204 protein-coding genes, 7 tRNA genes and 1 other RNA gene (1 of these 212 cut by a window edge) are annotated in these 230,686 nt (G+C 61.5%); 43 read left to right on the top strand and 169 right to left on the bottom strand.

Annotation, left to right across the window (positions count from 1 at the left end; genetic code table 11):
* Window positions 1–336 precede the first annotated feature (336 nt).
* Window positions 337–531, bottom strand: coding sequence for a hypothetical protein (locus EIH26_RS00005; protein WP_124060186.1), 195 nt, complete (start codon window positions 529–531; stop codon window positions 337–339).
* Window positions 532–983: 452 nt separating this feature from the next.
* On the opposite strand from EIH26_RS00005, the gene EIH26_RS00010 reads away from it, so the two are divergent.
* Window positions 984–2,621, top strand: a complete 1,638-nt coding sequence (locus EIH26_RS00010; RefSeq protein WP_124060187.1) for a DEAD/DEAH box helicase — start codon at window positions 984–986, stop codon at window positions 2,619–2,621.
* 49 nt (window positions 2,622–2,670) lie between these two features.
* Here EIH26_RS00010 and EIH26_RS00015 read toward each other — a convergent pair whose 3' ends face one another.
* On the bottom strand, window positions 2,671–3,033 hold the full coding sequence (locus EIH26_RS00015) for a hypothetical protein (protein WP_124060188.1): 363 nt from the start codon (window positions 3,031–3,033) through the stop codon (window positions 2,671–2,673).
* Window positions 3,034–3,356: 323 nt separating this feature from the next.
* On the opposite strand from EIH26_RS00015, the gene EIH26_RS00020 reads away from it, so the two are divergent.
* The 3 genes from EIH26_RS00020 to EIH26_RS00030 all read left to right on the top strand — a co-directional run bounded on the left by EIH26_RS00020 (window position 3,357) and on the right by EIH26_RS00030 (window position 6,656).
* Window positions 3,357–5,024, top strand: coding sequence for a formate--tetrahydrofolate ligase (locus EIH26_RS00020; protein WP_124061721.1), 1,668 nt, complete (start codon window positions 3,357–3,359; stop codon window positions 5,022–5,024).
* Window positions 5,025–5,152: 128 nt separating this feature from the next.
* A complete protein-coding gene (locus EIH26_RS00025) occupies window positions 5,153–5,779 on the top strand; it encodes a cyclodeaminase/cyclohydrolase family protein (RefSeq protein ID WP_124060189.1) in 627 nt (208 codons plus the stop codon).
* 31 nt (window positions 5,780–5,810) lie between these two features.
* Window positions 5,811–6,656 (top strand): bifunctional 5,10-methylenetetrahydrofolate dehydrogenase/5,10-methenyltetrahydrofolate cyclohydrolase, encoded by an 846-nt coding sequence (locus EIH26_RS00030; protein WP_124060190.1) that lies wholly within the window; start codon window positions 5,811–5,813, stop codon window positions 6,654–6,656.
* Window positions 6,657–6,947: 291 nt separating this feature from the next.
* Here EIH26_RS00030 and EIH26_RS00035 read toward each other — a convergent pair whose 3' ends face one another.
* The 14 genes from EIH26_RS00035 to EIH26_RS00100 all read right to left on the bottom strand — a co-directional run bounded on the left by EIH26_RS00035 (window position 6,948) and on the right by EIH26_RS00100 (window position 21,385).
* Complete coding sequence (locus EIH26_RS00035) at window positions 6,948–7,880, bottom strand: sirohydrochlorin cobaltochelatase (protein ID WP_124060191.1); 933 nt, start codon at window positions 7,878–7,880, stop codon at window positions 6,948–6,950.
* Window positions 7,881–7,895: 15 nt separating this feature from the next.
* Window positions 7,896–8,549 (bottom strand): HAD-IA family hydrolase, encoded by a 654-nt coding sequence (locus tag EIH26_RS00040; RefSeq protein ID WP_124060192.1) that lies wholly within the window; start codon window positions 8,547–8,549, stop codon window positions 7,896–7,898.
* A gap of 15 nt (window positions 8,550–8,564) precedes the next feature.
* Window positions 8,565–10,316: a proline--tRNA ligase gene (locus tag EIH26_RS00045; RefSeq protein WP_124060193.1), complete on the bottom strand. Its 1,752-nt coding sequence runs from the start codon at window positions 10,314–10,316 to the stop codon at window positions 8,565–8,567.
* Window positions 10,313–11,398: a flavodoxin-dependent (E)-4-hydroxy-3-methylbut-2-enyl-diphosphate synthase gene (gene ispG / locus EIH26_RS00050; protein ID WP_124060194.1), complete on the bottom strand. Its 1,086-nt coding sequence runs from the start codon at window positions 11,396–11,398 to the stop codon at window positions 10,313–10,315. Before ispG ends, EIH26_RS00045 begins: the two co-directional genes overlap by 4 nt.
* A 167-nt stretch (window positions 11,399–11,565) precedes the next feature.
* On the bottom strand, window positions 11,566–12,669 hold the full coding sequence (locus EIH26_RS00055; protein WP_124060195.1) for a site-2 protease family protein: 1,104 nt from the start codon (window positions 12,667–12,669) through the stop codon (window positions 11,566–11,568).
* Between the two features lie 96 nt (window positions 12,670–12,765).
* The gene (dxr, locus tag EIH26_RS00060; protein WP_124060196.1) at window positions 12,766–13,956 is read right to left on the bottom strand and encodes a 1-deoxy-D-xylulose-5-phosphate reductoisomerase; all 1,191 of its coding nucleotides are present in this window, start codon (window positions 13,954–13,956) and stop codon (window positions 12,766–12,768) included.
* Between the two features lie 30 nt (window positions 13,957–13,986).
* The gene (locus EIH26_RS00065) at window positions 13,987–14,895 is read right to left on the bottom strand and encodes a phosphatidate cytidylyltransferase (protein ID WP_124060197.1); all 909 of its coding nucleotides are present in this window, start codon (window positions 14,893–14,895) and stop codon (window positions 13,987–13,989) included.
* Window positions 14,896–14,899: 4 nt separating this feature from the next.
* Entirely contained in the window at window positions 14,900–15,679 is a 780-nt protein-coding gene (locus EIH26_RS00070; RefSeq protein ID WP_164470925.1) for an isoprenyl transferase, read from the bottom strand.
* Window positions 15,680–15,682: 3 nt separating this feature from the next.
* Window positions 15,683–16,240 (bottom strand): ribosome recycling factor, encoded by a 558-nt coding sequence (frr, locus tag EIH26_RS00075; RefSeq protein WP_124060198.1) that lies wholly within the window; start codon window positions 16,238–16,240, stop codon window positions 15,683–15,685.
* 138 nt (window positions 16,241–16,378) lie between these two features.
* A complete protein-coding gene (gene pyrH, locus EIH26_RS00080; RefSeq protein WP_124060199.1) occupies window positions 16,379–17,101 on the bottom strand; it encodes a UMP kinase in 723 nt (240 codons plus the stop codon).
* Window positions 17,102–17,230: 129 nt separating this feature from the next.
* Entirely contained in the window at window positions 17,231–18,682 is a 1,452-nt protein-coding gene (locus tag EIH26_RS00085) for a S1C family serine protease (RefSeq protein WP_124060200.1), read from the bottom strand.
* 242 nt (window positions 18,683–18,924) lie between these two features.
* On the bottom strand, window positions 18,925–19,698 hold the full coding sequence (locus EIH26_RS00090; protein WP_304999822.1) for an amino acid ABC transporter ATP-binding protein: 774 nt from the start codon (window positions 19,696–19,698) through the stop codon (window positions 18,925–18,927).
* A 29-nt stretch (window positions 19,699–19,727) separates the two neighbouring features.
* Window positions 19,728–20,381 (bottom strand): amino acid ABC transporter permease, encoded by a 654-nt coding sequence (locus tag EIH26_RS00095; RefSeq protein ID WP_124060201.1) that lies wholly within the window; start codon window positions 20,379–20,381, stop codon window positions 19,728–19,730.
* Window positions 20,382–20,542: 161 nt separating this feature from the next.
* Window positions 20,543–21,385 carry a transporter substrate-binding domain-containing protein gene (locus EIH26_RS00100; protein ID WP_124060202.1) on the bottom strand — a complete coding sequence of 281 codons (843 nt, stop codon included), beginning with the start codon at window positions 21,383–21,385 and terminating at the stop codon, window positions 20,543–20,545.
* 227 nt (window positions 21,386–21,612) lie between these two features.
* On the opposite strand from EIH26_RS00100, the gene EIH26_RS00105 reads away from it, so the two are divergent.
* Complete coding sequence (locus EIH26_RS00105) at window positions 21,613–24,591, top strand: insulinase family protein (RefSeq protein ID WP_124060203.1); 2,979 nt, start codon at window positions 21,613–21,615, stop codon at window positions 24,589–24,591.
* Between the two features lie 73 nt (window positions 24,592–24,664).
* On the opposite strand, the gene EIH26_RS00110 is transcribed toward EIH26_RS00105, so the two are convergent.
* On the bottom strand, window positions 24,665–25,672 hold the full coding sequence (locus tag EIH26_RS00110; RefSeq protein WP_164470926.1) for an ABC transporter substrate-binding protein: 1,008 nt from the start codon (window positions 25,670–25,672) through the stop codon (window positions 24,665–24,667).
* 463 nt (window positions 25,673–26,135) lie between these two features.
* On the opposite strand from EIH26_RS00110, the gene EIH26_RS00115 reads away from it, so the two are divergent.
* Window positions 26,136–26,867, top strand: coding sequence for a ComF family protein (locus tag EIH26_RS00115; RefSeq protein WP_124060205.1), 732 nt, complete (start codon window positions 26,136–26,138; stop codon window positions 26,865–26,867).
* 44 nt (window positions 26,868–26,911) lie between these two features.
* Window positions 26,912–28,867 (top strand): hypothetical protein, encoded by a 1,956-nt coding sequence (locus tag EIH26_RS00120; protein ID WP_124060206.1) that lies wholly within the window; start codon window positions 26,912–26,914, stop codon window positions 28,865–28,867.
* Window positions 28,868–28,881: 14 nt separating this feature from the next.
* On the opposite strand, the gene murI is transcribed toward EIH26_RS00120, so the two are convergent.
* A complete protein-coding gene (gene murI, locus EIH26_RS00125) occupies window positions 28,882–29,661 on the bottom strand; it encodes a glutamate racemase (protein ID WP_124060207.1) in 780 nt (259 codons plus the stop codon).
* A gap of 265 nt (window positions 29,662–29,926) precedes the next feature.
* Between murI and pyrE the strand changes: the two genes are divergently transcribed.
* From pyrE to EIH26_RS08330, 3 genes are all read left to right on the top strand, one after another.
* Window positions 29,927–30,613: an orotate phosphoribosyltransferase gene (gene pyrE, locus EIH26_RS00130; protein ID WP_124060208.1), complete on the top strand. Its 687-nt coding sequence runs from the start codon at window positions 29,927–29,929 to the stop codon at window positions 30,611–30,613.
* A 127-nt stretch (window positions 30,614–30,740) separates the two neighbouring features.
* Complete coding sequence (locus tag EIH26_RS08635; RefSeq protein WP_124060209.1) at window positions 30,741–30,932, top strand: Abi family protein; 192 nt, start codon at window positions 30,741–30,743, stop codon at window positions 30,930–30,932.
* A 5-nt stretch (window positions 30,933–30,937) separates the two neighbouring features.
* Window positions 30,938–31,087, top strand: a complete 150-nt coding sequence (locus EIH26_RS08330) for a hypothetical protein (RefSeq protein WP_164470927.1) — start codon at window positions 30,938–30,940, stop codon at window positions 31,085–31,087.
* Between the two features lie 136 nt (window positions 31,088–31,223).
* Here the strand turns inward: EIH26_RS08330 and EIH26_RS00140 are convergent.
* The 15 genes from EIH26_RS00140 to thyX form a co-directional block, all read right to left on the bottom strand.
* A tRNA-Thr gene (locus tag EIH26_RS00140) sits at window positions 31,224–31,298 on the bottom strand.
* Between the two features lie 109 nt (window positions 31,299–31,407).
* Window positions 31,408–32,292, bottom strand: coding sequence for a radical SAM protein (locus EIH26_RS00145; protein WP_370453753.1), 885 nt, complete (start codon window positions 32,290–32,292; stop codon window positions 31,408–31,410).
* Window positions 32,293–32,370: 78 nt separating this feature from the next.
* Window positions 32,371–33,354, bottom strand: a complete 984-nt coding sequence (locus tag EIH26_RS00150) for an NAD(P)-binding domain-containing protein (RefSeq protein ID WP_124060211.1) — start codon at window positions 33,352–33,354, stop codon at window positions 32,371–32,373.
* 47 nt (window positions 33,355–33,401) lie between these two features.
* Window positions 33,402–34,331, bottom strand: a complete 930-nt coding sequence (locus EIH26_RS00155; protein ID WP_124060212.1) for a DegV family protein — start codon at window positions 34,329–34,331, stop codon at window positions 33,402–33,404.
* Between the two features lie 49 nt (window positions 34,332–34,380).
* A complete protein-coding gene (locus tag EIH26_RS00160; protein WP_124060213.1) occupies window positions 34,381–35,283 on the bottom strand; it encodes a DegV family protein in 903 nt (300 codons plus the stop codon).
* Between the two features lie 31 nt (window positions 35,284–35,314).
* Complete coding sequence (locus EIH26_RS00165) at window positions 35,315–36,766, bottom strand: nicotinate phosphoribosyltransferase (protein WP_124060214.1); 1,452 nt, start codon at window positions 36,764–36,766, stop codon at window positions 35,315–35,317.
* Between the two features lie 77 nt (window positions 36,767–36,843).
* Complete coding sequence (gene ricT / locus EIH26_RS00170; RefSeq protein WP_124060215.1) at window positions 36,844–38,358, bottom strand: regulatory iron-sulfur-containing complex subunit RicT; 1,515 nt, start codon at window positions 38,356–38,358, stop codon at window positions 36,844–36,846.
* Window positions 38,324–39,463 carry an AAA family ATPase gene (locus tag EIH26_RS00175; protein ID WP_124060216.1) on the bottom strand — a complete coding sequence of 380 codons (1,140 nt, stop codon included), beginning with the start codon at window positions 39,461–39,463 and terminating at the stop codon, window positions 38,324–38,326. The genes ricT and EIH26_RS00175 overlap by 35 nt, the downstream gene beginning before the upstream one ends.
* Entirely contained in the window at window positions 39,460–40,194 is a 735-nt protein-coding gene (gene tmk, locus EIH26_RS00180; RefSeq protein ID WP_124060217.1) for a dTMP kinase, read from the bottom strand. Before tmk ends, EIH26_RS00175 begins: the two co-directional genes overlap by 4 nt.
* 27 nt (window positions 40,195–40,221) lie before the next feature.
* Window positions 40,222–40,764: a fumarate hydratase C-terminal domain-containing protein gene (locus EIH26_RS00185; RefSeq protein WP_124060218.1), complete on the bottom strand. Its 543-nt coding sequence runs from the start codon at window positions 40,762–40,764 to the stop codon at window positions 40,222–40,224.
* A complete protein-coding gene (locus EIH26_RS00190) occupies window positions 40,754–41,596 on the bottom strand; it encodes a fumarate hydratase (protein ID WP_124060219.1) in 843 nt (280 codons plus the stop codon). Before EIH26_RS00190 ends, EIH26_RS00185 begins: the two co-directional genes overlap by 11 nt.
* Before the next feature lie 38 nt (window positions 41,597–41,634).
* The gene (locus EIH26_RS00195; RefSeq protein WP_124060220.1) at window positions 41,635–42,792 is read right to left on the bottom strand and encodes an NADP-dependent malic enzyme; all 1,158 of its coding nucleotides are present in this window, start codon (window positions 42,790–42,792) and stop codon (window positions 41,635–41,637) included.
* Window positions 42,793–42,816: 24 nt separating this feature from the next.
* Window positions 42,817–45,387: a DNA topoisomerase I gene (locus EIH26_RS00200; RefSeq protein ID WP_124060221.1), complete on the bottom strand. Its 2,571-nt coding sequence runs from the start codon at window positions 45,385–45,387 to the stop codon at window positions 42,817–42,819.
* 210 nt (window positions 45,388–45,597) lie between these two features.
* Complete coding sequence (locus EIH26_RS00205) at window positions 45,598–46,674, bottom strand: DUF1385 domain-containing protein (protein WP_124060222.1); 1,077 nt, start codon at window positions 46,672–46,674, stop codon at window positions 45,598–45,600.
* 72 nt (window positions 46,675–46,746) lie between these two features.
* A complete protein-coding gene (thyX, locus tag EIH26_RS00210) occupies window positions 46,747–47,427 on the bottom strand; it encodes an FAD-dependent thymidylate synthase (protein ID WP_124060223.1) in 681 nt (226 codons plus the stop codon).
* Window positions 47,428–47,646: 219 nt separating this feature from the next.
* On the opposite strand from thyX, the gene EIH26_RS00215 reads away from it, so the two are divergent.
* On the top strand, window positions 47,647–48,564 hold the full coding sequence (locus EIH26_RS00215; RefSeq protein WP_124060224.1) for a class I SAM-dependent methyltransferase: 918 nt from the start codon (window positions 47,647–47,649) through the stop codon (window positions 48,562–48,564).
* Window positions 48,565–48,654: 90 nt separating this feature from the next.
* Here EIH26_RS00215 and rpmE read toward each other — a convergent pair whose 3' ends face one another.
* Entirely contained in the window at window positions 48,655–49,137 is a 483-nt protein-coding gene (gene rpmE, locus EIH26_RS00220; RefSeq protein WP_124060225.1) for a 50S ribosomal protein L31, read from the bottom strand.
* 156 nt (window positions 49,138–49,293) lie between these two features.
* Here rpmE and EIH26_RS00225 point away from each other — a divergent pair, with 156 nt between their 5' ends.
* On the top strand, window positions 49,294–49,797 hold the full coding sequence (locus EIH26_RS00225) for a phosphatase PAP2 family protein (protein WP_124060226.1): 504 nt from the start codon (window positions 49,294–49,296) through the stop codon (window positions 49,795–49,797).
* Between the two features lie 55 nt (window positions 49,798–49,852).
* Here the strand turns inward: EIH26_RS00225 and EIH26_RS00230 are convergent, their stop codons facing one another.
* The 4 genes from EIH26_RS00230 to EIH26_RS00245 form a co-directional block, all read right to left on the bottom strand.
* Window positions 49,853–51,223 carry an N-acetylmuramoyl-L-alanine amidase family protein gene (locus EIH26_RS00230; protein ID WP_164470928.1) on the bottom strand — a complete coding sequence of 457 codons (1,371 nt, stop codon included), beginning with the start codon at window positions 51,221–51,223 and terminating at the stop codon, window positions 49,853–49,855.
* Window positions 51,224–51,373: 150 nt separating this feature from the next.
* The gene (locus EIH26_RS00235; RefSeq protein ID WP_124060228.1) at window positions 51,374–52,468 is read right to left on the bottom strand and encodes a cell wall-binding repeat-containing protein; all 1,095 of its coding nucleotides are present in this window, start codon (window positions 52,466–52,468) and stop codon (window positions 51,374–51,376) included.
* A 33-nt stretch (window positions 52,469–52,501) separates the two neighbouring features.
* Window positions 52,502–54,208 (bottom strand): NlpC/P60 family protein, encoded by a 1,707-nt coding sequence (locus EIH26_RS00240; protein ID WP_124060229.1) that lies wholly within the window; start codon window positions 54,206–54,208, stop codon window positions 52,502–52,504.
* A gap of 121 nt (window positions 54,209–54,329) precedes the next feature.
* On the bottom strand, window positions 54,330–55,358 hold the full coding sequence (locus EIH26_RS00245) for a YeiH family protein (RefSeq protein ID WP_206424643.1): 1,029 nt from the start codon (window positions 55,356–55,358) through the stop codon (window positions 54,330–54,332).
* 96 nt (window positions 55,359–55,454) lie between these two features.
* Here EIH26_RS00245 and EIH26_RS00250 point away from each other — a divergent pair, with 96 nt between their 5' ends.
* Window positions 55,455–56,360 (top strand): LysR family transcriptional regulator, encoded by a 906-nt coding sequence (locus EIH26_RS00250; protein WP_124060230.1) that lies wholly within the window; start codon window positions 55,455–55,457, stop codon window positions 56,358–56,360.
* Window positions 56,361–56,363: 3 nt separating this feature from the next.
* Here the strand turns inward: EIH26_RS00250 and fdhF (EIH26_RS00255) are convergent, their stop codons facing one another.
* The 16 genes from fdhF (EIH26_RS00255) to EIH26_RS00330 all read right to left on the bottom strand — a co-directional run bounded on the left by fdhF (EIH26_RS00255) (window position 56,364) and on the right by EIH26_RS00330 (window position 71,846).
* Window positions 56,364–59,081: a formate dehydrogenase subunit alpha gene (gene fdhF / locus EIH26_RS00255; protein WP_124060231.1), complete on the bottom strand. Its 2,718-nt coding sequence runs from the start codon at window positions 59,079–59,081 to the stop codon at window positions 56,364–56,366.
* Window positions 59,074–60,912 carry an NAD(P)-binding protein gene (locus EIH26_RS00260; RefSeq protein ID WP_124060232.1) on the bottom strand — a complete coding sequence of 613 codons (1,839 nt, stop codon included), beginning with the start codon at window positions 60,910–60,912 and terminating at the stop codon, window positions 59,074–59,076. The genes fdhF (EIH26_RS00255) and EIH26_RS00260 overlap by 8 nt, the downstream gene beginning before the upstream one ends.
* A 333-nt stretch (window positions 60,913–61,245) precedes the next feature.
* On the bottom strand, window positions 61,246–62,100 hold the full coding sequence (gene lgt / locus EIH26_RS00265) for a prolipoprotein diacylglyceryl transferase (RefSeq protein ID WP_124060233.1): 855 nt from the start codon (window positions 62,098–62,100) through the stop codon (window positions 61,246–61,248).
* Window positions 62,101–62,223: 123 nt separating this feature from the next.
* Window positions 62,224–63,063 carry an RNA methyltransferase gene (locus EIH26_RS00270; protein ID WP_124060234.1) on the bottom strand — a complete coding sequence of 280 codons (840 nt, stop codon included), beginning with the start codon at window positions 63,061–63,063 and terminating at the stop codon, window positions 62,224–62,226.
* A 293-nt stretch (window positions 63,064–63,356) separates the two neighbouring features.
* On the bottom strand, window positions 63,357–63,638 hold the full coding sequence (locus EIH26_RS00275; protein WP_124060235.1) for a hypothetical protein: 282 nt from the start codon (window positions 63,636–63,638) through the stop codon (window positions 63,357–63,359).
* A gap of 635 nt (window positions 63,639–64,273) precedes the next feature.
* A tRNA-Gln gene (locus EIH26_RS00280) sits at window positions 64,274–64,347 on the bottom strand.
* A 93-nt stretch (window positions 64,348–64,440) separates the two neighbouring features.
* Window positions 64,441–64,516: transfer RNA gene (locus tag EIH26_RS00285), tRNA-Lys, on the bottom strand.
* Window positions 64,517–64,717: 201 nt separating this feature from the next.
* Window positions 64,718–66,349: a chaperonin GroEL gene (gene groL / locus EIH26_RS00290; RefSeq protein WP_124060236.1), complete on the bottom strand. Its 1,632-nt coding sequence runs from the start codon at window positions 66,347–66,349 to the stop codon at window positions 64,718–64,720.
* A 51-nt stretch (window positions 66,350–66,400) separates the two neighbouring features.
* Window positions 66,401–66,688 (bottom strand): co-chaperone GroES, encoded by a 288-nt coding sequence (groES, locus tag EIH26_RS00295; protein WP_124060237.1) that lies wholly within the window; start codon window positions 66,686–66,688, stop codon window positions 66,401–66,403.
* A gap of 168 nt (window positions 66,689–66,856) precedes the next feature.
* The gene (gene nadE, locus EIH26_RS00300; protein WP_124060238.1) at window positions 66,857–67,678 is read right to left on the bottom strand and encodes an NAD(+) synthase; all 822 of its coding nucleotides are present in this window, start codon (window positions 67,676–67,678) and stop codon (window positions 66,857–66,859) included.
* A gap of 25 nt (window positions 67,679–67,703) precedes the next feature.
* A complete protein-coding gene (hypB, locus tag EIH26_RS00305) occupies window positions 67,704–68,354 on the bottom strand; it encodes a hydrogenase nickel incorporation protein HypB (RefSeq protein WP_124060239.1) in 651 nt (216 codons plus the stop codon).
* Window positions 68,345–68,743 (bottom strand): hydrogenase maturation nickel metallochaperone HypA, encoded by a 399-nt coding sequence (gene hypA, locus EIH26_RS00310; protein WP_124060240.1) that lies wholly within the window; start codon window positions 68,741–68,743, stop codon window positions 68,345–68,347. The genes hypB and hypA overlap by 10 nt, the downstream gene beginning before the upstream one ends.
* Before the next feature lie 66 nt (window positions 68,744–68,809).
* Window positions 68,810–69,643: a twin-arginine translocase subunit TatC gene (tatC, locus tag EIH26_RS00315; protein ID WP_124060241.1), complete on the bottom strand. Its 834-nt coding sequence runs from the start codon at window positions 69,641–69,643 to the stop codon at window positions 68,810–68,812.
* A gap of 2 nt (window positions 69,644–69,645) precedes the next feature.
* Entirely contained in the window at window positions 69,646–70,143 is a 498-nt protein-coding gene (locus EIH26_RS00320) for a twin-arginine translocase TatA/TatE family subunit (protein ID WP_124060242.1), read from the bottom strand.
* Between the two features lie 133 nt (window positions 70,144–70,276).
* Window positions 70,277–70,489, bottom strand: coding sequence for a CASC3 protein CASC3 (locus tag EIH26_RS00325; protein WP_124060243.1), 213 nt, complete (start codon window positions 70,487–70,489; stop codon window positions 70,277–70,279).
* A 1-nt stretch (window position 70,490) separates the two neighbouring features.
* Window positions 70,491–71,846: an amidohydrolase family protein gene (locus EIH26_RS00330; RefSeq protein ID WP_124060244.1), complete on the bottom strand. Its 1,356-nt coding sequence runs from the start codon at window positions 71,844–71,846 to the stop codon at window positions 70,491–70,493.
* 308 nt (window positions 71,847–72,154) lie between these two features.
* Between EIH26_RS00330 and EIH26_RS00335 the strand changes: the two genes are divergently transcribed.
* Window positions 72,155–72,904 (top strand): class I SAM-dependent methyltransferase, encoded by a 750-nt coding sequence (locus EIH26_RS00335; protein WP_124060245.1) that lies wholly within the window; start codon window positions 72,155–72,157, stop codon window positions 72,902–72,904.
* Here EIH26_RS00335 and tsaD read toward each other — a convergent pair.
* Genes tsaD through EIH26_RS00350 form a run of 3 tightly spaced genes read right to left on the bottom strand, consistent with a single transcriptional unit; the run spans window position 72,901 to window position 76,725 of the window.
* Window positions 72,901–75,426, bottom strand: coding sequence for a tRNA (adenosine(37)-N6)-threonylcarbamoyltransferase complex transferase subunit TsaD (gene tsaD, locus EIH26_RS00340; RefSeq protein WP_124060246.1), 2,526 nt, complete (start codon window positions 75,424–75,426; stop codon window positions 72,901–72,903). The two genes, EIH26_RS00335 and tsaD, sit on opposite strands and share 4 nt — an antisense overlap.
* A complete protein-coding gene (gene tsaE / locus EIH26_RS00345; RefSeq protein ID WP_206424644.1) occupies window positions 75,426–75,941 on the bottom strand; it encodes a tRNA (adenosine(37)-N6)-threonylcarbamoyltransferase complex ATPase subunit type 1 TsaE in 516 nt (171 codons plus the stop codon). Before tsaE ends, tsaD begins: the two co-directional genes overlap by 1 nt.
* A 1-nt stretch (window position 75,942) precedes the next feature.
* Window positions 75,943–76,725: a type III pantothenate kinase gene (locus EIH26_RS00350; RefSeq protein WP_124060247.1), complete on the bottom strand. Its 783-nt coding sequence runs from the start codon at window positions 76,723–76,725 to the stop codon at window positions 75,943–75,945.
* A 127-nt stretch (window positions 76,726–76,852) separates the two neighbouring features.
* Between EIH26_RS00350 and EIH26_RS00355 the strand changes: the two genes are divergently transcribed.
* Window positions 76,853–77,548 carry a response regulator transcription factor gene (locus tag EIH26_RS00355; protein WP_124060248.1) on the top strand — a complete coding sequence of 232 codons (696 nt, stop codon included), beginning with the start codon at window positions 76,853–76,855 and terminating at the stop codon, window positions 77,546–77,548.
* Window positions 77,549–77,676: 128 nt separating this feature from the next.
* The gene (locus tag EIH26_RS00360; RefSeq protein WP_241152702.1) at window positions 77,677–78,678 is read left to right on the top strand and encodes a cell wall metabolism sensor histidine kinase WalK; all 1,002 of its coding nucleotides are present in this window, start codon (window positions 77,677–77,679) and stop codon (window positions 78,676–78,678) included.
* A gap of 38 nt (window positions 78,679–78,716) precedes the next feature.
* Here EIH26_RS00360 and EIH26_RS00365 read toward each other — a convergent pair whose 3' ends face one another.
* The 4 genes from EIH26_RS00365 to EIH26_RS08335 form a co-directional block, all read right to left on the bottom strand.
* Window positions 78,717–79,280 carry a biotin transporter BioY gene (locus tag EIH26_RS00365; RefSeq protein ID WP_124060249.1) on the bottom strand — a complete coding sequence of 188 codons (564 nt, stop codon included), beginning with the start codon at window positions 79,278–79,280 and terminating at the stop codon, window positions 78,717–78,719.
* 120 nt (window positions 79,281–79,400) lie between these two features.
* Complete coding sequence (locus EIH26_RS00370) at window positions 79,401–80,930, bottom strand: MATE family efflux transporter (protein WP_241152703.1); 1,530 nt, start codon at window positions 80,928–80,930, stop codon at window positions 79,401–79,403.
* A gap of 150 nt (window positions 80,931–81,080) precedes the next feature.
* Entirely contained in the window at window positions 81,081–84,701 is a 3,621-nt protein-coding gene (gene mfd, locus EIH26_RS00375) for a transcription-repair coupling factor (RefSeq protein ID WP_124060250.1), read from the bottom strand.
* Between the two features lie 61 nt (window positions 84,702–84,762).
* A tRNA-Sec gene (locus tag EIH26_RS08335) sits at window positions 84,763–84,860 on the bottom strand.
* 269 nt (window positions 84,861–85,129) lie between these two features.
* Between EIH26_RS08335 and EIH26_RS00380 the strand changes: the two genes are divergently transcribed.
* Window positions 85,130–85,981, top strand: coding sequence for a hypothetical protein (locus EIH26_RS00380; protein ID WP_124060251.1), 852 nt, complete (start codon window positions 85,130–85,132; stop codon window positions 85,979–85,981).
* Window positions 85,982–86,115: 134 nt separating this feature from the next.
* Here the strand turns inward: EIH26_RS00380 and gdhA are convergent, their stop codons facing one another.
* The 3 genes from gdhA to yedF all read right to left on the bottom strand — a co-directional run bounded on the left by gdhA (window position 86,116) and on the right by yedF (window position 88,195).
* The gene (gene gdhA, locus EIH26_RS00385; protein WP_124060252.1) at window positions 86,116–87,447 is read right to left on the bottom strand and encodes an NADP-specific glutamate dehydrogenase; all 1,332 of its coding nucleotides are present in this window, start codon (window positions 87,445–87,447) and stop codon (window positions 86,116–86,118) included.
* A 98-nt stretch (window positions 87,448–87,545) separates the two neighbouring features.
* Complete coding sequence (locus tag EIH26_RS00390) at window positions 87,546–87,842, bottom strand: DUF3343 domain-containing protein (protein WP_124060253.1); 297 nt, start codon at window positions 87,840–87,842, stop codon at window positions 87,546–87,548.
* Window positions 87,842–88,195, bottom strand: a complete 354-nt coding sequence (gene yedF / locus EIH26_RS00395; protein ID WP_164470929.1) for a sulfurtransferase-like selenium metabolism protein YedF — start codon at window positions 88,193–88,195, stop codon at window positions 87,842–87,844. The genes EIH26_RS00390 and yedF overlap by 1 nt, the downstream gene beginning before the upstream one ends.
* A 177-nt stretch (window positions 88,196–88,372) precedes the next feature.
* On the opposite strand from yedF, the gene selA reads away from it, so the two are divergent.
* The 5 genes from selA (at window position 88,373) to nth (ending at window position 95,569) form a co-directional block, all read left to right on the top strand.
* The gene (selA, locus tag EIH26_RS00400; RefSeq protein ID WP_241152704.1) at window positions 88,373–89,866 is read left to right on the top strand and encodes an L-seryl-tRNA(Sec) selenium transferase; all 1,494 of its coding nucleotides are present in this window, start codon (window positions 88,373–88,375) and stop codon (window positions 89,864–89,866) included.
* Window positions 89,867–89,868: 2 nt separating this feature from the next.
* A complete protein-coding gene (gene selB / locus EIH26_RS00405) occupies window positions 89,869–91,791 on the top strand; it encodes a selenocysteine-specific translation elongation factor (protein ID WP_124060255.1) in 1,923 nt (640 codons plus the stop codon).
* Between the two features lie 241 nt (window positions 91,792–92,032).
* Window positions 92,033–93,505, top strand: coding sequence for a flavocytochrome c (locus EIH26_RS00410; RefSeq protein ID WP_124060256.1), 1,473 nt, complete (start codon window positions 92,033–92,035; stop codon window positions 93,503–93,505).
* A 188-nt stretch (window positions 93,506–93,693) separates the two neighbouring features.
* A complete protein-coding gene (gene selD / locus EIH26_RS00415) occupies window positions 93,694–94,767 on the top strand; it encodes a selenide, water dikinase SelD (protein WP_124060257.1) in 1,074 nt (357 codons plus the stop codon).
* Window positions 94,768–94,852: 85 nt separating this feature from the next.
* A complete protein-coding gene (gene nth, locus EIH26_RS00420) occupies window positions 94,853–95,569 on the top strand; it encodes an endonuclease III (protein ID WP_124060258.1) in 717 nt (238 codons plus the stop codon).
* Window positions 95,570–95,697: 128 nt separating this feature from the next.
* On the opposite strand, the gene ahpC is transcribed toward nth, so the two are convergent.
* The 9 genes from ahpC to EIH26_RS00465 all read right to left on the bottom strand — a co-directional run bounded on the left by ahpC (window position 95,698) and on the right by EIH26_RS00465 (window position 105,111).
* Window positions 95,698–96,261, bottom strand: coding sequence for an alkyl hydroperoxide reductase subunit C (gene ahpC / locus EIH26_RS00425; RefSeq protein WP_124060259.1), 564 nt, complete (start codon window positions 96,259–96,261; stop codon window positions 95,698–95,700).
* A gap of 162 nt (window positions 96,262–96,423) precedes the next feature.
* A complete protein-coding gene (locus EIH26_RS00430; RefSeq protein ID WP_124060260.1) occupies window positions 96,424–97,014 on the bottom strand; it encodes a hydrogenase maturation protease in 591 nt (196 codons plus the stop codon).
* A 143-nt stretch (window positions 97,015–97,157) separates the two neighbouring features.
* Complete coding sequence (locus tag EIH26_RS00435; RefSeq protein WP_124060261.1) at window positions 97,158–97,850, bottom strand: cytochrome b/b6 domain-containing protein; 693 nt, start codon at window positions 97,848–97,850, stop codon at window positions 97,158–97,160.
* Window position 97,851: 1 nt separating this feature from the next.
* Window positions 97,852–99,498: a nickel-dependent hydrogenase large subunit gene (locus EIH26_RS00440; protein ID WP_124060262.1), complete on the bottom strand. Its 1,647-nt coding sequence runs from the start codon at window positions 99,496–99,498 to the stop codon at window positions 97,852–97,854.
* Window positions 99,499–99,504: 6 nt separating this feature from the next.
* Window positions 99,505–100,758, bottom strand: a complete 1,254-nt coding sequence (locus EIH26_RS00445; protein WP_241152705.1) for a hydrogenase small subunit — start codon at window positions 100,756–100,758, stop codon at window positions 99,505–99,507.
* A gap of 138 nt (window positions 100,759–100,896) precedes the next feature.
* Window positions 100,897–101,469 carry a manganese efflux pump MntP family protein gene (locus tag EIH26_RS00450; RefSeq protein WP_124060263.1) on the bottom strand — a complete coding sequence of 191 codons (573 nt, stop codon included), beginning with the start codon at window positions 101,467–101,469 and terminating at the stop codon, window positions 100,897–100,899.
* 34 nt (window positions 101,470–101,503) lie between these two features.
* A complete protein-coding gene (locus EIH26_RS08475; RefSeq protein ID WP_241152706.1) occupies window positions 101,504–102,502 on the bottom strand; it encodes an adenine glycosylase in 999 nt (332 codons plus the stop codon).
* A complete protein-coding gene (locus EIH26_RS00460; protein ID WP_124060264.1) occupies window positions 102,495–104,222 on the bottom strand; it encodes a ribonucleotide reductase subunit alpha in 1,728 nt (575 codons plus the stop codon). Before EIH26_RS00460 ends, EIH26_RS08475 begins: the two co-directional genes overlap by 8 nt.
* A gap of 139 nt (window positions 104,223–104,361) precedes the next feature.
* Window positions 104,362–105,111 carry an HAD family phosphatase gene (locus EIH26_RS00465; protein WP_124060265.1) on the bottom strand — a complete coding sequence of 250 codons (750 nt, stop codon included), beginning with the start codon at window positions 105,109–105,111 and terminating at the stop codon, window positions 104,362–104,364.
* 255 nt (window positions 105,112–105,366) lie between these two features.
* Between EIH26_RS00465 and EIH26_RS00470 the strand changes: the two genes are divergently transcribed.
* A tRNA-Asp gene (locus EIH26_RS00470) sits at window positions 105,367–105,443 on the top strand.
* A 191-nt stretch (window positions 105,444–105,634) separates the two neighbouring features.
* Window positions 105,635–106,462, top strand: coding sequence for an AIM24 family protein (locus tag EIH26_RS00475; protein WP_124060266.1), 828 nt, complete (start codon window positions 105,635–105,637; stop codon window positions 106,460–106,462).
* A gap of 113 nt (window positions 106,463–106,575) precedes the next feature.
* Here the strand turns inward: EIH26_RS00475 and EIH26_RS00480 are convergent, their stop codons facing one another.
* From EIH26_RS00480 to EIH26_RS00540, 13 genes are all read right to left on the bottom strand, one after another.
* On the bottom strand, window positions 106,576–107,007 hold the full coding sequence (locus tag EIH26_RS00480) for a DNA starvation/stationary phase protection protein (protein WP_124060267.1): 432 nt from the start codon (window positions 107,005–107,007) through the stop codon (window positions 106,576–106,578).
* Entirely contained in the window at window positions 107,001–107,423 is a 423-nt protein-coding gene (locus tag EIH26_RS00485) for a transcriptional repressor (protein ID WP_124060268.1), read from the bottom strand. Before EIH26_RS00485 ends, EIH26_RS00480 begins: the two co-directional genes overlap by 7 nt.
* Before the next feature lie 212 nt (window positions 107,424–107,635).
* Entirely contained in the window at window positions 107,636–108,316 is a 681-nt protein-coding gene (locus EIH26_RS00490) for a TIGR03936 family radical SAM-associated protein (protein ID WP_124060269.1), read from the bottom strand.
* A complete protein-coding gene (locus tag EIH26_RS00495) occupies window positions 108,317–110,179 on the bottom strand; it encodes a TIGR03960 family B12-binding radical SAM protein (RefSeq protein ID WP_124061731.1) in 1,863 nt (620 codons plus the stop codon).
* A gap of 18 nt (window positions 110,180–110,197) precedes the next feature.
* Window positions 110,198–111,364: a hypothetical protein gene (locus EIH26_RS00500; RefSeq protein WP_124060270.1), complete on the bottom strand. Its 1,167-nt coding sequence runs from the start codon at window positions 111,362–111,364 to the stop codon at window positions 110,198–110,200.
* Window positions 111,348–112,565 carry an FtsW/RodA/SpoVE family cell cycle protein gene (locus tag EIH26_RS00505; RefSeq protein ID WP_124060271.1) on the bottom strand — a complete coding sequence of 406 codons (1,218 nt, stop codon included), beginning with the start codon at window positions 112,563–112,565 and terminating at the stop codon, window positions 111,348–111,350. The genes EIH26_RS00500 and EIH26_RS00505 overlap by 17 nt, the downstream gene beginning before the upstream one ends.
* Before the next feature lie 8 nt (window positions 112,566–112,573).
* A complete protein-coding gene (gene mrdA, locus EIH26_RS00510) occupies window positions 112,574–114,739 on the bottom strand; it encodes a penicillin-binding protein 2 (protein ID WP_124060272.1) in 2,166 nt (721 codons plus the stop codon).
* A gap of 7 nt (window positions 114,740–114,746) precedes the next feature.
* Window positions 114,747–115,274: a rod shape-determining protein MreD gene (mreD, locus tag EIH26_RS00515; protein ID WP_124060273.1), complete on the bottom strand. Its 528-nt coding sequence runs from the start codon at window positions 115,272–115,274 to the stop codon at window positions 114,747–114,749.
* A gap of 39 nt (window positions 115,275–115,313) precedes the next feature.
* Entirely contained in the window at window positions 115,314–116,225 is a 912-nt protein-coding gene (gene mreC / locus EIH26_RS00520; RefSeq protein ID WP_124060274.1) for a rod shape-determining protein MreC, read from the bottom strand.
* A gap of 19 nt (window positions 116,226–116,244) precedes the next feature.
* Complete coding sequence (locus tag EIH26_RS00525; RefSeq protein WP_124060275.1) at window positions 116,245–117,300, bottom strand: rod shape-determining protein; 1,056 nt, start codon at window positions 117,298–117,300, stop codon at window positions 116,245–116,247.
* Between the two features lie 245 nt (window positions 117,301–117,545).
* Window positions 117,546–117,950, bottom strand: coding sequence for a nucleoside-diphosphate kinase (ndk, locus tag EIH26_RS00530; RefSeq protein WP_124060276.1), 405 nt, complete (start codon window positions 117,948–117,950; stop codon window positions 117,546–117,548).
* A 42-nt stretch (window positions 117,951–117,992) separates the two neighbouring features.
* Entirely contained in the window at window positions 117,993–119,348 is a 1,356-nt protein-coding gene (locus tag EIH26_RS00535) for a tetratricopeptide repeat protein (RefSeq protein WP_124060277.1), read from the bottom strand.
* Between the two features lie 39 nt (window positions 119,349–119,387).
* Window positions 119,388–119,921: a peptidylprolyl isomerase gene (locus tag EIH26_RS00540; RefSeq protein ID WP_124060278.1), complete on the bottom strand. Its 534-nt coding sequence runs from the start codon at window positions 119,919–119,921 to the stop codon at window positions 119,388–119,390.
* A gap of 465 nt (window positions 119,922–120,386) precedes the next feature.
* Here EIH26_RS00540 and EIH26_RS00545 point away from each other — a divergent pair, with 465 nt between their 5' ends.
* Window positions 120,387–120,587 (top strand): CsbD family protein, encoded by a 201-nt coding sequence (locus EIH26_RS00545; RefSeq protein ID WP_124060279.1) that lies wholly within the window; start codon window positions 120,387–120,389, stop codon window positions 120,585–120,587.
* Window positions 120,588–120,850: 263 nt separating this feature from the next.
* Here the strand turns inward: EIH26_RS00545 and EIH26_RS08480 are convergent, their stop codons facing one another.
* On the bottom strand, window positions 120,851–120,994 hold the full coding sequence (locus EIH26_RS08480; protein ID WP_241152707.1) for a hypothetical protein: 144 nt from the start codon (window positions 120,992–120,994) through the stop codon (window positions 120,851–120,853).
* A gap of 62 nt (window positions 120,995–121,056) precedes the next feature.
* Window positions 121,057–122,376 (bottom strand): 23S rRNA (uracil(1939)-C(5))-methyltransferase RlmD, encoded by a 1,320-nt coding sequence (gene rlmD, locus EIH26_RS00555; protein WP_124060280.1) that lies wholly within the window; start codon window positions 122,374–122,376, stop codon window positions 121,057–121,059.
* A gap of 68 nt (window positions 122,377–122,444) precedes the next feature.
* Here rlmD and EIH26_RS00560 point away from each other — a divergent pair.
* Window positions 122,445–122,520: transfer RNA gene (locus EIH26_RS00560), tRNA-Arg, on the top strand.
* Between the two features lie 36 nt (window positions 122,521–122,556).
* On the top strand, window positions 122,557–123,861 hold the full coding sequence (locus EIH26_RS00565) for an MFS transporter (RefSeq protein ID WP_241152708.1): 1,305 nt from the start codon (window positions 122,557–122,559) through the stop codon (window positions 123,859–123,861).
* A gap of 140 nt (window positions 123,862–124,001) precedes the next feature.
* Here the strand turns inward: EIH26_RS00565 and EIH26_RS00570 are convergent.
* Window positions 124,002–124,076: transfer RNA gene (locus EIH26_RS00570), tRNA-Glu, on the bottom strand.
* Between the two features lie 129 nt (window positions 124,077–124,205).
* Here EIH26_RS00570 and EIH26_RS00575 point away from each other — a divergent pair.
* The 4 genes from EIH26_RS00575 (at window position 124,206) to EIH26_RS00590 (ending at window position 128,476) form a co-directional block, all read left to right on the top strand.
* Window positions 124,206–125,534, top strand: coding sequence for a glycosyltransferase (locus EIH26_RS00575; protein ID WP_124060282.1), 1,329 nt, complete (start codon window positions 124,206–124,208; stop codon window positions 125,532–125,534).
* Between the two features lie 18 nt (window positions 125,535–125,552).
* Window positions 125,553–127,025, top strand: a complete 1,473-nt coding sequence (locus EIH26_RS00580) for a DEAD/DEAH box helicase (protein WP_124060283.1) — start codon at window positions 125,553–125,555, stop codon at window positions 127,023–127,025.
* Between the two features lie 76 nt (window positions 127,026–127,101).
* Entirely contained in the window at window positions 127,102–127,971 is an 870-nt protein-coding gene (locus EIH26_RS00585; protein WP_124060284.1) for an EamA family transporter, read from the top strand.
* A gap of 166 nt (window positions 127,972–128,137) precedes the next feature.
* Window positions 128,138–128,476, top strand: a complete 339-nt coding sequence (locus tag EIH26_RS00590) for a NifB/NifX family molybdenum-iron cluster-binding protein (RefSeq protein WP_124060285.1) — start codon at window positions 128,138–128,140, stop codon at window positions 128,474–128,476.
* Here the strand turns inward: EIH26_RS00590 and recR are convergent.
* From recR to glmU, 21 genes are all read right to left on the bottom strand, one after another.
* Window positions 128,473–129,069, bottom strand: a complete 597-nt coding sequence (gene recR / locus EIH26_RS00595) for a recombination mediator RecR (protein WP_124060286.1) — start codon at window positions 129,067–129,069, stop codon at window positions 128,473–128,475. The two genes, EIH26_RS00590 and recR, sit on opposite strands and share 4 nt — an antisense overlap.
* 3 nt (window positions 129,070–129,072) lie before the next feature.
* Window positions 129,073–129,381 carry a YbaB/EbfC family nucleoid-associated protein gene (locus EIH26_RS00600; protein ID WP_124060287.1) on the bottom strand — a complete coding sequence of 103 codons (309 nt, stop codon included), beginning with the start codon at window positions 129,379–129,381 and terminating at the stop codon, window positions 129,073–129,075.
* 90 nt (window positions 129,382–129,471) lie between these two features.
* Window positions 129,472–131,550: a DNA polymerase III subunit gamma/tau gene (gene dnaX, locus EIH26_RS00605; RefSeq protein ID WP_124060288.1), complete on the bottom strand. Its 2,079-nt coding sequence runs from the start codon at window positions 131,548–131,550 to the stop codon at window positions 129,472–129,474.
* 68 nt (window positions 131,551–131,618) lie between these two features.
* Entirely contained in the window at window positions 131,619–132,275 is a 657-nt protein-coding gene (locus EIH26_RS00610; RefSeq protein WP_124060289.1) for a VTT domain-containing protein, read from the bottom strand.
* A gap of 53 nt (window positions 132,276–132,328) precedes the next feature.
* Window positions 132,329–132,424, bottom strand: an RNA gene (gene ffs / locus EIH26_RS00615) — signal recognition particle sRNA small type.
* Between the two features lie 195 nt (window positions 132,425–132,619).
* Window positions 132,620–133,768: an NrfD/PsrC family molybdoenzyme membrane anchor subunit gene (gene nrfD, locus EIH26_RS00620; RefSeq protein ID WP_124060290.1), complete on the bottom strand. Its 1,149-nt coding sequence runs from the start codon at window positions 133,766–133,768 to the stop codon at window positions 132,620–132,622.
* 11 nt (window positions 133,769–133,779) lie between these two features.
* Entirely contained in the window at window positions 133,780–134,397 is a 618-nt protein-coding gene (locus EIH26_RS00625) for a 4Fe-4S dicluster domain-containing protein (RefSeq protein WP_124060291.1), read from the bottom strand.
* Window positions 134,398–134,405: 8 nt separating this feature from the next.
* The gene (locus EIH26_RS00630) at window positions 134,406–136,808 is read right to left on the bottom strand and encodes a molybdopterin-dependent oxidoreductase (RefSeq protein ID WP_124060292.1); all 2,403 of its coding nucleotides are present in this window, start codon (window positions 136,806–136,808) and stop codon (window positions 134,406–134,408) included.
* 229 nt (window positions 136,809–137,037) lie between these two features.
* Window positions 137,038–138,030, bottom strand: a complete 993-nt coding sequence (locus EIH26_RS00635) for a slipin family protein (protein WP_124060293.1) — start codon at window positions 138,028–138,030, stop codon at window positions 137,038–137,040.
* Complete coding sequence (locus EIH26_RS00640) at window positions 138,030–138,437, bottom strand: GntR family transcriptional regulator (RefSeq protein ID WP_241152709.1); 408 nt, start codon at window positions 138,435–138,437, stop codon at window positions 138,030–138,032. The genes EIH26_RS00635 and EIH26_RS00640 overlap by 1 nt, the downstream gene beginning before the upstream one ends.
* Complete coding sequence (nrfD, locus tag EIH26_RS00645; RefSeq protein ID WP_124060294.1) at window positions 138,434–139,381, bottom strand: NrfD/PsrC family molybdoenzyme membrane anchor subunit; 948 nt, start codon at window positions 139,379–139,381, stop codon at window positions 138,434–138,436. The genes EIH26_RS00640 and nrfD (EIH26_RS00645) overlap by 4 nt, the downstream gene beginning before the upstream one ends.
* A 114-nt stretch (window positions 139,382–139,495) precedes the next feature.
* A complete protein-coding gene (locus EIH26_RS00650; RefSeq protein ID WP_124060295.1) occupies window positions 139,496–139,732 on the bottom strand; it encodes a hypothetical protein in 237 nt (78 codons plus the stop codon).
* Between the two features lie 68 nt (window positions 139,733–139,800).
* The gene (locus EIH26_RS00655; protein ID WP_255409490.1) at window positions 139,801–140,007 is read right to left on the bottom strand and encodes an iron chelate uptake ABC transporter family permease subunit; all 207 of its coding nucleotides are present in this window, start codon (window positions 140,005–140,007) and stop codon (window positions 139,801–139,803) included.
* Window positions 140,008–140,038: 31 nt separating this feature from the next.
* The gene (locus EIH26_RS00660) at window positions 140,039–140,647 is read right to left on the bottom strand and encodes a hypothetical protein (RefSeq protein WP_124060296.1); all 609 of its coding nucleotides are present in this window, start codon (window positions 140,645–140,647) and stop codon (window positions 140,039–140,041) included.
* A gap of 14 nt (window positions 140,648–140,661) precedes the next feature.
* A complete protein-coding gene (locus EIH26_RS00665; protein WP_124060297.1) occupies window positions 140,662–141,447 on the bottom strand; it encodes a Rossmann-like domain-containing protein in 786 nt (261 codons plus the stop codon).
* 15 nt (window positions 141,448–141,462) lie between these two features.
* Window positions 141,463–143,241 carry an aspartate--tRNA ligase gene (gene aspS, locus EIH26_RS00670; protein WP_124060298.1) on the bottom strand — a complete coding sequence of 593 codons (1,779 nt, stop codon included), beginning with the start codon at window positions 143,239–143,241 and terminating at the stop codon, window positions 141,463–141,465.
* A gap of 161 nt (window positions 143,242–143,402) precedes the next feature.
* Entirely contained in the window at window positions 143,403–144,704 is a 1,302-nt protein-coding gene (gene hisS / locus EIH26_RS00675) for a histidine--tRNA ligase (protein WP_124060299.1), read from the bottom strand.
* A 116-nt stretch (window positions 144,705–144,820) separates the two neighbouring features.
* Window positions 144,821–147,658: a lipopolysaccharide assembly protein LapB gene (locus tag EIH26_RS00680; RefSeq protein WP_124060300.1), complete on the bottom strand. Its 2,838-nt coding sequence runs from the start codon at window positions 147,656–147,658 to the stop codon at window positions 144,821–144,823.
* Window positions 147,659–147,747: 89 nt separating this feature from the next.
* The gene (pth, locus tag EIH26_RS00685; RefSeq protein ID WP_124060301.1) at window positions 147,748–148,311 is read right to left on the bottom strand and encodes an aminoacyl-tRNA hydrolase; all 564 of its coding nucleotides are present in this window, start codon (window positions 148,309–148,311) and stop codon (window positions 147,748–147,750) included.
* A 71-nt stretch (window positions 148,312–148,382) separates the two neighbouring features.
* Window positions 148,383–149,354, bottom strand: coding sequence for a ribose-phosphate pyrophosphokinase (locus EIH26_RS00690; RefSeq protein ID WP_124060302.1), 972 nt, complete (start codon window positions 149,352–149,354; stop codon window positions 148,383–148,385).
* A 102-nt stretch (window positions 149,355–149,456) separates the two neighbouring features.
* Window positions 149,457–150,836: a bifunctional UDP-N-acetylglucosamine diphosphorylase/glucosamine-1-phosphate N-acetyltransferase GlmU gene (gene glmU, locus EIH26_RS00695; protein ID WP_124060303.1), complete on the bottom strand. Its 1,380-nt coding sequence runs from the start codon at window positions 150,834–150,836 to the stop codon at window positions 149,457–149,459.
* A gap of 268 nt (window positions 150,837–151,104) precedes the next feature.
* On the opposite strand from glmU, the gene hpf reads away from it, so the two are divergent.
* Complete coding sequence (hpf, locus tag EIH26_RS00700; RefSeq protein ID WP_124060304.1) at window positions 151,105–151,683, top strand: ribosome hibernation-promoting factor, HPF/YfiA family; 579 nt, start codon at window positions 151,105–151,107, stop codon at window positions 151,681–151,683.
* A gap of 145 nt (window positions 151,684–151,828) precedes the next feature.
* Here hpf and EIH26_RS00705 read toward each other — a convergent pair whose 3' ends face one another.
* The 11 genes from EIH26_RS00705 to EIH26_RS00755 form a co-directional block, all read right to left on the bottom strand.
* Window positions 151,829–152,362, bottom strand: a complete 534-nt coding sequence (locus tag EIH26_RS00705) for an adenine phosphoribosyltransferase (RefSeq protein ID WP_124060305.1) — start codon at window positions 152,360–152,362, stop codon at window positions 151,829–151,831.
* Window positions 152,363–152,404: 42 nt separating this feature from the next.
* Complete coding sequence (htpG, locus tag EIH26_RS00710; RefSeq protein WP_124060306.1) at window positions 152,405–154,306, bottom strand: molecular chaperone HtpG; 1,902 nt, start codon at window positions 154,304–154,306, stop codon at window positions 152,405–152,407.
* Between the two features lie 170 nt (window positions 154,307–154,476).
* Window positions 154,477–154,779, bottom strand: coding sequence for a hypothetical protein (locus EIH26_RS00715; protein ID WP_124060307.1), 303 nt, complete (start codon window positions 154,777–154,779; stop codon window positions 154,477–154,479).
* Window positions 154,780–154,887: 108 nt separating this feature from the next.
* Window positions 154,888–155,121: a NifU family protein gene (locus tag EIH26_RS00720; RefSeq protein WP_124060308.1), complete on the bottom strand. Its 234-nt coding sequence runs from the start codon at window positions 155,119–155,121 to the stop codon at window positions 154,888–154,890.
* Between the two features lie 103 nt (window positions 155,122–155,224).
* Window positions 155,225–156,730 carry an LCP family protein gene (locus EIH26_RS00725; RefSeq protein WP_164470931.1) on the bottom strand — a complete coding sequence of 502 codons (1,506 nt, stop codon included), beginning with the start codon at window positions 156,728–156,730 and terminating at the stop codon, window positions 155,225–155,227.
* Between the two features lie 7 nt (window positions 156,731–156,737).
* Window positions 156,738–158,030 carry a UDP-N-acetylglucosamine 1-carboxyvinyltransferase gene (gene murA, locus EIH26_RS00730; protein WP_124060310.1) on the bottom strand — a complete coding sequence of 431 codons (1,293 nt, stop codon included), beginning with the start codon at window positions 158,028–158,030 and terminating at the stop codon, window positions 156,738–156,740.
* Between the two features lie 306 nt (window positions 158,031–158,336).
* Window positions 158,337–159,197, bottom strand: coding sequence for a translation elongation factor Ts (gene tsf / locus EIH26_RS00735; protein ID WP_124060311.1), 861 nt, complete (start codon window positions 159,195–159,197; stop codon window positions 158,337–158,339).
* Between the two features lie 135 nt (window positions 159,198–159,332).
* On the bottom strand, window positions 159,333–160,094 hold the full coding sequence (rpsB, locus tag EIH26_RS00740; protein WP_124060312.1) for a 30S ribosomal protein S2: 762 nt from the start codon (window positions 160,092–160,094) through the stop codon (window positions 159,333–159,335).
* 205 nt (window positions 160,095–160,299) lie between these two features.
* On the bottom strand, window positions 160,300–160,608 hold the full coding sequence (locus tag EIH26_RS00745; RefSeq protein ID WP_124060313.1) for a hypothetical protein: 309 nt from the start codon (window positions 160,606–160,608) through the stop codon (window positions 160,300–160,302).
* A 71-nt stretch (window positions 160,609–160,679) separates the two neighbouring features.
* Window positions 160,680–162,761, bottom strand: coding sequence for a heavy metal translocating P-type ATPase (locus EIH26_RS00750; RefSeq protein ID WP_124060314.1), 2,082 nt, complete (start codon window positions 162,759–162,761; stop codon window positions 160,680–160,682).
* 2 nt (window positions 162,762–162,763) lie between these two features.
* Entirely contained in the window at window positions 162,764–163,012 is a 249-nt protein-coding gene (locus EIH26_RS00755) for a DUF6110 family protein (protein ID WP_124060315.1), read from the bottom strand.
* A gap of 295 nt (window positions 163,013–163,307) precedes the next feature.
* Between EIH26_RS00755 and EIH26_RS08485 the strand changes: the two genes are divergently transcribed.
* Genes EIH26_RS08485 through EIH26_RS00765 form a run of 3 tightly spaced genes read left to right on the top strand, consistent with a single transcriptional unit; the run spans window position 163,308 to window position 165,211 of the window.
* Entirely contained in the window at window positions 163,308–163,406 is a 99-nt protein-coding gene (locus EIH26_RS08485) for a DUF6219 family protein (protein WP_241152712.1), read from the top strand.
* 3 nt (window positions 163,407–163,409) lie between these two features.
* Window positions 163,410–164,009 carry a ribosome biogenesis GTP-binding protein YihA/YsxC gene (gene yihA, locus EIH26_RS00760; protein ID WP_124060316.1) on the top strand — a complete coding sequence of 200 codons (600 nt, stop codon included), beginning with the start codon at window positions 163,410–163,412 and terminating at the stop codon, window positions 164,007–164,009.
* A complete protein-coding gene (locus EIH26_RS00765) occupies window positions 164,009–165,211 on the top strand; it encodes a putative ABC transporter permease (protein ID WP_124060317.1) in 1,203 nt (400 codons plus the stop codon). Before yihA ends, EIH26_RS00765 begins: the two co-directional genes overlap by 1 nt.
* Before the next feature lie 18 nt (window positions 165,212–165,229).
* On the opposite strand, the gene rnhA is transcribed toward EIH26_RS00765, so the two are convergent.
* From rnhA to gatC, 17 genes are all read right to left on the bottom strand, one after another.
* Window positions 165,230–165,718, bottom strand: coding sequence for a ribonuclease HI (rnhA, locus tag EIH26_RS00770; protein WP_124060318.1), 489 nt, complete (start codon window positions 165,716–165,718; stop codon window positions 165,230–165,232).
* A 146-nt stretch (window positions 165,719–165,864) separates the two neighbouring features.
* Entirely contained in the window at window positions 165,865–166,968 is a 1,104-nt protein-coding gene (locus EIH26_RS00775; RefSeq protein WP_124060319.1) for an NlpC/P60 family protein, read from the bottom strand.
* A gap of 143 nt (window positions 166,969–167,111) precedes the next feature.
* Entirely contained in the window at window positions 167,112–169,160 is a 2,049-nt protein-coding gene (locus EIH26_RS00780; protein WP_124060320.1) for a class I tRNA ligase family protein, read from the bottom strand.
* Entirely contained in the window at window positions 169,141–170,208 is a 1,068-nt protein-coding gene (locus tag EIH26_RS00785) for a S49 family peptidase (RefSeq protein ID WP_124060321.1), read from the bottom strand. The genes EIH26_RS00780 and EIH26_RS00785 overlap by 20 nt, the downstream gene beginning before the upstream one ends.
* 99 nt (window positions 170,209–170,307) lie before the next feature.
* On the bottom strand, window positions 170,308–172,431 hold the full coding sequence (gene rho / locus EIH26_RS00790; protein ID WP_124060322.1) for a transcription termination factor Rho: 2,124 nt from the start codon (window positions 172,429–172,431) through the stop codon (window positions 170,308–170,310).
* Window positions 172,428–173,108, bottom strand: a complete 681-nt coding sequence (gene fsa, locus EIH26_RS00795; protein ID WP_124060323.1) for a fructose-6-phosphate aldolase — start codon at window positions 173,106–173,108, stop codon at window positions 172,428–172,430. Before fsa ends, rho begins: the two co-directional genes overlap by 4 nt.
* A gap of 506 nt (window positions 173,109–173,614) precedes the next feature.
* Window positions 173,615–173,965: a phosphoribosyl-AMP cyclohydrolase gene (hisI, locus tag EIH26_RS00800; RefSeq protein ID WP_124060324.1), complete on the bottom strand. Its 351-nt coding sequence runs from the start codon at window positions 173,963–173,965 to the stop codon at window positions 173,615–173,617.
* 27 nt (window positions 173,966–173,992) lie between these two features.
* The gene (gene hisF / locus EIH26_RS00805; protein WP_124060325.1) at window positions 173,993–174,751 is read right to left on the bottom strand and encodes an imidazole glycerol phosphate synthase subunit HisF; all 759 of its coding nucleotides are present in this window, start codon (window positions 174,749–174,751) and stop codon (window positions 173,993–173,995) included.
* On the bottom strand, window positions 174,745–175,488 hold the full coding sequence (gene hisA, locus EIH26_RS00810) for a 1-(5-phosphoribosyl)-5-[(5-phosphoribosylamino)methylideneamino]imidazole-4-carboxamide isomerase (protein WP_124060326.1): 744 nt from the start codon (window positions 175,486–175,488) through the stop codon (window positions 174,745–174,747). The genes hisF and hisA overlap by 7 nt, the downstream gene beginning before the upstream one ends.
* A 17-nt stretch (window positions 175,489–175,505) precedes the next feature.
* Window positions 175,506–176,237 carry an imidazole glycerol phosphate synthase subunit HisH gene (locus EIH26_RS00815; RefSeq protein WP_124060327.1) on the bottom strand — a complete coding sequence of 244 codons (732 nt, stop codon included), beginning with the start codon at window positions 176,235–176,237 and terminating at the stop codon, window positions 175,506–175,508.
* Entirely contained in the window at window positions 176,234–176,842 is a 609-nt protein-coding gene (hisB, locus tag EIH26_RS00820; RefSeq protein ID WP_124060328.1) for an imidazoleglycerol-phosphate dehydratase HisB, read from the bottom strand. The genes EIH26_RS00815 and hisB overlap by 4 nt, the downstream gene beginning before the upstream one ends.
* Window positions 176,843–176,894: 52 nt before the next feature.
* Window positions 176,895–178,043: a histidinol-phosphate transaminase gene (gene hisC / locus EIH26_RS00825; RefSeq protein WP_241152713.1), complete on the bottom strand. Its 1,149-nt coding sequence runs from the start codon at window positions 178,041–178,043 to the stop codon at window positions 176,895–176,897.
* Window positions 178,024–179,325, bottom strand: a complete 1,302-nt coding sequence (hisD, locus tag EIH26_RS00830) for a histidinol dehydrogenase (protein WP_124060329.1) — start codon at window positions 179,323–179,325, stop codon at window positions 178,024–178,026. Before hisD ends, hisC begins: the two co-directional genes overlap by 20 nt.
* Before the next feature lies 1 nt (window position 179,326).
* Entirely contained in the window at window positions 179,327–181,000 is a 1,674-nt protein-coding gene (hisG, locus tag EIH26_RS00835; RefSeq protein WP_124060330.1) for an ATP phosphoribosyltransferase, read from the bottom strand.
* A 177-nt stretch (window positions 181,001–181,177) separates the two neighbouring features.
* Complete coding sequence (gatB, locus tag EIH26_RS00840) at window positions 181,178–182,740, bottom strand: Asp-tRNA(Asn)/Glu-tRNA(Gln) amidotransferase subunit GatB (RefSeq protein ID WP_124060331.1); 1,563 nt, start codon at window positions 182,738–182,740, stop codon at window positions 181,178–181,180.
* A 2-nt stretch (window positions 182,741–182,742) separates the two neighbouring features.
* A complete protein-coding gene (gatA, locus tag EIH26_RS00845) occupies window positions 182,743–184,230 on the bottom strand; it encodes an Asp-tRNA(Asn)/Glu-tRNA(Gln) amidotransferase subunit GatA (RefSeq protein WP_124060332.1) in 1,488 nt (495 codons plus the stop codon).
* A complete protein-coding gene (gatC, locus tag EIH26_RS00850; protein ID WP_124060333.1) occupies window positions 184,230–184,541 on the bottom strand; it encodes an Asp-tRNA(Asn)/Glu-tRNA(Gln) amidotransferase subunit GatC in 312 nt (103 codons plus the stop codon). The genes gatA and gatC overlap by 1 nt, the downstream gene beginning before the upstream one ends.
* 221 nt (window positions 184,542–184,762) lie before the next feature.
* On the opposite strand from gatC, the gene EIH26_RS00855 reads away from it, so the two are divergent.
* On the top strand, window positions 184,763–185,683 hold the full coding sequence (locus tag EIH26_RS00855) for an FAD:protein FMN transferase (RefSeq protein ID WP_124060334.1): 921 nt from the start codon (window positions 184,763–184,765) through the stop codon (window positions 185,681–185,683).
* Window positions 185,684–185,731: 48 nt separating this feature from the next.
* On the opposite strand, the gene recQ is transcribed toward EIH26_RS00855, so the two are convergent.
* The 3 genes from recQ to EIH26_RS00870 all read right to left on the bottom strand — a co-directional run bounded on the left by recQ (window position 185,732) and on the right by EIH26_RS00870 (window position 190,150).
* Entirely contained in the window at window positions 185,732–187,582 is a 1,851-nt protein-coding gene (gene recQ / locus EIH26_RS00860; RefSeq protein ID WP_124060335.1) for a DNA helicase RecQ, read from the bottom strand.
* A 6-nt stretch (window positions 187,583–187,588) separates the two neighbouring features.
* On the bottom strand, window positions 187,589–188,653 hold the full coding sequence (gene ychF, locus EIH26_RS00865) for a redox-regulated ATPase YchF (RefSeq protein ID WP_124060336.1): 1,065 nt from the start codon (window positions 188,651–188,653) through the stop codon (window positions 187,589–187,591).
* 117 nt (window positions 188,654–188,770) lie between these two features.
* Entirely contained in the window at window positions 188,771–190,150 is a 1,380-nt protein-coding gene (locus EIH26_RS00870) for a sodium-dependent transporter (protein WP_124060337.1), read from the bottom strand.
* 176 nt (window positions 190,151–190,326) lie between these two features.
* Between EIH26_RS00870 and asnB the strand changes: the two genes are divergently transcribed.
* Window positions 190,327–192,285: an asparagine synthase (glutamine-hydrolyzing) gene (gene asnB, locus EIH26_RS00875; RefSeq protein ID WP_124060338.1), complete on the top strand. Its 1,959-nt coding sequence runs from the start codon at window positions 190,327–190,329 to the stop codon at window positions 192,283–192,285.
* A 1-nt stretch (window position 192,286) separates the two neighbouring features.
* On the opposite strand, the gene EIH26_RS00880 is transcribed toward asnB, so the two are convergent.
* The 5 genes from EIH26_RS00880 to EIH26_RS00900 are packed head-to-tail and all read right to left on the bottom strand — an operon-like array spanning window position 192,287 to window position 197,394.
* Complete coding sequence (locus tag EIH26_RS00880; RefSeq protein ID WP_124060339.1) at window positions 192,287–192,901, bottom strand: ABC transporter ATP-binding protein; 615 nt, start codon at window positions 192,899–192,901, stop codon at window positions 192,287–192,289.
* A gap of 3 nt (window positions 192,902–192,904) precedes the next feature.
* Window positions 192,905–193,876, bottom strand: a complete 972-nt coding sequence (locus EIH26_RS00885) for an ATP-binding cassette domain-containing protein (protein ID WP_124060340.1) — start codon at window positions 193,874–193,876, stop codon at window positions 192,905–192,907.
* Between the two features lie 9 nt (window positions 193,877–193,885).
* The gene (locus EIH26_RS00890) at window positions 193,886–194,767 is read right to left on the bottom strand and encodes an ABC transporter permease (protein WP_124060341.1); all 882 of its coding nucleotides are present in this window, start codon (window positions 194,765–194,767) and stop codon (window positions 193,886–193,888) included.
* Window positions 194,760–195,725 carry an ABC transporter permease subunit gene (locus tag EIH26_RS00895; protein WP_241152714.1) on the bottom strand — a complete coding sequence of 322 codons (966 nt, stop codon included), beginning with the start codon at window positions 195,723–195,725 and terminating at the stop codon, window positions 194,760–194,762. Before EIH26_RS00895 ends, EIH26_RS00890 begins: the two co-directional genes overlap by 8 nt.
* 46 nt (window positions 195,726–195,771) lie before the next feature.
* Entirely contained in the window at window positions 195,772–197,394 is a 1,623-nt protein-coding gene (locus EIH26_RS00900) for an ABC transporter substrate-binding protein (protein ID WP_124060343.1), read from the bottom strand.
* A gap of 335 nt (window positions 197,395–197,729) precedes the next feature.
* Here EIH26_RS00900 and EIH26_RS00905 point away from each other — a divergent pair, with 335 nt between their 5' ends.
* Window positions 197,730–198,947 (top strand): glycosyltransferase family 4 protein, encoded by a 1,218-nt coding sequence (locus EIH26_RS00905; protein ID WP_164470932.1) that lies wholly within the window; start codon window positions 197,730–197,732, stop codon window positions 198,945–198,947.
* Window positions 198,948–199,088: 141 nt separating this feature from the next.
* On the opposite strand, the gene truA is transcribed toward EIH26_RS00905, so the two are convergent.
* Window positions 199,089–199,922, bottom strand: a complete 834-nt coding sequence (gene truA, locus EIH26_RS00910; protein ID WP_124060345.1) for a tRNA pseudouridine(38-40) synthase TruA — start codon at window positions 199,920–199,922, stop codon at window positions 199,089–199,091.
* 9 nt (window positions 199,923–199,931) lie between these two features.
* On the bottom strand, window positions 199,932–203,411 hold the full coding sequence (dnaE, locus tag EIH26_RS00915) for a DNA polymerase III subunit alpha (protein ID WP_124060346.1): 3,480 nt from the start codon (window positions 203,409–203,411) through the stop codon (window positions 199,932–199,934).
* Between the two features lie 294 nt (window positions 203,412–203,705).
* Here dnaE and EIH26_RS00920 point away from each other — a divergent pair, with 294 nt between their 5' ends.
* Window positions 203,706–205,880, top strand: a complete 2,175-nt coding sequence (locus tag EIH26_RS00920) for a KUP/HAK/KT family potassium transporter (RefSeq protein WP_124060347.1) — start codon at window positions 203,706–203,708, stop codon at window positions 205,878–205,880.
* Here EIH26_RS00920 and EIH26_RS00925 read toward each other — a convergent pair.
* From EIH26_RS00925 to EIH26_RS00940, 4 genes are all read right to left on the bottom strand, one after another.
* A complete protein-coding gene (locus EIH26_RS00925; protein WP_241152715.1) occupies window positions 205,831–206,604 on the bottom strand; it encodes an acyl-CoA dehydratase activase in 774 nt (257 codons plus the stop codon). The two genes, EIH26_RS00920 and EIH26_RS00925, sit on opposite strands and share 50 nt — an antisense overlap.
* Window positions 206,597–207,742, bottom strand: a complete 1,146-nt coding sequence (locus EIH26_RS00930) for an aminotransferase class V-fold PLP-dependent enzyme (RefSeq protein ID WP_124060348.1) — start codon at window positions 207,740–207,742, stop codon at window positions 206,597–206,599. The genes EIH26_RS00925 and EIH26_RS00930 overlap by 8 nt, the downstream gene beginning before the upstream one ends.
* Window positions 207,743–207,831: 89 nt before the next feature.
* Window positions 207,832–208,140 carry a DUF3343 domain-containing protein gene (locus tag EIH26_RS00935; RefSeq protein WP_124060349.1) on the bottom strand — a complete coding sequence of 103 codons (309 nt, stop codon included), beginning with the start codon at window positions 208,138–208,140 and terminating at the stop codon, window positions 207,832–207,834.
* 1 nt (window position 208,141) lies between these two features.
* Window positions 208,142–209,416, bottom strand: coding sequence for a double-cubane-cluster-containing anaerobic reductase (locus EIH26_RS00940; protein WP_124060350.1), 1,275 nt, complete (start codon window positions 209,414–209,416; stop codon window positions 208,142–208,144).
* Between the two features lie 329 nt (window positions 209,417–209,745).
* On the opposite strand from EIH26_RS00940, the gene EIH26_RS00945 reads away from it, so the two are divergent.
* Complete coding sequence (locus EIH26_RS00945; RefSeq protein ID WP_164470933.1) at window positions 209,746–210,498, top strand: leucine-rich repeat domain-containing protein; 753 nt, start codon at window positions 209,746–209,748, stop codon at window positions 210,496–210,498.
* Here EIH26_RS00945 and EIH26_RS00950 read toward each other — a convergent pair.
* From EIH26_RS00950 to EIH26_RS01020, 15 genes are all read right to left on the bottom strand, one after another.
* Window positions 210,495–211,745, bottom strand: a complete 1,251-nt coding sequence (locus EIH26_RS00950; protein ID WP_164470934.1) for a chloride channel protein — start codon at window positions 211,743–211,745, stop codon at window positions 210,495–210,497. The two genes, EIH26_RS00945 and EIH26_RS00950, sit on opposite strands and share 4 nt — an antisense overlap.
* A gap of 133 nt (window positions 211,746–211,878) precedes the next feature.
* Window positions 211,879–212,706, bottom strand: a complete 828-nt coding sequence (locus EIH26_RS00955; protein WP_124060353.1) for a formate/nitrite transporter family protein — start codon at window positions 212,704–212,706, stop codon at window positions 211,879–211,881.
* A gap of 51 nt (window positions 212,707–212,757) precedes the next feature.
* Entirely contained in the window at window positions 212,758–213,291 is a 534-nt protein-coding gene (locus tag EIH26_RS00960; protein ID WP_124060354.1) for a hydrogenase 3 maturation endopeptidase HyCI, read from the bottom strand.
* Window positions 213,291–213,785 carry a formate hydrogenlyase maturation HycH family protein gene (locus EIH26_RS00965; protein ID WP_124060355.1) on the bottom strand — a complete coding sequence of 165 codons (495 nt, stop codon included), beginning with the start codon at window positions 213,783–213,785 and terminating at the stop codon, window positions 213,291–213,293. Before EIH26_RS00965 ends, EIH26_RS00960 begins: the two co-directional genes overlap by 1 nt.
* A complete protein-coding gene (locus EIH26_RS00970; RefSeq protein ID WP_124060356.1) occupies window positions 213,785–214,570 on the bottom strand; it encodes an NADH-quinone oxidoreductase subunit B family protein in 786 nt (261 codons plus the stop codon). Before EIH26_RS00970 ends, EIH26_RS00965 begins: the two co-directional genes overlap by 1 nt.
* Window positions 214,570–215,106, bottom strand: a complete 537-nt coding sequence (locus EIH26_RS00975; RefSeq protein ID WP_124060357.1) for a formate hydrogenlyase complex iron-sulfur subunit — start codon at window positions 215,104–215,106, stop codon at window positions 214,570–214,572. The genes EIH26_RS00970 and EIH26_RS00975 overlap by 1 nt, the downstream gene beginning before the upstream one ends.
* Window positions 215,107–215,116: 10 nt before the next feature.
* Window positions 215,117–216,847: an NADH-quinone oxidoreductase subunit C gene (locus EIH26_RS00980; RefSeq protein WP_124060358.1), complete on the bottom strand. Its 1,731-nt coding sequence runs from the start codon at window positions 216,845–216,847 to the stop codon at window positions 215,117–215,119.
* 9 nt (window positions 216,848–216,856) lie between these two features.
* Window positions 216,857–218,446: a hydrogenase 4 subunit F gene (locus tag EIH26_RS00985; protein WP_124060359.1), complete on the bottom strand. Its 1,590-nt coding sequence runs from the start codon at window positions 218,444–218,446 to the stop codon at window positions 216,857–216,859.
* A gap of 10 nt (window positions 218,447–218,456) precedes the next feature.
* Window positions 218,457–219,110, bottom strand: a complete 654-nt coding sequence (gene hyfE / locus EIH26_RS00990; protein WP_124060360.1) for a hydrogenase 4 membrane subunit — start codon at window positions 219,108–219,110, stop codon at window positions 218,457–218,459.
* Between the two features lie 12 nt (window positions 219,111–219,122).
* A complete protein-coding gene (locus tag EIH26_RS00995) occupies window positions 219,123–220,583 on the bottom strand; it encodes a hydrogenase 4 subunit D (RefSeq protein ID WP_124060361.1) in 1,461 nt (486 codons plus the stop codon).
* Between the two features lie 18 nt (window positions 220,584–220,601).
* A complete protein-coding gene (locus EIH26_RS01000; RefSeq protein ID WP_124060362.1) occupies window positions 220,602–221,531 on the bottom strand; it encodes a respiratory chain complex I subunit 1 family protein in 930 nt (309 codons plus the stop codon).
* 11 nt (window positions 221,532–221,542) lie between these two features.
* Window positions 221,543–223,558, bottom strand: a complete 2,016-nt coding sequence (gene hyfB / locus EIH26_RS01005; RefSeq protein ID WP_124060363.1) for a hydrogenase 4 subunit B — start codon at window positions 223,556–223,558, stop codon at window positions 221,543–221,545.
* Window positions 223,555–224,154 carry a 4Fe-4S dicluster domain-containing protein gene (locus tag EIH26_RS01010; protein ID WP_124060364.1) on the bottom strand — a complete coding sequence of 200 codons (600 nt, stop codon included), beginning with the start codon at window positions 224,152–224,154 and terminating at the stop codon, window positions 223,555–223,557. Before EIH26_RS01010 ends, hyfB begins: the two co-directional genes overlap by 4 nt.
* A gap of 60 nt (window positions 224,155–224,214) precedes the next feature.
* Window positions 224,215–226,425 (bottom strand): formate dehydrogenase subunit alpha, encoded by a 2,211-nt coding sequence (gene fdhF / locus EIH26_RS01015; RefSeq protein ID WP_124060365.1) that lies wholly within the window; start codon window positions 226,423–226,425, stop codon window positions 224,215–224,217.
* A 146-nt stretch (window positions 226,426–226,571) separates the two neighbouring features.
* On the bottom strand, window positions 226,572–227,093 hold the full coding sequence (locus tag EIH26_RS01020; protein WP_241152716.1) for a 4Fe-4S dicluster domain-containing protein: 522 nt from the start codon (window positions 227,091–227,093) through the stop codon (window positions 226,572–226,574).
* 380 nt (window positions 227,094–227,473) lie between these two features.
* Between EIH26_RS01020 and EIH26_RS01025 the strand changes: the two genes are divergently transcribed.
* A complete protein-coding gene (locus EIH26_RS01025) occupies window positions 227,474–227,815 on the top strand; it encodes a type II toxin-antitoxin system RelB/DinJ family antitoxin (RefSeq protein ID WP_124060366.1) in 342 nt (113 codons plus the stop codon).
* Window positions 227,816–227,824: 9 nt separating this feature from the next.
* Complete coding sequence (locus EIH26_RS01030; protein ID WP_124060367.1) at window positions 227,825–228,193, top strand: PIN domain-containing protein; 369 nt, start codon at window positions 227,825–227,827, stop codon at window positions 228,191–228,193.
* A gap of 283 nt (window positions 228,194–228,476) precedes the next feature.
* On the opposite strand, the gene EIH26_RS01035 is transcribed toward EIH26_RS01030, so the two are convergent.
* Together EIH26_RS01035 and EIH26_RS01040 are read right to left on the bottom strand one after the other, a co-directional pair.
* Complete coding sequence (locus EIH26_RS01035) at window positions 228,477–229,712, bottom strand: cell wall metabolism sensor histidine kinase WalK (RefSeq protein ID WP_241152717.1); 1,236 nt, start codon at window positions 229,710–229,712, stop codon at window positions 228,477–228,479.
* Between the two features lie 112 nt (window positions 229,713–229,824).
* Complete coding sequence (locus EIH26_RS01040; RefSeq protein WP_124060369.1) at window positions 229,825–230,520, bottom strand: response regulator transcription factor; 696 nt, start codon at window positions 230,518–230,520, stop codon at window positions 229,825–229,827.
* Between the two features lie 161 nt (window positions 230,521–230,681).
* On the opposite strand from EIH26_RS01040, the gene EIH26_RS01045 reads away from it, so the two are divergent.
* A protein-coding gene (locus EIH26_RS01045) for a hypothetical protein (protein ID WP_124060370.1) crosses the window boundary here: on the top strand, window positions 230,682–230,686 show its 5' end (the start). Its footprint extends 226 nt past the window's final position; 5 of the gene's 231 nt are visible here — the first part of the coding sequence; it begins with the start codon at window positions 230,682–230,684; the stop codon falls past the right edge of the window.

Consider the following 230,686-nt stretch of genomic DNA (forward strand, 5'->3'; position numbering starts at 1 on the left):
CTCCACGGCATGGCGGCAGCCGCAGCCTCCGGGGCCTTTGCGGTCGCCCGCGAGGCGGGCCTCGAAGAGGCTCGGCCCCATCTATCAGGGGAACCGAATGCAGAAAGCGATCGGACCGAAAAACCCGCCCGTTTGAAGCCGGATCGCGTTTGAATACGGCCGCCTCGGATCCATCGGCGATAGAGACGGCGCGGCCGGAACCATCGATCGCGGCTTGCGCGGTCCCTCCGCGCTCCCGGTGCGCCTTTCACGCGGCGCGCGGCGTCATGTCCCAATGATGCGACGCGTGTCGCCTGTCGGCGGTGGCACAACGCTCAAGCAGGGTTTCAGCGAATTCTACATGTTCCCCTTGAAACGACGATAGGCGGCGAAAGCAACACCGGCGGCAGCCGCAACCACACCAGCTCCAGCACCGGCGATAGCCACGGAATCCCCCGTAGGGGGCATCGCGGAGGTCGAAGCCTTGGCGGCCGGAGCGGGCGGATCTGCGGGGACGTAAGGAGCGTAGGCATCCCCCCACGGATCTCCCATATCCTCCCCGTTCGCACCAACATATTCCCCGGCAAAAGCCGGGGCGCAAAGCGCGGTCGAAAGCGCAACCGACATAGCTGCCGTGCCAACAATCTTCTTGATCAAATTCCAAAAACTTATGGCGATTCGGAGATTCGGTCGACATCCCGCTTCGAAGACCCCATACTGAAACTCAGCTTTTCACGAAATTCTTTCTTTTCGCATCGGGCGCGCTGAAAGCGCAGAAACCCGTCGCGCGGCGCGAACAAGGCGCCCCTGGTATTCCCAGCACCCACAGAGAAAGCGGCTCGCGTCAAGCGCAAAGCATCCCGCAAGAGGCGGATGCGGCTGCAGAACCTGCAGTTTTCACGTGCATCGCGTTGCCCGCAAACGGCCCTTGGGGCCTTGTTGCCAGGCGGCCTCGACCAAAGGCCGACTGTTTCTGCGCGCTGCGAACGACAAGAAAGAAGAACATGACCAACGGATTCAAAGAACTCGGCCTTTCTGAAGCGGCGCTCAAGGCAATCGACACGCTGAAGTACACCGATCCCACGCCCGTCCAGGAGCAGGCCATTCCCATCATCCTCGAAGGAAAGGACGTCTGCGCCGCCGCTGCCACCGGCACGGGCAAAACCGCCGCCTTCCTGCTGCCCACCATGAGCAAGCTCGCCAAATCGAAGCGCGGCTGCGGCCCGCGCATGCTGGTGGTCACCCCCACGCGCGAGTTGGCCCAGCAGATTGGCGACGTGTGCTTCACCATCAGCCGCCACACCAAGCACTTCCAGTGCACCGTGTACGGAGGAACGAAGTACGGCCCCCAGATCTCCAAGCTCAAGCGCGGCGTCGATATCCTCATCGCCACCCCGGGCCGTCTGAACGACCTGCGCGAACGCGGCGTCGTGAACTTGCGCGACATCGACGTACTGGTCATCGACGAAGCCGACCGCATGCTCGACATGGGATTCTGGCCCTCCATGGAGTCGATCATCGCCGAGACCCCTTCCACACGCCAAACCCTGCTGTTCTCCGCAACCCTCGACAAGAAGGTGCTGCGCAGCGTCGCTCCCATCCTGAACAACCCCATGACGGTGGAAATCGCGCACCACGGAGAAACCGCCCAGTCGGTCGATCAGTACATCATGCCCATCGAGCACCGCAAAAAGCAGGATCTCCTCCAGGCCGTTCTGGACGAAAAGGGCTTCGATCGCGTGATCGTGTTCACGCGCACCAAGAACCGCGCCGAGGAATGCATGGAGCAGCTGCGCGACGCCGACTATGCCGCCGAGTCCATCCACTCCGATAAATCCCAGTTCAAGCGTCGTCGCGCCCTCGAGAACTTCGCCAAAGGCAAAACGAGCATCCTTGTGGCCACCGACGTGCTGGCCCGCGGCATCGACGTTCCCAGCGTCAGCTACGTGGTGAACTACGACCTGCCCGACATGGCCGAAGACTACGTGCACCGCATCGGCCGCACCGGACGGGCGGGTGAAGTGGGCTATGCCATCTCATTCGTCAGCCGCGAGAGCCGCAACGGGCTGAAGGACATCGAGCGCCTGATCGACCGCCAGATTCCCATGATGGATCTCGAAAGCTACGACCTCGACCCCAACCTTCTGTCCGCCAAGAGCAAAAAACCCAAGAAGAAGCCCGCCCGCGCACGCGACATCGAACGTGCACGCAACTTCAAGCAAAACGGTGGGAAAAGCGTTTCTGAGGATCGTCCGTTCAGGGGAATCCCCCGACCTGCCCGCAAAGGGGCCAAGGCCGACGATCAGCGTCGCGAAGGCGCGGGCGGCCACCGCAAGAAGGAAGGATCGCAGCGATTCAACCGCGATTTCGAACCCAAGGACACCCGCCGCGGCTTCCGCTCCGACCGCAACGAGAGCCGTGTGCGCCGCGCGCCCGGCACCGGAGAGGGATGGAAGGGCACGCGCGGCAAAAAGAACGCCTACGGATTCGACGTTGACGATGCGCGCGGCAACCATGGCAACCGCCGCGACAGCCGCAGCTTCGACGGGAGGGGCAAAGCCCCCCGCAAGCGCCCTGAAACCGCAGAGGCATCCGTCGACAGGGGCTTTTACAGCAAAGTTGCCAAAAAGGGCCGCCGCTAAAACACCGGAACCGCTTACCTGGCGCCGACCTTACCGTCGGCGTCAGGCGCTAAACGGCGTCCTCCACCACCTCTTCCACCTCGACCGTAATCTCTTCGGTCTCTGCGTTCTGTCGTTTGGCGAGTTCGGCCACCTTGGCCGCAAAAGCATCGCGCTCGTCGGCAGACATGGCCTTCATGCGCGCCTCAAGCGCGGCGTCGCGAGCGGTTTCAGCGGCGGCCGCCGCCCTGCGCTGTAGCTCGGAGTTGATCTCCTTGCCCTGCTCAAACGAGATCTCGCCCTGCTTCACCAGGACATCGACCAGCTCCTTGCCCTTCTCGGCGCCAAGGGAAAGCGCGCCCAAACCCGCAAGGAATACGTTTTTGAACCCATCGCCTATGACCTCGAAGCCGCCGTTGCGATTATCCGCCATCAGACCCTCCTTCGCTTGTGGTTCCAAGGCCGACCGAGCCACCCCCGCGTCGCCTCGGAATGCCGTCCGGATGATTCGATAATGCACCAAATCCGGGCCGATCTCAATAGGATTCCCCGAATGGAACGGATGCCCGCAGATCGAAGACCCGCCGCGCCGCTCGAACGACCGGGTCTATCGCGCACGGAGGCACCGCTCATCGACAAACCCGACGAAGTTCGAGATTCGACCGTGCCGCAACCTGGGTCAGCACGTACACTGAGACCCTTAGGCTCCGCCGGTTGGGCGGCGATGGAAACAACTCGGGGAAAGAAGGAATCATGATGAAATCCGACATCGAAATCGCCCAAGAGACCGAAACCTCCCCGATCTCAGACATCGCCGAAAATCTGGGCATACCGGAGCGCTACCTTGAAATGTACGGCAGCCGCAAGGCGAAAGTGGACTACAACTACCTGCGCGAGAACCCGAGCGAACCCGGAAAGCTCATCTTGGTGACCGCCATCAACCCCACCGCCGCCGGAGAAGGCAAAACCACCACCACGGTGGGCCTGGGCGACGCGCTGGCCCGCATGGGCAAGAAAACGGTCATCGCGCTGCGCGAGCCGTCCCTCGGACCAGTGTTCGGCATCAAGGGCGGAGCGGCGGGCGGCGGATACGCCCAGGTGGTTCCCATGGAAGATATCAATCTGCACTTCACCGGCGACTTCCATGCCATCGGAGCCGCCAACAATCTGCTGGCGGCCATGATTGACAACCACATCCACCAGGGCAACGCGCTTGGGTTCGATGCACGTAAGATCACTTGGAAGCGCGCCGTGGACATGAACGACCGCGCCCTGCGCGAGATCATCGTGGGCCTCGGCGGCAAAGTGAACGGGTTCCCACGCGAAGACGGCTTCGACATCACCGTTGCAAGCGAGATCATGGCCGTGTTCTGCCTATCCACCAGCATCACCGATCTCAAAGAGCGGCTTGCGCGCATGGTGGTGGGCTATACCTTCGACGATCGGCCCATCACCGCCGGACAGCTGAACGCCCAGGGCGCGATGGCCGCGCTTCTGAAAGACGCCCTGAAACCCAACCTGGTCCAAACCCTCGAAGGCACGCCCGCCTTCGTTCACGGCGGCCCCTTCGCGAACATAGCCCACGGCTGCAATTCAATTATGGCGACCAACATGGCGCTCGCCCTGGGAGACTACGCGGTGACCGAAGCGGGATTCGGAGCCGATCTGGGAGCCGAGAAGTTCCTCGACATCAAGTGTCGCCTCACGGGCACAAGGCCCAGCGCGGTCGTGGTCGTCGCCACGGTACGCGCGCTGAAGATGCACGGAGGAGCCGACAAAAAACAGCTGGCCGACGAGAACCTCGATGCGCTCGAGGCGGGCCTTCCCAATTTGCTGCAGCACGTCGAAAACGTCACCGGCGTGTTCAAGCTGCCCTGCGTCGTAGCCATCAACCGCTTCCCCACCGACACCGACGCCGAAGTGGCCCTCATCGCCGATCGCTGCCGCGATCTGGGCGTGAACGTCGCTTTGTCCGAAGTGTGGGAAAAGGGCGGCCAGGGCGGCATCGCGCTGGCCGAAGAGGTCGTGCGCCTGTGCGAGCTGGAAAGCGAGCTGGAATTCTCCTACGATACCGAAGCGGGCATCGCCCAAAAGATCGAAGCGATCGCCAAGCGCATCTATCGCGCCGATGGCGTGGCGATCGAGCCGAAAGCCCTCAAAGAGATCTCCAAGCTGGAATCCCTCGGATTTGGAAACCTGCCCGTCTGCATGGCGAAAACGCCCGCCAGCTTCACCGACGATGCGGCGCGCATCGGCGCACCGCGCGGCTTCAGCATCTCGGTACGCGACGTCAAAGTGAGCGCCGGAGCCGGATTCGTCGTCGTGCTCACCGGCAGTATCATGACCATGCCGGGTTTGGGCAAATCCCCCGCCGCCGAGCGCATCGATGTCGATGAAACGGGCCGTATCGTCGGGCTTTTCTAAAGGACGCGGGAAACGCTGCGATCCTTCGCTCGCGCGATAACTTCGCCGAAACGAACGGCCGCCCGCGCAAGCGGGAGCCGTTCGTTTCGCTATCATACGCGCAAACCATCGAACCTAAGGAGGTACCCGTGACGTTTCGCAACGACGCGATTGCCGAGTTCTCCCACAAGCTGTCCTCCAAAGACGCCGTCCCCGGAGGGGGCGGAGCCGCCGCGCTGACCGGCTCACTCGGATGCGATCTTGCCGGCATGGTGGGAAACCTGACCGTCGGGAAGAAGAAGTACGCTGATGTCGAAGACGAGGCGGCAGCGCTCGTAGCGGAGGCCGCCGAGCTTTCGACGGCCCTTCTGACTGCCATCGACGACGACGCCGAAGCGTTCACTCCGCTTGCCCAGGCCTACGGAATCGCAAAAGACGATCCCCGTCGGGAGCACGTCATGGAAGCCGCCCTGAAAACAGCCTGCGCCCCGCCGCTCGACATCATGCGCCTCGCGGCTCGCGGAATCGCGGTGCACGCGCGCATGGCTCAGATCGGGTCGAAGCTGGCCCTATCCGACGTCGGGGCGGGGGCTGCTCTGTGCAAGGCGGCCCTTCAAAGCGCAAGTCTGAGCGTGTTCATCAACACCGCATCCATGACGGACCGCTCGCACGCCTTCCGGCTTGAATCGGAGGCAGACGAACTTCTTTCGACCTATGCGCCCCTTGCCGACGAAACGCTCGCTTCCGTCATGGATGCGGTGCGCCGTACCCGCTAACCTCGCCCCCCCCACACGACAAGGATCCCTCATGGCCATGCTTCTATCCGGAAAAGACGTCGCCGCCGCGATGAAGGAACGGCTCGGCGATCAGACCGACCACCTGCGCAGTGCCGGTATCCAGCCCACCCTCGCCGTGCTGCGCGTCGGGGAAAAGGAAGATCAGATCGCCTATGAACGCGGTGCAACGAAACGCTGCGAGGGAATCGGGATCGAGGTGCGCCATGTTCTGTTTCCCGACACCTGCACCCAAGAAGAGCTGCTCGACGCGATCCGAACCTTAAACGGCGACGCGAACGTCCACGGCGTCCTCATGCTGAGCCCCCTGCCCGCTCACCTCGATCTGGAAGAAGCCGCCGCGACGCTGGATGCACGCAAGGATGTCGATGCGGCAACCACCGAGTCGCTTGCGGGGGTGTTCGCCGGATCGGGCGATGGGTTTTCACCCTGCACGGCCCAGGCGTGCCTCGAAATCCTCAGGCACTACGGCATCGATCCGGCCGGCAAGCGCGTTGCCGTTCTGGGGCGCAGCCTGGTTATCGGCCGGCCTGCAGCCATGCTGTTGCTGCATGCGAACGCCACGCCCACCATCTGCCATTCGCGCACAGCCGATGCGCCCTCCCTCACCCGCGCAGCCGACATCGTAATCGTGGCCATCGGACGCGCAGAATCGATCGGAGCGGAATACTTCAGCCCCGGCCAAACCGTTATCGACGTGGGCACGAACTGGAGCGACGAGAAGGGGAAGCTGGTCGGCGATGTGGCATTCGACGACGTCGAACCCCTTGTGGACGCAATCACCCCCGTTCCGGGAGGCGTGGGCGCCGTCACCACCAGCGTTTTGGCAAGCCATGTCATCGAGGCGGCCCGGCGATAGAGCTCCCACGGCCACGGCGCGTATTCGCCGCCGTATCCGTTTCCCCCCAGGAACATGACGCTGTCTCTGCGCTCCTTCGACTTTCAAGACAGGTTTCCTGCACTTGAAAGGAAGCAAGCCTGATAGAGAGAAAAGCGGCAGGGAACGTACCGTGAAGAGCAAGGTGGCCGGATGCCGCACGAAAGACGGCAGGATCGGGCATCCTGCACGAAGAACGGCTTCCTGCGTGCGAGCGCATGCTCGGAGTGCAGCTGCGCATATGCCGGGAAACGCTCGATTGTGGAAGGCGCCTCAGCCCTCCACGATCGAGCGCGCATGCTGGACATACAGCGCGCGAATAGCGGGAAGCTGTCCAAGCCCCTCGATCTGGCACTCCACTTCCACCCCGCGCCGGGAAAGCATGCCCGCAAGGGATTCGGGGTCGTCTGCATCCGCCATGTCGTTGTTCGCGTGGTCTCCCGCTACCACCATAAGCGGGCGCAGTACCGCGCGCCGCACTCCGGCGGCAACCATCTCGTCCACCGCGTCCTCAAGCGTGGGCGTGCCCTCAACCGTGCCGATGAAGTGGCGAAGCGGGCTTTTGAGGGCAAAGGCGTCGCGCACCGTGAAATACACCTGGTTGGCCGCGACGTTGGTTCCATGGCCCATGAGGCACAGCGCCGTTTCCCCTTCGGATCCCGAAGAACTCATAGCTTCGACGCAGGCGCCGATCACGCGGTCGATATCATCGGAGGTATCGAGAAGCGGCCCGGCCATCTTCAACACATCGAACCGTCCCACGAACTTATCGACCGCATGGCGAACATCGGCGTATTCGCGTCCGGGAATAAGATGGGTGGGAAGCACGTACACCTCGCGAACGCCGTCGTTCGCACAGCGGGCAAGCGCCTGTTCCACCGTATCGACCCGATATCCGTCGCGCTGGAAAAGCTTCTCGACGATCTCGCGCGCCGTGAATGCGCGCCTCACCTCGAACTGCGGAAACGCGTTCGCAACGGCGCACTCGATCGCGCCGATGGTGTCTGCACGGTTTTCGTTGTAACTCGTACCGAAACTCGCGACCAGCATAACCGGGCGAAGCTCGCCGCAATCCCGTCCGCTTCGGATGCGGCCGCGCTCCTCCATATCGCGCGCGGCGCGGGCAAAGTCGAGCGCACCGGCATCCTCGATCGCCGCTTCCGAGCAGACGACGGGCGTCGCGCGTTCGTTCGATTCGCAACCCATGGATGAATCCCCTTTCTACGAAACACCCAAGACGCAAGCAGCATCGGCGGCAGTATCAGCCCAAAACGTGGGTTCGGCAGCCTCCGCGATCTGCTGCCGCGAAAAAACTCCCCAGGTCACTCCCAGAGTCTGGGCACCCGCCGACCGGCCTGCAAGGATGTCGTAGGGGCTATCGCCCACATACACCGCCTCGGACGGATCGATTCCCAGCAGCTCGCAGCCGTACAGCACCGGACCGGGCTGCGGCTTATGCTCGCTGCAATCGTCCGATCCGATCACGAACTCGAACCGATCGGCGATTCCGCAGATCTCAAGCCCATGCTGACACACGTCGTGGCGTTTGGACGTAACCACGCCCAAACGCACCCCGGCGCGCCCCAGCGAATCCAGCAGCTCGGGAATCCCCGGAAATACCGAGATCATGTCGTCGTGTATCGTTTTGTTGTACGCACGGTACACCCGCAGCAGCTCTTCGGCTTCGGCCGCATCGTCGGTGAAATCGTACATCTGGCGCGCAAGCGGAATGCCCACGCCGCGCATCAGCTGCTCGTCGGTAAATTCCCTGTTCAAAACGGTTCTCGTCGCGTACCGAAACGTCTTCAGCAGAAGCTCCGCCGTATCGACCAGCGTGCCGTCGTTGTCGAACAGCACCGCCTTCATATTCACCATACCGCCCCTTCGACCCTACTTGAAGATGGAGGCGTAAGCGGTCAGGGGATCGATTCCCTGGCGAACCGCCTTGTGCGCAAACGTGAACAACTCGACGATCGACGAGAGGGAAACGTCTTTCTTCTCGCCCGTGCGACGCCGCTTCACCTCGACGGTTCCCGCTTCGAGACCGCGCTTGCCCACGATGATCTGGACGGGCCACCCGATCAGATCGGCATCGTTGAACTTCACGCCCGCACGGTCCTTGCGATCGTCGATAGCCACCTCGACTCCGAGCTCGGCCAATTCGGACGCCAGCTTCTCGGCTGCCGGACCCACCGTATCATCGTTCACCGTCAGCGGAATCACGCACACATGAGCGGGGGCAACTGACGCAGGCCAGGCGATGCCGTGCTCGTCGTGGCACTGCTCGACCACGGCGGCAAGCGCACGGGACACCCCCACGCCGTAGCAGCCCATAATGAACGGCTTCTCGCTGCCGTCTTCGTCCATGAAGGTGGCACCCATCGCCTCGGAATACTTCGTACCAAGCTGGAACACCTGGCCGACCTCGATGCCGCGCGCCCCCTTCAGGGGCTCGCCGCTCACCGGGCAGCTGTCGCCAGGCTGAACCTCGCACAGGTCGGCCCATCCGTCGATATGGAAATCGACACCCAGCTGCGCGCCCACATAATGGTACCCGTCGTCGTTGGCACCCACCACCCAGCGCGAGATGCCCTGAAGCGAGCGGTCGGCAACCAGGCGGGCGGCCTCGGGCAGGCCGACCGGGCCCATCGATCCCTTCTTCAGACCGAAGCCCTCCATCTCCTCATCGGTGAGCAACGTGAACCCGCCCAGTTCGCGCACGGCCTTCAGCTCGTTCAACTCGTGATCTCCGGGAATGAACAGCACCACCAGACGACCTCCGGCATCTTTGCCCGACAGAGCCTTCACCGTAGAACTGGCGGGAATTCCCAAGAACCGGGCCAGATCGTCGATGGTGTGAACACCCGGGGTGGCCACCTTTTCGATGCGTTCCACCTTATGCTCGGTGGGTCGCGCGATGCACTCGCCCGCTTCGGTATCGGCGGCGTACCCGCTGTCGCTGTACACGATGGCCGCCTCACCCGCATCGGCCAGCGCCATGAACTCGATGGTGACCTTACCGCCGATCTGACCGCCATCGGCCTCGACCGCACGCCACTGCAGACCCAGGCGATCCATGATGCGCCCATAGGCCTCGCTCATATCGTCATAGGTGTTCTGAAGCGATTCCTGGGTGGCGTGGAAGCTGTACGCATCCTTCATGAGAAACTCGCGAGAGCGCATCAGCCCGAAACGCGGGCGGATCTCGTCGCGGTACTTCATCTGGGTTTGGTACAGAGCCAAAGGCAGCTCTTTGTAGGAGCGCAGCTCGTTGCGCACGAGCGCGGTGATGATCTCCTCGTGGGTGGGACCGAGGCAGAAATCGGCGTCGTGGCGATCGGAAATGCGCATCAGCTCGGGGCCGTAGGCCTCCCACCGACCGCTCTCGTGCCACAGGTCGGCCGGCTGCAGGATGGGCATGATGATCTCCTGCGCCCCGATCGCGTCCATTTCTTCGGAGACGATGTCCGAAATCTTGTTGAGAACGCGCATCCCCAAGGGAAGGAAGGTGTACAGACCCGATCCCATCTTGCGAATCATGCCCGCACGCAGCAAAAGCCGATGGCTGGCAAGCTCGGCGTCTGAAGGATCCTCCTTCAGGGTGGGCGCGTACAGACTGCTCATGCGAATGATGTTCGTCATAGCTTTTCGATCTCCTCTATCAATGCGTCCGCAACCTGGTCTTCGGATACTTTGCGGACGACCTCTCCGTTCCTGAACACGACAGCCGATCCCTTGCCGCAGGCCACGCCCACGTCGGCATCTTTGGCCTCGCCGGGTCCGTTCACCACGCAGCCCATCACGGCCACTTTCACCGGATGCCTGACCGTGCGCAAATGCCCCTCCATTCGCTCGGCCAGTCCGATAAGATCGACCTGGCAGCGTCCGCATGTAGGGCAGCTGATGATCTCGGGGCCGCGACGACGCAGATCGAGCGCGGAAAGCAACGTCCAGCACGCCCTCACTTCGTTCACGGGGTCATCGGTAAGCGAGATGCGCATCGTGTCCCCGATACCGTCTTCCAAAAGAATCCCCAAACCGGATGCCGACTTTATGACTCCTTGGAACTGCGTGCCCGCCTCGGTAACGCCGATATGCAAAGGGACGTGCGGAATCTCGGAAGCAAGGAGGCGATACGTGCGCACCGTGGTCATGACGTCGTGCGCTTTGGCGCTTACCACCAGATCGCGAAAGCCGCGCTGTTCGCAATGGCGCACGTACTCGGACGCCGAGAGCGCAAGCTTCTGGGGAAGCGAGAGGTCGTCGCGCCGAGCAACGGCCTCGTCGAGCGAACCCGCGTTCACGCCGATGCGAATGGGGATCCCCGCCTCCTCGGCGGCGTCAAGCACCAGATCGGCCTTTTCCCATCCCCCGATGTTTCCCGGATTGATGCGCAGCTTGGCCGCGCCGCGGTGCGCCGCCTCGATGGCGATCTGTGCGTCGAAGTGAACGTCGGCGACCACGGGAAGCGGCGAGCGGCTGCATACCCGCTCGAACGCATCCAAGCAGGAACGACGCGGAACGGCCATCCGGATGATCTCGCATCCGGCTTCCGCCAGCGCTTCGATCTGAGATACGTTCGCCTCGACGTCAAACGCGTCGGCCGTCAGCATGGACTGAACCGCCACCGGGGCTCCGCCGCCGATGGGAACGGCGCCGACCATGACGCGACGGGTAAGCCGGTTGGGCTTTTCCGGCTGGGCGTCAGGTTCTCTGTAAGCCATGCCTCCCCCGTTTCGTCTCGTGATTGCGCAGTCTTCTCATTCTACCTCGCAGTGCGGGAAAACGGCGGCACAACCGCCTTCACGCCGTAGCGCGAAGGTGCGAGGAAACCGCGCAACGAACGCGTATCCCCAGCGACCACCTAGGCGGCAGCACCGAAAATCCGTGATTATCCCAGCACGAACCGCGAGATGTCCTGACCCATCATGACGACGAACAGAAGCCCGAACAAGGCCAAACCGACGGTTGACAAGCGGGTCATAACCTTCTCGGACACCAACCTGCGCGAGACCTTCTGATACACCTCGACAGCGAACCGCCCCCCGTCAAGAGGCGGGATGGGTATGAGGTTCATGACGCCCAGCGATACCGACAACATGGCCATGAAGGACAAGAAAGACTGAAATCCCTGTTCAGCAGCCGTCTTCGAGATCACGGCGATACCCACGATAGAGCTGGACTGAGACACGGTCTCCGCCGCCGTCTGGGGATTGAACAGCTGGGCAACCGCCTGAAACACCATGCCGATGTAGGCGAAACCGACGGTGATCGAACGCAGCGGATCGATCACGCGGTGGACCACCTCGCCCGTCTGCGTGTTCTGCAAATCGATTCCCAGAACCGAATAGACGAACACGAAGGCCGCCACGGCAAACAACAGGTTCACGAAAATACCGGCAAGCAGGATGACCGCGCGCTTCCAAAACGGCAGGGAGCGGTACTGCTGGCGATACTCGCTCTCGTAGAAGGAGCGCGCGTCCTCAAGCGGACGGGCCGTGCCCATATCGGACTTCTCGGGAACAGGCAGGCCCTTTTCCCGGGCCAGCCTGATCTGGCGCTTGGTCGGGTTCACCGCAGGGGTGCGGTACGTGTTGAAATCGTCGGATCTCAGGGGGCGCTTCGCCGTACCCCACTCGGCCAACTCTTCGAGCGCATCGTAGGCCTCGTCGTGGGTGATACCGCAGTCGGCGGCCACCTCTTCCATCGTCGCCGTTCCGCGACGGTACAGCGATTCCATAGCCTTCTCGAGATGCGGGCTCATCTCTCCCGGCTCCATCCCGCACACGCGGGCATAACCGCCCAGAAGCACCGCCGTCACGCCGAAGCGCGTCTCGCCGTGGGTGAAACCGACGGAGGGGCCGGGCAGGCCCAGCATGAATTCCGACACGCGCACGCCGAACGCCCGCGCGGCCAGGTAATGCCCGCCTTCATGGATGAAGACGAGGAATCCGAGTGCGATCGTGGCATACACGATCATGAGAATGACGTCCACAGAGGGGTCCCTTCGCTCGATGTTTCCCCTCGATTATAGGCGAGCCGCCCGCAGGCGAACGACTGTCGAGAAAATGACTACAAGTCGAAACGTCACCTACCGCACGTTCGCCCGCGCGGTCCTGCGCGCCCAGGCGTCCACGCTCTCAAGCTGCTCGATGCTCTCGACCTCTTCGACGTCGTGGCGCTCCATGACCGCCTCGACGCATGCGGCGATTCCCAGATACGTCCCCTCTCCCGCCAGAAACGCCGCCACCGCCACCTCGTTGGCGGCGTTCATGGCGCACGGCAGCGTGCCGCCCCGCTCGCCAGCCGCACGAGCAAGGGCGAGGCACCTGAACGTATCGGTGTCGGGAGCGCAGAAGTCGAGCGATCCCAGCTTCGTGAAGTCGAGGGGCTCGACCGGCGCGTCCCAGCGGTCGGGATACGACAGCGCGTACTGAATGGGGATGCGCATGTCGGTGGTTCCCAAATGGGCCTTCACGCTGCCGTCGGAGAACTCGACCATGGAGTGGATGGCGCTCTGGGGCTGAACCACCACGCTGATGCCGTCGTAGGGACACCCGAACAGGTGATGCGCCTCGATCACCTCAAGGCCTTTGTTCATGAGCGTAGACGAATCGATGGAGATCTTGGCGCCCATGTTCCAGTTCGGGTGCGCAAGCGCCTCGGCGGGCGTGACGCGGGTCAACTCGGCGTGCGTGCGACCGAGAAACGGTCCGCCCGACGCCGTTACCCACAAGCGCACCGCTTCGGCGGGATCCTCCCCCACCAAGCACTGGTAGATCGCGCCGTGCTCGGAGTCGATGGGCATGAGCAGCCCGGGACGATTCGCCAGCGGCATGATGATATCGCCGCCCACCACAAGCGACTCCTTGTTCGCCAGAGCCAGCACCCGCCCGGCCTTAAGCGTATCGTAGCTTGCCCGCAGGCCGGCCGCGCCCACAAGCGCGTTCACCACCACATCGACCCCGTCGAGATCGACCAGAGCCGCCACGGCGTCCGATCCGAAGCCCAGGGAGCCGTCCTTGCCCGCCTGGTCGCGCAGATCGGCGGCGATGGCACCGCCCGCCTGGGATTCATCCCCCAAAGCCATGTGATGCACACCCAGGTCGCGCGCTTGTTCGAGCAGATCCGACGCGCGCGTTCCCGCAGCAAGCGCCACCACCTCTATCTTGTCGGGATGGCGTCGCGCCACATCGAGTGTCTGCGTCCCGATGGATCCGGTCGAACCCAAAACAACAATGCGGCGGGGACGACGCGCGGCGTCAGATGAAGTCTTACTCATGAGAAAGTGCTCTTTCTTAAGAAACCGAACCTAGATGACCGGCTGGATACAGCCGAACAGAACCAACAGCACGAAAGCCGCCGTAGCCGTGGTCATCAGCGAATCGCAACGATCGAACAGGCCGCCGTGGCCCGGCATCATCGTTCCGGAATCCTTGAAACCAACGCTTCGCTTGATGCGGCTTTCGCACAGATCGCCTAAAACCCCGGCAAGACCGCACGCAACGCCCAAGACGAGCGTCTGCAAAGGATCGATGTGCACGCTGGGAATTTGCCCGACGAAAAACCACACGGCAACGCCGCCGGCAAGCCCACCTAAAAACCCTTCCCAGCTCTTGTTCGGGCTGGTACGCGGAGCGAGCTTGTGCTTGCCGAACTTACGTCCGACCAGATAGGCAAACGCATCGTTGGCCCAGATGCTGACGAACAGCAGCAGCACCAGCAACCCGCCGTCGGCTCCGGGAAGCGCCATGCGCGCCAGCATGATGCACGCCAGCTGCATGCCCGTGTACAACGCCCCGAACAGGCTCACGCCCACATCCTGCATGCGCGCACGATTCCAGAACACGTACCACAGCGTAAGCGCCAGCATAAGCAGAAGGGCTCCGGACACGATACCGCGCAGACCGAAGAAGAAGGCCGCGGCGGGCAGATACGCCGCACCCACCACGCCGATCCATTCGTTGGGCATCTTGGCGTCGGAGCGCAGCATGTAGAAGAACTCGGCAGAGCAGATGCCCGCCGTGGCCGCTAAAAACAGCATGGTGGGAACATCGCCCGCCAAGATGCTGGCGATGCAGATCAGCACGTACACGGTTCCCGTACGGAGCCTGATTTGAAAATCGCTGGCGTTCTTGAACTTCTCGGGGGTTTTCTCGTAGGCGAAATCCTTGACGCGCTGCGCGGCCTTCTTGTCGTTGTCGCCTTTCGAGCCGACCATACGGCTACACCGCCCCGAACCGGCGATCGCGCCGCTGGAACTCCAGCAGGGCTCGCAGAAGTTCGTATCGGTCGAAATCGGGCCACAGGGCATCGACGCCCACGAACTCGGCGTAGGCCCCCTGCCATAGGAGAAAGTTCGACACGCGCATCTCGCCGCTGGTGCGCAGGATAACGTCGGGGTCAGGAATGCGAGCGGTGTACAGAAAGCGCTCGAATTCCGCCTCGGTCACTTCGGGAGGCTCCGCTCCCGAACGAACCGCGGCAACGGAGCGCTCGACCAAGGCGCGCGCCGCATCGACGATCTCGGTGCGACCGCCGTAGTTCACCGCGATGACCAGCGTCATTCCGGTGTTGTCCTTCGTCTTTTCCCACGCTTCCCGAAACGCCGCGCGCGTCTTGTCGGGAAGCCCCTCGACATGCCCGATGGTCGCGACGCGCACACCCTCCTCGTGCAGGCCGTCGACTTCGGCCAGCATGGTGGTGGCGAACAGGTTCATAAGGCCGCTCACCTCTTCGAACGGACGCTTCCAGTTCTCGGACGAAAACGAGTAGATGGTGAGAAAATCGACTCCCACGTCGTTAGCGCAGCGAATGGTCTCGCGCACCGCCTCGATACCGGCCTTATGGCCGTTCAAACGGTTGAGCGCACGCTTTTTCGCCCAGCGTCCGTTGCCATCCATGATGACGGCGACGTGACGCGGCACCGCTTCGACGACAAGCGATTCCGGATTCAGACCCTCGGGAGGGTTCGGAAATATGTAATCGAGCGGTTTACGCAGCATAGATTAGATCTCCATCACTTCCGCTTCCTTCTTTTTGAAGACGGCGTCCACCTCGGCGATGTACTTGTCGGTGAGCTTCTGCACCTCGGCCTCGCCCCGACGCTGGTCATCCTCGGGCAGACCGTCGTTCTTCACGGCCTTCTCGATGGCGGTATTGGCATCGCGGCGGGCATTGCGCACGGACACGCGCGCTTCCTCGGCGTAGGTTTTGCACTGCTTCACCAGATCGCGGCGGCGCTCCTCGGTAAGCGCGGGAAACGGAAGGCGGATGACCGAGCCATCGTTGGACGGCGTCACGCCCAGATCGCTCTCGAGGATGGCGTGCTCGATGGCACGCAGGACCGACTTGTCCCACGGCTCGATGACCAGCATGTGGGCGTCGGGGGACTTCACACCGGCCATCTGGTTGATAGGCGTGGGAACGCCGTAGTAGTCGACGCGGATCTTGTCCAGGACCATCGCGTTGGCGCGCCCCGTGCGCACACCGGAAAACGCGGTGTTCAGCGATTCGAGAGAGCCCATCATGCGCTGCTCTGCCTGTTCGATAACGCCTTCGATCATACCGAAGCTCCTTTGCGGTCGAAATGCCCGAACACCTGCGTTCGAGCCGTTCAGATGCGTCGTTTCGGCGCACCTACGGTTATACCCTACATCGGATCGCTTAGCCATCGCCTCTTCGACGATCGGCAATGCGGACCTTTACGCCGATTCGACGACGGTTCCCACCGGCTCGCCCCTCAGGGCACGCGCGATGTTGCCCTTCTCGGTAAGATCGAACACGATCATGGGCATGTCGTTGTCCATGCACAGCGACGTAGCCGTGGCGTCCATCACATTGAGCCCCTTGGCCAGCACGTCCATATAGGTGATGCGATCGAAGCGCTTCGCATCGGGGTTCTTCACCGGGTCGCTGTCGTACACCCCGTCCACCTTCGTAGCCTTCATCAGGCAATCGACATCAAGCTCGCAAGCGCGCAGGGCTGCGGTGGTGTCGGTGGTGAAGTAGGGGTTGCCGGTTCCGGCCGCCAGAATGACGACGCGGCCTTTTTCGAGGTGGCGCAAGGCGCGGCGTCGGATATAAGGCTCGGAAACCTCCTGCATGTTGATGGCGCTCTGAACGCGGCTGAAGATACCGTGGCGCTCGAAGGCATCCTGAAGCGCAAGGGCGTTCATGACCGTCGCCAGCATGCCGATATAGTCGGCTTGCGAACGGTCCATTCCCTCGGCCGAGCCCGCCATGCCGCGAAAGATGTTTCCACCGCCGATGACCACGGCGAGCTGAACCCCGTCGTTGACGATCTCCCCGATCTGATCGGCCAGATCGTCAACGACCTTCGGATCGATACCGTAGCCGACATCTCCTGCGAGGGCTTCACCGGAAAGCTTCAGCAAAACGCGCTTGTACTTGTAATCTCCAGCCATTCAGATTCCTTCCGACAGGCCTTTCCACATCCCGCCCATATTACCCGATTTGAACATCAGAAGGGGGCCGATCGGTTCGGCCCCCTTGAAAAACCCTCTCCGTTTCGAGATGCGCTCCGATCGGAAAGACTATCGTCGCGACGGCGAGGCAGCGCTCGTTTGGGCGTCGGATCCCAAGGTCACCGTAAGGTCCATGGTCTGACCGTCGCGATCGACCGTGAGCTTGACCGTATCGCCGGGATTGTGGCCGCGCACGCTCAGCATGAGATCGCTCGCATCGTTGATCGACTTGCCGTCGAATTCGACAACGATATCGCCCTCTTTCAAACCGGCGCTATCGGCTCCCGTGCCCGGCGAAACCGACGCGATGTAGGCGCCATGGTTCACCGTAAGGCTGTAGCGCTTCGCGATGCTGGCGTTAACCGTGTTCAGCGTCGCGCCCAGACGGGCATGCGTAGGCGTTTCCCCTGCGATGATCTGCTGGGCTATGTTGACGGCGTAGTTGATGGGAATGGCGAACCCAACGCCCGAGTAGTTGCCCGAATTGGAGGTGATGAGGGTGTTCACGCCGATGACCTTGCCGTTGGCATCGACCAGCGCACCGCCGGAATTACCCGGGTTGATGGCCGCATCGGTCTGGATCATGTTGGGATAGATAGTGCTGCCGGAAGCTTGGCCCCTCCAACTGCCGCCTCCCTCGGATTGGGAGTTATCGATGATCTGCGAACGGCTGGTGGCCGACACCACGCCCGTAGCCACGGACTGCTCGAGACCGAAGGGGCTGCCGATGGTCATAACCCACTGCCCCACCGTAAGCTTCGACGAATCGCCCAGATCAGCAGCTTTCAGACCCGATGCGCCCTGCAGCTTGATAACCGCCAGATCCGAACTCGGATCGGAGCCGACTATATCGGCGCTGTACTCGGTTCCCTCGATGTTCACCTTCAACGCATCGGATCCTTGGATCACGTGGTAGTTCGTAAGGATGTATCCATCCTGGGAAAGGATGATCCCGCTGCCCAGCGACGACTGGGCAAGTTCGGCCGAATCGCCGCTGCTCCCGAAACCGAACAGGCTGCCTCCGTAAGGCGTCTGCTGGCTGTACGCGTAAATGCACACCACCGAAGGGAGCGTCTTTTCGGCGACGGCCTCGGACAGCGTCTGGTCGGGATCGGTCGCCTCGATGGTGCTGGGGTTGGACGAGCCCAGCGTGATGTTCGCTTTCCCCACACCGTAGCCGGTAATGCCCTGAACGGCGGAGAAGCCGCCCAAAACCAGAACCGCGGCCAGGGCGGTTCCACCGAACGCCTTGGCGAAGACGTGATCTTTTTTCGGGGACGAATCGCTCGGCGCGCAACCGCCGGCGTATCCCACGCTCCCGGATGCCGAACCGTGCGCGACAGGAGGAATGGGAGCCTGGTTGACCGGAGCGTAGCCGCCGGTCGCACCCGCTGAACCTTCCGTAAGATCTCGGGGAGGAACGGGTGCGTCACGCCTGATAGGCGCAGCGGATCCATCCACAGGCCGCGAAGGCGTTGGGAACTGTTGGGACTGGTTGGGCAGATGGGATTGATCGCTCATGATCCGCTCCTTTTTCGCATGGAGGCCGAAGCCGCCGCGGCGCCAACCGCCCCGAGCATGCAGACGATCGGCTGGCGGCCGTTGCGACCGCTTGTTCAACAGCCCGAACATACCATGAGAAGCACGGCCGTCCGCCTTGCGCACGCTTTCGCCACGTTTGCGCCATCGAACCTTTGCCGTTTCTGCTCTCAATCGACACGATTCTTAAGCCGACCTTAAAAACCGCCCGCGCAAACGCAGGGCTACTCGCCCATGCCTTGGAGAAAGGCGCGCGTGCGCTCTTCGCGCGGCTCGTCGATGACGCGCTGGGCGGGGCCTTCTTCGACGATCACGCCGCCGTCCATGAACACCACGCGATCGGCCACATCGCGCGCAAACGACATCTCGTGTGTGACGATGACCATCGTCATATGCTCGTCGGCCAGACTGCGAATGACCTTCAGCACCCCCTGGGTGAGTTCGGGGTCGAGTGCGCTGGTGGGCTCATCGAAGAACAGCACGTCGGGATTAAGGCACAGGGCCCGAGCGATGGCGACGCGCTGCTGCTGGCCGCCCGACAGCTCGCTGGGAACCGCGTCTTCCCGATCCTCGAGGCCCATCTTCACCAGCAACTCGCGCGCCTGGGCCATAACCTCGTCTTTGGGGCGCCTCTGCACCGAGATCGGCGCGTCGGTTATATTGCGGATAACCGTGTAATGCGGGAACAGGTTGAAGCTCTGAAACACCAAACCGAAGCGCTGGCGCGCCTTTCCCAGCACATCCTTGCCGCCGTACACCGATCGACCGGCCCCGTTGTCGCGCGCAACCTCGATATCGCCGTACGACAGCGATCCGGCGTCCAGCGTTTCAAGCAGCGTGCAGCAGCGCAGAAGCGTGGACTTGCCGCCGCCCGACGGACCGATGATCGCCAGCACTTCTCCTTGCGCGACCTCAAGCGATATATCTTTGAGCACCGGCGTGTCGCCAAAGCTCTTCTTGGCGTTCTCCAACCGAACCAGCACAGGGAATTCAGCCACGGTACCTCCTCACACCGACGCGCAACGCGCTAGTCCCGGTAATAATCCATTTTCTTTTCCATGCGGTTCAGCACGACCTCGACCAGCAGGCTGAAAAGCCAGTAGATCCCCGCGGCGACCGCATAGGGAACCATGCTGACCTGCGATGCCGCGATCGCCTTCGCCTGGCTGAACATCTCGCCGATGCTCAGCACGAACGCAAGCGACGTGTCTTTCACCAACGTGATGACCTCGTTGCCCATAGCGGGAAGAATGCGTTTGACGACCTGGGGCAAAACGATCTTCATGAAGGTTTGGAACTTGGTGTAGCCCAAAACCTCGGCCGCTTCGTACTGACCGCGCGGGATGGATTGGATGCCCGAACGGTAGATCTCGGCGAAATAGGCGGCGTAGTTCAAGATAAAGCCGATCGCGCACGCGAACATGCGCCACTCGGCCGACAGGGTGAGACCGAAGATGAAATAGGGGCAGAACGTGATGGCCATGAGCTGCAGCATGAGCGGCGTGCCGCGCATGAACGAGATGTAGATCCGAGTGATGAGGGCAAGCGGCTTGAACCGGCTCATACGGCACAGCGCCACCACGACACCGAGGGGAAGCGATCCGACCAGCGTTATCACGAAGATCTGGAGCGTGAGGGCGAAGCCCGCTCCTAACAAGCTCATCATGGTTGGGAAGTCCACAAAAGTCCCCTCTCGAGCATCTTATCGGAAGCACCGCCGCAAGGGGACGATGCACCTCGAACCCTCACAGCGACGCGCACCTTCCGTCGCTGTGACCGGAAGGTGCGCGATTGACGATCCTCTTCAGTATACCGAGGCTTTTTTGCTTTAGGACGCTAAAGTTATTTGAGAAGCCAATTATCGTAGGAAATGCCATAGGTTGCATACTTCTCGCACAGCGCCTTGACGGTTCCGTCGGCCTCCATCTCCTTCAACGTGGCCGAAACGGCCTGGGCGAGCTCGGTGTTGCCCTTGGCGAAGCCCACCGCATAGCGCTCAGAGGACAACGGGGTCTCGATCTGGACGTACTTGCCGGGATTCTTGGACATCTGGTACTGGGCGATAGACAGATCGCAGGCCACCGCATCGACCACGCCGGACTCCAGCTGGAGGAACGCTCCGTTGTAGTCGCCGATGGTGGACAGCGAACCGAAGGTCGCCGCCAGATCGGCCTGACCGCCCTCGGCCGTGGGAGTCTCCAGCACGTCAAGCGCCGCAGAGTCGACCTGGGTCATCACCGATGCGCCGGCAAGCTGCTCGAGCGTGGTCCTGTTCGAAGCGCTCTTCACCACAACAACCTGTTCGTTGAGCATGTAGGGATCGCTGAACGTATAGGACTTCTCGCGACCCTCCATGGTGAACCCGTTCCAGACGCAGTTGATGGAGCCGGACTGCAGCAGGGCGTCTTTCGCATCCCAGTCGATAGCCGACGCCTCGAACTCCCAGCCGTTGCGCTTGGCAACCTCTTTAGCCAGATCGAGATCGAACCCGGTGTAGGATCCGTCATCGCCCACAAACCCGTAGGGCGGATACGACGAGTCGAACCCGACCGTCAGCTTGCTGATGCCGCCCGAGCCCGCCGCCTTGTCCGACGAATTCGTACCCGAACCGGCGCAGCCTGACAAAACCAAAGCGAGCGCCACCGTAGCCGCGGCGACGATGACTGCGAACCTTGCCTTCTTCATTGGATCCTCCCTTTAGGATGCGGGCGCTAGCGCCCTCCGCTTTCTCTGGCGATACTTTATCACAGTAGAGTGTCATAGCAACTGTGAATTCACATTTTCTCGACATATGCTCTCCTCGAATGTCCGCCGCGTAACGCCCGTTTCGTCGGGAAGCACAATCCACCTGGCCGATCGGGCGCTGTGGTACCATTTCCGGCAAGATTTCCCTTGCAAGCGAAAGGTCGCCTATGCTGCTCACCATCGGTTCTCAGATTCACGGATTCACTGTTGAAGACGCGCAAAACCTGGACGAGATAAACGGGGCGGCCTTCGTGATGAGCCACGAAGAATCGGGGGCGCGGCTGCTGTTCCTCCAAAACGAAGACAACAACAAATCGTTCTCCATCGGGTTTCGCACGCCGCCCAAAGACGACACGGGCGTCTTCCACATCCTCGAGCACTCCGTGCTGTGCGGATCGCGCAAGTTTCCGGTGAAAGAGCCGTTCGTCGATCTGCTGAAAACGTCGATGCAGACGTTTTTGAACGCCATGACCTTCCCCGACAAGACCCTCTACCCGGTTGCATCCACCAACGAGCGCGACCTGATGAACCTCATGGACGTCTACCTCGACGCCGTGTTCCATCCCGCCATCTACTCCAACCGGTGCATATTCGAGCAGGAAGGTTGGCACTACGAACTGCGCGGAAACGACAATGCCGCCGAGCAGTCGCCGCTCGATGCCAACAACTCCCAGCTCGTCTACAACGGAGTCGTATTCAACGAGATGAAGGGCGCGCTGTCGAATCCCTCTTCGGTTCTGTTCGACGAACTGCAGCGGACCCTGTTCCCCGACACCGCCTACGCATTCGAGTCGGGGGGAACGCCGCGTGCCATCCCCAAGCTGACCTACGAAGAATACCTCGACGAGCATCGGCGCCACTACCGCCCGGACAACAGCTACACCGTCCTGTACGGAAACCTCGATATCGACCGCGTCCTGGCTTTTCTCGATAACGCGTACTTCTCGCCGGTGAACAGGGAAATCGCCGAAGAAGACCGCCGTCGCGCGCAACAGGGCCACCCCGCGCTGCGCCCCCGCGAGCTGCATAGGCAGACGCCCGTCGCACGCGAGGACGTCGTCTGCACGATGGACACCGCACCCGAAAACGCCTGCGTCGGCGCGGCGTTCGTCATCGGGGACTTCTCCGATCCCGCGCGCATCCTCGCAACGGACATCCTGCTCGATGCCCTGATGGGGTCCAACGAAGCGCCGGTCAAGCGAGCCCTGCTCGATGCGGGCGTCGCCGCCGAGATCGTGGCGTACACTGCCGACTCCCTGCTGCAGCCCTTCGCAGTCGTCGAGGCCCGGGGCATCGACGAGGCAACGTCTGCGCGCCTGCTGCCCGAGCTGAGATCGGCCGTGGAGCGCCTTGTCGAGCAGGGATTCGATCGCGCGATCATCGAAGCGTCGCTCTCCCGTTCGGAGTTCGTCATGCGCGAGCACAACTTCGGCATGGCAGACGGCGTGGCCCATGCCATGACGGCTCTGTGCGGGTGGCTCTACGACGATGCGATGCCGACGTCGTACCTGCGCTACGGGGAGATGTTCTCGCAGCTGAAAAACGATCTGGAATCCGGCTATTTCGAAGATCTGGCGCGCTGCCTGTTTTTGGAAAACGACCACCGCGCCAAAGTCGAGGTAGTTCCCGAGGCTTTGAAAACCGATGCCGAGCAAACAGAGCTCGCCCTCAAAAACTCCCGGATGGAAGCAAACGAGCGCATGCGCATCGTCGAAGGCGAACGGGCTTTGCGCGCCTTCCAAACCAAGGAGGACTCCCCCGAGGCCACAGCGACGCTCCCGCGCCTCACGCTGGACGACATCGGCGGCGCGCCGTCCGAGCCCACCCTCGATCTAGACTGGAAAACGCCGATCACCACGCTGCGTCACCGCATCGAAACCAACCGGATAGCCTATGCCTACCGCTACTTCGATGCGGACGCCCTGTCGTTCGAGGATCTTCCCTACCTCAGCATCCTCGCGATGGTGCTGGGAAAACTCCCCACCGAAAGCCACAGCGCCGCCGAAATAGACACGCTGGTTCAGGGAAAGCTGGGCAACCTGTCGTTCTATCCGCGCGTCATCGAGTCGCCCGCGGCGCAGGGCGAAGCCGACCTGAAGTTAGTTGCAAGCGCAAGCGCCCTGGAAGAGAACGCATGGTGGCTGGCCGATCTGCCGCGCGAGGTGATGCTCGAGACCAATTTCGACGACGTCCCCAAGATCAAAGACATCCTCACGCAGCGCAAGATCGATATGGAGCAGGACTTTGCGAACTCCGGCCACCTCTACGCCAGCGAACGCGTGCGATCGTACTATTCAAGAGCGGGGGTTTTGAGCGAGCAGCTGGGCAACGTCGACTTCTATCTGTTCTTGAAGGATCTGCTGGAGCACTTCGATCGGCGGACGGAAGATCTACCGAAGCGGCTGCGAGACGTGGCTGAAAAGATCCTGAACGACAACCTGTGCACCGTCAGCTTCACCGGCTCCGACGAGGCCTACGATGCCTTCTGGAAAGCGCGACCCGCACTGGGGCGCACTGCCGAGAGAACGACCCGCCTCGACATCCCCGAACCCGTTGTGCGCAACGAGGCCTTCATCGTCGTCTCCGACGTAAGCTACACGGCTCTCGGGTGGGACAACCGCTTGCTGGACGGAGCCTACACCGGCGTATGGAGCGTCGCTTCTCGAGCTTTGACGTTCGATTACCTGTGGAACGAGGTGCGCGTGAAGGGCGGCGCCTACGGCGTTGGCTTCAAAGCCTCCCGCTACGGAAACATGCGCTTTTACTCGTACCGCGACCCGCACCTCGACGAAACCGTCGAGCGATTCCGCGATTCCAGCCGATGGCTGGCCGAATTCGACCCCTCCCCCGAGGCTATGGAGGGATTCAAGGTCAGCACCGTGGCCGAGATGGACGCGCCGATCAAACCGCGCCAGCTTATCTTGCGCCAAGACATCGAGTTTTTCGGCCGCTGCAAACCCGAAGACCGCGCGCGCATCCGCGCCCAGGCCCTCGACGCAGAGCCAAACGACGTGCGCAATCTGGCTCCCTCCATCGAGAAGATGACGCAGCAGCGAGCCATCTGCACGTTCGGAAACCGAGAGATCATCGAGGCTTCAAAGAACGGTCTTGCCGTCATCGACTTGCTTGGTTCTCCCGCTCGATAGAAAGCAAGGCGGGCCGCCTCGAAAGGAGCGGCCCGCCCGCATGCGAATCGCAGCGATCGAGAGGCAGAACGGATCAGCCCGCCTGAACCTGGCCCTGCGCTTGGCTCTGAACGTTTTGATTCGGGGTGGACGCCTGGTTCTGCGTCGTTGCGCTCGGCGAGTCCGAAGCGGCCGAAGGCGTTGCCGCGCCCGAAGACGCTTCGTTCTTCTTGTCGGCCGAAGCGCTTGCCCGATCCGTAACGGACGTGGTGCCCGATCCCGAGATCACGGTCAAAGACGCGATGTCTACCTGCCGACCCAGCCACTTGCGCTCGATCACGTCGATGGCGCCCCCCGACGCCAACTTGCCCAGGGCAGCCGAGACGGCCTTCTGAAGCTCCAGGTTGCTGGTGGATACGCCCGCACAGTAGCCGCCCGGTTGCTGAAGGAGCGCCACCACGTGCGCATCGACGCTCGAGGTCTTGGCGAGGTAGACCCCCGTCAGAGCATCGGACGCAACGTAATCGACCGCACCAGCCTCCAGATCCCTGAACGCCGCCGCCAAGCTCTCTTCGACGGTGATCGCATTGCTTCCGAACAGGTTCTCGACGCTCCAGGCGCTTTTAGACGACACCTGTGCACCGATCTTCGCCGAATCGGTCACGCGGGGAGCAGTCGCCCCCTCCTTGGCCGAGAACAGGGCAACTCCGGTCTGAAGGTACGCGTCAGACCTCCAGTAATCGGTATCGGCAGATGAGAAATCCGCTCCGAGCACCATATCGACGTCCCCCGAGCGAAGGGCACTTGCCGGATCGACTCCCGCATCGACGATCTCGACCTTCACCCCCATCTCGTCGGCGATCGCGGCGGCAACGTCCACATCGAGGCCCACGATCTTCGAGGACGACGACGCCTTGCCCGCCAAAGGTGCAGCCGACGCGTTTACCCCCACGCGCAAAACGCCCGGTTTCTTCAGAGCCGAATCGGCTACCGTCTGGGTCTTTTTGACGGGTTCGTAGTGACTGGAAGCACATCCCGCAAGACAAAACGCCGCACATACGGCCGCCGCGACGGCGATAACCGCGACCTTCGATCGCTTCATATACCAAAACCTCCGTTCGGCTCCGAGGAGCTGAGGATACAACGCGCCTCTTCCAGCTGACCTAGTTTTCGACCCCACACCCGCGCATCGGGGCTGAGCTCTCACCATCACCCTCTCGTCCGCCGCGGCACCATGCTGCGAGAATATGAACGGACGATGCGACTTACCTCTAGAACGCGCCGTGCTCGCGACCCGCCGAAGCGAAGCCGTTTACGTGGATCCTTTCGACCGCGTCTGCCATGGACTTGAAGCGCCGTTCGCGCGCTTCGCAACTACAGACCCGAAAGAAGCCCCCTGATTCTAGCAGAAACTGAAACGAGGCTCGAAGATCGGGCTCCCGGAGAGAAACAATGGGTCGCGGTTCGCATTCGAGCGCGTTCGGGGGCATTACCGTTTGGATGGGGTGAAACTCCGTCGGATATCCGTTGGGTTTTGGTCGGAGCCGCAGCGTACGCTTGCGCACATGAACGATTTTTGGAGCGCGACCCGGAAAACAGCCCGCTTCATAAAGGATGCGGCTCTCGAGACCGTATGGCCCACGCGCTGCTGCCTATGCGATGCGCCCGGATTCACGCTGTGCCCCTCATGCGAACGCGACCTTCCCTATCTCGACCGTTGGACCGCCTGCCCAACCTGCGGCGCCGCCTTCGGTCTCATCCAATGCACCGAATGCTCCCCCGTCCGCCTCGAACGTCTGAACAGGAGCCGCATCCCCTTCGATGAATGCTCAAGCGCGGTTCGGTTCACCGCAGAAACGGGCCGCCTCGTCAGAACATTCAAAGACCAGGGAGAACAGCGCCTCGCACTTGATATGGCGCGGCTCATGCATGCCTGCATCCATCCCGAATGGGATCTGGATGCCGTCGCATTCATCCCCGCCTCGTCGTCGGCTCTGATCAGACGAGGGTTCGATCACGGAGAGCTTCTTGCACGCGCATTCTGCGCGGAAACCGGGCTTGCGCTGGTGCACGCTCTGGACAGGCCCGACTCCAAAGACCAGCGAGCACTCTCGCGCGCGGAGCGTATCCGGAACCTGACAGGACGATTCGACGCGCGGCCCGATGCATGCCGAAGACGAAGCATCCTTTTGATCGACGATGTGCTGACCACCGGATCAACCCTGTTCGACGCAACCGATGCGTTGAGGGAAGCGGGGGCCCGATCCGTGTTCTGCCTGACGTTCGCGCGGGTTTGACAAGTCTTCCACGCGGCGCTCCACCCGTTGGTATAATGGCCGCTATGCTGGATTTTCCTAAAATAGTCACAAGCATTCTGATAGTCTGCGCACTTGCGGCCCCCGCCACCCTGACGGGATGCGCCTCCCGCATATCCCCCGGTGCCGGAGGCGAAAGCGCCATCGCGTCCGAAACCTTCGTCGAAGCTCCGCCCGAGGCTCGGCCTGCAGAATCAACCGAAGCACCGGAGGCGACCGAAAACCCCTATCCGGGAACAGGACAGGTGTATCTGGTGGTTGCGCCCAACCTATCCTGGGAAGACATCAGCAACGAGTCCACGCCCGTTCTCCAACACCTCGTGGGAAACGGAGCGGTCGCCAACGTGATCACCGAGCGCAAGATCGACGTAATCAGACTCGTCGACAACCCTCGCATGCATTACATGCGTCTGAACGACGCCAGCGCGAGCGTTACCGAGAGCTACGTCGCGGGCATTTACGGCAACCTCAAGGAAAACGACTCCCTCATCGTCACGTCGTCGCCGTCGCTGGCCAAAATCGACACCTATCGCCTCGACGGCTACGGGCTGCTCATCATGATGGATGGAAGCGACAACGGCCTGATCAGCTCGCTTACCGTACGTCGAAGCGGGCTGATCACGTCGGGAAACCTGGGAGATGCCATCGACCAGCTGCTGCTGGAAAAGCAGCGCAACCCCGCCAATCTCTCCATAGCGCCGTTCACGAGCAGCTATGGCGCCCTCCAGCGCGCCGACATGCTGTCGCGCAACGACTCCATCGCCGTATCCGTCAAAGAGTCCAAAGACGGGTTCATCTCGATGTTCATTGCGCTTCTGGGGGTCACCCTCGTGCTAAGCATGGGCCTCATCTCGCTCGACATCCACATACGTCCCCGCTTCCTAGCCTACCTGCTGCCGATCACCCGTATCCTGTGGATCGGCATGCTATCCATACCCCTTGCCACTTTCATCATGCACCTGCAGCTCCCCTCGTTCACAACCGCGGAGATCACGTTCGACTTCTTCCTATTCGTAGCCATGGAGATCTCATTTGTCTGCATCATCGTCGCGCTTGTGTTCCGCTGGACGTACTCGCTTCTGCTCATACTGGCGCTCACCACGCTCACGCTTCTCGTCGATCAGCTCCTGGGAGGCCCTATGACGGTGTGCGGCTACCTCAGCTACTCCCCCATCGAAACCACGCGCTATTACGGCATCGGAAACGAAGGGGCATCGCTTGCATTCAGCTCGTGGATCATGTTCTCGGGCCTGGTCCTGAACCGCTTCGCGAACACGGGGGCGGCGCGCCACTTCAGACGCTGGATATTTCCCGTCGGGTGCGCCGCAGTGGTCACTATTCTCGCCGCTCCTTGGTGGGGTTGCAATTTCGGAACGCTGATCTGGGGGACCGTCGGATCCATCGTCGCCTGGTGGCTTTTCAACGGCATGCGCGTCACCTGGAAGCATATGGCGGTCTTCGTGCTCGTCGCCCTCGCGCTCACCATCGGCGTGCTGTTCCTGGACTCCGCCTTCAACGATGAATCCCACCTGGGGGTGACCGCCGACGCGCTCACCGGCGGCTGGCATCTCGTAGCGTTCCGCATCATCGCGGACATGCTGCGGCTTTCTTGGAACACCATCCTGTTCTCGCCCATCCTCGCCGCCATCTTCGTCGCGATCGTCGCCTTCATGATCTACCTCCGCTGGAGAAAGCCGGGGCAGTACCGCACGTTCTGGGATGAGAACTGCCCGTTCACCGCAGCCTATACCGCCTTGGTGGCCACGGCGCTGATCATGCTGCTGATCGAAGATTCGGGAATCCTTATGCCGGCGCTCGTTCTGCTCTACGAAACCGCCGGTCTGCTGTGGCTCGTATGCGACCGCCATAGCTGGCACATCCGCAGCTTCACCCGTCGCAAAATGAACCTCGACTTCGAGCAGATGGACCATCGCGCGCACAGCGCCGATATCGATAAGAACCAGATGAGCCTGGGGTTCTAATTACCGCAGCGCCCTCACGCCCTGAGGCTCCGGTCGAAAAACCACCGGTACAGCTCGATTTCCTCGGAATAGTTCTTGCTGGAGCGGAACTCGACGATCCCCTCGCCCGGATAATCCGACAAAAGGTCCGCCTCTTCCAAAACAAGCGCCAAATGGCGCGCGGTGCCCTCCCCTCCGTCGAACAGCATGACGTCGTCGCCGAGAACCTTTTGGATCTGACGGGCGATGAACGGGTAGTGCGTGCAGCCGAGAACAACGCTGGTAACGCGCCCCCGGTAGGATCCGATGAGCGATTCAAGCAGCTCGGCGAGATCGGAAGCGCCCAGGTTTCCCTGCTCGATGCGGGCAGCCAACCCGTCGCAGGCGACGGTATGAACCTTGTCGCCGCCCCATTCCTCGCTGAGCCTATGAAACTTTTCGAGACCCAGCGTAACCTGCGTGGCCATCACCAGTATCCGATCGCCTTCGGGCGAGATGGCCGCGGGCTTCAGCGCCGGTTCGACGCCGACGATAGGTACGTCCGGATACTTCGCGCGCAGAACCTCCGCCGCGGCCGAGGTTGCCGTGTTGCAGGCGATGACCACGGCCTTCACGCCGCTGGCTATCAGGCGGTCTACGATCTGCTCGCTGCGCTCGCGCACCCATTCGACCGACTTCTCACCGTAAGGAGCATGGGCGGAGTCTCCGAAGAACAAAAAATTCTCGTGCGGAAGCTCGGCTACCGCCTCCTTCAGGACGCTGATGCCGCCCACTCCGGAATCGAACACGCCGATATAACCATCAAACTCGTCCATGCAACCCCTGTAATCGACCGATAACCCGGCAGGGCCGCCCGAGAAACGACGGCGCCAAGCCTAGGCGACATTCTACCATCAGACGATAGAAGCGCCCCGGCCCAGTCGGTTTACCCCACCCGGTTCGCCGACCCTTCGATCCCGAAGTTTGAAGCTCGGGCGGATCTTTCCGGGAAACCGTTGCGCTATGATTGTCCGCAAGCATCCCGATCAGCCTGACGGCAACCCCCAACGCCGCCTGGCAAGCAAAACGAAAGGATCGAACGTGGAATCTTACAAACAGGAATTCATAGAGTTCATGGTCGAAAGCGACGTCTTGAAATTCGGAGACTTCACGTTGAAGAGCGGTCGCAAATCTCCTTTCTTCATGAACGCAGGAGCGTACGTAACGGGGGATCAGCTGCATCGACTGGGTCTGTACTACGCACGCGCCATCCACGATAACTTCGGGCTCGACTTCGATGTGGTGTTCGGACCCGCGTACAAGGGCATCCCCCTTTCCGTGATCACCGCCATGGCCGTATCCGAGCTGTACGGGAAGCAGGTACGCTACTGCTCGAATCGCAAGGAAGCCAAAGACCACGGCGATACAGGCATACTTTTGGGTTCCAAGCTATACGACGGCGACCGCGTAGTGATGGTCGAAGACGTAACCACCTCGGGGAAATCAATCGAAGAGACGTTCCCCCTGCTGAAAGCCCAAGCCGATGTCGAAGTTAAGGGACTTATGGTGTCGCTAAACCGCATGGAGGTAGGCAAGGGCGGATGCAAGTGCGCGCTCGACGAAGTGAGCGATCTGTACGGATTCCCCACCGCGTCCATCGTGAGCATGGCAGACGTAACCGAGCATCTGCATAATCGGGAATGCCAAGGGCGCGTGGTGATCGACGATGACATGAAGGCGAAGATCGACGCCTACTACAAGCAATATGGCGCATCAACGACGGATTAGAGGAACGGGAGAATAATAGGATTCGCCCATTAGCGTCTTTATCGGTGCGAATATTCACTAAATGGAATAGTTTATTGGCAGTGATACGGCCCCGTGGACTCTAAGTGAGGCGGGGACTAGGAAGGTCATGTCTTCAGCAAGCGACGACGTCTTCGTCAAAGCAACCCGATTTTCGAAAATATACTCGATGTTCCTGTTCGACAGGGAAATGCGCTCGATCGTCTTTCGGTACATAACCAAAGCGGGGGTCATCATGAAAACGTCGGCGGTGTACGCATTCACTGTGCGAAAGCGGGGCGATCGCAGGATATCGGAATAAAGGAAATGCTCGATTCGCTCGCCCGCATACTGCCATTTGAGGATCTGGCCGCGTTCGTTTCGGAAATGAACGCAATTCTAGATTCGTATACAAACGAGCTTTCAGGCGGCGAGATGGGAGAAGCCTCGACGATCGAATGGGAGAAAGGGGAATAGCGCCCGATGATCACCCACGTCGGTCCTTCTCGACCTGAGGCATGTCCAAGATCCATGGGTCACATCAGGGTCGCATCACATCAGCAGGTTTTAAAAACAAACCAGGCCAAAACAAATGTTTGGCCTGGTGTGATGTTGGAGCCAGCGACAGGAATCGAACCCGCAACCCACTGATTACAAATCAGTTGCTCTACCGTTGAGCCACGCTGGCATATGAAGCGCACGGCTATTCTACGGTAAGTATCCGGGTTTTCCTGGCAAGATCCCCGTTTTTCCAGAGATCACCCATCTGAAACGCCGAGGCCTTCCGGCGCGAAGCCTCAAAGCTCGTCAGATGGCTTCAGCACACCCGTGTAATCCCACGCGGGAACGAAGCTCTCCTGCGCCGCTTCCCCATCCTGCCAGAAATAACCATCCAGTCCCCGGGCGTCGGCATAATCGAGAAGCTCCTCGTACTCGGCATCCGTCACGCGCCGTGCGAGTTCGGGGCAGTCGCTCAAAACAGCTTGAGCCTGCTTGTCTCCAGATCGAGCCGCCGAAACGAGCACCGGCGTGTACTGGTTCATAAGCGACAGCAAAACACGGTCCCCGTAGCGCTTTGCGACGATATCGACCACGCGTTTGGAATCTTCCAAATTACCCGGTAGAAGCAGGTGACGGATGCACACACCGCGAACCAATCGCGTCTGACCTCTGTATTCGTCGTAGCAGGGCTCCCCCGACAACTCCAGCATGCGATCGATCGCCGCAGCGGCCGCATCCGGATAGTCCGCCGCCCGGGAATAGCGCTGCGCAACATCGCGGTGTGCGTATTTCAGGTCGGCCAACCACACGTCAACCGTGCCATCAAGGCGGGAAACCGATTCGACCGTCTCGTAGCTCGACGTATTCCAGACGATCGGAAGCCTCATACCCGCCGATCGGGCTAAAGAGACCGCACGTTTCACCTGGGGAATGAAAGAGGTCGCCGTCACGCAGTTGATGTTGAGCGCGCCCTGGCCCTCCAGTTCCGACATAATGGCGGCCAGGCGCTCGACGGAAACCTCGAGCCCCGACCGCGCATACGCGATATCGGCGTTCTGACAGTAAACGCACCGAAGAGGGCAGCCCGAGAAGAACACGGTGCCGCTTCCCGACGACCCGGAAATGGGCGGCTCTTCCCAAAAATGAAGAGCCGCCCGCGACACGACGACGCGATCGGTCACTCCGCACGCCCCGACCGAACCGCGTCGATGCGCACCACAATCGCGCGGGCAGAGATGACAGGCGTCAGGCATGGAAACCTAGCGCTTCGCGTGATGTTTGCCGCAGCACTGGTGGTTGGAATCTCGAGAATCGTGACCGCATTCGCACTCGTCGAGGCCATCGTCCTCGAAGTCGCCCTCATCATCCGAGCGATCGACGTCGTAGTATGCGCGGGCGCGCGCCCAGTCGAGACCGACGCGCCTCCCGTCGTCTTCGTCGCGATACAGAAGCGATACGGCAGCGGGGCTTTTATCGGCACCGCCCAGAACGGCCAGCAACTGAACCAGGTTCATCACGGTCTCGGCTTGGGGAACGATAAGATCGACGTCCTCGGCCGCCCTCATGGCCGCCGCGATTTCGGCAAGAAACATCTCGACGGTATAGGTTGCATCGAAGCGATCCTGCGCTATGCGTTCCAGCACGCTGGCCGACTGCGGGCCGACGGCGCCCACCGAACCCTGCAGGTTCTCGATCGCCGAAACCGAACGCTGGGTTGCCGCGTATAGCGCCTCGGCCTCGATGACCGCCACGATCTGAGAAGCGGTTTGCAACGTAAGGGCGCAGCGGGCGAGCTGGGCAGAACCCGCGGCCCCGGTACGGCTTGCCGTCCCCACAACGCACGACATCAAAGAAAGGGCCTCCTCGACATCGGCTTCCTCGCCGCCGACGAAACAGGCCAAGCGCGACATGTCGGAAAACGCATCGGCCGCACCCAAGTCGACCACGGCAAGCGGAGCCTCGATCGGACGCAGCCCCGAAACCATCGCAAGCGATGCCAGCTCCTGGGCAAACGAAGGCGTCGAAGGAGACAGATCGATCAATAGCGCCCCGGAAGGTGCGGCCTGAGCGATACCGCCCTCGCCGAAATACGCATCTTCCAGCGCCTGGAGCGACGTGAAGTACGTGAACACGACGTCGGCGGATACAGGTTCGTCAACCTCAACCCAGGCAAGGCCCTCCATACCGCGCCGCACCAGTGCGCCAACCGACTGGTGACCTTGAAATGCGAATCTATTGGACATGGGATCCCCTTCCCGAAAACGTATGCGAAACTCCTCGAGCAAACGGCTTAATCGCGATGAACGCGCGAAGCGATGCGTTCGGAGATGGACAGCATCTCGCGGCTATCGACACCCCAAAACGCCAGCGCCAGCATTCCCGGCCCCACATGAGATCCGATAACAGGACCGATAGACGTCTCGAGAAACACGATGGTCTCGTCAAGCTTGCGCAGCTCGTCTTTGAGCCTCTCGACGTCTTTGGGACAGTCTGAATGGCCGATGATCACGCGCCGTCGCTCGTCGCTTACGTGCTCGATGCGCTTCTTGTAGAACTCGGCCAGCTGCTTGATGCCCTTCTTGCGTCCGCGCGCGACACCCACCAGCGACAGCTTACCGTCCAAAGCGATGTCGAGCATCGGCTTCACATCCAGCTTCGCACCGGCCAGCGCCACCGATGCCGGGATGCGTCCTCCGCGGCGCAGCGCCTCCAGATCGTCGACCATGAACATCTCGTTGATGAAGAACTTGGCCTCGTTTGCCCACTCGACCATCTGACTGGCCGTAAGCCCGCGCGACCGCTCGCGCAGGGCCTCGTATACCAGCAGTCCCTCGGCTATGGAGGCCAGACAGGTTTCGACCACGTACAGCTCGAAACCCGGATGTTCCTCCACGATCTGGTCGCGCACCATGAGCGCGGTGTCGTAACTGCCCGAAAGGCCCCGCGTGAAGCTGAGGTACACCGTGGGCACGCCCGAACGCGCCGCCTGTTCGAACGCCTCGCGGAACTTCACCAAGGGCACCTGCGCAGTCGAAGGCTGCTCTCCGTTGCGCATCCCCTCGTAGAACTCGTGGGAGGTGACGGATTTGAACAGGTCGTCGGAACGCCCGCCTTCGCTGGTGAGGTACGGGAACTCCAGAAGCGTGACGCCTTCGCCCTCGACTATGTCGAACGGCAGATCGCAGCACGAATCGATGATCAGATTACACTGAGGCTTCATGCGCCCCTCCTAGCAGAGCAAGGGGGCCGAAGCCCCCTTTTGGAAAGTATCAGGCAGAACACACAACGGCCGATAACGGCTTGTTTATCTTGTCGGCTATTCTACTGGCGCATTCGTACGCAATGCCGATCGCAGGGCCAACATGCACGCCAACAACAGGAGACACCGGTTTGACCGCCACCGCATGCCCCAGCAACGGCTCGATCTTCTCGCGGGCCCATGCAACCGCATCCTTCTTGTCGCCGATGTAGTGAACCACGACGTTTTTGATGCCGTACTGCTCGACGTCCTTCTTGAACAGATCGTACATGGACCTCATGGCCTTGCCGTGCGTACGCACCTTGGCGAAGGGATTCACCTTGCCGTCTGTGACCGTGATGATCGGAATGATCTTCACCAAACCGCCGATAAGGGCGGAAGCGGCACCGATGCGACCGCCCGCCCGCAGAAACGCAAGCGACTCGGGAACGAAGAAGAAACGCGAAGACGCAATGCCCTCGTAGCATTCCGACGCGCAGGTATCCAGATCGGCCCCGGCATCGCGGGCGGCAACGGCCCGCAGAAGCGGCCAAACTTCGTCGTAAGATACCGAACAGGCATCGATGATGCGGAAGTTGAATCCGGCGTTGCGGGCGGCCACCGAACGGGCGGCGCGGATGGCGCCCTCGTAGGTTCCCGACAAACCGGAGCTTATGAACACGCCCAGAAGCTCGTCGCCGTCCTGGGCGATTTTCTCGAACACCTCCTCCAGCTCGTGCTGGGAAGGCTGGCTTGACGTGGGGGCGTTATCCGCCATATCGGCTATCTTTCCGTAGAAATCATCGACGTCGAGATCGGATTCAACGTATTCGATCCCGTTCCAGTTCACGAAAAGCGAGACGATCTCGATATCCCGCTCGCGCGCCTCGGCGGCGGACAGGCCCGCAACCGAATCGGTGACGATCTTTACCATACGCCCCTCCTTAAAAGTGGATCCATCTAACCTACTCGATACCGAGCAGCCGTGCAACCAGTTCCTGCCTTCTGTCGAACAGCGTGCGCTCCAAACCCACAGGATACGTATGCGGATTGAGCATGCGCTTCTGGGTTTCGTCGAGCGTCGCCAGTCCGGCGCGGGCGCGATCGCGCGCAACCAGGGCATCGCGCTGGGTCGCGTCGAGCACCACCTTGCCGTCGCGGGCAAACGGCGAAAGAAGCGGTTCGAACCGCATGCCGGCAAGCTTCTTGCGGCGAAGAGAGTCATGAGGATCGACGATGGTCTCGCATTCCCCCACCCCGCAGTTGACGTCGAACACCATATCGCCCGCGATCAGCCCGTTGTCGTAGAAATAGCGCCTGACGTCCAGCACGCCGGGCGTCGTGAGCTTCTGAGCGCTTCCCGTGATCTTGACGTGGTCCTTCCACGCGCCTTCGGGTTCGCGCGTAGCGCCCAGCTTGTACACTCCTCCCAGAGTGGGCTGGTCGTAGGCGCAGGCGAGCTTGGTTCCCACGCCCCATCCCGCAACCTGGGCCCCCTCGTCGCGAATCGACTTGATCGCGTACTCGTCAAGATCGTTCGACAAGATGATGCCGCAATCGGAAAGCCCCGCCTCGTCAAGCAAGCGACGCGCGCCCTTCGCCAGCCACGCCAGGTCGCCCGAATCGATGCGAATGCCCGCAAGGCGCTGGCCGCGCGCGCGCATTTCGAGCCCCACCGCGATGGCGTTGCGCACCCCCTGCTCGACATCGTAGGTATCGACCAGAAGCACGCAGTTGTCGGGAAACGACGCCGCATACGCCCGAAAAGCCGCAAGTTCGTCGGGAAACGACATGACCCACGAATGGCCGTGCGTTCCCGACACGGGAAGACCGAACATCTGCCCCGCCAGCACGTTCGACGTGGATGCGCATCCGCCCACGACGGCTGCGCGCGAGGCCCACACGCCGCCCGCCGCACCCTGGGCCCGACGCAAGCCGAATTCGGCGACGGGGGCTTCGGCGGCCTGGCACACGCGCGCGGCCTTCGTGGCTATCAGCGTCTCGAAGTTGATGCAGTTCAAGAGAGCCGTTTCCAGAAGCTGGCACTCGAGAATCGAACCGCGCACGCGCACGAACGGCTCGTTGGGAAACACCACCGTTCCCTCAAGAACCGCATCGATATCGACGTGGAGCCCGAAATCGCTCAGATATTCGAGAAAACCTCGACCGAACAGGTGATTTCCCTCGGGCGACCTGATTTCGGACAGGTAATCGAGGGCTTCGTCGTCAAAACGGTAGGAATCGACCACCTCGGCAAGCTGGTCGGTCCCGCATGCGATCGCATACCCCCCCTTGAAGGGGTAGTCTCGGAAGTACATATGGAAGCACGCCTCGGTATCGGTCACCCCGTGATCCCAGTATCCCTGAGCCATGGTGAGCTGATACAGATCGGTGAGCATGGCATAGTCGATTTTCACTGAAAGGCCTCCTTGCGCGAAACATCCGTCTTCCGATGATACGGCCGATGCCCCCGATCGGGGGCATCTGGTGCGATCTATTCGGCTGAAGGGTTTTCCGACGCGTCGGTTCTGTGGGTACGGCGCCTCGGTCGGCGACGTCCCTGCCCTTCCGTCTGCCCCGCTTCGCCCGCACGGGAGCCTGATCGGGAATCCGAGGGCGCCGCCCCGTCTTCTCGGCGCTTCCTCAACTCCGAAGAGCGCCGGCCGGGTCGCGCAGAGCCGCGTTCGGCCCCTTCGGGCGACGAGGCGGGACGCTGCGGTGAGGAGGACCGGGATGCGTCCGATCCCTGTTTTCCCGAGCGGGAACGCGGCCTGCGCGAAGAGCGGCCTTTGGAAGCGGCGCCCTCCTTCGCGGAATCGGGTGATGCACCCTGATCGCTCGGGCGAGATGTCTCCGAGGCTTCGAGGGTGCGCTCGGGTCCGTCGGCGGAAAGCTTCACCGACCGACGGCGACGCTGGCGATGCGACGTCTGCTCGGACGCGGCGGGTTCGTCGGAGGCGCGCCTACCGCGACGGGTGCGCGTCTTGGCCTCCCCCTTGTCCGACCGGGACGATGCGGAACCGTCGGACTTACCGCGCGGCCCTCGCCCGCCGATGGTGCGCACCTTGGTGGGATCGCTCAACTGATCTTCCCGAGTAATCTGCGATGTTGAAAGGTCTCCCAAACCGAACGTGGAAACCGCTTCTTCCGAACCGAGCCGCTCCCACTCCCGCCTCTTGATACAGTTGGGGCGAGACGAATCGCCGCAGCAGCACATGGATCCCAAAGGAACCTTGACCGGTTTCTCCCCATCGAGCTTCACGGAAACCACCTCGCGGGGGACGTTCAGATCGACAACCTTGCCCACGCCGTCCGGCGTTTCGATCTTGGCGTTTTTCTTCGGAGCGCGGCCCTTGAAGTCCTTGTATGCATCGTACTCGTAGCGCAAACAGCACATCAAGCGGCCGCACACCCCGGATATCTTCTGGGGGTTCAGAGAAAGGTCCTGCTCTTTGGCCATGCGAATGGAAACGGAGCTGAATTCCCCTCCCAAGCGCCGGCAGCACAGCTCTTGGCCGCAGTGACCGTAACCGCCCACCATGCGGGCTTCGTCGCGCACGCCTATCTGCTTCATATCGACGCGCACATGGAACTCGGCCGCGAGCTTGCGCACAAGCTCGCGGAAGTCGACGCGCTCTTCGGACTCGAAGTAGAAGACGGCCTTGTCGCCCTCGAACATGAACTCGACGGCTATAGGGCGCATGCCCTTCACCGTTTCGGCCGCCAGGCGCTTGAACAGCGGCAGCGCATCGCGACCGCGCTGATCCATCTCGACAGAGCGCGCGACGTCTTCTTCGGTCGCCAGGCGCTTCACCGGCTTGAGAGCGCTTTTCAGCGAACCCAGCTGCTCTTGCGAGGGCTCGAACACCGGGTTGCACAGAGCGCCGAACTCTAAGCCGCGCGCCGTGAGAACCACCACCGAATCGCTTGGATTCAGATCGAGATCGCGGGCGTCGAACCACAGCGTTTTCGGATTATATGCAAGCCTGATAGGGGCTACGCGAACCATACAGGGCCTCTTTCAATTCAAACAGCAACGCGTCAAAGCACGTCTCGGGGGAAACATTATACGAAATGGCCGCGCTGCACGCGCGTACCGAAGCGATCGCGCGCGCGATCCTAGCCTCGTCGGTAGCGGATGCGGCCTCTTCGATGGCGGTCATGACGTCGGCGTTCACCACCAGCTCGGGCGACTGGGCGCACACCGCCAAAACATCGCGGAGAAACGAAGCGGCGATCGAAGCGACCTGATGCAGCGACTCGAGGCTTTTCGCCGTCAAAGCCTTCTTGTTGCGCTCTTCGATGCGCCGAATGGCCGATTTGGCCAGGAAATCCTCGTTTTCTCTGATCTCGGCCTCCTGCGCCGCCCTGATCTCGTCAAGCGGAGCCTTGGCAAGGTCAACCAGTTCGCGCGCCGCCTCGATGCAGGCCCAGGAATCCATCGACGCCAAGCGGCCCATGACCCCCAGCACCGATTTCCTGAACTCCATGCGCTCGTTTGATTTTACGAACTCGATGGTCTTGGTAATCGACCCGTCGCACGCGGCAAGGCCGATACGAGCGCGGGCGGGCGTGACCCCGGCCTGCTGGGCGATGATGCCCGCAGCCTCCGTTGCGGGTATATGGCGAAACGGCACCACCGAGCAGCGAGACACGATGGTGGGAAGCACGCTTTCGCGCGTCCGGCCCAGCAAGATAAGCACCACGTCGTCGGGAGGCTCTTCAAGCGTCTTGAGAAAGGCGTTGGCCGAGGCCGCGTTCATCAGATCGACCCGATCGACAATATAGACCTTGCTGGAAGCCTGAATGGGGGCGAGCGCCGTATCGGCCACGATGTCGCGCACCTGATCGACCAGGTACCCGACGGCCCCCTCGGGCGCGTAGTAATGCACATCGGGATGCTTGCGCCGACGAACCTTACGGCATGCGTCGCACTCCCCGCATCCGCAAATCAGAGCCTCGGCCAGCGCATAGGCGGCAAGCGTCTTGTTCGAACCCGCCGGGCCGGTGAACAGATAGGCGTGGGTCACGCGGCCGTTTTCAACCGATGCGCGCAGGAAACCCCTCACCTGGGGTTGTCCGAATACGCCCTCGAAAGGATCGATTACGCTCATCGGCACCTCCCCTCGTGGCGCGCGCGATCGAGCGACGCGAACAGATCGTCGCTGCAAACGGCCTCATCGCGCATCCAAGGGAACAGGTCGGACAGCTCGGAGAAAACCATCCGCGAGGTTTCCGATTTGCGTTCGCGAGACACCACGATGCGCACCCGCTCCCGTTCGCTTTCCGCAAGGGATCGGAACCCCTCCGTCACGCGCTCGTGAAACTCCAGACCGGCCAATTCCATGCGGTCGGCCTCGTGATGGCGCGTTGCGCGCTCCAAACCAACCTCAACGCGCTCGCCGGTCGTCATGAGAATGGTGCGGTCGGGCACCAAGCCCTGAGTCGCAAAGCGGTTGGCCTGATCGACGAACGCACGTGGCAACCCGCGACCGAACACCTGGTACGCCACGGTGGAATCGCAGAACCGATCGCACAGCACAACCGCCCCCCGCGCAAGCGCGGGAAGGATGACCTCGGCCACAATCTGCGCGCGCGCTGCTTCGTAGACGAACAGCTCGGTTCGGTCGCACATCTCGACGCAGTCGGGGTCGAGCACCACGTCGCGCAACCGCTCCCCGATGGCCGTGCCGCCCGGCTCGCGCAAGCACACGACCTCCCTGCCTCGCTCACGAAGATGCTGGGCAAGGAACCTGATGTGGGTGGTTTTACCTGCGCCGTCGCCGCCCTCGAACGTGATGAAGATCCCGCGTTCGGGTGCGTCGGCATACGAATCGCAACTCATGAGATGTCCTGTTTGAGACGCCTTCGATCACAAGGCGAAGTCGTAAACGTCGTTTCCGCGCACGTCGATTCCGACGAACACGGGGAAGTCCTCGACCTCGATCCGTCGAAGGGCCTCCGTTCCAAGATCATCATACGCTTCAACCGTCTCCGAAACCACGCACTTCGCCAAATAAGCAGCAGCTCCTCCAACGGCGACAAAGTACACCGACCCCGTTTCCACGCAGGCGCGGCGCACCGCATCCGAGCGCGTCCCCTTGCCAAGCGTCGCCACCACACCGGCGCGGTAAAGCCGCGGGGCGGCGAAATCCATGCGCGACGCCGTCGTGGGTCCGATGGCCCCGAAGGGACGGCCCGCGGCCGCAGGCGTGGGTCCGGCGTAGAAAACCGCCTGACCGGCAAGACCGTAGGGCAAACGATCGCTTCCGGCATCATCGAGCTCGGACAGAAGACGGATATGGCCCGCGTCGCGCAGCGTGTACATCGGCCCGCTCAAAAGGCACGAGTCCCCCGCGTTCAGAGACGAGAGATCGGAGCGGCTTAACGGAAGACGCAAGCGCCTACAGCTCATAGGTGCCCCTCCTCATAGCCGAACACCCCATATTCACGGCGACGGGAAGCGCCGCGATGTGACAGGGAGCGGTAAGCACGCGCACGCCCAGCGCCGTGGTCGAGCCGCCCAGCGCACCCGCGCCCAATCCGGTGGCGTTCACCGCCTCCAGAAGCTCGCGCTCGAAACGAGCGGTCCTCTCGTCTGGAGCGGGCTCGTCCAGAGGCCTCGTAAGCGCCCGCTTGGCCAATCCCGCAACCTTGTCGAACGTCGATCCGACGCCCACGCCCACCACAAGCGGGGGGCAGGCATTGGCAGCCTTCTCTCGCACGCAGGAAACAACGGTATCGACCACGCCCTGGCGACCCGCTCCCGGAGCAAGCATCACCACGCGGCTGGCGTTATCCGACCCGCCGCCCTTCAGCATGACGTGGAGGCGAGCGCCCGCGCGCGCGCAGGGGTAAATCTCGCAGAACGCAGGGGTGTTCGACTCGGTGTTCGAGCGGTCGAACAGCGCGTCGCACACGATCGACATGCGCAGACGCCCCTCGACATAAGCGGAGCCCACGGCATCGTCCACATCAGCCATAACGTCGCCGGCGACGCATACGTCGGGTCCCACCTCCAAGCACACCCAGACCGAGCCCGTATCCTGGCAGATAGCCACCCGGTCCCTCGAAGCGATGCGCGCGTTTTCCATCAGAAGCTCGAGCACTTGGGCGGCGCGCGGGCTCTCTTCAGCCGAAGCGGCCTCCATCAAGCCGCGCTTGATGTCGTCGGGCAGATCGAACGCCAAACTAAGCACAGCCCGGCGCACGACTTCGGCAACCTGCTTTCGCTCAATCAGCCTCAATCGGGATCCTTCCAGACATCGCGGCGTCCTCCCGCACCCTAACGGGCGCAGAGGCAGCCCTTCACGGCTCGGGAGACCGCTTCAGCCGCACGCAGGTCGAAGGGGTCCGGCATGATGAAATCCTCGTTCAGCTCGTCGTCGGAAACAAGGTCGGCAAGCGCCCGGGCTGCGGCCAGCTTCATCTCGTCGGTGATTTTGGAAGCGTGGGCCTCCAGCGCGCCCTTGAAGATGCCCGGAAAAGCGATGACGTTGTTGATCTGGTTCGGAAAGTCGCTTCGACCCGTTGCCGCGATACGCGCACCGGCCCGTTTGGCCTCGGCAGGATAGATTTCGGGAACGGGGTTCGCCAACCCGAAAACCACGGAATCGGAAGCCATGGTAGCGATCATTTCGGGCGTGATGGCCCCCGGAACCGAAACGCCGACGAATATATCTGCTCCCACCAGCGCATCTGCCAGCGATCCCGAAATGTCGTCAAGGTTGGTCACTTCAAGCATCGCGCGCTTGACGTCGTTGAGGCGTTCGGAGCGAGATGAGACGATGCCCTTCGAGTCGCACAGGACGACGTGCCTGAACCCGTACAGCAGCAAAAGCTTGGCGATGGCGATGCCGGCCGCACCCGACCCGTTGACGACTATGCGGCAATCCTCGACCCGTTTTCCCGTAATGCGCAGCGCGTTGATGATACCGCACAGAACGACGATGGCTGTGCCGTGCTGATCGTCATGGAATACCGGGATATCGAGCTCGGCCTTCAAGCGCTCTTCGATCTCGAAGCAGCGCGGAGCCGAGATGTCTTCGAGGTTGATCCCGCCGAAGGTGGGTGCGAGGCGCTTCACCGTCTCGACGATCTCATCGACATCCTGCGTATCGAGGCAGATGGGAAAAGCGTTGACACCGCCGAACTCCTTGAACAGAACCGCCTTGCCCTCCATTACGGGCATAGCGGCCTCGGGACCGATGTTCCCCAAACCCAGAACGGCGCTCCCGTCGCTCACGACGGCGATGGTGTTGCCTTTCAGCGTGTAATCGTACGCCAGCGACCGATCGGCCGCGATATCCTTGCAGGGCTCCGCAACGCCGGGGGTGTAGGCGATCGCCAGATCCTCGCGCGTGGCCAGCTTCATCTTCGGTTCGGTGGAGATCTTTCCGGCCCATTCCCGATGGAGCCTGATCGCCTCGTCACGATTGCTCATTGCTCTTCCCGTCTCTCTTGCCTGTTATTCCGCAGATTCGCTTTCAGCCGCGGCGTTCGCCGAGGATTTCTTCGACGCAGACCGCTTCGCCGGCTTTTTCGGCGCGGATTTCTTCGGTGCCGACGCCTTCTTGGCCGATCGGCCGCGACCGGCGGCCTTTCCATCTTCGCCGTCCTTCTGCTTGCCCGGGCAGTCGAAGTTCGGGCAGAGCTTCCACGGGCCGCGCGCCGTGGTGACGATCACCAGGGGCGCGCCGCAGTGCTCGCAGACCTCTTCGGTTGCCGTGAGGTTACCGTACTGCGGAAGCGGGTAGCTTGTCTCGCATTCCTCGTAGTTCTCACAACGGATGAACCTCTTGAGCGTGCGCGGGTTGCGCTGGGCAACGAGCTTGGCCGCTTTTCCGGCGGCCTTGCATGTCGGGCACTGGCCCACCACCACGTCGGGCTCTTGATTGGTAGCGCAGTTCGGATCGATGCACACTACACGGGGCTTCGAGCGGAACGCCGTCACCTTCACCTGGGGCATGCTGCAGGTCGGGCACAGTTCGGGAACCGATTCGATCTTGCCCTTGGGAAGCGGGTAGGTAACATCGCAGTCAGGCCAGCCCGAGCAGCCGATGAACATCGACTTGGTTTTCTGGGAAGCGCGTATCTGCAGATCTTTCCCGCATTTCGGGCATGTTCCCACATATGCGTCGGCCGCCACCGCATCCGCAAGGGCTTCCTTGACCTCTTCGGCTTTGGGAAGAAGCGCCTGCAGCTGACTTGCCAGGCGGTTGCGTGAATCCAGCACCACATCGCCCTTGGTGGTCTTGCCCTCGGCGATGTTGTTCATCTCCTGCTCGAGCTCGGCCGTCATCTCGGGATGCGTGATGTGGGGGGCGTACTTGTCCAGCGCATCGCATACCGCCATGCCCAGCTGAGACGGCTCGATCGGATCGTTTTGAATGTACTTCACGTTGTACAGGCGCTCGATGATGGCATGGCGGGTCGACTTCGTTCCCAGGCCCAGCTTCTCCATCTCCTGGATGAGCCGTCCCTGCGAATAGCGCGCGGGCGGTTCGGTCTGCTTCTTCGTGCACGTGGCGCCGTTGAATACCACGGTACCGCCCACCGCGAGCGCGGGCAGCTGCTCGTCTTTTTTCAGCCCGTAAGGATAGATGGCGCGAAAGCCCGGTTTCACCAGAACGTCGCCGCGTGCAGAAAAGACCTCGCCGGCCACGTCAAGCGACACCTTGGTTCCCTCTATGACGGCGGCTTCGGAAAGCGTCGCCAGAAAACGCCGGGCTATGAGGTTGTACAGCTTGTAATTCGCCGCCGGCATGTCGTCGGGGGTAGCCTTGGACGTGGGATAGATAGGCGGATGGTCGGTGGTCTCCTGCTTTCCCCGGGTTGCCACCAGCTTCCCCTTCTTCAGAAGGATCTCGCAGTACTCGGCGTACGCGGGATTTCCGGCGATGGTGCGCACCGTTTCCTCCAAGCTCAGGGATGACGGGTAAACCGTGTTGTCGACGCGCGGATACGAGATGTAGCCGTCCATGTAGAGGCTTTCGGCGATGCGCATGGTGCGCGCCGGGCTGATGCCCTCGGCGGCGGCGGCGGCCATCAGGCTGGTGGTGTTGAACGGAGCGGGCGGGCGCACCGTGCGCTTCTTGCTTTCGACGGCGGCCACCGTTGCGCTTCCCGCTTTCTCCACGCGCTCCATAACCGCGCTCGCCTCGGCTTCGATCTTGAAGCGAGCCGTTGCGTGCGGAGCGGTGAACTCGGATCCGTCCGAGCCGAACGACCCTTGGATAACCCAGTAATCCTCAGGGACGAACGCCATGCGCTCGCGCTCTTTTGCCACGATGAGGGCAAGCGTGGGCGTCTGGACGCGTCCCGACGAGCGAACGTTTCCGTAGCCCGCGAACTTCACCAGCGTGAGATAGCGCGTGAGCACCGCGCCCCAGATAAGATCGATATCCTGACGCGAGGCGCCAGCCGAAGCAAGGTTGGTATCGAGCTGCACCAGATTGGAGAACGCCTGCGCGATCTCCTCTTTGGTAAACGCGGAATACCGGGCGCGGCTGACCGGAGCGGTGGGATTGACCTCCTGGATACAGCTGAGGGCATCCGACCCGATAAGCTCGCCCTCGCGGTCGAAGTCGGTGGCGATGATAACCGAGTCGCACTTCTTCGCCAGGTTCTTCAGAGAGCGGATGATGTCTTTTTCCTTGGGAAGCTTCTCGATAGGCGCGTACACCAGGTACGGCAAGGCGTCCATCTTCCACGACTTCAGCTCGATGCCGTCGGCAAGGAAGGGCTTGCGCTTCGTTTTGTACGGCGGCCTATCGAGATCGGAGGGAACCTGCGCGGCGACGGTCTCGCCATCGACGGTCACACCCTGCCAGCCTTTTGACTTTTTGTATACCAGCGTGGGAGTGAAATCGGGTTCGAGAATGTGCCCGCGAAGACCGATGGTGACCCATTCCTCCCCATCGACGGTGAAGCGGTAAACCGGTGTCGAGAACACCTTGTCCTTGGTCGGCTTAGACGCACCAAGCAGATCGGCGATCTTCTGAGCTGCGTCGTTTTTCTCGGTGACCACGAGTTTCATACGGCATCCTCTCTCATGCTGCGCACGGCAGCATCGCTATTCGCACGAAAGCCCTTGCTTAGTTTTTACGTGCGGGGCGTTCAAGCGCAGGCTCGTACCTGCGGGGTACCGCTGCGATAGAAGGCGGCACTGCGATAGGATACACGATAGCAGCAAGCGAGGTTCCAACCAAAACCCAACCTGCAGACTCTCCAAATCCGACAGCCCGGCTTATGCCTCGCTTCCGACCGCAGCCCCCTCAGCGCGCTCGCGATCGAGCACGAGGCGCATCGCCTCGATAGCGCACTCGATCTGACCGTCGTCGGGTTCGCGCGTCGTGAGGTACTGCATTTGCAAACCCGGCCAGAGAATAACCCTGACCAGGGGGTTGTCGGGTCGGGATCCCGCCCATTTAACCGTGATCTCGTACGATATGCCGGCAATGACCGGCATGAAGAGGATACGCACCGCAATGACCAGCGCCAGCTTCGCGGGGCCGTCGGGAACGCCCCAGGCGGCGATAAGGGAGTTGATGGGCGTGACGGTATACACCACGATGGCGACCAGCATCACCATGATGAGAAACGCCGTCCCGCAGCGAACGTGAAGACGGGGGAAGCGACGGGCGTTCTCGGGCGTGAGAGGAAGCCCGTGCTCAAAGCAGTGGATGGCTTTGTGTTCGGCCCCGTGGTAACCGAACATGCGCTTCGTATCCTTCATGCGCCCGATCAGCCAGATATAGAATACGAAAACGGCGACGCGCAAAACGCCATCGACCACGTTCCAGGCAAGCGTGTTGCGATCGTACTCGCCCACAAGCAGGTTCGTGAGAAACGCCGGGACCGCCATGAACAGCACGATGCCGACCAGAAGCCCTGCGATCATCGACACGGCCACCTCGCGATCCCCCAGCAAAGGGCTCGGCTGCGCGACGACTTCCGATTCTCCGTCGCTCGGATCGGATGCAGGCCGATCGGACGGCTGCTCGTCGGCTTCGTCATCGAGAAACGCGTGAGCCGCAGCGATCTGAAGGGCCTTGTACCCCAAGGCGATCGACTCGACGAAAGCGCGCACGCCGCGAACGACGGGCCAGTGCAGCCAGCGGCCCCTTTTTCTGCCGCCGGCAAGGTCGTGCTCTTCGGTGTAGATCGAACCCTGCGGTTCTCGTACGGCAACCGCCCAGTTCAGCTTGCCGCGCATCATGACGCCCTCAAGCAGGGCCTGACCGCCCACGTGGGTTTTCAAAGCGCCGTCTTCGGTAAACGCACGAGACAGATCGCTTTTACGAGGCTCGTTTTCCGTGGACATCGGCTTCCTTTCGCATTCGGTTGAAAACGAGGGCAGCGTAACCGAGCGAATCGAAAGCCGCAACCCTCCGCATTAGTCTCGCTTCACACGCGGGAAGGGTTTTCCACAGGTCATCTTCCCCTCGGAGCAGCGACCACGCACGCAGCTGGCACCCGCGTCCATAAAGATGTAGGGAGCGGTGGGGCGCGCAAGGTCGAGCATGCGACCAGCCAGCTCGCGAATCTCCCATTGGGCACGCAAACAGCAGCGATGCGTGAAGAAATGCAGCAGTTCGCGCACGTTCATAGTCACGACTATCTTGGTCTCGGCTGCATTGGGAAGCAGGTAGCGCGCATCTTCGGCCGGGACGCCCGCCTGGAGGAAACGCTGATAGGTTTTCTCGATATCGGCGATAATGCGGTCGAACTCGGCCGATACCTCGGGTCGTTCGGCGATGGTTTCGGGTTTCACCGCGTCGAACCCGTCCTCGAACTTCACATAGCGCTGGCTTTGCTGGTTGTAGCTGGCAAGACGGTGGCGCACCAGCTGATGGGTAAGCGCACGCGACACCCCGTCGATGGCAAAGGTGTAGCTGGCATGCTCGAGCGTGGAAAAGTGCCCCGAGCCCATGATGGTCTTCAGCACGCTGTACATGCGCTCCTCCGACATCGACTCCATCAGCTCGGATGCGCCGACCGGTGCATAGCACAGGCGCGCGGCGGTGGCGATGGCCCGTTCGGGATCGGGAGTATGGTACAGCAGCTCGACTTGCATGGATGCCTCTCTTTCAGCCATGACGGAATCAATAAGCCGATCCCGCCCGCCCAGACGGCGCGGAACAATTAGTATAGTACGCAAGCGACGACGCCCGCCGAACGCAGAGGCAAGGCTGTAAAACAACTGCAACCGCATGCAGCGAATCGCACCGCGATCGCGCTCGTCGCAAGACGTCCCTGCGTTTTCCGCACATGCACGACCCCGCAAGGAGCATACATGACAGATCGATCCCACCCCCTGCTGACGACCACCGACTGGAACGACGAATGGCGCTCGCTCCAGGCCGGGCGCGCACAGGCCTCGAGCGCCGAGACATGGGACGAGCGCGCGGCCACCTTCCCCACCGCGCATGGATCCCAGAGCGGCTACGTTCGGCGATTCCTAGAGCTTGCCGGCATACGGGAGGGCGAAACCGTATTCGACATGGGATGCGGAACGGGGGTGCTGAGCGTCCCTCTCGTCGAGGCGGGGCACCCCGTGATCGCCGCCGATTTTTCCAGTGGCATGCTGAACGTCATGCTGAAGGATCTCGCCGACATCCCCGGATCGGACGGCTCCTCCCTTGGCCCGGACGTCCAGGTAATGAAAATGAGCTGGGAAGACGACTGGGAACGCTTCGGTGTGAAACCCCGCTGCGCCGACATCGCCATCGCAAGCCGCTCGATTGCAACCAACGACCTCGAAGCGGCCCTGATGAAGCTCGACGCGGTGGCGCGCCGACGCGTGTGCATCACCGTGCCCTGCGGATCATCTCCACGCATCGACCGCAGTTTCGTCGAAGCGGTCGGGCTGGGGCGGCACCTGGGACACGATTTCCTCTACACCTTCAATATCCTGGCCTCCCGCGGAATATGCCCCGAAGTGGCCTACATCCCCAGCATCCGCTACGACACCTTCGACACCGTCGAGGAAGCGCGCAAGCTGTTCGGTGGAATGATCGAATCGGCTGCGCAAGAAGCGAGCGGCGTATCGGTCGAACGCGCCTTCGAGCTGCTGGAGCCGTGGCTGGCCGAGCACATCGTTCCCAACGGCAAGGATGGGGAAAAGCCCTTGCGCACCAAAAACGTTCGCAATGTCGTCTGGGCGTTTATCTCTTGGGACAAGCAGGGGGATGAAAACGGCCCTGTCGGATAGCCGTCATCGCAGGAAAACGATCGATTCGAGCATGAAAAAGCGCCCGGGTTGCCCGGGCGCTTTTTCGTTTGAACCTGATTTGCAGCCGTGCTATTCGGCAGACTCGGGAGCAGCAGCCTCTTCGGCCGCTTCGGCAGACTCGGGAGCAGCAGCCTCGGGAGCTTCGGCCTCGGCGGGAGCTTCGGCAGCGGCCTTCTCAGCCTCGGCGGCGGCCTTCTCGGCTTCCTCAGCGGCCTTCTTGGCGTACTCCTCGGCGCGCTTGGCCTTCTCGGCGGCCTTCGCCTCGCGCTCGGCCTTGCGCTTCTCCTCGGCGGCGGCTACTTCGGCGGCGCGCTTGGCCTTGCGCTCTTCCTCGCGCGCGGCAACGGTGTCCTTGGCGGAGCCGAACTTATCGGCGAAGCGCTGAACGCGTCCGCCGGTATCGACGAACTTCTGCTGCCCGGTGTAGAACGGGTGGCACGCATTGCAGATTTCAACACGGATCTCGGGCTTGGTAGCACGGGTCTTGAACGTGTTGCCGCAGCTGCACGTAACGGTGCACTCGACGTACTCGGGATGGATATCAGGTTTCATAGAGGTTCTCCTTTTCGAGGACTTGGTTTCCGACCAAGTCGAAGACAAGCCTGCACATGATAACACATCTGCCGTACGAAGCGAGCGGCGAAGCGCACCTCCACACGACGAACCTCCGCGGATGCAGCGAAGGCACTGCAGGGGCGCTCATGTATCATGGGTTCTATGTACGAACGATTCTACCGCGACATATCGAGCGCCCTAAGGCGCATCCCCCGCGCGGGACGGGCCCTCAACCTGCTGGACAAAGGCCTCGTGTGCCTCATCGCCGGCGGCTATGCGTTTGAGCTGTGCCACATGCTGCTGGGAGGAGACGGCCGTTGGATGCGGTTCGCCCTCGTCCCCGCTGCCGGTTTGGCGATCTGTACCGCGATCCGCGCCGCGCTGAACGCGCCACGGCCCTACGAGCTGTTCGACATCGAGCCACTTATCGAGAAGAAGACGGCCGGCAAGTCGCTTCCCAGCCGCCATGTGTTCAGCGCGGCCGTCATCGCCTGCGCAATCGCGTGGGTCGATCCCTCCTGGGGCGCTGCCGCCTGGGGCGCAACCGTCGCCGTGGCCGCGGCGCGCGTTTTAGGAGGGGTCCATTTCATCCGCGACGTAGCCGCCGCCCTCGCCCTCGCGCTCGTCGTGTCGGCAGTGGGATTCCGCCTGATCTGATTTCGCGAAGATGGGCGCCCGGCGCGCGGCGGGAAGCCCGTCGCTGACCGGTGCGCTACGAGAACTTGATGACGTAGTACAGCGCCGTGGTGCCCTTCCCCGTCAAGCGCGACACCATATTCTCCCCGGTGCCGTTCACCCCGTTGTAGAAGATCGAATGCCACACCTTGTCCTGATGCGAGGTGTCCCCCCAAAACATCGCGACATGATCGTCTCGGCCGCTCCTGCTCTTGAGCTGGATGATGTCCCCTCGCTCCAGAACGCCCGACGCGTACATCTTGCTTTCGGAATCGAAAACGTAGTACTTCGCCCCGAACGAAACGAGCGTATCCCGCAACGTGCTCGAATTAGCCCAATGCCATCGGTGCGAATCCCACCACGATTGCATAAACGAGCTGTTCTCTGCACCAAGGTCGCAGTACAGCCGCGCCAAAAACCCCGCGCAGTTCATACCGTAACCCGAATACCCGTTGAACGAATGGGACTCGTACGAGTGCTTTCCATCCGACCACCAGGGGCCCGTACGGTACGTGGTCGGAGACGGCCAGTCGTACTTGTACTCGGTGCCGAGGTAATCACCCTGGCGGGAAACGAGATGATGGACGAGGGTTTCCCACGAGAATCCGAGCAGCGAACCGACGGTTCTGCTCCCTCCGTTCCACGCCCATGAGGCGGAAACGGGATCGGAGAACGCCCGAGCCGACTCGACGATGATCACGCCCGAGGACATGGAGTAGCAGCGCTTGCCGCCCAGCGTGTTCCATCCCGTCACCAACTGGTTCGATGCGGGATCGAACGAGTAGCGGTCCTCTCCGATGCGATACGCCCCGCCCGCCAGCGATCCGCCGCTGTTCGGGTCCGCGTAGTACGTTTTATCGGAAACCCTCACCCATCCGAGCGCGCGCGAGCCGTTTTCCTTCAGGATAAAGCGGCTGCCTCGCTCCGAGACGAATCGCTCGGAAGAAAGGTGGCCGGCCCGATCGGCCCACCGATCGCAACCGGAAACGCTCGCGAACCGATCGTGAGCAACCGCTCCCTTGGAGTCCGCGGAATGCGTATCTCCCGCATACTTGAACACCGTCCCCTTGACGAGGGGGCCTCCCCGCTTTGACGGGTCGAAGAAGTACCAAACGCCTCGGATGTTCCTGAAGCCGGACACGAGGTCTCCTTCGGGATTGGCGTAATAACGATCACCGCCCTGATCGACCCATCCCGTCGATAACGCACCTGCCGAGTCGGCGTGATACCACAGCGACGACCCAACGGGCTTGAACAGGCCCGTGGCCGCCTCGTGCGTCACGGGATCGAAGTAGCGCCAAGCCGACCTATCGAACGTCCACCCCGATCGCTTCTCGGATCCGCCATCCGGACGGGACGCTGACGCTTTCTCCGATATGCCCGAGATCGAGCGAATCGGCGTAAGCAAGCGCACTTCCCGTCGACAGACACAGCAACATCCCGACGCCCGTCAAAACCACTCGAGGAGAACGACCGACCACCCATCCCGCAAAACCCACAGCTACGCTCCTCCATACAGACACGGTCTCATGGACCTTGCGCTTCCGAATGAACTTGATCAGTACTTGTGATCCTGTTTCATGAGATTCCACACCGAGTCTCCGACGGCGGCGGAACCCCCGAATACGTACACCGATCCGATCAGGTCGCGATGGCTGAAAAACGTCGTATCAAGAGCATCGGTGTACCCGTCATCGGCGAGGACCAGCACGGAATTGCGCGAACCGCACAGAGCGGCGCCCGCCACCGCATCCCAGTAACCGTGAGCCGTCGCGACGCCCATGCCGTCAACCATCATGTTCGCGTTGCGCATGCTGAAGCCGGCCACACGGGCGCTGGTAACGTAGGCGTCCTCCCCCGCCTGACGCGTCACCTCCGTCACGCCAACCTTTTTAAGCTGGACTTCGACGTTGTCCGACAAAGCCGCCGTCCCGCCGCATACGAGCGCTTTGCGGTAACCGCCCTTGCCGATGGCCGCAAGCGCTTCGTTTGAAAGTCCGCTTTCGCTTGACAGGAAAATCGGAGCCCCGGTCGCATACGACAGCGGGGAGGCGGACAGCGCATCCCAGTACCCGTCCACCGTCGCGATGATGCACGTATCGGATGCGGCTTCGCCCTTCTGCTTCTGAACGCTACGCGTCTTGCCCGCGCAGTCGATGGACGTGCCTACGGCGTCAGGCCCGCTTGCACGATGGATCGTAATGCCGGGAACGGCGGACTTCAGCTGGCTTTCAGTCGCGCGACTCACTGCGGCGGTGCCTCCGCAGATGTACACGCTCCCAACCTTCAATCGCTTGATCTCCGAAAGCGCCTGAGGGCTTAGGCTGTCGGTATCGGTCATGATAACCGGAGCATCGAGGGCGCCTGCCAACGACGAAGCTGAGAGCGCATCCCAGTATCCGCCCGAAGTGACCAGCACCGCATTGCTCGACGCGCCTGGGAACGCCTGCCGGGATATCTCCCTCATGGTGTCGAGCGCGATGTCGCCCCACAGCCGATGGAGCGTGATCGAGCCGTCCTCGGACTTGGCAGTCGAATCAACCGCCCACGCCGAAGAAGCCGATCCCAAAGAGACGACTATCAACGCGCCTATCAGCACCACCGCCACACCACAAACCGCGCCGATCCGTCCGAATGCACTTCGATCGCCCATTAAGCCACTCCTTCTCGATCGAACGACGACTGCCTAGCTTAGGATTCGGCGAATCGTAACGGGCCATGCCCGCTTCGACGCCAGCGTCACGTATTGGCAGTGCCCGCCGAAGTCGGGCTCTTCGTAGATGTAGCTGTCCCCTGCGTAGAGTACCACGTGTTCGGGCAGGGTTTTGTCGTATTTGGGCCAGCCACCGTAGTACATGAGGACGATGTCTCCCGGCTGCGCCGAGTCGACCTTCACCCCGCTGAAGCGCTGGTCGTAGGTCTCAAAGCCGATATCTATCCCGATCTGCTTGTAGAGGTACCAGGTAAACGACGCGCAGTCCATCCCGCCGTCTTTCGGGTAGACGCCCAGCCAGACATAAGGGACCCCTAGAAGGGAGCGCGCGGTCTTCAGGATCCGATCGATGCCGGCCTGCCTGTTGTGCTTTCCCTCGCTATCGACGTACCAGTAGGTTCCATCCGACACCCTGATGCTCGTATCGGTCGCAAGAACGCCGTTGTCGAACAGGTAGTAATCATGGCCCTCATGGCGCACCCAACCGGTTTGCATCGCGCCGTCGCCATCGAAGTAATACCACGTACCGCGGTCGTTCTGGAACCCGGTGAGGATCAGCCCTCCCCCGTCGGTTAGATATCGCCTGCCCCCGATGGAGAGCCATCCGGTCCGCATCACGCCCGTCTTCGGATCGCAATAGTAGCGTCCGGAGCCGACCGTTACGAAGTTCCGGGCAAGCGCACCACCGCGCTGCGGGTTCGCGTAGTAGTACCGATCGGCGATGCGCGTCCATCCCGACAGCACGCGACCCGATCCGTCGCGCAGATATCGATTGCCGCTGCGCACAAATGACAAGGGGCCCTCGATGCGGCCCTTGTCGTTCGACCAGAACGACCGGTCGTCTGTCCCCGCCCACGATCCGTGGACGACGGACCCATCCGCTTGGGCCATGCGCTTGTGGCCGAACGCCGAAAACTCGCCCGCTCGCACAAGCGGGCCGCCCTCCTTGCTCGAATCGAAATAGTACCAGGTGCCGGAGATGCTGTGGAAACCCGAAACCAGATCGCCCTCGGGATTGGCGAAGTAGCGCTGTCCACCGTGATCGATCCAGCCCGTCCTCACGTTCCCCTGGGCATCGGAGAAGTACCACAAGCAGGACCCATCGGGCCGAAACAAACCGACGCGCGGGCGCCCCGAAAGCGCATCCAGATAACTCCACGAGCTTCCCGTACGCTTCCAGAACCCACTCGGACCAGATGCCGAACGGCCCTCGCCCGCTTCGAGCTCGAGCGCCGCAGAGGACCCGACCGAGCCCCTCTTCGACGCCGCCCTTTCATCACCCACAAGGGACGCGTCATCGGATTCTAAACGAGCCCCGTGCTCGACGGGCGCCCCATCAGATGCGCTTGATTGCTTGTCGGAAGCGGCTGCATCGCTCGAAGACGCATCTGCTGCCTGCGCAGAAGCGGCCGCGCTTTCGGAAAGGGGCCCCTCCGGAGAGAGGACTTCGATCTGGGATGAGCCCGCCTGCGCCGGATCGCCAGCGGATGGCGCTGTGAAACCTGGCGAAGATATCCCAACCGATTCCATCGGTTCGTCAAGCACGGGTTCACCAGGCGACCCTTCGTGCGCATCGACGGCAAAAGCGCACGAAAGGGGCAGCAGAGCCGATGCGGCAAGAACCGCAACGGCGAACCTCCTAAAGCGCCGCCCGTCTGCGAAGAAACGCTCTAACGCCACGATGGACTCCTATCGACGAAACACCTGACCGGGACAGCATACAACAGACGGATACGACCTCGCGGTTTGGTAGTGGATTGTTTTCCGGGAGACCTGCCGATCAGCGCGGAAAACCGTTTCTCTAGAAGAAGGTCCTCGCCGCGAACAGAACGAACGCGAACAGCCCGAACGATGCAATCAGCGCAGCGGCGAGCGCATTGCGGCCGCGGGAGAACAGGACCCTGAAATTCACCGACATGCCCAAAGCGGCCATCGCCATCCCGAGCGTCAGATAGCTCAGCTTTACGAGAAAATCCAGCGTCTCCTGCCCCAGGGGGGCGAACGTCCCTATGATGCTGGTCGCGACGAAACCCAGCATGAACCAGGGAACGGGCACCCGGCGCCCGGGCGCATCGCCGACCCCCTCCTTTTTGCGGTACCACACGCCCACGACGAGCGCCACGGGGACCAGCAGCAGCACGCGGGAGAGCTTGGTGACGATCGCGACGTCTAAGCCGTCCGGGCCGGCCGCGCTACCTGCCGCAACCGCATGCGCGATCTCGTGCAGAGACCCGCCGGCAAGCACGCCGAACTGGTGCGGGTCCATTCCGAGCAGCGGGTACGCGAACACTTCGATCAGCGTGAACAAGGTCCCCAGCAGCGCCACGATGGCAACCGCGACCACCTTGTCCTCGGCGAAGCGCTTCGCGTTCTCGTCCCCGTCGGCCACCTGCGAGGCGATGCCCATGACGGCTGCGGCCCCGCAGATCCCCGTGCCCGATGCGGTGAGAACGGCCAAGCGCCGCTCCACCCCGAATCGCCGTGCGATGTTGTAGGCGGCGAGGATGGTAAGCGACACCACCAAACAGGACAGGGCCATCGACTTGACGCCCGCTTCGGCCAGCATCGCAAGGTTCAGCTTGAAGCCCAGAAGGATGATGCCGAACCTGAGGAACTTGTTCGATATGAAGCCGATTCCGCTACTGGCGTAGTCCACCGCCCTGCGCCACATCTGAAACGCCATACCCAATACCAGCGACAGAACCAGGGCTCCGACAATGGACAGATACGGAAGGCCCGCAAGAAACGACCCCAGGCACGAGCAGGCCAACGTTGCAAGGCATGCCGCCAGAAACCTTGGCGACAGAATCGTCTTCTTCACTTCGTTCACTTCATCATCTCCTTCGCCTGCAACCCTAGCACGCCAAACCCATAAATTAATATTAAGATAAACGAGGTTGTGCAAATTCTTATTTATAGGAGGACTATGAACCCGCTGTTCGACTACCGACTTGAGACGCTGCTGAACGTAGCCCGAACCGGATCCTACACCGCAGCGGCACAACAGCTGTTCATAAGTCAGCCAGCCGTCTCCCAGCAGATCAAATCCCTCGAGGGCGATCTCGGCATACCTCTGGTCGAGCGTGGGGGAAGGACGATCGAGCTCACCCGCGCCGGTCGCGACCTCGTCGGGTACTACACACGCCTGTCCATCGACGGCTGCAAGTTCGTGGAAGGTCTGCGCAAAAGGGCCGAAACTCCCCTGCATATCGGCGCAACGCTTTCCATCAGCCAGTTCCTTCTCCCCGATCTCCTCGTCGGACTCATGAGGCAGAAAAGGCGCTTCACCGTCCGAGTATCAAACACCGAATCTCTGCTGCGGCGCATCGGCGAAGGCGACATCGACTTCGCGCTGGTCGAGGGAAACGTCGACAGGTCGGCGTTCGGCTTCGTGGACCTGGGCGTGGCCGAGCTTCGCACCGTGATGGGAGCGAGCGAGGACGAGCCCGAAAGCATCCGGCAGATGCTGAGCATGCCCCTGTTCGTGCGCGAGAAAGGATCGGGGACGCGGGCCATCCTGGAAAGCTGGCTTGCGGGCAACGGCTACCGGATACAGGATTTCAAGCGCGTCATCGAGATCGGCGACCAAACGACGATCATCCGGCTGCTCGAACGCGGAAAGGGCGTTTCGCTGATGTACCGGGACCTCGTTTCCGAGCAGATCGCCCGGGGATCCATCCGCGAAGTCGGCGGCGAGGGCTTCCGGCTATCGCATCCCCTGCTGGCCGTCTTCCTGAAGGGCAGCAGCTGGGCGAAGGATTACAGGAAGCTGGTGGGCACCCTGCTGAAAAACAGGGCGGCAGCCGATTCTCCCGACTGCCGCCCCGCGTAGGATCTATACCGCCAGCTTTTCCACCTTGACGGCGCACACCTTGTATTCGGGCGCCTTGGCAACCGAATCGAGCGCTGCGATAGTCAGCCAGTTGGCGTTGCCGTCCTGGAAGTGGAAGGGCATCCAGGTCTGGCCGGGATTCGTCTTGCCCGACACGCGGGCCGTGGACTCGATGCGCCCGCGACGCGACGAAACCGCCACCCGGTCTCCGTCGGCGATCCCCAAACGATCCGCATCAACATCGTTCATCTCGATAAACGACCTTTCGCCGATCTGTCCGATGCCCTCGGTTCTCCCCGTCATAGCGCAGGCGTTGTACTGGTGAAGCACGCGCCCCGTCATCAGAACGAGCGGGTACTGGTTGTCGGGCAGCTCGACCGAGGGCTGGTACTGCTCGGGTTTGAACAGACCCAGACCGCGCGTGAACACGCCTTTGTGCAGATACGGCGTTCCCTCGTGCTCGAACGACGTACACGGCCACTGCAACCCGCTGTTACGGTACGCACGGCTATCCAAACGCTCATGCGACACGCCAGCGTAATGCGGATCGACCGAAGCGACCTCGTCCATGATCTGAGCCGCCGTCAGATACGGCTGCGAATAGCCCATGCGGTTCATGATGTCGATCATGATATCCGTGTCAAGCCGCGTTCCTTCCACGCCCTCGACGGCCTTGCGCACGCGCTGGATGCGGCGCTCGGTATTGGTGAACGTACCCTCCTTCTCGGCGTAGCTGCGACCGGGAAGGATGACATCGGCGTATTTCGCCGTTTCGGTGATGAACAGCTCCTGCACCACCAAGAAATCGAGGGACTGGAGGGCCTTGATCACATGATGGGTGTCCGGATCGGTGCGCACGGGATCCTCGCCCATGATGTACATGGCCTTCAGCTCTCCCGAAACGGCTGCAGGGAACTCTTCGGTGGCGAAGCGGCCCTGTTTGCGGTTAAGCTCGACGCCCCAGGCCGCCTCGAACTTCTCGAACACGCCCGGCGTCGAGAATTTCTGGTAGCCGGGAAAATCGCCCGGATTGGCCCCCATGTCGCAAGCACCCTGGACGTTGTTCTGCCCGCGAACCGGATTCACGCCGCAACCCGGACGGCCGATCTTACCCGCGGCCATAGCCAGGTTGGAAAGCGACACCACGCCGGCAGTACCGGTGGAGTGCTCGGTGACGCCCAGACAGTACATGATGGCCGCCCGATCGACGCTGCCGTACAGCCGCGCCGCCTGAATCAGGTCGTCCGCATCGATGCCGCATATCGCGGCCACCCTTTCGGGCGTGTAGTCGGCCACGACCCGCTTCAGCTCCTCGAAGTTCTCGGTGCGTTGGGCGATGAACGCCTCGTCAGCCAAACCTTCTCGGATAAGAAGATGCGTCATGCCGTTGGCGAACGCCACGTTGGTGCCCGGACGCAACTTAAGATGGACGTCGGCCTTCGACGCCAGTTCGATGCTGCGGGGATCAACCACGATCAACCGCGCACCGCGCTCGACCGCGCCGCGCACCTGCATGCCGAACACAGGATGCGCCTCTTCGACGTTGGTGCCGACCATCATGATGACTTCGGCATTCGTCGTGATATCGGAAATGGAGTTCGTCATCGCTCCCGAACCGAGTGTGGTTGCCAGACCGGCAACGGTGGGAGCGTGTCAAACACGAGCGCAGCTATCGACGTTGTTCGTTTTGAACACCGTGCGCGTCATCTTCTGCAGCATGTACACGTCTTCGTTGGTGGAACGCGAACACGCGAACGACGCGATGGCGTCTCCTCCGAACTCGTCGCGGATACGCATCATCTTGGTCGCAACCAGGTCAAGCGCTTCATCCCACGTCGCAGATTCGAATTCGCCGGTTTCCCGGTTTTTGATAAGCGGCGTGGACACGCGATCGGGCGACGTGACGAAGTCGAAGCTGGCAGAGCGGCCCTTCACGCAGAGCAGCCCCTTGTTGGACGGCCCGTCAAGCGCTTCGGTATCCACGATGCGCCCGTCTTTCACCATGAAGTTGAATTGGCAGCCCACCGCGCAATGCGGACACGTCGTGCGCACGCGCTTGACATCTTTGAGCGAGTAGCTTCTGGTGCGCTTCTGGGAAATCGCGCCCGTCGGACACGCGGCCGCACAGCAGCCGCACGACTCGCAGGTGTTCGCGTTCCAATCGGGGCCGAACGGCGCATCGATGGTTGCGCGCGTCCCGCGATGAACGGTACCCAGAATGTGGTTGTGCGCACCCTCGTTGCAGGCCGCCACGCAACGTTGGCAGCGAATGCAGATATTGGGATCGAACGACAGAAACGGATTGCTTTCGACCAAAGGTTCGCGCACGACAGAAGAATCGGGCTGGCTGAAACGGGATGCATCGACACCCACCATCTTCGCCACGCGCTCGAGCTGCGTGCGTCCCGCATTATCCGGATCGCGCAGCGGATCGGGACGGTAGTCGGACAAGATGAGCTCCATCGCCATTCGACGGTACCGCTGCACCCGATCGGACTTGGTGTCGATCACCATGCCGTCCGAAACCTTGGTGTTGCAGGCCGGCACCAGATTCGGGCGACCTTCGATCTCAACCGAGCACAGGCGGCACGAACCGAGATTGTTCAACCCCTTCAGGAAGCACAGCGTGGGAACGAACGCGCGCGCCAAAGGAGCGGCCTCGAGGATCGTGGCCCCCTCGGCTGCTTCGACTTCGATCCCATCGATCGTCACCTTACACATACTGAATACGACCTCCCTTCTGCGTTCCGCATCCGAAGTGATCGCAGCGAAGGCAGCGACCGCATTCCTGCAGCACCTCTTCGCGCGAGATCTCCAATTCCACGCCCTCGAAATCGCGCTTGCGTTCGCGGGCGGGACGTTCGGCAATGTTGATCCGACCGGTGGGACGCCGATCGTTCGGCTTGGCCTCGGGAGCCGTCACGCCGGGGTCGAGCGTGTGGTTGTAACCCAGGTAATGATCGATGTTGCGCGCAGCCACCTTCCCAGCCCCGATCGCCTTGATGATGGTGGCGGGACCGGTTTGGCAGTCTCCGCCGACGAACACCCCTTCGACGCCCGCTGCGCTCAGGAACTCGTCTGCCGCCAGACGACCTCGATTGGCGGTCATGCCGAACTCTTCGAAGGGGGTGCTGACAATATCCTGCCCGACTGCGACCAAAACGACGTCGGCCTCGATGCGGTTGGCGGGTCTGTTCGCATTCACCGGCGCGGGGCGTCCACCGCGCACCAGACTGATCATCTGGGGCTGCGTGATAAGCGCCGTGCAGCGACCCTGGGCATCGACCTCGATCTCGAGCGGAGCCTCGAGCATCATAAGCTCTACGCCCTCGTTCGCCGCGGCTTCGACCTCGGCCTCGAGCGCCGTCATGTCCTCGCGGCGGCGACGGTACACCACCGACACCTCGGAGGCGCCGCAGCGCACCGCGGTGCGCGCGCAGTCCATGGCGACGTTGCCGCCCCCGATAACGGCCACGCGCTTGCCCGTGTAATCGGGATAGTCGCCGTCTCCGATGCGCTCGAGCATGGCGACAGCCGACGAAACGCCCTGCGCATCGATGCCCGGAAGGTCGAGCGTTTTGCCCACCTGGGCCCCGATGGCGACGAACACGGCATCGAATGCGTCGGCGATGCGCCGCATTTCCGCAGCATCCACCTGATGCTCATATTCGACCTCGATGCCGCTCAGCGCCAGGATGCCGCGTATATCTTCGTCAAGGCGCTCGCGCGGGAACCGATACGCCGGGATACCGTAGCGCATCATGCCGCCCAGCTGCTTGCGCCCCTCGAACACCGTGACGCTGTGTCCCATAAGCGCGGCGAAATAGGCGCACGTCATTCCCCCGGGACCCCCGCCGATAACGGCCACGCGCCTACCTGTGGAAACGTTTTGCGGAGGGGTGGGCACGGTATCGCACGGAGCGTTGTCCACCGCGTACTTCTTGATGCCGCGAATGTTGATGGGGGCGTCGATGATGCGGCGGCGGCAGCGAATCTCGCAGGGATGCTCGCACACTAAAGCGCAGGCCGTCGGAAACGGGTTGTCCTTGCGCACCATGTTCACCGCACCGGCGTTGTCTCCTTCAGCGACAAGCGCGATGTATCCGGGAACGTTCACATGAGCGGGACACAAAGCCTCGCACGGCACCTTCTGCTCGATGCGCGGCCCGCAGCACCCCCTCTCGACGTGGGAGGCGTATTCGTCAGCGAACGCATCCATGCCCCTCAGGAATACCTCGGCGGCGTTGTACCCGATAGCGCAGTCGGAGGTGTCGCGGATCATCTCGGCCAACGCACGGATATCATCGAGTTCGGACGCATCGGCTCGGCATTCGGCCACGCGGCGAACCTTTTCCGCCAATGCCGGAATACCGTCGCGACAGGGAACGCACTTGCCGCACGTCTGGGCGCCGCTCGATTCGAGCATGGTCAGATGGAGATGAACCGGGCACATCCCCGGCGGAGCAGTCTCGATACGCCGCTGAAAGTCAAGCAGATAGCTTTCCAGCTTCGCATCGGCGACAGACTGCGGAGAGATTGACAACCTGCTCACATTCCCCCCTCAAGAAAACGTGTCGGAACGATCCCGTCCATGATCTCATCGCGCAGCGGAATGCTCGGCGATTGCAGCCGTTCCGTTGCGGAAAGGCTCGAGCGCCCGAAACGTTCCCATACCTGCGGACAAGCCGGCCAACACCGCACGGAGCTGCGATTTCATCCACCCGCAGTGAAAACGAGAGCGAGTTTTCATCATATCCGACGGGTCGTGCGCCCTTTAAGCTTACTTCCCATTTAACGCAGCATTAACAAGCTTATCGGCAGCTGGCTGCAAACCTCGACCAGAGGATCGTCTCGACGCCATCCGCCGTCGTTAGGAGCGATGGGCTTATCGTTTTCCAGAACCTGACGCGCCCTCATCGCGCAAAGTCGGCAATCCCCGCTGGGGAAGTTTCCTTACGAGGGAAAACGCCAGCACCGCCGCGCCCGCTGCGATAAGCGGAGTGGAAAGCACCTGACCCATAGTGAGCCATCCACCGTACAGATAGCCCAGCTGAATATCGGGCTGCCGAACGAATTCAACCATGAACCGCGCGATGCCGTACACGACGAGAAATACCCCGAGAAACGTACCGCGGGGCCGAGGCGGCGTTCTGCGTGACAGCGCGAACATCAGCGCGAATAGCAGCAGCCCTTCAAGAGACGCTTCATAGAGCTGGGTGGGATGGCGCATGACGTCGCCCGCGGGGCCGCCGAAGCTCACACCCCAAAAAGCATCGGTTGTCGCGCCCCACAGCTCGCCGTTTATGAAGTTCGCGCATCGCCCGAAGAACAGACCGATCGGAGCGCCGATGGCCCCGAGATCGGCTAGCGTCAGATACGGGATGCCGGTAAGCTTGGCCGCTACCGCTCCGGCAGCCAGGGCTCCCAGCAACCCCCCGTGAAAGCTCATGCCGCCGTGGTTGAGCGCCAGGATTTCAAGCGGATTCGCAAGGTAGTCCCCATCGCCGTAAAACAGCACGTATCCCAGACGGGCTCCGACGATGACGCCGACCACGACGCAGAGCACGATGGTGGTCAGGGCATCCTCGTCGATTCTCAGCCGCCAGCGCCTCGACGTGCGCGCAATCATCAAGCCGGCGCAGGCGAACCCCAGAATATAGGCCAGCCCGTACCACCGAACCGGCAAGGGCCCGAGGTTGAACGCAACCGGATCGAGGGCGTGGTAGATCTCGTTGAGCACGTGGGCTCCTTCCAACAAGCGACCGCCTGAGCATGTGAGGGCAAACAGGTCGCAGTATCCGCATGACCCCCATTTTAGCAGCGGGACTTGCGAGGACGGGGACGCGACGGGCGGGCCCTCGCTCTATCGACACAGCTCCCAAAACGCAATGGCCCCCGCAACCGCGACGTTTAACGAATCGACCTCGTGCGCCATGGGAATGACCACCGTGCGATCGCACGCCTCGATCGTACTGCCGAACAGCCCGTCGCCCTCTGTGCCCAGCACCAAAGCCACGCGCTCGCCCGCCTGCGCCGCACAGGAGCCGAGGGAAACCGCATCGTCGCGCAAAGCCATCGCCATCACCGTGAACCCCAAATCATGCAGAAGCGGCACGGTCGCAGGAGCCCATTCGCGCGGAGCGTCGATGCGCGTCCACGGCACCTGGAAAACCGCCCCCATGCTCACTCGCGCACAACGGCGGTAGAAGGGGTCGTGGCAGGAGGGCGACACCAACACCGCATCGATCCCCAACGCCGCGGCCGACCGAAACAGCGATCCCATGTTCGCGTAGTTGGTCACATCTTCCAGAATGGCGACGCGCCGCGCACCCTCCAGCACCTCGTCAAGACGGACAGACGGCGGGCGCTCGAAGGCGGCAAGAGCCCCGCGCGTCACTTCGTATCCGGTCAACTCGCGAAACTGACCGTTGCTGGCAACATATACGGCAACTTCGGGATAATCGGCTTCGACCCGTTCGATCACGGATCGTTCATGCTCGAACCAGTGCTCTTCCACGAAAAGCGAGATGGGCCTCACCCCGGCGTCGAGCGCGCGTTCAATCACTCGGAGCGACTCGGCGATGAACGCTCCGTTTCCCAAATCGGGCCCCAACCCTTCGCCCCTCCTCAGCTGGCCATCGGTCATTCCCGAGTACAGGCGCAACCCTCCATCGGACAGATCTTTCATGCGTACGACCGTCATCGGGCAAACATCCCGTCAACCATCTCGGATACCTTTCGCTCAAAATGCGCGAAACCGCGCACCGAAAAAACAGCGCCTTCTTCAGACATGTAGGCATGTGCACCTTGCGACCCCCGATGCGAAGCCCTTCTTTGACGGCATCTGCCTCGAATGCGTATTCGCATACAATAGCGAGAACGACACCGAGAGGAAAGGCCACGATGATCAAGCGAACCAGAATTCCCCTGCACTACATCGGATGAGGGGCTGCTGCTCGCCTGGCTATTCTGCACGTTTTACACGAAAATCACCGCTCAGGCCCTGTAGCGCTTCACCGAAGCGAGGAACGTCTTTTTCTCCTTGTCGCCAAACACCATGGCATCGGCAAGCTCTTCGATGGTGTCGCACTTCTTCATAGTGCCATCGGCCAAAACGGGCTCGAACCAAAACGAGTCCAGGTGCTCTTTCGTGAGCGCTTCAAGATCGTACACATCGGCATTGAAAGCCGATCCGACGGGTGCCGGTGCCAGACGCGAGCATCCGCCCGCATCGAACCTCACGATATCGTCCCAATACGTCGAATCGAAACCCGCCAACTATACCCGCCGGGTTGGTGCTGGCCTTGCGCGAAAATCTCAGGATAGGTGGAATCCTCGTTCATGAAACGCTCCCCACGCGCATTCACGCGCAGAAACGGCTGACTGGCCGGGAGAAACATCGCATTGTTGAGATCGGCCCCCCGTTTGCAATCGTCGCCGACCACGGCGCGGTTCCACACTATCGCGGCCACCAGACCGCCGTTACCCGCTCCCGAGATCACGAGATCGTAGTCTTTTTCGGAATCGATATCGGTAATCGGATCGGGAACGTTGCGCCATGATGAGACTTTTTGCGAGGCCTCGCTTCCAGATCCCGACGAACCTTTTCCCTTCGAAGCTCATCCCGCAAAGGCGCTCGCGCCCGCCATCATCCCCACAGCAGCCATCCCACCGAACCTGAACAGATCTCGGCGACTCAAACCATTCTGCTTGCTTTCTTCCATGTTTTTCCCTTTCAACGAAGCTGCGTTCGCGGCCCCTCGGCAAAAAGGACTCTACGAGGGCAGACGATATTTGAAATCGCCTAAAGACTGGTAATTTCAATCCGGTCATTTAAAACAGGTGAGACGGTTCGAAGCGAAGAAGCGGAAAACGGAATAAAAAATCCGCCCCGAAGGGCGGATAAACGATCTTGGCTGGGCCACAAGGATTCGAACCTTGGTAGCTGGTACCAAAAACCAGAGTCCTGCCGCTGGACGATGGCCCAGTTCCGCGCATCTGACGTAAACGCCGCAACCGAAAGCCGCAAAGCGTTCGGGCGGAGCATGGACGACTGAAAACCAGCCCGATGAAAAGAAGGTGGTGGGCCGTGGGGGACTCGAACCCCCGACCTTGGGATTAAAAGTCCCCTGCTCTACCAACTGAGCTAACGGCCCTCAAAGTCGCAATGCGCAAGTAGCCATGGTAGCGGAGCCGTGCGCTTTGGTCAATGCAGCTCGTCAATTATCCAGCTCTGCTCGGCAAGACCACAGACGCCCTCCGTGCATCCAGATAGACGGCTCGATTCTCTGACAAAAAAGCCGCGCCGGAATCGCTTCCGGCGCGGCCTCGTATCGCAAAAGGGCTTTGCGGTGTTCTTACATCATACCGCCCATACCGCCCATGCCGCCGGGGGCAGCAGGCATCGGCTCGGGATCCTTGGGGATCTCGTTGACGGTAGCCTCGGTGATGAGGATGAGAGCGGCCACGGAGGCAGCGGACTCGAGAGCGGTGCGCGTAACCTTGACGGGGTCGTTGACGCCCATCTCGATCATGTTGCCGTACTCGCCATTGGCGCAGTTAAGGCCTTCACCCTTGGGAAGGGCCTTCACACGCTCGACTACAACGCTTCCCTCGAAACCGGCGTTCTGGGCGATGGCGCGCATCGGAGCCTCGAGAGCCTTGCGGATGATGTTGACGCCCACTTCCTCGTCCTTATCGACGGCCTGAACGGCATCGAGCGCGGAAAGAGCGTGAACCAGGGCAACGCCACCGCCAGCGACGATTCCCTCTTCGACAGCGGCACGGGTAGCCTGAAGGGCGTCTTCGATGCGGCTCTTGGTCTCCTTGAGCTCGGGCTCGGTCGCAGCGCCCACCTTGAGAACGGCCACGCCGCCGGACAGCTTGGCAAGGCGCTCCTGCAGCTTCTCGCGATCGAAGTCGGAGTCCGCACGGGTGAGATCGGACTTGATGATGGCGATGCGATCCTGGATGGCCTTCTTGTCGCCGGCGCCGTCGACGATGAGCGTGCGCTCCTTGGTGACCTTCACGGACTTGGCGGTGCCCAGCATGTCCATGGTCGCCTCGGACAGGCTCATGCCGAAGTCCTTGTCGATAACCTGACCGCCGGTAACCACGGCGATGTCCTCGAGGATGCGCTTGCGGCGATCGCCGAAGCCGGGGGCCTTGATGGCCGCGACGCTGAGGGTGCCGCGTAGCTTGTTCAGAAGCAGCGTGGCCAAAGCCTCGCCCTCGACGTCTTCGGCAACGATAAGCAGGGAGCGACCCGACTTCATGATGCCCTCGAGCAAAGGAACGATCTCCTGGATGCTGTTGACCTTCTGGTCGGTCAGCAGAATGTAAGGCTCGTTCAGGTTGGCCTCCATGCGCTCCATGTCGGTAGCCATGTAGGGCGAGATGTAGCCGCGCTCGTACTGCATGCCCTCGACGATGTCCATCTCGATGCCGAAGGTCTGGCTCTCCTCGACCGAGATAGCACCGTCTTTGCCGACCGCGTTCATAGCCTCGGCGATCTTGGAGCCGATCTCGGCGTCGCCTGCCGAAATCGTACCGACGTTGGCGATCTGCTCCTGGGTGGAAACCGCGGTGGAGTCGGCCTTGATGGCCTCGACCACGGCGTTGGTGGCCTTCTGGATGCCGCGGCGGATGCCCAGGGCATCGGCGCCGGCGGTGACGTTGCGCAGGCCCTCGCTGACGATGACGTCGGCAAGGACGGTGGCGGTGGTGGTGCCGTCGCCCGCAACGTCGTTGGTCTTCACAGCGGCCTCGCGAATGAGCTGGGCGCCCATGTTCTCAACGGGGTTCTCGAGCTCGATCTCGCGCGCAACCGTCACGCCGTCGTTGGTGATGAGGGGAGCGCCGTAGCTCTTCTCGATGGCGACGTAGCGGCCCTTGGGGCCAAGCGTCACCTTGACGGTGTCGGCAAGCTTCTTCACGCCGGACGCGAGAGAGCCGCGCGCCTCGGACTCGAACAGGATATCTTTTGCCATGATGATCGTTCCTTTCAGAATGATTCGGTGAGGTCTCGGTTCAGGCTAAGGCTATTCGCAGACAGCATAGATGTCGTCAGCGCGGAGGATGAGGACGTCCTCGCCACCGTAGTGAACCTCGGTACCGCCGAACTTGCCGTAGATGACCTTGTCGCCCACAGACACGGGAACCTTGACAAGGTTGCCGTCGTTGTCGACGCGGCCCTCGCCCACAGCGACAACCGTGCCGGTCTGGGGCTTTTCCTTGGCCTCGCTTGCCAGGTACAGTCCGGATGCGGTGGTAGCCTCAGCTTCGTCTACCTTGACGATCACGCGATCGCCCAGCGGCTTCAAACCCATATTCAGCGCCTTCCTTTCATGGATGTACTACCGAAAATCAAGCGGCCCCGCGTTGCGGCGGAACCTCTAAGGTTTAGCACTCAAAATAACCGAGTGCCAAGACAACAGCTACTATAGCACCCCGCCTTGCGAACGCAACCGATTTTTAGCAATCTTGCGATACGTTTGCTAATCGTAAAAGCGATCGGCGGGGAACGAAGGTTCGCACGCCCGTTTGAACTCGTTGCGCTTAACTCTCTCTATCAGCTGTTCCGCCTGCTCGATGGGTATATTTTCGGCCTTGGCGGCCCGCTTTGGAACCTCGCCGCGCTCGTAGACGCGCTCGAGGAAGGAATCGAGGCGCGCATAGGGAAGCCCCAGGCTGTCTTCGTCGTGCTGGCCTTCGGCCAACTCGGCCGAAGGCGGCTTTAAGAACACGCTTTCGGGAATGACCGGACGCGAGGCCGTCTGCAGCCCAACTTGATTGCGGTAGCGGCCAACCGCGTACACATCGGTTTTGTACAGCCCCCCCAGGGGGGCGAACGCTCCGGCCGTATCGCCATACAGCGTGGAATAGCCCATAAGAGCCTCGCTCTTGTTGCCGGTGTTCACCAGCATCCAACCGTAGCGGTTCGATAGCGCCATGAGCGCCACCATGCGGCAGCGCGCCTGGGTGTTCTCGGAGGCGAGTCCCGAAAACGAACCCCCGCAGGCATCGGTCAAAAGATCGGAGAACGCCTCGAACGGACCCGTTATGGGAAGAATGCGCGCATCAATTCCCAACCCCTCGGCAAGAGTCAGCGCATCGGATACGGAATGGTCGGACGAGTACGGCCCGGGAAGCAGCACGCCGTGAACGTTTTCGGCTCCGAGGGCATCGCACGCCATAACTGCGGCCACACTCGAATCGATGCCGCCGGAAAGGCCGATCACCGCTTCCGAAAACCCGGCGCGGAAAGCGCAATCCCCCAACGCCGCCACGCAGCGTTCGTACTTCTCCCGAACCTCCATGCCGCCAACCTCTCCCGCAACGGGCCTAAACGCTGCAAATCTTCTCGGCTAGGTACTGAGCCCACGCCTCAACCCCGTCGCCTTTGGTGGCGGCGATGGGGAATATGGGCGCGGCCGGGTTCAGCTCTCGCACAGAGGCCTCGAACGCCTCGCGATCGAAATCGAACACGGAAAGCGTGTCTACCTTGTTGAGAATCACCGCATCGGAAGCCTGGAACACACCGGGATACTTCAGGGGCTTGTCGTGCCCCTCGGGAACCGACAGGATCATAACCTTGCTGTTCTCGCCCAAGTAGAAATCGGTCGGGCAGACGAGGTTTCCCACGTTCTCGATGATGATGAGGTCGAGGCGGGACAGGTCGAGCACGTCGATTGCGCGCTTGAGCATGGCGCTTTCCAGATGGCAGGCGCCGCCGGTGTTGATCTGAACGGCGGGAATCCCCTGATTCTTGATTTTTTCAGCATCGACGCTGCTGGCGATGTCGCCCTCGATGACGGCGATGTTGAACTCGTCGCGCAGTGCATCGATGGTGGCCAGAATGGTCGAGGTCTTGCCCGACCCGGGGCTGGCTAGAAGATTCAGGACGTAAACGCGGTTCTCGTCGAAGCGCTTTCGCAGCTCGGCGGCAAGCGCGTCGTTTTTGTCCAGGATCGGTTGCTTCAGATCTATCTGCATGGTTCCTCCTTCGCAGAACCGCCCGCATCGGCCGCCTCATCGTCGGGCAGATCGACTTCAATGGAATCGATGCGCAGTTCGCGCCCGGCTACGAGATCGGTCGAGTAGCTTTCGCATCGCGGGCAGGCTCGGTGAAAGCGATCGTGGTCGAATTCCTCCCCGCAGTCCAAGCATACGCTTCTGGGCGACACTTTGTGCAGCACCAATTCGGCGCCGGCGCTCAGCGTGCCTTCGGATAGCGCCTCGAAAGCGAATTCCAGCGCATCGTCGATCGCCTCGGTCATCTCGCCGATGGATAGATCGATCCTCGTGACCTTCAATGCCCCGGCGGATTCCGCCGATGCGTTCACCGCATCCAAAACACCCGACATGATCCCTAATTCGTGCATGTCAGCTCCTTATACGGGAAGGAGCCGCCCCAAGCGACTCCCCGTTTCCCCTGCGTCGCACAATCGCTATCTCTTCTTGACGACCGCTCTCTTGCTGGTTTTCTCCACCGCTCTCTCAGCCGCCTGCTCTTCGGCGATCTGGGCGTTTTGACGCTTGATGCGCCGCGCGAGCACCACCCGGGCAAACATCAGGGACGCTTCGTACAGCACGATGAGCGCAGCGAACATAAGCCCCATGGTAACGGGGTTCGCATCCGGCGTGACGATGGCCGAAAACGTCAACAGGCCCACATACACGTAGCGCCAGCTGTTCCGCAGCTTCTTATACGGAACGACATCGAAGATAACCAGGTAAAAGATAACGATGGGCAGCTCGAACGCCACGCCGAAGCCCAGTTCGAACTTGATGATGATGTCGATATAGGTTGACAGCCGCGCCTGAACGAGGCCGACACCGGCCGACTGATCGACCAACCAGTCGAACGCGGGACTCAGGATAACCAGATAGCAGAAGATGGTGCCGAATATGAACAGGGCGGTAGCCGCCGCGAACGTAGGCATGAACCACCTGCGCTCCTTGGGCTTGAGAGCCGGGAGGAAAAAGGCGATGATCTGCCAGAGGATGACCGGAGACGTCGCGACGATAGACGCCCAGAACGACACCAGGAAGCGAACGGAGAAGCCCTCGAACGGATCGAGGACGTAGAGCTGAGCCGCGCCCGTAGCCGGATCGATTCCCACCGAATCGCCGATGGGAATCATGAGGAACTGGATAAGCGTCGGCGTGGCCATGTAGAACACGACGACGGCAACCAGCAAAACGGCGACGATGCGGACCAACCGCATGCGCAGTTCGCCCAGATGCTCCATCAAGGGCATGCGCGCAGGACCGATGGGCATGGCTATTCTCCCCCTTCGGTCTTGGTGTCGGCAGGTGCCGGGGTTTTCTCAGGTTCGGCAGAAGCCTCTTTGGCAGCGGCCTCATCGGCAGCCTTCTTCGCCGCGCGCTCGCGCTCGTAGCGGGCCTTGCGCTCGGTGAAGCTCTCCTGGCGCGGGGCGACGGCGGGCTTGTCTCCATCGGACGCGGCGGAGGAGTCCGCAGATGCAGCCGAAGCGGAAGACGCGGAACCGGTCGCCTTGGAGCCGACGGCCGCCTTCGTCGCGCCGGAGACCTTGCTGACCACCTTGTTCACCGCTTCGGTGGGATCCTTGAACGGCTCGTCGGAATTGGGATCGAACACATCGTTCTTGATGACTTCGCTCATCTCCTGCTGGGCGCTGCGAAACTTCGCGATCCACCTACCCAGGGTCTTGGCCATGGCCGGAAGCTTGTCCGGACCGAAAATGAGAAAACCGAACAGCAGAATGAGAAAAAGCTCGAAACCACCGATGCCAAACACTGCATACCCCTTTGAGAAGGCCCCCTGAACCAGAGGCCCGATGCCTTAACGAACCGTCATCCTACCACAACCCGAAACCGGCGCTTCCACGCATGCCCTCCGCATAAGAAATCGCGAAATACGCAGGCGGCCGCTAGAGCCCCGGCCTGAGGACCGAAAGTGCCACGGTCGGTATGGTGAGACCCAGGATGAGGATGACGACCACCACCACGGTGAAGACCTTCTTCATCCGCGCGGAGCGCTCCCGAGCCGCACGTGCGCGCGCCTCGCGCTCCGCGGCAGCCTTGATGCGCGCCTCGCGCTGTTCGGCAGACAGTTTCTGCTTTCCCTTGTATGTGGAGCCCATGTTACCCCCGAAGCTTTCCTCGAATCTCGATGACGCGGGCGATATCGCGCGCCACCTCGATATCGACATTCCATCTATCCTTTTCGTAGCGGATCTCCCCGCCCACCATCGTCATCAGGATATCGCCTCCCGTGCAGGTGCTCACGATGGCGAAAACCGGATCGTCGCTGGGAGCCTGATGCGAGCCCGACAGATCGATCGCCACAAGGTCGGCCAGCTTTCCGACCTCGATGGAACCAACCTGGTCCTCCATGTGGAGGGCGCGCGCGGCCTCGATGGTGCACAGACGAAGCATGTCGTCGGCGGCGATGAAGCGACCGGGGTTCAGCGCGCGGTGCAAAAGCATGGCGATGCGCGTCTCGGCGATCATATCGGTGGCGTCGATGGCGGCCGTGTAACCGGTTCCCAGGCCGACGCGCAGCCCCGAGCGAATGAAGTCGCGCAAAGGAGCCATGCCCATGCCCAACTGGGCGTTGCAGCGCGGGCACATGGCGACGGCGACGTCGTACTCCTTCAGCTTGTTGATATCTTCGTCCTCGACGTGCACGCAGTGAGCGGCCATGACGTTGTCGGCCTCGAACGCGCCCCAGTTCAAGATGTAGCGCACCGGTGACACGCCCGTGGGAAGCCAGGGCGGAATCTCGACGTAGCCGTGCCTATCGGTCATGTTGGCCACCGAAAGGTTCGACGCTCCGAAACGGATGAAACGGGCCTCCTCGTAACTTCCGCCGATGGTGATGGACAAAGGAACGCCCTCGCGGCGCGCCAGGTTGGCGGCAAGGGTGTAGATCTCGGGATGGCACATGTAGGATTCGCGCGGAGCGACGCCCACCTTGATGCGGTCGGAATCGACCGACTCGCTCCAGCGAACCACGTCGTTTTCGGCGTTGTCAATCGCACGGCGCACCAGACGGCGATCCATGGCTCCCACCGAACGGTACACCACGCCGCGCAGGCCCAGCTTCTGCATGGCTGAGCACGATGCGCCCGTCGAGGAGATATCGGCGACGCAGGTGATGCCGTTGGTAAGGGCTTCGAGCCCTCCCAGAACGGAGGAGGCGTACCAGTCGCGCGCGCTCAGCTTCGTGGAGGTATCGCGCATGGCGCGCAGCCACTGGGTGTAGGAACCGTCTTGGATGGTGCCGCGCATGACGGAGTTTTCGAGATGCGTCTGCAAGTCGATAAAACCCGGCATGAGAGCCGCCCGGCCGTAATCGATCCGCTGTTCTTCGGGGTACCGAAGCCTCAGCATCTCGGAATCGCCGATATCGCAAATCTTCCCATCCCGCACCAGCACCGCGCCGTTTTGGAACGGGGCACCGACGACCGGAACGATGTACTGCGCGCAAAGAAGCATACAAACCCGCCTTACACATACGTTGAACGTGGGGGAATCGCGTGAGGGTCATTTTAGCATTGCGAGTTCCCGCGCCTGCGCCGGTCGTTATTTCTCCTTGATTTAACGTTGCCTATACTAAGGTCGAACAGGTAAAACGCTTCTACCCCACCCAAGACCCCCCAACGATGCAGCGCCAAATGGCGCGGTGAGCGGATATCGGGAAGATCACGCTCGCAAGCCAAAAACCCGCACGGTACGTTTACACTGAACGGATTGTTCCCTTACGGCGCCCTCGCGCCGCCCTTCGGACAAGGATCGCGAAACACATGAGCAGCATCGATACCGCAACGGGGTGCGACGCCCCCGAAGAGATCTCCAAAGAGCGCGTTCACGACATATTCTCGGCCATCGCGAAGAAATACGAGCGCTTCAACGCGATCTCGAGCTTCGGCGCCTACCGTATCTGGCTGGCCGAACTGGTGCAGCGCTCGCCTGTCACGTCCGAAAGCCGGGTGCTCGACCTGGCCGGCGGCACGGGCGACGTCTCGTTCGCAATCGCGCGCGCCAAGCACCCCGCCCATATCCAGTGCACCGATCTGGTAAGCGAGATGCTGGACGTGGCGCGCGATCACTACCGGCGCGGTCGCGCAAACGACACGACGATCGACTTCGAGGTGGTCGACGCCCAAAACATCCCCTACCCCGATAACTCCTACGACGTCGTGACCGTAGCCTACGGCATCCGCAACATGCCCGACCGAAAGCGCGCCCTCTTCGAGATGCTCCGCGTGCTGAAACCGGGCGGAACCCTGGTATGCCTCGAGTTCTCGACTCCCCCCAACCCCGTCTGGCGCAGCCTGTACGGCTTCTACCTCAAGCATCTCATCCCCTTCTGGGGCGGGCTTATCACGGGCGATCGAAAAGGGTTCGTGTATCTATCGCAATCGATCAAAGCCTTCCCCCGCCAGGAAGCCCTCGCGCGCATGTTCGAGGAGGTCGGATTCGAGCGCGTGGAATGGACGAACTGCACCGGCGGCATAGCCGCGGTACATGCCGCCCGCAAACCCCGATTCTAGTACGGCTGCTCAAGGTCGGCGCGGGCCTTGGCATCCGCATCTAAACCGAAGAAGCGTCCATCCCGATACCGATCGAGCGCAACGAGCGCGATCATGCCGGCGTTATCGCCGCAAGACCGCAAGGGCGGCATGATAAGACGGACTCCCCGCTCTGCGCACATCTCCTGATAGGCCTCACGCAAAGCGGGGTTGGCCGCCACGCCGCCGCCCAGGCAGAACGTGCGCACACCCGTCTCGTCGAGAGCCGCAGCCGATTTCGCCACCTGCACGTCGATCACCGCTTGCTGGAAGCTCGCGGCGATATCGGGTGCGTTGGGTTCGCGTCCGGCCGCGCGCTCGGCGTTGATGTGAGACACCACCGCCGTCTTCAGGCCCGAAAGCGAAAAGCGCAGATCGCCCGAATGCATCATGGCGCGCGGAAACGCGATGGCGCGCGGGTCGCCCTTGGCGGCCAGCTTCGAGATCACCGGCCCCCCCGGATACCCGAGACCCAGCGCTTTGGCCACCTTGTCGAAGGCCTCTCCCACCGCGTCATCGATGGTCGAACCCAGCACCCGGTAATCGCCCCATCCGCGCACATGCACCAGAAGCGTGTTGCCGCCCGACACCAACGACGCCACCATCGGCGGCTCGACGTCGTCGGATCCGATCTTATTGGCATACAGGTGCCCCTCGAGGTGGTTCACCCCAATGAAGGGCTTGTTCACGGCCCAGGCTGCTCCCTTGGCGAACGCGACGCCCACCACAAGCGCCCCTACGAGGCCCGGAGCATACGTCACGCTCACCGCATCCATATCGGACCAGCTCAGATCGCTTCGTCCCAGATGGTCCGCCGCAACGGAAAAGCACTCCCCGCACACCCCGCAGATCGCCTCGATGTGCTTGCGGCTGGCGATCTCGGGAACCACCCCGCCGAAGCGCGAATGGAAATCTATCTGGGAAGCCACTACATCGGCAAGCAGGTTTCCCTCCCCGTCAACAACCGACGCCGCCGTTTCGTCGCACGAGCTCTCGATGGCGAAGATCAGCGGGCGCACCGGCTCTGCGCTCGCCGACTCGTTTTCCGCCTGTTCGCGCACCTCCATACCGCCTGCATGATGCATGCTTGTCGGAACCGCACCCGTCATGATAAGGGCGTCTTCCCCGTCCGAATAGTAACGGGGGCGCACGCCCGCGTCGGAAAGGCCCATCGAGCGGTAGAACTCCTGCGCCGCATGGTTGCCGGCACGCACTTCCAGCATGCAGCGATCGGCCCCCAGATCGCGCGCGTCGCAGGCCATGCGCGCCATCAGCTGGGATGCGATACCGCGCCGGCGCAGGCGCTCATCCGACCCGATGCGCAGCACCTGCATCTCGCCGTCTACCACAAGGCAGCCCGCATACCCCACCAAACGCAGGTCGGATGCAGCAGTCTCGTCAGTGATGTCCGAACCCTCCCCGTCGGGGATGCCGTAAGCCGCCCACCACACGCGATCGCGCTGGGGAAGCTCGTTCAGGATCATGCGGGCGCTCCAAGGATCCCCGTCCATAACCCGGGCTTCGAGCGTAGCGACATCGTCGACGTGGGCCGCATCGAGCGGACGGTACAAAACACCCCGAACCACCTGGTTCGCATCGATGGGAGACGACTCGTGCATGCTGGAATGCGCCTGCACGCGCGCTTCCTGCACGCCCGTGCGAAGGTTCCTGGGCTCGAGCGACGAGAGCCGCGTCCGTTCGTTTTCCTCGGCATCGGACAGACGCGTGTACACCGGCAAAACCAGTGCCGGATCGTGACGCCGCGCATCGAACGGATCGATCAGACCCTCATCCCAAGCATGCTGCAGGCAGAAGATGAGACCGTCACCGGTTGCGTACCAATGCCCTTCGCTCAAAAGCTCGCCGTGCTCGGCGAACAGATCGGCGTATTTCGACAGAGCGTCACCGGCAAACCGCAGGCCATCCGATCCGGAAAACCCCTCGGCGGCGATGGGGGCCTTCACCACGCGATCGGCTCCGAGCCGCTCGATACCCGCATCGGACAGCGCGTAGGCGACCGGATACACCTCCCCCCGCATGGCGTCGGCCACCACCGCAAGCGGTCCGCGCACGCCTTTGAGCTGGGCGTCCCAGGCAACAGCGTCAAGCGTCGAGAGACCGACGAGACCGACTCCCAAAGCCTGGGCCATCCCCTTGGCCGTGGCCATGGCGATGCGCACGCCCGTAAACGACCCCGGACCGCGGCCGACCGCAATGCAGGCGATGTTGCCGCGCCGCTCCCCCGCCTCGCTCATGAGGCGGTCTATCTGGGGGATGAGCTGGGTGTTCGAAGCTCTACGGGCGGGGATCACACGAGATTCGATCATATCGAGCCTCGTACCAGACGCTATGCGCGCCAATCCCAGCGTAACCACCTCGTTGGAAGTGTCGAACGCAAGGACGAGGTTGCGATCCGGCGCGGGCACGGCGCTGTCGGCCCGTTCGCGAACGACGGCGGACAAACCCTGCGCATCGAGGCAACCGCTTTGTTTGGATGACGACATTACGACCTATCACCTGCAAATTTCATCAGACGGGACTTGGAATCGCTGGCCCATACCGTGAGAAGCGACCGGGCGCGCTGTCCGTAGGCGTGCGCGCGGATGCGACGGGCGTCGTCCTCGTCGATAGTCAGCTCGATCTCCAAAAACGTAGCGCCCATGCATCCCGGGCACTTCTCGGCCCACTCGACGAAGCTCGCGCCATCGGCATCGACCACATCGTAGAACCCGATATCCTCCAGCTGCTCGAGACCGTCGAGGCGGTACAGATCGAAATGATACAGCGGCAGCGTTCCGGAATCGTAGGATAAAAGCACGTTGAACGTCGGGCTGATCACCGGCTCGACGATACCCAAACCTTCAGCCACCCCCTGGACGAACTGGGTTTTACCCGCCCCCAGGTCTCCCCGGAGCTGAATCATGTCTCCGGGTCTCAGGTAGGGAGACAGCGTGGCGGCAAGCTGCTTGGTCGCCTGAGGCGACGTAAGCTGGCGAATATAGGTCAGACCACAGGCCATATCAATCCTCCTGCACTCCGAGCGCAGCCTCGTGGACGAGGCGAAGCCCCTCGAGGGTAAGCTCTTTGTTCACGCGTGTCGGGGTTCTCATAACCGACACCAACCGCCCGGCCAAACCTCCCGTGGCAACGACGGGAGCCGTGTACCCGAGCTGCTGGAATATCCTATCCAACAATCCATCCACGCGATCCGCCTCGCCATAGACGATGCCGGCCTGGATGGCCTGCGCAGTCGAGCCGCCGATGGCCGTTCGAGGATCGATCAGCTCGGTGGCCGCCAGCTTCGTCGCGTGAGAGAACAGGGCCGATGCCGACGTTTCCAAACCCGGGGCGATGACGCCGCCGATGAACCGACCGTCCTTGTCGATAACCTCGATGTTGGTGGCAGTTCCGAAATCGACCACCACGACCGGCGCCCCGTACAGAGAGCGGGCAGCCACGGCGTCAGCCACGCGATCGGCTCCGATCTCGGAAGGGTTGGCATAGCGCGCCTCGAACAGGCCCTGCGCGCTGGCCGCCGAGCACACCACCGGATCGCGTCCGATCAAGCGCTTCAGAGCGACAGCCCACGCCGAGGTAAGCGGCGGGACCACCGACGCGAGCGCGGCGCCCGTCACATCGGCGACCGTGATGCGCTCGGACTCGAGCAGCGGGTTCACCTTCAAGCGCAGCTCGTCGGAAGTATGGACCTTGTTCGTCGCAACGCGCCACATGTGGCGCAAGCGCCGCCTCTCGTACAAACCGATAACCGTCTGCGTATTGCCTACGTCGATGGCAAGAAGCATGGTATAAGCTCCTCAATATGTGAATACGTATCTGCACACGATGCTGTCGGGTTATTATAGCAAGAGCAGAACAGAGCCCTGGGGCACCGTGCTGCAGGGCCGTAACGCGAACACATAAGGAGATCCCATGAGCGATGCACCCAAGCGCGTGCTCGTCGTCGACGACGAAGCCTCCATCACCGAATTCGTGGGGTACGCCCTGAAAAAGGAGGGCTACCAGGTAGATACCAGCGCGAACGGAGAAGATGCGCTGGCTTTGGCTCGCAAGGGCACATACGACCTGTTCATTTTAGATATCATGCTTCCCGGTATGGACGGCTACGAGCTGTGCCGACGCATCCGCTCGATCACCGCGGCCCCCGTGCTGTTCCTGTCCGCCCGCGACACCGAGCTCGACAAGGTGGTCGGACTGGAAATCGGCGGCGACGACTACCTGGCCAAGCCATTCGGCGTGCGCGAGCTGATCGCACGCGTCCACGCTCTTTTGCGGCGCGGTTCGGGTGGGGATTTCCCCAGCGCCAGCCGCGCCATAACCGCAAGCGGCATCACGCTTGACGAGGACGCGCACACGGCTTCGGGAGAGAAGGGCTCGCTTGATCTCACTCCGCGCGAATTCGAGCTGCTGGCAAGCCTTATGAAGCAGGCCGGAAAGGTGGTTTCCCGCGAAGACCTGCTGCGCGACGCATGGGGCTGGGAATACTTGACCGAAACCAAAACCGTCGACACGCACATCAAGCGCCTGCGCGACAAGATCGAAAAGGCCGGGTACGATCCCAGCCTGGTCGAAACGGTGCGCGGCTACGGCTATCGCTTCCGCCAATAAGCTCGCGACAAGCACCTAACCGACGCCGCCCGTGCATGCGGCGATCACGCCGACTCCGCGCCCCATCGGCCGGAGTCGGCACCTATCCGAGGGGATTTCGCATCAAACGTCTGCAGACATACTTCACCATGCTCGCAACCCTGCTCACGCTCTTGTCCGGAGTGCTGGTGGTCGTCGCGTGCATCGTCTTTTTCGGCGTCCCGCTGCGCTCGATCCTGCTGCTTGTCCCCGCAGGGCTCATCACATTCGCACTTGCGCTGATGATCGGCCATTTTCTGTCTGAACCGCTAACGGTTCTGGTACGCAAGGTGAACGCGCATCGCCAAGGCGTCGAAGTCAGCTTCGAACCCGACGGATACCTGCGCGAGACCGACGAGCTTGCCCAGACCATCGGAGCGCTGGTGAAGCGCACCCAGTCCCAAAACGCCGATCTCGTGCGCAAGGAGCGCCGTCAATCCGAGTTCGTCAGCGATGCGGCCCACGAGCTGCGCACCCCACTCACCGCGATCCGCGGGACGGCGGAGATGCTGCAGGATCCCGATCTGCCCGACGAACTGCGCGACAAGTTCGAACGCACCATCATCGCGGAAAGCACGCGCCTGTCCGACCTGGTAAACGACCTCTTGTCACTCACGCGACTCGAAAACGACAACGCGCACTACACCCTGTCGCGCGTCAACCTGCGCGACATCGCCACCGGCGTGGTCGACGCTCTGCAGCCCATCCTCAACGACCGCCGGGCCAACGTCAGCATCACAGGCGAAGCGCCCGATGTGCTGGGAAACGCCGACCGTCTGAAGCAAGCGCTCACCAACCTCGTTGAGAACGCCTCGCGCTTCATCGAGCCGAACGGCCATATCGACATCGAGCTATGCGGATTGCGCGGCAACTCCGTGGTTCAGGTGAAAGACGACGGCACCGGCTTCGGCGACATCGATCCGCAGCTGCTGTTCGGTCGCTTCTACCGTACAGATGCGTCGCGCGCGCGCACCACGGGCGGCACAGGACTCGGACTCTCCATCGTGAAGACGGTCGTCGAGCAGCACGACGGCACGATCGAGGCGTTCAACCGCGCCGAAGGGGGAGCCTGCTTCATCGTGGCCATCCCCTCCATCGAAGCATCCCAATAGCGTGCCGGCATCTTGCTCCGACGGCTTCGAACGCGGATCTAACGCCGAACCACGCGGGCGACCGATCGGGCTACCGTTGTCGCGGCAACCAGCTTCGCAATGTCGATGATCAGGAACGGAGCCACGGTAACGGCAAGGGCCGCCGCAAGGTCGGTGTGGGCCACGGCCATGAACTGCACGCAGCCGCACACATGCACCGCCAGCATGAACACGAACCCCGCCGCGATGCTTCCCGCAAAATTATCGATCCCGCGAGAGCGCAGTAGATGCAGAAGGCCGGCGGCCAGCACAGCGCCGATCAGAAAACCCCAGATGAACCCACCTGTCGGACCAGCCAGCACGCCAAGGCCCCCGCGCATCCCCGAGAACACCGGCGCACCGAAACCGCCGAGGATCAGATACCCCGCGACGGCGGCGATGCTCTGCTTGGGTTCGAGCGCAAGTACGGCGAACGTGATGGCGAACGTCTGAAGCGTGAACGGAACGGGACCGAACGGAACCGTGATCCAGGCGGACACCGCCATGATGGCGATGGTCAGGGCGACGAACGCGATAGAGCGCGTACGGCCTGCCGTTGCGCTCAAAGCTACTGCCTTGGTCATAAACCCTCCCTTTCGATGGGGTTTGCGACGACCTCGAACGCACGCGGCCCTTACCTGGTCGATCGTTCGATTCCGGCGCGATGCGCCAAAGTCGTCCTTCCAACATGCCCAACTATCTTACTACGGGATCGGACGCAGCTTCATTTCCTTCCCTTTAAGCTTCCTCAACTCGATGCAGATCAAAACACCGGTAAGCACAATCGACAGGGCATCCGCCATCGGCGCGGCAAAGTAAACGGCATCGAGACCGGTGAGCTGCGGAAACGCAATGGGTAGCCACGACGGCAGCAAAAAGAGAAGCGGAATGAGGAACAGTATCTGACGCGACATCGACAAAACGATCGAACGGACGGGCTGACCGGTTGCCTGGAAGTAGTTCGCGCCGATGATCTGGAAACCGACGACGGGAAGCATCAGCAGCTGTACCTTCAGTGCGAAGATGGTGAACTCGCGCAGCGACTCGTCGCTAATGCCAAACGCACTCACGATCTGAACGGGCCAAACATGCACGGATACCCACATGAGCAAAGCGATCGTGGTGGCCCCGAGAATCCCGTAGCCCAGCGTCGCCCGCACGCGGCCGAACAGACGAGCCCCATAGTTGAAGCCCAGAAGCGGCTGGATGGCGATGGCAACCCCGATCAGCGGCAGCACCGTGAACATCGCGATGCGCTGCACAACGCCGATCGACGCCAGGGCAGCGGTCTGCCCGATGGCGCTCTGCGCACCGTACACCACAAGGAGCATGTTCACGATGAACGAGACGACGGCCATTCCCACCTGCACGAGGCTGCTGGGAACACCCAGGGTCAAAATGGAGGGAATGATGGACCCATCGGGCTTGACGGCCCACAACCGCAACTTCAGCGGAGAGTTCTTGGATATCGTGAAGAACCACAGAACCGAAGCGCAGGAAGCCGCCTGCCCCATGACCGTCGCCAAGGCACTGCCGTGCACGCCCCAGCCGAATCGCATGACGAACAGATAGTTGAAGACGATGCAGACGACCGCGCCGAGGATCATAGTGAGCAGGGCTCGGTTGGGCGCTCCGGCCGTGCGGATGAAGTTGTTCAACCCCATGCCCACGATCTGGAAAAGCACGCCGAAACCGAGAATGCGGATGAAGTCGGCCGCGTAGCCGCGCACTTCGTCGGTTGCGCTGGAGATATCGAGAATCGCATCCATCACCGGAGGAATGGAAACTCCAACCGCAATGATCGCCCACAGCACGATGGCCAAAAACATGGTGTTTCCCAGCGAACGCTCTGCATCGACGTGCCTGCCTTCCCCCAAACGCAGGGCGGCCAAAGCGTTACCGCCGTTGCCGATAAGCATGCACAGCGAGAGAAACACGATCATGATGGGCTGGGCAACCGTCGTGGCCGACAAGCCGATCGATCCCATGGCCTGCCCGAGAAACACCGAATCGATGACGTTGTACGCCCCGTTCACCAACATGCCGATGATCGACGGGATGGCGAATTCGATGATGAGCCGCGGAACGGAGTCCGTCCCCATCCGCGTGATGCGATCGTCGGATCGCTCGGAATGCCCGTCTGCGGCGGCGCGAGCCCGATCGGCATCGCCTGCCCCCGAACCCTCGTAAGCCGCGGCGCCTTCGCCCGCCCCAACCGATTCGCTGTCGCCCATGCAACCTCGCATTCATCCCGTCCAAACTTTCAGAATTATACGCGCGTCAAGCAAAAGTGCAAGGGTTGCCCTACATCAGTTTTGGGCGATGCAAACGCCGAGAAGCCAGCGCTCCCAAGCCGAGGGCGCAGACGGGCGAGATGCGGCGGCCTATTGCGGTGAAGCGTCCTCTCCAGCAAGCTTTTCCATGAACTCGAACACCGAATCGAGCAGTTTATCCTGGTCGAAGTACCGCAACGGAAGCCGAAGCTTGCGTTTGTCGGGAACGTAGCGACCTCCCGCGCGGCGAATGCCCAGCATCATATCCCGCGGTATGTCGACCGGATCCAGAACCAGGCGACCCTCGACCACCGACACCAGATCGATCCGGTGCTCGAACGCGAAGGCCTTGATACGCGCTTTCGCAAGCAGGTTGCGCGCCTCGTCGGGCATGTCGGGCCTCTTTTCCGTCAGATCCCCGAACACGTCTTCCACTGCGGAAAGGGTCGAGGCGGACGCGATCCTGCGATACCACAGCACGCGCTCGTCAACATCGGGAATGTAATCTTCGGGAAGGAAGGCGTCGCCCGGAACGTTCACGGTTATGTCGGACAGCGCAGGCGGAAGCACGTCGGCCTTCAAATCGCCCTCGCGCGTGGCGTTCACCGCAGTAGCCAGCATCTGGGCGAACAGATCGAAGCCAACCGCCGACATATTACCGCTCTGCTCGGCTCCCAACATGCTGCCGGCGCCGCGAATCTCCAGGTCGCGCATGGCGATGCGCATACCGCTGCCCAGCTCTTGGTGTTCGTTCAGCGCCGTCAGGCGCGCGAGCGCCTCTTCGGTCAAAGGCACGTTGTCGGGGAACATAAACAGCGCATACGCCTGCGCAGACGAGCGCCCCACGCGACCTTTGAGCTGGTACATCTGAGCCAGGCCGAGACGCTGGGCGTCCTCGATGATCAGGGTATTCGTGTGGGGGTTGTCGATTCCGCTCTCGATGATGGTCGTGGCGACCAGCACGTCGAGACGTCCCGCCGAGAACTCCTCCATCACGCGCTCGAGAGCATCCTTGTCCATCTGCCCGTGCGCAACGCCGATGCGCGCCTCACCGGCCGCGGATTGAACGCGGGCAACCGCCTCGTCGATAGAGCGCACGCGGTTTGAAACATAATATACCTGGCCTTTTCGGTCCAGCTCGCGCGCGATCGCCGCCGCCACCAAGTCGGGATCCCATTCTCCCACGTGAACCGATACCGGGCGACGTTCGTCGGGCGGTGTGAGGATCAGGCTCATGTCGCGCACCCCGGAAAGGGACATCTGCATGGTGCGCGGAATCGGCGTTGCCGACAACGTCATCACGTCGATGTACTCGCGCAAATTCTTCATCTGCTCTTTATGCCCGACCCCGAAACGCTGCTCCTCGTCTATGATAACGAGCCCCAGATCATGAGGGTTCACATCGCGCGACAGCAGACGATGCGTTCCCACCATCACGCCGACGGTTCCCTTGGAGAACCCCTCGAGCGCTTTTTTCTGCTGAGCCAGCGTGCGAAAACGAGATAGAACCTCCACCGTCACGCCGAAAGGCTCGAATCGCTCTTTGAAATTGGTGAAGTGCTGCTGCGCGAGAATGGTAGTCGGGCACAGCACCATGACCTGCTTGCCGTCCTGCGTCGCCTTGAAAGCCGCCCGAAGCGCGACCTCGGTTTTGCCGAACCCCACATCCCCGCACACCAGGCGGTCCATCGGGCGCGCACTTTGCATATCGGCCTTCACGTCCGCGATAGCGGCAAGCTGATCGGGCGTTTCCTGATATGGAAACGCCTCTTCCATCTCGCGCTGCCAAGGAGTATCGGGGCCGAACCTGAAACCCTGCACTGCGGCGCGCCGGGCGTACACATCGACCAGATCGAATGCGAGCTTCTTGGTCGCTTTGCGGGCCCGGTTCAGAGCACGCGCCCAATCGCTTGTATTCAACCTGGTCAAACGAGGATCGGATCCTTCAGGTCCAACATAGCGCGTCACACGGTCGAGCTGTTCTACCGGAACGAACAGGCGGTCTCCCTCCGCATAGTCGATATGCAGGTAATCACGCGCGGTTCCCCCCACTTCCTGCCGAACGAGGCCAACGAAGTGCCCGATCCCGTGCGCTGCGTGAACGACGTAGTCGCCGGGCTTGTACGGAAACGTGATCTCGGTGACGTCAACGCGACGCGTCGGGCGGCGCGACGAGGCGCCCTGCGTATCCGAGATGCTGATCATGGCAAGCTTTGCCTTGGGGATGATCATGCCCAGCGGGATATCGACATCCACCACGTTCACCACGCCGCGGCGCAGGCGGCGACGACGCAATCCCTCGATCTCGTTCTCGTCGGAAACGCAGGCTCTGGATTCGCGCGACAGAGCCGTTTCCCTGCATGACGCGGGCGCGGCGGACGGCTTTTCCTCCCCCGTGAAGTCGGATCGGGCCCCTCCGAAGTCGGTCGCCGCTTCGGCGGGCGAACCCGGCTCGTCCTCCAGAACGTCAAGGCGCTCTTGTATGGGAAGGCCGTTCTCCACGAACGCAAGCTTCATATCCTGACGCGCGCGGAAATCGGGTGCCGAGAAGACCACGGTGTAGTTGTCGTCCACCAACTGCCGCAATCGCCCGAACAACCTGTCGGGATGCCCCGCGACCTCGACCCGCTTCACCGGAAGATCGTCGTCTATCGATGCGCCGACGCGCATGAGGGAAAGATAAGTCGCACGCTGGCCGCCGCCGAAATCGAGCTCTCCCGGTTCGGCGAAAAGCCCCTCGAGGGCCACCCCGCTTCCCTTCGCCTTTCCGGCGATCTCGTCGATCGCATGCTGGGCGTCGTCGAACAGCGATCGGGGCTCGACAAGCGAGGTGAGCACGCCTTCTTTGGCATACGAACCCAGCGTGACGGTCGTATCGTACAAATAGGTCAGCAGCGCATCGGCCCCGTCGAATCCGAGGCCCCCCTCGAGCTGTGCGAGCAATCCGCGCAGATGAGGGTTGGTTCTCGCAGGACGCTTCAGCTCGTTGATCGCCCGCTTGCGCTGCTGCTCGGAACATGAGAACTCGCGCACCGGATAGATATCCACCGCAGGCAGCATCGAGATGGTCTGACCGGTGGTTGGAACGATGCGACGAATCTCATCCAGCTCGTCGCCGAAAAAATCGAGACGCACGGGATACGCCAGATTGCCGGGATACACATCGATCACGCCTCCGCGCACGCAGAAGGTTCCCGGTCCATCGAGTTCGCCGGTGTTGGCGAAACCGCGATCCTCGAGAGCGCGCGCAACATCGTCGAACTCGCTCAGCCCGCAACCCATGTCGACCAACTCGGTTGAAGCCGAGAAGGCAAGCGGATGGCACGCATCGGAGTCCGCCGGAGCCAACATGCGCACCAGAGCTCGCGCCGAAGCCACCACGATGGCCTTCCGTTCGCTTTTCAGCGCATGAGCGGCCTCCATGCGCCGAGCAACGATACGCGCGTCGGGCTTTTTGGGAGAAAAGGGATAGTCCGCCCGCTCGGGGAAACGCAGGACGCGCTCGTCACCCACGTAAGCCGCGACGCTGCGGGCAAACGCCGCTGCGGCGTCTTCGCCGGCAACGAGAACCAGCGTGGTCTGCGGGGCGTGCATGAAACGGGATGCGACTGCAAACGGGCGGGCAGATGACGCGATGCCCAGCGCCGCATCGTCCCCCGAATCGAGCTTACCCCAGAATTTTCCCAGGCAGTCGGATCGTTCGAGCGTATAGACAAGCGAATCGATGAGCACGGCCCGCGTCCCCTCCCATGCAAAAAAGCCCGCAGCAGATAACTGCGGGCGATGGAATCTATGGCGGAGATGCGTGCGAATCGAACACACCCGAGACGTTCTGCGCGCCTCACGACGGCTTTGAAGGCCGCGGGCTCCACCAGGAGGCCGTCCATCTCCACGAGGAATGATACCATTGCCGACCCGTCGTTTTCCAAAGAGCTGCTGATGATTACGAATGAACCGAAGGACGGCAAAGGCCCTGTGCGCCGGCGACGGGCGAGCTCGACTCAACGAAGGCGACGCCCCGGAGGGAAGGGGCCGAAACGCGCGGAATCAAAAGCTATTCCATGCTTTGCGTTGCGAAAACAACGGAAAGGATTTCGGGCGTCCGTTAGATTGAGAAAACCGTCATCCGTCCCTCGCCGCCTCGATCCCAAGGAGAACGCATGCTCAGCTTCCTTCCCGGGTTCATCCCCGACATCGTTCAGGCCGCACCGTTCGCACTCGCGTTCATCGTCTGCTGCATCGATCCGCTCCGGCGCCATCCCGCCCCGTTCTACCTCGCATTCGGCATCATGGTCGCCCTTCAAACCGCACCCGATTTCGGCTCGTTCGTATTCGGAGGCCGCCCACCCGCCGCGCTTCAGTCCTACGCAGCCGCATTCGAATCGCTGAAAACATCGGTTCCCCTGGTGGGCGATGCGTTCGATCTCACTACTGGAGCCTGCACAGGCGTATGGTTCTACCTTGTGGTCATGTTTATCGGGGTACTTCCCAAAACCCCTTTGGTGAAGCGCCTTTACACGGTGCGCTCGGAACTTTCCATACTCGGCGGGATCATCGTGTTCGGACACGTCCTGCGCGTGATCTTCTTCCCGCTGTACTTCCTGGTTCCCCAGTTCCGCGCGGTTTGGGGAACGCCGGGCGTGTACTTCATGGCACTTGCGGGGGCCGTCGTGGCGATTCCGCTCCTGATCTGCTTTCTCATTCCCTGGATAACCTCGTTCGGATCCATCCGCACCAGCATGGGCGCCCGAACGTGGAAACGCTTCCAGAAGCTCGCCTACCCCTTCATGATCCTCATGATCCTTCAGGGGCTGTTCTTCGGATTGGGCCACGGCTTCTACGACCTCAATGGAGCGAGCATGGGAATGATGTCGATGAGAGGCACCGCCGACACAGCTACCGAAACCGTGCAGCACTTCTCTCAGGCCGCGGTCTATGCGCTGCTGCTGATCGCCTATGTGGTTCTACTGGCGAAGCGCGCGATCAAGCGCAAACGGAGGCGGAGCGCCTAGAAGGGGGCCAGCAGAAAAAGACCCCCTTCGCCGCCGGCCGCACCTCGAATCCCAAGCTTTTCGCGCATGGCATTCAAGAGCGGCCGGCCGCTATCGGGAGGCCCTGGGTCAGACGGAGCTGCTTCGAACCGAGACTAGCAGACGCCCTGGGCGATCATGGCATCGGCAACCTTCTTGAAGCCGGCGATGTTGGCGCCCGCAACGTAGTTGCCCTCGAGGCCGTATTCGCGCGCAGCGTCATCGCACTGGTGGAAGATGCCGACCATGATGCCCTTGAGCTTCGCATCGACCTCTTCGAAGGTCCAGCTAAGACGCTGGGAGTTCTGGGACATCTCGAGCGCGGAGGTGGCAACTCCGCCGGCGTTGGCGGCCTTCCCGGGGAAGAAGGCCACGCCGGCCTTCTGAAGCGCCGCGGTCGCGTCAAGCGTGGTGGGCATGTTGGCTCCCTCGCCGACGGCCTTGCACCCGTTTGCGATAAGCTGGCGAGCGTCTTCCAAATGGAGCTCGTTTTGCGTCGCGCAGGGAAGCGCGATATCGCAGGGAACGGACCAGACGCCGCGACCCTCGTGATACACGGCGTTGGGACGATAGTTCACGTAGTCGCTGATGCGACCGCGCTTGACTTCCTTGATGTCTTGAACCGCAGCCACATCGATGCCTTCGGGATCGTGCACCCAGCCAGTGGAGTCGGAAACGGTGAGAACCGTCGCACCAAGCTGCTGAGCTTTCTGAGCTGCGTAGATGGCAACGTTGCCCGCACCGGAAACAACAACCTTCTTGCCTTCGAGGCTGTCGCCGCTCACGCGCAGCCATTCCTCCACGAAGTACACCAGACCGTAGCCGGTCGCCTCGGTACGGGCCAGAGAGCCGCCGTACGTCAGCCCCTTGCCGGTCAGGACACCTTCATGCACATCGCGAATGCGCTTGTACTGACCGAAGAGAAAGCCGATCTCGCGACCGCCCACGCCGATATCGCCGGCGGGAACATCGGTGTCGGCCCCGATATGGCGGGAGAGCTCGGTCATGAAGCTCTGGCAAAACGCCATCACCTCGTTATCGGACTTGCCCTTGGGATCGAAGTCGGAGCCTCCCTTGCCTCCGCCGATGGGAAGCGTGGTCAGAGCGTTCTTGAAGATCTGCTCGAAACCCAGGAACTTGATGATGCCCTGATTGACGGTGGGATGAAAGCGCAGACCGCCCTTGTAGGGACCGATGGCGCTATTGAACTGCACGCGGAAACCGCGGTTCACCTGAACCTTGCCCTCGTCGTCAACCCAGGGAACGCGGAACTGGATGATGCGCTCGGGCTCGACGATGCGCTCGAGCAGGGCCGCTTTCCGATACCTCTCGTCGGACTCGACCACAACGCGCAAAGAGTCGAGGACCTCGGTAACCGCCTGGATGAATTCGGGCTGATCGGCGTTTTTCACTTTGACGTCGGCGATAATATCGTCTACGTAGGACATGTGATACTCCTTTTTCGCTATCGACACTCGATGCGTCCCGGAACGGCGGCGCCTCGTCTAACGCAGACGATTCTAGAAGACCGAAAACGACGGGTTTGTTACCAGCCGATTAAACCGCCGCCGAGGGGCGCAAACCGACCTTCCCGGGCGTTGCCGATACGCTCATACAAGCCAGCAACCTGGTAAAACTCATCAAGCAACGCAAGAGTTTCAAGCGCGTTAATTCGCGCCGGAGCTTCAAAGGACAGCGACATCCCGCACCCTGCGCTTATCTCGGCCGGAGTCGAAACAACCGAGAACCGCACTGGTTTCGCGCCGTTGGGCGGCTTTCTCAAAACCCCCTGCGCGGCAATGGCCGCATGAGTGGAATCGAACACGATGATGAAAGACGCCATCAGAGCGCGATGACCTTCGATGCTGCGCGCATGCGTCCCATGATCGTCGCCATGTTGCTGACTTCGCCCACCCTAAGCGCGTCTTTCACGCCGTAAAAATCAAGGCAGGTGCCGCACGACAGCACTTCGGTGCCCTCCTCGGCCATGCGCCCGAGACTTGCGGGAACGTCGTCGTTTTCGGGATCGGACAGCGCCCTCACCCCCGAATTCATAACGAGCACCGCCGCGGGCAGCTCATCGGCCTCGGCAAACGCATTCAGCGCCATTTTCAGAAGGTTCGCACCCAAAACGGGATCTCCCTCGCCGACGCGATCCTTTCCCACGAACAGCACGTAGTCTCCGACCGTTGCCATATCCATCCTCCGTCCCAACGATGCCGATCGAAACCTTCCGTCTCGATTCTAGCACCGGCGCTGACGCAGATGGGGCCGTCGGTCGATATTGATGGAACGCGGCAAGGCCTCTCGTATGTCGCCGGTGGAAATCCACCGCATTCTCGTTGGAAAACCGCCTGAAATGAAAGGTATACTTTGACCGCGAACGATTCCGAGCAGAAAGCCCGAACGCACATGCCCACTCCCGAACAGCAACAGCTTCTCAGAAAACTGCCGCAGGTAGAAGAGGCGCTGCATCATCCCGCTATTGAGGCTCTTCTCAACATTTTCCCACGCGGAATCGTCGTCGACCAAACGCGCGAAGGCATCGGCGACGTGAGGAAGCAGATCCTGTCGGGCCTTGAGGCCGAGGTCGAGCTCGACGCCGTCGCCACCGTCATCCTCAAGCGCTTCGTCAGGCTGGAAAAACCCTCCCTGCGCCGCGTCGTCAACGCATCGGGCGTGATCGTCCACACCAATCTGGGGCGCAGCCCCCTCGCCGATACCGCCGTCGCAGCCGTAAACGACGTCGCTCGGGGCTACTCAACCCTCGAGTACAACGTGCGAGACATGAAGCGGGGCAGCCGCCACGATCATTACGAGTCCCTGATCTGCGCAATCACCGGCGCCGAAGCAGCCATCGCCGTAAACAACAACGCCGCTGCGGTGATGATGGTGCTGCGGGAGTTCGCATACGGCCATGAAACGGTCATTTCGCGCGGCGAACTGGTGGAAATCGGGGGAAGCTTCCGCGTGCCCGACATCATGGAAACTTCGGGGGCGATCATGGTCGAGGTGGGAACCACCAACAAAACCCATCCCTTCGACTACGAGCGGGCCATCGGCGACAACACCGCCATGCTGTTGAAGGTGCATCCGTCGAACTACCGCCTGACCGGGTTCGTGGAGGACGTGCCCGTAAAAGAGCTGCGAGCGCTTGCCGACGCCGCGAACGCGCATCGCAGCGACGCAGCGCCCGATGTGCTGGTCTACGAGGACCTCGGCTCGGGTGCGCTGGTCGATATCCAAGCTGCCGCCTTGCGCGAAACCACGGTAAGCGAAGCCATCGCCGAAGGCGCCGATCTCGTCTCCTTCTCGTGCGACAAGCTGCTCGGCGGCCCTCAGGCAGGCATCGTCGTCGGCACCGCCCAGGCAATCGACCGTCTGAAGAAAAACCCGCTCGCGCGCGTGCTGCGCCTGGACAAGCTCACCATCGCCGCGCTCGAGGCGACGCTGCGCCTGTATCTCGACGAAAACGACGCCCGCAAGCGCATCCCCACCCTCTCCATGCTCTCGGCCAGCCCCGAAGATGTATCGGTGCGCGCGCACGTGCTTGCCGACGCCCTAAGAGCCAAGCTTTCCCCCGACGACGCGACGACGTCTGTAGAGTCCGAGGTGTCTCGAGCCGGAGGCGGAGCCTTGCCGATGTGCGACATTCCCACCACCGTCGTCTCCCTCGACTTCGCCCGTTCAAGCGCGCTGGACTGCGAACGCTACCTCGTGTCCGAACACGAACCTCCCGTCGTCGCCCGCATCAAAAACGAGCGCCTGCTGTTCGATGCCCGCACGCTGCTCTCCGATGACGAAGCGCTCGAGGTCGCCCAGGGCGTCGCGTCCTATTTCTCACGACTCGACGAAAAGGAGCGATAGCCATGGCCCCGACCCGCAAAGTGCTCGGAACCGCTGGGCATATCGACCACGGCAAGTCCTCCCTCATTCAAGCGCTCACCGGAACCGATCCCGACCGCCTGGCCGAAGAGAAGAAGCGCGGAATCACCATCGAACTCGGCTTCGCACAGCTGCAGCTTCCCGACGGAAGATCAATGGGCGTTGTGGACGTGCCCGGCCATGAACGGTTCGTTCGGCAGATGATCTCGGGTTCCACCGGTATCGACCTGGCGCTGCTGTGCATCGCCGCCGACGACGGCATCATGCCGCAAACCCGCGAGCATATCGCCGTCCTCGAACTGCTGGCCGTCCCCGCCTGCGTGGTGGCCCTCACCAAAAGCGATCGGGTCGATGAGGAGTGGATCGACATGGTCTCATCCGAAATCGAGGACTACCTTGCCGACACCCCGTTCGCCGCAGCGCCGATCGTTCCCACCTCGGCACGCACGGGCCAAGGACTCGATAGGCTGAAAAGCATCCTGGCCGAGGAGGCGAATAAGGCGGACTCCGTTCGCAAAAGCCCGTACGCCCGCATGCCCGTCGATCGCGTGTTCACCATCAAAGGGGCGGGAACGGTAGTTACGGGAACGTTGTGGAGCGGTACGGTAAAGGTAGACGACGAGTTGCAGGTGCTGCCCTCGAAAGCCATCTCGCGCGTCCGGACGATCCAGCATCACGACCAGGCGGCGGACGAGGCTTGCGCGGGCGAGCGGACCGCTTTGAACCTCAGCTCGTTTACCGTGGACGACGTGCGTCCGGGAGACTTTCTCGTCACGCCCCGCTCAATCGAGCCCACCGATCGCTTCGACACCCGATTCACCTACCTGTGCCCTTTGAGAGAGGGAAGGCCCCTGGCTACCGGGACGCGCATCCGCATCGCGCACGGAACCAGGGAAGCATTCGGGCGTCTCCTGCTTGCTGACGGGCTCCAGCAGATCAAGCCGAACGAAACGGCCTACGCCCAGATTCGACTTGAAGAAGAGCTTCCGCTTTCTGCAGGGGATCGCTACATCGCGCGCTCCTACTCGCCCGTCGCCGTCATCGGAGGGGGCGTAGCCCTTACCTGCCATCCTAGAAGACGCACGAACCTCTCCGAGCGCGACCGCGCGTTGCTGGAGGCGCTGGCAGCGGAAAACTACGAGGAGGCGGCGTCGCTGGCCGCCCTTTCCCAGCCCCTTCCCTTCTCACTCGCAGATATCGTGCGCGCTTCCAGCGTGTCCGAGCCGACAACGAAGGCGGTTCTGGGCAAACTGGTCGATAACGGGGCCATTGAAGAGCTTGGATCGGGAAGCCAGAAGTTCTTCGCCACCAAAGCCGCCGTCCAGAAAACCTTGGGTGCGATCGAAAACGCGCTGCTTGCCTTCCACACGCAAAACCCCACCGAACCGGGAGTGCACAAAAACGACCTGTTCTTACGGTGCGGCCTCTCGATGAACCAGGCGGCTTTCGACGCTCTGCTGAGCGTTGCCGCAAAAAACGGGAAAATAGTCGTGGGCGCAGGCGCTGTGAGCCACCCTAAGGCGGGGGCCGGCGCCAAAGCGGCCGAATCGAAAGCGGCCGAATCGATCCACGCCGTATTGAAGGCGGGCGGCTTCGCCCCTCCCGCCATCCCCGCCCTGTTCGAACAGTCCAGCGTGAAAGATCAGAGCCTTGCCTATCGTGCGCTTGGAACGTTGGAGAAGCGAGGGGACATCGTACGCGTGGGCAGGGAGCTGGCATTCGACAGGGAAGCGTTCGACCAGCTGACCTCCCTGACGCGAGCCTACCTTAGCGAGTGCGGATCGGCGACGGTGGCCGACCTGAAGGATCATCTGGGAGTCTCTCGCAAGTACGCGGTACCGCTGCTGGAGGAATTCGATACCCGGGGCATCACGAAGCGCGTCGGAGATGCGCGAACGCTGGGATAGCATACATTTTTTTCTCTAATGCATTATCCGTGGGAAATGAACCGGAATTCAGTTCGTTTCCCATGGATATATAATTTCTCTTATCCTTCGCTCATTTCTGAATAAATATTAAATAGTAATGATATTTTATTCAAACTATCCCTTGTATTCTGCCGTTGCAAAAAAATTTACACAGGCCTACTTTGTTGAGCGCAGACAATCCGCCGAAGAGGCGGAGGGACACAAAGGGAAGGAGACGGATATGGAAGAAGGTCTGAAGGTTCCCGCGAACCTGACGCGCCGCACGTTCGTTTGCGGCATGGGCGCCGTTACCATCATGGGGGGATTGAGCCTCGCCGGGTGCAGCCCGTCGAAAACGAAATCGTCTGACAAGGGCGACGCATACGACATCGTCATCATCGGTTCGGGCGGCGCGGGGCTATCGGCGGCCATCGCCGCTTTCGACAAGGGCGCAAGCAAGATCGTTGTCCTTGAGAAGATGCCCTCCACGGGAGGAAACACGAATTTCTCATCAAGCGGCATGAATGCATCCGAGACCAAGTTCCAAAAGGAACAGGGCATCGACGACAGCAACGCCCTGTTCGCCGAAGAAACCCTCACCGGAGGACACGACACCGGCGACGCCGAGCTGGTCTCGTTCATGTGCAACGGCTCCGCAGGCGCCATCGATTGGTTGGACGGCCTTGGAATCACGCTTAACAACATCACCTTGACCGGAGGAATGTCGGTAAAGCGCTGCCATCGCCCCACCGACGGCTCCGCGGTCGGGAAAACCCTCATCGCCGGCCTCGTCGAAGCCGTGAAAGAGCGCAAGATCGAGGTGCGCACGAACTGCGACGCAAAAGAGCTGGTCGTCGATGGAGGCACCGTCACCGGAGTGAAAGTCGAGGAAAAAGGCAAGCAGTCGACCCTCTCGGCGAAAGCCGTCATCATGGCAACGGGCGGTCTGGGCGCGAATCAGGAGATGGTAACCAAGTACCGTCCCGATCTGAAGGGATACGTCACCACCAACCAGGCCGGAGCCACCGGCGACGGCTATGCGATGTCCGAGGCCGCGGGAGCCGAACTGGTGCAGATGGACCAGATCCAGATCCATCCCACCGTCGAGCAGGAAAGCTCCCAGCTCATCGCCGAAGGCATTCGCGGCGGCGGCGCTATCCTGGTGAATGCGGAGGGAAAGCGCTTCATCGACGAGATGAAGACCCGCGACAAAGTATCCGCAGCCGAACTGGAGCAACCGGGCGGATTCGCCTGGGAGGTTTTCGACCAGACGGTGTACGACTCGAACAAGGCGGTTGCCAACTACGACAAGGCTGGTCTGGTGAAAAAAGGCGACGACCTGGCCGCGCTTGCCAGCACGATCGGGGTCGATGCCGCTGCGCTGAAGGCGACGGTAGATGAGTACAACGCCGTAACCACATCCGGAGCAGCAGACCAGATGGGCCGCACCAAGGGCTGCATCGCGTTTTCCGACGGAGCCATGTACGCCATCAAAGTGGCCCCCGGCATCCATCATGAGATGGGCGGCGTCAGGATCAACACCAAAAACGAGGCGCTTTCCGCAGACGGAAAGACCATCCCCGGACTCTACGCCGCAGGCGAGGTCACAGGCGGAATCCACGGCAACAACCGCATCGGCGGCAACGCCGTGTGCGACATCATCGTGTTCGGCAAGAACGTCGGCGAGGTCGTGGCAGACACCCTTTCTAAATAAGGATCGCGCGTGCCGCGCGTCTGTTGACCGGCGCGTTAGAGAAGCCGCCCGCACCATCGCTGCGGGCGGCTTCTCGTTGCTGCTCCTCTTAACCGAATGTCCGAAATCACAACCCTCCGGCTTCGATCGACCCCTCTTTGCAGCAGGGGTATATACTGGTCTGGTTCACGCAGATGTACGGGGGTCCGATGAGCGAAGCCGAGAGAATCAAGATGACCCGACTCACCTCCAAGGGAGGTTGAGCGGCGAAATGGGGTCCGGGAGACCTCTCCGAAATCTTGAAGCCGCTGATGCCGGCCGCCAACCAAGATCTGATGCTGGGGTTTGAAACCAGCGACGACGCGGCTGTCTACAAGCTGAACGACACGCAGGCCGCAATTCTCACGGTAGATTTCCTCACGCCCATCGCCGATGATCCGTACGAATTCGGCCGCATCGCTGCGGCCAACGCACTGTCCGACGTGTTCGCCATGGGAGCGAAGCCCCTGTGCGCCCTGAACATCCTCGCACTCAGCGTCAAACTGGGTACCGAGGTGGCGGGCGAGATCATGCGCGGCGGCAGCGACGCGGTTCGCGAAGCGGGAGCTTTCCTCGTGGGTGGCCACTCGATCGACGACAGCGAGCCGAAATACGGGCTGGCCGTGTTCGGAATAGTCCACCCCGAACAGGTCGTGCGCAACGCAGGCGCGCGCCCGGGAGACAAGCTCTACCTCACCAAGCCGCTGGGAACGGGAATTCTCAGCCAGGCGCACAAGAACGGTGCGATATCCGAAGAGCTGTTCCAGGTGGCCATCGACTCGATGATGGAGCTCAATGCCGCAGGGGGACAAGCTATGGCGGCCGCCGGCGCACATGCCGCCACCGACGTGACCGGATTCGCTTTGGCCGGGCATCTGCACGAGATGCTTGCAGCCAGCGGCGTTGGCGTAAGCCTCGACTGGAAGCACATGCCCCTGTTCGAAGGTGCCTGGAAGCTGTGCTGCGAGCACGTGCGCCCGGGCCGCACGAAATCGGTCGCGGCGTTTTGCCGGCCCTTCGTCGAGCAGGGCGGGCTCTCAGACGAAGAATTCGACAACCGCATGGCCGTTATCTGCGACCCCCAGACATCGGGCGGACTTTTGGTTGCCATCGCACCCGAAAACGCCCGCGGCTTCGAGGACGCCTTTAAACGAGAGGCGGGACGGATGTGCGCTTGCATCGGAACTATCGTCGAAGACCCCGGATGCCGTATCCGCTTCTCCGACGCTCAGACCCTGCGCTAGAAGCACCCGAAGCCGCCGCGCCCTGAAGGCAGCCGTTCCGATGGAACCGTCCGAGCGACGCCCTCGCCAAGCCGAAAGGAATCCCATGCCCCGCGAATCGATCGCCTCGAAACGAACCCGCGCCATCGAAGTGGCGAACCGAATGGAGCAGCACTACCCCGCAGCCGAATGCGCGCTTGCCTACTGGGGCGACCCGTTCAAACTGACCGTAGCCGTGCTGTTGTCGGCTCAGACCACCGATGCTTCGGTCAACAAGGTGACACCCGCGCTGTGGGAACGCTTTCCCACCGTCGCCGACTTGGCCTCAGCCGATCTGAGCGAAGTCGAAGGCATCTTACGATCCATCGGCCTATACCGCAGCAAGGCCAAAAACTGCATCGGATGCGCGCAGATGGTGCTGTCCGAATACGGCGGAGAAGTTCCCCGCACCATGGACGATCTCGTCCGCCTTCCCGGTGTAGGGCGGAAAACCGCCAACATCGTGCTGAACGAGGCATTCGATATCGTAGAGGGCATCGCGGTGGACACGCATGTGCACCGCATCGCGCAACTGCTGAAGTTCAGCAACCAGTCCGAGGCCCTGAAATGCGAGCAGGATCTGCTGAAGCTGTACCCGAAAGAGTACTGGAAGCCCGTCAATCACCAGTGGATCCTGTTCGGTCGAGAGGTCTGCATAGCCCGACGCCCCAAATGCGATCGATGCTTTCTATCCGACCTGTGCCCAAGCGCAGGCAAAACGACGGTGACGAGAAAACCCGGGGCGAAATCCGAAACCCGGAAGAAAGCTTCATCCAGATCCTGAAGAAGCCAAGAAGATCGCGCGCGAGCTTGAAGATTAGCCGCCTGCGAACACCCCGGCAACGAACAAGGGTCCGCCTCGGAGCAATGCCGAGACGGACCCTTTCAGACAGCGTGCGCGATGAAAACGAGTTACAGCTTGCCGACCAGATCGATGCCCGGATGCAGGGTGCTCGCACCCGGAACCCACTTGGCAGGACACACCTCGTCGCCGTGCTTGGCGACGAACTGGCAGGCCTGAACCTTGCGCAAAAGCTCGACGGCATTGCGGCCGATAGCACCCTGGTTCACTTCGTAAGCGACGATACGGCCCTCCGGGTTCACGATGAAGGTACCGCGCTCGGCGATGCCCTGGTCCTCGATCAGCACCTCGAACATGCGAGAAAGCGCATGGGTGGGATCGGCCAGCATGGGATAGCGCAGCGAACCGATGTTCTCGGAAGCATCGTGCCACGCCTTGTGGACGAAGTGGGTATCGGTGGAAACCGAATAGATCTCGCAGCCGGCCTTCTGGAACTCATCGTACAAGCCGTTAAGGTCCTCAAGCTCGGTCGGGCACACGAAGGTGAAATCCGCCGGATAGAAGAAGAACACGCTCCACTTTCCCGCAACATCGGAACGGGTGACGGTGGTAAACGAGTCGTTGTGGAACGCCTGGACCGAGAAGTCCTCGATCTCCTTATTGATAAGCGACATAGAACGCTTCCTTTCGCCTCACGCGATCCGGCACATGCCGAACCGCTCCTTGAACTTCCGTTATTTTAACTGCATACAATTCAATTGCCTATAGTAAATTAACTATAGTTTACAAGGCGTAACGGAACGGCGAACGTCGCGCATCGAAACAGACGCTCGAAGCTATGCGCCCTCCCAGTATCCGTCGGGCAACGGGCCGACAACGGGCTTCCCCGTTCCACGTTCTATAAAAGGAACGCCCAATCCCGCCAGCTCGGCCGAAAGCGCCTCGAACAGACGGGGAAGCGCCGCTTGCACCTCCGGGGTCAAACCGATAGCCATGCTGGAGGGAGATCGGTTTTCCACCTGCACGCCGAAACATACCCCCTGCGCCCGGTACCCCAAAAGAGCCGCGGTGTCGAACAGGTCGGCCAGACGCAGATCATGAAGGGACGAGAGCGCCTTCTGGGTGCGCGCAAGGTCGTCGGGAGTATATCGGAAAATCGTGCCCGGAACCCCGTCGGCTGAATCGACCGCATCGATGGTGATCAGAACGTCGCATGCATCAACATACGACAGCATATCGAGGCTCATGCAGCCCACGTCGTACAACCGAACCGACGGCGCGGCATCGAAGCGCTCCGCAATCATCTCGTAGAGGATCGCCGCGGCCCCGTCATCGAGCATCAGCTTGTTCCCCACGAAAAACACCGCCACCCGAGGCGGCGAGGCGACCGGGACGCCGCCTTCCGCGAGTCCCGATGATTCGCCCATCGCCTGCTGCGATAAAGACCCCGCTGTTGCCCTGCGTTCGATCAACGCCGCTCCCTTTCCTTCTTCTGCAACGGCGCCGCCGATCATCGCAGACCGCCGGTACCGAAAAAAAGGGAGCCCATTGCGGACCCCCTTCGTTTTAACTAGTGCGTCTCGTGGCCGAGACTATCCTCGCCGACGATGGCGTGCTTATCGGGATCGTATACCAGCCCGCCATGCTCCTTGCGGAAGAAGATCAGCTTAGTGGGCTCGAACCCTTCCACGTTCGCCAGATACACATGGATGAACATGAACAGGATGAACACGAACATACCGAAGAAGTGGATGATGCGCATGTTCATAGCGCCTCCCACCGCCGCCGTGCCCGCGGCAAAGAAAGGCAGGTTCGCCGTAGCCCCCCACAGACACAGACCCGTGTAGAACATCGCAATGATCAGGAACGGGATCAGCAAATACGAGATCTTCTGCGGAACGCCCAGCTTAGCGGAGAGCGGGTGCTCCTTTTTCAGGAACAGGTAGTACTTGATCCACTCGAACGCCTGATGGCGATTGTCCTTCTGAGGCAACCAGGTGAAGATGTCCCGCACCGTCTTGCGCGTGCCGCCCGTGGGAGCCGACTCGATGAAGAAAGCCAGAATCACGCGCACGAGGCAGTTCACGAATAGAACGAAGCCGAAGAAGATGTGCAGACCGCGCATGTAGCCCATCGTCCCCGCCACGGGGAAATGAATCAGGAAACCCGAAACCAGTAGGAAGATCATCGCAACCAGGTTGATCCAATGGGTGATGACGAACTGGATCGGATGCGCCTCACGGTAATGTGCGAGATGCGCCATGTTACTTCACCCCCCAGGGATTCGTGACCGTCGAGAAGCGCTTGCCGGTGGCTGGCTCGCTTACGTGAACCGAGCAGGACACACACGGGTCGTAGCTGTGAACCGTGCGCAGCGCATGGATGGGCTTATGGATGTCTTCCACCGGGCAGCCGATAAGCGCCTGCTCGACCGGACCATGCTCGCCATGCTCGTTGATGGGAGCCAGGTTCCAGGTGGTGGGAATGATGATCTGATAGCCCTTGATCTTACCGCCTTCGATTTTGACGGAGTGGTACAGCGCTCCGCGCGGGGCCTCCCAGAAGCCCGAACCCGAACCGGAGTTGGTATCGGGCTCTTTGAAGTACTCGGAATCGCCGGACTTCACGGCCTCGACCAGCTCGTCGGCCCAATCACACATCATCTTGGCGATGTAGGTGGTCTCGATCTGACGCACCGCCGTACGACCCAGGGTGGACTTGAGGACCTCGAGGTCGCCCGGATGCCCCAAGGCCTCCAGCATGGCGTCCATGTGCTCGACCATGTAGGGAACCTTGCGCCCGTAAGCCGCCAAGGCACGCGAAAGGCTGGTGGCCTCGTAGGGCTTGCCGCCGTAAGCGGGAGCCTTGCACCAGGTGTAGCGGTCGTCCACATCGTACTCGGTGAACTCCGGCTCGGTGGTGAAGTCGGGCGCCTGATAGGTGCCCGAACCCTTGTACCACGAATGGCCGACGTATTCGGTGATCATGCCCTCTTCGGGATCGGTCAGACGGTTGCGCTCGTCCACCACGCCCGAAGGCAGATAGCGCTCGGACATCTTCATGCTCTTGTTCTCGAACACGCCCCAGGCCAGATAGCGGCCGCAACCCTTGCCGTAGCCAAACGCGTCCAGATAGTAGGGAGCGATGGCCAGCGTATCGGGAACCATGGTCGTGCGCACCCAATCGTATACCTCGTGGCACAGCGCGCGCAGGTCGTCGAGCTTCTGCGCCGTGGGAACGAACGACGTGCCGCCGGGAATGAGCGTCATGATGTGCGGCATCTTGCCGCCCAGAAGCGCGGAGATTTCGGAGGATTTCGCCTGGAACTTCAGGGCCTCGAGATAGTGCGCGGTGCAGATCAGATCGAGCTCGGGCGGCAGCTTGTAGGCCGTGCCATCCTCGGCGTCGAACCAGTTGCCCGAAAAGATGGACAGCTGGCCGTTTTCGGCGAATGCCTGAAGACGGGTCTTGAGGGCGGCGAAATCGCTGTTGATGCTGGTGCCGGCCTTCTGAGCAAGCGCAAGAGCATCGGCCGGATCGGCCTTGAGCGCGTTCAGCGGATTGACGTAGTCCAGCGCTGCAAGGTTGTAGAACCACAAAATGTTGCTGTGCAGAAACTGGGCGCCCTCGAGCAGGTTGCGGATGATGCGGGCGTTGTTCGGAATAGTGATGCCGTAGGCCTTCTCTGAGGCGATCGAGGCGGACTGGGCATGGGAAACCGGGCAGACGCCGCAGATGCGCTGCACGATCTGGGCCGCATCCGCGGGAGTGCGGTTCTCCACGACCAGCTCGATGCCGCGGAACGAACCGGCAGTGGTCCAGGCGTTGGTCACTTTGCCGTTTTCCACTTCCATCTCAACGCGCATATGCCCCTCGATGCGCGTGATGGGGTCGATGATAGAACGAGTCATGTAAGCCTACCTCCCCTCTTCGTCGGATGCCTTGGAGGCATGCTTCTTCTCGGGCTTGAACGCCCCTTCGTACTGTCCGATAGACTTATCGGGATGTTTGGCGTCCCACGTGCGCACGTCCTCGAAGTCGGCGCCGCCGTCCATGCGGCCCACCGCCTTCATGCCGAAGCCGTGGACCACCAGGGCGGCCGCAACCGCACCGGTAACGGCGAACGCCACTGCGTAGGGCTGAACCGTCCAGTCGCCGATGCGCAGATCTCGATGACGCTCGTAAAACGGGGTGTTCACCTCGACCCAGTTGTCGTTGATGTTGTTCGGATTCGCCTCGCAGCAGCCGATGCAGGGAGCACCGGACTGCACGCACCAGCTGCGGCGGTTGTTCCACATAGTCACACCGCAGTTGGAATTGGTCTGGGGTCCTCGGCAGCCCAGCGGATACAGGCAGTAGCCCAGCTCTTCTTCCTTCGAACCGAACTTGTACACGAACTCGCCGTTCTCGAAATGGCCGCGCCGCTCGCAGTTGTCGTGAACGGTCTGACCGAAAATGCCGGCAGGCTTGTTCATCGAGTCGAGCTGCAGATGATCGGAACCCAGCATAAGCACCTCGGTGAGAACCGCCATGAGATGCTCGGGGTTCGCGGGACACCCGGGAACGTTGATGACGGGCTTCTCGATGCCGACCTTTTTCAGATACGCCTGAACGCCGGTCGCATCGGCGGCGTTGGGAGCAGCCGACATCCAACCCCCGTTCACCGCGCACGAGCCCAGAGCGACAACCGCCTTCGCGTTTTTGGCGGCCTCCTCGAGGTGATGGATGCCCGGCTCGGCGGCCACGCGCAAAGCGTTACCGCCCCACGCCTGGACAACGGCGCCTTCGTACACAAGCAGGTAGTTTCCGGCAGCGATGGTCTGCTCCTTGGCAAGCTCCAAAGACTCGCCCGCGCCTGCGGACAAAACGTCGGAGTAGTTCAGGGACAGCATCTCCAAAACGACCGTTCCCACATCGGGCGTCTCAAGCTGCGCGAACGACTCGGTGCACCCCGTACAGGACGCGCCCTCGATCCACAGCACCGGATACAGCTTCCCTTCCTTGGAACCGATCACCGATGCCTCAACGGCCTCGGCGACTTTCGGAGCAGCCAGCTCGGACATGCCGGCGGCAACGGCCAGTGCGCCGCAGAATTTCATGAAGCTGCGTCTGCTCACCCCACGTTCGGACAGCATGCCTTCGAATTCAGGCGCAATGGTGCCTTGTTCCATCTGTGCACCCCCTTCAGGTGTTTCTCGTCTTACACTAATTCTTCATTCTTCCAGCTGTAAGATTTCTCGGAAGTTTTCTGTTCGATCCCGTAACCCAATCAATGCATGAAATCCAAAGTAATGTTACTGAAAATAATTCTAGTAATATCCAAAATGTTCGATCAGGGTCTTGACGCCTATTGCAACAAGCGCGATTCCACCAGCCATCATGGACGGACGCTCCCAGCGCGACCCGAATGTATGGCCGATAACAACGCCTGCAAGCGATAACGCGAACGTCACGCCGCCGATGAACGAAGCAGCAGGTACGATATCGACGCAGAGAAACGCGAACCCCACTCCCACGGCAAGCGCATCGATGCTGGTGGCAACCGCCAAGGCAAGCAACTCGCGGACATCGAGCCGCGGATCGGCGGGGCACTCGACGGAATCGCCGTCTCCGCGTACGGCTTCGACGAGCATCTTCCCGCCGACGAACAACAGCAGCGCGAACACGATCAAGTGATCGATCGGAGCGATCGCATCGGCGAACTGCGCCCCCAGAAACCATCCGGCCACCGGCATAAGCGCCTGGAACGCTCCGAAAAACGAAGCGACGACCACCGCCTGCCTCATGTCGAGGCGCTTCATGCACAGCCCCTTGCACAAAGCGACCGCAAACGCATCCATCGACAGGCCTACCGCGACGAACAGCAGTTCAACGACTTCCACGCATCCCCCGTCCTCAAGACATCCCCGAGCCCGCCTAGGGAACGAGCAGATCTCCTTGCCGGTTGAAAAATCCCTCGCCAACCAGCTGATCGACGATCGCACGGCCGCAATCGGCATCAACGGCCCCGCGACCCGACTCCATCTCGAACTTCGACAGAGCCGCAAGCGCCTCTTCCTCCGAAACCCCTTCGGGCGACGACAGCGCCAGCTTCAGGATAAAGCTGCGCTTCTGGCGATGAGACCCTTCGAAGGCGCTCTGGCGCGCATAATGCGCACTGCGCCGCGATGGATTCGCCACCTGCGTTTTCAGATGCGCTCCGTAATCGAGCAGCGCATAATACCATGCTCGGGCATCTTCGGACGGATCGCCCAGACCGGCAAACGCGACCTCGTTTCGACTCGATGCGTCCCCCCGTTTTCCGAAATCCCCGCTCCTCTGCAAACGAGTCGCTTTCGCCGCTTCGTCCACGCCGGAGCCGGGGCACGTTTGCCGCACGTAGGGTTCGAGCATCCGATCCGATACCTTCTCATGATCGGGAAACAGCTCGTGCAGAAACACCGTGCGCACATTCGTTTCGATGTAAACCGAGGGCAGACGGTACGCGAACGCCATCACGCCCGCAGCCGTGGCCGGCCCGACCCCCGGAAGCGCCACCAGCTCTTCTACCGTATGCGGCAAAATACCGTCCATCTGGGATGACACGAGGTCGGCGGCGCGCTTCAAAGCCAGCGCGCGGCGGTTGTAACCCAGTCCCTGCCAATGATCCAGCACATCGGAGGTAGACGCCGCCGCCAACGCATCGACGGTGGGAAAGCTGGACAGGAACCGCTCCCAATACTTCGCAACACGGGAAACCTGCGTTTGCTGCAGCATGACCTCGCTCACCATGACGGCATAGGGATCGTCCACGCAGCGCCAGGGAAGATCTCGGTACAGCGCGCGCCCTTGTTCGCACACCTTGAAGGCGAACTCGTCGCGCGAAAGCGCCGTTCGAGTCCAATCGGCCTCGTAGGCGGGCACGGGACTACTCACGACCCTTCAGCAGATCGTCCAGATGTTCGAGATCGCGACGGAAATCGCGCAGCACCTCGGTTTCCAGCGCACGGTACTCCTTGGAATCGAGCGGCTGGTACGCCGCCATCTTCTCGAAGATGTTCTGACCGGTAACCGGCGTGTACTCCGCCGAATTCAGACTCTGCTTGTACGCATCCTCGATAGCTTCGCGGGCCGCCATATACATATCGAAACGCGGCATTCCCTCCGAGTAACGGACGAGCGCGGCGCAGTCGATGCCACGCATAGACGGATGCTGGGCGGCGATCTCGATCCAGATCTCGGTCCGCTCGGCCTGCGTCGGATAGTCGATGTCGATAACCGATACCGGATCGAGCAGATCGTAGAAGAACGGATCGATCTCCTCGGCCGTCGATGCCGTGGCAAGGACGTACACATCGGGATTGTCCACTGCGCAGCGAACGAAGTTCAGCGTCTCGCGCACGGCGCGCGACACGTTCGCGGCGGAAAGGCCCGCGGGGACATCGGCCGGATCGGAATCGAGATCGGGCACGTTCCACAGATCGATATCTTCGAGCACCAAAACGCCCGGCCCTTCGAAGCCGGCGCGCTGCATGTTGACGCGCGGACGGCGACCGGATTGGGTCATAACGCAAAGTACCGGCAACCCCTGGAAGTTCTCTTCCATGACCATGCGGATCATCGGGAGGTTAAGCTCGCCAAGCGTCGCCATCATGAAGCGGTTCGCATCCTCGCGCGCAGGCGAGCGGAACAAAAGCGTATCGGCTACGGGCACCCGATCAACTCCGTGCCGGAGATTCAGCATCTCGATGAGGTCGAGATAGCGACGATCGTTCTTCACTCCAATCCCGAACTGGCGCATCGCGGCGACGGCGCCATGGTAGCCCGAAAGATCGGCGTAGGTGACGGTTTCCTCCATGATGCGCATCTGCTCTCCGGCGGGCATGCCGGGGATCCCCAGGATGCCCTCGGGCCTCTGAGAATCGACGCCCTTATCGGAAGAAGCAGCGGAATCGGAAGGCCCTCCGGCCTGCCCGGATAACGCTCGAGACACCCGATCCGCAGGATTCTCGACACCGGAAGAGGCACGATTCGCCTCCGAAGCCTCGAGCACTTCCGCAACCGACGATGCGGAGCCGTCGTCGGACGCATCGGCGCGCGCCAAGGCCGATTCGGCATCGGCAGCGGTTCGATCGACTGGCCGGCCCGATGCGGCAGACCCGTCCGAATCGGAAGCGGGCACCCCCTTTTCACCAAAGAGCGAAGCGGACAGATCGATCTTCTCGAACTGCATGAACGGCAGGGTTCCGCCCAGGTAGTCCTGCGAGATCATCTCGGCCATATCTTCAAGCTCTTCGCGCGAAAGTCCGAATTCCTCGAGTTTGTCCAAAGCGAGGCCCTGCAGCCGATCGGCGCATCCCTGCATCTCGTCAGCCGACAGATAGGGCTCGAGACGCTCGAAGATATACTCGGCGAGCGAGCGTTCCTTCAGGTCGCATGCGATATCCCACGCCGCATGCAGCCCTGCGACGGCCGCCTCTCCAACAGGCAGACCGCTTTTGGCCGCCTCTTCGAACGCAGTCAGGTAAAGGTGCATGGAAAGGACGCGCTGGCCGTCGGCGCCAGCCGCCGCAGCGTTGGCGAGGTAATCGGAAGCGGCGGGAACTCTTTCCCGATCGAACGGGACGTTCTCGGCGCCGTCGTGGTTATCTGGCATGGGACCCTCCCTCCTCGATCGCGGTGGGTTCTCGTATCTCTCAATTGTAATGGTAGTTTTTCCCAGATGAAACGGAAGGCGCATCTTCATTCATTGAACGAAACGCAACCTCGTCCTCACGCGGGAAATACACTGGGCGTTACCAGTCCAGCTTCGACCAGTCCTCGGCGCGCGCGGTACGGCGCAAGGGCCGATCGGGCGTCACCGCATGGGCGTGCTTCGCGGCGCGTAGAAGCGCGCGATCGGAATGGTGGTCGCCGAACGCATGGAGCAGCTCCCACCCATCCTTGCCGTACACGCGGTCGCACAGCTCACCCAACGCGGTGAGCTTGGCTTCCCCCTCGACGCATTCGCCATCGACCTCTCGCGTGTAGGTGCCGTCCTCGGCCACCTTCATGCGCGTCGAGGCCTGGTACTTGATGGGATGGAACTCCATCGCCCTCAGGATGATGGGCTCGAACGTGGCGGACACCACCACCACATCGATCCCCTCGCGGGACAGACGCCTCATTTCCGCATCGGCGGCGGGACGAAACCGCTTTTCGATCTTGCGATCGTAGAACTCGGTGAGAAACCTATCCACCTCGTCGGCGGGTTTGCCCTCGAATGCCGAGAACACCAAACCGCGCACCCACGACTCGCTCTGCGGAAGACGCAGCTTGTAAGCCGCGGCCCACAACCCGATGCGCAGCACCACGCTGGGGCGCAGCATGCCGCGCAGCGTCATGTAGCGCACCAAGATAACCGGGGAGTTCCCGTTCATGCTGGTACCGTCGAAATCGAACACCGCAACCCGCTTCCTGCCCCGATCGGCAGAAGGGATCTTCGCTTCTTCGGAATCGGCTTCGAGCCGTTTTAAGTCAATTGAATCGCTTACCGCTAAGGGCATGCCAGATCCTCGTCGTTTCAGCCATGTGGTCGGGGTATGCCCCCGAACCGGGCGATTATTTGCGAACGTTAATTTTATCAAGCAGCTTCACAAAGGGCTACATCGATGAGCTGAGAATTGTAGGGTTCGACGAAAAAACCGCCCCGTTACGAAGCGATCTTCCAACTCGGACTTTCCGAGAATCTCATTTTTCTAAAAATTTCTCTTGCGTAGCAAGGAACAGTCCTCTAAAATATCCTTCGCTGTCACAGCAATGGGGAGTTAGCTCAGTTGGTTAGAGCGCCGGCCTGTCACGTCGGAGGTCGCGGGTTCAAGTCCCGTACTTCCCGCCATTGAACTCAAAAGCCGCCCTCGGGCGGCTTTTTCGTGTGTGCGGCCTTCCCCGCCACAACTCCAGACAGGTGTGAAAGACTCGATCTTCAACAGTTTTCATCATCGACGGAAAACCATCCCCTCGTCGGTCGTCTATGCACGATAATGGAACCGCTCGCAAAAGCGATGTCACTCCCAGTTAGGAGGCCGCATGTACAAGATCGGGAACTTCCTTCAAAACGACGACGTCAACATCCTCGCCCAAAAGGGAGCCTTCAGCGTTATCGAGTGGAAGCGCGACCTGTCGGTCGACCAGCTCACCGCCCAAAGCGCCTGGTTCGCCTCCGAGATGAACGTACGCCGCAGGCAGGTGATGTGCAGCCTAGACACCGCGCCCGTCACCATTCAAGCAGGGGCGATGCAGTGGTCGGTTGGAAACGTGCAGGCGACGACCGGCGTGAAGAGCGTGGGCGACTTCCTGGGAAAGGCCGTGCGCGGCGCCGTCACCAAGGAAAGCGCCATCAAACCCGAATACACCGGCTCGGGCATGCTGGTGCTGGAACCCACGTACAAGTACATCCTGCTTATGGATGTGGCCGAGTGGGGCGGCGGCATCATCCTGGATGACGGCCTGTTTTTGGCCTGCCATTCGTCGCTCAAGCACAAGGCCGTTGCGCGCAGCAACTTCTCGTCGGCCATCGCCGGCGGCGAGGGCCTGTTCAATCTGTCCCTTTCCGGATCGGGCGTCATCGCCCTCGAGTCCCCCTGCCCGCAAGAAGAGCTGATCGAGGTTACGCTCGACAACGACGTCATGAAGATCGACGGCAACATGGCGCTTGCCTGGAGCCCGTCTCTACAGTTTACGGTCGAGCGTTCCAGCAAGTCGCTCATCGGGTCGGCTGCATCCGGTGAGGGCTTGGTGAACGTGTACCGCGGAACCGGCAAGGTTCTCATGGCGCCCACCATCTACGGCACCAAAGCGCCCGCCGTCGCGTCCGGCGGCTCAGGCGGCATCGGATCGCTGGCCGACTTCCTGTAGGCACCGCTTCGCCTCCGAATATGGCAGGCAGCCCGCAACGCGGAGGAAAAAGCGAAGGGAGCCGATGCGTAACGCATCGGCTCCCTTCTTGCGTCGGATGAGCCTTGAGGGTCTTAACGCTGCGACTGGGAAATCATCCATATGTTCTTGGAAAGCGATGCGATCAACCCGTCGAGCGCGGCGGAAACAAGGTAGTTCTCCTCTTCGTCGGCAAGTTTTTTTGCGTCCTTCACGTCGGCCAAGATGATCTCGAAATCACCCTTCACCACCTCGTATGCCCTGGCGGAGTCGACGAAGTCGTCCTCGCGCTCCTGAACGTGGGACGCCTCGAGGTACTTCTTCATGGAGGCGAAGGGCTTGCCGCCGTTCATCAAAACGAGCTCGGCAATCTCATCGATAGCCTCATTGAACTGGTCGTACAGACCCTCGAGCGCGGCGTGCGTCTGAAAGAAGCCGTGCCCGCTCACATACCAGTGAAGGTTCTGGAGCTTGCGATGGTTGACGGCGTAATCGGAAAGAAGCACGTTGAGCTTGTCGTTCAGCATGATGGTTCCTTTCGTTCTCGGGTCGAATCCATATCGTCCTTGCGATCTTGGCACGCTTCGCATATTCCGTAGAACATCGCCGAATAGGCTTCGAGCGTACCTGGAAGCGAAGACTCCAGATCTGCGGTGAACAGGGAGTTGCGCGGCGTCTCGACATCGAACAGCTTGTTGCACGAACGGCACCGATAGTGCTGATGCTCGTCGATCCGGCGATCGAATCTGGTGGGGCCATCCCCAACCTCAACCGCGGCAATCATCCCCGCCTCGCACAGCTGGATAAGATTTCGGTACACCGTTCCCAAGCTGATCTGCGGAAGATTCGTTCGAACCCCATCGTAAACCTCGCTTGCGGTCGGATGAGAGCAGCTTTCCCGAACGAAATCGAGAATGGCGGTCCTCTGTTTGCTGTACCTCATCTTCTTGCTTCCTAAATAGTAATAGTTACTAGTATTTTTATATCAATTCATTGCGTACAATGCAATCGATCGATAGGGTCGTTACCGTGCCGTTGCCGTACTCGCTTCAAAAGGTTCCCGTGCAACCGAACCGAACAGCCCGCCTCTCAAGAGACGGGCTGTCGACTTCCGGCGAACAAAGCCGGCGGCTTCCGTATGGGTCCGCAAAGACGCTATTCGGATCGCTGATCCACGCGCGTTATCGATACAATGCGAAGCGTTTCGGCACCAGCAAAGACGCGTGCGTTCATCCGTTCGAGGCACGCTCTGAGGAGCGCGTCAGGTCGCAGGCTCCCGCTTGCCTTCGCCTCAAGCGAAAACCTCCAGCGATCGCAGTCCCGCGAATGTTCGGCGGCGGGGCACCCTTCTTCAACAGGGGAAAACCCCGATACAAGAAAGTCGGCGACAACCAGCACCTTCTCCTTGCGCTTGCGCACCACCGAGATGCTGTCGGGCGCTTCGATGCGCCGAATGGGACGAGAGAGGACCACTTCATAAGTGCTGATGGGAAACGCAACACTTGCCGCCTTCTCCTTGGGGCCTATGTAAGCGCAGCTCTGCACCATCAAATCGGGCGGACAGCTCGCCTGAAGGGATGCGAGCGCCCTTTCGGGAGCAACGTACTCGGTAAGCTGCATGTCGAAGATCTCGCACACGCTTCCCACCCCCACCGGCAATGCCGCACCAAACGCGACCTTCATATGGGGTGAGAAACCCTGGCTGACCGCGTAGGGGAGTCCCGCGCGTCGAATCGTCCGCTCGATGGTGCGTGCCACCTCCAGGTGAGACAGCATGGCCAAACGGCCGCGCTCGACATATGTTGCGCGAAGCACGAATCTCTGAGCAGCTTCCATCTACCTCACCGCCGCTAAAACGTTATCGAATCCCAACCGAGGGCACACGCCGCACGCCGAACAGCGATCGAACGTGCAGTCCGGCGTGGTCTTCTCGCCATCGGCCAGCCGCCGTTCGCGCACCAGCCAGCGTCGGCTAGCCCCGGTCGAGATATGTTCCCAGGGAAGCACGTAATCAAGCGGATAGGAGGTTTGCGCCACGGCATCCACGTCGAAGCCCAAAGCCTGAGCGGCTTCGCGCCACGCCGACTCGTTGAAGCATTCGGTCCATGCATCGAAACGAGCGCCGCGCCGCCACGCCTCTTCGATCAAACCGGCGGCCTCTCGGCCGCTTCGGCTGGTGATCGCCTCGACGAAACTGGTTTTCGGATCGTGCCAATGCACGTCGATCGCACGGTAGCGCACGCTGTTACGCAGCAGATTGACGCGGCGAATCGCCTCTTCGGGCGGAATCTGCCCGTCCCATTGAAACGGCGTCTGCGCCTTCGGAACGAACAGGGCAACCGAAGCGCTGATCTTGATCGCGCCCTTTTGATCGGCGGGAACGGCCTTCACCGCACGATCGTAAGAACGCTGCAGCAAACGAGCGATCCCCTTCACGTCCTCATCGGTTTCGGTGGGAAGCCCGATCATGAAGTACAGCTTGCAGCGGCGCCATCCGGCGGCAAACGCCGCATCGATGGCTCCGAACAGATCGTCTTCGGTCACGTTCTTGTTGATGACATCGCGCATGCGCTGGGTACCGGCTTCGGGAGCGAATGTGAGACCGCCCTTCTTGCGCCCCGCCACCAGGGCGGCCATATCGACGCCGAACGAATCGAGGCGCTGGGACGGCACCGAAATGCGCACGCCCTCTCCTTCGATCGCCCGATTCAGACGCTCGAGGATCTCGCCGATCTGCGAGTGATCGGTCGAAGAGAGCGATGTGAGGCTCACCTCGTCGTAGCCGGTCTCCCTCAGACCGCACAGCACCGATTCAACTATATTGTCGGCTGTGCGCTCCCTCACCGGACGATACATCATACCCGCCTGGCAGAACCGGCAACCGCGCGCGCATCCGCGCAGAACCTCGACGTTCAGACGATCGTGAACGGCCTCGGCAAACGGAACAATGCAGGGCTCCCACCCCGAACTGTCGGAAAACCCCTCGAATATCTGCTTCTCGATCACCGTGGGCACCCCGTCGACCATAGGCTCGATCCAAGCGCCGTGCGCACACGCGTACTCGGCGTCGCGCCAACGGTAAAACGACGGAACGTACCAACCCGGCACCTTCGCCAGCTGAACCAGGGTATCGAACCGGCTCGCCCCCGATGCGCGCATGCGGCGGATGACCTCGAGCCCGTCAGGCAGCATCTCCTCCCCTTCGCCGATGTTGAAGGCGTCGAAGAACGGGGCGTAGGGTTCGGGATTGAAGGCGCACGGCCCCCCCGCGATGACGAAAGGGTCGTCCTCTCCGCGCTCGTCGCTGTGAAGAGGTATTCCTCCCAGATCAAGCGCTTCGAGAATGTTGGTGGCCGCAAGCTCGTGAGGCAGGGTGACGCCCACCACATCGAATTCGCTCAACGGTGCGCAGCTCTCGATGGAAAACAGCGGCAGCCCCGCCTCACGCAGCGCATCGCACATGTCGGGAGCCGGAAGAAACCCGCGCTCGGCGGCCATCCCCTCCCGCGCGTTCACCACGTTCACAAGGATGCGCAAAGCCTGGTTGGGCTGCCCCAGCTCGTACGTATCGGGGTACAAGAGACAGAAGTGGAAGTCGGCGTCGAGTTTGCGCACCGCCCCCCACTCGTGGTCGATGTAGCGCGAGGGACGCTCGGCGGCCTCGACAAGCGGGCGCACCTTCTCCCAGAGATCGGTCAATTCAGCCATATGAAGGTTCTACGCCTCTCGTTCGTCTCGTCTCGCAAGTGCGCGAACGGCTTTCGAGCCCGCCGAGCACACGTCTCCGGCGACTTTCGAGGCGACCCCGAACACCCCGTGCGCGACGTTGGATGCGCCCGACAAACGCTTGCCCCCCTCGAAATACCCGATAACCGCACGGCCCATAGCCACCGTGCCGGTAAAGCCGATGGTTCCGCGCACGACGAAGCCGGCCACGGGAACCAAACCCCCAACCTCGCGAGCAACCGTCCTGAACGCGAAGCCTCCGCCGACGATGAAGCCGATCTCCCTCAAACGCTCGGGACTCATCGGCTCGCCATACGCAGCAGCGATCTCAAGCACCATTTTGATCTGGTTAAACGTCATCAGCGGCATATCGGCGCCCGGAATGATGTCCAACACGCCGATACCCGCGTTCTGCATAGCTGCGGAATTCACCGCATCGAGCGCCAAAGGTCGGCGCACGAAGGAAAACGCAAGCGAGAATGCGAGGCGCTTGTCGGGGCACGCCTCGATAATCCACTGACCCATACGCTCTCCAAGCGCGATACGATGCGCCTCGTCAAGCACATAGGGCTCGAGCGATTCATCGAAGGCAGGCACGTCGGCCGTCTTGGACGCCGCCGCAGATACGCCCCAATCGGCGGCGGCGCGCACCGTCCTGCTCGCGAAAACCGGAACGTTCGGCATCTGATCGGCCACATGCGCGATCGCTCCGGCAGCCGCGCCCACGACACCGGCAGCCGCACCGGCAAGGCCCGATGCACCTGCAGGTTTCGCAGGACACACCACGTCAAGCGCCGGAACGGGAAACCCCGAAGCTTCAGCTATCTGAGATACCAGCGCAGGAAACGTCGAGACCACCATAACCGGGACGCCCGCCCCGCGCAGCGACGATGCCAGCTTCCCCGTATTCAAAGAGAATCCTGCGATCAGCATCGCCACATCGTCGGTAAGCTTGATGGACGGCAGCTCCTCGCCGTACAGGGCCACCGAAAGATCCACGTTAGGCGTCACGGCCCCGAACGCATCGCGCGCGAAGGCAGACAGATCCTCCGGAACCGATTCATCCAGGTAGACGGTCACGTTAAGCGGGGTTTGACGAGCTTCGTCGATGGAGCGGGCTTCGAGAAGCACCGCCGAGACGTCAACGGGCAGCTGCATAACCGGCCCTCCTTGCGTTCTGTTTGTTGTGGGCCCACACCGACCCCACGAACCCCAGCATAGCGAAATTCACCACCATGAACGACGAGCCGTAGCTCACAAACGGTAGCGGTATGCCGGTGATGGGCATCAATCCGCAGGTCATTCCTATATTTTCAAGAATCTGGAACAACCACATCCCCACAACGCTCATAACGATAAGCACGCCGAACACATCTCCCGCACGTACCGCAATGTAAAAACAGCTGGCCAGCAAGCCGATATAGAGCGTCAAAAGCAGCATCGCGCCGACAAAGCCGAACTCCTCGGCCAGCACGCAGAAAATGAAGTCGGTGGGAGCTTCGGGAAGAATACCCAAGCCATGCTGAGAACCTTGCATATATCCCTGACCGAACAGCCCGCCCGATCCGATGGCGATCATGGCCTGGTTGAGGTTGTACCCCTCTTTGGAAAGGTTCGTAGAACCTTGGTTCATGAACACCAGAAGACGATTGCGCTGGTACTGCTTGAGCAGCTTGTACTCGCCCGTCGAATTCTTGACAACCTCGTCGATCGAAAACACCAAGGCGACAAGCGCAATGCCGATAAGCAGGCTGGCGATGAGAAAGCGCCTGTTCGCTCCACCTGCCACCAGAGCGGTCGCTCCGATGAACAGGTACACCAACCCCGTGCCCAGATCGGGCTGGGTCATGATGCACGCAAACGGCACGAGCATCAAGCCGACGGTTCTGAGATATTCACGCGCGTCGTTCAGGGCACCCTGGTACTTCGCCATGACGGCAGCATCGAACAGGATCACCGTGATCTTGGCGAACTCGCCCGGCTGCACCTGCATGCCGATGTTGATCCATGACGTTGCGCCCATGGTGTTGACTCCGATAATGGGCAGATGGGGCGACAGAATGAGCACCACGTTGACGATGAGGAAGATGTTTTGGTACCCGGCCAGCCTCGTGTAGTCGAAATGCCACACGACGGCCATAACCGCAAGGCCCACGGCGACGCCGCCCAGCTGGCGGGAGAAGCTGTAATCTGCATCCGCGCTGACCGCCGAGAACACGACGACCAGCCCGTAGGCCACCAGCGCGGAAAACGCCAGGACGAAGGGCCACAGGATCGGGCGGCGCCTCTTCGACGCCGATGCGTCGTGCGCGCCTCGATCGGGGACGCGCACGGTGTTGATCTGGTTGATCGACGGCATATCCCCTCCTAGTCGGTTCGCCCGGACGAAGATGACACGTAGGCGACCGATTCTCCGCTCGAAGCGGCGACGGCACCCACCTCTTTGAGTTCTCCCGCATCCGCGGCAAGCGCCGCGGCGATTACTTTAGCGCCGATAGGTCCGGCCGATATCGATCCGCCGCCACCCTGCTCGACCATGACGGCTACCACGTATTTCGGCTTGTCGTAAGGAGCATAGCAGGCGAACCAGCCGAAGTCCTCGGTGTCGGTCATCTCGGCGGTTCCGGTTTTGCAGGCCACGTCCTGCGGATCCATACCGGCATCTCTAAACGCCCGGGAAAGCGTCGAGTTGGCAGGGGCAACGCCGTTCAGGGCGTCGCGCAGGATGGCGTAGTTCTTCTCATCGACATCGGGAACGTCGATGACCTGGGGTTCGAAGGTTACGGCCGCCACGTTGTCTCCGTTGCGAACCTCTTTGAGCACATGGGGCTTCATGAGGTTGCCCGTAGCGATGGCTCCGTAGGCCACAGCCACCTGCATGGGCGTGACCAGCACGTCGCCCTGACCGATGACGGTGTTGGTCATATCTCCCCCGCGCCACACGCCTTCGGTAGGCACATCGGCCCAGTAAGACTGCTTCCACTCGGGGGTGGGAATTCGACCCGTCTCCTCGGATGCCAGATCGATGCCCGTAAGCTGGCCGAAGCGAAACTTGGCGGGCTCTTCCTGCATGGCGGTATCCGACAGCGTCCCGCCCTGGCTCTTGCCCGCGTAGTAGAAGTTGTAGGCGATGTCGTAGAACACCACGTCGCACGACTGAACGATGCCGCCTTTGAAATTCAGGCTGCCGTGACCCGTTTTCAACCAGCACTTCTGGGGGCTTCCGGTGTTGAACCCGTCCCACGAACCCGTACAGGTCCAGTATTTCGAAGCATCGGCGAACCCATAGCGAAGCGCCGCCAGACCCGTAAACGACTTGAACGTCGAAGCGGCAGCATACGTCCCCGAGATAGTGCGGTTCAGCAGCGGGTAGTACGAAGACTTAGACGAATACAGATCCCATATATCCTGCGAGACCCCCCCGATGAAGGTCTCCGGGGAGTACGTGGGATAGCTGGACATGGCCACGATCGACCCGTCGGTCACATCCATGACCACGCAGGCCCCCGCCACGCCCTTGCCCGTTCCGATAACACCCTTAGGGGCAATGAGCTGGGCAAGCTCCTTATCGACCACATACTGAACCGGCGCCTTGATGGTAAGGTACAGATCGCTTCCGCGCGTCGGCTGCGTTTCCGCCACCACGCGCACCACGTTCCCGTCGGCATCGGCCATAACGCGACGACGGCCGTGCTCGCCCGACAGGATCTCGTCGTAGGTGTACTCGACGCCGCTTTTACCCACTTCGTCACCGAGTTCGATGGAGCGATTCGAGGGAACGGACTTAAGATCGTCATCCGAGACCGCCCCCGTGTAGCCAAGCACATGAGCGGCCAGCGCCCCGTAGGGGTAGCTGCGAATCGTTCGGTTCTGTATGTTCACGCCGGGAAACGCATCGGAGTGCTCGGCGATGAAGGCGACGCTTCTGAGGGAGGCGTCGCTTGCGATAACACGCTGGCTCTGCGCACCCGACGAGGTATCCTGCAGACGCGTGCGCACCACGCCGTAGGGAATGCCCAGAACCGTCGAGAGCCGCAAGATCACGTCGTGATCGGACAGCACGTCGGCATCGGCGAGAACGGTGAGCGACGAGCGATTCTTCACCAAGGCGACACCATCGGCATCGTAAATGTAGCCGCGCGGAGCGGGAGTCGACACATCGGTGTACTTGTTTTCATCCGCCTGCTTGCGATACGACGAAGACTGAAGCACCTGCATGCCGAACAGCTTTGCACCCAGGGCGGTGAAGACGCCCGCGGCGAACACGCCGACTGCGGCGAAGCGCGCGTTCAGGGCCGTCGAGGTACGCCCGTCGGGGCTGGAAGCCGATTTCACGTGCGTGTCGGGCAAGTCGCCGATTGACGAGGACGCCGACGAAACATCGAGGGTTTCAATGGAGCTGACGGATGCCTTCCCGCGCTTCACGTGCACCGACGACGAACCGCGCAGCCTTTCGCGCAACGCAAAGAACGCCACCGCAACCAGCACGGCGACGACCAGCGTGAGAACGGCGACGACGATGGCGACCAGCATCCGAAGGCTACCTCACATTCGAGACGTTGGTGGGAACGGCCGCCGTCTGGCGCGGGACGAGCCGGCGCATAACCAGATACGCCGCCGCACCCAGAAAGAACTCGTACACGGTGCAGGGAACCACCACGTGAACCAAGGCATCGCCCAAAGAAGCGCTCACCCCGCCGGCCAGCATGAACAGCGCATGGATAAGCTCGGCAACCAGCACGCCTGCACCCAGCAGAACCAGCGGAACGAGCATTGCATCGTTATCCAGTGCCGCGAACAAACGGGAAACGACAATCGAAACCAACAGCAGGGAAAACGCCATGGAGCCCACCGGCGAACCCGATGTCAGATCGAACGCCAGCCCCAGGACAAACGGCATGACCGACCCGAGGCGCTGCGGACGCACCAGAGCATAGGCCATGACGAACACGATGACGAAATTGGGCACGGAGCCGCCGATGGCCAGCGCAGGCGCCGCCAGCAACTGAAGTAGCAGGGCGATCGAAGCGCCCGCGAAACCGAGTACGCTGTCGTTGGAGACGTTCATGCAGTACCGAAACCCTTCTCGCGCCAAGCGCGCGTAAACCTAGGCGGCGGGAGACGAACCGCCCGCAGACGAGCCGGATCCGCTTGCCGCACGACTGTCCGCATCGGTTGCAGCGCCAGTCTGCGCAATCACGACGAACACCTCTTCCATAGCGCTCACCTTGGCGTTCTGAGAGACCACGATGGTGCCGGTCGCGTTGGCCGACGATGCCTCGACGCTCACCACAAACCCCACCAAAAGGCCGCTTACATAGCTCCCGCCCAAACCGGAGGTGATAACCACGTCGCCCACAGACGGCAGGCTTCCCTCGTCGATATCTTCCAGGCGAAGCAGGCCGTCAAGCGACCCGCGAACGATGCCGTGCGCTCGACTCGATTGGATCATCACGGCCGCCCCCGAATTCGCGTCGGTCAGCAGACGAACCGAAGCCGTGTTCTGGCTGACGCTTGAGATCTGGCCGATAACGCCCGATGCGCCCATGACGGCCATGCCGGTGGACACCCCGTCTTGTGCTCCGACGTTGATGACAAGCGACTGGTTCCACGCATCGGAGCTGCGGCCGATGATCTTGGCGCCCTTGCCCTCCAGACCTGTGGATTCCTTCATGTTCAGCAGACCCTCGAGGCGCGCGGCCGCCTGGCGCGACTCCTCGGCATCGGAAACCAGCTGGCGCAGCTCGGCGTTTTGCGCCCGTAGTTGGCTGAGGGTCCCCTCGGATGCCGTCGCATCGGACAGCGCCGTTGTCGCGGATTCAGCCGCGCCATCGATACCGGCGCCCACCTGCGAGATGGGGGCGACGCCCCCCCTCACGCCAGCCTGCAGGCTGTGAAGCAGCCCCTCGTCGCCTTCGCGCAGATAGACGACCGCCAGAACAAGCGAGACGACCAGCAGGACAACCGCAAGGATGCGCCTGATGAAAGATGATGAGCTCTGTTGAAAATTCAGCGACATACCGCTCCGCGCGCACAGGCTATCGCGTGCGCATGAGGGTCTGGCGAAGCGCGGTAGGCGTATCGAGGACCTTCATGCACCCCGTCACCACGTTGGTTAGCGCGGTCTCGCTGGTCCAGACGGGAATTTCGAGCTTGTCGGTAAGGTATCGGTCCAGACCGGCCAGAAGGCCGCCGCCTCCGGTAAGCAGAATGCCGTTCTGGATGATGTCGCTTGCCAGATCGGGATTGGTTTTCTTGAACGTCTCCTTGATGTTCAGAACCATCTCCTCACACGGCTGCACCAACGCAGCGCGCACGTCCTCGGACTGGATGGTGACCTCTTTGGGCTGTTCGGTAAGAACGTCTTGGCCGGAGATGATCATATCGCGCTCGTGACCGTCTTCGAACGGAAGGATGGACCCGATCTTGATCTTGATGACCTCGGCCGTGCGCTCGCCGATCTTGATACCCAGCAGATCGCGCAGATGCATGGAGATCGCCTCGTCCATGCGGTTTCCCGCCAAACGCAGCGACGACGACGTCACGATGCCGCCAAGCGAGATGACCGCGACCTCGGTGGTGCCGCCGCCGATATCGACGACCATCGAACCGGTGGGTTCGGTGACCGGCAGATCGGCGCCCATGGCGGCGGCCATGGGCTCTTCGATAAGGAAGGCCTGGCGGGCGCCGGCCTGAATGGTGGACTCGAACACCGCGCGCTTCTCGACGGACGTAGCGCCGCAGGGAATGCACACGACGACGCGGGGCTTTGCTTGCCAAGGGTACTTGCGGGGTGCCGCCTTGTTGATGAACGCCGAGATCATGGCCTCGGTGATATCGTAGTCGGCGATAACGCCGTCCTTGAGGGGATGTTCGGCGGAAAACGCGTCGGGCGTATGGTTGATCATGTTCTTCGCCTCGTGGCCCACCGCCAAAACGCGATTGGTATGCCGTTCGATAGCGACAACCGAAGGCTCGTTGATAACGATGCCCTCTCCCGAGATGGCGATAAGCGTATTGGCGGTGCCGAGGTCGATGGCCATATCGGCGCCCATGCGGCCGGTGAGTCCGGAAAAGAAGTCTAAAAAGGACATTGAGTAAAGCCCCTTGAATCTCGTTTGCAAGTAGCCTTGAAGTCTACCATAGCCGAGAATGCCAGAGTAAAAATTCATAGCTGAAACACCTGATAATCTATGCTAACCAGATTCTTGGGGAAAGCGAAAAGGGGCAGTCGACGCACCCCTTCCCAGCACAGGTACGCGAACCTCTCGATCGCCCGTGAAATTGAAAGAGGCCGCCCTGTCGGGACGGCCTCCTGGACACGGTTCCAGAATGCAGCTTAGGCGAAGAAGATACCGATCTCGCGCTCGGCCGACTCGGGGGAGTCGGAACCGTGGATGACGTTCTCGTCCATGATCAGACCGAAGTCGCCGCGGATGGTACCGGGGGCCGCATCGGCGGGATTCGTTGCGCCCATGAGGGTGCGCACCTTAGCGACGGCGCCCTCGCCGGAAACGACCATCTTCACCACGGGGCCGGACGTGATGTAGGAAACCAGGCCCTCGTAGAAGGGCTTGCCCTCGTGCTCGGCATAGTTGGCGGCTGCCTGCTGAGCGGTCACCATGCCCATCTCCATGCGCTCGATGGAAAGGCCGGCGCGCTCGAAACGGTTGACGATCTCGCCGATATGCCCGTTGCGGACGCCGTCGGGCTTGATCATGGTGTAGGTCTTCTGGACTGCCATGTGCTTCCTTTCATTCAGACGGCCCTCGCCGTCGCTTCACCGTTAATTCTGACTTGCGAAATATAGCTCAACGTTGGAGATTTTCCAACTGACTTTATCGCGCACCAGATCAACCTTGTACTGGACCGAACTGCCACCGGGCGTGACGGCGGTTACATACGCCGTCGAAGAGGCGGCGCTGCGATCGATACCGTCGATAGTGGCCTTCGAGTCCTGCGGGATCAAAGCAGCCATGTTCTTGGCCTCGTCGGCCGAAACGCTATCGCTGAACGCTCCGGTAACTGCGCTGGAAGGATTGGAGAACAGCTGGGTGACCGCCGTCTCCTGAGTGGGATAGCCGTAGCCCTGCAGGTACAGAAAGATACCCGCGCCCAAAGCCGCAAGCAGCAGCAAGATAACGACGATCAGCGCCTTGAGACCGGCTCCGCGGCCCCTGCGCTCCTGCTTCATCACGCCCTTGGACCAACGCTCGAGCTCTTCATCGGTGGCGTTGAAGAAGCGGTCCTCGCCGTTCTGATACGTCTCGTCGCCGTAGTTGTCGGCATAGTAGTACGGATCGTCCTCAGCCTGAGCGGGCTCGTATGCCTCGCGGTCCGCAAGCGCGTTGGTGGGATTGGCGGGGACATCGAGCCCCGACATGTCATTGCCCGCAAGCACGGGAAGCGCCTGGGTCACGTCGGCAGTCCCCTGGGAGACCGCGGCTACCGCACGCTGGTAGTCTACCGTGGCTGAAGACGTGAGGAAGTAGGTGCGGTCGGCTATGGACTGCTCGAACGCGTCAACCGCCTTCTGCATCTGACCGCATGCGGTGTAGGCCTGACCCAGGCTGGCGTACAGCTTGTTACGCACGCTCTGCTTCATGTCGAACTGCAGGGCGCTTTCGTAAGATGCCACCGCATCGGCCGGACGATCGAGCGCCATAAAGCAAACACCCAGGTTGAGCAGGGCCTTGGTGGGATCGGGGTTCGAGTCGTCCAAAGCCGCCTCGCGAAACGCCACGCCCGCCTCGGCGGACTTGCCCTGCTTCAGCAGCACGTTGCCCAAAGCCGAATGGGCCTTGTAGGGCGTCGGGTAGCTGCGGTCGGATACGGCGATCTCGAAATGCTTGACAGCCTCGGCGTAATCGTGAAGCGCCGCGTAGGCCATGCCCACGTTGTAATTCACCGCTCCGCAGGCGTCGTAACCCGAATCGGCAGTGGCCTTGCCGTAGGTCTCGATAGCCTCGGCGTAACGCTTCATCTTCGTGTAGCAGTTGCCCATGCGATGGTACAAAAGCCCCTCCTCGCCCGACTCGAGCCCCTGCTCGTCGGACATGCAGGCGCTGTAGAGCCGAAGCGCGGTCTCGTAATCTTTCGCCGCGACCATCGCATTGGCCTGATGGAATAGATCCTTGTTCATATGAACCCTTCTGTTTACCGAACCAAGCCCGCTTTGCGGCTATTCGGCTGCGTTTTCAATGGTGACGCTCTCGATCACGTCGCCGGCGCGAAGCCTACCGATCACGTCTTTGCCCTCGATGGTCTGACCGAACACGGTGTATCCCGAATCGAGCATATGCTGGGCGCCCAAGCAGAAATAGAACTGAGAGCCCGCCGAATCGGGATCCTGCGAGCGGGCCATGGCCAAAGCGCCGTCCTCGTGGGAGTTGTTGGGATTCGTGGCGAACTCGCCCTTGATGCAGTAGCCAGGACCGCCCGTACCCAAACCGGAAAACGGACTCCCGGACAAACGGGCCACGTCCTCGCCCGAGTGCTCGCGGGTCTTGGGGTCGCCGCCCTGAATGACGAATCCGGGGACATAGCGGTGGAACTTCAGATCATCGTAGAAGCCCTTCTGCGCGAGCTCGACGAAATTGCCGACGTGGATGGGAGCGTCCTTGCCCGCCAGCTGCACACGGATGGTTCCCTGTGAAGTGACGACAACGGCAACCTCGTCACCCGTCGGCTGGTATTCGGGAGTGTACAGGGCCATGCGGCACCCTCCTTCTCGTTTCATGCGGGAGCCCGCACGCGAGCCCCCATCTGTAGATTTCCCGATTGTACCAGCAAGTACGGGACGAAAAGCAAAACCTTACAACAACTCCGCGCGAAGCAGGGCAAACACACCCGCCCTGCGCGCTGCGAGCCCGCGCCTAGCGAACCCGTGAGAGGATGGAAACAACCTCCACATGCAGCGTGAGTCCGATTTTGCTCGCGTACATGGTGTTCCGCGCACTAATTCATGCTCCATCCCTTTTCAGCAATTGGACAATTCCAGTCAGAAACTGAGCGTGAGACTACCGTTTATCCAAAAATCAACCGATGGAAGATTATTATTTCAATATCCATTGACATAAAATTGAAAATATATATCATTTATCTATAAGATAGGTATATGACATATCTTATATCTATCTATCTATTATTCATATAGTTTTAGCTCAAGGGGGTATTTATTATGGCAGATAAGGGATTTACCGATAAAGTAAAAGGGAAAGTGAAAGAAGTATCTGGCGAAATTACAGGCGATAACGCAGAAAAAGCGTCAGGTCTTGTTGATCAGGCCATAGGCAAAGCAAAAGAAGTAGCATCAAACGCTAAAGATATTGCGGAAGAAGTTGTAGAAAAAGCAAAAGACAAAATAGATGAAGCTAAGTAAAAACAAAAATCGATTGTAATTGTGTGATGATAATCCTCCTATGTTAAGACAAGAACATAGGAGGATTTTTGTAAGAATGACCATGAAAGAGCGAGGCAGCCATCTGGCTAACCTCGCTCTTTCATGGTCATTCTTATTGCTCAGGGAATCATCTTAAAATGTCTGAACGCATCCACTATCGCATCGTGCTTTTCCTTCGGGCATTGAGGTCGGTTTTTAACAGCCGTGCCTCCCTCTTTGTAGGAGAACTGCTTCTCAAGCCCTCATTCGTCTTTCACGGTCGCGATATTCAGCGTCGATACCTTCAGCCCGTACTTTTCAAGCACATACGCCTGAATCTGCCTGTACGTCGCCTTCGGCGGCAGCTTGTCTCGCTTCAGTTCCTTCACGTCAATATCAACGTTCACGTACCCTGCGACATTTTTTCGGGTTAGCAAACACACCCGCCCTGCGCGCTGCGAGCCCGCGCCTAGCGAACCCGTGAGAGGATGGAAACAACCTCCACATGGAAGGTCTGCGGGAACATGTCGACCGGCTGCACGCGCTCCAACTCGTATCCCACCTGGGAAAATCTTTCGATATCGCGCGCCCACGTGGCAGGATCGCAACTCACGTACGCCACTTTGCGGGGACGCGCGACGGCGATATCGGACGGAACGCTTGCGGCAAGTCCGGCGCGAGGCGGATCGACCACCAGCGCGTCCAGCTCGCCCAGATCCGCAAGCTCGCGGGCGGCATCGCCGCCCACAACGTCGATCTGAACGCCGTTCAAATCAGCGTTGAACCGCAGGTCACGAACGGATGATCCGGCCGATTCGACCGCAACCACATCGGCTCCGGCCGCTGCAATCGGAATGGAGAAGGTTCCTCCCCCGGCATAGAGATCGGCGATGTATTTGCCGGCAACACCACCGAGTCCTTCTATCACCTGCTCCACCAGACGACCCGCTTGCGCGGTATTCACCTGGAAAAACGACGGGGCCTGCGTCGAGAAGCAGAAATCGCCCACGCGTTCGCGCCAGAAACCGCGCCCGGAAAGCGTCTCGACCCCCTTGATGCGGCGCGCGGCGCCTTCGTCGGCCATAACGCGCACGATGCTGGCGGCTTTGCATGCATCGCCCACGGTTTTGGCGAACAGAGCGCGCGGAAACGGACCCGGTCTGGTCCACGCCGCCACTTCCAACTCGCCGGTAGCCATGCTGTGGCGCACCCCGACGCGATAGATCCCCAGATCCCGATTGCCCAGAACGAAGCGCATCGCGCCGCGCAGCGCCTTGGGAACCTTTTGGATCTTCGTATGGGCAAGCATGGTTTGCTCGACGGGAAGAAGCTCGTCGGTGCCCTCGCGCATATAACCCAGATTGAAGACGCCCCTATCATCGATGCGGGCGCTCATCTCGATCTTGTTGCGATACGCCCATTCGCGCTTGCAGCGCATCGTGGGCGCCACCAGATCTTCGACTTTCTCGGGAGCAAGATGCGCGGTGCGAACCAGCTGGGACACCACGTTGTCGCGTTTCGCCTTCAACTGGGCTTTGTACGAAAGATGCTGCCAGGGAGCGGCCCCCGAAAGCTGATCGTACAAACTGGCGGGCTCGACGCGGCAGGGCGAGGGCTCCACCACCTCGATCAGCCTTGCGCGCGCAAACGACCCCCTGTCCTCGACTACCTCGACCGCGGCCGTATCGCCCGGAGCGACCAGCGGGCAGAACACCGCCTTGCCGTCGTCCAAGCGACCCACCGCATCGACTCCGTATGACATGCGCGTAAACGCCACCGTTTGTTGCATAAAAGCCCTAATTCCTTCAACTTTGCAAATGGTCTATCCGTAGTAGCGTAGTATACTTGCTTTCGCGTGCCCTCGTAGCTCAGGGGATAGAGCGTCTGCCTCCGGAGCAGAAAGCCACAGGTTCGAATCCTGCCGAGGGCACCATCTTTTCATCATTGCCGCAGATGTATTGGAACGTCCTTGGCAGGATCGCACGAACAGCTCCCACCCACCGAATCTTCGCACGACGAGCTGAAAAGCGCCTCGGGGCGGCCGCTGTCCCCCCGCTGGCCGAGCCTCGTGGCAACCATCTGGATCGGACAGGCCTTCTCCATCATCACAAGCGGTGCAGCCGGATGGGCTATCATCTGGCACGTTACGCAAACAACCCAAAGCGCGCTCGCCCTTTCGCTTATCATGGTATGCGCCCTGCTTCCCCAAGGCGTGCTGTCCCCGCTTGGCGGAATGCTGGCCGACCGCTTCAACCGCAAGGCGCTCATCATAGCCGGCGACTTCGGCTCGGGATTCACCTCGCTCGCACTTGCGGTCGCTCTCGTGACGGGAGAATCGTCGCTGCTCCTCATCTGCGTTTTCGGCGCGATCCGCAGCGCGTTTTCCGCCGTGCACGGGCCCGCGATGATGGCCGCCATGCCCATGCTCGTACCCGAGCGCCACCTGCTGCGCATCAACACGCTGGACCAGGTACTCTCCAGCCTTGCGAACGTGTGCGCTCCGGCCATCGGCATCGGACTGTACGCCGCATTCGGGTTGCCGTTCGCGCTCGCACTGGAATTTGCGGGCGCTGTCGCGGCCGTCGCAGCCATGCTGCTGGTGAAGATCCCCACCGTAAAGTCCGAGGAGGGCTCCTCGGTTCTGGGGCAGATGGCCGAAGGATGGCGGGCGCTGGCGGCCACGCGCGGACTGGCCATGCTGCTGGGCGGCCTGACCGTGGGCATTATGGCGTTCTCATCGATCTCTGCGGTATATCCGCTCATGAGCACTCAGTACTTCGGAGCCGACGGGTCCATGGTCTCCATCGCCGAAGCGATATCGGGAACCTGCATGCTTGTGGGCGCCGGCATCATCATGGCCTGGGGCGGCGGGCGTCGTCTCGCCCTCTTGCTGTGCGTGTCGTCTGTTCTCGTTGCAGCGCCCACCATCGCGGCCGGCCTGCTTCCCCCCGACGCCTTCTGGGTCTACGTGGCGCTCATGGGCGCGGCCTCGGTGTTCATGTCGTGGTTTAACGGACCGGTTATGACGCTTATCCAAAAAAACGTACCCGAAAAGAAAACCGGGCGCGCCCTCGGATTCCTGTACGCGGCTATCGGCATCGCGGCACCCGCAGGCGTCGCGGTGGGGGGCATGCTTGCCGAGCGCATCGGCATCGCCCCCTTCTTCGTGGCTTCCGGAGCGCTGTTCCTGTTCATCGGTCTCATAGGCTACGCTTTTCGCGACATACGCGCGCTTGATCGCCTCGATGGCGATCCGCTGTCAAAGGAACCGTAGGGACCCGCGCACGATCGTCTATCGGCACGCACCCGATTCTCTAAGATGCGCCGGCGTCCGGTGATGCAAGTGCCGGATAGGGTGCAAACTGCGAAGCAAAAACAAAAAGCGCCCGGAAATACCCGAGCGCTTCGTTTTCGTGGTGCCCCCAACGAGAGTCGAACTCGTCTCTCAGCCTTGAAAGGGCCGCGTCCTAACCGATAGACTATGGGGACAGAGCCTACTCTAAGAGCAGCCCGAACATTATTGCAGAGACAACCTTCGGTTGCAAGAAGAAAATTGCCCTCCTCGCTGAGCGAAAACAAAAAGCGACCCGAAAATGAAACATCGGCTAGAATGAAGACATGACGAACCTCAAGCCCGCCGCACGCGCTAAAAACGCGGCTTTCGCCCCCCTTGACGGCCCCTCGGCCGCAACTTGCACGTCCCAACATGAAAAACCGCTGGTAATGGTCGTGCATGCCTCGGTGGGATCGGGTCACAAGAGCGCGGCGAAATCGGTTGCACAGGCGCTCGAGCTTTTGCGCGATGAAGGATTCGATCTGGCCCCGCGCGATCTCGAGGTCGAAGTGGTCGACATCCTCGACTGGGGTCGCCACAGATTCGACGGCGATCGAGCCGCCTCCTACTTCGTCGGGGCAACCCGCCCCATCTACGACCTGGTCTGGCGCTACACCTTCACCGGACGTGTCCTATGGGGCGGCGGGACCATCTGGTCGCACATCATGTACGCCCCGTTCACCCGCTACATAGCCGAGCGAAGGCCCCGCGCCGTCGTAGCGACGCACATCACGGCGGCGAACTCCGCCATCGCCGCGCGCATGCTTACCAAACAGGATTTCCCCGTGATCGGCGTCCCCACCGATTACGAAACGGAAGGCCTGTGGCCGCACAAGAGCTCGGATCTGTTCTGCGTAGCCACCCAGTCGATGGCCGAAACGCTGCGCGCGCGCAAAGTGGAAGACGACCGCATCAAGATCACGGGCATCCCCACGCGCGAGGATTTCCGGAAACCCTACGACCGGGAGGAAACCCGTCGAAAGCTAGGGCTTCCCTTAGACAAGACCGTCGTGCTGGTTTTGGCGGGCGCTCAGCTTCCCACTCCGTACCTGCGCTTCCGCGAAGCTTTGGACGAGGTTGTCCCGTATCTCCACACGCTTTCCAACCTGCACCTGGTATTCATCGCGGGCAGCGATGCCGAATACGAAAAGCACCTGCACGCCATGAAGCGCGACTACGAGCTGGATAACATGACCGTCTTCGGATATGTGGACGGCATGGCCGCGCTTATGAACGCCAGCAATCTGGTAGTATGCAAGTCCGGCGGTCTCACGGTGACCGAATGCCTGTGCGCCGAAGTTCCCATGATCCTCGTGGGCCGCGCCTACGGCCAGGAAAAGATCAACGTCGAGATGCTCACCTCGGCAAGCGCGGCCATGCACGTCACCACGCCGCGCGAGCTTGTGGACGCTCTGCGCTACATCATGAGAAACCCCCACGGAATTGACGCGATGCTGGTGAACGCCCATTTCATACGCAGGCCGAACGCCGCACGCGACATTGCCGCCGCCGCTTTGAAGCTCGCACGGGTCTCGCGCGATCCTTCGGATCCTCTGAGGAAGAAGCATTTCGCCCGGTTCTACATCGGGCATCGACCCGCGCACGTTCGCTAACGCGAGAGGAAACACAACTTGAAATCGTTCTCAGAACTGGGCCTTTCGGCCGAAACACTCGCTGCCGTCGAGGATATGGGCTACACCGAGCCCACGCCCGTCCAGCAGCAGGCGATTCCCCTGATCCTGGAGGGCCGCGACGTGATAGCCGCAGCCAAGACGGGAACCGGGAAAACCGGCGGATTCTCGCTGCCTGCGCTCGATCGGCTGGGGCATGCCAAAAAAGGCTCCGGTCCCCTGATGCTGGTGATCACGCCCACCCGCGAGCTTGCCCAGCAGATCGGAGAGGTGTGCGAAGCCATCGTCCGGCACACCCGCCACCGCACCGCCATCGTAGTAGGCGGCCTGTCCTACGCCCCTCAGATCGAGCGCATCAAAAGCGGATGCGATGTGCTCATCGCCACGCCTGGGCGCCTGATCGACCTTTTGGATCAACGAGCGGTCAGCCTGAAGGGCGTAGAGACGCTGGTTCTCGACGAAGCCGACCGAATGCTGGACATGGGTTTTCTCCCCGCTGTGAAGAAAATCGTGGCCGCTACGCCCAAAAACAGGCAAACGCTGTTGTTCTCCGCGACCATCGACCGCTCGATCATGTCCACGGTGAACACGATGCTGCACGACCCCGCTCTCGTCGAGATCGCCCATAAGGGAGATGTGGCCGACACCATCGACCAGTTCATCATCCGCACCCCTCAAACCGTCAAACCCTCCCTGGTGAAGGCCGTGCTGGAAGAGAAGGGCGCCGAGCGCGTCATCATTTTCGCCCGCACCCGCTCGCGCGCCGATTCGACGGCGCGACGCCTCAAGCGAGCCGGATACAGCGTAGAGGCCATCCACTCCGACCGCAGCCAAAACCAGCGCAAACGAGCGCTCGATCGATTTTCGTCGGGCGAAGTGAATATCCTTACCGCCACCGACGTGCTCGCCCGCGGCATCGACGTCACCGAAGTGGACTACGTCATCAACTACGATTTGCCCACGCAACCCGAAGACTACGTGCATCGCATCGGACGCACGGGACGGGCGGGTGCGGCCGGGTTCTCCATCTCGTTTGTCACCCCCGAAACCGAAGATGCCCTGAAGGACATCCAGAAACTCATCAAGCAGGACATCCCCGAAATGAAGCTGGCCTCGTTTGATTTCTCCGCAGCCGAAGCGGATGCCGCGGCCAAGCAGATGGAGTTCCAGGCGAAACGCGACCCCGAAATCGCGGCGGCCAAAAAGGAGCTGAGAGCCAAGACCCAGCGCAAAGCGCACAAACGCGAAGCCGAAGCTGCAACCACAGCGATAAAGAGGCACAACGGCAGAAAGAAGGGATCCTCCGGCTCCCGTCCGACGTCGAGCGCTCTTGATAAACGCAGCCAAAGCCGCACGAAAAACCGCGGAGGCAACCAGAGCGCTCCGACAAGGGGGCGCTCTGGTTCAGGGGGCGATTTCCGTCCCGGTCGCGCCCATCGAGCCGATCTCGAGCGCAAGCGCTCGCGATCGTAGCGCAGGGAAGCTCACGGGGCCTCGGTTCGGATTTCGATCGATGCGGGGCTCGAACCGATCGAAAGAGGCGAACGGTATGGGTTGGATTGCGGCATCATGCGCCTCGGCGCTGTTCGCGGGTCTGGTTTCGATCCTATCGAAGCTGGGTGTGCGAACCACCGATCCCGACGTCGCCACTGCGGTAAGGACCAGCGTCGTCGCGGTGGCGGCGTGGTGCATCGCCGCCTTGTCCGGCTCGCTTCCCTCGATTCCCGACATCTCTCCAGCAACCTGGCTGTTTCTGGCCCTATCGGGCCTTGCGACGGGCGGCTCGTGGATATGCTATTTCAAGGCGCTGTCCCAGGGAGACGTTAACAAGGTGGCGCCCATCGACAAAAGCAGCGCGGCGCTTGCCGCGCTTTTGGCCATCGTTCTGTTCGGCGAGACCAGTCACCTGGGCTTGAAGCTCGTTTGCATAACCGCGATCCTTATCGGCACGTTGCTTATGATCAAAAGGACAGACATCGGGGAACGCCTCGGAACAGCATCGTGGCCCGTCTACGCGGTTCTCGCCGCCCTATTCGCCGCACTCACCTCTATCTTGGGCAAAATCGGTATCGATGGAATCGACTCGAATCTGGGAACCGCCGTACGGACCTGCGTGGTGCTGGCTGTGGCCTGGACGATCGTCGCATGGAAGGGAAAGTCTCCCCAAATTGCCCTCATCAACAGAAGCGAACTGGGATTTCTCGCCCTATCGGGGCTTGCCACCGCAGGATCGTGGCTATGCTACTACTACGCCATACAAACGGGCGTGGTCAGCACCGTAGTGCAGATCGACAAGCTGTCCGTGCTGGTATCGGTTCTGTTCGCCTCCATCGTGCTCAAAGAGCGCCTCGCGAAGCGAGCCGGGTTCGGGTTGGCCCTCATGGTGCTGGGAACTGCGGCGATGACCGCCTGCTCGTAACGAGTCGCTGCCCGACCCTCGTTTTCCAATCGCATGCGCCTGAAGGCGCTTCTTTCCTCTACGCCCTGTCGTTCACGGAATTTACCCATCCGCTCGGCGAGGGATTGCGGCAGCCGGACGACGAAAGGTTATCGTGGTTGTCGGCCAGTCGAGAAGAAGGAGCGCCATGGTCGTCGCGGTAGCATGCAACGGGCTTCACATTCCCGCCCTTTTCGCACATGCAACCGATCTCACATTCTATCGAGTGGATCGCGGCGTCGTCGTGGGCAGCCGCACCATCCCTCTGGCAGAATTTCCCAGCCACCAGCGCAGCGATCTGGTTCAGTCACTAGGCGCACAAGCGCTTGTATGCAGAAGCATCGACGGCGCCGTACGCGCCTCCCTCGAAAAGAACGGGGTCGAGGTGTTCTTCGCGCAGTCCGACGATCCCGCATCTGCGGTGAGGGAGTACCTGCACGGCACGTTTTTCGCATCGGACGGATTCCAGGAAATCGCCCCCGCCTAAAGCTCGCGGCGCGCCTCAATCGCGCGACCCAGCGTCACCTCGTCGGCAAATTCCAAATCGCCCCCCACCGGCAAGCCGCTGGCAAGCCGGGTGACCCTCACTCCCAGCGATTTGATCTGGCGTGAAAGATAGGCCGCCGTCATCTCGCCTTCGACGTTGGGGTTCGTGGCGATGATGACTTCCCGGATGGACGGATCAGACAGGCGCCGGAGCAGCTCGGCAATATGCAGGTCGTCGGGACCCACACCGTCCATGGGGGAAAGCTCGCCGCCCAAAACATGGTAGACCCCCTTGAACACCGCCGTGCGCTCGATGGACGGGATGTCGCGCGGTTCGGACACCACGCAGATCCAGGTATGATCGCGCTCGCGCGAACGGCAAATCTCGCACAGATCGTCTTCGGCGTAGTTAAAACACCGAGAACAGAACCGCACCGTATCTTTGACCTCGGTGATAGCATCCGCAAGGCGCACGACCGTGTCACGATCGGTATTCAGCATCCAATACGCGATGCGCTGAGCCGATTTCGGGCCGATTCCAGGCAGGCGCTCAAGTTCGTCAAGCAGTTTTTGAAGCGCGGGGGCGATAAACATCGACTACCTCAGACCGGGAATGTTCATGCCACCGGTAACAGCCGACAGGCGCTGCTCGGACTGGGTTGCGATTCCGCGCAGAGCCTCGTTCACAGCCGCAAGCACCATATCCTGCAGCATTTCGGCATCGGCCATCTGCACCGCATCGGGATGGATCGTGACGCTCTCGAGCGTGTTGTCGCCCTTGGCGGTAGCCTCGACCATACCGCCGCCCGCCGAAGCGGAGAAGCGCATGTCTTTGATCTCGTCCTGAGCGCGCGAAAGCTCCAGCTGCATCATCTGGGCCTGCTTCATCATTTTCTTCATGTCCATAGCGGTTTCCTTTCGTTGGTTGGTCTAAGGCATCCGACCCCGAAACGGCGGCCCGAAGCCTGATTTCTGCAAGACGGAGAAGGCCGAAGGCTAATTGAGCTCCGTAAACGACACCGAGCCCCCGAACGCGCCGCGCATCATGCGCTCGACATGCGAGATGTCGTTCGCATCGCCGCCCGGTGCGGGTGCGGGTGCGGGTGCGGGTGCGGGTGCGGGTGCGGGTGCGGGTGACCCAGGATACTCGTCCTGCTCCCCGAAATACGCGACGTCGTCGTAGGGAACGGGTTCGTAAGCGGGTGCCTCGCGTGCGGGCGGAACGGGCGGCTGCGAGGGCTGCGGCACCGGTGATCCGTTCGCGGCAGCGCCCGCCCGAACGGCAGGGGCGTCACAGGCGGAAACGGCCTCGCGCGCCTCCCGAACCCGTGCGACGGCCGAACTCGCTGCGGCCCTCGCGGCCGCAGCCGTGGTAGCCGTCGATTGAACCGGGGCGCCCTCGGAAGCGGAAGCGCCCATGGACGCCGCTGCCCCTCCCGCCTGAACAAAGCCGTAAGGAACGAACCCGCCCGCATTCTTGGCAAACGACACGTCAACGGCTTCCCGCACTTCGGGCTTCTGAACCGCTCCATATGCAAAACCCGCCTCGGCTCCGAATTGGATCAGCACCATGTCCCGATCCGAATCGAACGTCGCCTTGGTATTCATGAACAGCACCCCGTAGGCCGCCTTCTGCTTTTTCACGTCGGACAGAACGCTTTGCCATAGGCGCTGGAGCGAAGCGGGATTCGCCAAAACCGAACGCGTCTGCTGGGAGAGCGGGCCGCACTCGGCGGTAGGGGTGGAAGGCTCAGACGCCGGTGCGGATTCGCGCGCCCGTGCGGTCCGTTCGGACTGCACGGGCGAGGATACCACCTCGGGCGCGGCCGACCTCTGCGGGCGATCCTCCGTCCGAGGCCGAGACGTCGAAACGGTCCCTACGGTGTCGGACGCGACCGACGAGCCGGCCGGCGACGCCACGTGAGCCACGGCGGAATAGCCGGATTCAAGGGCCTCGATGCGCTCGGCGAGCGATGCCACGGTCAGATCGGAATCGGGACGCACCATGCGCGTGAGGGCGATCTCAAACGACAGGCGCGGATTCGACGACGTCTTCAGCTCGACTGTCAAATCTCCCAGCACGCCCATGAGGCGGGCCAGGCGATCGGAGCCAAACGCCGCCAGCTCGCGAACAAGCTCGCCGCGCTCGGAGTCGGTGATATCCAGATCGACGTCGGAACCCGCGAGAGACATGATGTACATGTTCCTCACACGCTCCGACATATCGCGCGTGAACTGCGCAAGATCGGCACCCGTCTCCACATATTGGGCGACCCAGCGGAAACACGCGGCAACGTCGCGAACCCCGACCGCCGCCATCAGCTCGACCATCTCGCTCGAGTCGATGGAGCCCAGCAGGCGCTCGGCTCCAGACAGCGTCACATCGCCGTTTTCAAACGCAATGATCTGCTCGAGCGAGGTGAGCGCGTTGCGCAGGCCCCCTTCCGCCCGACGGGCGATCAACTCGAGCGCCTCTCCTTCGAACCGAACGCCCTCGGCCGTGCACACCGCACCCAGCCTCGACACGATGGATTCGGGTGCGATGCGACGGAAATCGAAACGCTGGCAGCGCGAATGGATGGTTTCGGGAACCTTCTGCGGATCGGTGGTGCACAAGATGAACACGACGTGCGACGGAGGCTCTTCAAGCGTCTTCAGCAACGCGTTGAACGCCGCGGTCGAAAGCATGTGGACCTCGTCCACGATGTAGACCTTGTACCCGCCGCGCGTCGGGGCGAACTGAACGCGGCTGATGATCTCCTCGCGAACGTTCTCGACGCCGGTGCGGCTTGCGGCGTCCAGTTCGTACACGTCCGGATGAGCGCCTTCGGAGATCAGCTTGCATTCGGGGCAGGTTCCGTCGGGATCGGGCGTAGGGCCCGACTCGCACAGCAGCGCCTTGGCAACCAGCCGCGCCGTGGTGGTCTTGCCCGTGCCGCGCGGGCCGGTGAACAGGTAGGCATGACTTACTTTCCCCTGCTCGATAGCATTTTTGATGGTTCGCTCGATATGCTCTTGGCCCACGACGTCGGAAAAGACCTGCGGGCGGTACTTTCGGTACAGCGACTCAGCCATTGCTCCCTGCTCTTTCTGGCCCGGTAAGGACGGTTCGTTCCATCGAGCATAATACCGCTAACCCAAGCTTACCTGCCTGAGCGGGCAGCGATAAGCCCTTTCACAGCGCCCACGATAGCGGGCAGCACCGAAACGCCTACGATAAGGAGCACGATTATCTCGAAATGATCCTGGACGAACGGAAGGCCCCCGAAGAAGTAACCCAGCAACACGAACGAGAACACCCAGGCAATGCCGCCCACGGCGTTGTAGAACGTGAATCTCAAGAAATTCATGTGCCCGGTTCCGGCAACGAACGGGGCAAACGTGCGGAAAAACGGCATGAAACGCGTGATGACGATGGTAAGCCCCCCGTAGCGCTCGAAGAACCGATCGAGCTTGGCGATACGCTCGGGCGTGAAAGCCTTCACCCTACCCGAATCGATGATGCGCGTACCGAAAAAGCGCGCGATCCAGTAGTTCGACGTGTTGCCCAGAATAGCCGCCGAGGCGAACACCGCAAGCGTCGCCGCAAGGTTCAGTCCTCCCCCGTCGACCGAGAACACACCGGCTGCAAACAGGAGGGAGTCGCCGGGAAGAAACGGAAAGAACACCAGACCCGTCTCTACGAACACGATAACGAACAGGGGCGTGTACACAAGAACGGGACCCAATGCGACGATCCAGGCCGCAATAGCGGCGCGCGGATCGTTGATGAGCCCGACGAGAGCGGAAAGCAGATCCATCCGTCGCCTTTCGACTTCGAGCCGGCCTCCGAGGGCCTGTAAAGCAAAAAGTATCCCGAATAGGCGGGGACGCTCGTCAGCGGTCCCTTATGGCTGCTTCCTCCCGGACCTGACCAGGTTCGGAACTTGGCGCCGTCCCAGCCCATTCGAGATACTAGGTTAATCCGACCCGCCCAGTATACCCGACGGGGCGGGTCGCTCTCATGCGAACCGCCCCGCTTTATGACTTAATCACATACCGCACCGAAGCGGGCGAAAGAGCGGTTGCCCGCGGCAAGCCCAAATCGCATGACGAGGGAGCCGGCGCAGATGTGCCGCCCCCTCGTCATGCGCGAACCGTTTCCCTATCGAACGAAGCGGTTCACCAGCACGATGTAAGCCGCCGCAACAAGCGCGATCACCCCGGCCACGATGGCGATCTCCACAAACGTCGGGGCGTACGTTCCAACCAGCCCCCACACGTCGCGACCGCCGGAAAGCGCCGCGTGCTGCGTACCCAGCGAGATGCCGGGAGCACCTTGCACATTAGGAGTGATGAATGCCGTGAACAGAAGCCAGATGCGCTTGCAGAACACACCCAGCACCACCAGGACGCAAGCCAGCACGACACGCTTCTTGCTCCGTCGGTTCTTCGAAAACACCAGGACGAGGAAGGGAACCAGCAAGCCACACACGATCTCGAACCAGAAGAATGGAGAGGTCGCGCCCCCGGCCATATGGGACAGCGCATGCGCGTGCGCTCCACCGGGATACGCCATGGTCAAAAGCTCGCAGCCAATGAAAAACGCATCGACCGCGATAAAGACGGCCAGCAACCCGGCCAAACTCGCAAGCAGCTCCGCGCCCGTCTCGAACACCCCGAAGCGCTCGAGAACCACAAGCGTAATGAGAAGCAACGCCAATCCCGAATCGCAAGCCGAGGCCACGAAGATGGGAGCCATGATGGCCGTGTACCAGGTCTTGGCGATCTGCAGGCCGAAGATCCATGCGGTCACCGAATGAACGAGGATGGCCGTGGGAAGCGCCACGCGGGACAGAACCGCCACCGCCCTGTGATTGCCCCGCACCAAAAAGACCAGGTCGAGAATGTTGATGGTAAGGTACAGCGTGATCACGCACACATCCCATAGAAGAGGGGACGAGAAGTTCGGTCCCGTGGCGATCCGCCACACCCGCGCGATGCCGCCCAAGTCGATGAGAACGAACATGCCCGCTGCACAGATGCACACCATCGAGCAGATAACGGCGGGAACGGCGACGCGTTCGTACTTCTCGATGTTGAACACGCTTGCCGAAGAGGCGACGATCAGGCCGCCGGCGGAAAGCCCGACAAAGAACATGAACATCGCAATATAGAGACCCCACGAGGTCGCATTCGACATACCCGTCGCACCGAGACCCATCACCTGCTGGTATACCCACGCGCCAACACCGACAGCGGCGATGGTCGCCAACACGCCCAGAGCGCCTTTCGTTTTAGTAGACAATTCCATCAGTGCACCTCTTATCCGAAATAGAAGACTTGGGGGCTCGTGCCCATCTCTTCCAGCAGAATGCGAACGTTTTTCTCGCGTGCGATCTTGGAGATATCCGAGTTGGGATCATCCAGGTCGCCGTAGACGCGCGCACGGGCCGGGCAGCACGCGACGCACATGGGGGCATCGCCCCGATCGGTGCGCTCGTGGCACAGCGTGCACTTCTCCATCACGCCCTTGGGGCGCACAGGCACGTCGGCCTCGCCGTAGCTCGCGCCCGCACTGCGCACCGGTTCAGTCCAGTTGAACACGCGGGCATTGTACGGACAGGCGGCCATGCACATGCGGCAGCCGATGCATTTGTCGTAGTCGATCTCGACGCGGCCCTTGTCATCTTTGTAGGTAGCACCGGTCGGACACACTTTCTGACAGGCGGGATTCTCGCAGTGCTGACAGGCAAGGGGAAGATAGTCGCGCGACAGGGCGGGATAGACGCCCACCGCACCGTCGATGACCTCGCTGTTCTCGGTAAGCACGCGGTTCCACAGCATACCGTCGGGAACGTTATTGCTCATCTTGCAGGAAATCGAGCAGGTATGGCATCCCACGCAGCGATCCACATTGACCGCAATTGCAAGTTTCGTCATGGCTCCCCCTATGCCTTCTGGATCGCGACAAGCGTGTCGGAAAACGGAATGACCGGGCCGCACATCAGCTTCGATCCACGATCGATTAACCGGTCGTTCGTAACCGATTGCATGTTGCCTTCAACGGTGTAGTCGGCCGTGGCGCCCTCGATCATGCGCACCGATCCGGGGCGAACCGCCTCGTTTCCGGACACGCGCACCTGGAAGCTGCCGCGATCGTTGAACACCTTCGCAACGTCTCCGGTTTTCAGGCCGCACGAAGACAAATCGGCGGGGTTGACGTGCAGCGTGGGCTCGTAGAACTGCTGGAGCCATTTGGCATCGTTGAACTGGTTGTGGATACGGAAGCGCGACCGCACGTTGATAAGCTGGAACGGGAAGCGCTCTCGCTCGGGGTTGTCCCATGTGGCTTCCGAGCAGGGTTCCCACTGGGGAAGTTCCTGGGCATCTTCGACAAGCGACTCGTAGTACACGTCCATACGGCCCGACAGCGTGGAAAACACGCGGTCCATAGCAACGCGGCGCACTTCGGCGATGCCCTCGCAAGGCCACATGCCCTGGTTATCGATCAGCTTCTCAACCGTCAGAGATGAGATGTAGGGATCCTTCGATGTGCCTAAAACAGCCTGGGCGCGCTCCAGCGAGTTGCTGGGCAACGCATCTTCGACCCCCATGCGCTTGGCGATCTCGCGCGTGAGCCACATATCGGTACGGGCCTCGAACAGAGGATCGATGATCTTTTGCTGCATCACGATGTGGCTGTAGCCGCTTGCGATGTTGCCGATCTCTTCGTCGTACTCGAAACGGCTGGTTAGGGGAAGAACGTAGTCGGCCCACTTCGCCGCCTCGGTGAAATACGGATCCGCCGTGACGATAAGGTCGAGGCTGCGCGCCCACTCCTCGCTTTTGGTCATGTTCGCCATGCACTGAGCAAGCTTGTCGCCTATGGCGATATGAGCGCGAACGGAATTCTTCTTGTAACGCAGATCGTACATGGGAATATCGGCCTTGCTTGCAGCCAGCGACTCGGGCAGAGCCCACGAGCCGAGCTTCGCAGCATGGCCGCCGTAAGAAGCACCCACGTACACGCCCACACCGGCGCCTTCTTTGCCGATGTTTCCGGTTATGGCGGTCAGAATCGCAGCGGCATGGCCGGCGATGTCGGCGTTGCTCATCTTGTCGTTTCCGCCCCAACCCAGGCACAGAGACGAGGGACCCGCGGCATACAGCTCTGCCAACTCCCTGATCTTGTCGGCGGGGATCCCGGTGATGCGGGAGGCCCACTCCACGGTATAGGTTTTCTGCGTCTCTTTCAGCAGGTCGAACACGGTGCGGGCGGGCGTACCGTCAACCTCGACCGTGCCCGAAAGCGCCATCGAGGAGGCTTTGTCGGCGCGCACGGCGCTGCCTGAAGCGTCGATCACGTAGAATAGATCCAGCTGACCTGGAACGGGAGCCTTCTTCTTGGGATCGATGGCAGGCTCGTGGTCCTTCAGCAGCTTGCCCGTCTCGGCGTTCACCAAGAACGGAAGCGAGGTGTGATTGGCCATAAATGACGCATCTGCCAGTCCCGATTCAAGGATGTGGGTGATCATGCCCAAGAACAGCGCCGCGTCGGTACCTGGCTCGATGGGCACCCATTCATGGGATTTGCCCGCCGTCGTCGAAAAGTGCGGATCGACGGTCACCATGCGGGCGCCGGCTTCCTTGGCCTCGAAGAACAGGCGCGCAGACGGAAGGCTCGACTCGCAGTAGTTGCTGCCCACCGTAAGCACAAGCTTCGACTTCGTCCAGTCGCGCGCTTCAGGGGCGCTCATAGCGTATCCGGAACCCATGCCCGTCGCCGGATCAAGGCCGTTGCCGATACCGACGTCGATACCGGGTTTCCCCCCGTCGCGAGCACCCAGAACGGCAGCGAGAAACGGAACGTCAGCTTCGGCGCCTTTGGTCACCATGACCGAGTCCTTGCCCGACTCCTCCTGGATCTGCTTGATCTGCTCGACGATCTCGTCCAGCGCCTCGTCCCACGACACGGAAACAAACTTACCCTCGCCGCGCTGGCCGACACGCTTCAAAGGCGTCTGAATGCGCTTGTCGCCGTAGATGTGCTGAATCTCGGAAATACCCTTCAGGCATATGGTCCGGTAGCGATCCTCGCAGACATCGTTCGGCTGGATCATGGCGAGACGCCCGTCGCGCACCGTGCACTTCAGCGGGCACATACCCCCGCAGTGGCTGTGATGGTACGTGTAGGCGACGCGCTCGCCAGCGGTAGCATCCGCGCTGATGGGCTTCAACCAGCCCTGTGTCGATGTCATCGCAGCGGCACCGGCCGCTCCCAGCGCGCCGACCGCTCCGACGCCTTTGAGAAATCCTCTGCGCGACAGCCCGTTGTCCGAACGTTTCGGCATGACAATTCCCCCTCTCATCATCGAGGGAGCGCACCAGGCTCTCTTCTCCCGATCGCACGCTCCCACCCTTTTCGCTTCCCTCAAGCGAACTTGTATCGGTGGGAAAACCATATCAAATTGTCATAGGACAAAACAAGATTTATCCTATGACAATTTTAGATTGAATTATTCTATATTGGAAATAATATTAATTCGGACAAACCCGGTCGCACTGACGTATCGATATCCGCTATCGACCCAGCTTCTTAAGAACCTCAGCCAGATCATCGGCTTTAACCGAACCGAACCCCTCGCTCAAAGCACTGGGAACAACCACAGAGCTTCCCGTATCCTTGATGCTCTCGTACAGAAGGTGCATGGCGCGCAGATTCAGCGCGCAATCATTGCCGGCATAGCTCTCCCCCGTTTCGGAAAGGAGGGCGGCGATATCCTGCTCGGCCTCCATGAGGATAATGCGGGCCTTCTTACGCTGTTCGGCCTGAGCTTCGAGCGACATAACGTTTTGCAGCTCGTCGGGAATCAGAATGTCGCGCACCTGCACCGACATGATAGTGATGCCCCAAGGCGCCACCTCTTCTTCAAGCACCTTTTTCAGTTCGCGGTCGAGCTGTTCGCGCCGAAGCGCCACCTGCGCCACGCCTGCGCGCCCAATCGCATCGCGCAAAGCCGTCTGGGCGGCCAGCTCTACCGATGTGGTGAAGTCGGCCACTTCCATGCAGGCGGCCTTGGCGTCCCACACCACCCAGAACAGAACCGCATCGACATCCAGCGGAACCAAATCGGAGGTAAGGGTGCGCTCGGCTCCGAACGTCGTCACCCGCACGCGACTGTCGGTGCGCATGGCCAGGCTCTCGAGCACGGGAATGGTCAAAAACATGCCCGGTCCCGCCAAGCGCCGAAAACGACCGAGGCGCAGCACCACCACGCGCTCCCATTCCTGGGCGATATGGGTGGAAAGCGTGGTCAGCGAAGCCGCAATCAGGGCAGCGAGTACCGCCAGCACATCCACCGCGCCACGCAGCGCAAACGACGCCAGAAGCACCGCTGCGAACGTCGCCGCGAACACGACCGTCGAGAACAAGATGACGCCTGAGTTCGATGCGCGCTCTCCGATGATCTCGGTGCTCACATCAGCTACCGAACGGTTGCGCGCCGAGTTGCGGCCTTCGGACAGGCGGCGGGCGCTTTCCTCGAACAGGCAAGACTTCTTCATTCCCATCATTACCGCATTCCTTTCAGACTGCCCAGCTTGGCATTCATGCGCTTCTGTATATCCTCGAGCGACAGACCCAGATCACGGCACGACGCGATGCATTCCTGCAAGATCCGGTCGATCTGCTGGGATTGGACATCGTCCGACCCCGCCGCTGCGCTTGCCACGACGGTTCCGCGTCCGGGCGTCGATTCGATCAACCCATCCGACTTCAAACCCAGATAAGCTTTGTTCACCGTGTTGTAGTTGATGGACACCTCCGACGCAAGGGCGCGCACCGTGGGAAGGGCATCTCCCGGTTCGAAATATCCCGACGATATGAGGTACGCAATGCGGTTGCGCAGCTGAACCCACAGCGGCACATCGCTCGCGTCATCGATCGAAAAACTGATCCGCTTCGATTCTTTGACCCTCACTGCATCACTCCCTGCACGAAACTCACCTGGGCCCCCGCCATCACCATGCAGTAGCGCAGCGCGAACGCGCCCGCCAGAATACTCGCTGCGCCTGCGAGGGTAAGGGCTGCGCTACGCTTGCACGCAAACAGCGCAGCGACATCCAGAACAAGGGGAAGCACCAATCCCGCACCCATGAACCCGAATACAAAAGGATCGCGAAGCGACCCGAACAGCAGCTTCGCCGCTCCGTCGAACGCAGCCGCATAGGGACTGCACGAAGCCATCACCAGAAGCATTACGCACACGAACGCCTCGAGGACAGCGAGCATCGCTTCGACCTCTACCATGCGTTTGAGAAGGCGCGCGAATTCACCGTCGAGGCCGGCAAAGCACATCAGCGCAAGTTGCGCGGCGATTCCGCAGGAAAGCGCCGACAGGACGAAGAGCAGGGGAACCCAAGGGCCGTACCATAGAGGAACCGCCGCCAGGCTGCCCAGAAGCAATCCCGTATACGCCGCGACCACCGCGCCCGCCCCAATCGACGCGCACGCAATTCCCCTCAAGATGCCCACTCTGAACCGCGACGAGGAAAGACCCCACCCGACAGCCGAGACGGCACCCAATGCGAAAAGCGTCACCAGCGAGAACGAACCCACCGTAAGCAGAGACGGAGTGGGCGATTGGAACAGAAGGGTCGCCCGGTTCGGAACTCCCAGATCAACAACGAGCATAATAGATCCGACGGCAACGCAAAACGTCGCAGCCAGATAACCCGGAGCAATAAGCAGCCGATAACCGCGCGGCACGACCGCATAGAGAACCGCAGGCCCCGCATCGCGCGCACGGCGACGGGCCCCGTAGCGTTCGACAGGTACAAGCAGAGCAGTGACAGAAGAGCAGATGCACAGACCCGCGCCCATACCGCCAAGAAACAGGTAGCAGATAACCGGCATGCCGAACATCCCTACCCCCTTGATAGCTCGCCATCGAATCGGACGTGATAATCATAGGACAAATAGGGCCTTCTTCCTTCAGGAAGAAGGCCCTATCCGAAGAGGTTGCAAAAAATCCGAGCCTCAGCGGGTGCGACGTATCCGTCTGACGGCAAGCGCAGCCCCGGACGCAGCCAGAGCAAAAAGCGCAACCGCCTTGGCGCTCACGCTTCCGCCCACCGTTCCCACCACCGCGAGGTCCTTGCCCTCGGGAGCCGTCGAGACGTCCACACCGGAAACCACGAGCGTGAGATATGCGGGCTCGGCGAACGCCGCGTCATGGAGCTTGACGTACGTACCGTATGCCGCAGGATCCGCCAACTCGAAGGATACGATTGTCTTTGGCGCGCGCTGATAACCAGCACGAAAAACACCGTGAACAGCGAAAATCAGAAGGCGAATGCGGACACCAGAGCGCCGGTGAATCCCGCAAGTATCGCCATCGCGGCGCCGAACGCAGCCCCTTGGCTGGCCCCGAGAATGTCGGGGAAAACGAGAGGATTCTGAAACGCACCCTGATAGGCCGCGCCCGCAATCGAAAGGCAGCACCCGACCATGAGCGCCAGCAGAATGCGTGTGAGGAAACGAGAAACTATTCTCTGGTGAGACTAACTTAGAAAACCTCGGTCATCGCAGGTCGAATGCGTTCATGATCAAACCCAGACCGCCTTCGCACGGCTCGATGACCTCTGTCCGCTCCCAAGATCCCGATAACCGCGTCTTCGCAAAAGGCAGCAGATCACGTCGCACAACGGCAAGCGCATGGGGGAAGGCGGCCGTGGAACCCCGTTCCAGCATGCGAATCGCAACGCTCAGCCCCCCATCGCGTCTGAGTTCCAACTGCCCAAGCTCATCGACCACCAAAAGGGAGGGGGACGCGGGAAGGACCGTTGAGGCGTTTGCGAAGTGGCGGTTGACGCATCGGATCGCTTCATCGGATATCTCCCATCGCAGCCCCGCTGCGGCGCTTTGGCTGCGAGCGTCGAACGAACCTTCCGCCTGGGCAAGATCGCGTCTGCGCGCGAACGGCACTACCGTGCCCTCAGGAAGCAAAACGTTGTCGATCCCCAGCTTCTCAAAGCCGTTGGCATCCGATCGCGAACCGCTTGACTTCACCCACACACCGGGGGCGACAACGCCAAACGACGCAATCCCCTCTTTGGATAGGCGCACCACAAGGCTCTCGAGCCATCGCGTCTTTCCAGTTTGCACCTCCCCCGTCAGAAGAAAAAGCATGGGGCTACCCGACGTTACCGCTGCGCGGGAGCGTCCAGCGTAAACATGCGGAGGGAGCTTCCGAAGCGGTTGCCGGTACGGCACGAGAACAGAGCCTCTTGCGCATCCACCACCACGCGGCCCGAGATGTTGTCGAGCCCGCAGTCGAACAGGGCCTGGCACGGCACGGCGCTTGGGCCCACCATGACCGAGCACGCGCTTTCGGCCAGCTGCAGCAACCGAGGAGCCGTCTTGTTTATAAGGGTAACGCCAGTCGTGAACAGAAAATCGGCATGCGGAAGCACGTACTCGCATGCCGGATCAGGCGTATCGAACGCATCCTGGCAGTTGCGCTCCAGTACGGTCAGATCGGCATATCCGGCGATCTGGGCCACATTGGGGAAATGACCAACGACCACGACTTTGGCGTCTCGCCCGGCTTCTTCGATACGCGGACGAAACACGGCGAACGCATCCTTTCTACCAATCCGCGAGCTCTCGCCCGAATCATCGCTTTCAAAGGCGGCGTTTCGCATAAGCGCTCTGTCGGGATGCGCATAATAGGCGTTGAGTGCCGCGATTCCCAGCGTCGCCTCCTCGAACGACCACGACTTGGACAGGGCGGCCGCTTCCCTCAGGGAGGCCCCCCGCATGTCGTACGGGCGGTACTTCGCACCGCCTCGGCACGTATACGAAACCCCGCCTCCGCAATCCGCCACGACACACGACCAATGAACGCCCAGGCAGTAATCGATAACCTTCAGATCCTCGGGAATGCCCTCTATCATGCGATCGTACAAGGCCCAAGCGCTCTTTGCCATAGCAGCCCGCCTTCCTTACATAAGCCGCAGGTTGACGTCTTTCAGCTGACGCGCAGACACCGTGCTCGGAGCACCCGTCATGGGATCGGACGCGCTGGAGGTCTTCGGGAAGGCGATGACATCGCGGATGGAATCTTTGCCGCCCAGAAGCATGACCAGGCGATCGAGCCCCAAAGCAATGCCGCCGTGGGGCGGCGCGCCCAGCTCGAGCGCGTGGATGAGATGACCGAACTTCTCGTCGATCTCCTCGTCGGAAAGGCCGCAGCGACGCAGAACGCGGCGCTGGAGTTCGGCGCTGTGGATGCGGATGGTGCCGCCGCCCACTTCGAAGCCATCCATGACGAGGTCGTACGAATAGCTTCCGCACTTAAGCGGGGCCTCTTCGATCTTGTCGAGGTCCTCTTTGCGAACCATGGTGAACGGATGATGCTCGGCCGCGTATTTCTTCGTTTCCTCGTCGTACTTGAACATGGGGAAGTTCACAACCCACAGAAGCTCGTGACCGGCGCGCGGCACGCCGAGCGCATCGGCCATGTGCAGGCGCAGAGCCGACAGCACGGCAGAAGCCACCTCGAACGTATCGGCGGCGAACAGAACCAGGTCGCCCGGTTCGACGCCCATGGCTTGCTTCAACCGGGCGAATTCCTCCTCGGAGAAGAACTTGACGATGGGGCTTTTCTCGGCGCCATCGGATGTGAAGGCGATCCAGGCCATGCCCTTCGCGCCGTTTTCGGCGGCGATCGCGGCCAGCTTCTCGACATCGCCACGGCTCCAATCGCCCGCGCCCTTGGCGTTGATGGCCTTCACCACGCCGCCGGACTGGGCAACGCTCGAGAACACCTTGAACCCGGTGTTCTTCACGATGTCGGTAATGTCGACAAGCTCCATACCGAAACGGGTGTCGGGGCGGTCGTTGCCGAACCGCTCCATGGCCTCGGACCACGGCATGCGCTTCAGCGGGAAGGGATGCTCGACCCCCACGGCCGCCAACGTCTCGCGCATGACGTCTTCCATCATGTCGATGACCTCGTCGTTCTCGACGAAGCTCATCTCAACGTCCACCTGGGTGAACTCGGGTTGGCGATCCGCCCGCAGGTCCTCGTCGCGGAAGCACCGCGCGATCTGGTAGTAGCGCTCGATACCGCCCACCATCAGCATCTGCTTGAATTGCTGAGGGCTTTGGGGAAGCGCGTAGAACTTACCGGGGTTGGGACGGGAGGGCACCACGTAATCGCGTGCGCCCTCGGGCGTTGAATTAGCGAGAATGGGCGTCTCGACCTCCAGGAAACCGCGCTTGTTCAAGGCGCCGCGCATAGCCTGGGCAACCTGATGGCGCAGCAGCATGCTCCTGTACATCTCGGGACGGCGCAGATCGAGATAGCGCCACTTCATACGGGTGGTTTCGTCGGTCTCGATACCGTCTTCGATGGAAAACGGGGGGGTTGTGCTCTTGTTCAGCACCTCGATGGAGCTGGCCAGCACCTCGATCTCGCCCGTAAGCATGTTGGGATTCACGCTCTCGGACCCGCGCGCGCGAACCGCACCGGCGATTTTCAGCACGAACTCGCGACCCAGATGCTCGGCCTCGGCGAACTGATCGGCGGGCACGCAGTCGGGATCGATGACGACCTGGGTGTAACCCTCGCGATCGCGCAGATCGACGAAGATAAGCCCGCCATGATCGCGGTTGTGCCAAGCCCATCCGGCCAAGACGACTTCGCGCCCGACATCCTCGCGGCGAAGTTCACCGCAGGTAGCGGTGCGCATGCAGTACTCGTTCAGATATTCCGTCATCTTTGACTCGCTCCTTGCGCCATGCCGACCAACCCCGCCCGCGCAGCGGCGCGAACGCGGGGAAGCGTTCTCGTAAACCTCGTCATTTTACTGCATTTACACCGTAAAGTGGCAAACTACTGGACGCGGCGCCACATTCGATGCGGAAAACGCAGGGAGCACTAAATCAGAACGCGCTGCGCTTCGGCGAAGGGAACGGCGCGCTCGGTGTGCTCGACCATGTCGCGAACGGTGACCATCCCTTCGGCCAGCTCGTCGGGGCCCAGCACCGCAACATAGCGCGCCTGCAACCGGTTCGCCAGCTTCAACTGGCTTTTCAGGCTGCGATCCTGATGGTTCGTATCGGCCGGGATCCCCGCATCGCGCAAACGCTGCACCAGGTCGAAGGCCTGCGTCTTCAAAGAATCGTCCACCGTGGCCACGAACACCGTGCACGACGGCGCATCCGCGATGCTTCTGCCCGCCGCCTCAAGAGCGATCCGACAGCGCTCGAAGCCCAGCGCGAATCCGAACCCGGGCGTATCGCGCCCCCCTACTTCCTGAGCCAGCTTATCGTAGCGGCCACCGCCGCCGATGGCGTTTTGGGCGCTGTTGCTATCGAGCGCCTGCACCTCGAACACCGTGCGGGTGTAATAGTCCAGACCCCTCACGAGCTTCGGATCTTCGACATAGGCGATGCCCGCCGCGCTCACGTAGGCCAGAACCGCCGTATAGTGTTCGCGGCATTCGTCGCACAGGTAATCGGTGATCTTCGGTGCCGCATCCATGATCTTTTCGCACGAAGGGTTCTTGCAGTCGAACGCGCGCAGCGGGTTGATCTGGGCACGTTCGTTGCACTGGTCGCACAGCCCGTCGGCATGATCGTCCATGTAGGCGCGCACGGCGTCGCGATAGGCCGGACGGCATTTCTCGCAGCCCATGGAGTTCACCAGCAGCACCATCGATTCGGACGGAATACCCAGTTCGGCGAAGAAACGCATGAGCATGATGATGCCCTCGGCGTCAACCGAGGGGGCCTCGGCTCCCAAGCATTCGATTCCGATCTGGTTGAACTGGCGCAATCTTCCCTTCTGGGGGCGCTCGGCCCGAAACATGGGGCCCGCGTACATCAGCTTGGCCGGAGCGGCGCCCTGCGGAACCAGATCGTGCTCCACCACGGCGCGCACCACGCCCGCCGTTCCCTCGGGACGCAGGGTAAGGCGGCTTTTCGACTTGATGCGGCCACCGCCCAGCAGCGTGCCGAGGTTCTCGCCCGAAATGGCCGTGAACATCTCCTTGGACACCACGTCGGTCGCCTCGCCGATACCGCGCACGAACAGCTCCGTCACCTCCACCTGGGGCGTGATGATGGGCTGATAGCCATACGTTGCGAAGATGCGCTGAGCGGTTTCCACGAAATCATGGTAGAACCGCGCCTCGGCGGGAAGCATGTCTTCGAATCCAGCAGGAAGGGTAATGGCCATGATCGATTCCTTCTTCGCTTTGAAATGCGGCATCCGCCGCACCGTTCGTCATTTCGATACGATTCGCCGGCGCCTCGGGCAAGACGCCGAACACACGCATTGTACCCCAGCCCGCCCTACAGGGATTTGCACCTGAACGAGCGAGCGGTGTTGTACAGCGCATCGTCGGACCGATGCTGCAGATGGGCTACGAGAAAATCGTAGGAGCATGCATGCAGGCCCGAATCGGCCGCAGCCCGGGCGCCCTCGAGCAGCGCATCCATCACCTCGTCGAGCGGCGCGACCACGATGCCCGCCTCCCTCAGCCGCCCATCGATCTCGGAGCGGGGAAACACCTCGACCTCGTTTTCATCCATGAGCTCGCGCAGTTCGGCCATACATTGAGGGGCCGCCACCGAAGACGTCGCGGCCGACTTCAGATAGCACAGCACCGCCTCTTGGGGATGGCCCTGCTTCCACAGCACGTAGGCCAGCTGGTAATAGCACAGGGCGATGTCCATCGCGGCGACCGATATCCGCAGCGCTCTCCATAACGCAATGCGGGCGTTTTCCAAATCTCCCACCAGCATGTAGGATCGAGCCAGCTGGCGGTGTGACACCGAAGACGCGGGAGCAAGCTCGCACGCCCGCTTGCCGTACTTAATGGCCTGATCGCTATCGGAAAACGAACGCTCCATCAGGCGTTCGGCTTCGATATAGCACGTATGCAGCGAAGCGGGGGCAAGCTCGACGCGCCGATCGGCATCCCGCGCTCCCAGCGTTGGGTTCGCAGCGTTGAGCGAACCCTCGCGCGCAAGGTTGTACACCAGGCGGGCCGTGTACGAATCGAAGACGCGGTGAACGACCTCCAACGTGTCGGCGTACTTCCCCGAAAGCTCGACCTCGTCGATCATCGAACGCAACGACTCGAGCGCGGCATCCGGATCGGTCTCGAACAGCGACCGCGCCCGAACGAGCGCCTGAGCGTAGGGATCTTCCCCCAAATAGGCGTTGACCACCGCGTTTTTGTCGCTGCGATCGAGCTCTCCGCGAACCAGCAGCTCCATGATGCGCGTGCATCCGTCCCGATCGACCGGATCGAGCACGGAGTCGCGCAGCTCCTGAACCGCCTGGACCGCTTCCGACACCGACTGGGCCGAGTCGAACCGCTCCGCCAGCCCTTCCGCCCGGCCGCGCTGAGCCGACTGGTAAAGGATGCCCATGTCGCCCGCATAGCGCGCACCCAGCGCCCGCCGATGCTCGGGCGGGATCTCCCCGTTCTCCAATTCGGGAAGGCGGGACGCCCGCACGGAGCCCTCGAGGGAGGCCACCTCGGAAAGCGCCCCGCCTTCCGTGACGCTCGATTCGAGCTCCGCATCGGAAAACAGCGTCGAGAGGAGCCGCGCGAAGCTATCGGGATCGCTTTGAGAAGCCTGGTAGGCTCGCTGATCCCTGAACGTCTCGCGCATGAACGACACCGTGATCGCGCTTTCGCCCCCAACCGAATCGGATGCGCCGACCAAATTCCCGTTGTCATCCCATGAGGGGAAGCGCGCCTGGTACAGCACGCGCTCGATGCCATCGGACTGAGCGAACGCGCACGCGGCGACGGCTATGCCCAGCATCTTCCAGTAGCGCGCGGCCAGGGCGGCGCGCGCCGTCGAATCGAGCGCGACCCAGGAAGAGGCGGCCGCATCCCACGCCGATTTCGGCATAAGGTTCTCGTCTGGAACATCGGCCACGACGGCCACGATACCCGAAGCCAGATCGACCCGGAATTCCACCATCACGCGATACGCCGCCCTCAGGCGCTCGATGCGTTCGGCCAGGCCGCGCCTGAACTCCCACTCCCCTTCGTATCCTTCGATGGGACGGGCGGGGGAGGCGTCGTCGTCCCGGCGTGCGGGCGCAACGGACTGCCGGCCGTTGCGCGCAAGCGGGGCTATATCGGGCAGGTCGCCCACCATCGAATCGAACAGGGAGTTCGACAGCGCCCCCACCGTATCGGACGTCGCCGATTCGGCGTCATCGCCCAGAAGATCGCGCACGATCTTGTAGCGGTTCAACGCTGCCTCGAGCTGGTAGAGAACCCGATCGGAAACCCGCTTGTCCTCGCTGTCCTCGTCGGTGCGCACCACCAGGTACAGATCGGCGTACTTCAACGTCCTCACCACACGCAAGGCGATGTCGTCCGCCCCGATCTCCGACAGCGATTCGGCGTGGGCCTCGATCAGCCAGTGCCGCAGCGCCGAAATCAAAGGAAAGGGCCGCAGCATCGGGTCGGACTCCGCGCGAGCGCCGTCCGAAAGCACGTTTCCAAGCGCCAACGGAAGGGGAAGGTGCAGAAGATAGCCGTCGAACATGTCCACATGGCAATACGGGGGAATCTGCCCGCCCAGATCGGCGCGGTAGCAAAACGCACAGAAGCAGCGGGTCATGGCGTCGGCGTAACCGAGGCCGTGCGCACCGTCCCCGAACTGGAACCACGAGTCGTACAGCGTGTAGAGGCCGCCCGAATCGACACGGTAGCGACTCACCCACACGTCGTCTTCCCCGCCGACCGGACGCACGCACACCAGGCCTCGCTCGCACTCGGGCGCGCTGATGTCGTTTTGCACGACCAGGCGCATATCGGGCTGGGTATCCGGCGCTTTCACGATGAAGTGATCGACCGACCACGCATGGCCGTTGCGATCCGCATACGCCAAAACGCGCAGGCGGCTGGCCCCCACGCGCTCGACGATGTAGATCCCCTGCTTGTCGGGAACCGGAACGTCGGACCCGGCCTGCATCCACCCGAAACGGCGGTTCGCCAGACCCTTCGACCGAGCGATATCGTCGGCAGATAGGCTGTCGGATGGCTGGGCGTGTTCGGGAACAAGCGGAGGCACCGCGTTTGCAACCTCGTGAATCGGCAGAAAAAGCCGGCCGAGAACCCCTCTGGGACGATACGTGCCGTCAGATTCGATTTGCATAGACTATCCTCATACGTAGTTCGTTCGACCCAGAATAGCATGGCGCCTGCCGCGCCGCGCGGACGGCGCAACCGCGCAGAACGAGGTGGCTACCTCCCGTTGAATTCCCTCTGGGCCTTTTCCAGCCCCTCGTCGATGAGGAAAAGCGCCGCGCGGGCGGCCTGATGGGTTGCTGCGGAGAACTCGTCGAAGGCCTCTCGCCGCGGCTCGGACAGCACGAAGTCGGACACCGGCATCCGTCCCGGGGGACGCCCGATGCCGCAGCGCACGCGCAGCCAGTCGCGCGTTTGCAGCTTATCGCAAATCGATCGGAGGCCGTTGTGCCCCGCATGACCGCCACCGCGCTTCACCTTCACGGTGCCGGCGGGGATATCCAGCTCGTCGTGGATGACGATCAGCTGATCGGGCGAGGCCCCGTAGGCGGCCATAACCTGCTTCACCGGGCCTCCGGACGTGTTCATGTAGCTCTGAGGTTTCACCAGCACGATCTCGCAACCCCGATGCGATCCCTTGGCGGTAAGCGCGCCGCCCTCGGTCTTCCAATACCGCGCCCCGATATCCTGCGCAATCTCATCGACTGCAAGGAAACCGGCGTTGTGCCGTGTCTTCTCGTATTCGCTTCCGGGATTCCCCAAACCAACTATCAGATACATCTTTTCCCTCGACGCCGTTCCAACTGAAAAGGGGCGCACCGCACGGCGCGCCCCCGAAAACCGGGTTTTCGCTACAGGGCGAAATCGGGATCGAACAGCTCGGACACCGATCCGTTGCTGTACACGTTGTTGATCGCACGCGCAAACAGAGGGGCAACGCTGATCACCTTGATCTTACCGGTTTGGTACTCGAGGGGAACCGGAATGGTGTCGCACACGACGACCTCCTTCACGTCCAGGTTCGCCATGCGTTCCAGACCCGGGCCCGAAAACACCGGGTGCGTGGCGCATACGTAGACCTCTTCGGCTCCGCGCGCCTTCAGCGTGTCCACCGCAGCCACCACCGAACCGCCCGTGTCGATCATGTCGTCGTTGAGGATGCAGATCTTGCCGGACACCTCGCCGATGAGCGCGGTGATCTCGGCGCGGTTGTGACCGGGGCGACCCTTGTGCATGATGGCCAGGTCGGCCCCCATCATATCGGACAGCTTCTTGGCGGCCTTCGCGCGTCCCACGTCGGGGCTAACCACGCACAGCTTCGAGCAATCGATATTCTTCGACTTGAAGTAGTCGGCCATGATGGGAAGCGCCGTGAGGTGGTCTACCGGGATGTCGAAGAAACCCTGGATCTGGCCCTGATGCAGGTCGATGGTCATCACGCGCGTAACACCGGAGGTTTCCAGGAGGTTGGCCACCAGCTTTGCGGTAATGGGTTCGCGGGCCGCGGCCTTGCGATCCTGCCGGGCGTAACCGTAATGGGCGATGACGGCGGTGATGGTGCGCGCCGAAGCCCGGCGGGCCGCGTCGACCATGATAAGCGTCTCCATAAGCGCGTCGTTAACCGATGCCCCCGCGACGGACTGCACGACGAACACGTCGGCCCCGCGCACGCTTTGCAGGTAGCGGGCGTAGATTTCGCCGTTGGCGAACTTCTCGAGCTTGACGTTTCCCAGCGAGACGCCCAGGCTCTGCGCGATGGCCTCGGCAAGCTTCGGGTTCGTGGAGCCGGAGAACACGGCCAGACTCTTCTGCATTTCCGTCATGAAGACACTCCTATCGTATGCACGCGGTACGCCTCGCAAAGGGCGCATGCCTATTGTATCGCCCTGCAGGCGTACCATGCTGCAAGGCTGGGTTCCAAAACGCTATTTCTGTTCGAGGCGCCCGCGTTTGCGCGCAGCCCATCCCTCGATCGACACCTGCTCGGCACGCGTGATGCCCAGCGCATCGGCGGGGACGTCTTTGGCGATGGTGGACCCGGCGCCGATGATGGCCCCCGCGCCGATGGAGACGGGTGCGACCATCATGGTGTCGCTGCCGACGAACGCACCGTCGCCGATAGACGTGGCGTGCTTGTTCTTCCCATCGTAGTTGCAGGTGATCGATCCGGCGCCGATGTTGACGCCTTCGCCGATAACCGCATCTCCGATGTAGCTGAGATGGGGAACCTTCGAGCCCTTGCCCACCGTCGACTTCTTGATCTCTACGTGCGTTCCGGCTTTGGCCCCCTCGCACAAATGCGCACCGGGGCGCAGATAAGCGCGCGGACCGGACGTCGCCGCGTCGTCCAGACGAGCACCGAGGGCCACGGTCTCGTCAACGACACACCCCTTCCCCACCACGGTGTCGGTGAGGCGGCTGTTCGGGCCGATGACGCTGTCTTCGCCCACAACGGTGTTTCCCATGAGAAAGACCTGGGGGTACAGCTCGACGTCGGAGTCGATGCGCACATCGGGCCCGATCCACACCTGGTCGGGGTCGATCATGGTCACGCCGTTGTCGAGATGGCAGCGGTTGATGCGCCGCTGGGCTACCTTGACGGCTTCGGCCAACTGGACGCGCGAGTTCACTCCCAGGCACTCCTGCGGATCGGACGTGACCACCTCGACCACACCGCGGCCCTCGCGATACGCCAGCTCCACAACGTCGGTCAGATAGAACTCGCCCTGGGCGTTGTCGTCGTCAATGCGGGTGAGTGCTTCGAACAGCCATGCGGAGTCGAAGCAGTAGAAGCCCGAGTTGCACGAATCGATCTTGCGTTGGGCCTCGGTGGCGTCTTTCTGCTCGACGATGCCGCACACGCACCCCGCCTCGTCGTGCACGATGCGCCCGTACCCGAAAGGATCGGGCAGCTTCATGGTAAGCAGCACGACCGCTGCGTTATCGGCCTCGCGAGCCTCCACCAGCTTGGAAAGCGTCTCGGCCGTGATAAGCGGGCAATCGCCCGACAGAACCAGAAGCGAGCCGTCAAAACCAGCAAGCGCCGCGCGCCCGCTTGCCACCGCATCGGCTGTCCCCAGGCGCCGCTCTTGCACGACGATCTCGGTGCAATCCTCCACCAGGGGGATGACCTGCTCGCGCAGGTGCCCCACCACCGACACGATGCGGTTTGCACCCGCCGCACGGGCTTCATCGACAACCCATTTCACCAGGGGCTTTCCCAAAACCTCATGCGCCACTTTGGGCTTTTTCGATTTCATACGCGTACCGGCGCCGGCGGCCAGGACAATCGCGGCTGCTTCCATGAGACTCCTCACGTCGTGCTTTCATCAGCGCAAAGAAGTATAGCGCAGCTCACAGGGGGCGGCCCCGACCCTCAGATAAACAACGGGTCGGCGCGTATCCACCATCGTCTGCCGCTGGCGCTTTTCCGAAAGTACGCTATGCTAAGGGGCACAGCCTGTCGAAAGGAGGCCGCCAAGGTACAGCGTGAGCGATCGATACCAGCTCCCGGACCTTGCACGGTTCCCTCGCAGGCTTTTTTCATCGGCCCTCGAGACAAGAGGTGGAACCATGAGCATCACCGTTACCGGACGGAAGCTGATCGTTTCCGACGCACTGCGCGCATACGCCGAAGAGAAGATCGGCAACTCGATGAAGGTTATCGACATCAACCCTCTGAATGCCGAAGTCGTACTGCATGTAGAGAAGAATCCCGCCATCTCCGCCCGCTGCTGCTGCGAAGTCACGCTGCGCACCAAAGGCCACGTCGTGCGCGTAGAGGAGAGCGAAGAGGATATGTACGCGGCCGTCGACGTAGCCGCCGCGAAGGTCGTGCGCCAACTGCGCAAATACAAGACGCGCGTCATCGACCGCAAGCTGCACGCCGACGCCCCCGGCATCAAGGCCGCCCCGGCTGAGGCCGGCCCGTTCGACCCCGACAAGCTGATGAGCGAGCTGGCCGCCGAAGAGGAGGCCGTGGTGCGCGTCAAGGAGATCGAGTTCGAACCGCTCACCGAAGAGGAGGCCCTCGTCAAAATCGACCTTTTGGGCCACGACTTCTTCGCCTACACCGACCGCGATACCGGAGCCGCCTGCGTGATGTACCGCCGCGCCAACGGAGGCTACGGCATCCTCAGGCAGACGGCGTAAAGACGGGCCGGCTGGGGCCGTCCGGATAGAATCGGAGGGGCCGTTAGCTGCGATGCAAGCTAACGGCCCCTCCGCACACCCGATCTGGGCGCAGACCCCGCATCGGATGATGCCGAGGGGGCGCCCTCGGCATCATCCGCAAGCCTCAGTTTATCGTGACCAGGGAATAGATCTCCGCTTCACTGGCCTGCGAGATAACCCCGCGAGGATCGAGGAAGGCGAGTTCCAGGAGAAATCCCATACCCACCACCTCGGCACCGGCGGCTTCCACCAATCTGACCTGTGCAATAGCAGTTCCGCCCGTCGCAGCCAAGTCGTCGATAAGCAGAACCTTATCGCCCGGCACCAACGCATCGACGTGCATCTCCAGGCTGTTCGTCCCGTACTCGAGCGCGTATTCCTGCGAGCGCACCTCGCGAGGCAGCTTGCCCGGCTTGCGCGCGGGCACGAAGCCGGCCCCCAGCTTGAAGGCCACGGGTGCGCCCACCATGAAGCCGCGCGCTTCGGCGCCCACCACCTTGGTGACGCCCCTGCCGGAAAAATGATCGGCCAATTCATCCACCAGGGCTTTGAACCCCTCCGGATCGGCCAGAAGGGGCGTGATGTCTTTGAACACCACGCCCGGTTCAGGATAGTCGGGAATGCTTGCGATAAGGCTCTCGTAATCGAATGCCATGATGCTCCTTCGCGCCGAAACGGATCGGCGCCCTCTCGTGAAACGCTACATCAGCTGGCTGATCTGCTCGGCGAAGGCCATCGGGTCCTCGATGGGCACGCCTTCGATCAGCAAAGCCTGATTGTACAGCAAATCGGTGTAGAGCCGCAGTCTCTTATCGTCGCCCTCATCGTAAGCTTTCTTGAGCGACCCGAAGACGCGATGGGATGCATTGAGCTCCAGCACGCGCTCCGATCTGGCGCCCTGGCCATCCGGCATGCGCGACAGCACCTTCTCCATCTCAAGCGATACCGGGCCGACCGTCGTAAGCGCGGCGGGGACATCGGTCAGACGCGTGGAAACCACCACCTTGCTCACCGATTCACCCAATATGCCCCGCATCTTCTCGAACAGACCCTCGTTGGCCTTCGAGACCTCTTCGGCAACCGCCTTCTCTTCGTCGGTAGCCAGATCCAGATCGGCACCGGCCACGTTGACGATCTCGCGATCATCGAAGCGGCCCAGAGCCTGGAAGCAGAACTCGTCGACGTCCTCGGTACACAGCAGCACGTCGAAGCCCTTCGCCCGAGCCGCCTTCACCATGGGAAGCTTGCCCAGATGGGCAAGCGACTCACCGCAAGCGTAGTAGATGGAGTCCTGACCCTCGGCCATGGCCTCGACATATTCCGCCAGCGTGACCATGCGCTTCTGGGCGGCCGAATAGAACATCAGCAACCCGGCCAGCTCGTCGGCCTTGGCTCCGTAACTGGTGTAGATGCCGAACTTCAGGGCTCGGCCGAAATGCCCGAAGAACGCCTCGTAATCCTCTCGGTCGTTGTCGCGCGCCTTCTCCAGCTCGCTTGTGATCTTTTTCTCCACCTTGTTGGCGATAGCGCGCAGCTGGCTGTTATGCTGCAGCGTCTCGCGCGAGATGTTCAGAGTGAGGTCGGACGAATCCACCACCCCGCGCACGAACATGTAGTGGTCGGGAAGCAGCTCGGCGCACTTGTTCATGATAAGAACGTTGGAGCTGTACAGCGCGAGCCCCTTTTCGTAATCCGCAGAATACAGATCGAAGGGCGGGCGCTTCGGAATAAACAGAAGAGCATCGTAGGACAGCGCGCCTTCGGCATGGACGCTGATGGTGCGCGCCGGCTCGGTGAAGTCGTGGAAATCAGACTTGTAGAACTGGTCGTAGTCCTCCTGCGTCACGTCGGACTTGCGGCGCTTCCAGATGGGCACCATCGAGTTCACGGTTTCAACTTCACGGTAGTCTTCGTATTGCTGAACATAATCTTCCCCCGCGTCTTCGGGCTTGGGAACAGGCCGGCGCTTGGTGACCGTCATCTTGATGGGGTAGCGCACGTAATTGCTGTAACGGCGAATGAGATCCTTCAACCCCCACTCCGACAGATAGGAGTCGTAATCTTCTTCCTCGGTGTTGTCCTTCAGCGTCATGACGACGTCGGTGCCGTGGGTCGCACGGTCGGCCGCGGTGATGGTATAGCCTTCGACGCCGTTGCTGGACCAGCAGCTGGCCTCGTCGGAACCGTATGCACGCGAGATCACCCGCACGCTTTTAGCTACCATGAACGACGAATAGAACCCCACGCCGAACTGGCCGATGATATCGGCATCGGTTGAAGCGGCCACCTCGGGGTCGCCCTTGAACTGCTCTGACCCCGAATGCGCGATGGTTCCCAGGAACTTCTCCAGCTCGTCGGCCGTCATACCGATGCCGTTGTCGGAAACGGTGATCGTGCGGGCCTCGCGGTCGAAGGACACCTCGATCGCCAGTTCGCTGCGATCGATGCTCATCGCATCGTCGGTGAGGCTTTTGAAGTACAGCTTGTCCACCGCATCCGACGCGTTGGAGACGAGCTCGCGCAGGAAGATCTCGCGGTTCGTGTAGATGGAGTTGATCATGAGGTCGAGCAGCTTCTTGCTCTCGGTTTTGAATGCGCGCATACCGGTTCGTCCTTTCGTCCACCTGCGACGACCGCTTAATCGGCCGCTGCAGAACGCCACGATTAGCAGTCGTGGCTTTAGAGTGCCAGAAAGATTTTAACGCGGACCACCCAACTGTCAAGAAACTCCAACCACAGGGAACCGCACGGTAACCAAGCGCCGCGATGCTCCTAGATAAGGAATCGCGTGGTCTGCCTCCCCTTATCGGGAATGCCCCCCGTGCGCGAAGCCCTGTCGGCCATGCTCGGCCCGTGCTTCAAGAAGAACTCGCACCAATGGCAGCACTCCTTCACGGCCGCGTCGTAATCTCGGTCGGGATTCAGCAACAGGTCGAAATCGGTAGCCACCTTATGGTTCGAACGGAAACAATCGGCGTTGAAGCACTCCGACGGACACAGGTCGTCGGCCAGGCTGTGGGGACAGCGCGACATCCATTCCTCATCGCACCCGCGTATTTCCCAGCAATGCGGCATACCGCTCCTTCCCGCATAATCACGCAAATCATCCGATGAAAGATTACCCGAACGCGAAGGGCGGCCCATCGGCCGCCCTTCGTTGGACACGCATTCGTCACGCAACGCCTAGTTTTCGGCCGCAACCACCTTGGTCACGCCGGGCACGCGCTCCTTCAGGATGCGCTCGATGCCGTTTGCAAGCGTCAACGCCGACATGGGACAACCCTTGCAGGCACCCACCAGCTCAACGGTAACGACACCGTCTTCGGACACATCCACCAGATGGGCATCGCCGCCATCGGCAACGAGGCTGGGGCGGATAAGATCGAGGACGGTTTGGACCGAGTTCTTGTCTACCACGAAGGGCTCCTTCTCTCTTGATAAATTCAAAGACGCATTCTAGCACAGCCGGCCCCCGCGCAAAAACCACGGTGCGCCTGGGGCGGCATGCGATACACCGCCGTTACGAAACCGGCTTGTAGTCTCCCCCGATAACCACCAGCACATCGCCGGTATACGTGTAGTACCCCACGTCCTTCACCGTGCGTCCGAAACCCATGCGCTCGACGATGGCCTTGGCCTGCATTTCATGATCGGAGCTGTACACCGCAAGCGTTTCCCCGAAAACCTGCTGCTCGGCGTTGCCCGTCGCCGTGATCTCGCATCCCATCTGAGAAAGAAGCTGGGTTACGGAAGCCGCCGCTCCCGTAACCGCCGCACCGTTGCGAACTTCGACCTTCAATCCCGAAAGATCGATCTCCCCGGCTTGCGCAGCGCTCGATGCGTCACCGCCTTCGACGAAGGCCGTCTGCACGTGAGGCCAATCGGCTTTGGACGGGGTGAAGACGCGCGGTGAAGTCGATACCAGGGAGGAGGACGATCCGCCGATCGATCCGGGGATAGCCGCAGCCGAAACACCGGATCCCGAAATACCCACCATCGATTCGGCCGCCGCAAGCAAGTCGTTCGAAGGGATATCGGTCTGGAAGTACGGGCTGACCTTGTCCAAAAGCGAAGCCGACGACAGCGTCCCCTGGGCGCTGAACAGCTTCATGGTCAACTGGGAGAAAAACGCCGCCTGGTTGTGCGCTTGGGATTGGACCCCCTTCGAAAGATTGGTCGCGCGCAGAAACGTAAGCGCCGCCGACCCTGAAAGCTTCTGAGGCCCTGCTGAGAGGTAGTCGCTGCCCGCCGCAGGATCGTCGATCTCCTCAATCAGATCAAGCTGGACGCCATCCACCGCATCGACCAGCTTCAGAAGACCTGCGCGATCGATCTTGACGAAGTGGGCAATATCGACGCCGACCAGATCGGACACCTTTCCGATAAGCGCCGCGTCGCCTTCTTTCGACGCATCTCGCAGCTGATGAAGATTCCCGTCGGACAGAGTGGCCGCCGTCTCTGCCGGAATACCAAGAAAGCCCATGGTTTTGCTCTGAGAATCGACGCGCACCAAAACCAGGCTATCGGGGCCCTCGAGATCAGACGCAGCGGTCGTACCGCCCAAATCGGCAGATATCAGCACATAGTACGCCGCCTTCTCCTGCGGAGCCTTCAAGGCGGCGGTTGCATCGGAGTCACGCAGGGCAAGCTTCGATCCCACGCTGCCGAAATACACGAACACGCCGACGGATACCGCAAGAACGGCCAGCAGAACGAGGATCGCCGCGATGCTGGCAATGCGCCGTGCGCGCGTGCGACGATGAATATCGTAAGCGAAATCGCGTCCGCCCACGTGCATGGCGGCGGCACCCGACTGACGATACGCGTGCGAAACGACGTTGCGCACCTCTCCATGAGAAGCGCGCGACTGCTTGCGACCGCTGGCGAACGAAACGCTCCCGGCGTTCATAGAGCGGCCACCGCGCTGGACGGAGGGGTGAATATGGGATCCGATGAGGGAACTATTTGCCCTGCGGGCGGTTTCGCGCAGCTTGCGCGCGTTCACGTTCCTTTTGCCGTCAGCCATAACGCGCCTATCGGAGGCCGTCGCCGAGGGGACCTTCGACCACGCGCTGGACATCGACGCCCAAAGAGCGCAGCTTGCCCACATAGTCTTCGTAGCCGCGGTCGATATGAGCCACCTTCCGCACCCTCGTCTCGCCCTCGGCCACCACGCCGGCCAGCACGAGAGCCGCCCCTGCGCGCAGATCGGTCGAGGTTACCGGAGCCCCCTGGAGCCGATCGACTCCGCGCACCAGCGCATGATGATCCTCGATGACGATGTCGGCACCCATGCGCATGAGCTCGGATGCAAACATGAAGCGGTTCTCGAACACGTTCTCGGTGACGACCGAAGTGCCCTCGGCGCAAGCCGCCAACAACATGAACTGAGCCTGCAGATCGGTGGGAAACCCTGGATGCGGAAGGGTCTGGATGTCGACCGGAGAGAGCGGACGGACGCGCGACACCGTAACCCAATCGTCGCCCTGTTCGACGTCGCACCCCATCAGCTCGAGCTTCATCAGAGCCATGCGCAGAAACGACGGGTCTACCCCGCGCACGGTGACCGGCCCGCCCGTAAGCGCGCCGCCCACCAGAAACGTCCCCGCCTCGATGCGGTCTCCGCACGTCGCGTGCTCGCAGGGATGCATGGACGAGAGTCCAACCCCCTCGATCTCGATAAGCGACGAGCCAGCACCGTTCACGCGCGCGCCCATCTCGTTGAGCATGGTGGCCAGATCAACGATCTCGGGTTCGCGCGCAGCGTTCTCGATCTGGGTCGTACCCTCGGCGGTCACAGCCGCCATCAGTAGGTTCTCGGTCGCACCGACGCTAGGGAAGTCCAGCACCACATGGGCCCCGTGCAAGCCGTCCGGCGTCGCGGCCTTTAAAAATCCGTGCTCGGTAACGAACTCGACGCCCAGCGCCTCGAGCCCCTTGAGATGCATGTCGATCTTGCGCGCTCCGATCTGACAGCCTCCGGGCATGGCCACGTGGGCCTTGCCGAAACGTCCGACCAGAGGGCCGAGAATGGAAATACTCGCGCGCATCTTCGAAACCAGCTCGTAAGGAGTCTCGAAGCGCTCCACCGATGACGTATCGATGGCAAGGGTGTGCCCCTCCCGCTTCACAGAAGCGCCCAGCTGACGCAGAACCTCGGACATGATGCGGATGTCCGAGATGTCGGGAACGTTGCCGATAACGCACCTTCCCCGACCCAGAAGGGATGCGGCGATCAGCTTGAGGGCCGAGTTCTTCGCCCCCGACACGCGCACCTCTCCCGACAGCGTGCCGTTGCCCCTGACAAGGATGATTTCTTCCGACATAGCCCCACCTCGTAGTTCGATTCATAAGCGATTGAGCGGTGCGGTTCCGCGGTTTTCCCGTCGGCGGCCGCATTGGGAAACCCTGCCGCATCCGTCTTCGGATTGCACGGCGCATCCAGGTTCGATCGATGCGCAGGGCCGTCGTTTGCCGCCATCCATTATAAGGATCGGGGGCATCTGGCTCCGGCGCGTTGCCCCTCCGATAGACAATTTACGCGAATGCGGACATAAAGATCGCAACCCGAAAAGAACGAGGGACCGCGCCTATACGGCGCGGTCCCTGCGCATCATCAGTTCTATCGGACGTTACGCGCCCAGGGCGAAGCGCACGAAACCCACAACCTTGATGGAACCGCCGAGCTGCTTGGCGACCTCGTCGGTGTACTGGGCGATGGTCTGATCGGGGTTCTTAACGTAATCCTGCTCGGTCAGGCAGTTCTCCTTGAAGAACTTCTCGAGACGGCCCTCGGCCATCTTCTGCTGGATGTTCTCGGGCTTGCCGGACTCGGCGGCCTGAGCCACGTAGATAGCGCGCTCGTGCTCGACCGCATCGGCGGGAACGCCCTCGCGGTTGGCAGCGACCGGAGAGATCGCGGCAACCTGCATGGCAACGTTGCGGCCGTATGCGACGAAGTCGGCAGCAGTGGGATCGATGCCCTCGACGTCGAACTGAACCAGAACACCGATCTTGCCACCCATGTGAATGTAAGAGCACACCGCGCCGGCCTCGACGGTCTTGACGCGGGCGAGGTTCGCGTTCTCGCCCAGCACGTGAACGGCGTCGGTGATGATATCGGCAACGGTTTCGCCGTTGTCGGACAGGTCCTTGAGCGCCTCGACATCGGAGCACTTGTTGGACAGGGCAACGCCGGCGATGCGATCGGCGTAGGCCTTGAACTTCTCGTTCATGCCCACGAAGTCGGTCTCGCAGTTAAGCTCGAGCACGACGCCGGATTTGCCGTCCTCGGCGACGATAACGGTCACGGTGCCTTCGTTGGTGGCGCGACCGGCCTTCTTGGCAGCCGCGGCCAGACCGCGCGTGCGCAGAACGTCGACGGCCTTGTCCATATCGCCTTCGGCCTCGTTCAGGGCCTTCTTGCACTCCATCATACCGGCGCCGGTGAGCTCGCGGAGCTCCTTGACCATCGCAGCGGTGATTGCAGCCATGTGTGTCCTTCCTCTTTTTCTTCGAAGCGCTCCTCAGCCTAGACGAAGCGCCTCATGTGTACGCGAAGCAAACGGGGTCGCGAAGCCTGCGGTTTCGCGCTCCCCAAATCCAGATCCCCGATGGGGAATCCGACCCTACTTGGCCGCGGGAGCCTCGGTGGCAGCCTCGGCGACGGGCGCCTCCTGGACGGCAGCCATCTCCTCGGCGGTCACCGGAGCGCCGGTGCCGGCGATAACGGCGTCGGCCACGAAGTCGGTGAGCAGGCGAACCGAGCGGATCGCGTCGTCGTTGGCGGGGATGCCGTAATCGACGTCGTCGGGATCGCAGTTGGTGTCGAGGGTACCCACGACGGCAACGCCCAGGCGCTTCGCCTCATGGATGGCAAGGGACTCGCGGTTGGTGTCGATAACGAACACCGCATCGGGGGTGCGAGTCATGTTGCGGATGCCATTGAGGTTGGACTGCAGCTTGGCCAGCTCTTTGTGACGCAGGATCTGCTCCTTCTTGGGAAGCAGCGCCATGCGGCCGTCGGCGTCCATGGCCTCGAGTTCTTCCATGCGCTTCACGCGAGAGCGGATGGTGACGAAGTTGGTGAGCATGCCGCCCAGCCAACGGGAGTTCACATAGGGCATGCCGCAGCGGTTGGCGGCGTTGGCGACGGCTTCCTGAGCCTGCTTCTTAGTGCCGACGAACAGCACGGTGCCGCCCTTCTTGGACATCTCGGAGACGAAGGTGTACACGTCGTCCATGCCCAGAAGGGTCTGCTTGAGATCGAGGATGTAGGTGTCGCCGCGCTTGCCGAAGATGAACGGCTTCATCTTGGGGTTCCAACGACGGGCCTGATGGCCGAAGTGCGCGCCCGCGTCGAGCAGCGTCTGGATGCTGACTTTCGTCATTCTTTTCTCCATTCGTTAGTCCTCTGCCCGTGGTCTTCCCCGAATTCCGCAGCCTTTTTCGGTGGCCACTAGCGGCTCGGGTCGCACGAGCATGTGTGATTAGAAACTGGGTCAGTATACCCCATTTCCCAAGGCTTCAGCGCAAAAAACACAGCGGATGCGCTCTGGGGGAGACCACGGTCTGCGCCGGCTTGCGCCCCGATCCTCAGAGCAGGGATCCGCACGGCTCCGATGAGCGCGGCGGATCCCATGTGATGCAGCGGACGCCGACGTTACCGCGATGCGGAGCCTTTCTTCCCCTTTGCCTTGGCTTCGAGGACAGCGCGGTGCCTATGCAGGCGAAGCTCGACATGACCGAGACGGGATCGGCCGCGAACTTCTCTGCGAACTTGTCTCCGGTGAACGGGTAGTTCGACATGGCGTATCCGGCGTTCAGAAACACACCCATAAGCAACATCAGCGCCAGGAACGGATACGCGAGGGTCTGCGTTTTCTTCCGTGTTTTCGCCGACACGGGCGGGTCCATAAAAAACGGGACGGACACCCCTGTCCGTCCCGCAAGAAAACGACCGTTGCCGCGTCGAGCTAAACTCGGTACCTGCGACCGGCCGACAAACTGAGGCCGATAGTGGTCGCATTATGCAGCAGCGACGAAGTCTGCGGCATGACCACCCCCAGGATGCCCAGCAGCATGAATATGCTGTTGCATACCATAACCTGCGTAAACGATCGATCCATGCGTCGCACCAGCGCACGGCTGAGCTTAACCAGCGCCACGATGGAAGACAGATCTCCGTCGGTCAGGGTGATATCGGCCACCTCTTTCGCGACCGCCGTCCCCTGCCCCATGGCGATGCCCACGTCGGACAGGGCGAGCGCAGGTGCGTCGTTCACGCCGTCGCCCACCATGACCACCTTGCAGCCCTCGTTTTTGAGCCGTTGGACATAGGCGTGCTTGTCTTCGGGCAGAAGATCGGCCCGCCACTCGGTCACGCCCGCCTCTTCGGCCACGCGCCGAGCCGTGCGCTCGTTGTCTCCCGTAAGCATGACGACGCGCTTGAAGCCCAGGGCGCGTAGCTCTTCGACCGCTTGGCAGACGCCGTCTTTCAGCGGGTCCTCGATGGCCAGCACGCCCACCAGCTCTCCGTCCACCGCAAGGTAGAGCGGAGAGAAGCCCTCGGTTTCGCGAGCGATAAGCTGCTTTTGATCCGGGCCGATCTTGACGCCCTCGTCGCCTGCGACGAAGTGCTCGGACCCGATAACCACGCGCTTGCCGTCCAGCGACGAGGCGATTCCATGCGCGACGATGTATTCCACCTCGGCGTGGCGCTCACGATGGTCAAGCCCCCTGTCGGCAGCGGCGCGCACGACAGCGCGGGCAACCGGATGGGGGAAGTGCTCTTCCAGGCAGGCGGACAGGCGCAAAACCTCGGTCTCGTTCCAACCGTCGAACGAAAGGACGCCCGCCACCGACGGGGTCGCTTCGGTCAGCGTGCCGGTCTTGTCGAATACGATGGTGTCCGCATCGCACACGGCGTCGAAGTACTTCGATCCCTTCACCGTGAACCCCGAGCCGGCCGACTGGCTAATCGCGGACAGCACCGAAATCGAACTGGTCAGCTTCAGCCCGCACGAGTAATCCACCATCAGAGCCGCCGACGTTCTGGTCATGCTGCGCGTGGCAAGGGCCACCCCCGCGGCAAGGACGAAGTTCCACGGCACGATCCGGTCGGCCAGCGCCTCGCGCGTCGCCTGACGGCGTGATTTGTACTGGTCGGCGCTTCTTACCAGATCGACGATTGAGCGCAGGCGCGTCTCGTTCGGAGCGCTCTTCACGCGCACCAGGATCTCGCCGCTCTCGACGCTCGTACCCGCGAACACGTCGTCGCCGGTCGTGCGCTCGACCGCCAAAGGCTCGCCGGTAAGCGACGATTGGTTCACCATCGCGCACCCGTGAACGACCTGTCCGTCGATGTTGATGCCCATGCCCGTGCGAACCGCAACGATATCGCCCACCGCCAGCGAGGACAGGGGCACCTCGATCTCAAGATCGCCCTCGACCTTCTGGGCGTTTTCGGCCACGTTCAGAAGCGCATCGACCAACGCCCCTTCGGAGCGCGCCTGGGTGTAGTCTTCAAGCGTTTCGCCCACGCGCAGCAAGAACATGGTTTCACCCGCGGTCTTGGGGTCGAACTGGACCAACGACATCCCGATAGCGGCCGCATCGAGCACTGGCACGTCCAAGCGCGCGCGGCTGAGCGATGCCAGAGCCTCGGTCAGAAAACGCTGGTACGCGATGAGCCCCAGCACGACGGATATCGGCTTGGGAACGAACCATCGACGCAGGAGATAGGTGCCCATCAGCCAAGCGAGATCGATCATAAGCTGATGGGAGTGCTGCGCCGAGGAAAACGAGTACTCGGCGCGCATCCCCTCGATAGCCGCCTCGTCGATCGAGGCGAGATGGGCGATAGCCCGCTCGCGGCCCGCGTCGCCGCAATACGACAACGCCACCTCTCCGATGCGCGGATACACCTTCGCATCGCAAACGCAGGGCGCCGACCTCAGCACGGCCTCGAAAGGCCCCTGATCGCGCGCAGGCACGAAGCCGGACAGCTTGATGCGCAAGCGGCGCCCGGGAATCTCGGACTTGATGGAGAAATCCACGACTAGTTCTCTTCCTCGGCAACCTTCTTGGCGTCCTCGACGTTGATGTAGGTAGCCTGAGCCACGATATCGTCGTACTCGGCCTTGGCCTGCTCGACCATGTTCTCGTACGAATCGCGGATCTTCATGCCGCGGGCAAGGGCGTGAACGTAGCCGGCCTTGGCGGCCTGGGACGTGAACGCCTTGAGACCCACGGTTCCCGCAAGGAAGCCGCCGCCGACCAGCAGTGCGTTGCGTGTACAGTTCTTCATGATGGTTCCTTTCTTCAACAGCGGGGTCCCACACCCCGCCCGATACCTTTCACAGAGGCGCCTGAAGCCGCCGCCCGCCTCGATGATAAAAGCAGGGTTTCACGAAGTCCAGGGTAACTTAAAGCGTAAACCAAGGTGGACTTTCCGCAGGTCAAAACTAACTTTATGGCAACTTCAGCTAACTCGTTATCATGCTACAATGCATCGAAGCAGCCGTAAAGATAAATAAGGTTAACTTACGGAAAATCTGCCTTTTTCAGCTGGTGACCCTATAGTGTTAGCGAAGGAGTACCCTATGAGGAACCATAAGTTCTGGGCTGTCGCAAGCTGCGTCTGCATGGCGATGGCGCTCTATACCGGTTGGGCTCTCACCGGAAAGCACCGAAAAGGATAACCATTGAATTTCAAAACCGTGGCCTTCGAGCGATCATTCGGCATCTCGTCTCAGCTCACCGAATCGACGCTGCCCGAAGTTGCGTTCGCCGGGCGATCCAATGTGGGGAAGTCGTCTCTTCTCAACAAGCTCTTCAATCGCAAAGGGCTTGCCAAGGTGTCGTCGACGCCGGGGAAAACCGCCACCATCAACTTCTTCTGCACCGACGATGCCCGCTTCGTCGATCTTCCCGGGTACGGATACGCCCGCGTATCCAAAACCGAACACGAACGCTGGGCCGAGCTCATCGAAGGATACTTCAACCAGGAGCGCAACTTCGCTGTGGTCTGCTCGCTGATCGATATCCGTCACCCGGCATCGGCCTTGGACGAGAACATGGTGCGCTTCCTGCAAGACGCCCGGCTTCCCTACCTGATCGTCCTCACCAAAGGGGATAAACTCTCGCAGCAGAAGTGCAACCGACAGAAGGCCGAGCTCAAAAAGCAACTCTCCATCGGCGACGATGTCCCCATGGTGATCACGTCATCGCTGAAAGGCTCGGGCATCGATAACCTGCGTCGGGAAATCGCCCGCTTCGTGGGAAGCGAACCGCGGAGTCTCTGATGAGAGCCGATCAGCCCGTGAACATGCTCGATCAGAGCATCGACCCTCTCGGTACACCCGCTCGCGTGCCGATCGCGCTGCGCGCGTTCGGAGCTCTGGTTATCGCCAACGGCATGGCGTCCATTCCCCTCCAGGCGATCAGCATCGCCGATTCGATCATCGCGTTTCAGGGCGGAAAGCTGTCGGGGCTCTCCGTCGTCGGGCTCGTCACCGCCGGCGTGGAAGGCCTGTTCCTTACCGCATCGCTGGTGCTGTCCATCGTGTTGGGGGCGCGGCTGTTCATGAACCAGCGCCGCTGGGCAGGGCGCATCGCAAACATCTTGGTGACGGTCAGCGTTATCGTGCTTCTGACCACCGTCTTGCAACACGGTATCGTATCGTTCGGCACCCTGGCCGAAACCGTCACGTTGGCGGTGAACGTCATCCTGTCGGGATACCTCGACCCGAGCCTCTTCGAAGAGCGCAGATTGCAGCGGAAGCTGCGCGACATGGACGAACGCACCGATGCGCAGGAAGGCGTCCTGGGGCGCGACAAGACGGGGTCAGGTTACATCGCCCTGAACTTCTTCAACCTGTTCTGGATTTTCGTGATCTGCTGCGTTGGCGGGCTCGTCATCGAGACCATCTACCATTTCGCAATGTTCGGAGGATACCAAGACCGCGCGGGACTGCTGTTCGGACCCTTCTCCCCCATCTACGGAATAGGCGGGGCGCTTGTCACCATCGCCCTCAACCGGTTCTATCGCGCCCACCTCGCGGTGGTGTTCGTCGTCAGCGCCTTCATCGGAGGCGCGTTCGAGTTCTTCGTAAGCTGGTTCATGGAGGTCGCCTTCGGCGTAACCGCCTGGGATTATTCGGGAACCTTTTTGAATATCGGCGGACGCACCAACCTCCAGTTCATGATGATGTGGGGTGTTTTGGGGCTGTTCTGGGTGCGCCTGCTTCTGCCGCACATGCTGGAGCTGGTCAACCGCATACCCTGGAACTGGCGCTATTCGCTCACCACCGTGTTCGCGGCGCTCATGCTGGCGAACTGCGGACTCACGCTGGTGTCGCTTGACTGCTGGTACGGGCGCCTGGCGGGAACCAACCGCGACGAGACGTTCGTCGAACAGTTCTGCAACCAGCACTTCGACGACAGCTTCATGAAGAACCGGTTCCAATCGATGTCCATCGATCCCGCAAACGCAGTTCGCTCGTAGGCCGAAGAGGCGCGGTTGCTAGTCGACCTCGCCTGAAAAGCCCACGTCTTTCGTCCATCCCGACCGATCGTTGGCAGCCGCGGTTGCAAGCGCATCGCAGCGCTCGTTTTCCGGATGGCCGTTATGCCCGCGCACCCACACGAACCGAACGCGGTGGGAAGACCGAGCTTCAAGCAGGCGCTTCCAAAGATCGGCGTTTTTCACCGGCTTCTTTTGCGCGTTCTTCCAACCGCGCGCGATCCATCCGTCGATCCAGCGGTCGTTGAACGCACGCACCACGTACTGCGAGTCGGAGTACAGCACCACGTCGCACGGATGTTTGAGAGCCTCCAGGCCCGCAATCGCGCCCAAGAGCTCCATACGGTTGTTCGTAGTGCAGGAAAATCCCTGGAAGAGCTCTTTTTCGTGAACGCCTCCCGCAGGATCGACATAGCGCAGAACCGTTCCGTACCCGCCCGGACCGGGATTGCCCCGCGACGATCCGTCAGAGTAGATCTCCACCTTCATGAAACGAACTCCTTACACCTCGGGCAAACAGACGCGGTGCAACCTCCACGCGCCCCCCCTCCCGCAGCTGCTTCGCGGGTCAAAAAAGCGTCGGTGCGCCCCGGTAAAGAGAAGCGCACCGACGCCGAACGTACGGAATACATCGCTTACGGACGAACGTAGATCATCCCCGGCATAACCGGGCCGATAATAACGCCCACGCCGAACGTAGCCGCGTGGATCATCTGCCCGCCGCCCACGTAGATGCCGCAATGATCCCAGTTCGTGCATACATCGCCCGGCTGAGGGTCGGACACGCGGGGCCAGGACATGAAGGTTCCGGTGGTACCGACGCGCCCCGTGCCGCCGGTGAGCGCATAGCCTACAAAACCGGAGCAGTCAAACGACGCCATACCGGTGGCGCCCCAACCATAAGGCTTACCCAGCTGGGAGTAAGCACGCTCGAGCACCGAACCCCCGCCGCTGGGAGGCGCGGGCTGAGGCTGGGGAGAGGGGTTGGAAGGTGCGGCCTGGCTATTGCCGCCGCCGTTGCCTGCGCCCCCGTTGTCGGGCGTCGCGGAAGGCACCGTCGCTCCCGCCGCCTCGACGGCGGTTTGAGCGGCGGCCTGCTCGGCCGCGCGCTGCTCTTCGATGAGCTCGCGCGCCTCGGCGCTCAGCCCGTCGTAGGTTTGCTGCATCGTGTTCACCGTCGCCTGGGCATCAGAAGCGATCGCAGCCGCTTCCGCAGCCTGACGGGCCGCCTCGCCAGCTTGCTCGGCGAAGATGCGCTCCTGCTCGGATGCCTCGGCACGCAGGTCCTTGGACCGGCGCACCAGATCGGCATCGCTTTCGTTCACACGGCTGAGAAGATCCCAGTTGGATGCGAATTCGGAAAAGCTCGCAGAGCCCAGCAACAGATCCAGGAACGACGTCGGACCTCCGCGGTACATCGAACGGGCGCGCTCGTTCAGGCGCGACTGAATCGAATCGATCTCGCCGGAAAGCTCCTCGATGCGCACGCTGGCGCCATCGCGCTGAACTTCGGCCGCTTCCTGGGCCGCCAGCGCTTCGCCGTAGTTGGCGGATGCGCGGTCGAGCTGTTCTTGCATTGCGTTAAGCTGGGCAAGCGCGCTCTGCGCTTCGGCTTGCTTGTCGGAAACCTTATCAGCGTAGGCATCGGACGCGCCGAGCGTCGCTCCAAACGCCGCTGCGGCGGCGACACCGGCGGCGCAGAGGAGACGCGTCGCTCGGATACTCAGGTCGTTTGCCATGGAAGTCTGACCTCTTTTCACCTTCGTTTCAAGCGCCCCTAGGCGCTTCTCCCTTATCGAAGTTGCGGCCAATAACCTACCACGAATGAAATGAAACAACAAAACGGGAGGTCAGGAAAACCTCCCGTTTTCGGCGCACCCAGCTAGCGGTACTGCGATTCGTGCTTGCGGAAGAAGTCGAAGCGCGGGGGCAGCTCGCGAACCCGATGGGCGCCTGCAGCACGCTCGTCCTCGTCGCACAGCTCGGCCAGGCTGTCGAAACGGTGATTCCAGCTGAAGAAGGTTTTGGGGTCGAACTGCAGGTAATCACAGATCATCTCGCATCCGGTGGGAACGACGGGATGCATCAGCAGCGTGGAAACCCACAGCTGGTAAGCGCAGTCGGCCAGCACCTGGCAACGCAGCTCGTCCGACTCTTCCCCCTCAAAGCTCTCGACCCGTTTGATACCATCCGCCCAGCGCTTGTTCGCAACGCGCAGAAAGCCGTCCATCAGCGACATAACCGAGTGGAGTTCGGCTTTCTCCATCAGAATATCGTACTCGGCCATGACGGCATGGCACTCCTCGACGGCCCCCGCGCTGGGAGCGCGCAGTGGAACCGCGCCCCCGAAGCTTTTCTTCGCCTCGTACAGACAGCTTCGCCCCAGGCGGTTGAATACGTTTGTGAGCAGGGCACCCTCTTTCAAAACGGGGTCGGCGATGCGCGGATCGTCCTTCTCCTGCTGGGTGGCCGTAAAGGGCTTCGGCTTGAATCCCACCGACTTCTGATCCAGCCCCAACGCGAGAAAGTGGGCGCGCAGCTGTTCGGGCGTGTAGTGATCCAGCAGCTCGTCGGCAGTGGGCGGTTTGACCGAACTGGACGACGAGGCCTTCTTGTTTCCCAGCAGCACGTGATGATTCGCAACGAGCGTCGTCTGACGCAACGGCACGCGTGCATCGTTCGCTCCGAAAATGTCGCGGTCGCGCAGCGCCTCCCAGAGCGCCGTTTGAACCACGCCGTAGAAATACAGGTTGTCCTGCCCGATGAACTGGTAGACCCGCGCATCGTCGGAACACCAGAAATCGCGCCAACTGCCCTCGGGCAAGCCGGCCGCATCGTTGGCCGCGGCCGTGAACGAAATGGGCGCCCACAGGCTTTCGGGCCAGCACCACACCGTAAGGCCCTCCACCCCGTCGATGACGGGAGCCGCAACACCCCATTCGATGTTTCCCGTGATGCGGAACGGAACGAGCGCCTTGCTGGTGCGGAACCGCAAACCCGCCCGCCGCATGCGGTCGCGCGCGCAGTCGCGGTCGTCGATGGATGAGAACTCGACCTCGAAGCTGTGCTTTCCGCGCTCGGCCTCCCTTAGCTCGAAAGAGGGCAGCTCGTCGGCGATCTCATCGAACTGAGCACGCTCGTCGTTTTTCACGTAGATGATGGGAGCGCCCAGAAATTCCTTGATGGTTTGGGGAACGATCGCACGGATGCGGTCGTCGGCCTCGAGCCCGGCCACGTATTCGCGCAGAAAGGAGGCGAAGGATGGCAGGTCGAAATACCAGTTATCCACCGGACGCATCTCGGGCACCACGCCGGTCAGGGACGATCGGGGGTTGATGAGCTCCTCGGGAGCGTAGCTGTGCCCCAAATCGCACTCATCGGCGTAAGCATGCTCGGATTTGCAGCCCTGAACGGGGCAGCGCCCCACGACCTGACGTCCATTCAAAAACGTATCGGCTTCGGGATCGAAGAACTGCAGCGTCGAGCGCTTATGCAGGACGCCCGCCTCATGAAGGCGGCGAATGATGTTGTCGGTAAGAGCGCGGTGAACCTCTCCCGCATGGCCGATGCCGCTCCCTTCGTAAATGGACGGCTCGACATCGTAGGCTTTCAGCGTCGCCTTCTGCTTGTCATGGTTCATCTGCACGTACTGACCGATGGTGCCGTCGAAGTCGCCGGATTCAACCAGCTTGCGATACCCTTCGTTGATAGGCGATCCGAAGCAGTCGGTACCGCTGACGAAGCGCACGTTGCCCGCTCCTATGCGATCTTTGAGAAAGCGCGCATACGCATCGGCAGGGACGAACACCCCGGCGATGTGCCCGAAATGCAGCGGCTTGTTACCGTAGGGCATGCCTGCGGTAACCACCGCGCGCTTCGGCCATACGACCTGGGTGAAAGGCGGATTGCCGTTATCGAGCGATGATGCCATGGGTCGTCTGCTCCTCCAAAATAGTCGTCAAGTCGGATGCGGACAGATTGTAGCCGCTCATAAGAAGCGACAGCAAGCTAGCCCTCGACGGGGGAACCTCCAGATCGATTACCTGGTAGTCGTCGGGGATACCCGCCGCCTGGGCCGCATAATCCTGCGCGTCCTCAAGCGTCCCCACCTCGTCGGCCACGCCGTTTTCAACCGCGGTCGTGCCGGCAAAAGGAAGCCCGGTTGCGATCGAGCGCGTGTAGTCGAGCGAAAGGCCGCGGCCCTGCGCCACGTTCTCGATGAACGTGGCGTTGATCTCGTCGACAAGCGCCTGGTAATAGGTCTTCTCCTCAGCGGTCAACGGGCGGAACCCGTAGCTTGAGTCCTTACTGGGAGCCGACTTGATGGAGTCGACCGAGATCCCCAGCTTGTCCATGACCTCGGATAGGTCGGTTACCTGCATGACCGTCCCGATGGCGCCGATTTCGGTGGTCTTGGCCACGAAGATGTAATCAGACATCGCCGAAAGCTCGTATGCGGCGCTGGCGTTGATGGCGGCGCTCGAGACGACGATGGGCTTGCTGAACTGCCTGACGTATTGGGCCATCTCCTCGCCCGCCGTGGCCGTACCTCCCCCGGAGTTCACGCGCAGAACGACCGCTTTGATGCGGTCGTCGTCCTCGGCGCGATCGAGCAGCGACTTGAGCCCTTCGGGACTCGAGGACGTGCCGTTGTAACCGATAGCGCCATCCACGCTGATGAGGGCAACCGCATCCCCCGAAATGGAATCGGCGTCTTTGAGCACATTCGCAAGCAGGACGATCCCCGTGACGATGAATGCGAGAACGACCGCAACGACGGCTGCGAGAGCGAAGCGGCGGCGCGAAGGTCTCCCGACTCTTTCGCCGTTCGGTCGAGCGGCGCCGTAGAAGCCGTTTTGCGGGGCGCAAAACGCATCCGACGCGGGTGCGGCGAATGGCGGCGCAACGGGATGCGCACCCGAACGCGCGCGCTCGAACGATGTGGTGCGGGGAGGCTCGGGACTGAGGTTTTCTGCCATGCCTTCTCTTTCGAACTGGTTTCGTAGATCGCCCCATGTTACCAGACCGGCGCGCTACAGCAGGGAGAACGCGTAATCCGAAACGACCTCCGGGCAACGCTAAAGCGACGCCGCCTCCCCCTTCGACTGCTGCGCCTTGCGCGCAGTGCGCAGCAGGAACTCCTGGTTGGTGTCCGTCTGCTTGATTGACTTGATGAGGGTGTCCATCGCTCGCTCGGTGTTGTTCATGTTCGCAAGGATCCGGCGCACCGCCCATACCAGCGGAGCAACCTGCTGATCCATCAGCAGCTCTTCTTTGCGCGTTCCGCTGGCCACCGCATCGATCGCGGGGAAGATGCGACGGTCGGCCAGATAGCGATCGAGCTTAAGCTCCATGTTACCGGTTCCCTTGAATTCCTCGAAGATAACCTCGTCCATCTTGGACCCGGTTTCGACCAGGGCAGACGCGAGAATGGTCAGACTGCCGCCTCCCTCGATATTGCGAGCAGCGCCTAAGAAGCGCTTGGGCGGATACAGGGCCGTAGAATCCACGCCGCCAGACAACACGCGTCCGGACGCCGGCTGCGCCAGGTTGTAGGCGCGCGCGAGACGGGTGATGGAGTCGAGAAGGATGACCACGTCCGCACCCAGCTCAACCATCCGCTTTGCGCGCTCGATAACCATCTCGGCACAGGCGATGTGGTTTTCGGCGGGCATGTCGAAGGTCGAGGAGATGACCTCGCCCCTGATGGAGCGCTGCATGTCGGTAACCTCTTCGGGACGTTCGTCCACCAGCAGGCACATAAGATGCACCTCGGGATTATTCGCCGTGATGGAAGCTGCGATATCTTTGAGGATGGTGGTCTTGCCGGCCTTGGGTGGCGACACGATAAGCCCGCGCTGACCCTTGCCGATAGGCGCCACCAAATCGATCACGCGAGCCGTGTACGTGTGGGCTCCGTGCTCCATGATCAAACGCTCCTGAGGATACACCGGAGTCAGATCGGCGAAGCGGGGACGCGATCCCAGCTGCTCGAGCGGGGTTCCGTTCACAGAGATAACCTTTTGCACCGCCGCGAACTTATCGTTGGGGCGAGCGGGGCGGGTCTGACCCACCAGGAGATCTCCTTTGCGCAGATGGTTGCGCTTGATAACCGAGGCGCTTACGTAGCAATCGCCCTCGCCGGGAAGATAACCGGACGTGCGCAGGAATCCGTACCCATCGGACAGCACGTCCAAAACACCGGATACCTCGAGGAAACCCTCGGCCTTTACGCTGGCAGCGAACACCAGCTCAACCAGGTCCGCCTTCTTCACGCCGGAGGCCTCGACGCCCAGCTCGGCAGCTTTCGCCCGCAACTCGGCCACCTTGAGCGCGGCAAGCTCCTCGCGCGTCACGCTGGGAGCGATCTCGCGGTCGTTGCGCTGGTGGCGACGGTTGCTCTTCTGATTGCCGAAGCGATTCTGCCCGTTATTCTGCCGATCGGAGCGGTCTTTGCGCTGGCCGCCTCGCTGGTTGGAATCGCTCCCGCCGCTCGCTTGGTTGCGCATGCCGCTGGATAAAGCTCCGGGCCTGCGGTTTTTCTGCGATGCATCCCGACGGTTGCGACGATCGGCCGCGTCGGAGGAAAAGTCGCTTCCGGGTTTTCCGGATTCCCCGCCCAAAGCCGCGTCGTCGGACGGCTTGTCCGAAATCTTGGCGCGCGTCGTACGGCGGGGAAGGCGCGGACGCTCCCCTTCGGAAGAACCGTCTTCGATCGATGGGGCGAAGGCAAGCAGCGAGTCGGCAATGCGAGAAGCCGCATCCTCCTCGATGGCAAGGGCGGCTGCCGAAAGGGCCTGCGCGGAGACGGCCTTCTTGACCACGGGAAGGCTGAGATCGTCGGCAACCGCCGAACTTTCGGGCGACGACGTTCCTTCAACCTGCGGCGTTTCTGCGACCGCAGTCTTGCGCGGGCGACCGCGACGACGCTTCGGCGCCTCGCCATCGGTCGGCGCGACGGACTCGGAAGCGGGATCGCCTCCCTTGTCGGGAACGGAAGAAACCTCGACTCCAGACTCCTCGGAAACCGAGGTCGCCTTCTTCGCACGAGAAGCGCGCGGCTTCTTGGCGGGAGCGGATTCGACAGAAGCGCCGGTTGCGGCCGACTTGCCTTCAGGGGCGTCTTTCTTGACCGATGCGCGGCGCCGCGGGCGGGGCGACGGAGCTTCGACCGGCTGCTCGTTCACGATCTCGTCGCTCATGCGTTCTGAACCTTCTCCCAATCCTTGAGGAACGTTTCAAGGCCGCGATCGGTCAGCGGGTGCTGCACCATCTTCTTCAGAACGGGGAACGGCACGGTGGCGATATCGGCCCCCATCAGCGCCGCCTGGGTAACGTGATTGGCGCTGCGCACGGATGCGGCGATGATCTCGATCTGCTGGCCGTTAACCGTCGACTGAGCGAAGTCGTAGTTCGCAATGGCGGTCACCACGTTTTCAAGCTGGTCCAGCCCGTCTTCAGAAATGTCGTCGAAACGGCCGATGAAGGGGCTGATGTAACGTGCGCCGGCACGGGCGGCAAGAAGCGCCTGGGGAACCGAGAAGCACAGCGTCATGTTCACGGGAATGCCCTCGTTCGCCAGAACGCGCGTAGCGGCCAGGCCCTCGACCATCGTGGGAATCTTCACCACGACGTTGGGGGCGATGGCGGCCAGCTCGCGGCCGTCGCGTACAATCTCGTCACGCGTCATGGCGACGGATTCGGCGGAAACGGGGCCGTCGACGATATCGCAGATACGCTTGATGTGGTTTTGGAAATCAGAGACTTTGCCACCGATCTTGGCATACAGGGACGGGTTGGTGGTGACGCCCGCAAGCGCCCCCCAACTGGCCGCCTCTTCGATCTCGTTCAGATCGGCAGTGTCCAGAAAAAACTTCACGTGTCCTCCTTCGGGATCATGCGTTGCCGTCAAAACCGGGTGCACCCGGTATCGATACTGACATAGGATGTACCTGATGAACAGGTAAGATAAACGAAAACAGCGAGAGATGACGTTCGGGGATGCAAACCTATCCCGCACACATGCGCCCCGCTTATGCATGCAGCGTATAACGGTTGTTCATGGGATTTTAACGGGGCTATGGTAGCCCAAACGGAATCGTTGCGCAAGAAGACTCCACGAACAGCACGCAGCGACGCGGCGACTTGCGAACGAGAGAGCCACCTCGAATCCGCCTGCGCATCGCTTTGCCCTCTTCGAGCGGATCGCAAGCCCGCCACGTAAATGTGCGCAAGCTCTTCCTGATTCACGCCCTCGAACTCGGTCATCGTCTCTTTCATAGCGGTCTGAACGTCGACATTGGTAAGCGACGGCTCGGCAGTGGCGGTGTCGCCACTTACGTTCACCTTGCCGATCGAATAGGCGGATGCGCAATGCGGGAAACCTTAGCTGATCCTACGGAAAAAGCAGCTGCGGGCACCGGTATGACAGGCGGGTCCGGCCGCTTCGACCAGCGCGAGCAACGTATCGGCATCGCAGTCGAAACGTAGATCGACCAAGCGCTGCGTGTTTCCGGAAGTCGCCCCCTTATGCCACAGCTCGGATCGGCTGCGCGACCAAAACCAGGTGGAGCCCGTCTCCAAAGTAAGCTTCAGCGACTCTTCGCTCATCCAGGCCATCATCAGAACCAAGCCGGTCGATTCCTCCTGGACGATGCACGGAATCAACCCCGCGCCATCGAAGCGAACCTGGGCGAAGAACTCTTCGACCGCCACGCCCGCCACCGCATCCCCCATAACCGTCCGTCCTTTCTCGGTGCGTCGCTACAGGCGCACGGGAATCCCCTGCTTGCCTAGATACTCTTTGACCTGGCGGATGGTCAGCTCCCCTTTGTGGAACACGCTGGCGGCCAACACGGCGTCCGCCTCGCCCTCGATGATGCCCTGGGCGAAATGCTCGAGCTCGCCCACGCCGCCCGAAGCGATAACCGGAACGTTTACCGCTCGCGCAACCGCGCGCGTCAAAGCGCAGTCGAACCCCTCGCGCGTTCCGTCGCGATCCATGCTGGTCAGAAGGATCTCTCCCGCTCCGCAGCGAGCCGCCTGACGCGCCCATTCCACCGCATCGAGCCCCGTGGCCCTGCGCCCTCCCGCCACGAACACCTCCCACTTGCCAGGAGCGCGGCGGCGCGCATCGATCGCGCATACGACGGCCTGGGACCCGAACGCCGCCGCGGCCCGGGAGATCAGCCTCGGATCCTTAACGGCGGCAGAGTTCACCGAAACCTTGTCGGCGCCCACCGCGATCATGGCGCGCATATCGGCCACCGTGCGAAAGCCCCCGCCCACGCAGTACGGCAGTCGCAGGTGCTCGCTCGCCCGACTCGCAAGATCGATGGTGGGCGTGCGGTCTTCATGCGTAGCTGCGATGTCAAGGAACACCACTTCATCAGCTTTCTGACGGTCGTAGCGCTGGGCCAGTTCGATGGGATCGCCCACATCGGACAATCCCACGAAGTTGACGCCCTTCACCACTCGACCCGCCTTCACATCCATGCAGGGAATGACGCGTTTCGTCAGCATGAGCGCTCCTTATTGCATCGATCGATCTCCCGGCACGCCTTTGCAAGGTCGAGCGACCCTTCGTAGATCGAACGGCCGGCGATAACGCCCTCGATCGCATCGCCCAGACCGAGCATCGCGCGAACGTCTTCCATCCCCGCAACCCCGCCCGATGCGACAACCGGATGACCGAACGCGCACGCCATGCTGCGGTACGCCTCGGGATCGAGTCCGGTCTGCATGCCGTCGCGGGAGATGTCGGTGTACACCATATGGCGATAGCCCAAACCGGCCATGGAGCGGGCAAGGTCAGATGCTGAAACACCCGATCCTTCCCCCCACCCCGCAACGGCCGCCTCGCCGCTTTTCGCATCGATGCCCGCCGCCAGCATATCGCCGTAGCGCCGTACGGCAGCGGCGGCGAATTCAGGGTCGCGCACAAGCGCGGTTCCCAGCACCACTCGCGACGCACCTGCGCAAACCAGCCGCTCGATCGAACCGAGGGATCGAATACCTCCTCCTACCTGGGATTTAAGAGAAGTTGATGCAACGATGCGCTCGATTATCGCGGCGTTTGACGACACGCCGGTGCGGGCGCCGTCCAAATCGACGATATGCACCCAACGCGCACCAGCCTCCTCGAACCGCCTCGCCTGATCGACGGGATCGTCGCTGTAGCAGGTCACCCGGCTGTAGTCGCCTTTGGCCAATCGAACGGCCTTGCCGTCGAGAATATCGATCGCAGGAAGAAGATGCATGGCTGCTCCTTGCCCGCCTACGAGGCGCGTTTGACGAATCGGACGAAATTACGCATGAAAACGGCTCCTGCATCCGAGCTCTTCTCAGGATGGAACTGAACTCCGAATACATGGGAAAGCGGTCTGACCACAGCGGGAAACTCAACGCTATGCGTAGCGGTTGCGCAGGTAAACGGTGAGCTAGGTGCGATGTAGCTGTGCGTGAAGTAGAAGTTTTCACCCGAAGCGACACCGTCGAACAGAGCCGGGTTCGAAGCATCGCCGCTTTCGAAAAAGGACGAGCGCCCGTCGCAAGGCGAGCTTTCGCGCTCGAAGCCCGAACCTCCGCGCGCGAAGTCCACCTGATTCCAACCTACGTGCGGCACTTTGAACACGCGACCGGCGACGTCACGATCCGGCATGCGCAAAACCACCCCCGGAGCGACCCCCAAGCCGCGCTCCATGCGATCAAGTTCCTCCTCCGATGCGTCGGTTCCCTCGACACCTCGCTCGAACAGCAGGTGAAGCCCCAAACAGATACCGAGAAACGGAACCCCTCGATCGATGCGCTGACGCACGACCTCCATCTGGCCCGACAAGCTCATTTCGCGCGCGGCATCGGCGAAAGCCCCCACCCCCGGCAACACGATGGCCTCGGCGGAGGCGATCTGGGCGCAATCGGAGGTGATACGGGCGTCGGCTCCCGCTGCAATCAAACTGCGCTGAACGCTGGCCACGTTTCCCTTCCGATAATCGACGACGGCTATCACAGCATCCCCTTCGTCGAAGGCAGCGCCCCGCATTCGCGCGGGTCGAACGCAACAGCTTGCCGCAACGCCCGCGCAACCGCCTTGAACGACGCTTCCGCAATATGATGCGCGTTTTCCCCTGCGATCCGGCGAATATGCAAGGTGATTCCGGCATTGGCGGCAAACGCCGTGAAGAACTCTTTGACCAGGGACGAATCGAACGCGCCCAGCAAGATGAGCGGCATATCGACATCCCAGTACAGCGCGCCGCGCCCCGATATATCGCACGTCGCGGCAATCAGAGCCTCGTCCATGGGAACCGTCATGTCCCCGAACCGCACGATACCCCGTTTATCCCCTATTGCCTGGGAAAACGCCCGACCGAGCACGATCCCGCAATCCTCTACGGTGTGATGCCCGTCCACTTCCAGATCGCCCTTCGCCGAAAGGCGCAGGTCGAACAGGCCGTGCCGCGCAAACGCCGCCAGCATGTGATCGAAAAACCCGATACCGGTTGAGCATTCGAGCGCGCCCGTTCCGTCAAGCGCGAACTCGACCGCGATCGAAGTCTCGCTCGTAACGCGCTCTATCTGAGCCAAGCGAACCTGTCCAGCGTTGCCATCCATGCAACCATCCCCTTCCATCGCGCCCGCCCGCTGCGAGAAGCGATTCTGTCCGTCACCGTTTCCCATCGCTCTTCCCGCTCGCGACGATATCGCCCAGAACCTCAAGAAAGCGATCGTTTTCCTGCGGCGTTCCGATAGAGACGCGCAGGCAGTTCTCCAAATAGCGCGTTCGGGAGAAATCGCGCACCAGCACCCCGCACGATAAAAGCCCGCTCCATACAGCGGATGCATCCGCCATGCGCAGCAGGATGAAGTTGGATTCGGACGGGAACGCCTCCACACCGTCCATCCGCTTCAGCTGCCGATACACGCGCTCGCGCTCGGCCACGATCTGTTCGATGCCGAACACGAACTCCGATCGGTTCTCGTACACCGCGCTTGCGATGGCCTGGGAGATAGCATCGACCGAATAGGGCTGACGGACCTTCTTGTATTCGGATAGAACGCGCACGTTTCCCAGAAGGTAGCCGACGCGCACCCCGGCCAACGAAAACGCCTTTGAAAACGTCCTCAGTATCACGAGGTTCTCGTAGCTTTCCAGCAAGGGCCGCACCGTTTTCCGGGAGAATTCGAAGTACGCCTCATCCACCACCACCAAAGCGTCGCTCGCTTCCAGAACGCGGCGAACGAAGCTTTCCGAGACCGTATCGCCCGTGGGATTGTTCGGACTGGTCAAGATGGTGAAGTCGACATCTCCTCGCGACAGGCGCGCAACCAGCGCGTCTTCATCCACCTGAAAGTCGGCGCGGCGCGGCACCTCGACCACGGCCGTGTTGGTAAGCAGGGCGTTGCCTTCGTACACGCTGAACGTCGGAGGGACATTCAGGAAGACGCGCCCCGGCCCTCCCCATGCAAGCGCCGTATCGAGAAGAAGCTCATCGCCCCCGTTGCCGATAAGAACCTGGTCGCGATCGAGTCCGTTTGCCTGAGCGATGAGATCGCGCAGGCCGTTTGCTAGAGGATCGGGATAGCGGTTGAGTGGAACCTGCCTGACGGCGCGCATGACCATCGCACGCAGGCCGTCGGGAACGTCGCGCGGATTCTCGTTTGCCGAAACCATAACCTCGGCGGGAATGTACTTCGGATCGTACGACACCAGATCGAGCACATGCGGTGCCGGCTTTCGCACGGCCCGCATCTCATCTGTCCCCCGTCGAGAGGACGATGCGGATGCGAACGCCCTATCGGCCGAATCTTGCATCGTAGACCTCTTTTCTCAACTCGACGCTGCGCGCGTGGGCCCAAAGCCCCTCGTGATGCGCGATAACGCTCACCGCTTCGGCGTCGAACGCCAGCGCCTCGGGCGAATACTGGATGATGCTCGACTTCTTGACGAACTCCTCCACCGCCAGAGGAGACGAGAACCGAGCCGTACCCCCGGTGGGAAGCGTATGGTTCGGACCCGCCACGTAATCCCCCACCGCCTCGGGCGTCCACTCGCCCAAAAATATCGCACCGGCGTGCCTGATGGCGCCCAAAGAATCCATGGGGTTTTCAATATGCAGCTCGAGGTGCTCGGGAGCGATGACGTTGGCCGCCTCCAGCGCCTGTGCAAGCGTCCGGCATATCACCACAAGGCCTTGGTCGTTCATAGATGCCGAGGTGATGTCGGCGCGGGTCGAATCCTTCATATGCTCGGCGATCGCACCCTCCACGCGATCCGCGTAATCCTGCGAGAACGTCACCAGGTAACAGGTTGCCAGCGGATCGTGCTCGGCCTGGGCCATAAGGTCGATGGCCACCAGACGCGGGTCGGCCGTTTCATCGGCCACCACCAGCACCTCCGAGGGCCCGGCAACCATATCGATGCCCACATCGCCCGACACCAGCTGCTTGGCTGCGGCAACGAAGGCGTTTCCCGGGCCGGTGATCTTATCGACCGGAGCGATGGACTCGGTTCCGTAGGCAAGCGCGGCCACCGCCTGAGCGCCGCCGACCGAGTATATCTCGGTGATGCCCGCCAACCGGCATGCTTCGAGAACGGCGGAATCGAGCGAGCCGTCCTTAGTGGGGGGCGTAACCGCCACGATGCGCTTCACGCCCGCAACCGAAGCGGGGATGGCGTTCATGAGAAGCGTGGAAGGATACAGCGCGCGGCCTCCCGGCACGTAGATGCCCACGGAATCGAGCGGAGTGACCTTCGCCCCCACGATCGCGCCGTCGGGTCTCGTGACAAACCAGCTCTGTTCGACCTGACGCTCGTGAAACTCCCTGATCTGCCGGGCAGCATGCTGAAGCGCGGCGGATATACGAGGATCCACCGCAGCCAGGGCCGCATCGATCGTTTCTTGGGGCACGCGAAACGATTCGAGGGCGACCCCGTCGAAACGCTCTGTGTATTCGGACAGGGCCGCATCGCCGCGCTCGCGCACGTCTTCCACGATCGAAGCGGCGGCGGTCATGGCCTGGGCGTTAAACGCGCTTTTCCTCTCGAGGTGCTTGTTTGAAAACGACTCGTCGGCGGCAAGGACGATTCGACGCATGTTATTCCCCTTTCCTCACATCGGTTGATCCGGCGGTTACGCCCAGCTCTCGTGCACAAGCGACTCTCGATAGGTCGGCTGCCAGCCCCCTTACGCGTCCGTCGGTGCGAAACGCCCCGTCGTTGGCGAAAAACCGAGCCGTTGACGACAGCACCTCGTCCGTTACGACAAGGTTGTTCTCTTTGAGGGTGGCGCCCGTCGCCGTAATATCGACGATGCACTCCGACAACCCCGTCAGAGGGCCCAGCTCGATATTGCCGTGCAGCTTGACAATTTCCACCTGCGTTCCAGCTCGCGCGAAGTGCGCTGCGGCGATACTCGGATACTTCGTAGCCACGCGCAGCGAACCGTGCCTGCGGTAGCGAGCGGCCAGGGCCTCTTCGGAACCCGCCAGTTGGGCGACGACGAACCTGCAGCTGCCGAAACGAAGATCGGCCAGCTTCACCACGCTCGCCTCCGACTCGATGAGGGAATCGGCCCCGCAGATTCCGCAATCCGCAGCCCCCAACTCGACGAACACCGGAGCATCGGTGGGCCTCACGATGATGTATTCCACGCCGGGATTCTTCACTATGAGCGCGCGCCCCGGATCATCGAGGCCCGTGACGTCCAGACCGGCCTCGGCAAGCGCCGCAACCGATTCTTCGTACAGCGAGCCTTTGGGAACCGCGATCCTGAGGGGACGGCCCCCAGATGCGGACGGCGCGGACGCAGACAGCGCATCCTCCAGGAAGAACGCGAATCCCGCCGCAGGTCGCGAATCGCCGTAAACGGCCAGCAGATCGTCGTAGCGGCCACCGCCGCCCAAAGACGAGCCCAGACTCGGGCAGAACGCCTCGAACACCGCGCCCGTGTAATAGTCGAACGCGCTCATCACGGAGAAATCGACCACGAGGCGCGCACCCAAACCGGCTTCGACCAGAAGGTCGAAGGTCTCCTGCAGATCGTCCAATCCATCCGAGCACCCCAGCGGCTCGGCCAGTTCCCTCACCTCATCGATCGCCTCGCGGCCCCCTCGAATCGAAGCAAGGCTGCCGATGGCCCGCGCGAAAACCGGTGCGACCTCGTAAGGATCGGGAAAAGCCGTCAGCTGCTCGATGGCCACGAAATCGGAGGAATGAAACGCCTCGAGCACCCGATCGATCCAGAGGCGCGGCGCCCTGCTGTTTGCAAGCATGGATCGCAGCACCGAAACGGTGGCCAGCGAGATCGAGAAATCGACCACGCCCGACGCTTCGAGCGATCGGGCGAACAGCTCGATCACTTCGGCATCGGCCTGCGGGCCGCTCTCTCCGATGCACTCGACGCCCACCTGCGTGCGCTCGCGCTCGGCGGCCGATGAGATACCGCCGGTTTCACGGAATATCCTCTGGGAATAGCGGAAGCGAAACGGGCCGGGCCGACCCTTCAACCTGGTGGCGCACATACGCGCAACCTGCAGCGTAACGTCGGGTCGCATGGTGACCAAAGCGCCGTTGCCGTCGAAGAACTTAAACGACGAAAGCTCCATGCGGGCACCCATCTGCATGACCCGGGCATGCTCGAGCGTAGGGGTTTCTATGAGCTCGTAGCCGCGCGCGGCGAACCCGTCCTGAACGTTGCGCAGGACCCGTTCGCGCTTCGACGCCTCGTCCGTAAGGACGTCGCGAAATCCCGAAGGCGTAACAACCTCCATAGAGAGCCCCTTTCGATCGTGCTTCGTGCAGATACTTTAGCACGATATAGTAATAAAGCACTCGTGCCGTAGGGGGTTCGCAGGTTCCACATAACAGGATCCAAGGAAAACATCCGGCCTCCCGTCCCGAAGGGCGGAAGACCGGTTCTTGGCGCAATCTCGGTTTCGCGACGCAGCCTATCCCAGCTTTGATGCGAGGATCTCGTTGATGACCTTGGGATTGCCCTGGCCTTTCATGGCCTTCATGCACTGTCCGACGAAAAAGCCCATGAGCCCGACCTTCCCCCCGCGGTACTGCTCGACCTTGTCGGGATTGTCGGAAAGCACCCGATCGATCACGGCTTCGATGGCCCCGGTGTCGGATACCTGCTTCATTCCGCGCTCTTCGACGATGACCGCGGGGTCCTTATCCTCTTCGAGGACGGCAGAAAACACCTCTTTGACCTGCTTGGACGATATCGCGTTCGATGCCGCCAAATCGACCAGCTGCACCGCGCGCCGAGGAGTGAGCAGATGAATCGAAACGCCCGCGTTCACCGACGCGGTCACATCGTTCAAGGCCAGATTGACAAGCGGCTTTGCCAGATCGGCCGCCTTGTCTCCCGCCTGCGCCATCGCGCCCTCGAAGAACTCAACCGTGAAGTCGTTTTCCACCACATGGCGCGCATCGTAGGACGACAACCCGTATGCGCGCTCGAAACGGGCCGCCTTCTGATCGGGCAATTCGGGAAGCTTCCTGCGCACGCTCTCGATGAACTCGTCGGACAGGTCGTAAGGAGCCAGATCGGGCTCGGGGAACAGGCGGTAGTCGTCGGCCGTCTCCTTCGTGCGCATCACGATGGTGTGCTTGAGCGACGGATCCCAATGACGCGTCTCCTGGTAGATCCGACCTCCCTCTTCAAGCACTTCGGCCTGACGGCAGATCTCGTACAGAAGCCCGTCGTGCAGCGATTTGAAGCTGTTGAGGTTCTTCAGCTCGGTTTTCGTACCGAACTTCTCGGTTCCGCGACGGCGCAGCGAGATATTGCCGTCGCAGCGCAGGGAGCCCTCCTCCATCGAGCAGTCGGAAATGCCGATGGCAAGGTAGATCTGGCGCAGCTTCTGCATGAACAGGCGCGCCTCTTCGGGCGTGCGCAAATCGGGTTCGGTGACCAGCTCGATAAGCGGCGTGCCGGCGCGATTGTAGTCAACCAGGGAGTGGGTGGCGCCCGCAATGCGCCCCTCGCCGCCGCCCACGTGGTTCATCTTGCCCGCGTCTTCCTCCATATGGATGCGCGTGATCCCCACATGGGCCACGTACCCGTCGGCCGTTCGACGGATGTTTTCCGCCTCGTCGCCTGCAGAAAGGCGATCGAGACGGTAGCGCTCGCCCGCCGCCTTCCCATCGACCTGCAGATCCAGATGGCCCCGCATGCAAAACGCCACGGGGCCCTGCGTGGTCTGGAAGTTCTTGGCCATGTCGGGGTACATGTAGTTCTTGCGGTAGAACATCGAGCGTTTCTCGATATCGCAGTTGGTGGCAAGCCCCGCCAGCACGATGGATTCGATGGCCGCCTTGTTGGGTACGGGAAGCGCCCCGGGCAGACCCAGGCACACCGGACAGGTGTGCGTGTTCGGATCGGCGCCGAACTCAAGCTTGCATCCGCAGAACATCTTGGTGGTAAGGGTGGTCAGCTCGGCGTGTACCTCCAAGCCGATAACCGCCTCCCAATCCTCCAGGACCTCTTCGAGCTTCTTCACTGCTACTCGCCTGCCCTTCCGACGAAATCCGGCGCCGTGCCGACAACCGGGTAGACGGTTTCCAACGCCGCGGCCACGCGCAGCATGTTCTCATCTTTGAACTGGGGAGAAATGATCTGGATTCCCACCGGCATCCCCTCGTTGCGCGTAAGCGGCAACGGAAAGCTCATACCGCCCGTGCCCGCGATGTTCACCGAAATGGTGAACATGTCGGTGAGGTACATCGAAGTGGGATCGCTCAGCTCGCCCAGCTTGAAGGCGGTCTTCGGCGCGACGGGCGCGACGATCGCGTCCACCTTCTCGTAAGCGCGGCGGTAATCCTGCGTGATAAGGGTGCGGACCTGCTGGGCGGGATAGTAGTACGTATCGTACACGCCGGCTGAAAGCAGATAGCTGCCCAGCATGATGCGACGGCGCGCTTCGGGACCGAAGCCCGTGGCCCGGCTGGCCTCGTACTGCGAGCCGAGGTCTCGGTGACCCGGATCGCAGTAACCGTAGCGCACAGAGTCGAACCGTGCGAGATTCGAATACGCCTCGCAGGGCCCCAAAACATAGTAGGCGCTCATCGCGGCCTGAGCGTTGGGCAAATCGACCTCGACGATGAGGGCGCCCAGATTCTCCAATTCGCGGATCGCATCCTCGATGCGCTCTTTCACCAACGGATCGAGGCCGCGCGCCTCCATGAACGCGGGAACCACGCCCACCTTCATGCCGCGCACGCCCTCGTCCAGGTTCGCCGTGAAGTCGGTGGCGATATCCTGGCTGGTCACGTCCAGCCGATCTCGCCCTGAAATGGCATTCAGAACGAGTGCGGCGTCGCGCACGCTGCGGGCGAAGGGACCCACCTGGTCAAGCGAGCTTCCGAAGGCAACGACGCCGTAGCGCGAGACCACGCCGTACGAGGGCTTCACGGCAACGGTGCCCGTGAAGCTGCCCGGCTGGCGAATCGATCCGCCGGTATCGGAACCCAGCGCGACCACGGCCATGCCCGCGGCAACCGCCGCGGCCGAGCCGCCCGACGAGCCCCCGGGGACGCACTCGAGATTCCAGGGGTTGCGCGTGGCCCCGAACGCGGAAGACTCGGTGGTCGAACCGAATGCGAATTCGTCCATGTTCACTTTGCCCAGAGGGATCGAACCCGCGTCGAGTGCGCGCTGCACGCACGTGGCGGTGTAGGGAGACACGTAGTTTTCCAACATGCGACTCGCGCAGGTGGTATGCGTGCCCAGAAGGTTCAGGTTGTCCTTGAACGCGATGGGAACGCCCGCCAGAACCCCCAGCTCGCCGAAGCGTCCCTTGGCGATGGCATCGTCGACTTGCGCCGCCTTCGCGTACGCTTTGTCCTCGGTAAGCTCGAGAAACGAACGGACTTCGGAGTCGTATCGCGCGATATGGGAAAACGCCCGATCCGTCAGCTCTTTCGCGCTGAACTCCCCGGAGGAGAGCCCTCGGCGAACATCGGCGATGCCCATGATCTCGACGCGCTGCATCAGCGATCGCCCCCTTCGCCCAGAATCGAGGGGATGAGGAAGCACCCGTCTTGCTGCCTGGGAGCGTTGGACAGGGCTTCTTCCTGCGTGAAACCCGCCTCTTCCTCATCGTCGCGCATGACGTTGGAAAGCCCCCCGATGGGATGAAACGTCGGCTCGACGCCGTCCAGATCGTACTCGGTGATGGGTCGAAGGCTGTCGATGATACTGTTCAGATCCTCCGTCATCGGAGGTATTTCGTCGTCGGTTAAACGGATGCGTGCGTATTCCGCAATCGCGCGCACATCATGCTCGGACACGTGCTGCGTCATGGATGCGAACCTGCTTTCATCTTGCGGCGAGGCGGCGAACCGATCGATTCGGACGGCGTCTTCCCGCTCCCTCTTGGATCATCGGACTATGATAGCAAAAGCCGCGGGACGCACCCGCCGCCCCTTGCTGCGGTTTGGGAAAAAGCGGCGGCATCGAGGATAATGAGAAAGGCGGTGCATCCGCCTCTGGATTCGGGAAACGACGAGAGGAGAGCCATCCGGTGGAAGCGTTCGAGTTCCCGCTGTACGACACATGCAACCTTATCCAGTCCGACCTGGCGGCCGATACGCTCGCGTCGTCGCTTGAACTGGCCCGATGCTACGAGCTTCTGTTTTCGCGAACCAACCCCGCAAGCGAGCTGTTCCAGGTGAACGCGCACGCGGGATCGACCGTTTCCGTCAGCCGCCAACTGGCCGAACTCGTTTCCGACGCACTGGGCTACTGCGAGGAATCGGGCGGGTTGTTCGACATCACGATGGGCACCGCCGTGCGCCTCTGGAACTTCAAGGCGAAAACCCTCCCCGATAAACGGCTGCTGGCCGATGCCGTCGGCCATGTTGGCTACGAAACGATAAGCTGCACCCCCGCATCGATCCGCATAGGCGATCCGGATGCGTCAATCGACCTGGGCGGCATCGCGAAAGGATGGATCGCCGACGGGATCCTGGATTGGCTGGAGCAGGCCGGAGGGCGCCACAACCTGGTCAACCTCGGAGGAAACGTCGCGGTGCGCGGAGGCAAAGAGAACGGATCGCCCTGGAGGATAGGCCTGAGACAACCCGCCCCCTCTTCGGAAACACCCTCCCAAAGCTCGTTCGCCGTCATCGAGATCGACTCCGGATCGGTGGTTACCAGCGGCATATACGAGCGCGCATTCGAGTGCAACGGAAGCGTCTACCACCACATCCTCGACCCGAGTACCGGCATGCCCGCCCGAACCGACGTAGTGAGCGCCAGCGTGGTGTCGAAGCGCTCGCTTGACGGCGACGGGTACTCGACCGCCTTGATACTCATGGGGGCCGACCGCGCCCTGCAGTTCGCCGAAGCCCACCCCCGCATCGAAGCGGTGCTGGTCACCGACGAAGGCGACGTGCTGGCCACATCGGGAATCGGACGCGACTACGCGTTTCGCATGCTGTAGGGAACCGCACTTCGTGCGCACACGACGGCGCCCGTCAAGCGATCCGCCCTACGCCCGGCCGGAAAACTCCTTGACGACGTCCATGAAAGCGGCTCCGTACCGAGCAAGCTTGGTCTGTCCGACGCCGGCAACCTCCAGCATCTCCGCCTCGGTACGCGGCATGCGCTCGCACATATCCCGCAGCGTTGAATCGCTGAATACCACGTACGGAGGCACCCCCTGTCGCAAGGCAAGCTCTTTGCGCACGGCGCGCAGACGATCGAACAGCAGCCTCTGATCCTGCGTAAGCGCTTGAGCGGAAGACGAGCGCGTGCGATGCAACGTCGCCGATGCCGATGCGCTGACGCGCTTCATCTCGAGCTTGAAGCCCTCGTCAGCCGCTTCTCGAAAACGGTCCCCCAATCCGACAAGCGGATACTTTCCCTCGCTCACTTCCAGATAGCGCGTCGAAGCCAAAAGCTCGATCACTTCTTTAACTGTTCGCGCGGAATCCTGGACGCTGCCGTAGGAAAAGCAGTGGTCCAGCCCCGCCTCGCGAATCTTCTGGCTGCGCGAACCGGTAACCACGTCTGCCACCATGCCCTTGCCGTACTGACCGCGCAGTTCGTGCACGCAGCGCATGATCGCCCGCGCGGTCGAGGTCACGTCCACGGTCGAAAACCCTCCCGCGCAATTCGAGCAGTTCCCGCACCGATCGCGCACGGATCGTTCGCCGAAATACCCCAGGATGTACGAACGCAGGCACTGCGTGGTGGTGCAGTACCCCACCATCGACGCCAGAAGGCGCCGCTGCGTCATGCGCACGCACGCGGCCTCGTCATCGGTGAGCTTTTCGTTTCCGGACTCGGCTTCGATGAAGAATCGGCAGGTGGCGATATCCGAATCGTTCCACAAAAGGATGCATTCGGACGGCTCGCCATCACGTCCGGCACGCCCGGCCTCCTGGTAGTACGCCTCGATGCTGCCCGGCATGTTGTGGTGGATGACGTAGCGCACGTTCGACTTGTCGATTCCCATACCGAATGCATTGGTGGCTACCATCACCTGGACATCGTCGTTGACGAACGCGCGTTGGTTCTCCGTTCGCTCCATGCTGGCAAGACCGGCATGGTATCGCGTTGCCGACGCGCCCCGCTCGCGCAGATATTCGCACACGCGGTCGGTGTCCTTGCGCGTCGAGCAGTACACGATGCCGCTATCGTTCGGATGTTCAGCCACGTGCCGCGCTATACGCTCGAGTTTGTGCTTCGTTGCCCTTTGCTCGACCGAAAAACCGAGGTTGGGGCGATCGAACCCCGTCACGACGACGAACGGGTCGGACAGACCCAAGATTCGCTCGATATCGCTTCTTACCTGCTGGGTTGCCGTCGCCGTGAACGCCGCGAAGACGGGACGGCGGGGCAGAGACGCCACGAACTCCCCGATGCCCAGATACGAAGGGCGAAAGTCCTGGCCCCATTGCGAAACGCAGTGCGACTCGTCAACCGCGAACACAACGACGTCGGCCTCGCGGGCAAACAGCGCGAACCGCGGGTCGGCGAGACGTTCGGGAGCAACGTACATGATCTGATAGGCGCCCTCCCGCGCGCGCCTCAGCACGGTCTCTTGCTGGCCCGGCGTAAGGGACGAGTTCAGGTAGGCCGCACGCACCCCGGCCTCCAGCAAGCTGCGCACCTGGTCTCCCATAAGCGACACCAGCGGAGACACCACGATGGTGACGCCTCCCAAGACCACCGCCGGGATCTGGTAGCACACCGATTTCCCCGCACCCGTGGGCATCACGCCCAGGCAGTCGCGACCTTCCAGCAAAGCCTGGACGACCCGATCCTGCCCGGGCCGAAACCCTTCGTACCCGAAATGCATTCTGAGCGCTTGACGCGCCTCGTCGATAGAGGGCATGAAGGCCTACACGTTGAATTTGAAGTGCATGACATCGCCGTCCTTGACGACGTATTCCTTGCCCTCCTGGCGAAGCTTTCCGGCCGCACGGCACCCCGCCTCCCCGTTGTAGGCAACATAGTCCTCATACGATGCAGTTTCGGCCTTGATGAAGCCGCGCTCGAAGTCGGTATGGATAACTCCGGCCGCCTGGGGAGCTTTGGCACCGACGGGAATGGTCCAGGCGCGGGTCTCCTGCACGCCGCTGGTGAAGTACGACTGCAACCCCAAAAGCGCATAGGCCTCGCGAGCCAAGCGCGCCAAACCGCTTTCCTCCAAACCCAGCTCTTCCAAGAACAAGGCGGCGTCTTCGGGATCGAGTTCGGCGAGATCGGCCTCGACCTTCGCGCTAATGGGAACCGGTTTGCAACCGTCGATCTCGGCAAGATCGACCGCAACCTGACCCTCGTCCACATTCGCCACGTACAAGACGGGCTTCATCGTAAGCAGGTGGAGATCTCGGATAGACCCTTTCTGCTCGTCGAAAAGATCGAGCGTGCGGGCGCGGTGGCCCTCCCCCAGATGCGCGGCCAGACTGCGGGCGGTTTCCAACTTGAGCACCAGCGTTTTATCGCGTTTCGCGTCCTTCTCGAGACGCGGCAGGGCCTTCTCGACCGTTGCCAGATCGGCCAGGATCAACTCGGTGTTGATGGTCTCCACATCGCTTGCCGGGTTCACCTTGCCATCGACATGCACCACGTCGGGATCGCTGAAATAGCGCACGACTTGGCAGATCGCGTCGGTCTCGCGAATGTTGGCCAGAAACTGGTTGCCCAGGCCCTCGCCACGCGACGCTCCCGCAACCAGCCCGGCGATGTCCACGAACTCCACCGTTGCAGGGATGATGCGCGCCGCACCGTCGATGGCGGACAGCTTCTCGAGGCGTCCGTCGGGCACGGGCACCACGCCCACGTTGGGCTCGATCGTGGCGAAAGGATAGTTTGCCGCAAGAGCCTCGTTGCTGGTCAGTGCATTGAAGAGAGTCGATTTCCCTACGTTGGGCAATCCGACGATTCCGATCGATAAAGCCATGTGACTCCTAAACCCGATGAATACACGAAAACGCGCAGCAACATACTATGCTGCTGCGCGCTCCCTCGCAACCGCGATGCGGGCCGACCCGTCGGGACGCCCGCACCCGCGATCCGCCTAGAACTTGAAGATGCCGAACTGCGCACCCACGTACGCGACCAAAATGAGGGTCACGAGAACCGGAGCGACGTACTTGATCATAACCGTCCAGGCGCTCTTCAGCTTGAACGGACCGGCAAGCTCGACCTCGTCGATAAGCGTCTGGGGCTTGAGGATCCAGCCGACAAACACGCAGGTGATCAGCGCGACGATGGGCATGATGACCGAATTCGAGACGAAGTCGAACAGATCGAGAATCGACGAGCCCTCGCCAAGCGGCTGGACGAAGCTGAGGCCGTTGTAGCCCAGGTTGATGAAGACGCCCGCGACCACCACGATGACGATGGTGGTGGTCAGCGACTTCTTACGCGACCAGCCCGCACCGTCCTGAATGATGGACACGCACGTCTCAACCAGAGAGATCGCGCTGGTCAGAGCCGCAAACAGCACCAACAGGAAGAACAGGAAGCCCAATATGGCCGCAATGCCGCCCATGCTCTCGAACACCGAGGGAAGGGTGATGAACATAAGCGAGGGACCCGACTTGGCGGCAACCGCTTCACCCGAGCCCATGGCCACGAAAGCGGCCGGAACGATCATGAGGCCGGCCAGGATGGAGACGCCCAGATCGAACATGCCGATCTGGCTCACGCTGGACGTGAGGCTGGACTTCTTATCCAGATAAGAGCCATAGGTGATCATGATGCCCATAGCAAGCGACAGGCTGTAGAACATCTGGCCCAACGCGCCGATGAACAGCTCGGCAGATAGCTTCGAGACATCGGGCACCAGATAGTACGCGACACCATCGAGGGCTCCGGGCATGGTTATGGTGTAGATGGCAATGCCGACGGCCATGATGATGAGCGCAGGCATCATAAACGTATTCGTCTTCTCGATGCCGCCCTTGACGCCGAAGCCGACCACCACGAACACGATGGCCATGAAGATGCCCATCCACACGAAGCTCTCGACCGGGCTGGTAATGAAGCCGACGAAGAAGTTGCCGCCGTCAGCGAGGGCGGCGGGGCCGTTCATTAGATATGCCGCTGCGTACTTCGTCACCCAACCGCCGATGATGCTGTAATACGGGGTGATGATGAAGGGCACAGCGGAAGCCAGAACGCCGATGAATGCGAACTTCTTGCCGAAATGCTTGAACGCGCCGATGGCGGACAGACCGGTCTTGCGGCCCAAAGCCGTCTCGAGCAGCAGAAGCGACACGCCGAACGTGAACACCAGCAGCAGGTACGTAAGGATGAACGTGCCTCCGCCGTACTTCGCGGCCAGATACGGGAACCGCCACATGTTGCCCAGGCCCACGGCGGAAGCCGCGCCAGCCAACACGAACGCCCATCGCCCTGACCAGGCCGAGCGCGCTTCGTTACTTGATGCCATTTCCTCTCCTCTTCCTTTCTCCATGCGTTCTGCCCGAACGCTCCCTTCCATAGGTAATCTGGGAATCCGCACATTATAGCGACTTTGCATAGAGGAAACACCGGCTAATGGTATTCGGCTATCATTAATCCGCTAACGACAAAAACTCGAACCCCCAGGGCAAGGAGAGCGGTCTCATGTGCGGCATCTGCGGCTTTACCGGCGCAACAGAGCAAGACGGAGCGATCCTCCGATCCATGTGCGACATCATGGAGCATCGCGGGCCCGACGGCGAGGGCCGCTACCTCGACGACGGCATCGCCCTGGGACACCGGAGGCTGTCCCTGATCGATCTTGCCGGGGGCGGACAACCCATGGTGCGCGCAACCCGCGATCTCCGCGCACGCGTCACGTCCCCCGCGTATCGCGGCGACGGCTCCCCTTGCGCCGACGAAGCGTCGATGCAGGCCAAAGGGGATCTCGCGATCGTATTCAACGGCGAGATCTACAACTACCGCGACCTGCGCGGCGAGCTGGAAGCGGCCGGCTGGGAGTTTTCCACCAACTCCGACACCGAAGTGCTGCTGGTAAGCTATCTGGCCTGGGGGGAAGACATGCTCGAGCGGCTGCGCGGCATGTTCGCCTTCGCCATCTGGGACCGGCAGACCCGCGAGCTGTTCTGCGCCCGCGACTTCTTCGGCATCAAGCCCTTCTACTACACCGCGACCGAGGGGCGCTTCATCTTCGCGTCCGAAATCAAATCCATCCTCGAACATCCCGCGTACAAACGCGAGCTGAACGAAGAGGCCCTCGCCCAGTACCTGTGCTTTCAGTTCTCGGCTTTGAACGAAACGTTCTTCAAGGGGGTCTTCAAGCTTCCCCAGGGTCACTGCCTGCGCGTGAAGGCCGATGGAACCCTCGAGATGCGGCGCTGGTGGAAGCCCGCATACTGCTTCGATGACGCCCGCAGCCAAGCCAATACGGTCGAGGCGATCGATCGGACCATGCGCGAATCGGTTCGCTACCACAACGTGGCCGATGTCGAAGTCGGTTCGTTTCTGTCCAGCGGCATCGACTCCAGCTACATGGCCGCCTGCCTCGCGAAGGAAAACCCCGATATCAAAACGTTCACCGTCGGATTCGCCGAATACGAAGGGGAGCGCGACGAGATTTCGTGGGCCCGCGAGCTGGCCGACGAGCTGCACATCGCCAACACCTCCAAGCATATCGGGGAAGAAGAGTACTGGGCCAGCCTGCCGCGGGTCCAGTGGCATATGGACGAGCCTTCCGCCGACCCCAGCGCCGTGGCCCTGTACTTCGTCGATCAGATCGCCGCAACCCAGGTGAAGGCGGTTCTGTCGGGCGAGGGCGCCGACGAGTTCTTCGGCGGGTACCGCATCTACCAGACCCCCTTCTCGAACGGGAAGCTCGCGTGGTGCCCGAAGCCGGTGCTGCGCGGCGCGTCCAAGCTGATGCGCGCGCTGGGCATCCGCGGAGCGAACTACCTCGAGCGCGCGTCCCAGACCGCCGAGGACTGGTACTACACCAACGCGAACGGCGTGGCGTTTTCCCCCGCCGAACGCGTTGCGATCATGAAGAACCCACCCAACGTCCCCTCGCCCCAGGCCCTGTGCGCCCCCGCCTACGCCGAGGTTGCGAACCTGGACGAGGTAACCAGGATGCAGTACGTCGATCTGCAGTTCTGGCTGGTGGGAGACATCCTGTTGAAAACCGACAAGATGTCGATGGCCCATTCGCTTGAATCGCGCGTGCCCTTCCTCGACCGCGAGGTGTTCGCCATGAGCGCCACCATCCCCACCAGGCAGAAGGTAAGCGATACGCAGACCAAACTCACGCTGCGCCAGGCGGCCGAACGGGCGATCCCGCGCGACTGGGCCCAGAAGGAAAAGCTCGGATTCCCCGTTCCCGTAGTGAACTGGCTGCGCCAGGACCGCTACTACAACGAGGTGAAGGGGTGGTTCACGGGGGATCTGGCCGAGAGGTTCTTCGACACCGGAGAGCTCGTGCGCATTCTGGACGAGCACCGCGCCGGAGCCGATCGCTCGCGCAAGATCTGGATCGTCTACATGTTCCTCGTGTGGTACCGCATCTACTTCGTGGACCGCACGGCTCCCGCCAAGCCCTCGGTCTGCTAGCTTAAGGCCGCGGCTCCGCTTCCAGATCGACCACCCTCGTGGCGAGGCGTGCCGTAAGATCGGAGCTGTGCGATACCAGCACCATGCCCACCCCTTCCCGGCAGACGAACTCCAGCAGGAAGCGCCATATCTGAGCCTGGGTAACGGCATCCAGCATGGTCGATATCTCGTCGGCGATCAGATAGCGCGGACCCACGGCGACAGCCCGCGCTATGCAGAACCGCTGCAGCTCGCCTCCCGAAAGCTCGTGGGGAAACCTCCGCAGCCATTCGCCCTTGATGCCCAGCGCGTCAAGTACGTCGGGTGCAACATCGCCCGCTTCGCGAAGCGACTGCTCCATCCTCATGCGCGGATCGAGGGCATGCTCGGGATGCTGGCCTATCAGCTGGACGGGGCAGACGCCGCGCTTCGGAAGCGGCGCTCCGTCCACCGTGATGCTTCCCGAAAGCGGCGTCTCGAAACCGGCCAGCAAACGGCACAGCGTGGTTTTCCCGAACCCGGAAGAAGCGGCAAGCGCCACGCGCTCCGACGGCTCTACAGACAGCGAGAACCCCCGGTAAAGCACGGTGCCGCCGCCCTGGTATCCGAACGTGACGTTTTCAGCTTCCAGCGCCATCGCCTAGCGCTCCTTTCCCGCATCGACGCGATCGGCAGCGATATCCTCGGGCTTCCCCGCCGCGGCTTGACCCCGCCGATCCTCGACGTTGAAGCCGTGCGCGGGAAGGGCGTGCCACAGCGCACGGGAAAACGGATGAGAGAGCAGCGCAGGATCGTCGAAGCAGCTTACCGGAACCTCTTCCACCACGGTTCCGTCCTTGAAAACCGCCACCCGATCAGCCGCTTGAAGGGCAAGTTCGATGTCGTGGGTAATCAGCAGAACGCCACCGCCCGTATCAGCGAACGCCCGGAAATCCTCCAGGGCCTTCAAGGCCAGCGGCAGGTCCAACCCGGGCGTGGGCTCGTCGGCGATGATCAGAGACGGGTGGTCGATGAGGGCGCAGCACAGCAGCACACGGCGCGCCATACCGCCCGACAACTCGAAGGGATACAGGTCGGCAACGCGCTTATCCAACCGGTAACGGTCGAACAGCTCTTCTCTACGCGCGCGGCGGCCCTCCGCATCTTCCGATGCAAACGAACCTTCAACCTGGCGCCCCACCTTCATCAAGGGATCGAGGAACGCCACGCTCTGGGGAACGAGGGCTATCCCGGTTCCGCGCGCGGCGACCAGCGCGTCGGCATCCATGTGCCGCCCCTCGAACCATATATCGCCCGACACCACGGCGTTTGGTTCGAACGAACCCATAACGGCATTGGCCAGAAGGGTCTTTCCCGACCCCGACGCTCCGACGATCGCCACGATCTCTCCGCGGTCGATCGACAGGCTCAAACCGTCAATCACCTTCCTCTCGCGCCGGTGCGCGCGGAAAAACGACGAAGCGTCCTCATCGTACATGCGAAAACCGATGCTCAGCCCTTCCACCCTGAGCAAAGGGGCACCGCGATGGGCGCATTCCAAACCGGAAGAAGAGGGCCGCGTATCCGCGCGATCCGACCCGCCACGCGCCATGCGGCAACGTTTGCCGTCCATCGAAGCCCCCTATTCCTGCGAACTGCGCGGATCGACCAGCTTGCGCAGGCTAGATCCGGCGAGATCGAACAACATGACCACGACGATAAGCGCAAGGCCGGGAAACACCGCCAGCCACCACATGCCCGCCGAAAGGTACGACATCGACTCGGACAGGACCACCCCGATAGCCGGCTGCTCGGGGGGGATGCCGAAACCGAGGAACGTGATGGCGGCCTCGTGCAGGATCGCGTGGGGAAACAGCAGCACGAACCCTACGATGAGCTGGGGAAGCACATAGGGAACCATATGACGCGCGGCGATCTGCAGGCGGCTGGCCCCCAGCTTGCGAGCGGTCGCCACGAAATGGGACTGGCGCAGCTGCAGTATCTCGGCGCGCAGCACGCGCGTAAGGCTGGGCCAATGGGTAACCGCAACCGCCACGATGATGCCCACCGCGCCCTTCCCCAACGCATACGAGATGAGGATCAAAAGCACGATATGGGGAATCCCCATCATGAGATCGACCATCCATGCAACCACCGCATCGGCCTTCGGCCCCCCGAGGGTTGCGAACAGCGATAGCGCAAGGGCGATGAGCGCCGAAAGCGCGGCCGCCACCAACCCCACGGTAATGCTGGTGGAAAGCCCCGCCGCGACGCGCAGCAGCATATCGCGCCCCATCCAGTCGGTGCCGAACAGATGGGACATCGACGGAACGAGGCCCTTCTGGGAGAAATCGGTCGCACAGGCAGCATCCTGCAACTGGAAGCCCAGCCACGCCACCAGCGCCAAGAGCACGGCCGACACCGAAAAAGCCGCCAGCGTGCGCACGCGGTTGCTGGTCCGCGAAACACGCGGAACATGAAGCGGCGCGGCGCTTCGGTTGCGAGGAATTTCGAGATCAGACATCGGCGCACGCCCCTTCTCCGCGCCGTATCCGCGGATCGACCACGCCGTACAAGATGTTGGCGATCAGGTTCCCGCTGAACACGAACAGCGCCGACACAAGAGCGATGCCCACCAGCAGCGCCACATCGCCGCCCGTGGCCGCAACGACGGCGGCCTGACCCAGGCCCGGATACGAAAACACCTGCTCGACCAGCACCGACCCTCCGAATATCTCGGCGATCGATGCGAACTGCAGCGTAATGGCCGGAAGCACGAGGTTTCTCAAACCGTGCCTGCACAGAGCCTGGCGCCCGCTCGCTCCGCGCAGGCAGGCGAACCGCATATAATCGCTCTCGAGCACATCGATCGCCTTCTCACGCGTATGCAATGCGATGTTGGCGACCCCCGTCACCGACAGAGTGATCGCGGGAAGCGCCAGATGATGCAAGAGGTCGCCAAAAGTCACATCGGACGCCGACGTGCCGATGGGCACCGAGAACCCCAGGGGGAACCATCCCAGGCGCACGCTGAACACGATAAGGAACACCAGACCCAGCCAGAACGCGGGCGTAGACGCCAATAGATAGCAGTACCCCTTCACCAGTTTGTCGATGCGCCCTCCCCGACGAGCGGCCGCAAGGACTCCCAACCCGAACCCCACGACGCCGCTTGCCGCCCAAGCGACCGCCATCAGCAGAATCGTGTTGCCCGCCCGCTGCGCGATCACGTCAAGAACCGGAGCGTTGAACCTCAGCGAGGTGCCCCAATCGCCCTGAAGAAAGGCCGAAGCCCAGGTGGTGTAGCGCTCCCACAGCGGGGTTCCGCTTCCCCACACCTGGGCGAGCGCGGCCTTCTTCTCGGGAGACATGCCCGCATAAGCGGCTTGGCCGACGTTGGCCTGAACCGGATCTATGGGAGAGAGGCTTACCAGCACGAACACAAGCACGCTGACGGCGACCATCAGCAATGCGAACCGCACCAGGTTCCTTGCGATAAAGCGTCTCAAGATAGGCGCCCCGTTTCGCCTACCAGGTCCACCGGTCGATGTTGTTGGCAAACGACCAACCATGACCGTGCGGATGGGGCTTCTGGGGCGCTATATGGAGGCCTTCGCGCACGAAGTACAGATGGTCGATGTTCGCCAACCAGACCCAAGCCGCCTCGCCCTGCGGGGCGAACCCCTGAGAGCCATCCCACTGCGCAAGTTTCCAGTACTCGAACGACGCTTCGACGTTGGGCTGCGCGAGCGCAGCGTCGAGATAGGCGTCGCATGCCTCGCTGACATAGCCGGCGTAGTTCCCCTCGCTGGTCGAGCGATACAGGCTGTTCGTCTCGAGAGGGCTGTTGGTGCCCCATCCCCACACAACGGGATCAGAGTATCCGTGGGCGAAGATCTCGTCCCAGTCGGTTCCGCGCAGGTTCACCGCGATACCCAGGTCTTTCATCTGGTTGGCGAACTCGTTCGCAAACGATTGGCGCACCTTGTCGTTGGCCGGGTAGAACAGATCGAACGCGGCCCGCACGCCGTCCTTCTCCAGAACGCCGTCCGCGCCCGCCGACCATCCGCCCGAAGCGAGGATCTCCTTCGCGTACGCGACGTCGGTTTTGCACTTCATGTCGTCAGACGACCAGGGCATCCCGTCGCCGACACTGTACGCGACCGAGCCGTAGCCGTTCAGGATGTTGTCGACGAACTTCTGACGGTCCAGTCCGTAGTTGATGGCCCGTCTGATGGAAAGATCGCACGTCACCGCGTTGCCAACCGGATAAACCGCTCCATCCTCCGCCGTCTTGCTGGTACCGGGAGCGGTCATCGGCAGCGAGATGCCGCGCGAGTCGACCGACGAATAGTGCTCGAGCGAATAGCCGGGCACCGTCGCTCCGGACAGCACCGCCGATGTGTAGGCAACGTCCACCTTGCCCGACTGCACGGCGGCCAACGCGGCATCTTCTTCCATGAACAAGACGACAACGCGCTCGATCTTCGGAGCCTCGCCGTAGTAGCCGGGGTTTGCCACCAGTATGGCCTGCTGGCCCTTATCCCACTGCTCCAGCTTGTAGCGTCCCGAACCGATCGGGTTGGAACCGTAATCGGCTCCGTACGCATGCTGGGGAACGATGCCGATGGTCGCAACAAGGTACAGCAAGGCGTTGAACGGCTTGTTCAGTGAGAACACCGCAGTCTGGTCGTCGGGGGCCGACACCTCCTTGACAAACGACAGATCAACCTCGGATTCAGCCGTGTTCATGATGGTGTTGAAGGTGAAGGCGACATCGCGAGCCGTCAGGGGCTTGTCGTCAGTGAACTTCACGTCGCTGCGAATCTTGAACTCCCACGACAAGCCATCCGAAGATACGGCATACGACGTGGCAAGATCGTTTTGGAACGCAAGCTTCTCATCGGTTGTAACCAGAGTCGATTGGATCAGCGGCTCGTGACCGTGTCCGCCGTCTCCCCATCCCCTGATCGGATCGAAGCCCGCCTCGGGCTCGGACCCAACCGGCATCGCCATGACAACCTGTTTATTCTCCGTAACCTCGCCCGATGAAGACGAACGGGACGACCCACAGGCGGAAAGCAGACCGCCCGCCGAAACCGCGGCAGCCGCAATTCCCGACATCTTCACAAACCCACGCCTCGTAAGCATACGAACGCCTTCCTCTCCGAAGTGTTACCCTTCTAAAATACGTATCACTTTATCATAGGAAATTCGACATAATAGGGGTTTTTCTCCATCTCGCGCAAAACCGGGCGACATGCGGCAAGACGGGCAAACGGGCACCCGCCAACCGAAAAACCGCCTGCCGAGATTATCGTCTTCGCCGTCTTTCTCTCCGCATCTCCGCGCATACCGCACCGCGCGCCCTCCCGAATACGCAATGCGCTACAATGCTGAAAAACAGGCACGTTTTCCACTTCGGACGCCCGCCTTTTCGAATGGGCCGCCCGCAACCGATCCCGAAGCGAAAACGGGGAACCATCTTGAAGATTCTCAACGTCATAGCCCAGAAGCCCGATTTCACCGGAAGCGGCATCTTCCTTGCCCGCACCGTCGAACAAGAGCTGTTACTGGGTCACGAAACCGCTGTGATCTGCGGTATTGAAAACAACGAGACAATCGAGACCCTTCCAGATCGAACAGAGGTCGCTCCCGTGCGGTTCAGCACCGACGAGGTGCCGTTCAACGTGTGCGGCATGTCCGACACCATGCCCTACCCTTCCACCCGCTACCGCGACCTCGAACCTGACGCCGCCGCTGCGTTCGAGGCGGCGTTTTCCCGCAGGCTGACAGAGACCCTGGAATCCTTCGATCCCGACATCGTCGTTTGCCATCATCTGTATCTGCTGACCAGCATCGTGCGCGAAACCGTAACGGATCGGCCCGTCGTGGCATTTTGCCACTCCACCGATCTGCGCCAAATGGAGCAGCACGACCTTCAGCGCGACCGCATAATCCAAGCCGTGCGCGATCTCGACCGCATCTTCGCTCTCCATGCGCAGCAGCAAGCTGATATCGAGCGGATCTACGGGGTCGATCCCCAACGCATCAGCCAGACCGGACCGGGATTCGATCAAGACGCCTTCAACCTCGACGGCCCTCCCGTCCATCGCGCGCAGGGCTCGCTTGTGTTCGTGGGCAAGGTATCCCGCGCGAAGGGAGTCCAGGCGCTTGTCGAAGCCCTCAACCTTATCTCGGCCGATCGAGTGCCCGAGGGGTTCTCCCTCGATCTCGTGGGCGGACACGGAAGCGACCGAGCGGAGTACGAAACCCTCTGCGAATGCGCCCGCACCTGCGCCTGGCCCGTCGCGCTGCGCGGGCGCGTACCCCTCGACGAACTGGTGGCGAAATACCGCTCGAGCGAGGTGTTCGTGCTGCCCTCGTTCTTCGACGGGCTTCCACTGTCGGCCGTCGAAGCCCTGGCTTGCGGGTGCAAGGCGGTTCTGTCCGACTTGCCCGGCCTGCGTCCCTGGTTCGAGAAGAACATCCCCGACGCCCCCATCGTCTGGGTGGCGCCGCCGCGCATGAAGGCCGTAGACGAACCGATCGAAGAAGACCTGCCCGCCTTCGAGCGGCGCCTGGCCGATGCTGTCGTCGAATGCCTCGCCATGCCCTCCCGCCCCGCCTGCGTCAATTCGCTTTCCTGGAAAAGCCTGACGGAGCGCTTCGTGAGGGAGGCAGCCGAACCGAGGCTATGCTAACCGGATTGCACGCACGCAGGTGAGATGCCCTTTGGCATCCTCGAATACGCACAAGCGCCCGTCACGGCTGGTATACAGCTGCCGGAACCGCGCGGCCTCGGTGCGCTTCTTGTCGCCCTTGGGTTCCCTTCTCGCGCGCATTCAGTACCTCACATCCCAGAAAACCAGGCCGTGCGCAGGGGCGCATTCGCCTGCCGCCGTACGGTCGCGCGCCTCGAGGGCGCGCTCGATCCAGTCGGGGTCGCGCTGGCCCTTCCCCACCATGACAAGCGACCCCACCATCGTGCGCACCATAGAGTGCAGAAACGCGTTTCCCACCACGCGCACGACAAGGGCGAGTTCGCCCATGACGTCCTCTTCGAACAAAGACACCTCGCTCACGTACCGACAGGTGGGCTTGTCGATGGCAGACGCCGCCTTGCAGAAGCTCTTGTAGTCGCGCTCGCCGATGAAGTGAGCCGCCGCCGCGCGCATGGCCCCGACATCCAAAGACCCGGAAACGAACCAGGCGAAATCGCCTGCGAAGAGGGGCGGCACGTCGCCCGTGCAGATGCGGTAGCGGTATTCGCGCTCGACGGCATCGAACCGGGCGGAAAACCCGAGTGCCCGGCGCCGGACCTCGTGCACGACGATATCGTCGTGGGTAAGGGCGTTAAGCGACCTTACGGCGCGGCGACTCGCGAGCCTTTCAACCTCGCTTGCGTATACGTCCACCGAAACCACCTGTTTGCGGGCGTGAACGCCGGCATCGGTGCGACCCGCGCACACCACTTCCACCGGTCGGCGCAGCATGAGCGACAGCGCGTGCTCGACCTCGCCCTGAACCGTCAGACGTCCCGGTTGGCGCGCGAAGCCGCAAAACGCCGCGCCCCGATATCCCAGCGCGATCGAAAACGTGGCCTCGGGAACCGCGCGACCGCCCTCCTGCAACTCGAAAGCCGCCCGATCGGCCGATATGCACCTGCAGTCCTGCATACCGCCCGCCTACCAGACCACTTGCCCGAATAGCTGCTGAAGCTCGGATTTCAAAAATACGCTGGTGGAATCTACCGTGATGGGAAGTTCGGCCCGAAATTTGCGGCCGTCTTCCTGAGCCACGAACAGCACCACGAAGTCGTTGCCCGGATACTGGCCCAGAAGGCGGTTGAGCTGCTGGATCTTCGCCTGATCGAACAGATGGCACGGCACGCGCAGCTCGAAGTGGCCCGCACGCGCGCTTCCCGACGCCGCCGATTCGTCGCCTTCTCCCAGATCGAGTTCTTCGATGTCGTACGCAATGATCTGATCGCCCCGGTCGCCGTGCTCGAACTTTCCCTTGACCTTGACGATCTTGTCTTCCATGAGGGCGTCGGCGTTGTCGTCGTACTTGAAGCAGATGCACTCGACCGAGCCCGTCACATCCTCGAGATTGAACGTCGCCATGCGCTTGCCCGTCTTGGTGAGCTTGGTCACCACGCCGTTCACCATGCCGGCGAACACATCGGACTTGATGTCGCCCTTGTGGTCGGCCAGATCCCCCAACCGGTGCTTGGTGATCTTGGCGACGGCGCGCTCGTAGGGGCGCATGGGATGGTCGGAGACGTAGATCCCCAAGATGCTCTTCTCGTACGCAAGCTTCTGCCGTTTGGGCCACTCGATGCCGTCGGGCTCGGGGGTATCGTCCTCGAATCCGGAATCGGGATCGTCGCCGAACATGTCGAACATGCTGACCTGGCCGGCATCGCGGTCCTTCTGGGTCTTGGCGGCGCTGTCAAGCAGAGGCGTTTCGTCCACGAAGTACATCAGCTGCTTGCGCGTGTAGCCCGTCGAATCGAACGCGCCGCCTTTGATCAGCGCTTCGAGCGTTTTGCGGTTGTAGCATTTCGCATCGACGCGGCGCACGAAGTCGTGCAGCGAAGTGAACCCGCCCCGCGCCTCGCGTTCGGCGATGATGAGCTCGGCCACGTTGCGCCCGACGCCGCGCACGCCCACCAACCCGAAGCGGATTCCATCATCGACCGGGGTGAACTCGGCATTCGACGAGTTGATGTCGGGCGGCAGCACGGGCGTGCCGTTATGGTTGCAGCTGGCGATGTAGTGAATAAGCTTGTCGGTGTTGCCCATGTAGCTGGACAGCACCGCCGCCATGTACTCGTTGGGATAGTGCGCCTTCATGTAGGCCGTGCGCATGACCAGGATGGCGTAGGCCGCCGAGTGCGACTTGTTGAAGGCGTACTTCGCGAACTTCTCCGCGTCGTCCCATATCTTCTCGGCGATTTCCAGTGCGTAGCCGCGCTCGGTCGCGCCCTGGTTCCAGTCGGCCTGGAGCTGGCGCATGATATCGATCTTCTTCTTGCCCATCGCCTTGCGCAGCTTGTCGGCCTTGCCGGCCGAAAAACCGCTCATCTCCATGGACACCTGCATGATCTGTTCTTGATAGACCATGGTGCCGTACGTTTCCTCCAAAATGCCGCGCAGCCGATCGTCGTAGTAATGCGGTGCCACGCGCCCGGACGCAACCTTCACGTAGTCGTCCACCATGCCCGACTCGAGCGGGCCGGGACGGTTCAGCGCGATGGAGGCGACGACGTCGGAGAAGCGCTTGGGAGGCAAGCGGCTGAACAGGCTGACATACAGAGCACCCTCGACCTGGAACAGGCCGTCCATGTTCGCATCCTGCATGATCTTGAACGACAGCGGATCGTCGGTGGGAATCTCCTCGGGTACGATCTCGATACCGCGCGACGCCTTCACGTTGCGACATGCGCGCGAAAGAACGCCCAGCGTGCGCAGACCCAGGAAGTCCATCTTCAGCAAACCCAGATCGGGCGTGTAATGGCCGTCGTACTGGGTGATGATGCCGCCTCCCTTGGTATCGCGCTTCATGGGCACGTGATCGCTCATGGGATCGCGGCAGATGATGGTGGCGCACGCATGGACGCCCTCGTTGCGAAGGTGCCCCTCGATACCCAGCGCGGCATCGATCACGGTATGCACGTCCTCCTCGGCAGCGTAGGCTGCCTTGAGGTCGGGGTTTTTCTCCAGCGCTTCGGCGATGGTGATGCCCAGCTCGTCGCCGATCAGCTTCGTGATCCGATCGCCCACGCCATAGGGGTAGTCCAACACGCGCGCCGCATCGCGCACGGCGTTTTTGGCCTGCAGCTTACCGTAGGTGATAACGCCCGACACGTGATCTTCGCCGTACACCTCTTTGATGTGCTCGATCACCTCGCCGCGACGCTCGTCCTCGAAATCGACGTCGATATCGGGCATCTCCACGCGTTCGGGCGACAAGAAGCGCTCGAACAGCAACCCGTTGCTCAAAGGGTCGAGGTCGGTGATGCCCATCGCGTACGCGACGATGGCTCCTGCGGCCGACCCGCGCCCAGGACCGACGCCGATACCCTGGCTGCGGGCCCACTCGATGTACTCTTGCACGATGAGGAAGTACGCCGGAAACCCCTGTTGGATGACGATGTCCATCTCGTAGTCGGCGCGCTTCTGGGCTTCGTCGGGAACGGGATCCCCGTAACGTTTGACAAGGCCCTCCTGAACGCGCTTGCGAAACCAGCTGTCCTCGGTCTCTCCTTCGGGAAGCGGAAAGCGCGGCAGGATGGAGTCGCGCTCGAGTTCGACGTTGCATTTTTCGGCGATCTCGATGGTGGTGTCGCACGCCTCGGGAAACTCGGAGAGCGCCTCGCGCATCTCCTGTTCGGTCTTCATGTAGAACTGGTCGTTGGGAAAGCGCATGCGGTCGGTCTCGTTCACCTTGCGGCCCGTGCCGATGCACAGCAAGACGTCGTGGGCTTCGGCGTCTTCGCGCAAGAGGTAGTGGAAGTCGTTGGCCGCAACCGTTTTGAACCCGCACGTCCGGGCCACCTCGTTCAACTGGCGATTCATCTGCGTCTGCGACATGCCGCTGTCGGTGCGCACCTCGGGACCCTGGTTCTGCAGCTCGATGTAGAAGTCTCCGGGCGCAAAGCAGCTTGCCAGCTTCCGCGCCCACGCGCAAGCGTCGTCGAACAGCCCCTTGTCCAGATGACGCGGCACGATGCCTGCAATGCACGCCGACGTCGCGATAACGCCCTCTCCGTACTTCTGAAGCATGGTGAACGTCGTGCGCGGTTTGTAGTAGAAGTTATCGACGTGCGACTCGCTGACCAGCTTCAACAGGTTGTGATATCCCGTGTTGTCCTTCGCCAGCAAAATGAGGTGGAACAGGCGCGGCTTGCCGTCGCGGCGCAGCTCGTCATCGTCGGTGAAGTACACCTCGCATCCGTAGATGGGTTTGACCTTCTTGCCCGTCTCCCGTTCGACGGCGGCGCAGGCGTCGCACAGCTCCGGAACGCCCGACATGACGCCGTGGTCGGTGATGGCGACGGCCGGCATATCCAGATCGGCGGCGCGCTTCACCATATCTTTGATTTTAGTCATACCGTCGAGCAGAGAATATTCGGTATGGTTGTGCAAGTGGACGAACGCCATGTACGTGCCTCGAATCCGTAAGCGAGATGCTGTCAAACGCTGAAAAAAGCGCGGCCGGCTTGCTGAAAAGTCGGTACCGCGCCCTTTGGTTCCTGGAGGCTCAATCATAGCAGGAATCCGGTACGCAAGGCACCGAACAAACCGTGGAGAATTCCTCCGAACCCTCCCGCTGTTCGCCGACTATTCGGCGCTACCGCCTCCGTTTTGAAAGATTTCGGCGATTGCCCCCTTTCACCGCAAGGACGGTTGGAGTATAACGAGTCGTCATATTTTTTCGGGAGATCGAGACGTTTCATGAATGAGATTGAAACCGATTCGCCGATAGAGGAACCCCCTCGTACCGACACAATCAAACCTTCTGCAACAACCTTTGGCCCCGCGCATCGGACAACCGATAGGGTCCGCACGGCGAAAAGCCGCAAACCCCGCATCGGGCTTGCGCTCGTCGCCCTGGGGGTGGTGTACGGAGATATCGGAACCAGCCCGCTGTACGTGATGAAGGCGATCGTGAACGGCAACGGCGGGATCGAATCCCTCTCCGAGCAAACCGTGATCGGCGCGCTCTCCCTGATCATCTGGACCGTCACGCTCATCACCACCGTCAAATACGTGCTCGTCGCGCTCAATGCCGACAACAAGGGCGAGGGAGGCATATTCGCCCTCTACAGCTTGGTGAGGAAGCACTGTCCCCAACTCGTCGGCCTCGCCATCGTGGGGGGTGCGGCGCTTCTAGCCGACGGAATCCTCACGCCCGCGGTCACCATCACCACCGCCGTGGAGGGCCTGCGCACCGTCGGGCCCGTCGCACCGTTCTTCGAAGGAGGGCAGGCCCACGTGGCTCTGGTGGCCATCGGTATCATCGCTATCCTGTTCGGCGTGCAACGGGCCGGCACCTCCGCCATCGGAGGCGTGTTCGGAATCGTCATGACGTGCTGGTTCGGTTTTCTGGGAATCGCGGGTGCCGTCCAGTTGGCCGGATGCCCCTCGGTGCTGGCAGCCGTCAATCCGATGCACGCGATCGCGTTCGTCTTCTCGCCGGACAACCATGCAGGACTCATGATCCTCGGCAGCGTCTTTCTCGCAACGACCGGCGCCGAGGCGCTCTACTCCGACATGGGCCATGTGGGCAAAGCGAACATTTACGCCTCGTGGCCGATCGTCAAAACTTGCCTGATCCTGTGCTACCTCGGACAAGGAGCGTGGCTCGCGTCGAACATCGGCAATGCGGAGATCGCCGCCGTTGCAGATATGAATCCCTTCTTCCAGATGCTCGACCCGTCGGTGCGCCCCTTATCGGTGGGTCTGTCGACGGCGGCGGCCATCATCGCCAGCCAGGCGCTCATCACCGGTTCGTTCACCCTCGCATCCGAAGCCATGCGCCTCGACCTCATGCCGCATCTGCACCTCAAATACCCCTCGCAGGCAAAGGGCCAGGTATACATCCCCCGTATCAATCTGATGCTGGCGATCGGATGCATAGCCGTCGTTTTGTTCTTCAAATCATCCAGCGCCATGGAAGCCGCCTACGGTCTTGCGATCACCGTAACCATGCTGATGACCACCGCTCTTATGGGCGTCTATCTGTGGAAGCTCCGAGGGCTCCGGATTGCGGCCGCGGTGTTCGTCGCGACGTTCGCCTCGCTTGAAACGGGATTCTTCCTATCAAGCCTCTCGAAGTTTCCCCATGGCGGCTACATCACCGTCGCCATCGCCGCCGTGCTGGCCTACGTCATGGTCGTATGGCAGCGCGGCACGGCAATAGAGCGAAGCCAGGCCAACCTTTTGCCTCTGGCGCGCTACAAAGCCCAGATCGGCAGGCTTTCGGAAGATGCACGGCTACCTCTGACAGCCGACAACCTCGTCTACATCACCAAACCCGGGCGCATGGGCAAGATCGACCGCGACGTCCTGTATTCTATCCTCGACAACCGACCCAAACGAGCGCGGGCGTACTGGCTGGTCGATATCGTGGTCACCGACGATCCGTTCGAGCGCAGCTACGCGGTAGAGAGCTTCGGAACCGACTATCTGTTCCGCGTGCGCCTGAACCTGGGGTACAAATGCGGTCAGTTCGTGGACGAGTACCTTCACCAGATCATGGGCGATTTGATAGAGGCCGGAGAACTCCCCCTCCAGCAGCGCTCTTACTCGGTGTTCCGCAGGCCCAACCCCGTGGGAAGCGTGAGGTTCTGCTTCCTCAGGAAGTATGCGACCTCGAATAGAACCCTCAGCAACATCGACCGGTTCGTCATCAACTCAAAGTACGCCATCAGGCACCTCTGCGGAACCCCGATGCGCTGGTACGACCTTCAGGGAAGCTCGGTCGACATCGAGTACGTCCCCCTCTTCGGCCCTGCGCACCGGGCTGAAAAACTCTCACGCCAAAGCATCAAGCGCAGCCAGCTGTGTCCTGAGGCGATCAGCTCAGCGCCGCACCAATCGCCCCGGCAAAACGCGCCCGAGGGGTAGTATGCACCGGAGCCCCCAGGTGAGCCGATAGGCGCTCGACCACGTAATCGTTCTCGCACAGACCGCCGGTCAGATAGTATTCGCCGCTGCGCAGCTGGCCTACAAGCGAGCTCACGCGACTTACCACCGATTCGATGATCCCGTTGGCGATGTTTTCCAACGGCTCCCCCCGGCCGATCAGGGACACCACTTCGGAATCGGCGAACACCGTGCACACGTTGGTGATCGGGGTGGGCTGCCCCGCCCGCGCAAGTTCGGACAGCGTCGGCTGGGATACGCCCATGCGATCGGCCATGAGTTCGAGGAACTTGCCCGTGCCCGACGCGCACTTGTTGTTCATCACGAACTTTCTCACCTTGCCATCGGCTATCTGGATGATCTTGGTGTCCTGACCGCCCACGTCGATAACCGTCCCGTCGGCGCCGAACAGGTGCACCGCGCCCCGCGCATGGCAGGTGATCTCGGTCAGGGTGCGCGCCGCATACGGAACCGACACGCGGCCGTAGCCGGTGGCCACCACATCGCTGCCCTCGACCGCGTACCCACGCGCTTCGAGCTCGCGCGCAACGCGCTCGGACGCATCGACACTGCTGAAACCCGTCGGCGTCAGAAACGCCTCGATCAGCCTGCCTTCGTCCATAACCGCCACCTTCGTCGCGGTCGATCCGATGTCGATACCGATAGATGCCGTTTTCAGCCGAGGTTCATCCGCTTTCCTAGGCAAGCTCGCGCGCGATCTCTTCAAGTGCACCTACCCCCTCGTCGATCTCTTCTTCCGTGTTGAAATGCGAGAAGCTGAAGCGAACCACTCCCCGATCGGACGTCCCCAAAGCCTCGTGCATGAGGGGTGCGCAGTGGGCGCCCGCCCGCGTGCAGATACCGAAATCAGCGTTCAGGCGATCGGCGACGAGCGCCGAGTCGGCCCGACCCACATTCAACGCAACGATACCGCATCGCGCAGCATCGGGGGAGCCCCCGTAGACGCAAACGCCGTCGATCCGGGATACGGCCTCCTCGAAGCGACGAGCAAGGCTCCTGACCCGCGCGCCGACCGCTTCGATTCCCGCTTCCTCGAGATAGGCCGCACCGGCCGCAAGCCCCGCAAGCCCATGAGCGTTCAGGGTTCCCGCCTCGAGACGTTCGGGCATGAACGACGGATGGACGCGATCGTAGCTGTGCGTACCCGATCCCCCTACGCGATACGACGGAATCTCGAGCGCGGAGGAAAGGGCGATTCCTCCCGTCCCCTGGGGACCGAACAGGCTCTTGTGCCCCGTGAACGCTACGGCGTCGAAACCGTCTTCTTGCAGGTGGATCGGAATCGCGCCGGCAGTTTGGGCTGCATCGAGCACGAACAGCGCGCCGTGGTCGTGGGCGATGCGCGCCATGCGGCGGACATCGTAGACGTTGCCCGTGACGTTAGACGCATGAGTGGCCACCACCAGAACCGTTTCGGGACGAAACAGCTTCTCGTAGGTCTTAATGTCAAGGGAGCCGTCAGGCGCGATGGGGGCGATCGACAACGAGGCGCCATCGCGATCGACCTTGCGGTACAGCGGCCTGAGAACCGAGTTATGTGACGCGGCCGTGGTGATCGCATGCGAACCCGGAGGGAGCAGACCCTCGATGGCGGCGTTCAGCGCATCGGTGGCGTTGCAGCCGAACGCCACGCGACCCGCGCTCTGCGCCCCCAAAAGGCGGGCGATCGTTGCACGGGCCTCGTACACCGCCAAAGACGACGCGATCGAAGCCTCGTGAACGCCGCGTGCCGGACCGCCGAACGACTCGAGGGCGCGCACCACCGCCTCGGCTACCGACGGCGGCTTCATCAACGTGGTCGCCGCGTTATCGAAATAGATCATCGAATCGTCCCTTCATCGATGGACCTCTGCGCTCCAGGTGCGCAGCACCTTGCCCCCACTTTACCGCCTTCGGCAACGGCGTGCACGCCCTAGCAGTACCGGTCTCGGTACGGATCGATCTGCCGCGGAAGCGCCACGACTCCTTCAAGCGGTATGCCCCGATCATGCGCAAGCCGGCAGGCGGCAGCCGCGTCGTCGCCTCCCGCGAGAAGCGACACCCCGCAGCATGCGCGGGCCTGCCGCGGGGTCGGAGAGACACGCACGGACAATCCCTCCGCGCGCGCCTCCCCGAATAGGGCCATCGCGTCGTTATTGCTGGAAAACAGCAGGTAGCAGTCGATCACGCGCCCTGGATGATCCGCCCGCGCACGTTCGATCAGCTCCCCGACATCGATCATCCTAGGCGCCCAGCATCTCGACGAAGGCCCCGATGCGCGTGCGCAGCTGCTCGGTGTCGCCGTCGGAATAGTCCGTCTCGATGTTGAGGACGGGGAATCCAGCCTCCTCGACGGCGCGTTCGAGCGCGGGACCTTCCAGCTTGTACGTCGTGCAGAACGTAAGGTTCGTATTGATGATGCCGTCGACCTGGTATTCCCGCGCAAGGCGGATAACGTCGTCGATGCGTCCGGTGTTCGGAGTGAAGCATGCGCAGTTGTTCTTCATATAACGCTCGGACAGAGCGCGGAACTGACCCTCCAGCGTCGTCTGCGTCTCGTCCACCAGGTTCTCGAAATAACGCGTGCCCGTGCACATCTCCTCGCAGACCACCACGGCACCGCACGTCTCGATGATATGGTGCAGCTTCCAGTTCGGAACCGCCAGCGGCGTTCCCGTGATAAGGATGCGCTTCGAGCCGGCCGGCATGGCGCTTACGCCCTCGGCGATGCGCTGCTCCAGTTCGTCAGCCAGTTTGTTGCACATCTCGGCACAGCGCACCGGATCGTCGAAAAACGCGATCTGCATCATCAGCAACGCATCGGTGCCGCTTATGGGGGCGACCTTGGACTTGCGGGCATCGTAGACGCGGGCGAGAGCGCGGCGCTTGTCGTTGATCACCTTGATGGCGCGACCCAGGCCCTCCGGTGTCAGCTTGCTGCCGGTAACCTCTTCGACCATAGCTGCGAAGTCTTCGATCTCGCCCGCCCACTTGACGATGTCCCTCTCTCGCTTCATCTGCGGAACGTCCATGACGTACATCGGAGCGTCGTTCGCAAGAATCTCGTAGGCCTTCTTTTTGCCATCGCACGTGGTTTCCCCTACAAACACGTCGGCTATGCGGAAAAACGGGCAGGTGCGCCCGAGACGCGCTCCGACCGACGCCTTGATGAGAGGACACACGTCGCTGGGAAGAACCTGCTCGCCATCGGGGACCCAGAATTGGGATCCGCCGCACAGCCCCGTCACGATGCCGTTGCATGCCACAACCACCTCGTCGGGAACGTACACGCAAAACGTGCCGAACACCTTCTGGCCCCTCTTCTGCGCCTCGACCAACTCGGCGGGGCGAATGCCGTGGATGTCGGCGGTCACCATATCCCAATAGGCCATCCCGGCCGGCCGGTTATCCTGCGAAAGGAACACGTCGCCGAATGCCGTGGGAAGCACCGCACAGAGGTTATCGTGCGCTTCGAGATCCATGCCGAGTTCGGCCCACATTTCACTGCGTTCGTTCATTGCAGCTCCTTTTGTTGTGCCGCACGCCGCGCTGACCATATGAAATCGCCGCACGCCGCGTCAGCGGCTCGCCTGTGAATGAGAATGCAGAAACGAGGACCCCCAAGACCCCGCGCAGAATGCCGCGCCTGCAGATGGGCGTCGGCCGGCCTTTTCCCTCTTGCGAAACTTTATCACGACTGCGATCGGATGCACCCCGTCACTTTCATGCGCACTCCGCTTGGTCGCGTTCGATGCGTTATATTTACTTCGTCTGTCGCACCGAAGCGCAGCGAGACGACGCATCGGAGGCGCGCGAGCGCTGCGCTAACGCCTGCAAAAGGAGCCCCATGGATTTCTACAAGATGGTGTTTGCCGAGTACTCAGGCATGAACTCCTGCGTACGGATTCCCATCGGAGCCACCCATATCGGCCCGGGCGCGTTCCAGCGCAACCGCTACGTGCACGAAGTGGTCATTCCCGAAGGCGTGGTCGAGATCGAAGACGAAGCCTTCGACGCCTGCGTGAACCTCGAAGTCGTCTGCCTCCCTTCGACGCTGAGGCGCATCGGAAGGCGCGCTTTCAAGGGCTGCTGGCGCATCGACAGCATCCAGCTGCCCAAGGAGCTTGAAGTTATCGATGATCAGGCGTTTCTTAGGTGTCGCGGACTGAATTCGATCGAGCTTCCCCCCAGCGTGACCGCCATAGGCAAGGAGGCGTTCCGGAACTGCGTGTGCCTGAGATCCATCGCGTTTCCCCCGTGCCTCGCCACTGTCGAAGTCGGCGTCATGCGCGATTGCATGACACTTGAAGACGTGTCGCTTCCTTCCGACCTCGAGGTGATCGAGGACGACGCATTCAACACCTGCCCCAGCTTGGTGGAGGTAAACCTCCCTCCCAACCTGGGGTGGATCGGGCAGCGGGCGTTTCGCGCGTGCGGGGCGCTGAAGCGCATCAACATCCCCGCAGGCGTGCGCTCGCTTGAAGAGCGGGTATTCTACGGATGCCGCGTGCTACATGACATCGAGCTGCACGACGGTATCGAGTACGTGGACGAGACCGCCTTCGACCCGGATGCCGACCCTTTTGCCGAAAAGCCCTAATCTGACGGCTTTCCCCGGGCAAACATCTCGTCAAGCGACCAGGTGGCTCCGTCGTAGAGGTTCGCCGCATACGAGGGGAGCAGCCCCGCAAGCGCGGCGAGGGCGAAATACGGCGCGCAGGCGAAACCGAACAGCTCCACCCCCAGAAGAAACGCCGCAAAGGGACACCGCGCGCAGGCGGACAGGATCGCAACCACGCCCACGGCGGCTGCAAACGCAGAGGGTTCCCCGGTCATGGACGACCATGCCGCACCCGTCAAAGCTCCGATGCAGATAACCGGCATGATCTCACCGCCTTTGATGCCGAACCCCAGGCATACGGCAGTGAGCCCTATCTTAAATGCGACCTCGTAAAACGCGTGCGGGTCAGCCGTCAGGGCCGAAAGCACCTGCCACGACCCCGTCCCGTTCGCAACCGCCTCCCCCGTCACCGAAAACGCAACGAGCGACAACCCGCTTGCACACGCGGCGCCCACCACGACGCGTGCGAGATCGTTTGAGAACAACGCGCTTGAAGCCGTGTGGACCAGCTTGAGCGTCACGACGAACCCCAGACCGGCGCAGCAGCACAAAACGCTGACCATAATCGCCTCGACGAAAGCGTCGGGCGGCTCGGGGGCAGCGATGGGCATCTGCCAGGGATTATCCATCCCGATAAGCATTGCGGGAACCCACGAGGCGGCCACCGAAACCACCACGCTCGCCGAGCGGGCATCGAGGAGGTCGCGCATGCGCGGGCGCACCACCTCGACGACGAACGCAACCGCTGCGAAAGGAGCGCAGAGAAGCACCGAGAAGGCCGCCGCCATGCCCGCGGCGACAAGGAACCGCACCGAGGTCCCCTCGAGGCGAAACAAACGGGCAGTGCCGGCCGCCACCGATCCGCCCGACTGCAGTGCAGCCGCCTCTTTGCCCACCGAAGCGCCTCCCACGAGGCTCAGCGCAGTCGAGATCACGACAGCGAACGCCGTTTCGACCTTAAGGAGCCCCCCGCTTCTGGCCGCGTTCACCACCGACAGCGTCCCTGTGGAAAACGAAACACCCAGCACCCGGTACAAGCCGTACGATGCAAGCACGCAGGGAACCAGCAGCCCCCCTGCAAGGGGATGAAGCGAGAAGAAATGCTCCGACCCGTTCGCCGCGAAGGTGAGCAGAAGCGCGACGGCGCCCGAAATCGCGCCGATCAGCGTCGAACAGGCCGCCCATTTAAGCGCGTGCAGCCCGTGGTATGTTCCGTCATCCCTCACAGAAAGCGGGTCCCTTATGTCCGGCGACCAGCCGCACCGCGCACCCAAGCGCAGTGAGGCTGGTCGTCTTCATCACCTGTTCGCGTCTGCCGGCAAACTCGCGAACCCATCGGCAGCTCGCCCCTTGTCCGGCTTACGCCCGATCGCGCTTGCCGTAGGTGAACCAGTAGGCGATTCCCACCAAACCGCCCCCCACGACATTACCCAGCGTGACGATGACCAGGTTCAACACCACACCGCCCAACGTGACCGCGCCCGGGGTTCCGATTCCGGCCACCGTGTTCAGCAAAAGACCCATCGGAAGAAACGCCATGTTGGCAACGCAGTGCTCGAAGCCCGCCGCCACGAAGGCCGAAATCGGAAGCAGAATGCCGACGATCTTGTCAACCGTGGTGCGCGCGCCGAACCCGATCCACACCGCCAGGCACACGAAGATGTTGCACATGATCCCCTTGAAGAACATGGTTTCGGGAGCGAGCACCACCTTTCCGGCCGCCACGCCCACCATAGCCGTGCCCACACCGCCGCTGTTCAGCAGATAGACCTGAGCCATATAGATAAGGAACACGGCCAGAAGGGAACCGGCGAGGTTACCCACCCAGACGATACCCCAGTTCTTGAGCATCTGGCCCCACGAGATCTTTCCCGACGCCCTGGCGGCCACCATCAGCGAGTTCCCGGTGAACAGCTCGCAGCCGCAGCACAGAACCAAAACCAGGCCCAGACAGAAGCAGATTCCGCCCACCATGCGCTGCGCCGCGAACGGCATGGTCGCATCGCCCAGGAACACGCAGAAGTACATGCCGCCGAAGGCGATGAACGCACCGGCCAGCATAGCTGCCACAAACGTCTTCGCGGCGGTCATCTTGGTCTTTCCCACCGCCAATACCTCGGCCTTCGCCTCGATCTCGGCCGGACCCAGCGCGTCCGGCTTCACCAACTTGACGTCCTCAGAATTCATACCATCCCGTCCTTTCATCGCATTGAAACGGACCCTCGCAACTTCCAAACCTTACGCCGCAGACTCGAACCGACTGAAATCCCCTCCTTCCCGCACGCACTGCGCTATCGACTCGATAGCCGATACGACCTCGGGAGACAACGGGTCGAAGAACTCGGTTGAGCGCACTTGAACACCCAGGAAGACGATATCGGAGCAGTATTGGGCCATCCGATTCAGAAGAAAGGTAACCGGAAGGCTGTGCGTGGTGAACAGAAACCTGTCGGCCACGTCGCCCACAGATATCCGCCTGACGGCTCCGACTTCCACGCCCATCTGGGCGGCATCGACGAACAGCACGCGTGCGGGAGCGACCTCGCGGATGTAGTACAGATCATCTTCGGGAGTCTGCCCCCCATCGACAACCTCCCAGCCCGGCACCGGATCGTCCTCCAGCATCTTGGCGAGCATCGGGCCGGCGGCATCGTCGCCGCGCAGCACGCTGCCCGCCGTGAACACGATGTTGCGCTCAAACCCGTCTGCAGGCGCGTCCTTCCCTTCAGGCGCATTGCGGCGCGTCTTGCCACCATCCGGCGCTTCGCTCATCAACCCCTCCTAACCATGAGGTAGACATTCGTCTCATCCCTCACTTTAAGCAGCAGATCAATCAGCCCGACCAGATAATCGAGCTCGCCAACCTCAAGCGGAAGACTGGTCTTGCCCGGCGCATCGTACACATCGATGGTCGACAGCGCCAAGCGGGCGGCGGGAAGGAGCACGCCAATGTGCTCCTTCCCGATCTCGATCTCGCCGAACCTGAACACACCCTCCAGTTTACGACGCGCGTCGTCTTTCTCGAAGAGTGCCGCGATCCTGCGGTAGCTTTCAACGGGAACCGCAAGCGCACGCTCGAAGCAATCCACAACCCCGGTATGGTGCCCGACGGACAAGGTGTAGTACAGCACGTCCTGAGCGTCGTCGGGAATCGCCTCCGCCCGATCGACGAACTTCATGCGCAGCAGGTAGAACACGATATGGTCCCCCGACGTGCCGATGGACTCCATGCGGTTTTCCCCAGCCTTGTAATCAGCGGTTGCCATTACGCGATGCTCACGATCCTTTTCTCCAGAATATCCTTCAGTTCGGCGAAGATCTCCACTTTGCGCGGATCGTCCTCGGCGCGTATCAGCCCGTCAACCGACGCAAGCACGTCGCCCGACGACGGATCGAGCGCATCCATGAACCGGTTGACCAAATCGCGCCCGTACCGGTAACCCGCCAGCTTCCGCGCCTCGCGTTCCAGCTCGACCTTCAGCTTGTAGGGCACGTCGCCATGCAGGATGGGAGCCTGCTCGCCCTCTCCCTCCACCAGATGGGTCTCATGGAGCTTCTGGCCCAGAAGGCCCAGCGCGATGGCGAACCCGTAGATGGTCTGCGCGGGGGAAGGCGGGCAACCCGGAATGTAGACGTCCACCGGCATGAGCTTGTCCGTGCCGCCCCACACGCAGTAGTTGTCGTGGAAGATCCCGCCCGTGCACCCGCAGGCGCCGTAGGATACGATCAGCTTGGGATTGGGCGCGGCCTCGTAGGCGCGCATCGCCGGAAGGCGCATCGCGCGCGTTACCGCGCCCGTGTACACCAAGATGTCGGCATGGCGCGGGCTGGCCATGTTCTTGATGCCGAACCGCTCGGTATCGAACACCGGCGTGATGGTGCCGAAGATCTCGATCTCGCACCCGTTGCACCCTCCGCAGTCGACGCGGTAGATGTAGACAGAGCGCTTGATCTTGCCCAGCAAAGCCGCCTTAGCCTCTTGGATCTTGGCGTCCAGCTCGATGGGTTCGAGCCGGGTCTGCAAGCGCTCGGGAAGCACCAGTTCACTCATTATCTGCCTCCTTCAGCACGGGCGGCGGCCAGGGCGCTCACCGCATCGGCGCGGCGCTTGCACTCGGGGCACACGCGCGCGACTTCGATGGACTCGTCGGCTTCGGCGTTGCCCTCCAAAGTAGCCAGCACGCGACAGGCGTAATCCACCTGTTTGCGCGGAGCGAAGTAGCGACCGCACTCCGAGCAGCACTCGAGGGCGTAGGTTGCATCCTCGGTGAGGTCGGACTTGCTCATAACGGCAAGCTCGAACTCGTCTCCCAACCTGATGGCCTCGACGGGACAGGCTTCTTCGCACCGACCGCAGAATATGCAGCGACCGTAGTCGATGGACCAGGTAATCGTACCAGCTTTCAAATCGGTCGCCATCTGGATGGCGTTGGGCGGGCAGGCGACGGCACAAGCGGCGCATGCGATGCAGCGTTCGAGGTCGTGCTCGGGTTTGCCGCGGAAATCGGGTACGGTCTCCAAGGGGGCGAAGGGGTACTTGACCGTCGCGTCCCCGGTTTTGAATGCGTTGCGCAGTGTTTTGAGCATATCCGATCACCTAATCCTTCAGCGGCGAGTGGGTGCGCCTCAAGCAATAGGACTCGAGCTGCGACTTGCTTACGGTTTTCTCGGTGCCCTTCTTCACGTCCACGAACGTCACGCGGTCGGTGCACGAATAGCACGGATCCATCGAACCTACGATCAGGGCTGCGTCGGAAACGGTGTTGCCACGGAACATGTAGCGCAGGATGGGCCAGTTGCTGTATGTAGCCGCCTTGCAGCGCCAGCGGTAGCACTTCTGGTTGTCACCGATCTGCGCCCAGTGAACGTCCTCGCCGCGCGGGGCCTCGGTATAGCCGATGGCGAACCTATGCGGCTCGTACTTCCAATCCTCGTTGAGGATGGCACCTGCGGGCAGGTTCTCAAGCCACCACTCGACCATTGCCACCGAGTCCATGAACTCCTCGATGCGCACGAGGGTACGGCTCATGACGTCGCATCCATCGTGGCCGCGAGCCTTGAACAGGCCCTGGATGTCCCTGTACCCGTCATAGGGATGGTCGAAGCGCACATCGCGCGAGAACCCCGAACCGCGCACGCACGGGCCCACCGGGCTGAACGCACGTGCGATCTTGGGATCGAGCCTGCCGACGCCCTTGGTGCGGTCCTCGAAGTTGGGCGTACTCATCAGCTCGTCCAGAAGACTCTTCACATCGTCGCGCAGCTTGCGGATAACCCGCAGCGTCTCGGCCCTGCGATCCTCCAGAATGTCGCGGCGCACGCCTCCGATAAGGTTCAAACCGTAGGTCTTGCGATGACCGGTAAGAAGCTCGGCAAGGCGCATCGAATCCTCGCGCACGCGGAAGAAGTGCATGAACCCGGTGTCGAAGCCGCTGTAGTGGCACACGAGGCCCAGGTTCAGCAGATGAGAGTGCATGCGCTCGACCTCGAGCGAGATGGCCCTGATGTATTGGGCGCGCAGGGGAACAGCGATGCCCTGCGCATGCTCGACCGACTCGGCGTAAGCCACCGAGTGGGCGTTTCCGCAGATACCGCAGACGCGGTCGGCCAGAAATGTGACGGCATCGTAGTTCATGCGCGACTCGGCCACCTTCTCCATACCGCGATGGACGTAGAACAGGCGGTAGTCGGCATCGATGATGTGCTCGCCTTCCACGAACAGGCGGAAGTGCCCCGGCTCGTCGGAGGTGACATGCAAGGGACCCATGGGCACGACGGTGGTTTCTCGGTCGCCCGTTTCGGCAAGGAACTCGTAGTTTTCGACTTCGCTCGCGATCATGGGCCGCTGACGGTAGTCCATGGAATCCTTACGCAGCGGGTACAGGTCGTCCGGCCAGTCGTCGGGCAGCACCAGACGACGCTGGTCGGGAAGGCCAACGGGACGCAGGCCGAACATATCGCGCACCTCGCGCTCGGACCACACGCACGCCGGGACGCGTGGCGTAACCGAGGGGAACTCGCAGGTATCGGCGGGCACCTCGACACGAACGACGCACCAGCAGCGGTCTTCTTCCTCCATCGAGAGGATGTAGTACAGAGCGTAGTTTCCGTTCAAGGAACGCTCGTCGTTGCCCACCATCATGGGCAGCCAGCCGCCGCGGCCGAAATACAGGAACTCGACCACATCCGGCAGGGAATCGAGGGCGACCGTGATGGTCACCTGGTCGTCGCACTGCCATTCGGCGGACTTGAGAACCCCCGGGAACCTCTCGGACACGGCCTGCACATGCGTCGTTCCGGGGCGCGCGGGTGTGATTACGTTATCCATGATCGCCTCCTAGCTATGACGCACGGTGGAAGATCCGGGCGCCGAGGCGCCCTGATCGGGATTGAAAAGCTGATCGAACAGCGGCACGTCGCGAAGGACCGCGCCATCGTCTTGCAAGACGATGGCCGTCGCATCCTCGATGCCGTTGAGCACCGGTTGGGGCATGGCGATGCCGAACCATAGGATCAGGCACACCAGCGCCGCTTCCGGAACGAGGGCCAACGGGCTGACGTCGCCCTTCTCCATACCCTCGGGAACCTTGCCGAACACCGCTCTATGCACGACCTGAGAGAACGCGGCAACCACGATGGTCAGAGCGGCTGCCATGACAGCTACAACGACCCAGTGATCTCCCTGGATACCCGAAACGATGCCGACGATCTCGGATACGAACATCGCGAATGGAGGAAATCCTGAAAGCGCGAACAATCCGATGGAAAGGATGACGGCACTTGCGGGCATGACCTTCACCATGCCGCTGATCCTGTTGAGATCGCGTGTCCCGTACTTCATCACGATATTGCCCGATGCACAGAACGCAAGCGCTTTCGTGAAACCGTGCGCGACGCAGTGTATAAGCGCCGCCGCAACTCCAAGGGGGCCGCCGAATCCGAGAAAAAGCGCCACGATACCCACGTTCTCACACGAGCTGTATGCAAGCTTCCGCTTGATATCGTCCTGGGAGAATACGGCGAGCGCCGCCATGCACACCGAGACGATGCCCACGATCAGCATAACCGTCTGCGGGAACCACGGACCGACCGCCTGGATCGCCAGAACGTAGAAGCGCATGATGATGAGCATCGCGCACTTCAGGAGGACGCCCGACAGAAGGCCCGACACGGGGCTGGGAGCCTCTGAGTGGGCGTCGGGAAGCCAGGTGTGCATGGGGAACAGACCGGCCTTCGTGCCGAAGCCGATGGCGGCGAACACGAACGCGATCTGCACCAGCGCGCCGTCGAGCTGCGCGGCGTAGGGCACGACGGAGGTCCACAGGACCGCCTCGTGCGCGTTTGCCATCACATCGGCGGCGTTAGCATAGATGAGCACCGTGCTGTACAGGCCGAACGCGACGCCGGCCGTGCAGACCACCACGTATTTCCACGCGGCTTCCAGCGAGAGCTTGGCGTCGTAGGCGCCCACCAGAAACACGGTGGACAGCGTTGTGGCCTCGATACCCACCCACATCAGGATGATGTTGTTGGAGGCAGCGACCACCAGCATGGTGAACAGGAACAAGCTGAAGAACACGTAGAACTGCTTGACGCGGGCGGGCGCCATATGGCCCGCTTCGACGTCGTGGCGAATGTAGGGTATCGAGTAGATGCCCGTCAGGCATCCGATCACGCCGATGAGCGCGACGAACACGCTTCCCAGCGCATCGAGATGCAGCCAGAGGCCGAAAGCGTCGATGGAGCGCCCCGATGAGAACACCTGGGCGACCACGTACAACGACAAAACCAGTACGGCGACGATGGATGCGACGTGAATCGCCTCGTACACCGGGCGCGGAACGGCCTTGGAAGGCAGAACCGCCATCAGAAGCGCGAAGAGCAGCGGGGCCGCGATCAGCGTCGTCAAAAGCGATGCGTAATCCATAATCATCCCCCTAACCCTTCAGTTCCATGAGATCTTCGGCATCAAGCGTGCCGGCCACCTTGTAGATGCGATAGGCCATAACCGCCATGATGATGACAGCGAGGAACGCGTCGGTGGCCACGCCCACCTCGACCAGCTCGGGCGCATTGGGGGCCAGCAGAGCCAAGGTCAGATGCGAGCCGTTTTCCATCAGACAGTAGCCGAAGATCTGCTTGACGATATTTCTTTGCGTAACAATGCACGTCAAACCGATGAAGAAATGCGCAAGCGAGATGGCGAGCGCGGGTTTGACCTCCAGGGCGGTGGGAAGCGAAACCCCTTGAACCGCCGCAAAGCACGCTGCAACCTCGACCGCGATGATAATCGGGAGAACCGACTTGTTCACACGCGGCCCGAGCGCAGCCCCCGCATCCCCCACCTTGTTGGACAAATAGAGGATGATGCCGGGAACCACCAGCACCTTCGTAACAAATGCGGTACCGGCCCAAGTGAAGAGCTCGGCAGAGCCCGTCGTGGCCCCCAGGGTCACGAACGAGAGCACCAGCACGAGCGATTGGGCGGCATAGCAGTACGCCGCCGTCTTCGATTTCTTGGCGAGGACCACCATCATCGACGTGACGATCAGCAGACCGCCTAGAACGTTAACCAAGGTAAATCCAGTCATGGTATCCACCCCCTAACCCAGCCATGCAGCGGCGATGAAGCTGGAAGCCATCACCATGACGATCAACACGACGAACACGACGACCATGGGCCGCGGCACCGCCTGGGACTTCGCCACGGTCTCGGAGGGCTCGCCGAACAGAACCGAACCGGTCCACTTGAGGAACCAGGCGAAGCAGCCGATCGTCTCGATAAGCGCGATGATGACGATCGCCATGAGGATCGGGTTGGAACCCGCCGCCTCGATGCCGCCGCAGAAGATCACGTACTTGCTGAAGAACAGGTTCATGGGCGGAGCTCCCGCGATGGAAAGCGCCCCGATACCGAACCCGACGCCCAGAAGCGGCTGCTTTTTCAGCACGCCTTTGAGCTTGGGAAGCATGCGCGTTCCCATGGTGTAGCTGAACGCACCGGCGATAAGGAAGAACAGGGTCTTGGTGAACGCGTGGTTGAAGATGTGCATCACGCTGCCCTGCAAAGCCAGGTCGCTTCCGAAGATGTAGAACCCGAAGCCCAGGAAGATATAGGCCAGCTGGGAGATGGTCGAGAACGCCAGCAAGCGCTTCATATCCTTCTGGGGAAGGTACATGAAGAAGGCGAACAGGCAGGTGAGGATACCGCCCACGACGACGACCCAACCGACCGACAGGGGCACGGTCCCCGCACCGATGAGGGCGCGCGCGAACACCGCGACGCCCACCTTGACCATCGAGGCGCCGTGCAGGTACGCGGAAACGGGCGTGGGAGCCTCCATGGCGGAGGGCAGCCACATGTAGAACGGCAGCTGCGCCGATTTGCCCCATGCCGCGATGAGGATGAGGATCAGGCAGGCCGTCTTGGCCGACTCGCCCAGGCCGGCGATAGCCGATGTTTCGAACGTGCCGGTGTTGAAGAACAGGATGCCGGCGGCCGCATACAGGCCCAAGGACGCGATGTGCGTGAGGATGAGGGCCTTCATGGCGGACTTGCGGGCCGTCTCCGTGTCGTAGTAGCCGATGAGGGCCCACGAGCAAGCGCCCGTGACCTCGAAGAACACAAGCTGTCCCAGCACGGTGGACGAGTACACCAAGCCGGCCATCGCGCCGATGAACACGGTGAAGAACGCGTAGAATCGGCGGCGCGGCGCATCGGCGTGCTCGCGGTTGCCGGCGTTGAGGTAGCCCACCGAGTAGATGGAGATGAGCAGGCCGATGCCGACGAAACACGGAGCCAGAAGGACGCTTACCTTGTCGAACACGAAACCGAAAATGGCAACGTCATTCAGCGCCAGGAAGTTCACGACCAGAGAGTCGCTACCCGATGCGGCAAGCTGGGACCACACGCCCAGCGTGAGCGCCGTGGCGATAGCCGCGGCCGAGATGCAGATGCCCTTCGCGAATCGCCTCGGGCTCACCACGATGATCAGCGCCGCAACGAACGGCACCAGCACCGAGGCAAGGGAGAGGAGGGAAAGGGCGTTCAATGTAGCCATCATATTCGCTTCCACCTCCCCTTAAATTCCCAGGACGCAGAACACGAGGGCCACGACGGAAACGCCGACGACCATCCATGTCTGCCGTCCCATGTACTTCCAGCGCACGCGGGACACCGAGTTCTCGATAAGCGAGCACACGATACCGACAACGCCGGCTTTGGTTGAAAACGCGCAGGCGCCCAGCAAGACGGCCAGCGGGGCGAATTCCACCGCGCTGCCGAAAGGCGCGAAAATCGCCAGGAACCAAGCGATGACGAGGATCTGCTTCATCGACATGGCGACCTTCAGCATGGCCAGGGAAGGACCGGAGTACTCCTGAAGCGGGCCTTCCTGGATCTCCTGCTCGGCCTCGGCCGCATCGTAGGGCAGCTTGCCCAGCTCGATATAGCAGGCGATGGCGAACGCCACCCCCGCTACCATGACGGCGACCGGAGACGACTGCATTAGCGAGCCGATGGCCTCGCCCATACCGCCGATGTTGGTGGTGCCCGTGGCAAGCGCAGCCACGAACAGCGCGAGCATCATAGACGGTTCAACCAGCACGCCGATGATGAGCTCGCGAATGCCGCCTATGCCGCCATAGGCGCTGGAGCTGTCGACAGCGGCCAAGGCGAAGAAGAAGCGCGGGATGGCCAGCAGGTAGATGATAGTGATGATGTCGCCGAGCGCAGGAACGGGACATGCGCGCGTGAACAGGGGAACCCCGCACGCAAGCACGAGCATGGTCGCGAAGTACAGCGGCGGCATAAGGCGCGAGACGAAGCTCGAATTCGCCGTACGCAGATCTTCGCGCGCAAGCAGCTTAAAGATGTCGTAGTAGTCCTGGAAGATCGACGGACCGCGGCGCGTGTGTATCTTCGCGCGCAGCCAGCGGGCGATTCCCGAGAACAGAGGCGCCACCAGAACCAAGACGAGCGCCTGCAGGATTGCAACGATGATTTCAGCCATTTCGCACCTCCTTACTTGAATACCGCGAGAGCGAGGAGCACTATCAACGCGACTACGATGTACAGAATGTACGAACGGAAGTCGCCGCCCTCGATTCTCTGGACTTTCGCGCTCACCCAATGTACGAAGCGAGCAGCGGTATCGACTACATATCTGTCGCCCAGCGTCTCGGCGACCTTGGTGCCCTCGACCGTCTTATCGAACGCAGACACGAAACGCGGGGCAAGCGACGCGCAGGCCGTGCGGATGCGGTACAGAGGACCGAGCACCATATCGACCTGGGACGCGAAGCTGGTCGCGATGACTGGCATGTGAGCGTTGGGCTGATAGCCACACGCCCACGGATCCTCACGCACGCCGGAGCGGGAAGAGGACAGCGCCGAGCGAAGCCCCCAGGCCAACGCAACGGTAGCAATCAGGAGCACCGCAATAAGCGGGGTGGATACCACGCCTTCGGTGGCGGTGTTCACCATCGAGGCACCGCTTACGACGGAAGCCGACGAGGCCTTCACCATCGTGGCGGCGGCGTTTTGCATGACCGGAGCGACCATAGGGGCGCCCACGCCAAGGAACACGCAGATGACGGCGATCAGAATCATGCCGAACCGCATCGGGGCGGGCACTTCCTCAGCTTCTGCGGCAACCGCAGAGCGCGGAGCCGACAGGAAAGTCACGCCGTAGGCCTTCACGAAGCAGGTCACGGCAAGCGCACCGGTGATGGCCAGGGAAACGGCGCCGAAAGCGGCGAACGCCTTCACCACCGCATCGCCCTGGAACGCGACGGTGATCATAGACTGATAGGTGAACCACTCGGACACGAAGCCGTTCAAAGGCGGAATAGCCGAAATGGCCAGGGATCCGACGAGGAAGCACATCGCGGTGACCGGCATGACGCGCACCAGGCCTCCCATGGCCTCCATGTTGCGCGTTCCCGTGGAATACAGAACCGAGCCGGCCCCCAAAAACAGCAGGCCCTTGAACATAGCGTGGTTGAGCAGGTGGTAGAAACCGGCGAGGAAGCCCAGAACCGCAACGGGCGTATTGCTCACGGCCAAGCCGATGAACCCGGTTCCCACGCCCAGAAGGATGATGCCGATGTTCTCGACCGAGTGATAGGCCAAAAGTCGCTTGATGTCGTGCTCGTTGAGAGCATAGACCACGCCGAGCACCGACGAGACCGCACCGAACACCAGCACCAAAACGCCCCACCACAACTCGACGTTGCAAGACTGCAGCATGTCCAGACCGACCTTCACCATACCGAAGACGCCGATCTTGATCATGCCGCCGGACATGAGCGCCGACACGTTCGAGGGAGCCGCGGGGTGCGCCTGGGGCAGCCACGAATGGAAGGGCACCATACCGGCCTTGCACCCAAAGCCGATGAAGCACAGCACGAACACCAGCGAAGCGATCGCCGGGCTGAACGCCGTGTGGCGGAAGGCCTCGAACTCGAACGATCCCGTGATGCCGTACATCACGAAGAACGCGATCATGATGAGGAAGAATCCCACATGGGCCATGATCAGGTAGAGGAAGCCGCCCTTGATCGAGTTCTCGTTCTGCTCGATAACCACAAGGAAGTACGAGGTCAGAGACATCAGCTCGAAGAACACCAGGAACCAGAACGCGTTATCGACGCAGATGACGAATCCCATCGACGCGACGAACAGGTTCATGAAAAAGCCCGCCGTACCCAGGCCGTGGCCCTTGTACTCGTCGAAGTAGTTCAAGCCGTAGATCCAGGCTGCCAACGCCAGAAGCGAGATGACCAGCATCAAAAGACCCGACAGCGGGTTCAGCATAAGACTGAAGTCCGCGAACGAAAACGGCGTCGCCACCAATGTAAGCTCGGCTTTGCCGGTAAGGGCGAAAAGGCCCGAACCGACACCCGCCAAAGCGGACAGGACCCCGAAGAAGCATCCGACGACCTTCGAGGTGTTCTCGGAGCGGAGGAAGGCCAACGAAAGAAGGGCTCCCGCACATGAGAGCGCTATCGAGAACAGGAACAGTCCCGTAGACGTCATTGCTGCGCCTCCTTCCTCAACTCGGACAGGGCCGCCTGGACGGCTCCCTGGTTAACCGCCGCCTCGACGCGGCGGCTCTTGGTTTGCCCGGAAAGGTCCTCGTCGACCACGTACGTAAGCGCGTTGGTCGGACATGCCGGCACGCAGTGCGGGCCGCCTTCCGGATCGTACGAACACAGATCGCACTTGACGGCGCAGGTGTACACGCCGATTTCCCACTGGAGAAGAGGGCTGAGCGATTTGGGGAACGTCGGAATAGACACCATCGTGCCCGCCACGCCGGCGATCGAGGTACCCGAAGGATGGATCGCGCCGAAGGGGCAGGCGATCCCACACAGCTTGCAACCGATACACGTCTGCTCGTTGACCTGTATCGATCCGTTCTCCCTGGTGATTGCATTTACGGGACAGATCTCCAGACACGGAGCGCCCTCGCAATGATGACACGTTACGGCTGCTGAGACGTCTTTGGTCATGACCATCGACAGACGCGGCTCGCCTTGAAGGCCGACAAGTTTGTGACCCTCGCTGCAAGCCGCACGACAGGTGCCGCAACCTATGCACCTATCGGGGTTTATAGCAATAAATCGGTTCACGTTTACTCCTCATCCCTTAAACCCGGCCCGCAAGGGTGGCGGGCCGGGTTTGTGCGGCGCCTAGGCCATGACGACTTCGGCTTGGCGAGAGGAACGAGCTTGGCCAGGTTCGATGTCCTGAGCTGCGGCGGTATTAGCCAGATCGCTCTTCAGCTCGTCGTACATCTCCTGGAGCCTGCGCTCGGCCCATACCTGGTCCTCGATGGCTTCCACCTGGCAGGCACTGAACTTGTCCTCGGGCGTATGCGAGCGCGGATCGGTCGCATGGAGCGTGAGGTTGTTGCACTTGCCAATCCACCACTGGTAGGTCATGTAGACCGTGCCCTTGTTGATGCGCTCGTCGAGGACCGCGCGGCTCATCGCCTCGCCGCGCCGCGAGTGGGCGCGCACCAGCTCGCCGTCGCCGATGCCGCGCACAGACGCATCGTCGGGATGGATGTGGATCTCGCCCGGTTCTTCGGCCAGCAGGGACAGGGCGCGGCAGTTGCCCGTCATCGAGCGGCAGGAGTAATGGCCGACCTCGCGCACCGTGCACAGGATGAGCGGGTACTCGTCGTCGGGAAGCTCGGTAGGGGGCTCCCAATCGTGGGCCATAAGCAGCGCATGCTGGTCGGGGGTGGTGAACTTGCCGCCCAGGAACATGTCGGGCGTGCCCGGATGCTCGATCGTGGGGATCGGCCACTGGGCGTGCCCCACGCCGGCCATCTTCTCGTAGGTGGCGCCGTAGAACGTCGGGCACAGTTCGCGCACTTCGTTCCAGATCTCCTCGGTGTCGTTGTAGTGCATGGGGTATCCCATGCGCGTCGAGAGGTCCTGGAAGATCTCCCAGTCGTGACGGCACTCGCCCTTAGGGGGAACTGCGGCCGTGAAGCGCTGGAAAGTACGGTCGGACGCAGAGAACACGCCGTCGTGCTCGCCCCACGACGTACCCGGAAAGATGACGTCGGCAAGCATCGTAGTCTGCGTCATGAAGATGTCCTGGCAGATGAATAGATCAAGCATACCCAGCTGACGCGCCAGATCGATGGCGTCGGGCTCGGTCTGCAGGGGATCTTCGCCGAAGTTGTAGAACGCGTGGACCTTGCCCTCTTCGGCAAGATGGCCCACGTCGGTGAGCTTGTAGCCCTCGTGGTCGGACAGCTGCTCGACCGGAACGTTCCAAGCCTTCGCGAACTTCTCGCGGGCCGCGGGATCGGTGACCTTCTGGTAACCCGGATAGAGGTTGGGCAGCATGCCCATATCGCACGAGCCCTGGACGTTGTTCTGGCCGCGCACGGGAGCAAGACCGGCGTTGGGTTTTCCGATCTGCCCGGTGATGCAGGCGATCGCCGCGATGGTGTGGACCGTGGGGACGTTCTGCTTCTGCTGGGCGACGCCCATGCCCCATCCGATAATCGAGGTTTCGGCGGTGGCGTAGATGCGGGCGGCCTCGTGGATGCGCTCCGCGGGAATGCCGGTGATGTGCTCGACCGACTCGGGAGTGTAGTTCTTGATGGTCTCCCACCACTCGTCGAACCCATGCGTGTGCTCCGCGATGAATTCCTTGTTGTGGAGACCCTGATTAACGATGGAGTTTGCAAACGCGTTCAAGAACGCGATGTTGCAGCCGTTGTTAATCTGAAGGTGCATGTCCGCGATGCGGGCCGTTTCGATAACGCGCGGGTCGCAGACGATGATCTTTGCGCCCTTCTCCTTCGCCTTGACGATGCGGCGGGAGACGATGGGGTGCGATGCGCTCGGGTTGTACCCGAACAGCATGATGCATTTTGCTTCTTCCATGCCCGGAATGCTGACGCTCATGCAACCGGAGCCAACTGTGTCCATCAGACCGATGACAGTGGGACCGTGTCAAGTACGGGCGCAGTTATCGATATTGTTCGTACCGATGCATGCGCGGGTGAACTTCTGCATCACGAAGTTCGCTTCGTTTCCGGGACCACGGGAAGAACCTGTGAGCATAATCGAGTCGGGACCGTATTTCTCTTTGATCTCCAGCAGCTTCTTCGCCGTGAAATCAAGTGCCTCGTCCCACGTCACACGCTCGAGATCCGCTCCTTTGGTGCGGCGGATCATCGGGTGGTAGATACGCGGGGTCAAGATTTTGGTGTCGTTGATAAAGTCGAATCCGTGCAGGCCCTTCAAACACAGCTCGCCTTGATTGGTGATGCCGTCGAGACCTTCGGCAGCGACCACCTTTCCGCTGTCGTCAACAACGAGGTCAAGTTTGCAGCCGGCCCCGCAATACGGGCAGACCGCCATATGCCTCTCCATTTCCCCTCCTTCTTTCGTTGCGTGCAAACGCTCTCGTACCCAAGAGGCGATCGCTCGACTTGGCCTTCCCTATAGGGGCGAAGAGCTTGTGCCCTAAGCCCTCTTCCGCTCGACCGGCCCAGGTCGATAGATGAAAAACTCTCCGATCAGCTCGCCCGATTCTCTGCTTTGATCTGGCGTCGGGCCAACTCGACCTTATCCACCAGAACCAAACCCTTGGTCGGACACGCCTCGATGCATGCAGGACCGCTCGGACGATCGGCACACAGGTCGCACTTGATCACCGTGGGCTTCTCGTGCTGTTCGAGGACCAGATCCCCGAGCCTGGTGGTTACGGTGCGCGTAACAACGTTGACCGCACCGTACGGACACGCCGCCACGCAGCCGCGACAGCCAATGCAGGCGGCTTCGTTCACGGCAACGCGCCCACCGTCTCGGTACAGGGCATGCGTCGGGCACACCTGGGCGCACGGCGCATCGGCACAGTGCTGGCAAACGATCGGCGCTGAGATCTTCATGGTCGAAACCAGATTCAGCCGCGCGACCGCGATATCGTCGAGCACATCGTGCTTGGACAGGCAGGCCGCCATGCACGTACGGCAACCGATGCACACATCGGGATCGGCCATCACGCTTTTGATGCGTTGGGTAGGTGCTACGGAAACCACGATTCCCCCTTTCGTTTCTCTCGTCGTCTTGAAACCAGAGTCATTGACTCGATCCGACGCCCTCACACATCGGAACTCCGCACGACCCCCTTTCATGAACTTATCGAGTAATGATGGATTCATGAATTCTTTATAAATACGGAGCACCACCATTCTAAGCATTCTCCGCCGCTTTCCTCTCTTGATTTGCAAGAAATTCTGTAGAAATTTACTCATAAGCGCATGTCATAAGCGAAAAATAACGAGATTTATCTGTTTGTATCGATCGTTTTCACAAGTGTGTTACTACCTAAGTTTTTGGTATTACAAAACTTAAATCATTTTTTTGTAATACTATTGCATTACATCTAACTATAACATCATGAAAGAAAGGGCAGATCATGGGAAAAGACGCATTGATACAGGTACGCATCGATGCCGAAAAAAAGCGGCGAGCGGAAGCGTTTTTCGAGGCGATGGGCATGTCGCTTTCCGACGGGATTCGCATTTTCGTGTCCCATTGCGTCGCTCGGCAGCGATTTCCCTTCGAAATCCATCCTTCGGTGAAAGAGACCAAGGGAAACGGGTTCGCAATACTGAAACCGTATGCGAGCGCGGCCCAGCGCGGCAGCGAACGCGAGGCGTGGATCAATTCGCTTATCTCGGCACCCGACGTTCTGATCGGAAATGCGGATGAAACCACCAATGTAGGCGGCGACAAAGCCTACCGCATCGGCTACTAAGGAGGCGTCGTGCATACCGTTATCGACGAATCGGTTATTCTGCGCTACCTGCTTGACGACGACAAGACGGAATCCAAGCAGGCCTTCAATATCATCTCCACCGGCGAGGCTCGAACCTACCCCGAGTCCATCGCACGCGTCGCCATTACCCTGCGCGACGTCTACCACGTCCCCCGCACGGTCATCGGTACGGCGTTGCTCTACCTTCTGGAAGACGTCCATATCAACGACCAGGCCATCGTCGAGTACTCGGTGCGCCTGTTCGCCTCGACCGTACTGGACTACAACGACTGCCTCCTGCTTGCCCGCAACGCAGTAGCCGGAAACCCCATCGTCACCTTCGACAAACCCATCCTGAAGCGCAGCTTCAAGATATAGGCATGATGACGAGATTTGAATTCCGGACAAGACAGTCATACGATAGATCGCTCCCTCTTCTCAAACATCGTTTTGAAAAAAACGAGCCGGCTATGCCGGCTCGAGTCTGAGAGGAAAGAGATCCGGGTTCGGTGAGAACGATGGGTGCCGATTCGGAACCGGCCAAAGACGAGGCGGCCTTATGGGCAGCTGTCAGCAAAAGAGAGGAAGGAAACGAAACGCTCAGATCGACCCGTTGGTCGGTATCGACCGAGGAAGTCGCAACCGCCCATCCACAGGATGGCTATCCGACTCGATGCGGAAGCGTTATGAGAACACGCGTACCTCGTCCAACGAGATTCCCCCCTATTTCGATGCAGCCGTCATGCGCCTGAACGATCGCCTTGGCCATCGCCAACCCAAGACCCCTGCCGCCTTGAGAAGCCCGCGCTTTGTCAGCCCTGTAGAATCGATCGAAGGCGTTGTGGGCATCCTCGGCCGAAATCCCTATGCCGGTATCGCGCACCTCGATATACACGTTGCGACCGCCGGAATACGTCGATACCTCTATACGATCTCCCGGTTCCGTGTACTTCACGGCATTATCGAGCACGATAGCCGCAAGCTGCCTTATCTTATCGAGATCGGCGCACAGCACAATCGAATCCGGACCAGAGAACGCGATCTGCTTACCCTGCAAAGAAGCGTATTCGGAATACGCCGTCGTCATAGACCCCAAAACTTCCACCAGATCGAAGGACGACCGATCCAACTGCGGCTCATCCGAGTCCAAAGCGGTAAGCGACAGGAGATCTTCCGCCAACCTCGCCAATCTATCAGACTCTTCCACCGTAGCCACGATGTTCTCGAAATGATCGATTATCCGATCATTGGGCTTCTCTAAAAGAAGCTCCTGCGAGGCTTTGATAACAGCCAAAGGAGTTTTCAACTCGTGCGAGGCGTTCTGCACGAAATCGGCTTGCTTGCGCCAAGCATGGGTGAGGGGACGAACCGCCCTCTTGGAAAGGAAGAAGCTCAGGCAAGCCGCCAAAACGAGCGCCACGGTAAATCCGATGATCATCGTTTTGGTGAATATATGAAGAATCGAAACCTCCGAATCGACTCCCGCCATAACTTCGGCGTACCCAACTAAATCAGACCCGGATTCCAGTTTGAAAGATAGAACCCTCAGACTAACCCCATCGTAGAACCGAACTTCGGGAACCTCTAAAGACGCGGTGTTAAAAGAGGTCTGGTCAAGAAACCTAGGATAGGACGAGTACATGCTAACCGCATTCACCAACCGACCATCCACGTCTCTAATGGTGAAGATGAACAGGGGGTTCTCTCCTATGCTGTTATCTGCGGCCTCAAGCAGTACCTTGGAGAGCTTACCGTCTAATTCAGAGTCCTCGTCGATCGGGGGGGAGAACTCAAAAGCATCCTGCCCCCCGATCGACGAGGCGAAAAAGCCGAGATCGCCCGGTTCGGATATAGAATCCCTCACAGAGTACAGCCGCTTGTCCACACTCGAAAACAAGCTACTGCTTACCTGGTAGTATATGAAGAACCCCAGAATAGACAGGACCGCGAACATCACAGCAAAGAAAGTGAGCGAGCTTTTAACTAGTTCTTTGTTGAGAAGACGCCGCTCAGCTCGTAGCATTTTTTTCTCTCTCATCGTCATCGAGCAGATACCCCGCTCCCCGTATGGTTTTAATGTAGCGATCGTATCCATAAGGTCTGAGCTGTTTTCTTACGGCACTCACATACACCTCCACTACGCTTTCGGACGTATCGGACAGAAACCCCCACACTCGATCGAAAATCTTACCCTTGGAAACCAATTGTCCTTTCTTTGAAACCAGGAACTCCAGCACATCGTACTGACGGCCTTTCACATCCACCACTTCCCCATTGATGGATACCGAATGAGTTTCGGGATAAAGCACCATGCCCTTGAAGATCAACTCGTTTTTTTGCTCCATCCCTAAGCTGCGACGCAAAATCGCGTCTATCCGAAGCAGGAACTCGTCTTTTGAAAAAGGTTTGACCAGATAGTCATCCGCACCCAGTTTGAACCCCCTGATCCGACCGTCAAGGGATCCGATAGCCGTCAGAACCAAAACGGGTGTGCCGATACCCTCTTTCCGTATCTTCTCCAAAACCTCGTATCCGCCCATCTCGGGAAGAAGCAGGTCGAGAACGATAAGGTCGAACACACCCTCTTTTGCGTAGAAGTATCCTTCGTATCCATCAAAGGCCTGCACGACGGAATATCGAGGTTCCAGAATGCTTTTGATAGCATGGGATAGGCGCTCGTTATCCTCGATTACCAGTATCTTCAACGACTTTCCCTTCATTAAGAGAACCCGACGTTCAGGTCCCATAACGCAACCGAACACCTCGCCATGGTATCACGCTAGAAAACTCGCTTAAGACTTCTTTAAGGGTTGCTCCCTTACACTTCGCTCTGTCCTAGGAAACGGCAAACGAAAAGGAGACAGACATGAA

It is taken from the genome of Gordonibacter sp. Marseille-P4307 (assembly GCF_900604965.1).
Classification (GTDB): domain Bacteria; phylum Actinomycetota; class Coriobacteriia; order Coriobacteriales; family Eggerthellaceae; genus Berryella.

Coding starts and splice junctions, on each gene's coding strand:
- EIH26_RS00115 (WP_124060205.1), top strand. CDS start 26,136: ATGAACGATTTTTGGAGCGCGACCCGGAAAACAGCCCGCTTCATAAAG.
- EIH26_RS00680 (WP_124060300.1), bottom strand. CDS start 147,658: ATGCAAATCGAATCTGACGGCACGTATCGTCCCAGAGGGGTTCTCGGC.
- hisC (WP_241152713.1), bottom strand. CDS start 178,043: ATGCAAGATTCGGCCGATAGGGCGTTCGCATCCGCATCGTCCTCTCGA.
- EIH26_RS00965 (WP_124060355.1), bottom strand. CDS start 213,785: ATGGCAACCGCTGATTACAAGGCTGGGGAAAACCGCATGGAGTCCATC.
- mreC (WP_124060274.1), bottom strand. CDS start 116,225: ATGTCGCTGAATTTTCAACAGAGCTCATCATCTTTCATCAGGCGCATC.
- EIH26_RS00355 (WP_124060248.1), top strand. CDS start 76,853: ATGAGCGATGCACCCAAGCGCGTGCTCGTCGTCGACGACGAAGCCTCC.
- EIH26_RS00690 (WP_124060302.1), bottom strand. CDS start 149,354: ATGACGGAAATGCAGAAGAGTCTGGCCGTGTTCTCCGGCTCCACGAAC.
- EIH26_RS00500 (WP_124060270.1), bottom strand. CDS start 111,364: ATGCAGCTGCCCGTTGACGTCTCGGCGGTGCTTCTCGAAGCCCGCTCC.
- pyrH (WP_124060199.1), bottom strand. CDS start 17,101: ATGGCTGGAGATTACAAGTACAAGCGCGTTTTGCTGAAGCTTTCCGGT.
- EIH26_RS00635 (WP_124060293.1), bottom strand. CDS start 138,030: ATGATGGGAATGAAGAAGTCTTGCCTGTTCGAGGAAAGCGCCCGCCGC.
- EIH26_RS00070 (WP_164470925.1), bottom strand. CDS start 15,679: ATGCTGCGTAAACCGCTCGATTACATATTTCCGAACCCTCCCGAGGGT.
- murI (WP_124060207.1), bottom strand. CDS start 29,661: ATGGACGAGTTTGATGGTTATATCGGCGTGTTCGATTCCGGAGTGGGC.
- tsaE (WP_206424644.1), bottom strand. CDS start 75,941: ATGGCCTGTGGTCTGACCTATATTCGCCAGCTTACGTCGCCTCAGGCG.
- EIH26_RS00755 (WP_124060315.1), bottom strand. CDS start 163,012: ATGAAGAACTGTACACGCAACGCACTGCTGGTCGGCGGCGGCTTCCTT.
- EIH26_RS08635 (WP_124060209.1), top strand. CDS start 30,741: ATGTCTTCAGCAAGCGACGACGTCTTCGTCAAAGCAACCCGATTTTCG.
- hisI (WP_124060324.1), bottom strand. CDS start 173,965: ATGGGGGATGCGGTGGCGGGCGTGGCGGTCGAAGAGTTCTTCGCCCAG.
- groL (WP_124060236.1), bottom strand. CDS start 66,349: ATGGCAAAAGATATCCTGTTCGAGTCCGAGGCGCGCGGCTCTCTCGCG.
- EIH26_RS00020 (WP_124061721.1), top strand. CDS start 3,357: ATGAAATCCGACATCGAAATCGCCCAAGAGACCGAAACCTCCCCGATC.
- selB (WP_124060255.1), top strand. CDS start 89,869: ATGGCCCCGACCCGCAAAGTGCTCGGAACCGCTGGGCATATCGACCAC.
- hypA (WP_124060240.1), bottom strand. CDS start 68,743: ATGCACGAATTAGGGATCATGTCGGGTGTTTTGGATGCGGTGAACGCA.
- EIH26_RS00085 (WP_124060200.1), bottom strand. CDS start 18,682: ATGAGCGATCAATCCCATCTGCCCAACCAGTCCCAACAGTTCCCAACG.
- rlmD (WP_124060280.1), bottom strand. CDS start 122,376: ATGCAACAAACGGTGGCGTTTACGCGCATGTCATACGGAGTCGATGCG.
- EIH26_RS00960 (WP_124060354.1), bottom strand. CDS start 213,291: ATGAGCGAAGCGCCGGATGGTGGCAAGACGCGCCGCAATGCGCCTGAA.
- hisD (WP_124060329.1), bottom strand. CDS start 179,325: ATGCGTCGAATCGTCCTTGCCGCCGACGAGTCGTTTTCAAACAAGCAC.
- recR (WP_124060286.1), bottom strand. CDS start 129,069: ATGTTTATCGCCCCCGCGCTTCAAAAACTGCTTGACGAACTTGAGCGC.
- EIH26_RS00630 (WP_124060292.1), bottom strand. CDS start 136,808: ATGCCGAAACGTTCGGACAACGGGCTGTCGCGCAGAGGATTTCTCAAA.
- EIH26_RS00015 (WP_124060188.1), bottom strand. CDS start 3,033: ATGGCGGATAATCGCAACGGCGGCTTCGAGGTCATAGGCGATGGGTTC.
- frr (WP_124060198.1), bottom strand. CDS start 16,240: ATGATCGAAGGCGTTATCGAACAGGCAGAGCAGCGCATGATGGGCTCT.
- EIH26_RS00120 (WP_124060206.1), top strand. CDS start 26,912: ATGCTGGATTTTCCTAAAATAGTCACAAGCATTCTGATAGTCTGCGCA.
- EIH26_RS00185 (WP_124060218.1), bottom strand. CDS start 40,764: ATGAGCTGTAGGCGCTTGCGTCTTCCGTTAAGCCGCTCCGATCTCTCG.
- ychF (WP_124060336.1), bottom strand. CDS start 188,653: ATGGCTTTATCGATCGGAATCGTCGGATTGCCCAACGTAGGGAAATCG.
- nth (WP_124060258.1), top strand. CDS start 94,853: ATGCCCCGCGAATCGATCGCCTCGAAACGAACCCGCGCCATCGAAGTG.
- EIH26_RS00160 (WP_124060213.1), bottom strand. CDS start 35,283: ATGGTAAAGATCGTCACCGATTCGGTTGCGGGCCTGTCCGCCGCCGAG.
- yedF (WP_164470929.1), bottom strand. CDS start 88,195: ATGGCAACGGTCGGAGACTACGTGCTGTTCGTGGGAAAGGATCGCGTC.
- EIH26_RS00945 (WP_164470933.1), top strand. CDS start 209,746: ATGGATTTCTACAAGATGGTGTTTGCCGAGTACTCAGGCATGAACTCC.
- hisA (WP_124060326.1), bottom strand. CDS start 175,488: ATGCATCTTCTTCCTGCGATCGATATTCTCGACGGCAAGGCCGTTCGA.
- htpG (WP_124060306.1), bottom strand. CDS start 154,306: ATGCGCGCATTCAAAACCGAGAGCAAGAAGCTGCTCGACCTCATGATC.
- nadE (WP_124060238.1), bottom strand. CDS start 67,678: ATGGAGGTTCGGGAGAAGTACGAACGCTGCGTGGCGGCGTTGGGGGAT.
- aspS (WP_124060298.1), bottom strand. CDS start 143,241: ATGACGGAATATCTGAACGAGTACTGCATGCGCACCGCTACCTGCGGT.
- EIH26_RS00100 (WP_124060202.1), bottom strand. CDS start 21,385: ATGAAGAAGGCAAGGTTCGCAGTCATCGTCGCCGCGGCTACGGTGGCG.
- EIH26_RS00460 (WP_124060264.1), bottom strand. CDS start 104,222: ATGCCAGATAACCACGACGGCGCCGAGAACGTCCCGTTCGATCGGGAA.
- rnhA (WP_124060318.1), bottom strand. CDS start 165,718: ATGAAGGTGGAGATCTACTCTGACGGATCGTCGCGGGGCAATCCCGGT.
- recQ (WP_124060335.1), bottom strand. CDS start 187,582: ATGCCCTCTATCGACGAGGCGCGTCAAGCGCTCAGAATGCATTTCGGG.
- EIH26_RS00525 (WP_124060275.1), bottom strand. CDS start 117,300: ATGTCCTTTTTAGACTTCTTTTCCGGACTCACCGGCCGCATGGGCGCC.
- EIH26_RS00380 (WP_124060251.1), top strand. CDS start 85,130: ATGCTCAGCTTCCTTCCCGGGTTCATCCCCGACATCGTTCAGGCCGCA.
- EIH26_RS00030 (WP_124060190.1), top strand. CDS start 5,811: ATGGCCATGCTTCTATCCGGAAAAGACGTCGCCGCCGCGATGAAGGAA.
- EIH26_RS00625 (WP_124060291.1), bottom strand. CDS start 134,397: ATGACGAAACTTGCAATTGCGGTCAATGTGGATCGCTGCGTGGGATGC.
- EIH26_RS00155 (WP_124060212.1), bottom strand. CDS start 34,331: ATGAAGCCTCAGTGTAATCTGATCATCGATTCGTGCTGCGATCTGCCG.
- EIH26_RS00485 (WP_124060268.1), bottom strand. CDS start 107,423: ATGAGGTACAGCAAACAGAGGACCGCCATTCTCGATTTCGTTCGGGAA.
- groES (WP_124060237.1), bottom strand. CDS start 66,688: ATGGGTTTGAAGCCGCTGGGCGATCGCGTGATCGTCAAGGTAGACGAA.
- tsaD (WP_124060246.1), bottom strand. CDS start 75,426: ATGTCGTCATCCAAACAAAGCGGTTGCCTCGATGCGCAGGGTTTGTCC.
- mrdA (WP_124060272.1), bottom strand. CDS start 114,739: ATGCTGGTCGCCATCGTCGTCGCCGTTCTCACGCTGGTCGTCGCCGTG.
- EIH26_RS00725 (WP_164470931.1), bottom strand. CDS start 156,730: ATGGCTGACGGCAAAAGGAACGTGAACGCGCGCAAGCTGCGCGAAACC.
- EIH26_RS00940 (WP_124060350.1), bottom strand. CDS start 209,416: ATGAACGAACGCAGTGAAATGTGGGCCGAACTCGGCATGGATCTCGAA.
- pth (WP_124060301.1), bottom strand. CDS start 148,311: ATGTATCTGATAGTTGGTTTGGGGAATCCCGGAAGCGAATACGAGAAG.
- hisG (WP_124060330.1), bottom strand. CDS start 181,000: ATGGAGGTTGTTACGCCTTCGGGATTTCGCGACGTCCTTACGGACGAG.
- ricT (WP_124060215.1), bottom strand. CDS start 38,358: ATGGTTCGCGTAGCCCCTATCAGGCTTGCATATAATCCGAAAACGCTG.
- EIH26_RS00360 (WP_241152702.1), top strand. CDS start 77,677: ATGCTCGCAACCCTGCTCACGCTCTTGTCCGGAGTGCTGGTGGTCGTC.
- EIH26_RS00585 (WP_124060284.1), top strand. CDS start 127,102: ATGGGTTGGATTGCGGCATCATGCGCCTCGGCGCTGTTCGCGGGTCTG.
- EIH26_RS00215 (WP_124060224.1), top strand. CDS start 47,647: ATGACAGATCGATCCCACCCCCTGCTGACGACCACCGACTGGAACGAC.
- EIH26_RS00475 (WP_124060266.1), top strand. CDS start 105,635: ATGTACAAGATCGGGAACTTCCTTCAAAACGACGACGTCAACATCCTC.
- glmU (WP_124060303.1), bottom strand. CDS start 150,836: ATGGAAGCAGCCGCGATTGTCCTGGCCGCCGGCGCCGGTACGCGTATG.
- mreD (WP_124060273.1), bottom strand. CDS start 115,274: ATGAACGTCTCCAACGACAGCGTACTCGGTTTCGCGGGCGCTTCGATC.
- EIH26_RS00225 (WP_124060226.1), top strand. CDS start 49,294: ATGGGTTCTATGTACGAACGATTCTACCGCGACATATCGAGCGCCCTA.
- EIH26_RS00235 (WP_124060228.1), bottom strand. CDS start 52,468: ATGGGCGATCGAAGTGCATTCGGACGGATCGGCGCGGTTTGTGGTGTG.
- EIH26_RS00715 (WP_124060307.1), bottom strand. CDS start 154,779: ATGCCGCATTGCTGGGAAATACGCGGGTGCGATGAGGAATGGATGTCG.
- EIH26_RS00980 (WP_124060358.1), bottom strand. CDS start 216,847: ATGGATAACGTAATCACACCCGCGCGCCCCGGAACGACGCATGTGCAG.
- tsf (WP_124060311.1), bottom strand. CDS start 159,197: ATGGCTGCAATCACCGCTGCGATGGTCAAGGAGCTCCGCGAGCTCACC.
- EIH26_RS00765 (WP_124060317.1), top strand. CDS start 164,009: ATGAGAGCCGATCAGCCCGTGAACATGCTCGATCAGAGCATCGACCCT.
- EIH26_RS00205 (WP_124060222.1), bottom strand. CDS start 46,674: ATGTCCACGGAAAACGAGCCTCGTAAAAGCGATCTGTCTCGTGCGTTT.
- EIH26_RS00880 (WP_124060339.1), bottom strand. CDS start 192,901: ATGGCGCTGGAAGCTGAAAACGTCACGTTCGGATACCAGGGCGGCGGC.
- EIH26_RS00200 (WP_124060221.1), bottom strand. CDS start 45,387: ATGAAACTCGTGGTCACCGAGAAAAACGACGCAGCTCAGAAGATCGCC.
- EIH26_RS00785 (WP_124060321.1), bottom strand. CDS start 170,208: ATGGCAGAAAACCTCAGTCCCGAGCCTCCCCGCACCACATCGTTCGAG.
- EIH26_RS01025 (WP_124060366.1), top strand. CDS start 227,474: ATGGGAAAAGACGCATTGATACAGGTACGCATCGATGCCGAAAAAAAG.
- hyfB (WP_124060363.1), bottom strand. CDS start 223,558: ATGACGTCTACGGGACTGTTCCTGTTCTCGATAGCGCTCTCATGTGCG.
- gdhA (WP_124060252.1), bottom strand. CDS start 87,447: ATGTCCTACGTAGACGATATTATCGCCGACGTCAAAGTGAAAAACGCC.
- EIH26_RS00490 (WP_124060269.1), bottom strand. CDS start 108,316: ATGGAAGCTGCTCAGAGATTCGTGCTTCGCGCAACATATGTCGAGCGC.
- gatA (WP_124060332.1), bottom strand. CDS start 184,230: ATGCAGCGCGTCGAGATCATGGGCATCGCCGATGTTCGCCGAGGGCTC.
- EIH26_RS00535 (WP_124060277.1), bottom strand. CDS start 119,348: ATGAACAAGGATCTATTCCATCAGGCCAATGCGATGGTCGCGGCGAAA.
- hyfE (WP_124060360.1), bottom strand. CDS start 219,110: ATGACTGGATTTACCTTGGTTAACGTTCTAGGCGGTCTGCTGATCGTC.
- EIH26_RS00370 (WP_241152703.1), bottom strand. CDS start 80,930: ATGGGCGACAGCGAATCGGTTGGGGCGGGCGAAGGCGCCGCGGCTTAC.
- EIH26_RS00465 (WP_124060265.1), bottom strand. CDS start 105,111: ATGCCCTTAGCGGTAAGCGATTCAATTGACTTAAAACGGCTCGAAGCC.
- EIH26_RS00590 (WP_124060285.1), top strand. CDS start 128,138: ATGGTCGTCGCGGTAGCATGCAACGGGCTTCACATTCCCGCCCTTTTC.
- EIH26_RS00175 (WP_124060216.1), bottom strand. CDS start 39,463: ATGAGCGTAATCGATCCTTTCGAGGGCGTATTCGGACAACCCCAGGTG.
- EIH26_RS00660 (WP_124060296.1), bottom strand. CDS start 140,647: ATGCTTTTTCTTCTGACGGGGGAGGTGCAAACTGGAAAGACGCGATGG.
- EIH26_RS00445 (WP_241152705.1), bottom strand. CDS start 100,758: ATGGAACAAGGCACCATTGCGCCTGAATTCGAAGGCATGCTGTCCGAA.
- EIH26_RS08330 (WP_164470927.1), top strand. CDS start 30,938: ATGCTCGATTCGCTCGCCCGCATACTGCCATTTGAGGATCTGGCCGCG.
- EIH26_RS00435 (WP_124060261.1), bottom strand. CDS start 97,850: ATGGCGCATCTCGCACATTACCGTGAGGCGCATCCGATCCAGTTCGTC.
- EIH26_RS00350 (WP_124060247.1), bottom strand. CDS start 76,725: ATGCTTCTTGCCATCGACGTAGGCAATACGCAGACGGTTATCGGTTTG.
- murA (WP_124060310.1), bottom strand. CDS start 158,030: ATGTCGGAAGAAATCATCCTTGTCAGGGGCAACGGCACGCTGTCGGGA.
- EIH26_RS08485 (WP_241152712.1), top strand. CDS start 163,308: ATGAGGAACCATAAGTTCTGGGCTGTCGCAAGCTGCGTCTGCATGGCG.
- EIH26_RS01000 (WP_124060362.1), bottom strand. CDS start 221,531: ATGGCTGAAATCATCGTTGCAATCCTGCAGGCGCTCGTCTTGGTTCTG.
- EIH26_RS00985 (WP_124060359.1), bottom strand. CDS start 218,446: ATGGATTACGCATCGCTTTTGACGACGCTGATCGCGGCCCCGCTGCTC.
- tmk (WP_124060217.1), bottom strand. CDS start 40,194: ATGAGTTGCGATTCGTATGCCGACGCACCCGAACGCGGGATCTTCATC.
- EIH26_RS00955 (WP_124060353.1), bottom strand. CDS start 212,706: ATGAATTCTGAGGACGTCAAGTTGGTGAAGCCGGACGCGCTGGGTCCG.
- rho (WP_124060322.1), bottom strand. CDS start 172,431: ATGAGCGACGAGATCGTGAACGAGCAGCCGGTCGAAGCTCCGTCGCCC.
- dxr (WP_124060196.1), bottom strand. CDS start 13,956: ATGAGTAAGACTTCATCTGACGCCGCGCGTCGTCCCCGCCGCATTGTT.
- EIH26_RS00365 (WP_124060249.1), bottom strand. CDS start 79,280: ATGACCAAGGCAGTAGCTTTGAGCGCAACGGCAGGCCGTACGCGCTCT.
- nrfD (WP_124060294.1), bottom strand. CDS start 139,381: ATGTTCGGCATGCCGGTTATCTGCTACCTGTTTCTTGGCGGTATGGGC.
- gatC (WP_124060333.1), bottom strand. CDS start 184,541: ATGACGCAGCACGTGTCCGAGCATGATGTGCGCGCGATTGCGGAATAC.
- EIH26_RS00005 (WP_124060186.1), bottom strand. CDS start 531: ATGGGAGATCCGTGGGGGGATGCCTACGCTCCTTACGTCCCCGCAGAT.
- EIH26_RS00970 (WP_124060356.1), bottom strand. CDS start 214,570: ATGAGTGAACTGGTGCTTCCCGAGCGCTTGCAGACCCGGCTCGAACCC.
- EIH26_RS00995 (WP_124060361.1), bottom strand. CDS start 220,583: ATGATGGCTACATTGAACGCCCTTTCCCTCCTCTCCCTTGCCTCGGTG.
- EIH26_RS00410 (WP_124060256.1), top strand. CDS start 92,033: ATGGAAGAAGGTCTGAAGGTTCCCGCGAACCTGACGCGCCGCACGTTC.
- EIH26_RS00330 (WP_124060244.1), bottom strand. CDS start 71,846: ATGCTTCTTTGCGCGCAGTACATCGTTCCGGTCGTCGGTGCCCCGTTC.
- EIH26_RS00195 (WP_124060220.1), bottom strand. CDS start 42,792: ATGAGCAATCGTGACGAGGCGATCAGGCTCCATCGGGAATGGGCCGGA.
- rpmE (WP_124060225.1), bottom strand. CDS start 49,137: ATGAAACCTGATATCCATCCCGAGTACGTCGAGTGCACCGTTACGTGC.
- EIH26_RS00480 (WP_124060267.1), bottom strand. CDS start 107,007: ATGCTGAACGACAAGCTCAACGTGCTTCTTTCCGATTACGCCGTCAAC.
- EIH26_RS00600 (WP_124060287.1), bottom strand. CDS start 129,381: ATGGACATGAAGAAAATGATGAAGCAGGCCCAGATGATGCAGCTGGAG.
- EIH26_RS00110 (WP_164470926.1), bottom strand. CDS start 25,672: ATGAAGCGATCGAAGGTCGCGGTTATCGCCGTCGCGGCGGCCGTATGT.
- EIH26_RS00890 (WP_124060341.1), bottom strand. CDS start 194,767: ATGTCTGATCTCGAAATTCCTCGCAACCGAAGCGCCGCGCCGCTTCAT.
- EIH26_RS00900 (WP_124060343.1), bottom strand. CDS start 197,394: ATGCTTACGAGGCGTGGGTTTGTGAAGATGTCGGGAATTGCGGCTGCC.
- ndk (WP_124060276.1), bottom strand. CDS start 117,950: ATGGCAGTCCAGAAGACCTACACCATGATCAAGCCCGACGGCGTCCGC.
- EIH26_RS00545 (WP_124060279.1), top strand. CDS start 120,387: ATGGCAGATAAGGGATTTACCGATAAAGTAAAAGGGAAAGTGAAAGAA.
- EIH26_RS00885 (WP_124060340.1), bottom strand. CDS start 193,876: ATGGACGGCAAACGTTGCCGCATGGCGCGTGGCGGGTCGGATCGCGCG.
- EIH26_RS00975 (WP_124060357.1), bottom strand. CDS start 215,106: ATGCTCAAAACACTGCGCAACGCATTCAAAACCGGGGACGCGACGGTC.
- EIH26_RS00065 (WP_124060197.1), bottom strand. CDS start 14,895: ATGGTCGGCTCGAAAGGCGACAACGACAAGAAGGCCGCGCAGCGCGTC.
- EIH26_RS00920 (WP_124060347.1), top strand. CDS start 203,706: ATGAATGAGATTGAAACCGATTCGCCGATAGAGGAACCCCCTCGTACC.
- EIH26_RS00270 (WP_124060234.1), bottom strand. CDS start 63,063: ATGACGGTCGTACGCATGAAAGATCTGTCCGATGGAGGGTTGCGCCTG.
- EIH26_RS00610 (WP_124060289.1), bottom strand. CDS start 132,275: ATGGATCTGCTTTCCGCTCTCGTCGGGCTCATCAACGATCCGCGCGCC.
- EIH26_RS00440 (WP_124060262.1), bottom strand. CDS start 99,498: ATGACTCGTTCTATCATCGACCCCATCACGCGCATCGAGGGGCATATG.
- asnB (WP_124060338.1), top strand. CDS start 190,327: ATGTGCGGCATCTGCGGCTTTACCGGCGCAACAGAGCAAGACGGAGCG.
- EIH26_RS00780 (WP_124060320.1), bottom strand. CDS start 169,160: ATGGCATCATCGCTCGATAACGGCAATCCGCCTTTCACCCAGGTCGTA.
- EIH26_RS00430 (WP_124060260.1), bottom strand. CDS start 97,014: ATGGGCGAATCATCGGGACTCGCGGAAGGCGGCGTCCCGGTCGCCTCG.
- hisF (WP_124060325.1), bottom strand. CDS start 174,751: ATGCTGACGAAACGCGTCATTCCCTGCATGGATGTGAAGGCGGGTCGA.
- EIH26_RS00930 (WP_124060348.1), bottom strand. CDS start 207,742: ATGATCTATTTCGATAACGCGGCGACCACGTTGATGAAGCCGCCGTCG.
- EIH26_RS00040 (WP_124060192.1), bottom strand. CDS start 8,549: ATGGTGAATATGAAGGCGGTGCTGTTCGACAACGACGGCACGCTGGTC.
- EIH26_RS00390 (WP_124060253.1), bottom strand. CDS start 87,842: ATGGCGTCTTTCATCATCGTGTTCGATTCCACTCATGCGGCCATTGCC.
- EIH26_RS00250 (WP_124060230.1), top strand. CDS start 55,455: ATGAACCCGCTGTTCGACTACCGACTTGAGACGCTGCTGAACGTAGCC.
- truA (WP_124060345.1), bottom strand. CDS start 199,922: ATGCAGGACTGCAGGTGCATATCGGCCGATCGGGCGGCTTTCGAGTTG.
- rpsB (WP_124060312.1), bottom strand. CDS start 160,094: ATGACGAAAGTCAGCATCCAGACGCTGCTCGACGCGGGCGCGCACTTC.
- EIH26_RS00035 (WP_124060191.1), bottom strand. CDS start 7,880: ATGGGTTGCGAATCGAACGAACGCGCGACGCCCGTCGTCTGCTCGGAA.
- EIH26_RS00775 (WP_124060319.1), bottom strand. CDS start 166,968: ATGGCAAACGACCTGAGTATCCGAGCGACGCGTCTCCTCTGCGCCGCC.
- dnaX (WP_124060288.1), bottom strand. CDS start 131,550: ATGGCTGAGTCGCTGTACCGAAAGTACCGCCCGCAGGTCTTTTCCGAC.
- EIH26_RS00540 (WP_124060278.1), bottom strand. CDS start 119,921: ATGGCCCTGTACACTCCCGAATACCAGCCGACGGGTGACGAGGTTGCC.
- EIH26_RS00045 (WP_124060193.1), bottom strand. CDS start 10,316: ATGACGAACATCATTCGCATGAGCAGTCTGTACGCGCCCACCCTGAAG.
- EIH26_RS00150 (WP_124060211.1), bottom strand. CDS start 33,354: ATGTCCAATAGATTCGCATTTCAAGGTCACCAGTCGGTTGGCGCACTG.
- EIH26_RS00010 (WP_124060187.1), top strand. CDS start 984: ATGACCAACGGATTCAAAGAACTCGGCCTTTCTGAAGCGGCGCTCAAG.
- EIH26_RS00335 (WP_124060245.1), top strand. CDS start 72,155: ATGAGCAGCATCGATACCGCAACGGGGTGCGACGCCCCCGAAGAGATC.
- hypB (WP_124060239.1), bottom strand. CDS start 68,354: ATGCAGATAGATCTGAAGCAACCGATCCTGGACAAAAACGACGCGCTT.
- nrfD (WP_124060290.1), bottom strand. CDS start 133,768: ATGGAATTGTCTACTAAAACGAAAGGCGCTCTGGGCGTGTTGGCGACC.
- hisS (WP_124060299.1), bottom strand. CDS start 144,704: ATGGCCATTACCCTTCCTGCTGGATTCGAAGACATGCTTCCCGCCGAG.
- hisB (WP_124060328.1), bottom strand. CDS start 176,842: ATGGATGGCAACGCTGGACAGGTTCGCTTGGCTCAGATAGAGCGCGTT.
- dnaE (WP_124060346.1), bottom strand. CDS start 203,411: ATGGCGTTCGTCCACTTGCACAACCATACCGAATATTCTCTGCTCGAC.
- EIH26_RS00935 (WP_124060349.1), bottom strand. CDS start 208,140: ATGATCGATGTCGGGGAGCTGATCGAACGTGCGCGGGCGGATCATCCA.
- EIH26_RS00105 (WP_124060203.1), top strand. CDS start 21,613: ATGCTGCTCACCATCGGTTCTCAGATTCACGGATTCACTGTTGAAGAC.
- hpf (WP_124060304.1), top strand. CDS start 151,105: ATGAGCATCACCGTTACCGGACGGAAGCTGATCGTTTCCGACGCACTG.
- tatC (WP_124060241.1), bottom strand. CDS start 69,643: ATGCCCATCGGTCCTGCGCGCATGCCCTTGATGGAGCATCTGGGCGAA.
- EIH26_RS00665 (WP_124060297.1), bottom strand. CDS start 141,447: ATGGCAAAGAGCGCTTGGGCCTTGTACGATCGCATGATAGAGGGCATT.
- thyX (WP_124060223.1), bottom strand. CDS start 47,427: ATGCAAGTCGAGCTGCTGTACCATACTCCCGATCCCGAACGGGCCATC.
- ispG (WP_124060194.1), bottom strand. CDS start 11,398: ATGGCTTACAGAGAACCTGACGCCCAGCCGGAAAAGCCCAACCGGCTT.
- EIH26_RS00870 (WP_124060337.1), bottom strand. CDS start 190,150: ATGGCATCAAGTAACGAAGCGCGCTCGGCCTGGTCAGGGCGATGGGCG.
- EIH26_RS00505 (WP_124060271.1), bottom strand. CDS start 112,565: ATGCCGTCGATCAACCAGATCAACACCGTGCGCGTCCCCGATCGAGGC.
- EIH26_RS00325 (WP_124060243.1), bottom strand. CDS start 70,489: ATGGGCTCCACATACAAGGGAAAGCAGAAACTGTCTGCCGAACAGCGC.
- EIH26_RS00575 (WP_124060282.1), top strand. CDS start 124,206: ATGACGAACCTCAAGCCCGCCGCACGCGCTAAAAACGCGGCTTTCGCC.
- ahpC (WP_124060259.1), bottom strand. CDS start 96,261: ATGTCGCTTATCAATAAGGAGATCGAGGACTTCTCGGTCCAGGCGTTC.